The organism is Micromonospora sp. RL09-050-HVF-A (genome assembly GCF_019374995.1).
GTDB classification, from domain to species: domain Bacteria; phylum Actinomycetota; class Actinomycetes; order Mycobacteriales; family Micromonosporaceae; genus Micromonospora; species Micromonospora antibiotica.
In genome coordinates, this window is the sequence record NZ_JAGKQP010000002.1 from 1,755,124 (window position 1) to 1,985,809 (window position 230,686).

The 230,686-nt window shown below is 73.4% G+C and carries 141 protein-coding genes, 2 pseudogenes and 1 riboswitch (2 of these 144 running past the window's edge); of the genes and pseudogenes, 52 read left to right on the top strand and 91 right to left on the bottom strand.

Features of this window, described 5'->3' with window-relative positions:
• The 7 genes from J7462_RS07845 to J7462_RS07875 form a co-directional block, all read right to left on the bottom strand.
• Positions 1–428 carry the 5' end (the start) of a HAMP domain-containing sensor histidine kinase gene (locus J7462_RS07845; RefSeq protein WP_219463078.1) on the bottom strand. Its footprint begins 853 nt before the window's first position, so only the first 428 of its 1,281 coding nucleotides appear in the window; its start codon is at positions 426–428; its stop codon lies beyond the left edge, outside the window.
• The gene (locus J7462_RS07850) at positions 428–1,069 is read right to left on the bottom strand and encodes a response regulator transcription factor (RefSeq protein WP_255597633.1); all 642 of its coding nucleotides are present in this window, start codon (positions 1,067–1,069) and stop codon (positions 428–430) included. The genes J7462_RS07845 and J7462_RS07850 overlap by 1 nt, the downstream gene beginning before the upstream one ends.
• A gap of 80 nt (positions 1,070–1,149) precedes the next feature.
• Entirely contained in the window at positions 1,150–2,415 is a 1,266-nt protein-coding gene (locus J7462_RS07855; RefSeq protein WP_219463080.1) for a cation:proton antiporter, read from the bottom strand.
• On the bottom strand, positions 2,412–3,749 hold the full coding sequence (locus tag J7462_RS07860) for a cytochrome P450 (RefSeq protein ID WP_308290809.1): 1,338 nt from the start codon (positions 3,747–3,749) through the stop codon (positions 2,412–2,414). Before J7462_RS07860 ends, J7462_RS07855 begins: the two co-directional genes overlap by 4 nt.
• On the bottom strand, positions 3,746–4,807 hold the full coding sequence (locus J7462_RS07865) for an alpha-hydroxy acid oxidase (protein WP_219463081.1): 1,062 nt from the start codon (positions 4,805–4,807) through the stop codon (positions 3,746–3,748). Before J7462_RS07865 ends, J7462_RS07860 begins: the two co-directional genes overlap by 4 nt.
• A 1-nt stretch (position 4,808) precedes the next feature.
• Positions 4,809–6,371 (bottom strand): FAD-dependent oxidoreductase, encoded by a 1,563-nt coding sequence (locus J7462_RS07870; protein ID WP_374197507.1) that lies wholly within the window; start codon positions 6,369–6,371, stop codon positions 4,809–4,811.
• Complete coding sequence (locus J7462_RS07875) at positions 6,361–7,878, bottom strand: aromatic amino acid ammonia-lyase (protein WP_219463084.1); 1,518 nt, start codon at positions 7,876–7,878, stop codon at positions 6,361–6,363. The genes J7462_RS07870 and J7462_RS07875 overlap by 11 nt, the downstream gene beginning before the upstream one ends.
• Before the next feature lie 63 nt (positions 7,879–7,941).
• On the opposite strand from J7462_RS07875, the gene J7462_RS07880 reads away from it, so the two are divergent.
• Together J7462_RS07880 and J7462_RS07885 are read left to right on the top strand one after the other, a co-directional pair.
• Positions 7,942–9,486, top strand: a complete 1,545-nt coding sequence (locus J7462_RS07880; protein WP_219463086.1) for an NAD(P)-binding domain-containing protein — start codon at positions 7,942–7,944, stop codon at positions 9,484–9,486.
• On the top strand, positions 9,476–11,119 hold the full coding sequence (locus J7462_RS07885; protein WP_219463088.1) for a class I adenylate-forming enzyme family protein: 1,644 nt from the start codon (positions 9,476–9,478) through the stop codon (positions 11,117–11,119). The genes J7462_RS07880 and J7462_RS07885 overlap by 11 nt, the downstream gene beginning before the upstream one ends.
• An 8-nt stretch (positions 11,120–11,127) precedes the next feature.
• On the opposite strand, the gene J7462_RS07890 is transcribed toward J7462_RS07885, so the two are convergent.
• The 17 genes from J7462_RS07890 to J7462_RS07970 form a co-directional block, all read right to left on the bottom strand.
• The gene (locus J7462_RS07890) at positions 11,128–11,799 is read right to left on the bottom strand and encodes a TRM11 family methyltransferase (RefSeq protein WP_208570038.1); all 672 of its coding nucleotides are present in this window, start codon (positions 11,797–11,799) and stop codon (positions 11,128–11,130) included.
• Positions 11,799–13,130, bottom strand: coding sequence for an MFS transporter (locus J7462_RS07895; protein ID WP_219463089.1), 1,332 nt, complete (start codon positions 13,128–13,130; stop codon positions 11,799–11,801). The genes J7462_RS07890 and J7462_RS07895 overlap by 1 nt, the downstream gene beginning before the upstream one ends.
• Positions 13,127–14,389, bottom strand: a complete 1,263-nt coding sequence (locus J7462_RS07900; protein ID WP_219463091.1) for an ATP-grasp domain-containing protein — start codon at positions 14,387–14,389, stop codon at positions 13,127–13,129. Before J7462_RS07900 ends, J7462_RS07895 begins: the two co-directional genes overlap by 4 nt.
• Before the next feature lies 1 nt (position 14,390).
• Positions 14,391–15,680 (bottom strand): ATP-grasp domain-containing protein, encoded by a 1,290-nt coding sequence (locus J7462_RS07905; RefSeq protein WP_219463093.1) that lies wholly within the window; start codon positions 15,678–15,680, stop codon positions 14,391–14,393.
• Positions 15,681–15,731: 51 nt separating this feature from the next.
• Positions 15,732–16,670 (bottom strand): PLP-dependent cysteine synthase family protein, encoded by a 939-nt coding sequence (locus J7462_RS07910; RefSeq protein WP_255597634.1) that lies wholly within the window; start codon positions 16,668–16,670, stop codon positions 15,732–15,734.
• 32 nt (positions 16,671–16,702) lie between these two features.
• On the bottom strand, positions 16,703–16,927 hold the full coding sequence (locus J7462_RS07915) for a tautomerase family protein (protein WP_088647261.1): 225 nt from the start codon (positions 16,925–16,927) through the stop codon (positions 16,703–16,705).
• 74 nt (positions 16,928–17,001) lie between these two features.
• Positions 17,002–18,060 carry a nitronate monooxygenase gene (locus J7462_RS07920; RefSeq protein WP_308290811.1) on the bottom strand — a complete coding sequence of 353 codons (1,059 nt, stop codon included), beginning with the start codon at positions 18,058–18,060 and terminating at the stop codon, positions 17,002–17,004.
• Positions 18,057–19,487 (bottom strand): lyase family protein, encoded by a 1,431-nt coding sequence (locus J7462_RS07925; protein ID WP_219463097.1) that lies wholly within the window; start codon positions 19,485–19,487, stop codon positions 18,057–18,059. Before J7462_RS07925 ends, J7462_RS07920 begins: the two co-directional genes overlap by 4 nt.
• A complete protein-coding gene (locus J7462_RS07930; RefSeq protein ID WP_219463101.1) occupies positions 19,484–21,418 on the bottom strand; it encodes an FAD/NAD(P)-binding domain-containing protein in 1,935 nt (644 codons plus the stop codon). Before J7462_RS07930 ends, J7462_RS07925 begins: the two co-directional genes overlap by 4 nt.
• On the bottom strand, positions 21,405–23,486 hold the full coding sequence (pabB, locus tag J7462_RS07935) for an aminodeoxychorismate synthase component I (protein WP_219463103.1): 2,082 nt from the start codon (positions 23,484–23,486) through the stop codon (positions 21,405–21,407). Before pabB ends, J7462_RS07930 begins: the two co-directional genes overlap by 14 nt.
• 45 nt (positions 23,487–23,531) lie before the next feature.
• Positions 23,532–24,746, bottom strand: a complete 1,215-nt coding sequence (locus J7462_RS07940) for a 3-deoxy-7-phosphoheptulonate synthase (RefSeq protein WP_219463104.1) — start codon at positions 24,744–24,746, stop codon at positions 23,532–23,534.
• Between the two features lie 181 nt (positions 24,747–24,927).
• Entirely contained in the window at positions 24,928–26,466 is a 1,539-nt protein-coding gene (locus tag J7462_RS07945) for a PLP-dependent aminotransferase family protein (protein WP_219463106.1), read from the bottom strand.
• 105 nt (positions 26,467–26,571) lie between these two features.
• The gene (locus J7462_RS07950) at positions 26,572–27,414 is read right to left on the bottom strand and encodes a hypothetical protein (RefSeq protein ID WP_208570048.1); all 843 of its coding nucleotides are present in this window, start codon (positions 27,412–27,414) and stop codon (positions 26,572–26,574) included.
• Positions 27,401–28,771, bottom strand: a complete 1,371-nt coding sequence (locus J7462_RS07955) for an aldehyde dehydrogenase family protein (RefSeq protein ID WP_219463107.1) — start codon at positions 28,769–28,771, stop codon at positions 27,401–27,403. Before J7462_RS07955 ends, J7462_RS07950 begins: the two co-directional genes overlap by 14 nt.
• Positions 28,772–29,851, bottom strand: a complete 1,080-nt coding sequence (locus J7462_RS07960) for a hypothetical protein (protein ID WP_219463109.1) — start codon at positions 29,849–29,851, stop codon at positions 28,772–28,774.
• A gap of 43 nt (positions 29,852–29,894) precedes the next feature.
• The gene (locus J7462_RS32910; protein ID WP_208570051.1) at positions 29,895–30,740 is read right to left on the bottom strand and encodes an SDR family NAD(P)-dependent oxidoreductase; all 846 of its coding nucleotides are present in this window, start codon (positions 30,738–30,740) and stop codon (positions 29,895–29,897) included.
• A 50-nt stretch (positions 30,741–30,790) separates the two neighbouring features.
• Entirely contained in the window at positions 30,791–31,417 is a 627-nt protein-coding gene (locus tag J7462_RS07970) for an FMN-dependent NADH-azoreductase (RefSeq protein WP_219463111.1), read from the bottom strand.
• Between the two features lie 605 nt (positions 31,418–32,022).
• Between J7462_RS07970 and J7462_RS07975 the strand changes: the two genes are divergently transcribed.
• A complete protein-coding gene (locus J7462_RS07975) occupies positions 32,023–33,309 on the top strand; it encodes a cation:proton antiporter (RefSeq protein ID WP_219463113.1) in 1,287 nt (428 codons plus the stop codon).
• An 81-nt stretch (positions 33,310–33,390) separates the two neighbouring features.
• Here the strand turns inward: J7462_RS07975 and J7462_RS07980 are convergent, their stop codons facing one another.
• Both J7462_RS07980 and J7462_RS07985 read right to left on the bottom strand, forming a co-directional pair.
• On the bottom strand, positions 33,391–33,825 hold the full coding sequence (locus tag J7462_RS07980) for a hypothetical protein (protein WP_219463115.1): 435 nt from the start codon (positions 33,823–33,825) through the stop codon (positions 33,391–33,393).
• A gap of 5 nt (positions 33,826–33,830) precedes the next feature.
• Positions 33,831–34,190 carry an MmcQ/YjbR family DNA-binding protein gene (locus tag J7462_RS07985; RefSeq protein WP_219463117.1) on the bottom strand — a complete coding sequence of 120 codons (360 nt, stop codon included), beginning with the start codon at positions 34,188–34,190 and terminating at the stop codon, positions 33,831–33,833.
• 497 nt (positions 34,191–34,687) lie between these two features.
• Between J7462_RS07985 and J7462_RS07990 the strand changes: the two genes are divergently transcribed.
• From J7462_RS07990 to J7462_RS08010, 5 genes are read left to right on the top strand one after another with little or no spacing between them, the layout of a single operon-like run.
• Positions 34,688–35,884, top strand: a complete 1,197-nt coding sequence (locus tag J7462_RS07990; protein ID WP_219463119.1) for an ABC transporter substrate-binding protein — start codon at positions 34,688–34,690, stop codon at positions 35,882–35,884.
• A 26-nt stretch (positions 35,885–35,910) separates the two neighbouring features.
• Positions 35,911–36,798, top strand: coding sequence for a branched-chain amino acid ABC transporter permease (locus J7462_RS07995; protein ID WP_208570057.1), 888 nt, complete (start codon positions 35,911–35,913; stop codon positions 36,796–36,798).
• Positions 36,795–37,769, top strand: coding sequence for a branched-chain amino acid ABC transporter permease (locus J7462_RS08000; RefSeq protein ID WP_219463121.1), 975 nt, complete (start codon positions 36,795–36,797; stop codon positions 37,767–37,769). Before J7462_RS07995 ends, J7462_RS08000 begins: the two co-directional genes overlap by 4 nt.
• Entirely contained in the window at positions 37,766–38,524 is a 759-nt protein-coding gene (locus J7462_RS08005) for an ABC transporter ATP-binding protein (RefSeq protein WP_219463123.1), read from the top strand. The genes J7462_RS08000 and J7462_RS08005 overlap by 4 nt, the downstream gene beginning before the upstream one ends.
• Positions 38,505–39,206 (top strand): ABC transporter ATP-binding protein, encoded by a 702-nt coding sequence (locus tag J7462_RS08010; protein ID WP_219463124.1) that lies wholly within the window; start codon positions 38,505–38,507, stop codon positions 39,204–39,206. The genes J7462_RS08005 and J7462_RS08010 overlap by 20 nt, the downstream gene beginning before the upstream one ends.
• Positions 39,207–39,259: 53 nt before the next feature.
• Here J7462_RS08010 and J7462_RS08015 read toward each other — a convergent pair whose 3' ends face one another.
• From J7462_RS08015 to J7462_RS08045, 7 genes are all read right to left on the bottom strand, one after another.
• Positions 39,260–39,832, bottom strand: a complete 573-nt coding sequence (locus tag J7462_RS08015) for a DNA-3-methyladenine glycosylase I (RefSeq protein ID WP_219463126.1) — start codon at positions 39,830–39,832, stop codon at positions 39,260–39,262.
• A gap of 24 nt (positions 39,833–39,856) precedes the next feature.
• Positions 39,857–40,711, bottom strand: a complete 855-nt coding sequence (locus tag J7462_RS08020) for an arylamine N-acetyltransferase (protein ID WP_219463129.1) — start codon at positions 40,709–40,711, stop codon at positions 39,857–39,859.
• A gap of 74 nt (positions 40,712–40,785) precedes the next feature.
• Positions 40,786–41,388: a disulfide bond formation protein DsbA gene (locus J7462_RS08025; protein ID WP_208570076.1), complete on the bottom strand. Its 603-nt coding sequence runs from the start codon at positions 41,386–41,388 to the stop codon at positions 40,786–40,788.
• Positions 41,389–41,440: 52 nt separating this feature from the next.
• The gene (locus tag J7462_RS08030; RefSeq protein ID WP_219463137.1) at positions 41,441–42,703 is read right to left on the bottom strand and encodes a sulfate adenylyltransferase subunit 1; all 1,263 of its coding nucleotides are present in this window, start codon (positions 42,701–42,703) and stop codon (positions 41,441–41,443) included.
• Positions 42,703–43,635: a sulfate adenylyltransferase subunit CysD gene (gene cysD / locus J7462_RS08035; RefSeq protein ID WP_208570064.1), complete on the bottom strand. Its 933-nt coding sequence runs from the start codon at positions 43,633–43,635 to the stop codon at positions 42,703–42,705. Before cysD ends, J7462_RS08030 begins: the two co-directional genes overlap by 1 nt.
• Before the next feature lie 38 nt (positions 43,636–43,673).
• A complete protein-coding gene (locus J7462_RS08040; RefSeq protein ID WP_219463139.1) occupies positions 43,674–44,921 on the bottom strand; it encodes an ABC transporter substrate-binding protein in 1,248 nt (415 codons plus the stop codon).
• Positions 44,918–46,093, bottom strand: coding sequence for a sulfotransferase (locus tag J7462_RS08045; RefSeq protein ID WP_219463141.1), 1,176 nt, complete (start codon positions 46,091–46,093; stop codon positions 44,918–44,920). The genes J7462_RS08040 and J7462_RS08045 overlap by 4 nt, the downstream gene beginning before the upstream one ends.
• Positions 46,094–46,393: 300 nt before the next feature.
• Here J7462_RS08045 and J7462_RS08050 point away from each other — a divergent pair, with 300 nt between their 5' ends.
• From J7462_RS08050 to J7462_RS08060, 3 genes are read left to right on the top strand one after another with little or no spacing between them, the layout of a single operon-like run.
• Positions 46,394–47,224 carry an aminotransferase class IV gene (locus tag J7462_RS08050; protein WP_219463143.1) on the top strand — a complete coding sequence of 277 codons (831 nt, stop codon included), beginning with the start codon at positions 46,394–46,396 and terminating at the stop codon, positions 47,222–47,224.
• Positions 47,221–47,913, top strand: a complete 693-nt coding sequence (locus J7462_RS08055; protein WP_219463145.1) for an AMP-binding protein — start codon at positions 47,221–47,223, stop codon at positions 47,911–47,913. The genes J7462_RS08050 and J7462_RS08055 overlap by 4 nt, the downstream gene beginning before the upstream one ends.
• The gene (locus tag J7462_RS08060) at positions 47,910–49,040 is read left to right on the top strand and encodes a class I adenylate-forming enzyme family protein (protein ID WP_219463147.1); all 1,131 of its coding nucleotides are present in this window, start codon (positions 47,910–47,912) and stop codon (positions 49,038–49,040) included. Before J7462_RS08055 ends, J7462_RS08060 begins: the two co-directional genes overlap by 4 nt.
• Positions 49,041–49,088: 48 nt before the next feature.
• Here the strand turns inward: J7462_RS08060 and J7462_RS08065 are convergent, their stop codons facing one another.
• Entirely contained in the window at positions 49,089–49,985 is an 897-nt protein-coding gene (locus tag J7462_RS08065; protein ID WP_219463149.1) for a haloalkane dehalogenase, read from the bottom strand.
• A gap of 396 nt (positions 49,986–50,381) precedes the next feature.
• Here J7462_RS08065 and J7462_RS08070 point away from each other — a divergent pair, with 396 nt between their 5' ends.
• The 7 genes from J7462_RS08070 to J7462_RS08100 all read left to right on the top strand — a co-directional run bounded on the left by J7462_RS08070 (position 50,382) and on the right by J7462_RS08100 (position 61,158).
• On the top strand, positions 50,382–51,065 hold the full coding sequence (locus J7462_RS08070; RefSeq protein ID WP_208570956.1) for a phosphoribosylanthranilate isomerase: 684 nt from the start codon (positions 50,382–50,384) through the stop codon (positions 51,063–51,065).
• Positions 51,066–51,070: 5 nt separating this feature from the next.
• Positions 51,071–51,793 (top strand): uracil phosphoribosyltransferase, encoded by a 723-nt coding sequence (upp, locus tag J7462_RS08075; RefSeq protein ID WP_219463152.1) that lies wholly within the window; start codon positions 51,071–51,073, stop codon positions 51,791–51,793.
• A complete protein-coding gene (locus J7462_RS08080; protein ID WP_219463154.1) occupies positions 51,790–52,704 on the top strand; it encodes an EamA family transporter in 915 nt (304 codons plus the stop codon). Before upp ends, J7462_RS08080 begins: the two co-directional genes overlap by 4 nt.
• Before the next feature lie 25 nt (positions 52,705–52,729).
• Complete coding sequence (locus J7462_RS08085; protein ID WP_219463156.1) at positions 52,730–56,740, top strand: amino acid adenylation domain-containing protein; 4,011 nt, start codon at positions 52,730–52,732, stop codon at positions 56,738–56,740.
• A gap of 146 nt (positions 56,741–56,886) precedes the next feature.
• Positions 56,887–57,915 carry a pseudouridine-5'-phosphate glycosidase gene (locus tag J7462_RS08090; RefSeq protein WP_219463157.1) on the top strand — a complete coding sequence of 343 codons (1,029 nt, stop codon included), beginning with the start codon at positions 56,887–56,889 and terminating at the stop codon, positions 57,913–57,915.
• Between the two features lie 14 nt (positions 57,916–57,929).
• The gene (gene aroC / locus J7462_RS08095) at positions 57,930–59,108 is read left to right on the top strand and encodes a chorismate synthase (RefSeq protein ID WP_219470126.1); all 1,179 of its coding nucleotides are present in this window, start codon (positions 57,930–57,932) and stop codon (positions 59,106–59,108) included.
• 304 nt (positions 59,109–59,412) lie between these two features.
• Positions 59,413–61,158 (top strand): ricin-type beta-trefoil lectin domain protein, encoded by a 1,746-nt coding sequence (locus J7462_RS08100; protein WP_219463159.1) that lies wholly within the window; start codon positions 59,413–59,415, stop codon positions 61,156–61,158.
• Between the two features lie 88 nt (positions 61,159–61,246).
• Here J7462_RS08100 and J7462_RS08105 read toward each other — a convergent pair whose 3' ends face one another.
• The 19 genes from J7462_RS08105 to eccD all read right to left on the bottom strand — a co-directional run bounded on the left by J7462_RS08105 (position 61,247) and on the right by eccD (position 106,160).
• The gene (locus J7462_RS08105) at positions 61,247–62,356 is read right to left on the bottom strand and encodes a hypothetical protein (protein WP_219463160.1); all 1,110 of its coding nucleotides are present in this window, start codon (positions 62,354–62,356) and stop codon (positions 61,247–61,249) included.
• A gap of 81 nt (positions 62,357–62,437) precedes the next feature.
• The gene (locus tag J7462_RS08110; RefSeq protein ID WP_308290814.1) at positions 62,438–63,040 is read right to left on the bottom strand and encodes a sigma-70 family RNA polymerase sigma factor; all 603 of its coding nucleotides are present in this window, start codon (positions 63,038–63,040) and stop codon (positions 62,438–62,440) included.
• Positions 63,041–63,262: 222 nt separating this feature from the next.
• Positions 63,263–66,628, bottom strand: coding sequence for an AAA family ATPase (locus J7462_RS08115; RefSeq protein WP_219463162.1), 3,366 nt, complete (start codon positions 66,626–66,628; stop codon positions 63,263–63,265).
• A 109-nt stretch (positions 66,629–66,737) separates the two neighbouring features.
• Positions 66,738–67,529: a hypothetical protein gene (locus J7462_RS08120; RefSeq protein WP_219463164.1), complete on the bottom strand. Its 792-nt coding sequence runs from the start codon at positions 67,527–67,529 to the stop codon at positions 66,738–66,740.
• Positions 67,530–69,312: 1,783 nt separating this feature from the next.
• Complete coding sequence (locus J7462_RS08125) at positions 69,313–70,395, bottom strand: hypothetical protein (protein WP_219463166.1); 1,083 nt, start codon at positions 70,393–70,395, stop codon at positions 69,313–69,315.
• Complete coding sequence (locus J7462_RS08130) at positions 70,392–71,480, bottom strand: hypothetical protein (RefSeq protein ID WP_219463169.1); 1,089 nt, start codon at positions 71,478–71,480, stop codon at positions 70,392–70,394. Before J7462_RS08130 ends, J7462_RS08125 begins: the two co-directional genes overlap by 4 nt.
• Before the next feature lie 31 nt (positions 71,481–71,511).
• Entirely contained in the window at positions 71,512–72,405 is an 894-nt protein-coding gene (locus J7462_RS08135; RefSeq protein WP_219463171.1) for a hypothetical protein, read from the bottom strand.
• Positions 72,402–95,168 (bottom strand): toxin glutamine deamidase domain-containing protein, encoded by a 22,767-nt coding sequence (locus J7462_RS08140; protein ID WP_219463172.1) that lies wholly within the window; start codon positions 95,166–95,168, stop codon positions 72,402–72,404. The genes J7462_RS08135 and J7462_RS08140 overlap by 4 nt, the downstream gene beginning before the upstream one ends.
• A 389-nt stretch (positions 95,169–95,557) precedes the next feature.
• On the bottom strand, positions 95,558–96,961 hold the full coding sequence (locus J7462_RS08145) for a hypothetical protein (protein WP_219463174.1): 1,404 nt from the start codon (positions 96,959–96,961) through the stop codon (positions 95,558–95,560).
• Between the two features lie 151 nt (positions 96,962–97,112).
• Entirely contained in the window at positions 97,113–97,445 is a 333-nt protein-coding gene (locus J7462_RS08150) for a hypothetical protein (protein ID WP_219463176.1), read from the bottom strand.
• Positions 97,445–97,891 (bottom strand): YbaB/EbfC family nucleoid-associated protein, encoded by a 447-nt coding sequence (locus J7462_RS08155; protein ID WP_219463178.1) that lies wholly within the window; start codon positions 97,889–97,891, stop codon positions 97,445–97,447. Before J7462_RS08155 ends, J7462_RS08150 begins: the two co-directional genes overlap by 1 nt.
• Before the next feature lie 82 nt (positions 97,892–97,973).
• On the bottom strand, positions 97,974–100,061 hold the full coding sequence (locus J7462_RS08160; protein WP_219463180.1) for a hypothetical protein: 2,088 nt from the start codon (positions 100,059–100,061) through the stop codon (positions 97,974–97,976).
• Positions 100,062–100,085: 24 nt separating this feature from the next.
• Positions 100,086–100,319 (bottom strand): hypothetical protein, encoded by a 234-nt coding sequence (locus J7462_RS08165; RefSeq protein WP_219463182.1) that lies wholly within the window; start codon positions 100,317–100,319, stop codon positions 100,086–100,088.
• A gap of 8 nt (positions 100,320–100,327) precedes the next feature.
• Positions 100,328–102,220, bottom strand: a complete 1,893-nt coding sequence (locus J7462_RS08170; RefSeq protein WP_219463183.1) for a hypothetical protein — start codon at positions 102,218–102,220, stop codon at positions 100,328–100,330.
• Positions 102,221–102,224: 4 nt separating this feature from the next.
• Positions 102,225–102,617: a hypothetical protein gene (locus J7462_RS08175; protein WP_219463185.1), complete on the bottom strand. Its 393-nt coding sequence runs from the start codon at positions 102,615–102,617 to the stop codon at positions 102,225–102,227.
• 61 nt (positions 102,618–102,678) lie between these two features.
• Positions 102,679–102,975 (bottom strand): WXG100 family type VII secretion target, encoded by a 297-nt coding sequence (locus J7462_RS08180; RefSeq protein WP_208567484.1) that lies wholly within the window; start codon positions 102,973–102,975, stop codon positions 102,679–102,681.
• Between the two features lie 31 nt (positions 102,976–103,006).
• The gene (locus tag J7462_RS08185) at positions 103,007–103,303 is read right to left on the bottom strand and encodes a WXG100 family type VII secretion target (protein ID WP_204923310.1); all 297 of its coding nucleotides are present in this window, start codon (positions 103,301–103,303) and stop codon (positions 103,007–103,009) included.
• A gap of 66 nt (positions 103,304–103,369) precedes the next feature.
• Complete coding sequence (gene eccB, locus J7462_RS08190; RefSeq protein ID WP_219463187.1) at positions 103,370–104,764, bottom strand: type VII secretion protein EccB; 1,395 nt, start codon at positions 104,762–104,764, stop codon at positions 103,370–103,372.
• 4 nt (positions 104,765–104,768) lie between these two features.
• A complete protein-coding gene (gene eccD, locus J7462_RS08195; protein WP_219463189.1) occupies positions 104,769–106,160 on the bottom strand; it encodes a type VII secretion integral membrane protein EccD in 1,392 nt (463 codons plus the stop codon).
• Between the two features lie 147 nt (positions 106,161–106,307).
• Between eccD and eccCa the strand changes: the two genes are divergently transcribed.
• Positions 106,308–110,315: a type VII secretion protein EccCa gene (gene eccCa, locus J7462_RS08200; RefSeq protein ID WP_219463192.1), complete on the top strand. Its 4,008-nt coding sequence runs from the start codon at positions 106,308–106,310 to the stop codon at positions 110,313–110,315.
• Here eccCa and J7462_RS08205 read toward each other — a convergent pair.
• On the bottom strand, positions 110,281–111,741 hold the full coding sequence (locus J7462_RS08205) for a S8 family serine peptidase (RefSeq protein ID WP_219463193.1): 1,461 nt from the start codon (positions 111,739–111,741) through the stop codon (positions 110,281–110,283). The two genes, eccCa and J7462_RS08205, sit on opposite strands and share 35 nt — an antisense overlap.
• A 207-nt stretch (positions 111,742–111,948) precedes the next feature.
• On the opposite strand from J7462_RS08205, the gene J7462_RS08210 reads away from it, so the two are divergent.
• The 5 genes from J7462_RS08210 (at position 111,949) to J7462_RS08230 (ending at position 118,125) form a co-directional block, all read left to right on the top strand.
• A complete protein-coding gene (locus tag J7462_RS08210; RefSeq protein WP_219463196.1) occupies positions 111,949–113,430 on the top strand; it encodes a LysM peptidoglycan-binding domain-containing protein in 1,482 nt (493 codons plus the stop codon).
• A gap of 100 nt (positions 113,431–113,530) precedes the next feature.
• Positions 113,531–115,228, top strand: coding sequence for a S8 family serine peptidase (locus J7462_RS08215; protein ID WP_219463197.1), 1,698 nt, complete (start codon positions 113,531–113,533; stop codon positions 115,226–115,228).
• Between the two features lie 32 nt (positions 115,229–115,260).
• Positions 115,261–116,412, top strand: a complete 1,152-nt coding sequence (locus J7462_RS08220; protein WP_219463199.1) for a S8 family serine peptidase — start codon at positions 115,261–115,263, stop codon at positions 116,410–116,412.
• A gap of 162 nt (positions 116,413–116,574) precedes the next feature.
• Positions 116,575–117,519: an acyltransferase domain-containing protein gene (locus J7462_RS08225; protein WP_219463201.1), complete on the top strand. Its 945-nt coding sequence runs from the start codon at positions 116,575–116,577 to the stop codon at positions 117,517–117,519.
• A 129-nt stretch (positions 117,520–117,648) separates the two neighbouring features.
• Positions 117,649–118,125 carry a hypothetical protein gene (locus tag J7462_RS08230; RefSeq protein ID WP_219463203.1) on the top strand — a complete coding sequence of 159 codons (477 nt, stop codon included), beginning with the start codon at positions 117,649–117,651 and terminating at the stop codon, positions 118,123–118,125.
• Between the two features lie 69 nt (positions 118,126–118,194).
• Here the strand turns inward: J7462_RS08230 and J7462_RS08235 are convergent, their stop codons facing one another.
• A complete protein-coding gene (locus tag J7462_RS08235; RefSeq protein ID WP_219463205.1) occupies positions 118,195–118,701 on the bottom strand; it encodes a MarR family winged helix-turn-helix transcriptional regulator in 507 nt (168 codons plus the stop codon).
• A gap of 31 nt (positions 118,702–118,732) precedes the next feature.
• On the opposite strand from J7462_RS08235, the gene J7462_RS08240 reads away from it, so the two are divergent.
• Positions 118,733–119,797 carry a bifunctional NAD(P)H-dependent oxidoreductase/GNAT family N-acetyltransferase gene (locus tag J7462_RS08240; protein ID WP_219463207.1) on the top strand — a complete coding sequence of 355 codons (1,065 nt, stop codon included), beginning with the start codon at positions 118,733–118,735 and terminating at the stop codon, positions 119,795–119,797.
• Here the strand turns inward: J7462_RS08240 and J7462_RS08245 are convergent, their stop codons facing one another.
• The 4 genes from J7462_RS08245 to J7462_RS08260 all read right to left on the bottom strand — a co-directional run bounded on the left by J7462_RS08245 (position 119,798) and on the right by J7462_RS08260 (position 123,186).
• Positions 119,798–120,508 (bottom strand): VOC family protein, encoded by a 711-nt coding sequence (locus tag J7462_RS08245; RefSeq protein WP_219463209.1) that lies wholly within the window; start codon positions 120,506–120,508, stop codon positions 119,798–119,800.
• Between the two features lie 99 nt (positions 120,509–120,607).
• The gene (locus J7462_RS08250; protein ID WP_219463210.1) at positions 120,608–121,744 is read right to left on the bottom strand and encodes a Gfo/Idh/MocA family protein; all 1,137 of its coding nucleotides are present in this window, start codon (positions 121,742–121,744) and stop codon (positions 120,608–120,610) included.
• Positions 121,714–122,424: a ThuA domain-containing protein gene (locus tag J7462_RS08255; RefSeq protein ID WP_219463212.1), complete on the bottom strand. Its 711-nt coding sequence runs from the start codon at positions 122,422–122,424 to the stop codon at positions 121,714–121,716. The genes J7462_RS08250 and J7462_RS08255 overlap by 31 nt, the downstream gene beginning before the upstream one ends.
• Before the next feature lie 159 nt (positions 122,425–122,583).
• A complete protein-coding gene (locus J7462_RS08260) occupies positions 122,584–123,186 on the bottom strand; it encodes a TetR/AcrR family transcriptional regulator (RefSeq protein WP_208567502.1) in 603 nt (200 codons plus the stop codon).
• 74 nt (positions 123,187–123,260) lie between these two features.
• Between J7462_RS08260 and J7462_RS08265 the strand changes: the two genes are divergently transcribed.
• The 4 genes from J7462_RS08265 to J7462_RS08280 all read left to right on the top strand — a co-directional run bounded on the left by J7462_RS08265 (position 123,261) and on the right by J7462_RS08280 (position 127,066).
• Positions 123,261–124,370 carry an FAD-dependent monooxygenase gene (locus J7462_RS08265; RefSeq protein ID WP_219463214.1) on the top strand — a complete coding sequence of 370 codons (1,110 nt, stop codon included), beginning with the start codon at positions 123,261–123,263 and terminating at the stop codon, positions 124,368–124,370.
• 82 nt (positions 124,371–124,452) lie between these two features.
• Complete coding sequence (locus tag J7462_RS08270) at positions 124,453–125,583, top strand: sensor histidine kinase (RefSeq protein WP_219463216.1); 1,131 nt, start codon at positions 124,453–124,455, stop codon at positions 125,581–125,583.
• On the top strand, positions 125,580–126,251 hold the full coding sequence (locus J7462_RS08275) for a response regulator transcription factor (RefSeq protein ID WP_208567505.1): 672 nt from the start codon (positions 125,580–125,582) through the stop codon (positions 126,249–126,251). The genes J7462_RS08270 and J7462_RS08275 overlap by 4 nt, the downstream gene beginning before the upstream one ends.
• A 146-nt stretch (positions 126,252–126,397) precedes the next feature.
• Complete coding sequence (locus J7462_RS08280; protein ID WP_219463217.1) at positions 126,398–127,066, top strand: DUF2306 domain-containing protein; 669 nt, start codon at positions 126,398–126,400, stop codon at positions 127,064–127,066.
• 52 nt (positions 127,067–127,118) lie between these two features.
• Here J7462_RS08280 and J7462_RS08285 read toward each other — a convergent pair whose 3' ends face one another.
• A complete protein-coding gene (locus J7462_RS08285; protein ID WP_219463218.1) occupies positions 127,119–127,709 on the bottom strand; it encodes a DinB family protein in 591 nt (196 codons plus the stop codon).
• A gap of 127 nt (positions 127,710–127,836) precedes the next feature.
• Between J7462_RS08285 and J7462_RS08290 the strand changes: the two genes are divergently transcribed.
• From J7462_RS08290 to J7462_RS08315, 6 genes are all read left to right on the top strand, one after another.
• Positions 127,837–128,397, top strand: coding sequence for a hypothetical protein (locus J7462_RS08290; protein WP_219463219.1), 561 nt, complete (start codon positions 127,837–127,839; stop codon positions 128,395–128,397).
• A gap of 233 nt (positions 128,398–128,630) precedes the next feature.
• The gene (locus J7462_RS08295) at positions 128,631–129,320 is read left to right on the top strand and encodes a response regulator transcription factor (RefSeq protein WP_219463220.1); all 690 of its coding nucleotides are present in this window, start codon (positions 128,631–128,633) and stop codon (positions 129,318–129,320) included.
• On the top strand, positions 129,317–131,107 hold the full coding sequence (locus J7462_RS08300; RefSeq protein WP_219463221.1) for a cell wall metabolism sensor histidine kinase WalK: 1,791 nt from the start codon (positions 129,317–129,319) through the stop codon (positions 131,105–131,107). Before J7462_RS08295 ends, J7462_RS08300 begins: the two co-directional genes overlap by 4 nt.
• A 127-nt stretch (positions 131,108–131,234) precedes the next feature.
• Entirely contained in the window at positions 131,235–133,604 is a 2,370-nt protein-coding gene (locus tag J7462_RS08305) for a PEP/pyruvate-binding domain-containing protein (protein WP_219463222.1), read from the top strand.
• Between the two features lie 6 nt (positions 133,605–133,610).
• Positions 133,611–134,177 (top strand): TetR/AcrR family transcriptional regulator, encoded by a 567-nt coding sequence (locus J7462_RS08310; RefSeq protein ID WP_219463223.1) that lies wholly within the window; start codon positions 133,611–133,613, stop codon positions 134,175–134,177.
• Positions 134,178–134,296: 119 nt separating this feature from the next.
• Positions 134,297–134,683: a hypothetical protein gene (locus J7462_RS08315; protein WP_208567516.1), complete on the top strand. Its 387-nt coding sequence runs from the start codon at positions 134,297–134,299 to the stop codon at positions 134,681–134,683.
• A 137-nt stretch (positions 134,684–134,820) separates the two neighbouring features.
• Here the strand turns inward: J7462_RS08315 and J7462_RS08320 are convergent, their stop codons facing one another.
• A complete protein-coding gene (locus tag J7462_RS08320; protein WP_219463225.1) occupies positions 134,821–135,540 on the bottom strand; it encodes a hypothetical protein in 720 nt (239 codons plus the stop codon).
• Positions 135,541–135,595: 55 nt separating this feature from the next.
• Positions 135,596–136,498, bottom strand: a complete 903-nt coding sequence (locus J7462_RS08325) for an oxidoreductase (RefSeq protein ID WP_219463227.1) — start codon at positions 136,496–136,498, stop codon at positions 135,596–135,598.
• 128 nt (positions 136,499–136,626) lie between these two features.
• On the opposite strand from J7462_RS08325, the gene J7462_RS08330 reads away from it, so the two are divergent.
• The 3 genes from J7462_RS08330 (at position 136,627) to J7462_RS08340 (ending at position 141,285) form a co-directional block, all read left to right on the top strand.
• Positions 136,627–137,514 (top strand): helix-turn-helix transcriptional regulator, encoded by an 888-nt coding sequence (locus J7462_RS08330; protein ID WP_219463229.1) that lies wholly within the window; start codon positions 136,627–136,629, stop codon positions 137,512–137,514.
• Positions 137,515–137,542: 28 nt separating this feature from the next.
• Positions 137,543–137,759, top strand: a riboswitch (cobalamin riboswitch).
• 119 nt (positions 137,760–137,878) lie between these two features.
• The gene (locus J7462_RS08335) at positions 137,879–140,254 is read left to right on the top strand and encodes a ribonucleoside-diphosphate reductase subunit alpha (protein ID WP_219463231.1); all 2,376 of its coding nucleotides are present in this window, start codon (positions 137,879–137,881) and stop codon (positions 140,252–140,254) included.
• Between the two features lie 53 nt (positions 140,255–140,307).
• Positions 140,308–141,285: a ribonucleotide-diphosphate reductase subunit beta gene (locus tag J7462_RS08340; RefSeq protein WP_255598333.1), complete on the top strand. Its 978-nt coding sequence runs from the start codon at positions 140,308–140,310 to the stop codon at positions 141,283–141,285.
• A 65-nt stretch (positions 141,286–141,350) separates the two neighbouring features.
• Here the strand turns inward: J7462_RS08340 and J7462_RS08345 are convergent, their stop codons facing one another.
• From J7462_RS08345 to aceA, 5 genes are all read right to left on the bottom strand, one after another.
• Positions 141,351–142,670: a PIG-L family deacetylase gene (locus tag J7462_RS08345; RefSeq protein ID WP_219463233.1), complete on the bottom strand. Its 1,320-nt coding sequence runs from the start codon at positions 142,668–142,670 to the stop codon at positions 141,351–141,353.
• 120 nt (positions 142,671–142,790) lie between these two features.
• The gene (locus J7462_RS08350) at positions 142,791–144,422 is read right to left on the bottom strand and encodes an ABC-F family ATP-binding cassette domain-containing protein (RefSeq protein WP_219463234.1); all 1,632 of its coding nucleotides are present in this window, start codon (positions 144,420–144,422) and stop codon (positions 142,791–142,793) included.
• Between the two features lie 284 nt (positions 144,423–144,706).
• Complete coding sequence (locus J7462_RS08355; RefSeq protein WP_219463236.1) at positions 144,707–146,248, bottom strand: glycoside hydrolase family 43 protein; 1,542 nt, start codon at positions 146,246–146,248, stop codon at positions 144,707–144,709.
• 233 nt (positions 146,249–146,481) lie between these two features.
• Positions 146,482–148,089: a malate synthase A gene (aceB, locus tag J7462_RS08360; protein WP_219463239.1), complete on the bottom strand. Its 1,608-nt coding sequence runs from the start codon at positions 148,087–148,089 to the stop codon at positions 146,482–146,484.
• The gene (aceA, locus tag J7462_RS08365; RefSeq protein WP_219463241.1) at positions 148,086–149,357 is read right to left on the bottom strand and encodes an isocitrate lyase; all 1,272 of its coding nucleotides are present in this window, start codon (positions 149,355–149,357) and stop codon (positions 148,086–148,088) included. The genes aceB and aceA overlap by 4 nt, the downstream gene beginning before the upstream one ends.
• 240 nt (positions 149,358–149,597) lie before the next feature.
• Between aceA and J7462_RS08370 the strand changes: the two genes are divergently transcribed.
• Positions 149,598–150,983, top strand: a complete 1,386-nt coding sequence (locus tag J7462_RS08370) for a short-chain fatty acyl-CoA regulator family protein (RefSeq protein WP_308290816.1) — start codon at positions 149,598–149,600, stop codon at positions 150,981–150,983.
• A 16-nt stretch (positions 150,984–150,999) separates the two neighbouring features.
• Here the strand turns inward: J7462_RS08370 and J7462_RS08375 are convergent, their stop codons facing one another.
• The 10 genes and pseudogenes from J7462_RS08375 to J7462_RS08460 all read right to left on the bottom strand — a co-directional run bounded on the left by J7462_RS08375 (position 151,000) and on the right by J7462_RS08460 (position 196,809).
• Positions 151,000–151,401: a hypothetical protein gene (locus tag J7462_RS08375; RefSeq protein WP_219463245.1), complete on the bottom strand. Its 402-nt coding sequence runs from the start codon at positions 151,399–151,401 to the stop codon at positions 151,000–151,002.
• Positions 151,402–151,426: 25 nt separating this feature from the next.
• Positions 151,427–151,786 (bottom strand): nuclear transport factor 2 family protein, encoded by a 360-nt coding sequence (locus J7462_RS08380; RefSeq protein ID WP_219463246.1) that lies wholly within the window; start codon positions 151,784–151,786, stop codon positions 151,427–151,429.
• Between the two features lie 32 nt (positions 151,787–151,818).
• Complete coding sequence (locus J7462_RS08385; protein WP_219463249.1) at positions 151,819–153,048, bottom strand: cytochrome P450; 1,230 nt, start codon at positions 153,046–153,048, stop codon at positions 151,819–151,821.
• The gene (locus J7462_RS08390; protein WP_219463251.1) at positions 153,045–156,875 is read right to left on the bottom strand and encodes a type I polyketide synthase; all 3,831 of its coding nucleotides are present in this window, start codon (positions 156,873–156,875) and stop codon (positions 153,045–153,047) included. Before J7462_RS08390 ends, J7462_RS08385 begins: the two co-directional genes overlap by 4 nt.
• A 272-nt stretch (positions 156,876–157,147) precedes the next feature.
• Positions 157,148–161,254, bottom strand: a pseudogene (locus tag J7462_RS08395) (type I polyketide synthase); the annotation flags it as partial.
• Positions 161,251–171,453, bottom strand: coding sequence for a type I polyketide synthase (locus J7462_RS08400; RefSeq protein WP_219463254.1), 10,203 nt, complete (start codon positions 171,451–171,453; stop codon positions 161,251–161,253). The pseudogene J7462_RS08395 and the gene J7462_RS08400, both read right to left, overlap by 4 nt.
• A 55-nt stretch (positions 171,454–171,508) precedes the next feature.
• Positions 171,509–180,694: pseudogene (locus tag J7462_RS08405) on the bottom strand (type I polyketide synthase); the annotation flags it as partial.
• Between the two features lie 33 nt (positions 180,695–180,727).
• Positions 180,728–191,872: a type I polyketide synthase gene (locus tag J7462_RS32010; RefSeq protein WP_255598336.1), complete on the bottom strand. Its 11,145-nt coding sequence runs from the start codon at positions 191,870–191,872 to the stop codon at positions 180,728–180,730.
• Entirely contained in the window at positions 191,761–194,709 is a 2,949-nt protein-coding gene (locus J7462_RS08455) for a type I polyketide synthase (RefSeq protein WP_219463259.1), read from the bottom strand. The genes J7462_RS32010 and J7462_RS08455 overlap by 112 nt, the downstream gene beginning before the upstream one ends.
• Before the next feature lie 1,446 nt (positions 194,710–196,155).
• The gene (locus J7462_RS08460) at positions 196,156–196,809 is read right to left on the bottom strand and encodes an NAD(P)-dependent oxidoreductase (RefSeq protein ID WP_219463261.1); all 654 of its coding nucleotides are present in this window, start codon (positions 196,807–196,809) and stop codon (positions 196,156–196,158) included.
• Positions 196,810–196,945: 136 nt separating this feature from the next.
• Between J7462_RS08460 and J7462_RS08465 the strand changes: the two genes are divergently transcribed.
• The 5 genes from J7462_RS08465 (at position 196,946) to J7462_RS08485 (ending at position 203,077) form a co-directional block, all read left to right on the top strand.
• A complete protein-coding gene (locus J7462_RS08465) occupies positions 196,946–197,335 on the top strand; it encodes a helix-turn-helix domain-containing protein (protein ID WP_307799254.1) in 390 nt (129 codons plus the stop codon).
• Positions 197,336–197,622: 287 nt separating this feature from the next.
• Positions 197,623–199,257 (top strand): FAD-binding protein, encoded by a 1,635-nt coding sequence (locus tag J7462_RS08470; RefSeq protein ID WP_208567535.1) that lies wholly within the window; start codon positions 197,623–197,625, stop codon positions 199,255–199,257.
• Entirely contained in the window at positions 199,254–200,000 is a 747-nt protein-coding gene (locus J7462_RS08475; RefSeq protein WP_219463262.1) for an SDR family NAD(P)-dependent oxidoreductase, read from the top strand. The genes J7462_RS08470 and J7462_RS08475 overlap by 4 nt, the downstream gene beginning before the upstream one ends.
• A gap of 239 nt (positions 200,001–200,239) precedes the next feature.
• On the top strand, positions 200,240–201,502 hold the full coding sequence (locus tag J7462_RS33220; RefSeq protein ID WP_219463264.1) for a helix-turn-helix transcriptional regulator: 1,263 nt from the start codon (positions 200,240–200,242) through the stop codon (positions 201,500–201,502).
• 90 nt (positions 201,503–201,592) lie between these two features.
• Positions 201,593–203,077: an MFS transporter gene (locus tag J7462_RS08485; protein WP_219463266.1), complete on the top strand. Its 1,485-nt coding sequence runs from the start codon at positions 201,593–201,595 to the stop codon at positions 203,075–203,077.
• Between the two features lie 27 nt (positions 203,078–203,104).
• Here the strand turns inward: J7462_RS08485 and J7462_RS08490 are convergent, their stop codons facing one another.
• From J7462_RS08490 to J7462_RS08505, 4 genes are all read right to left on the bottom strand, one after another.
• The gene (locus J7462_RS08490; protein WP_219463267.1) at positions 203,105–204,049 is read right to left on the bottom strand and encodes a hypothetical protein; all 945 of its coding nucleotides are present in this window, start codon (positions 204,047–204,049) and stop codon (positions 203,105–203,107) included.
• A gap of 71 nt (positions 204,050–204,120) precedes the next feature.
• Positions 204,121–205,494 carry a glycoside hydrolase family 43 protein gene (locus J7462_RS08495; RefSeq protein ID WP_219463269.1) on the bottom strand — a complete coding sequence of 458 codons (1,374 nt, stop codon included), beginning with the start codon at positions 205,492–205,494 and terminating at the stop codon, positions 204,121–204,123.
• A gap of 284 nt (positions 205,495–205,778) precedes the next feature.
• Entirely contained in the window at positions 205,779–206,213 is a 435-nt protein-coding gene (locus tag J7462_RS32915) for a cold shock domain-containing protein (RefSeq protein WP_308291102.1), read from the bottom strand.
• Between the two features lie 316 nt (positions 206,214–206,529).
• Positions 206,530–206,862 (bottom strand): helix-turn-helix domain-containing protein, encoded by a 333-nt coding sequence (locus J7462_RS08505; protein WP_307799255.1) that lies wholly within the window; start codon positions 206,860–206,862, stop codon positions 206,530–206,532.
• Positions 206,863–207,502: 640 nt separating this feature from the next.
• Here J7462_RS08505 and J7462_RS08510 point away from each other — a divergent pair.
• Entirely contained in the window at positions 207,503–208,399 is an 897-nt protein-coding gene (locus tag J7462_RS08510; protein ID WP_219463273.1) for an NAD(P)-binding domain-containing protein, read from the top strand.
• Positions 208,400–208,484: 85 nt separating this feature from the next.
• Here the strand turns inward: J7462_RS08510 and J7462_RS08515 are convergent, their stop codons facing one another.
• The 6 genes from J7462_RS08515 to J7462_RS08540 form a co-directional block, all read right to left on the bottom strand.
• Entirely contained in the window at positions 208,485–209,564 is a 1,080-nt protein-coding gene (locus J7462_RS08515) for a cellulose binding domain-containing protein (protein ID WP_219463275.1), read from the bottom strand.
• Between the two features lie 122 nt (positions 209,565–209,686).
• On the bottom strand, positions 209,687–210,559 hold the full coding sequence (locus J7462_RS08520; protein WP_219463277.1) for a sugar phosphate isomerase/epimerase: 873 nt from the start codon (positions 210,557–210,559) through the stop codon (positions 209,687–209,689).
• A 5-nt stretch (positions 210,560–210,564) separates the two neighbouring features.
• The gene (locus J7462_RS08525; protein ID WP_308290820.1) at positions 210,565–211,752 is read right to left on the bottom strand and encodes an ABC transporter substrate-binding protein; all 1,188 of its coding nucleotides are present in this window, start codon (positions 211,750–211,752) and stop codon (positions 210,565–210,567) included.
• A 12-nt stretch (positions 211,753–211,764) separates the two neighbouring features.
• Positions 211,765–212,748: an ABC transporter permease gene (locus tag J7462_RS08530; RefSeq protein ID WP_219463278.1), complete on the bottom strand. Its 984-nt coding sequence runs from the start codon at positions 212,746–212,748 to the stop codon at positions 211,765–211,767.
• Positions 212,749–212,750: 2 nt separating this feature from the next.
• Positions 212,751–213,725, bottom strand: coding sequence for an ABC transporter permease (locus J7462_RS08535; protein WP_219463281.1), 975 nt, complete (start codon positions 213,723–213,725; stop codon positions 212,751–212,753).
• On the bottom strand, positions 213,722–215,245 hold the full coding sequence (locus J7462_RS08540; RefSeq protein ID WP_219463283.1) for a sugar ABC transporter ATP-binding protein: 1,524 nt from the start codon (positions 215,243–215,245) through the stop codon (positions 213,722–213,724). The genes J7462_RS08535 and J7462_RS08540 overlap by 4 nt, the downstream gene beginning before the upstream one ends.
• Before the next feature lie 522 nt (positions 215,246–215,767).
• Here J7462_RS08540 and J7462_RS08545 point away from each other — a divergent pair.
• The 3 genes from J7462_RS08545 to J7462_RS08555 all read left to right on the top strand — a co-directional run bounded on the left by J7462_RS08545 (position 215,768) and on the right by J7462_RS08555 (position 221,195).
• Positions 215,768–219,322, top strand: a complete 3,555-nt coding sequence (locus tag J7462_RS08545) for a ThuA domain-containing protein (RefSeq protein WP_219463285.1) — start codon at positions 215,768–215,770, stop codon at positions 219,320–219,322.
• A 281-nt stretch (positions 219,323–219,603) separates the two neighbouring features.
• Complete coding sequence (locus J7462_RS08550; protein WP_219463286.1) at positions 219,604–220,188, top strand: PadR family transcriptional regulator; 585 nt, start codon at positions 219,604–219,606, stop codon at positions 220,186–220,188.
• Positions 220,185–221,195, top strand: a complete 1,011-nt coding sequence (locus J7462_RS08555) for a hypothetical protein (RefSeq protein ID WP_219463288.1) — start codon at positions 220,185–220,187, stop codon at positions 221,193–221,195. The genes J7462_RS08550 and J7462_RS08555 overlap by 4 nt, the downstream gene beginning before the upstream one ends.
• 267 nt (positions 221,196–221,462) lie before the next feature.
• Here the strand turns inward: J7462_RS08555 and J7462_RS08560 are convergent, their stop codons facing one another.
• Positions 221,463–223,010 (bottom strand): non-reducing end alpha-L-arabinofuranosidase family hydrolase, encoded by a 1,548-nt coding sequence (locus J7462_RS08560; protein WP_219463290.1) that lies wholly within the window; start codon positions 223,008–223,010, stop codon positions 221,463–221,465.
• 476 nt (positions 223,011–223,486) lie between these two features.
• On the opposite strand from J7462_RS08560, the gene J7462_RS08565 reads away from it, so the two are divergent.
• Both J7462_RS08565 and J7462_RS08570 read left to right on the top strand, forming a co-directional pair.
• Positions 223,487–224,869: a cell wall metabolism sensor histidine kinase WalK gene (locus J7462_RS08565; protein ID WP_219463292.1), complete on the top strand. Its 1,383-nt coding sequence runs from the start codon at positions 223,487–223,489 to the stop codon at positions 224,867–224,869.
• A gap of 55 nt (positions 224,870–224,924) precedes the next feature.
• On the top strand, positions 224,925–225,605 hold the full coding sequence (locus tag J7462_RS08570; RefSeq protein ID WP_208567550.1) for a response regulator transcription factor: 681 nt from the start codon (positions 224,925–224,927) through the stop codon (positions 225,603–225,605).
• 43 nt (positions 225,606–225,648) lie between these two features.
• Here J7462_RS08570 and J7462_RS08575 read toward each other — a convergent pair whose 3' ends face one another.
• Genes J7462_RS08575 through J7462_RS08585 form a run of 3 tightly spaced genes read right to left on the bottom strand, consistent with a single transcriptional unit; the run spans position 225,649 to position 229,425 of the window.
• Complete coding sequence (locus J7462_RS08575) at positions 225,649–226,413, bottom strand: enoyl-CoA hydratase-related protein (RefSeq protein ID WP_219463294.1); 765 nt, start codon at positions 226,411–226,413, stop codon at positions 225,649–225,651.
• A 16-nt stretch (positions 226,414–226,429) separates the two neighbouring features.
• Positions 226,430–227,776, bottom strand: coding sequence for a hypothetical protein (locus J7462_RS08580; protein ID WP_219463296.1), 1,347 nt, complete (start codon positions 227,774–227,776; stop codon positions 226,430–226,432).
• On the bottom strand, positions 227,773–229,425 hold the full coding sequence (locus J7462_RS08585) for an amino acid adenylation domain-containing protein (RefSeq protein ID WP_255597639.1): 1,653 nt from the start codon (positions 229,423–229,425) through the stop codon (positions 227,773–227,775). Before J7462_RS08585 ends, J7462_RS08580 begins: the two co-directional genes overlap by 4 nt.
• 533 nt (positions 229,426–229,958) lie before the next feature.
• Here J7462_RS08585 and J7462_RS08590 point away from each other — a divergent pair.
• Positions 229,959–230,165 (top strand): hypothetical protein, encoded by a 207-nt coding sequence (locus tag J7462_RS08590; RefSeq protein WP_219463298.1) that lies wholly within the window; start codon positions 229,959–229,961, stop codon positions 230,163–230,165.
• Positions 230,166–230,281: 116 nt separating this feature from the next.
• Positions 230,282–230,686: the 5' portion of a sugar ABC transporter substrate-binding protein gene (locus J7462_RS08595; protein ID WP_308290821.1), read on the top strand. It continues 648 nt past the right edge of the window; the window shows 405 of its 1,053 coding nt (coding positions 1–405); it begins with the start codon at positions 230,282–230,284; the stop codon falls past the right edge of the window.

Here is a 230,686-nt window from a genome sequence, read left to right on the forward strand (position 1 = left end):
TGCCGACGGTCGGACAGCTGGAACCGCGCGTCGAACACCGCCTGGACGACCAGCCCGTCGTTGCGGGACTCGGTGCGGACGTGGTAAGTCGTGCCGTTGCGGGTGACGGTGGTGACCTCGGTGACACCGGTCGCGGCCACCGAGGTCAGCGCACCGGTCAGCGGAAAGCCCGGCGGCGGCGGGTTGAGACCGGTGTCGGTGATCAGGCCGTTGTAGCGGAAGATCCAGCTGCACGCGGGCGGACCCGGAATGGTGGCGTGGCTGGTGCCCCACGCCAGCTCCCGGTGGATCTGGGCCTCCTGGCTGCGCACCAGCACGGCGTACGAGATGCCGCCGACCAACAGCAGCAGGGCACCGATGGCCAGCCCGACCAGCAGGCCGATGCGCAACCGGGCGCGGCGCACCATCGCCTGCTCCACCAGCTCCATCAGAGCGCTCCGAGCCGGTAGCCCAGCCCGTGCACGGTGCGGACCACCGTCCGGCCGAGCTTGCGGCGCAGGTAGTAGACGTAGGTGTCCACCATGGACGCCGCCGCGGTCTCGTCGAAGACCCGGCGGCGCAGCTCCGCCCGGGAGTGCACGAGGTTGGGCCGGGCCGCCAGCACCCGCAGCAGCTCGAACTCCCGGGCGGACAGCGCCACCCGGGTGCCGTCGGCCAGCACGGCGTCGCGGGACGTCAGATCGAGCAACCCGGCCCCGATGCGCAGCACGGTGGTGGCCTCGGACGCCCGCCGGCACAACGCCCGGATCCGTGCGCTCAGCTCGTCCAGGTCGAAGGGTTTCATCAGGTAGTCGTCGGCACCCGCGTCCAGCCCGGCGATCCGGTCGCCCACCGTGCCCAGCGCGGTGAGCATCAGCGCGCGGGCCGGGACCTTCCGCGAACGCAGCCGGACGACCAGGTCGAGTCCGTCGAGCGCCGGCAGCATCCGGTCGATCACCATCACGTCGTAGGTGCGGGTCAGTCCGAGATGCAGACCCCGTTGGCCGTCCGAGGCGTGGTCGACGAGGAACCCGTCACCGACCAGTGACTCGGTGAGCAGGCCGGCCAGTTCCTCGTCGTCCTCGACCAACAGCAGACGGTTCGATCCTCCCCCGGGCATGCGTCCACAATCGCACAGAGTAAGGCTAAATAGTGACAGCTATCTTTTTATCATTTCACCACCGCGAGGGTCTGGGGTCGGACAGGGGTTTGCCTACGGGCCTCCCGGTGCTCGATCCAACTCAGCAACGGAGTCGTCATCATCGTGGTGACCAGCGCCACCACCACCAGCACGGTGAACAGCGAGGCGTTCACGATGCCCGCCTCCAGGCCGACGTTGAGCGCGATGAGCTGCATCAGACCCCGGGCGTTCATCAACGCGCCCACCCGCAACGCGACACCCTGCGACTCGCCCCGCACCCGGGCCGCCGCCCAGCAGGCACCGAACTTGCCGACGATCGCCGCCGTCACGCAGGCCGCCGCGAAGAGCAGCACCGGCGCGCTGCCCAGCAACCCGAACTCCGTACGCAGCCCCGAATAGGTGAAGAACAGCGGCAGGAAGACCGTCGCGGCGACCGGGGTGAGGGTGTCCACCACCCGGTCGGTGTTGGCGGTGTGCGGCATCACCACCCCCACCGCGAACGCGCCGAAGACCGCGTACAGCCCGATCTCGTCGGTGTACCAGGCGACCAGGAAGAGCAGGGCCACCGTGCCGAGCACCCGGGCACCGTCGTTGAGGCGGGGGCTGGTCATCAACGCGGCGGTCACCCGACGCCCGGCCAACCACAGCACCAGCCCGAACAGCACCGCGCCTGCGGCGGTGACGACCGCCGGCCCGGCCCGGCCGGAGGCGAACGCCAGCACCACGGCCAGCATGATCCAGGCGACCATGTCGTCGAGCGCACCACTGGCCAGCGACAACGTGCCGTGCCGGGTCCCGGCCTGCCCGCGTTCGGTGATGATCCGGGCCAACATGGGGAAGGCGGTGATGGCCAGCGCCACCCCGACGAACGCGGCCGACACCCCGATCGACGTCCCGTCGGCCCGCATCGGCACGGCGTCCGCGGTGGCCAGGACCAGCCCCACCCCCAGGACGAGCGGCGCGGTCACCCCCGCCAGCGACACCAGCCCGGCGGTGCCGGCCAGACCGGTGACCCGGTGGGCGCCGAACGCGTACCCGGCCTGGAACATGAACAGCACCAGACCGACCTGGCCCACCACGTAGAGGACCGGCAGCAGCGCCGTCGGGAACAGGGCGTCCTTCACCTCCGGTAGGACGAACCCGAGCAGCGACGGGCCGAGCAGCACCCCGGCGAGCATCTCGCTGACCACGGCGGGTTGGCCCACCCGGCCGAGCAGCCAGGCCACCGCCTTACAGAAGATGAGGATCACCGCGACCGCGATGAAGAACCGTGGAGCCAACTGGGTGGGGGTCACCGGACCGCCTCCTCGAAGTAGTTGGTGCACAACCGTTGTCGTCGGGCGTCGACGACCATCCAGGCGCCGAACACCAGTTGCCGGACGCTGCGTCCCACGTCGGCCCAGCGGTCCCGCCACCGCATCGCGGCCAACCGCAGCCGCCCCGGGCCGGGGACACCGGCCGGGGTCAGGTACGCCGGGCCCCGGCTGGGCAGCGACCGGCTGTGCGCGGCCGACGACGCCAGGGCGTAGCGGCGCAGCACCTCACGGGTCGCGGCCCGCATCATCACCGGCGCGACCCCGCGCGCCGGGCAGGCCCGGTTGGCGGTGACGCCGTAGGGGATGAAGCGGGCATCCCGGCGGGTCAGCGTCCGCCACCGGTCCGGGTCGAACCGCTCGTCGCCGGCCGGCCCGCTGCGCTGGAACGCCAGGTAGTTGAAGAGCAGCACCGACCCGGCGGGCAGGGTCACCCCGGCGGGCAGCGCGATCGGCGCGGAGGTGATCCGGTGGGCGACCCCGAAGAGCGGATGCAGCCGCAGGGTCTCGTCGATCACCCGGTCCAGGGCGTCGTCGTCGTCGAGGCCCCGCTGGAGATCCGGATGGTTGGCCAGCGCCAGCAGCACGTGCGACATCGCCTCGGACATCTGCACCACCGCCGTGGTGCCGAACGCGCCGTGCAGGTACCAGGCCGTCTCCTCAGCGGTGAACGGCGGCGGCAACGTCACCGGGCAGGTGCCCGCCTCGACCCGCCCGCGCAGGTACCGGGTCAACGGGGCACGCCGGTCCAGGTGCCGCAGGCCGGTGCACTTCAGCGCGGCGGCCACGTCGGCGGCGTTGGCGACGAACAGCGCCCGGACCTCCCTCGGGCACACCTCGCCGAAGATCAGCTCGTGGTAGACCTCCGCCCACACCGGCATCATCAGGTCCCGCAGCCGCACGTGGACCCGCCCCGCCGGCAACTCGTCGAGCACCCGCCGGGTGGCGGCGGTCGCGAGGGCGTCGGCACGCTGCGGGCGCAGGGCGAGCACCCGCCGGGTCACCCCGGCCACCGCCCGGTAACGCTCCCCCGGCTCCAGGTGCTCCTGGTGCATGTGCGGGCCGGGTGACAGCCAGTACCAGAACAGGTCGGACAGGCCGGCGCCCCGGCTGCGCCCGTCCGCCGCCGGATCGGCGTACAGCCGCTCGAAGTCCTCCACGCCGACCAGCGGACCCGGCACCGGGATGCCCTCCCCGCCGTTGACGCGGGCGAAGACCCACTGCCGCAGCCGCACCACCGCCGAGGGCAGCCACCGGGGCAGCGTCCAACCCACCCCGAGCACGACCACCGCGCCCCACACCACCGGCCCGCTCACGCCGACGCTCCCGTGGTGACGAGATCGGCGCTGAGGTCGCCGGGTCGGGCGACGCCGACCAGGGCCAACGCCCGGTCCAGGTCGGCGCGCAGCAGGTCGAGCACGTGCCGTACCCCGGCCGCGCCGGCCACCGCCAGCCCCCACAACACCGGACGGCCGACCAGCACCGCCGTCGCCCCGAGCGCCAACGCGACAAGCACGTCCGTGCCGCGTCGCAGGCCCCCGTCGACCAGGACCGGCAACCGGCCGTCGACCGCCGCCACGACGGCCGGCAACGCGTCCAGGGTGGCCGTCACCCCGTCGAGTTGCCGGCCGCCGTGGTTGGAGACCAACACCCCGTCCACCCCGTGCTCGACGGCCAGCCGGGCGTCCTCGGGGTGCAGCACCCCCTTGAGCAGGATCGGCACGGTGGTGAGCCGGCGCAGCACGGCGACCAGCTCCCAGCCCACCCGGGCGTTCATCTCGATGTCCCGGACCCGGCCGTTCGCGTCACGCATGTTCTCGCAGACCATGCCGGCGGGCAGGTCCACGAAACCGTGCCGCAGGTCGCGCTCGCGCCGACCGAACACGGGCGAGTCGACCGTGACGACCAGGGCCCGGCAGCCGGCGGCCACCGCCCGCCGTACCACGGTGGTGGTGAACTCCAGGTCGGTGTGCGGGTAGAGCTGGAACCACAGCGGCCCGCCGGCCGCCGCGATCTGCTCGACCGGCCGGGTGGCCGCCATGCTGACCACCATGACCGTGCCGGCCTCGGCGGCGGCGCGGGCGGTCGCCACCTCCCCCTCGGGGTGGGCCAGCCGGTGGAACGCGGTCGGTGCGACCAGCACCGGCATCGACAGCGCACTACCGAACAGCGAGATCCGCAGGTCGCGCTCACCGGCACCGCGCAGCACCCGGGGCCGCAGCCAACGCCGGCCGAAGGCCGCCTCGTTGGCCCGCAGGGTCCGTTCGTCGTCGGCCCCGCCCGCGAAGAAATCCCAGTGCACCGGGTCGAGCCGACGCCGGGCGGCGTCGGCCACGTCGGCCAGGTTCAACCCCACCTCGTCGGCGGCCGGCACGTCAGTCCCCGGCCCTGCGCAGGCAACGGTCGACGAACGCGGCCAACGGTGTCACGTGCACCTGCGGCCGGTCCCACCGGTTCTCCAGGTTCTCCGCCAGGTGGTGGGTCGCGACGACCTGCCCCGCCCGGTGGTGGCGCACCACCGGATGCAGGTATGCCGCGTCGTGGGCCTGACCGACGACATCCTGGGCCACCCGTTTCACCGTCACGTCGAACGGGTCCACCTGGTCGTGCTCCGGGCCGTACTCCAGGGTGACCACGAAAGCGTCGGAGTAGTCGTGGTCGACGGTACGCAGACCGGCCTCGGCGAAGTACGCCACCGGCACCTCCTCGTGGTAACGCGCGTCGGCGTCGGCGACGGTGACCACGTCGGCGAGGACGTCGAACTGCTGCCACAGCGCGGAGGTGCGGTTGACCCGGGCGATGATCGCGTCGGTGATCGCCGCACCGGTGGCGTCCAGCTTCTCCGCCGGCCACGGCGCATCCGCGTACCGCCGTTCGAGGATCTTGTGCAGGGCCCGTACGGCGTAGCGGAAACCGTGGATGAAACCGTTGGTGGAACGCTTGAAGTCCCGTTCCTGGGTGATGGTGCCGGCGAAGTACAGGCCGGGGACGTTGACCGACTCCCACGCCGGGGTCTGCGCCGGGAAACGGTCCCGGATCGCCAGCTCCGGCCGGCAGGACTCGTCGAAGATCGACGCGTCGAACGCGAACCCGGTGCAGGCGAGCACCCGGTCGTAGCGCAGTTCCTTGGTGACCTCGTCGGCCCGGGAGAACGCGAACGTCACCAGGTAGCCGTCGGCGTCGCGGGTGATCTGCCGGACGGTGCCGTCCAGGATCGCGTTGGCCGACTTGAGCTGGTAGGTGTCGAGGAAGTTGTTGTTCACCGCGCGCAGGTGCCCGACGTAGTGGGTGCGCCAGGCCAACCGCACCGAACTCGGGCCGGCCAGGTGGATCAGCGTGGTGGTCTCCATCAGGCTGTCCGCGGTCTCGAAGGCGGAGTTGCCCTTGCCGATGATCAGCACCTTCTGGTCGAGGTAGTCACGCGGGTCGACGGGCATGTCCGCGTACTGTTCGGCCAGCTCCAGCCCCGGGATGTCCGGCAGGTACGGCCGGGACACCCCGGTGGCGACGACCACCCGCCGGGCCCGAAAGGTCTCCCCGGCGTGCACCTCGAAGACGCCGTCCACCTTGGACACCGAAGTCACCCGGCTGCCGTAACGCACCTTGACCCCGGTCTTCGCGGCGAAGTCCGCCAGGTAACGGACCATCACGTCGGCGTCCGGGAAGTACCGCTCGGTGTACGTGGTGAACCGCAGCGCCGGATCGTCGGTGAGCAGCGAGTTCCAGTCCAGCCGCAGGTTGAACTCCGGGTCGTCGGAGCCGGTGTGCGGCTTGTTGATGGAGATCAGTTGCCGGTGCCGGGGATAGGTGGCGAAGAACGCGCCCGGGATGTCCGCGCCCTCCAGCACCAGGTAGTCGCGCCGGCCGTCGGCCTCCAGCAGGGCCGCCAGTTGCAGGCCGGCCGGCCCGGCCCCGATGATCAGATAGTCAAGCGTCACGACGGCCATCCAGGGTGAGAGGGGTCAACGGAAGTTCGAGCGTGTCCATGACGTCGGCGGCCCGCCGCACGTCACCGTCGAGCGGCCGGTCCGGATCCACCGGGGGGATCGCCTCCACCAACGCCGCCAGCGCTTCGCCGCAGCCCGGCGCGGTGGGCGTCCGGGCACCCACGTACGCGGCCTGTCGCAGCCCCAACGCGAGCGACCCGACGATCAGCCGGAGCAGCCCGGCCTGGTCCCAGACCCGCAGGGCGGCCTGGGTGCCGAGCGGGATGACGTCCTGGTTGTGCAGGTTGGTCGGCAGGCTCTGCATGCTCGCCGGCATGGCGTCCCGGCGGATCTCGGCGATCAGCGCGGTCGAGGCCAACTGCACCCCCTGGAGCCCGTGCTGCTGCCCCGGGCCGGCGGCCAGCATCGGCGGCAGGCCACCGTTGCGGTGCGGGTCGACGAGCAGGTCGAGTTGCCGCTCGGCGAGGTTGCCGACCTGCGCCACCACCATCGACAGCAGGTCGGCGGCGAACGCGGCCGGCTGGCCGAAGAAGTTGCCGCCGTGCACCACGAGATCGTCGTCGGGAAAGAACAGCGGGTTGTCGCTGACGCTGCCCAGGTCGGCGGTGACCACGGCATCGACGTGGCGCAGCGCGTCCTCGGCCGCGCCGAGCAGCTGCGGCGCACACCGGATGCTGTACGGCTCCTGCAACGGGCGCTTGCCCGACGGGACCAGCCCGTCGCTGACCCGCCGCATCCGCACGCCCACGTCGATCGCGCCCGGATGGCCGTACGCGCGCAGCAGCCGGGCGTCGAGGAACTGCGGATCGGCGCCGAGCAGGTCGGCCAGCAAGCAGGTGAGCACCTGCACCGCCCGGTGCGCTGCCCGCACGGCGGACAACGCCAAGGCCGTCGCCGCAGTGGTCAGCGAGGTGCCGTTGACCAGGGCGAGCGCGTCCCGACCGTCCAGCGGCAACGGCTCCAGACCCGCCCGTTGCAACGCCTCGGCCGCCGGCAGGCGTACCCCGTCGAGGTAGGCGTGGCCGCGACCGCGCAGCGCCTGGGCCACCGCCCCCAACGGGATCAGGTCGCCACTCGCGCCGACCGAACCCCACCGCGGCACCGCCGGCACGAAGCTGGTGCCGAGCATCGCCGCCAACGCGTCGACCACGTGCGGGGACACCCCCGACGCGCCCTGGGCCAGCGACCAGGCTCGCACCAGCACCGTCGCCCGGACGATCCCGGGGGCGAGGTCGGGGCCGTGGCCCGCGCCGAGGTGGGCGAGGGTGTTGTCGGCCTGGTCGCGCAGGTCGGCCCGGCCGGCGTACCCGACGAGGGCACCGAAACCGGTGGTGCTGCCGTACACCGCGCGATCCTCACCGAGCACCTCGGACAGGAAGATGCGGGTGTGCGTGACCCGGTCGCGGACCTGCGGCCCGACCACGACCCGGACCGGGTCCCGGGCGGCGCTCAGGTCGGCGATCCGCAGCGGGGCCGCGAGATCTACCTCTGTCGTCATGCGACGGGACCCTAGAGACGAAATCTCAGAACGCTTTGAAATCGGGCCGATACGGTGCGCCGCATGACGCTCGACTACCTGATCATCGGAGCCGGGCCGGCCGGGCTCCAGCTCGCCGCCCTGCTGGAGCGCGACGGCCGTGACCACCTGGTGCTGGAGGCCGGGCCGACGCCGGGGGCGTTCTTCGCCCGTTATCCCCGGCACCGGCAGCTGATCTCGATCAACAAGGTCTGGACCGGTTCCGACGATCCGGAGTTCAACCTGCGCTCCGACTGGAACTCGCTGCTCACCGACGACCCGGCGCTGCTGTTCCGCAACTTCAGCCGGCGCTACTTCCCCGACGCCGACGACATGGTGCGCTACCTGGCCGCCTTCGCGCAGGGGCTGCGGGTCCGGTACGACACCCGGGTCACCCGGATCGCCCGCGACGGCGACCTGTTCACCGTTCAGACCGACGCCGACACCCTGACCGCCCGCCGGGTCGTCGTCGCCACCGGCGTCTCCCAGCTGTACGTGCCGCCGATCGAGGGCGTCGACCTCGCCGAACGCTACGACACCGTCAGCGTCGACCCGGACGACTTCACCAACCAGCGGGTCCTGATCATCGGCAAGGGCAACTCGGCCTTCGAGACCGCCGACGCCCTGGTCGAGACCGCCGCCGTCATCCACGTCGCCGGCCCGCACTCGATCCGGCTGGCCTGGCAGACGCACTACGTCGGGCACCTGCGTGCGGTCAACAACAACTTCCTCGACACCTACCAGCTCAAGTCGCAGAACGCGGTGCTCGACGGCACCGTCGAGCGGATCGCCCGCCGCGACGACGGCGGCTACCGCATCGACTTCCGGTACGCCCGCACCCGCGAGTCGATCCGGCAACTCGACTACGACCGGGTCATCCTGTGCACCGGCTTCCGCTTCGACGCCAGCATCTTCGACCCGTCGGCGCGACCCCGGCTGGCCGTCAACGACCGCTTCCCCGAGCAGACCTCCAGCTTCGAGTCGGTGAACGTGCCCGGTCTGTACTTCGCCGGCACCCTCACCCAGCAGCGCGACTTCAAGCGCTCCACCAACGGCTTCATCCACGGCTTCCGGTACGGCGTACGCGCCCTGCACCGGATGCTCGCCGCCCGGCACCACGGCACGCCGTGGCCGGCCACCACCCTGGACGCCACCCCGGAAGCGATCACCGACGCGATCATCGCCCGGATCAACCGCACCTCCGCGCTGTGGCAGCAGTTCACCGTCCTCGGCGACGTCGTCGTCATCGCCGACGGCGTCGCGCGCTACCACGAGGAGGTGCCGGTGGCCCACCTGCACGACGGTGGCCTGGGGGCCGAGCCGTTCGCCGTGGTGACCACCCTGGAGTACGGCCCGGACCACGACCAGGTCGACCCGTTCGACATCACCGTCCCCCGGATCGCCGAGAACGACGCCGAACGCGCCCACGACGCCAGCTACCTGCACCCCGTCGTCCGGGTGCACCGGGGCGGGCAGCTCGTCGCCACCCACCACCTCGCCGAGAACCTGGAGAACAACTGGGACCTGCCCGGCGTGCACCAGCAGCCCCTGGCGCTGTTCCTCAAGGGCGTCCTGTCCGATGCCGGCTGAGCACCACAACGACGGCCGTCGCGCGGCGGAGCACCAGCACGCCGACCGCCGCGCGGCTGAGCACCACAACGACGGCCGTCGCGCGGCGGAGCACCAGCACGCCGACCACCGCGCGACGGAGCCCGGCCACCACGGCGGGCACGACCGGGCCGGTCGCGGGTCGGCGGACCGCGACCGGGCCGGTTCCGGCACGGTCGCCGCCGGTGACGAGCGGTGGCCGCAGCCCGTGCTGCGGTTGCTCACCACCGGTGGCGACCGGCCGGTCTTCGAAGACGGCGACCGGATCGTCGGCGCGGCCGAGCTGGCGGACCTGGTCCGGCGGACCGCCAGCGGACTGCGCGCCGCCGGCATCGGGCCGGGTCGGGCGGTGGCGTTGCGGATCGGGGTCACCCCGGAGGCGCTCGCCGGTGTCCTCGCCGCGTTCACCGTCGGCGCCCGGGTCTCCGGCATCCGGCCCGAGCTGACGCCGGCACAACTCGACCGGCTGCTCGCCAGCGACGACGCGCTGCTCGTCGACGACACCCGGCTCGCCGCGCTGGCGCGGACCCCCGACGACGGCAGCCCGCTGGTCGCCGCCGGCCGGCCCGCCGACATCGCCCGGATCACCTGGACCAGCGGCAGCACCGGCAACCCCAAGGGCTGCGCCCAGACGTACGCGGCGATGGGCGCGGCCTGGGCGGCGTACCCCGAACGGTGGCCGGCGGCGATCGCCGACCTCGCGCCCCGGCTGGGCCGCTACCTGGTCTTCGGTTCACTGAGCAGCCAGGTGATGCTGGAGTACGGCATCCTCACCCTCGCTGCCGGGGGCACCCTGGTCGCCGCCCGCCCGCCGGGCTTCCCCGGCATGATCACCCGGCACCGGGCCACCGCGAGCGTGATCACCGTCGGCAAGCTGCACCAGCTCGTCCGCGACCAGCGCACCGACCCGGTCGACCTGAGCAGCCTGCGGGCGCTCGTGGTGTCCGGTTCGCCGCTCACCGCGTCCCGGCTCGCCGAGGCGCTCGACGTGCTCGGGCCGGTGGTCTTCCACGGCTACGGGCAGACCGAGACCGGCATGATCGCGATGGTCACCCCGACCGAGCTGCTGGCCGACCCGGGCCGGCTCGCCTCGGTCGGGCGCGCGCCCGACGTGGTCGACCTGTCCATCCGCGACGCCACCGGCCGACCTGCCGCCGAGGGTGAACTCTTCGTCCGGACCCCGGCGCAGGCCAGCGCCTACTGGGCGGACCCGGCCGAGACCGCCGAGGTGTTCACCGACGGGTGGGTGCGCACCCGCGACCTGGCCCGGTTGGACGCCGACGGCTACCTGCACCTGTCCGGCCGGGTCCGGGACGTCATCATCGTCAACGCCAACCTGGTGTACGCCGGCCCGATCGAACGGGTGCTCGCCGCCGACCCCGCCGTCGCCGAGGCGTACGTCGTCAGCCGTCCCGACGACGTCACCGGCGAGGCGGTGCACGCGTACGTGGTGCCGGCCACCGGGTGCCCGTTGGACGTCGGCCGGCTACGCGACCGGGTCGCGGCGACCCTGGGCGCAGCCGCCGTCCCGACGACGGTCGAGGTGATCGACCGGGTCCCGGTGGGGCCGAGTGGCAAGCCGGACAAGCGCGCCCTGGGCGTGGGCACCGGCTGAGCCGTCGACTACCGCTTCTGCGCGACGAGCAGATATTCGTGGGCCCGGTTGTTGACCAGCGGGTCTCCCCCGGTGACCGGGCGCGGATACAGGTGGATGCGTTCGTCGCCGAGGGTGAGGTGACCCCCGAGCACCCGGCCGACGTCCCACGCCAACGGCACGAACCGGTCGGCGACCCGCCGGTTCTGCACCGCGACCACCGCGTACGCGCCCCGCTTGAGGACCCGGGCCAGCGCGTGGAAGGCATGGTCGAGAGCGGTCAGGTAGGCGGAGTAGTCGCGCAGCGCATAGAACTGACCGTCGACCGGGGAGTCGGTGTCGAGCGCGGTGCCGAAGTAGGGCAGGTCGGTGACGACGAAGTCGACGCTGCGGTCGGGCACCGGGGGCCGGCGGGCGTCACCGCAGATCATCACCTGCTGCGGGTACGCCCCCAGCCGGCGCGACGCCTGCGCGGCCCGGTCCGGGGATATCTCCAGGCCGATGCCCCGCCGACCGGTGACCGAGGCCGCCACCAGGCTGGTCCCCCACCCGGCGAACGGGTCGAACACCAGGTCCCCGGGGTGGGTGAACTCGGTGATCAGCGGCGCGATCTGACTCACCCAGCCGCACTGCCCGGCGGCCTGCGGTGGCGCGTGCCGGGGATCGTCGCCGGTGAGCACCACCCAGCTGGCAACTCCCATCAGTTCTTCTCCCTGACTCGTACGAGCCCGGCGGCAGCACGGCCATCCCCGGGGTCGGTTTCGGTGGAGCCCCCGTCGGGGTCGGTGGTGGTGGGCGGTGGGGCCTCCTGCGCCGGTGCCGGCTGCGGTCGGAGCGCCTCCGGCGGCAGGTGGGGTTCGAGGCGCAACACGCCGACGGCGGCGACCACCACACCCACCGCCAGCACCAGCCACATGCCGGTCGGCGACAGCGACAGCAAACCGGTCAGCACCGCCGGCGCCAACGCGCCCGGCACCGCCCAGGACAGCTGGTAGACGGCCAGGTGCCGACCCCGGGTCTGCGCGGGGGCGGCGTTGACCACCAACGCCGACGCGGTCGCCCCGTGCAGGAGTTCCCCGACGGTGAACAGCCCGGTCGCGGCGAAGACGCCCGCCAGCAGGACCGCACCTCCGGCCGTCGCCCCGAGCACCGCGAACGACACGAACGACAACCCGAAGATGCCGGCGCCGGCCGCCACGGCCCGGGACCGGCGGAACCGGGTCAGCGCCCGGGTGACGGGGATCTGCGCCACCGCGATGCCGATGGTGTTCACCGCGTAGAGCGCGCCGACGAGCGAGGCCGGCTGCCCCAGGTGCAGGGTCACGTAGACGGGCAGGCTCACCGACAACACCATGTAACCGAACGCGGTCGGCACGTTGAGCAGGGTGAGGGCGAGGAACGGCCGGTTGCGGGCCACCAGCCGGTAACCCCGGCGGGCCGCCGCGGCCGGGGCGGTGGCATCGGGTCGACCGCCCTGGACGGGGATCGCGCGGATCAGCCCGGCCGCGACGGTGAAGGCCACCGCGGCGGTCAGCACGATCACGGTGAACGCCCGGTCGGCCCGGACGGTGAGGGCGGCCCCCGCGAGCAGGCCACCCGCGCCGAGGCCGGCGTTGCGCAGGCTGCGTTGCGCGGCGATGAGTTTGTCCCGGGCGCTGCCCGTGGCGATCTCGGCGACCAGCGAATGCACTGACGGGGAGAACGACACGTCGCCGAACGCCACCACCAGCACGGCCAGGAACAGCGGCCCCGCCGAGTCGACCAGTGGGTAACAGGCGAAGGCGGCGGCCCGCAGCAGGTAACCGCCCACCACGACGGCCCGCGCGCCGAACCGGTCGACGAGCACCCCGGTCAGCGGATTGGCGATCAGGCCGAGCACCGCCGCCGCGCTGACGATCGCGCCGACCCGCCCCACGGACAGGCCGGTGCTGTGCTGGAAGTAGATCAGCGACAGCGGCAGGTACATGCCGCTGCCGGTGGCGTCGATCACCATCGCGGCCATGTACCGGCCCTGGACACCCCGGGTCGTCACGACGGCTCCCCGATCTGGATCTGCGCGGCGACCCGGTCGCCGAGCCGGCGCAGCCGCGCCTCACACTCGACCCGGGTCGGGGCGACGGCGATGGCGGCGGTCAGGAAGTCGGCCGACCCGGCGGCCGGTGGGATCACCTGCCCGGGTCGCGCCCAGCACCAGAACCGGCGCACCCAGGGCTCCGTCGGCGGGGTGGGCACCGTGCGGACCAGCCCGGGACGCTTCATCATCAGCACCTGACCGGACATGCTGCGCGGACGCGGCCGGACGCCGCCGGCGAGCCGGTCGACGGCGGGGACGGGCAACCCGAGGTGGGTACGCAGCTCCGCCTCCGCCAGGTTGACGCCGAACATCACCTCGAACACCTCGCGGATCTTCGCCCCGCCGCTGCGGCAGGCGATCTCGCAGAGCACCAACCGGTCGTCGGGGGTGTGGAACACCTCGGCGTGGAAGGCATGGTCGGTGAGCCCACCGGGGCGGCGGGTGAGGGCGGCCAGCACCCGGTCGACCAGATCGAGCAGCCGCCCGGTGAGCGGGTCGTCCGGGTCGAGCGTCACGTCGACGCGCGGGCCCGGGTCGCTGCCGAACGAGGCGAGGTCGTACTGGTACTGCGAGGGCCAGGCCACGGCGGTCCGACCGGCCCGGACGAACCCGTCGACGTGGCACATCCTCCCGGGCACGAACCGCTCGACGATGATGTCGTCGCGGCTGCCGCCCCGGTACAGCTCGTCCAGGTGGGTCCGCAGCTGCCCGGGTGACCGGACGATACGCAACCCGATGGAGTTGTAGCCGGCCCGGTGCTTCAACACGACCGGGTACCCGTGCTCGGCGGCGAAGTCCGACACCTGCGCCGCCGTGGCCGCCAGGGCGTACGGGGCCACCTCGATGCCGGCCGCCGCCGCCTGCTGCTTCATCAGCAGCTTGTCGCGGAACGGCCGGATGTCCGCCGGTCGGGGACCGGGCAGCCCCCAGCGCCCCCGCAGGTCGGCGGCGAGTTCCAGGTCCGCCTCGTGCAGGGCGACGACGTGCCGGGGCCGGTAGCGCTCGGCCAGCGCGATGGCCCGGTCCGCCACGTCCCGGTCGTAGTGGTCGAGCACCTCGAGGTGGGCCAGGCCCAGGGTGTCGGTGGGGACCTGCTCACCGAAGGACTCGATCTTGTCGCGGGCGGCGAGCACCACCACCGGCTGGTCGTGGTCGGCGAGCCAGTCCCGGTACGGGAACGGCTCCAACGGATTGCGGTGCAGGATCAGCACGCTCATGTCAGGCCACCGCCCCGGACACCTGAGCCACCTCGGCGACCCGGGCGAGGTGTTCCCCGCCCCGGTCGTCGACGATCCGGATCCGGATGAACTCGTCGATGACCTGGGCACCCCGGGCGGCGGCGGCGGTCGCGGTGGGCCCGGTGACGGCGACCAGCCCGAGCCGGTCCCAGTTGTCCCGCAGGGGACGTACCTCGTCGCCGGGGCGGGCGCTGATCCGTACCGCCAGGACGTCGGGTTGGCGCAGCGCCTCCTCGACCCCCTCGACGGACAGCACCCGGCCGGGTGGACCGACGATGGCCCGTACGCAGCCGCCACCCCGGGGTGCGGGGCTGTCCGGCAGCGCGTCGACCAGGCGGAACGGCCACCCGACGGCGAGCCGGTCCAGGTCGATGCCGTAGACCGCCCGCACCAGCTCGGGGATCGCGTCCCCGCCGTAGCGGTGGTGGCCCTCGATGATGCGGGCCCGGGTGCCACTGAGGCGGACCTCGGTGTGGCAGGGCCCGTCGGTGAACCCCAGGTGGTCGAGGAACGTGCCGACGCACTCGCCGACCCGGTCCCAGGCGTCCTCGGTGAGCCGGGCCGGCACGGCGTGGCCGAGTTCGGCGAAGTGAGCCGGGTCGGTCATCTTCTCGGTGACGGTGACGACCACGTGCCGGCCGGCGAAGCTGAACGTCTCGACGCTGAACTCCCGACCGTGGACGTACTCCTCCATCAGGAAGTCGTCGAGCACCAGCAGGGTCGACACCCGGTCGGTGCGGGTCCCCCGCAGCCGGCACACCTGCTCCCAGACGGCCTCGTGCCCGGACGGGTCGTCGACCCGGAACACCCCGATGCTTGCGGTGGCGGCGGTCGGTTTCACCACGAACGGGTATCCGTGGCGTGCGCCGAAGGCGCCCAGGTCGTCGAAGTCGTGCAGCGGTGTCGCCGCGACCGCGTCGGCGTCGCGGCGGACCAGGTGGCGGCGCATGGCCAGTTTGTCGCGGAACCGGCGGGACACCGGGTAGGTGGTGCCGTCCAGGCCGAGCAGGTCACGGGCGCGGGCCGCGACGTCCAGGCCCGGCTCGGTCAGCGAGACCACCTGGTCGATGCGCCACTGCTGGTGCAGCCGGGTCACCACCGGCGCGGTCAGGGTCCAGTCGGTGTAGTCGAGCACCTCGGCGACGTCGGCCAGCCGCCGCTGCCGATCGGTGATCTTGGTGGGGTGCTGGAGCAGGAGCACCCGCAGACCGAGTTCCTTCGCCGCGACGAGGGTGTCGTCGACGCCACCGACGAGAAGCAGTGTCCTCACGGGAGTTCCTCTCCAATCCTCGGGCGTCTCACGGACGCTCCGACCACATGCTCAGGTAGCGCTCCCCGGTGTCGGGGAGGATGACCACGATCCGTCTGTCGACGCTGTCGCGTCGCCGGGCCACCCGCAGCGCGACGTGCGTCGCCGCCCCGAGGACACCCCGGCGAGCACCCCCACCCGCCGGGCCAGCCAGCTGCTCGTCTCGGCCGCCTCGTCGTCGGTGACGGTCACCACCTCGTCGATCAGGCTCAGATCGGTGGTGGGGGCGACGAACCCACCGTTGAAACCGGGAATGGCGTGGGTGCCCGGCGTACCCCCGGACAACAGCGGCGAGCCCGCCGGCTCGACCGCGACCGCCCGCAGCGCGGGGTTGCGCTCCTTGAGATAGCCGGCGGTGCCGCTGAGCGTGCCGCCGGTGCCGACCCCGCAGACCAGGACGTCGACCCGGCCGCCGGTGTCGGCCCAGATCTCCGGGCCGGTGGTCTCCCGGTGGGCCCGGGGGTTGTCGTCGTTGTCGTGCTGCCGGACGAACCACGCGCCCGGCGTCATCGCGCAGATCTCCTCGGCCTTGTCCACGGCCCCCTGGTAGCGCGCCTCGCGCGGGGTCAGCACCACGTCGGCACCGAAGCGCCGCAGCAGGCCGATCCGCTCCGGGGTGGCGTTGTCCGGCAACACGATGATGCAGTGGTGCCCGCGCGCCGCACACAGGGCGGCCAACGCGATGCCGGTGTTGCCCGACGTCGCCTCCACGACGACACCGCCGGGGCGCAGCCGGCCGTCGGCCTCCGCCGCGCGGAGCATGTAGAGCGCCGCGCGGTCCTTCACGCTCGCGGCCGGGTTGGCGCACTCCAGCTTGGCCAGCACTTCGACGCCGGGTGCCCCGTGCGCGACGGGCAACCGCAGCAGCGGTGTGTTGCCGACGAGGTCGTCGATGCCGTCGGCGATGCTGGGTAGCGGTCTCGGTGCGAGGGTACGGTTCGGCTGCGCCATGGCGGTCTCCACCTCCTCCAGGGGCCGGGGCGTCAGTAGTTCGGCACCTTGCGCAGCAGGTGCTGCCGTTCGACGATCTCCGGTTGGTAGACCTGCGCCTGCCAGCGCTGCTCCTCCACCGGCTCCAGGGCGATGGACACCACGTTCGGGCTGCACCCGAACGCGGTGGTGACCGCCTCGGTCAACTCGTCGACCAGTTGCTGCTCGGTGTCCCGGTGCAGGTCGACCGGAAAGAACTTGATGTTGATGTGCGGCATCGGATCCTCCTGGGATCGCGGACGTCGGTGGGGTACGGACGTCGGTGGGTGCGGATGTCAGTGGGGTGCAGTTGTCAGTGGGATGCGGGGCGCAGCGGGGTCGCGGCGGCCACCGCGGTGGCGAGGCGGGTGACGACCTGTCCGGCGGGTTCCGGCCGGGCCAGGCGGTAGCCCACCCCGGCCCAGAGCGCCATCTCCTCGACGTCACCGCGTGCCGCCGCCGCTGCCCGCAGCGGCCTGGTCAGGTGGTGCACCTGCGGGTACCCGGCCGGTGCCGACGCGTCGAAGGCGTCGACGAACCGGTTGCGCAGGCCCCGGGCCGGGCGGCCGGAGAACGCCCGGGTGACGACCGTGCCGGGTCGCCCGGGATCGGTGAGCGCCGCCCGGTGCACCGGGTGGGTGCCGGCCTGCGGGGTCAGCAGCAGCGCGGTGCCGACCTGCACCGCCGACGCGCCGGCCGCGACCACCGCGTCGACCTCCGCCGGTCCGGTGATGCCGCCGGCAGCGATCAGCGGCACCGCGACGACCCGTCGTACCGCCCTGACCAGCTCGGCCGTGCCCGGCTGCGGGTCGGTGCGGACGTCGGGGGTGAAGCCCGCCCGGTGACCGCCGGCCCCGGCGCCCTGCACGCAGAGGGCGTCGGCGCCCACCGCGACGGCCGACTGCGCCTCCGCCACGTCGGTGACGGTGACCACCACCTGCGACCCGGTGGCGTGCAGCCGGTCCACGACCGCCCGGGACGGGCAGCCGAAGGTGAAGCTGACCACCGGTGCCCGCGCGGCGAGCAGCACCTCGATCTTCTCCGCGAAGTGGTCGGTGTCCCGCTCGGGCGGGTCGGGCAGGGTCACCCCCCGGCGGGCGGCCAGCGGCAGCAGCGCCTGCCGGTAGCGGGCGACGGCGGCCCGGTCCACCGGCCGGGACTCCGGCACGAACACGTTGACGCCGAACGGGCCGGCCGTGGCCCGACGGACCCGGTCGATGTCGGCGGCCAGGTCCGCCGGGCGCTGGTAGCCGGCGGCCAGGAAACCGAGGCCCCCGGCGTCACTGACCGCCGCGACGAGGGCGGGCGTGCTGACGCCTCCCGCCATCGGCGCACCGACCACCGGACGCGCCAGCGGACCCGGCCGGCTCACGGCCGCCGACCCTCGGCCGGTGCCGCCGCCCGCATCCCGAACGTGCGGTGCCGGTGCAGGGCCCGGTCCACCAGCAGGTCGGCGGCGCCGACGTAGCGGGCCGGGTCGAGCAGGGTGGCGACCTCACCCGGATCCAGGACGGCGGTGACCCGGGGGTCGGCCGTGACCAGGTCACGCAACGGCTGCCCGGTCTCGATGGCCCGGCCGGTCAGCGCGGTCAGCAGCTCCTTCGCCTCGACCCGGCCCAGCAGCGGGGCCAGCCGGACGGCCAACCGTTCCGAGGCCATGAACTCCCCGGCGAGGTCGAGGTTGGCGCGCATCCGGTCGGGGAACACCGTCAGCCCGGCGGCCAGTTCGGCCGCCGCGTCGGCGGCACCCCCGGTCAGCCGCAACGCCTCCCGCAACGGTTGCCACTCCGCGTGCCAGGCGCCACCGGGGCGTTCGTCCTCGGCGACGAGGCAGTGCGCGACGGTGGCGGCGAGCTGCGGCAACTGTGCCGCCGCCGCCCGGATCCGGGTCGCCAGCACCGGGTTGCGCTTGTGCGGCATCGCGGAGGACACCCCGCGCCCCGGGCGGGTCGGCTCCGCCACCTCTCCGATCTCGGTACGCGTCATGACCTGCACGTCCGCCGCCATCGCACCGAGCACGCCGGTGGTGAGACCCAACGCGCCCACGACGGCGTGCAGGGGCGTCCGCACGGTGTGCCAGGGTGCGTGCGGCTCGGCCAGGGACAGTTCCGCGGCGAAGGCGTGGATCAGTTTCTCGGCGTAGGCGTCGTCGGTGTCCCCGGCCAGTCGGGCGAACTCCAGGTAACCGCCGAGGGTGCCGGCGGCCCCGCCGAGCTGCACCGGCAACCCCTCGGCCAGCAGGGCGTGGATCGCCTGCCGGGCGTCGAGGACACCGGAGAGCCAGGTCGCCGCCTTCAGGCCGAACGTGGTCGGCACGGCGTGCTGGGTCAGGGTCCGACCCGCCATCGCGGTGCCCCGGTGCCGGTCCGCGAGGCCGGCCAGGGCATCGGCGGTGGCCGCCAGGTCCGCGTCGACGACCCGCAGCGCCCGTTCCGCCACCAGGATCAGGGCGGTGTCCAGGATGTCCTGGCTGGTGGAGCCGCGGTGCACGTACTCCGCGGCGGCCGGGTCCAGCGCCGTGACCAGGTCGGTGAGCGCGGCGACCACCGCGACCACCGGGTTCGCCGTCTCGGTCGCCCGACGGGCGACGGTGTCCAGGTCGATCCGCCGTGCGTCGGCGACGGCGGTGATGGTGTCCGCGTGTTCCGTCGGCACCACCCCCAGCCGGGCCTGGGCCCGCACCAACGCGGCCTCGGCGTCGAGCATCGCCTGGAGCACCGCCCGGTCCCGCACGGCGTGCTCGATGGCCCGGTCGGCGCTGCTGGGACTGAGCAGCCCGTGGTCGAAGCCTTCGGTCATGTCGTCACCGCTCCCGTCGTGGTGGTCGCCCGCACGGTGAGGGCGAGCACCGACAGGCTGATCGCGTCCGCGTCGCCGAGCATCACCGAGTTGACGCCCGGCCGTGCCCCCGCCGCGGTCGCCCAGTGTGCGCCCTCGGTGGGCACCCCGAAGACGAACCGGCGGGCGTGTCGTTCGCCGGCCGCCGTCACCGGGTGGAACGGCCGGCCGGTGACGGCCAGCCCACCGGTGACGTGCGGCTGCGCCTCCTGGTCGGACACCACGTGCGGGGTGCAGGAGCGGTGCGCGAGCATCCACCCCAGCAACGGATCGGCGGTACGACGCAGGTCGACCTCCGGCAGCCGCGCCTCGATCATCGCGGTCACCACGTCCCGGGTCCCCGGCGTGCGGGGGGACTCGACGAGGAACCCGCCCTGCTCGGGGCAGGGTGACACCCGCATCCCGGCCCCGACGACCCGCAGCACCCCGGCGCGGATGAGCGCGGCCAACTGCTCGACCCGGTGGGCCGGCGGTCCGATGCTGAGGAAGGCGTTCATCGGGGTGTACCAGTCGTCCAGGTGGTGGCGGTGCGAGCTGCCCCGCAGGCCACCGTGGTCGACGGCGAGGCGTACCTCGTTACGCAGGTCGCGCAGGACGTCCATGGCGGCCTTCAGCGGGCCGCTGACGTTGCCCTCCTGTGCCGTGTCGGCGTCCTCCTGCAGGTAACGCAGCATCCATTCCTGCAACGCCGCCGGGTCGGCGAAGGTCTCGTCGCGGGCCGGGTCCAGCACCGCGTCCCAGTCCCACCGTTCGGTGATCCCGTAACGCTCGCGGATCTGCTCCTCCTGCCCGTCGCCCCGGGGCACGGCGAGGTATTCGGCCTCGAACCGTCGGGCCTTGCCCCGGCAGCCGCGGCGGCGCAGCACGGCCACGTAGAAGACCGTCTCCACCTCCTTGGCGATCAGCGGCCACAGGTCGGTCATGAAGTCCAACGGCGTCGCGTCCGGGGCGGTACGCAGCCGCTCCACCAGCTCCACGGTGAGCACACGCGGTTCGTGCCGCCCGTGCGCGCCCTTCTCGTTGCGCCCCCGCGCCCGGTACGGGATGCCCCGCCGGGACCCGGCCAGCAACTGCGGTTCCAACCCGGACGGCAGGTAGGTCAACTGGCCGTCGTCGCCCCGGACGTAGCGGCCGGCGCGGCCCTCGGTGAGCAGGGCCAGGTAGTCGAAGAAGCAGAGTCCCAGCCCCCGCAGGAGGGTGGGTTCGCCGGGCCGCACCATCGACAGGTCCACGTCGGCCGGGTTGGCCGGCAGGATGTAGGTGAGTCCCCGCTCGACGGCGAACTCGGCCAGCTTCTGCTCCTGCACCGTCGGGGTGACCGGGAAGTGGCCCTGCGCCAGCACCACCGCGTCCAGGCCGGGGAGCCGGTCGCCGGTCTGCAACTGCACGCACTGCCGGCCGTCGGACTCGTCCCACACCGCGACGGCGACCGTGGCGTGGGCGTGGACGCTGACGTTCGCCGGTGCCGTGGCGACCACCCGGTGGTAGACCCAGGTGAGGTAGTGGCCGAACAACCGGCGGGTGGAGTAGGTGTCGGGTCCCACCCCGCGCAGCTCCTCGGCGACGTCGGACGGGAACTGGGCGAGGTCACCCATCAGCACCTGGAAGCGGGCCCACTCGTAGAGGCTGGGGCCCTCCCGCAGCTGGCCGGCCAGCTCCACGGTCGGGTCGGTGAACACGGTCACCTGGGAGGCCACGGTGTTCATCAGCAGCCGGTCGGACTGGTCGGCCCGCCACACCCGGCCCGCCCCCGGCGGGTACGGGTCGACGACGTCGATGCGTACCGGGCGGTCGGGGTCGGCCGCGGCGTTGGTGACCAGGCGCTCCAGCACGCACAGGCCACGCGGCCCCATGCCGACGACGCACACCGACAGCGGATCACTGGTAGACATCGACGTCCTCCTGGTAGCCGCCGCTGAGCAGCGCGCGCAACGGGGCGGCGGCCTTCAGCAGCATCTCGTCGAACTCCCCCTCCGGATCGGAGTCGAGGATGATGGCCCCGCCCGCACCGACCCGCATCCCGTCGCCGGACAGCACCGCGGTGCGGATCACGATGTTGAGGTCGGCCGTGCCGTTGCAGCTGAGGAAGCCCAGCGAGCCGGAGTAGATGCCCCGGGCGGTGGTCTCCAGCCCGTCGATGATCTCCAGCGTCCGCAGCTTGGGCGCCCCGGTCATCGAGCCGCCGGGGAAGCACGCCTCGACGCAGTCGACGGCGGTGGCCTCGGCCCGCAGGCGGCCCCGGATGGTCGAGACCAGCTGGTGCACGCTCGCGTACGACTCGGTCTGCATCAGCTTGGGGACGGTGACGCTGCCGACCTCGCACACCCGGCCGAGGTCGTTGCGGAGCAGGTCGACGATCATCAGGTTCTCGGCGCGGGTCTTGTCGCTGGTGGTCAGCTCGTCGCGCAGTGCCGCGTCGACCGTCGGGTCCGGGTCCCGGGGCGCGGTCCCCTTGATCGGCTTGGTCTCGACCACCCGGTCGGCGGTCAGCCGCAGGAAGCGTTCCGGGGAGGAGCAGGCCACCTCGATGTCGCCCAGCCGCAGGTAGGCCGAGTAGGGCGCGGGGTTGTAGCGGCGCATGGCCCGGTAGAAGGCGAACCCGTCGCGGGGACGCGGCAGGCGCAGCCCGTTGGTCAGGCAGATCTCGTAGCTCTCCCCGGCGACCAGTTCCCGCTTGCAGGCGGCGATGTCGGCCAGGTACTGCTCCCGGTCCCGCTCCAGCGACGCGACCAGCGAGGTGGTGTCGACCGGCGGCGGGGTGAGCGGGGTGACCGGTCCCGCCTCGGGGATCGCGGTGAGCTGCTCGGCGACGGTCTCGACCCAGTCCTGCGCCGCGTCGTCGCTGCCCTCGCTGCCGTCGGAGAGGGCCACCAGGTAGGTCTGCCGGTCCCGGTGGTCGACCGCGACGAACCGGTCGGCGAAGATCCAGTACGCGTCCGGGGTGTCGGCGCGGTGCGGCCCGGCAGCGCCGAGGTCACCCTTCAGCTCGTAGCCGAAGTAGCCGACGTAGCCGCAGGTCAGGTCGGTGGGCAGGGCCGACGAGTCGAGGTGGATGCCGGCCAGCCGCTGCTGGAGGTAGGACAGGATGGTGCCGGGCACCCGGGTCGGGGCGCCGGCCGCCGAGGTGACCTCGACCGCGTCGGTGCCGACGTCGTAGCGGACCACCTCGGACAGCGGCCCGGAGGCGTCACCGAGGTAGGAGAAGCGGGACAGCCCCTCCTCGACCCGGGCGCTGTCCAGCCAGAAGGCGTGGGTGGCGTCCCGGAACAGCCGGGTGAACGCCTGCTCGGCGTCGGTCTCCCAGCCGAGGGTGCGCACGTGCAGCCGGTGCGTCGGCGCGGCGATGGGCGGCGGGGCGGCCACCTGAATGCTCTCCCGGGCCTGGTGGGCCCGGGTCAGGTCACGGAAGTTGCCGAGCAGGGTCTGCCCGTACTCCGTGCAGATCGACTCGGGGTGGAACTGGAGCCCCCACATGGGCCGGCTGACGTGCCGCAGGCCCATGATCACGCCGTCCTCGGCCCAGGCGGTCGCCACCAGCTCCGGGGGCAGGTCCGACACGCACAGCGAGTGGTACCGCACGGCGGTGAACTGCTGCGGGATGCCGGCGAACAGGCCGTCGGAGTCGTGGGTGATCGACGCCAGGTGGCCGTGCCGCGGCACGGGCGCGGAGTGGACGGCCGCGCCGTGGCCGGAGGCGATGCCCTGGTGGCCGAGGCAGACCCCGAGCACCGGCACCGGGGAGTCCGCGATGACCTGGGCGGAGAAGCCGAAGTCCTTCTCCCGGTCGGGTCGACCGGGGCCGGGCGAGATCACCACGTTGTCGAAACGACGCAGGTCCAGGGTGGCCACGGCCGGATCGTCGTGGCGGATCACGGTGGGCTCGACGCCGTTGACGACGGCGATGAGCTGGAACAGGTTGTAGGTGTAGGAGTCGTAGTTGTCGACCAGCAGGGTGCGCACTGATGCCTCCTCCGCTCGGGTCACGAAGTTGTCGGGGACGGGTGTTCAGCGGTGCATCGCGGCGACGAGCGCGTCGACGACCGCGTCGGCCTGCTCGTTGTTGAGCCGCGGGTCGCACAGCGACCGGTAGTTGCGGCCGAGCTGGCTCTCGTCGGTCACGCTCGCGCCCACGCACTCGGTGACGTCGTCCGCGGCGATCTCCAGGTGCAGGCCCGCCGGCTCCAGACCGTGACCGCGCAGCACCTCGACGAAGGTGGTCAGCTCGCCCACGATGGCGTCCAGGTGGCGGGTCTTCACCCCACCGGCGCCGCGGACGGTGTTGCCGTGCATGGCGTCGCTCATCCAGGCGACCGGGTGGCCGGCGTCGACCACCGCCCGCACCAGGGGCGGCAGGTGATCGGCGATCCGCTGCTGACCCATCCGGCTGATCAGGGTGAGCCGGCCGGGCCGGCGGTGCGGGTCGAGCAACGCGCAGATCCGCAGCACGTCGTCGACGGTGGCGCTGGGGCCGACCTTGACCGCGACCGGGTTGCCCAACCCGGCCAGGAAGTTCAGGTGCGCATCGTCCACCCCACGGGTGCGGTCACCCACCCAGGGCAGGTGCGTCGAGCGCAGGAACCACTCGCCGGTGACCTCGTCGAGGCGGGTCAGCGCCTGCTCGTACTCGAGGATGAGCACCTCGTGGCTGGTCCATACGCCGCCGCCGGCCCGCGCCAGCTCCGCCACCACCTGACGGGCGGTGTAGTAGCAGGACAGCAGCCGGTACGGGTCGGGCTGGCGGGCCAGCGCGGTGCCCTCCGGTTCGTTGACCATCAGCCCGCGGAACACGGGCAGCAGCTGCCCGTCGACCGCTTCGAACGGCTCGGAGCGGGGCTTGGCGAACTGGCCGCCGAGCCGTCCCAGACCGATGGTCGGGCGGTGCAGCTCACGGGCCAGGCGCTCGCCGAGCGCCGTGATGGCCCGGTGTTTGGCCCGTGCCGAGGCGGTGGCGGCCATGCCGAGTGGCTCGGCGCAGTCGCCGGCCTGGAGCACGAACGCCTTCCCGGCGCTGGCGAGGGCCAGTTCCTCGCGCAGCCGCCTGATCTCCTCGACGCCGGTCAGCGCGGGCAGGCCGGACAGGTAGTCGGCGACAGCGTCGAGTTCGTCCCGGTCCGGCCAGGTCGGCTGCTGCGTGATGGGCAGCTTGCGCCAGCCGGCGGGGCTCCAACTGTCGGTGGTGGGCGCCTCGGGGCGCCGTACGAGAAGCTGTGGTGATGCCATGGAAGTCTCCCCCTGTATTCTTCGGGGCGGCCCGGTCACCGAAGAGGGTGCCGCGATCCGGTACGGACCGTATCGGCGGGGAAGACGATTGGCACAGGGCCATGTTTGCCATCTCGCTAGTACCACTGGGATTGGCACCTGACTATTTGGCTACATGGCCCTTTGGCACCGACGAAACGACTTATACGCTCTTCCTCAATGCGGTACGACTACCCGGATGGGCACGGCCGGTGAATTGCTCGACAACTGTCGTCAGGCGGTTGACGCCGGCCAGGATCTTCTCGGGTGGCGTGGCCGCGTAACCGAGGACCAGCCCCCGGCCGATCCCTTCCAGCTCGTCGCCGAACGACGACAGCGGATAGACCCGCAGGCGTGCCTCCCGGCCGAGCCGGGCCAGGCGCTGCTCGTCGGCGGTCTCCGGCAGGCTGGCGACCAGGTGGGTGCCCCGCGGCGGGTTGTCGATCGTGACGAACCCGCCGAGCCTGCCGCGCAGCGCGCCGACGAGGATGTCGCCGCGTTCCCGATAGACGTCACGCATCCGCCTGACGTGCCGGGCGAGATGATTCGCCTCGATGAACTCGGCGAGCGCGGACTGGGTGAGGATGTTGAGCGAGTTGACGGTCGCCCGTTGCACCTCGGTGACGATGTCGACGAGATCCGGTGGCACCACCAGATAGGCCAGGCACAGGCCGGGAAACAGAACCTTGCTGAAGGTCCCGACGTAGATGACCCGTCCACGCTCGTCGGCCTGGTGCAGCGGTGGACCGGGATTCTCCGCCCAGAACTCACCGTCGTAGTCGTCCTCGATGATCCAGCCGTCGTTGTCACTGGCCCACGCCAACACCTCGGCCCGGCGGGCCGCGGACATCCGGACCGACAGGGGGAACTGGTTGTTGGGGGTCACCACCGCCATCCGGGCGTCCGGATGGCGGGCCTGGCCCACCCCGATGCACATGCCCTCGGCGTCGACCGGCACCGGGCAGGTCTCGACGCCGGCGGAGTGCAGGGCACCCCGGATGGCCTGCAGGCCCGGGTCCTCGACCAGGGCCTTCTCCCCCGGTTCGAGCAGGGTCACGGCCATGACGTGCACGGCGATCTGGGCGCTCGGCTGGATGATCACCTGTTCCGGGGTGCACCGGACGCCGCGCATGAGCCCGAGCATGGCCGCGATGCCCTTGCGCAGCGGCCAGTAGCCGGCCGGGTCGCGGTGGGTGTAGAGGGCACTGGTCAGCTGATGCGACTTGCTGAACATGATCTGGCCCCAGACCTTCGACGGGAAGAGGTCCAGGGCGGGCATGCCGAGGGTGAACGGACGGTCCGGGTAGCGCAGCTGGTCGTGCGCCGGGGTGAAGTAGGCCGACGCCTCGGCCATCCGGCGGGCGGCCCGGGTGATGCGCAGTGGCGTCCGGGTGGTCGGCCGGGGGGGCTTGGCCTCCATCTCCCGGACGCTCTGCCGGGTGGCCACCCGGGTGCCGGAGCCCACCCGGCCGTCGAGGTAGCCCTCGGCGAGCAGCCGGTCGTACGCCACGAGCACGGTGTTGCGCGAGACGCCCAACTCCTTGGCCAGGGTACGGGTGGCCGGCAGCCGGGTGCCCGGGGTGAGTTGTCCCGCCTCGATGCTCCACCGCAACTGTTCGTACAACTGTTGGTAAAGCGGTGCCGATGAATGACGGTCGATGAGGAAACCGCTTCCCGGCAGCGCGGGCGACTCACGTGGCATGCATTTGTCCCTTGCCCGATCGGGCGGGGCGGCATGGCACGTTCCGGCCCGCGCTGACGATCCATCTCCCGACCGGACCGGCTCAAGAAACGGAAATTACCATACCTACAACTTAGCTACTGGCGAGAGCGCGGCGGACCCCGCCGGCAGGACGATTCCTGACACCAGTCTGTCCAAATGGGCCGCGCTGTCCACGATGTACGGAAAGACGGTGCTCGTGTCGGCGAGTCGGCCCTCCGTGCGGGTGGGCAGGGTCACCGGCATCGCCACGTCCAGGAGGGACCGCCCGGCCGGACGGGGGGTGGTGAGATCGACGACGCCCCCCGCCGCCAGCCGGCGGTAGCTGGCGAGTTGACCGGTGAGACTGCCGAGCCCACCCGCCCCGGTCGACGGCCGACGGTCCGGCTGCCGGACGGCGGAGTCCAGGGCGAAGCCGGTCAGCGCCACCACCAGAGTGGACCGCTCCGGATCCAGGTAGGCGATCTTGCAGACGTCGTCCTGGTCGGTGCAGATGTCCGGCCGGACACTGGCCTTGGCCGGCTCGGTCAGGTCGACGGTGAGCACCCGGTAGCGTGGCCGGGCGCCGGTCAACCGCTCGTGGCACTGCAACACCGCCGCACCCGTCGCGTCGGTCAGCACCACGTCCGGATCACCCAACAGGTCCGCCGACCACGGGGTCGTCGTCTGGATCGGGGTGGAGATGACCACCGCGCCGACGATCAGCCCGGCGATCAGGGCGACGAGCCCCTCCGCGCTGCCCATCGTCAGGATGGCCAGCCGGGTCTGCGTGCCGTCGCCGGACTCACCGATCCGCCCGGCCAGCGTCGCCGACTGGCGCAGCAGGTCACCGTAGGTGAGCGACGACTCGGTCTGGTTGGGCAGCTGGAACCGTACCGCCTGACCGGTCGCCCACCACCCGTCGGAGAGCAGTTCCTCAAGCCAGCGCATGATCCCTCGTTCCGGTCGACACGACGCCCTTGGACTGCAACAGGAACAGCGACAGGTTGCCCTCGTGCGGGATGCCGGGCGTGCTGTCCCAGGGCAGGGTCAGCCCGCACGTCACCTTGCGGACACTCGGGTCGGCCACCGCCGCTGCCCGCAGGTCGACGTCGTCGGTCACCAGGTTGAGCACCAGCGCGTCACCCAGGGCGGCGACGCCGTCCGCGCGCCGCCACGGGGCCACCACGACGAACGGGAACGGCAGCTCGACACCCACCGCCGGATGCCGCGGGTCGTCCGTGGACAGCACGGTGGGCAGCGGCCGGTGCGACCCGTCCGGCAGTCGCACCAGCGGGTCCGCGCCCGCCGCCGTGTGCACGGTCGCCCCGGTCGTGAGCCCGGCGAGCTGCCGGCGCAGGCCCTCGGCGCGGGTGGCGTCGACGACGGGCAGGGTGGCGTCGGACGCCGTCACCTCCGGGCTGGCCAGTGCGTCGAAACGGGCGGCGAGGGCATCGGCGACCTGCCGGGGATCACCGGTGGTCAACACCAGGGAGATGTTGTTGCACCGGGTCCCCCCGTCGTAGGCCGCGCTGACGGTGAGATGGTCGAGGACCTCGGCGGTCACCGGCCGGTCCAGCAGCACCCGGCTGCGGCCGGGCCCTCGGGTGGTGACCGTCGCGCTGTCGGCCCACCGCCGGACGGCGTCGCTACCGCCGTAGACGATGCCCCGGTCGGCGGCTTCGAGGAGGTACTCCCCCACCGCCCGCTCGCCCGGCAGGAAGGAGATCCGGTGTTCCGCCAGGCCGGCGGCGAGCAGGGCGAGGGTCAACCGCCGGGCGGTGAAGGGTTCCCGGGTGCCGGGGCGCACCAGCACGCTGTAGCCCAGCGCCAGCGCGTGCAGCCACGAGTCGTTGGGCGCCGGGTGGTTGCTGGCCATCACGGCCGCGAAGAGCCGCCCGGCGGGCACCCAGGCCGTCTCGTAACCGTCGCCCAACCGGGACGCCGGCAGCTCCGCCCGGGTGGTGGCGGGCAGGTGGGTGAGGCTGCGCACGATGTCGGCCACGGCATGCCGGACGGTGACCCGGGGCAGGCCGGCGGCGAGCGCGACCCGCCGCTCGTACTCCTCGGGGGTCTCCCCGTCGAGGTCGGCCGTGGCGAACAGCTCGGCGGCCCGCAGCAGCAGGTCGTGCCCGACCGGGGTGCCGTCGGCCGCCCGCCGGGCCCGGGTCACCGCGCCGACGGCCATCAGCCTCGGCACCATGCCCACCTCGCCCAGCAGGTCGCCCCGGACGTCGGCGAGCGGGGCCCGGTCGAGGCTGCGCACCGGCCGACCGCAGACGATCGGCTCCACCACGATGCCGGCCACTCAGTACACCCCCTCGATCACCCGGACGTCGCCGACCTCGGCCACGGTGCCGACCTCGGCCAGGCCGTCGACCGTGGCGTCACCGACCGGCTCCACCCGCACGGCGGTGTCCCGCTCGATGACGTTGGGCAGGAACATCTCCTCGCTGACCAGACTCAGCCGGACCCGGCCCCGCTGACCGTAGTCCACCACCGCGCCGTGCTCGTCGACCACGTCGATCCACACCGCCTCGGCGTACGGCTCGAACACGCACAGGTGCCGGTCGTCGGGGCGCCGGGGCCGTTGCGGCGCCACCCCCATCAGGGTGTTGCCGTAGATCCCCACGATCGTGGTGTCGGGGAAGAAGACCTCCTCGACCTGGCGCAGGCTCTCCGGGCTGAACGAGGTGCCGGCCCAGATGATCGTCTCGACACTCCGCTCGACGGCGGCGTGCAGCTCCGGGTCCGCGCAGATCGCCTCGATCAGCGGGGGCGTGGTGCTGAGCACCTTGACCGGTTGCGACCGCAGCACCTCGGCGGCCTGGTCCAGCAGGTGCCGCACGTACCGCTTGACCATGTCGGTCTCGCCCGCAGCCACCAGCTTCTTGACCCAGCGCGGGTCGAAGTCGACGGTGTGGAACATGCCGTTGCCGAGGGCGGCGTAGCGGGCGCAGTCGTAGGCGAAGACGTGCGGCCCGCTCGGGCCCAGGTGCAGCCAGTGCGCCGGATCGGCGATGTGGTGCGCCCGCAGCCGTTGCATCGCCCAGGACAGCAGCCGACGCCGGTAGTCCCGGTCGACGATGCGCTTGGGCGCCCCGCTGGTGCCGCCCGACTCGTACACCCGGAAGCCGGTGCCGGTCAGGCCGCGGGGGATCAGATCACCGACCGGCACGTGCCGCAGCTGTTCGGTGAGGTCCGGAAACCGCACCAGGTCGGCCGCGCCGTCGATGTCGCGCAGCGGATCGAAGTCGAGCAGTCCGCGTTGACGCAGCCAGAACGCCGACCCGGTCTGCGGGTCGAAGTGCCAGTGCAGCAGCCGTCGGACCCGTTCGTCGAAGGTCTCGGCGCGGCCCTGCGCCAGCGCCGTGGTCATCGTGTCCATCTTCGCTCCTCGCCGATCGTCTGGGGAATCGCCCGGCACCGCCTCAGCGCGCGGCGGCGGCCGGCTCCGGGTAGGACATCGACAACCCGATCTCGCGGGTGGCCTCCAGTTCCTGCGTCACCTCGGCCAGCTTCTCGCCGATCCGCTGCACGGAGTCCACGCCCAGCGGGAGCCGGAACGGCGGGTGCGGGTTGCGGCCGAGGTCGATGATGGCCGCCGCCGCCCGCTGCGGGTCCCCGGCCTGCGCGTGGTTGTGCCCGACCGACCAGCTGCGGATCCGCCCGGCGGTCTCGGCGTACTCCGGGAACTCCCGGCCGGCGAAGCGCAGCGACGAGGGGTCGAGGAAGTCGGTGCGGAACAGGCCGGGCTCGACCAGGCACACCTGGACCCCGACCGGCTCCAGCTCCACCCGTAGCGCCTCGCTGAGCCCCTCCACCGCGAACTTCGTCGCGGCGTAGACGCCCCAGCCCATCTTGGCGCTGAAGCCGAGGACCGAGCTGATGTTGACGATCCGGCCCCGGCGCTGACGGCGCAGCACGGGCAGCACGCTGCGGGTGACGTTGAGCAGGCCGAAGACGTTGGCGTCGAACACCGCCCGGACCTCGGCGTCGGTGGCTTCCTCCACGGCCCCGAGCAGGCCCCGGCCGGCATTGTTGACCAGCACGTCGATGCCGCCGAAACTCTCCACCGCGGCGAGCACGGCCCGGTCGGCCTGGGACTGGTCGGTGACGTCGAGCGGGACCACGAGCAGCCGGTCGGGGTAGGGCAGGTCGGCCAGGCTGCTGGTGTTGCGTGCCGTGGCGACGACCTGCTCGCCCTGCTCCAGCAGCTGGCGGACGATCTCCAGGCCGAAGCCCCGGGAGGCGCCGGTGACGAACCAGACGGACATGCTGCTTCCCTCCTGTGGTACGGGCCGACGCGTCGTCGGCCGGGGTGCGGTCAGATGGTGTGGGCGGCCTTGCGCGCGTCCTCCCGGGCCTGCTCGAGATCGGCGGCCAGGGACCGGCTGAAGTCGGTCGGGCGCAGCGCGATCTCGGTCACGGGGTCGACGCCGATGACCTGGAGCCAGTAGTTGAGGTACGAGGACTGGAAGTCGACGCCGAACTCCGGTGGACACCCGGGGGTGTAGACGCCACTGGTGTAGACGACACACGCCCGACGGCCGGTGAGGAGACCCTGGTAGCCGTGGCGCGGGTCGAGGCGGAACGTCAGTCCCGGCTGGGTGACGACATCAATGAAGTGCTTGAGCAGGTACGGGATTCCGAAGTTCCACATCGGCACGGAAAACAGATAGTGGTCAGCGTCGGTAAAGCGTCGTACGAGGTCGCGGGTCTGTTGCCACAACGCCGCCTCGTCGCCGGATCCGGCGGCACCGGAGATGGCGTTCTTCTTCGCGGCCACCGCGACGGCACCCACCGGGGGCAACGTGATCGAGGAAAGGTCGAGCACGTCGAGCTCCGCCCGGGGGTAACGCTCGCGGAATGCGTCGACAAACGCCTGGGCGACGGCCGTCGAACGGCTGGCCGGGCCGGTCGGTGAGGCGCTGACATGCAGAAGTCTGGTCACCGCCCCGACCTCCGCGGCTCGGCACCGGACAGCGCCGCCCCGGGTCGGTCGCAATGACTGCCGAGGGCTGACAAACGCGCCATGACTCCACTCTCTGTGTCGAGGGAAGAACGGAACGTCAGGAAGGCTAACCCAGCGTTAGCAGGGCAACCAGAGCCATTCTTTGATCCGAGAGGGTGCCACTGGACGACCCCCTGCCCAGCACTCATTTCGGCGCGTGACGTTAAGGTGACGCAGGGTAGCGAGTATTGGCCCCGAAAATCGGGCCATAGACGACAATCACCGAACGACTCTTCTGGAATGCACGATTTCAGGTTAACGAAGCGGTGTCGGTAAGCCGACCTGCCAGTTACCCGGTCGACTCGCCGCATTCTTCCGGCGACGGGACGCCCGGCGGCGACTAACCGGCACACACCTGGGGGGCGATCGCGTTTCCCACCGGCCGCCATCCCCACCACGATCAATCGGCAAATGGCACCCCCAACCCGCCGGACATGGCCGTGTCCGGCCGGGAAATCCGCTGCTACGGTCGGTGATCCGCGCCGCCGTGAACACACCGGCGCCGACCCCGGACCAGCCTTCTCCCGCCCAGATCCGGAGATCTCATGAAGTCCGTAGCCACGCCGGCCGAACTCACCGCTGCAATCGTGATGGCCGACATCGCCCTCGTCCTCCTGGTAGCCCACCTGTTCGGCGGGATCGCCCGCCGGCTGCGGCAGCCCGTGGTGATCGGCGAGATCGTCGCCGGCATCGCGCTGGGCCCCAGCCTGCTCGGTCTGCTCCCCGGCGACCTGACCACCCTGCTCTTCCCCGCCGCCGCCCGGCCCTACCTGTCGGCCATCTCGCAGGTCGGCCTCCTGCTGTTCATGTTCCTCATCGGGTGGGAGTTCGACCGGCGCATCGTCTCCCGACGCAAGAGCCTCACCGTGTCGGTGTCGGTGTGCTCCATCGCCCTGGCCTTCACCCTCGGCGTCGGCCTGGCCAACCTCATCTATCCCCGGCACGCGACGATCGCCGGCAAGCACGTGCCGTTCCTCGCGTTCGCCCTCTTCCTCGGCGCCGCCATGGCCATCACCGCGTTCCCCGTCCTGGCCCGCATCCTGCGCGACCGCGGCCTGTCCCACACCCAGGTCGGCGTGCTGGCACTGGCCAGCGCCGCCATCGACGACGTGCTGGCCTGGTGCATCCTCGCCGTGGTCGCGGCGGTCGCCACCGCCCGCGACGCCACCGACCTCGTCCAGGTGGTCCTCATGTCCGCCGGCTACGTCGCGGTCATGGCCCTCGCGGTCCGCCCCGGCCTGGCCGCCCTGATCCGCCGCATCGGACCGAACACCTACCAGCTCGCGGCCATCACCGCCGCCGGCGTCTTCCTGTCCTCCTACGCCACCACCTGGATCGGCATCCACGCCATCTTCGGGGCCTTCGCCTTCGGATTCGTCATGCCCCGGCACCCCGCGGAGCCGCTGACCAGACACATCCGGGTGCCGTTCGAGAACATCGGCCTGGTGCTGCTGCCGGTCTTCTTCATCGTCACCGGGCTGAGCGTCGACATCGCCGCGCTGACCCTGACCAACCTGCTCGAACTCGCCGCGATCATCCTGGTCGCCTGCGTCGGCAAGATGGCCGGCGCCGCCCTCCCCGCGCGGGCCTTCGGCCTGCCCTGGCCGCAGGCACGACGACTGGGTGTCCTGATGAACACCCGGGGGCTGACCGAGTTGATCGTGCTCAACATCGGCGTCTCCCTCGGCGTCCTCGACGGACAACTGTTCACCATGATGGTCGTCATGGCACTGGTGACCACCGCGATGGCCGGCCCGCTGCTGGCGACCCGCGCACCGGCGCCCGACGAGGTACCCGCGATGGCCGCCGAACCCGTACCGGCGATCCGCTGACCCTCGGCCGCAGGGCCGGTCCGGTTGGGTGCGACGGGTCGCACCCAACCGGACCGGCCCTGCGGCTCAGTCCAGCGCGGCTCAGTCCAGCGCGTAGCGCTGCCAGACCTGGTGGACCTGCTCCTCGGCGGCGGCGGGCACACCGGTGCCCGAGCTGAACACGTAGCCCCAGGCGACCCCGGACGCCTCCGTCGTCAGCACCTCCGGAACGATCCGCCGCGCCACCGGCAGCAGCCCGTCCCACGCGACGTCCACGTAGTTCGTCGTCACCGTCGGGTCCCGGTCGTGCGGGCCGGGATAGGGGGCGCGGGTCACCACGGCATGCCCGACCAGACCCCGGTGGCGACCCTGCATCAACAGCCAGGCGTCCGCCCCCACCGGAATGTTCACCCGCCGCCCCACCGTCCACGAACCGGCCAACGTGCGCTGCGGGGAGACCGTCGGCGACAGCTCCTCGTAGCTCGGCGTCCACCCGTTCCACCGCTGGGGATTCCAACCCAGGATGATCGCGGCCACCGCCGTCACCGCCCCGAAGTCCGGGCGGACGTGCCGTCGTACTGCGCCACCAGCCGTTTCGGTGCCGCCCGCCGCCACCCCTCCACCACCAGCTCCCGGATCTCGTCCGGGTCCGCCGTGGCGAGCTGCGCCCGGACCCAGCCGTACCGGCCGAAGTAGTCCGCCGGGTCGTAGGTTTCCGGGTCCGCCGCCATCAGCTCGGCCTGGTCCTCCTTCGACGCCCGGACGATCGCCACCACCCCGTCGGCGGAGGTGCTGGCGAAGATGCGTTCGCGCACCCGGAACGTGGGATGCCCCCACGTCTCCTGCTCGACCGCCTCCGGCATCGCGAGGGCGAAGTCCCTTACCTGGTCGGGTGTCAGCATTGTCGGTTCCCTCCGGTCGGCGGGCGGTCACGCCCGCGGCGGGGCGCACCGCCCATTAGACGGTCGACGCCGGTTGCCGTCCGAGCGGACGCGCCGACCCCACCCGGGAACGGACAGCACGACACCGCAGGCGCGACGCCCGCGGTGTCAGGTGCGACCACCCCAGGGGTACGCGTACCCCGGGGGCGTGGACCGTCGGCGGAACCGTCCCGCCGGCCGTACGCGCGCACGGGAACTCCTCACCTGGTCGGACCGGACGGCGACCAGCAGCGTGCCACGGGTCGCCGGGGCGGGAAACGGCCACTTGCCGCCGGTCGACGGGGCCAATCACCGCCGCCCGGGACCGGGTGGCGCACCCCGTCCACCCATCGACGACACCGGCACCGCCCGCCACCGGAGTGGACCCGGACCGCTCGACGATGTGGCACTGGCCGCCCCCGACGGCCGGCCATACCTTCAGGCCACTAATCCTGCTCGATACGTTCGGGAGTTGGGTCATGACCGGAATCAACCGCAGGACATTCCTCGGCCTCACCGCCGGCCTCGGCGTCGCCGGCCTCACCGGCTGCGGCAGCAGCCTCGGCGCCACCACGGTCAGCAGCGGCACCGACACCGTCAAGGTGGGCCTCGTCATCCCCCAGGCCGGGGTCTACACCCCGCTGGGCGTCGACATCCAGCGCGGCTGGGACCTCTGGCTGCGCCAGCACGACGGGCGGCTGGGCGGTCGCCGGGTCACCACCGTCGTCGCCGACGAGGGCGAGGGACCGCAGACCGGGGTGCCGGCCGTACAGAAGCTGCTCCAGAACGACCGGGTCGACGTGCTGGTCGGCGTCGTCAGCTCCGCCACCGCCCTCGGCGTACGGGACCTGGTCACCAGCGCCCGCCGGCTGCTCGTGATCGCCAACGCGGGCGCCGGTGCCATCACCAGCACCAACCGCAGCCCCTACATCTGGCGTACCTCGTTCACCAACGCCCAGGTCGCCGCCGCGATGGGACGTCACCTGGCCACCAGCGGCGTCCGCCGGATCTACGCCATCGCCCCCGACTACGTCGCCGGCACCGAGGCGATCAAGGGGTTCAGCAACGCCTACCGGGCCGGTGGGGGCACCATCGTCGGCCAGAGCCAGCCGCCGTTCGGCAAGACCCAGGACTACCAGCCCTTCCTCAGCCGCATCCAGTCCTCCGGCGCGCAGGGCACCTTCTGCTTCTTCGGCGGCGCCGAGTCGGTGGCCTTCGTCAAGCAGTACGCCCAGTTCGGCCTCTCCCGCACCATCCCGCTGTACGCGTCGGGCTTCCTCGTCGAGGGCGGCGTGCTCGGCGCACAGGGGCAGGCGGCCGACGGGGTGCTGTCGACCCTGCACTACACCTCCGAACTGGACAACCCCGCCAACGTCGCGTTCGGTAAGGCGTACCGCGCCGCCTACGACGCCGCCCCCACCGCCTACGCCGTGCAGGCGTGGGACGCCGCCGAGGTGCTCTCCCGCGCCATCGCGCAGGCCGACGCCGTCGACGGGGACAGCCTCGCCGGGGCCCTCGACTCGATCGGCGTCATCACCGACAGCCCCCGTGGCCCGTGGTCCTTCACGCAGCAGTCGCCCCGACAGAACTTCTACCTGCGCCGGGTGCAGACCCGGGCCGGCGCACCCGTCAACGGCGTCGTCGCGGACCTCGGCCCGCTCGACCCCCAGTCGTAGCCGTACCACCGGACGGAGCCTCCGCGATGCCCACCACGCAGATCGCCGTGACGGCGATGGTGAACGGCCTGGCCATCGGGCTGCTGCTATTCATCACCGCCGCCGGCCTGTCCCTGATATTCGGCATGATGGACGTGCTGAACCTCGCCCACGGCGCACTGTTCCTCACCGGGGCGTACCTCGCCTGGTGGATCGGCGGTGAGCAGCAGACCTGGCCGTCGCTCGCCCGGGCGGTCGTCGCCGTCGTCGTGCTCGGTGCCGCCGCCGGTGGCCTGCTGTCACTGCTGACCGCGCCGCTGTCGCGGCGTTCCCACCTGGAACAGGCGCTACTCACCCTCGGCATCGCCCTGGTCGCCGCCGACGTCCTGTCCGCGCTGTTCGGCGACGACGTCCGGGCCACCGAGCCACCCGCCGGGCTGGACGGCACCGTGACCATCGCCGGCTGGAGCTACCCGAGCTACCGGCTCGCCCTCGTCGGGGTAGCCGCCCTGCTCGCCGCCGCCGTGTACTGGACCGTCGAACGGACCTCGCTGGGCGCGCTGTTCCGCGCGACGGTCAGCGACCGGGACATGGTCGCCACCGTCGGGGTGGACCCGCGCCTGGTCCGTGGCGGCGTGTTCGTCCTGGGCTCGGTGCTGGCCACCCTCGCCGGGCTGCTCGGCGCACCCATCTACCACGCCCGCCCCGGGCTGGACACCACGATCCTGGTGCTCGCCCTGGTCGTCGTGGTGGTCGGTGGGCTCGGCTCGATCCGCGGGCCGCTCATCGCCGCCCTGCTGTTCGGCCAGGTCGAGTCCGTCGGCCGGGCGGTGCTGCCCGGCCTGGCCTCCTTCCTGCTCTTCGGCACGCTCGCGGCGGTGCTGGTCGTCCGCCCGCGCGGCCTGTTCACCCTCGCCCCCGGAGGACGACGATGACATCCCTGGTCCAGACCCGGGCCCCCGCCCGCCCCCGGCTGGGCACCGGGTTCCGCACGGTGGCCGCGACCACCGCCGGCACCCTGGTGCTGGCCGCCGCCCCGCTCTACCTCGCTCCCTACGCGACGACGACGCTGACCCGCATCCTCGTCTTCGGACTGCTCGCCGCGAGCCTCAACCTGCTGGTGGGCGTCGTCGGACTGCCGTCGTTGGGGCACGCCGCGTTCTTCGGCGTCGGCGCGTACGCCGCCGCCTGGACCGCCACCCACCAGACGACCGGTGCGGGGGCGCTCCTGGTCGGGGTGGTCGTCGCGGCCCTGGTCGCGCTGGTCGCCGGGGCGGTCGCCGTCCGCACCCACGGGGTGTTCTTCCTCATGCTGACCCTGGCGATCGGGGAGCTGACCCAGCAGGCCGCCGACAGCTGGGAGGCGGTGACCGGCGGCTCCAACGGCTTGTACGGGGTGCCGGCGCCGTCGATGTTCGGCACGGTCCTCGACCAACCCGCCACGACCTACTGGTACGTGCTGGGCTTCTTCGTGGTGGGCATGCTCGCCCTGCGCCTGGTGTCCACGTCGACCCCCGGTGTGGTGCTGCGGGGCATCCGCGACAGCGAGGACCGGATGCGCGCGTTGGGCTACCGGACCACCGCGATCAAGCTCGGCGCGCTGGTCTTCGCCGGTGCGGTCGCCGGACTGGCCGGCGGGTTGCTCGCCGCCCAGCAGCGACTGGTGACCCCGGCCGACGCCGGCTTCGAGACCTCCGCGCTCGCCCTGCTCGCCGTGGTGATCGGGGGCACCGGCTCCTGGTGGGGGCCCTGCCTCGGCGCGGCCCTGGTCATCGTCGTACGGGACTCGCTGGGCGCGACCCTCGACGGGCACGGCCCGCTCGCCCTGGGGCTGCTGTTCGTCCTCGTCGTCTATCTGCTGCCCACGGGGATCGCCCGCATCCGGCTGAGGAGGACCACGTCATGATCGATCTGCTCCGCTGCCAGGACGTCCACCACCGCTACGGCGCGCTGAACGTCCTGCGTGGCGTACGGCTGACGGTGGCCGCCGGGGAGCGGCACGCACTCATCGGACCCAACGGCGCCGGCAAGAGCACCCTGCTCAAGCTGATCGCCGGGCAGGAACGCCCGTCCGCCGGGACCCTCCACTACCGGGGCCGGGACGTCACCCGCGAGCCGGTCCACCGACGGGCCCGCGCCGGCATCGGCCGCAGCTTCCAGCACTCGACCCTGCTGGGTTCGCTCACCGCCGCACAGAACGTGACCCTGGCGCTGACCGGTGGTCGGCTGCTGGCCCGGCACACCGACCGGCAGCGCCGCGCCGAGGTCGCCGCCGCGCTCGCCTCGGTGGACCTGGGCGACCTGGCGGACCGGCCGGTGACGGCGCTGTCCTACAGCCAGTGCCGACGCCTGGAGATCGCGGTGGCGCTCGCCGCGAAACCGCAGCTGCTGCTCCTGGACGAGCCGGCGGCCGGCATGTCCGGGGAGGAACGGGGTGGGCTGGTGGAGCTGCTGCGCGGCGTACCGCCCACCGTGACGATCGTGTTCGTCGAGCACGACCTGGACGTCGTCTTCGACGTCGCGACCAGGGTCAGCGTCCTGCACCTCGGCACCGTGCTGCACAGCGGCACCCCCGAGCAGGTACGGCGCAGCCCCGAGGTGCAGCAGGCGTACCTCGGCGGCCGGATGGAGGAGGTGCACGGTGTTCCTGGAGGTGCGTGAGCTGACCGCCGGCTACGGGCAGGGGCAGGTGCTGCACGGGCTGGACCTCGACCTGCCGGCGGGGCAGGCACTGGCCCTGCTCGGCCGCAACGGGGTCGGCAAGTCCACTTTCGTCTCCACCCTCGCGGGGCTGCTGCGGCCCACCGGCGGGCAGGTGCTGCTGGACGGTCGGGACGTCACCGGCTGGCGGGCCGACCGGCTCGCCCGCGCCGGGGTGGCGCTGGTGCCGCAGGGGCGGCGGGTGTGGCCGACGCTGACGGTGCACGAGCACCTCGCCCTGGCCACCCGGCACGGCGGCCGGACCTGGCCGACCGAGCGGGTGTACGAGTTGTTCCCCCGGCTGGCGCAGCGGCGGCGGCACCTCGCCGGGCAGTTGTCCGGCGGCGAACAGCAGATGCTCGTCATCGGCCGGGCCCTGGCCACCGACCCGCGGCTGGTGCTCATGGACGAGCCGTCCGAGGGGCTGGCGCCCATCGTCGTCGACCAGGTGGCCGAGGCGCTGCGGGTGGTGGTCCGGGAGGGGCTGACGCTGCTGCTGGTGGAACACGACCTGCACCTGGCCCTCGGGGTGACCCAGGAGGCGGCGGTGCTGGTCCGGGGGCGCATCGCACACCGGTGCCCCACCAGCGAACTGCGCGGGGACCTGCCGACGGTGCAGCGTCTGCTGGGCGTCGCGGGCTGAGCACGAGACCGGGTGCGGCCCCGTCAGGCGACGGGGCCGCACCCGGACCGGGTTCAACCGTCGACGGCGCGGTGGCAGCCCACCAGGTGGTCGTCGACCATCCCGGTCGACTGCATCAGGGCGTACGCGCCGACCGGGCCGATGAACCGGAACCCGCGCCGCTTCAACTCCCGGGCCATCGCGGTCGACTCGGGTGTCCGGGCCGGCACCTGCGACGTCGAGTGGGGACGGGGCCGCGCACCGGTCGGCGCGTACGACCACAGCAGGGCGTCGAGGTCCCCGGCCAACGCCACGACGAGCCGGGCGTTGCCGATGGTCGCCTCGATCTTCGCCCGGTTGCGCACGATGCCCTCGGTGCCGAGCAGCCGGGCCACGTCGGTGTCGTCGTAGCCGGCGACGGTCTCCGGGTCGAAGTCGTCGAAGGCCGACCGGAAGGCGTCCCGCTTGTGCAGGATCGTCGACCACGACAACCCCGCCTGGAAGGTCTCCAACGCCAGGTGCTCGAAGAGCGGGGCCTCGCCGTGCACGGGCCGGCCCCACTCGTCGTCGTGGTACGCGACGTACACGGGGGTGGCGGTGCACCAGCCACAACGCGGCACACCGTCAGCGCCGGTGCTGATCTGCATGTCGTCTCCTGTCGGGGCAGCGGGTCAGCCGGCGGCGCTGCCGGGGTGCCGTGGCAACCGCTGCCACAGCCCCCGCAGCCCGGCGGCGTGCCGGTCGTCGAGCCGCAGGAGGAACGTCTCCTCCAGCTCCCGACGCCACTCGTCGAAGGTGGTCAGCGCCCGCCGGTGCACACCGTCGCCGTCGATGCGGGTCAGCAGGCGGTCGACCAGCGACCACACCACCTCACCCGGGCCCCGGTTGGTCACGATGAACCGGCGGACGAAGGTGGAACCCGGTGCGGTCGAGAGCAGCCGGTGGGCCGCGGCGAACTCCTGCGGCTGCGCCGGCCGGTCCTCCCAGTCCATCACCGTGAACGACCCCCGGGGATCGTGGGTGAACCGCCAACCCCACGTCGCGCGCGCGAAACCGAAGGTCAGCGGCGGCTGCCGGACCACGCCGGGACGTAACGGCACCGGACCCAGCAGTCCGTCGCCGAGCCCGACGTCGACGAACCAGCGCCGACCCTCCACGGTGACGGTCATGGTCAGGTGGTTGGCGAACTCCACCCCGTCGGGCAACGCCGGCGCCTTCTTCACCTGTCCCCGGTGCAGGGTGACGTCGAAGCCCAACGCGGCCAGCAGCGCGGCGAACGCCCCGTTGAGGTGGAAGCAGTAGCCGGCGTCGCCGTCGGCCAGCCGCGCGGCGTTGCCGGCCGGGTCGACGTCGGTGGGTAACCCCAACCGGATGTCGAGGTTGTGGTAAGGAACCCGCCGGACGTGACGCTCGTGCAGTCGGACCAGCGTGGCCAGGTTCACCCCCGGCCGGCCGGGCTCGTCCAGACGGGCGAGGTAGCGCCGCACCACCTCGTCGCCGATCCTGGGCACAGACGGCTCCTGCATGTCGGGACGGTCACCTTCCTGGGAAAAACGCCGGGGCGGCGCCATCGGTGAGATGGCGTCGCCCCGGCCGGTCGTCAGCGGGTCTGCGGGCCACTCGTGCGGCTGCGCTTGAGCTCGTAGAAGCCGGGGGTCTGGGCGACCAGGAGGAAGCCGTCCCACAGCCGGGCGGCGTCCTCACCGCGCGGGGCGGGCGTGACCACCGGGCCGAACAGCGCCACCGGATCACTGCCGGGCACGTGCACGTGGATCGTCGGCGTGCCGACGTCCAGCCCGACCGGCTGCATCCCCGCCAGGTGGCTCTTGCGCACCGCGTCGTCGAGCCCCGCGTCGTCCGCCGCGTCGGCCAACTCCCCGGGCAGCCCGCACTCGGTGAGCGCCGCCTTGTACAGGGCCGGCCCGTACGACTGGCCCTTGACGTGCCGGCGGGTGCCCATGGCGTCGTAGAGCGACCGGACGGCGTCCGGCCCGTGCTGCTGTTCGGCCGCCATCAGCACCCGCACCGGCCGCCGCCACGGCCCGATGTTGCGCTGGTAGAACGCGTCGATGTCGGCACGTCCCTCATTGAGGGCGGACAGGCTCATGATCCGGAACCGCACGTCGATCGGGCGTTGCCGTTCGGCGTCGAGCAGCCAACGCGACGTCAGCCACGCCCACGGGCACACCGGGTCGACGAACATGTCCACCAGGATTCGGTTCACTTCGGGCACCGTCGTACATCCTTCGGTTGAATCATCGGAACGCCGGACCGACCAGTCCGGCACTGAGGGTCGCCCCGTCGCGCGGGTCGATGAGCAGCAGCGACCCCGTGCCCCGGATGAGGCGGTAGGGGTCCGCGGCGATCGGCTCGTCGAGGTCCAGCACCACGCCCGCGATGTCGTTGACGGCCAGCGGATCGGAGTTGGGGGTGTGCTCCAGCGTGGCGAGGTCGAGCCGGTCGACGATCGACGTGACCGTCCCCCCCACGACCCGGGTCTGGTGCTGCACCAGCACCCGGGCGCCCTCGCCGAGCCGGCGCTCCGCGACGTGGCAGAGCGTCGCGGTGACCTGCCGGGTCGTCGTCGGGATCCGGTCCGCCGCGACGATCATGTCGCCGCGTCCCACCTCGCCCTCCCCGTCGAGCTGCACGCTGACCGACATGCCGGCGCGGGCGTTCTCGATGGGCGTGCCGAGCCGGTGGATGGCGGTGACCACCGCCGGCCGTCCGGCGGGCACGACCAGCACCTGCTGCCCGAGACGGAGCTGACCGGCGACGATCTGGCCGGCGAGCGATCCGTCGGGCAGGACGTACTGCACGGGCAGCCGGGCCGGCAGGGCGGTCAGGTCCTCGTCGAGGTCCACCCGCTCCAGGTGTTGCAGGAACGTCGGCCCGGTGTACCACGGCATCTCGGTCGAGGCGTCGACGACGTTGTCGCCGCGCAGCGCCGACAACGGGATGGACCGCACGTCGGGAACCCCGAGGGAACCCGCCAGCCGGCGGAACTCGTCGTCGATCTCGGCGAACCGGTCCTCGGCGAAACCCACCAGGTCCATCTTGTTGACCGCCAGCACCACGTGCGGGGTGCGCAGCAGCGCGGCCACCGCGGTGTGCCGCCGGGTCTGGGTCACCACGCCGTGCCGGGCGTCGACCAGGATCACGGCCAGGTGGGCGGTCGACGCGCCGGTGACCATGTTGCGGGTGTACTGCACGTGCCCGGGGGTGTCGGCCAGGATGAACCGGCGGTTGCCGGTGGCGAAGTAACGGTAGGCGACGTCGATGGTGATGCCCTGTTCACGTTCGGCCCGCAGACCGTCGGTCAGCAGGGCGAGGTCGGCCTGGCCGTAGCCGCGGGCGCGGCTGGCGGACTCGACCGCCTCCAACTGGTCGGCCAGCACCGACTTGGAGTCATAGAGCAGGCGTCCCACCAGGGTGGACTTTCCGTCGTCGACGCTGCCGGCGGTGGCGAGCCGCAGCAGCTCACCGTCGCGGGCAGTCTCGAGGCTGAGCGTGGTCACTAGAAGTACCCCTCCCGCTTGCGGTCCTCCATGGCGGTGTCGGACAACTTGTCGTCGGCCCGGCTCGACCCGCGTTCGGTGATCCGGGACAGGCTGATCTCGGCGATCACCTGGTCGATGGTGGCGGCGTCGGACACCAGCGCGCCCGTGCACGACATGTCCCCGACGGTGCGGTACCGCACGGTGCGTTCCTGCAGCTGCTCGTCGCGGCGCGGACCGCCCCACTCCCCCGGCGTCAGCCACATCCCGTCGCGCAGGAAGACCTGACGCTGGTGGGCGAAGTAGATGGCCGGCAGCGGGATCTCCTCCCGGGCGATGTAGTTCCACACGTCGAGTTCGGTCCAGTTGGACAGCGGGAACACCCGCACGTGCCCACCCGGGTCGTGTCGACCGTTGTAGAGGTTCCACAGCTCCGGGCGCTGCTGGCGGGGGTCCCACTGCCCGAACTCGTCGCGCAGCGAGAACACCCGCTCCTTGGCCCGCGCCTTCTCCTCGTCGCGCCGCCCGCCGCCGAACACGGCGTCGAAGCGGTGCTGGGTGATGGCGTCGAGCAGCGGTACGGTCTGCAACGGGTTGCGGCTGCCGTCGGGCCGCTCGGTGAGCCGGCCGTCGTCGAGGTAGTCCTGCACGTGCGCCACCCGCAGCGTGAGCTGGTGCTCCGCCACCACCTTGTCGCGGTACTCGATCACCTCGGGAAAGTTGTGCCCGGTGTCGACGTGCAGCACGGGGAAGGGCAGCTGGCCCGGCAGGAACGCCTTGCGGGCCAGGTGGAGCATTACGGCGGAGTCCTTGCCGCCGCTGAACAGCAGGACGGGTCGCTCCAGCGTGCCCGCCACCTCACGGATGATGTGCACCGCCTCGGCCTCGAGCACGTCGAGGTAGGACATCCGCAGGTCGGATGCGGTTTCGGATGCGGTCGAAGTGAACGCCATGGCGTTGTCTCCCCACAGGTGTCGGCCGGTCGGGCCGGTCAGTTCGAGGTGCCCGGCCGCACGTACCCGGCGGTACGCAGCTCGGGCGGGTAGACGATCGGCACGGTGGAGATGTCCTGGTCGATCTCCTGGTACTGCTGCAGCACCACCGGGGGTGGGCTGTGGTGCCAGTGGGTCTCGCCGCGGGCGAAGCTGACCGGGCCACGCCAGGTGTCGAAGGTGCCCTTCTCCAAGGCGTCGATCAGTTCCGCCCGGCCGACCCCGTCCGCCTGGCGCAGGGCCTGGGCGATGATGGTGATGTCGGTGAAGGCGTTGAGGGCGGTGTCCGGCGGCGGCGTGCCGTACGTGTCGCGGTAGCGGTCCACGAACCACCGGCCGATCGGGGTCAACCCCGACCAGTTCGGGCTGAACTGGGTGGCCGGCCAGACCATGTGCAGGCCGTGCACGCCGAGCGCCTTCCAGTAGTCCGGCGCCCGCAGCGGCCACTGGAAGGGTGCCAGCATGGGCACCTGCGGCAGCAGCCCGATCTCGGCGGCCTGCTGCACGATCAGGTGGTTGGTGCGGACCACCCCCACGTTGATCACCACGTCCGGCTGCCACTGCTGGATCTCGCGCAGCTGGGGGCGCAGGTCCGTGGTCGACTCCTGGGCGAACTCCACGGAGTACAGCTCCATCGGCTCCTCGGCCGCCTGCAACTCGGCGGTGAGCAGCGCGGCGGCGCTGCGGCCGAACACCGTGTCGGCGTGGATCAGGCCGACCCGCCGGAAACCCTGGTCGGCGGCGAACCGGATCAGCACCGGGGCGCGCTCGGCCATCGAGGTGAACGTGCGGAAGACCGCCCGCCGCTGCCGCGCGGTGACCCCGGGGTGGGCGTTCTCGATGAACAGCGGCACCCCGATCCGGTCGGCGAGTTCCGCGACCTCCTCGGTGTAGCGCAGGTGCCAGGGGCCCAGGACGGCCAGCGCCCCGTCGACGATCGCGACCTTCGCCAGCGCGCCCACCGCCGAGCGGGGCATCGTGCCACCGTCGAGGGTGACGGTCTCCTGGTCGTCGCGGACGACGAAGTCGAACTGGAGTCCGTCGCGGATGCCACCGTGGTCCCGCACGTACTCGGCACCGATCAGGGCGCCGCGGGCGGTCAACGTGCCGGCCGTGGGGTCACCGGGCAGGGACAGTGGGGTCACGATGCCCACGGTGACCGTGGGGGCGCCCGCCACCGTACGGGCGAAGGCGCGGAACTGCTCGTTGAGCGTCTCCAGCACCGTGGGCTCCGACGTCGTGCTCACACCCGTCCTCCGATCTGGTACTTCGTCAGGTATGCGGAGAAGCGCTCGTCCAGCTCGTCGGCGTCCAGGCCGTAGTCCTCGGCCCGGTAGACGTGCTTGCCGAGCTTGTCCTTGCGGTTCGCCGCGAGGTAACCGCGGAACGCCTGCTCGACCTCGCCGTCCCAGCGGGCACCGAGGAAGTCGCAGATCTCGGCCATCACCGCGATCGGGTCGGCCATCAGGCGCTGGTAGTCGACGTCGAGCACCGGCGTGTCGGCGAGCTTGTCCCGCTCGGCGCGCGCGAACAGGTCGAGCATCTCCGCGAAGCGTTCGGTCCAGAGCCTACCGAGCGCGAGGCGGTCCACCTGGTCGGCGCGCGCGAGTCGGATGATCTCGGTGAGGCTGCACGTCGAGGGGATGGTGACGCTCGGGGCGCGGTGCATGTAGATCAGCCGCGCGTCCGGGTAGGTACGCGCCAGCGCGTCGGCCCGCCACAGGTGGAACGGGTCCTTGAGCACCAGCGTGTCGGTGGGCACCCGCCAGACGATGTGCTGCATCAGGTAGCGGTGGTAGTCGTAGGCGTCGTACTGGTCCTGGGTGCGCAGCCACTCGCCGTAGCTGGGCACGGTGTAACGCAGCTCGTACGCCATCGTCTTGAACGTCGGCGCGGTCAGCCGGTGGTCCTCGTCGGGGCGGTGCGGCTCCCACAGGTGCACCGGCTTGAGCGCCGGCGCGACGGTGTAGTAGTCGGTGCAGAAGTTCTCCGCCGCCTGGACGAGCGCCTGCCGGGTCGCCTCGTCGCGGCCGTCGGTCGCCGGCGCCATCAGCTCCCACAGGTCGGGGGAGCGCAGGTCCGGGTGCTGGCCGAGCAGGTTGTGCATCAGCGTGGTGCCACTGCGGGTCATGCCCGTGATGAACACCGGCTGGTTGATCTCGACCGAGGCGATCTCGGGGTTCTTCACCCGGGCCCGGTACGCGGCGGCCTGGGTGGCGAGCGCGGCGACCAGGGCGCCCCGGACAGACCGCCGACCGGCCTCGTTCAGGCCGCCCTCGGTGTCCAACGACCGCAGCAGCCGGTCGAGGGCGTCGAGGTGCGCGAACTCGAAGTCCGGGACTCCCACCCTCTCCCGGGCTGCCTCGACGAACTCCTCCACCCGGTAGGTGTCCTGACTGGGTTCGATGACGGCGGTCACGGCGTACTCCCCTCTATCTGGCGGCAAACGCGGCGGATCGGGCTGTCGGTCGGTGTGCCCGCCCCGAGGGGCCGGATCGACCGGGGACCGCGACGAATGTGAACAACGGTCACGGTAGGTAGCGACGATAGGCACCCGGCCACGGTCGGTACAGGGCCACATCAGTGGTTTCCACGGGACCAAAGCCGGAGCCGACAAGTGGCCCGGAAGCCGGTGCCAACGTGGCTCTGGAGCGGCGGCGGACGGCCGCCCTATGGTCGGCCCAGCCAATCGGCGATGCACCGCGGATCGGAGGAACAGATGCCGCCGGCGACTCGGGCCGCCCCCCTGCTGCTGTGGGAGACGGGGGTCCGCGAAGGAATCGAGGACAGTCGGTACCGACCCGTCGTCGCCGACTCCTGGCTCCTCACCGAGGGCCGGGCACGGGCCTATCCACTGCACTGGCAGCGTTTCGACGCCGCCGTACGGGGGTTCGGGGTCTCGGCGCACCGGGTGGCGTCCTTCGGGACGTCGGTCACCACGGCACTGCCCCGCTCCGGGGTGTGGTTCCCCCGCATCGAACTGCACCTGGTCCCCACGCAGCGGCTGGCCCTGCGGCTGCGTCCCGCCCCACCGCTGGTCAGCCAGGCACGCGGCTGGCTGTGGCCCCATCCGGACCCCCGCCGGCTGCCCCACCTCAAGGGGCCCGACTTCGAGGAACTGGAGAAGATCCGGGCCGCCGCCCAGGACGCGCAGGCCGACGAGGCCCTGCTCTGCGACGAGCAGGGGCTGGTCCGTGAGGGGGCGTTCAGCACGATCTACTGGTGGTCCTCCGGCGTCCTGCACACCCCGCCGGACGACGGGCGCATCCTGCCCGGCGTCACCCGTCGGCTGCTGCTGGCCCGCTGTGCCGAGCTGGGGCTGCCGGTGCGGCACCGGCTGCCCAGCGTGGCGGAGCTGCTCGCCAGCGAGGTGTGGATCACCAGCGCCCTGCACGGCATCCGAGTCCTGACCCAGATCAACGGACAGCCGACCGCTCCCGTCCACGAGCGGCGGTTGCACGAATGGCGCGCCCATCTCGACGCGCTGGCCGAACCCCTGCCCGACCCCGAGGCCATCTGGCCGCACCGAAGCACCGAGGAGGCACCATGAAGCTCAGGTCACTACAGCGTTATCTGGCATCGGTCCCGCGCATGCACTTCGGGCGGTCGCACCGGGGCCTGCGGGCCCGGCTGGAGCTGCTGGCCACCCGTCAGCTCGGCGCCGGCGACTTCCTGTGGCACGCCCTGGAACGGGGGCAGGACCACGACGCCCCGCTGTTCCACCACCTGCCGCCCGGCGGCGGCCCGGACGACCTGGTCGTCTACAGCCTGGCGACGCTGCGCGACCAGACCGAGCGGTACGCCCGGTGGTACCACAACGCCGGGGTCACCCACGGCGACCGGGTCGGGGTCTTCACCCGCAACGGCATGGCGAGCTTCGTGCACTTCCTGGCGCTCAACAGCCTCGGCGCGATCCCCGCGGTGATCAACCCGAACATGGTGCCCGACACCGCCGCCAAGTACCTGTCCCGGCTCGACGCGGTCGGCGTGGTGGTCGACGCGGACAAGCTCGGCCCGCTGCTCAACGGGATGGCCGACGCCCGGCCGTTCCGGTTCACCGCCTCGCAGGAGGCGATGCACGCCGCGCCGCCGGCCGGCCCGCTGCCCGGGGTCTACCCGTACCGGCACGGCGACCGCGACCCGGTGCTCATCTCGCACTCCTCGGGCACCACCGGCATGCCGAAGGCCGCCACGTTCGGCCACCGTCAGTTCTTCGCCGGCAAGCGCCCCGGATCATGACGCTGCCGTCGGGCCCGGACGACAAGATGCTGCTGGCCTTCCCCGCGTCGCACTCGTCGGGCTACAGCTACATGATGATGGCCACCCTCATCGGCCTGCCCACCCTGGTCATGGAGTCCCAGGACGGGGCGACGGTGGCCGAGGCGATGCGGTGGTGGAAGCCCAGCGTGGTGACCGGCTTCCCGATCACCTTCACCGAGATGCTCGCGCTCGGCTTGGAGCCGTCCGCCGCGGCGAACGTGACGACCTGGATCAGCACGGCGGACGCCTCGCACGAGGCCCACGTCCGGGAGCTGGTCCGGCTCGGCCGGCACCGGGAGAACGGCAGCTGGCGGCCGGGGTCGCACTACCTCGACGGGCTGGGCGCCTCGGAGATGGGCATGGCCCTGTTCCTCAACATCCACGGCCCCAAGACCAACGCCTACAACCGTTGTGTCGGCTACCCGGAGCCGATCGTCGAGGACGCGGTCGTCTTCGACGAGGACGGTCGGGAGCTGGGCCCCAACGAGGTCGGCTACCTGGCGGTGCACACCCCGACGGTGACCCTTGGCTACTGGGGCAACCACGAGCTGACGCACAAGTCGATCCGCAACGGCTACTGGCTCACCGGTGACATCGGCTACAAGGACGACAAGGGCCGGTTCTACCACTACGACCGGACCACGGACGTGATCACGACGCGGCGCGGCCCGGTCTACAGCCTCACCATCGAGGAGGAGATCTTCAAGGCATGCCGGGCGGTGGTGGACTGCGCCGTCGTCGGGGTGGTCGACCCGGTCGAGCCGACCTCGTTCGCCCCGATCGCCGCGCTGCGCCTGATCGACGGGGCGGACCTCAGCGCCGAGGAGCTGCTGACCCGGGTCAACCGGGCGCTGCGGGCGGCGGGCCGGCACGAGCTGGCCGCGGCGGTCATCTCCAAGGGGGATACCAAGATCCCGCTGGGCGTCACCGGCAAGGTGCTCAAGCGTGAGGTGCGCGCGCAGTTCGCCCAGCTGCTGCTGACCGACGACGACGGTGGGCTGGACGTGGCGCGGACCCGCACCGAGCAGTCGGTCCTGCGGGAGCTGAGCGCCTCGTCGACGCCGGCCGGGACGCCGCAGGAGCAGCGGGCCACCTCGGCCGCCTGACCGGTCTCCGTGGGGCGGGCGGTTCCACCGCCCGCCCCACGGCTGTCCTCAGAGGGCGGTGACGAAGTCCCGCAGGGCGGCCCCGATCTCGTCCGGTGAGTCCTCCTGCACGTAGTGGCTGCCGGTGACGGTGACCTCGCGCTGGTTGGGGAAGGTCCGGGCGAACGCCAGGGCCCGGCCGGTGAGCAACGCCCCCGGCTCGGCGACCACCAGCAGTTTCGGCACCGGGGAGGCGGCCAGCCAGCGGCCGTACTCCTCGACGATGGCGGTCACGTCGGCCGGTTCGCCCTCGATGGGCAGCTCCCGGGGGAACATCAGGGTCGGTCGGCGCGAGTCGGGGTCGCCGAAGGGCCGACGGTAGTGGTCCAGTTCCGCCTCCGACAGGGGGCGCACCACGCTGCGCGGCAGCACCACCTCGACGAAGAAGTTCTCCTGGAGCACCAGGCGTTCCCCGTCGGGCGAGCGCATGGCGCGGAAGAGCTGGTCCCGGCCGGCCTCGAAGTCGCTCCACCGGCGGGGTTGGACGATCGCCTCCAGGTAGGCGACGGCCCGGACCCGTTCGGGGTGGCGGGCCGCCCAGTGGAAGCCCAGCGCCGAACCCCAGTCGTGCAGCACCAGGGTGACCGGTCGGTCGCCCACCACGGCGTCGAACCAGGCGTCGAGATAGCGCGCCTGGTCGGTGAAGCGGTAGCCGCCGTCGGGCGCCGGCCCGGAGTCGCCCATCCCGACCAGGTCGGGGGCGAGGCAGCGGCCCAGGTCGCGGACCGCCGGGATGACGTTGCGCCACAGGTACGAGGACGTGGGGTTGCCGTGCAGGAACACGATCGGTTCCCCGTCGCCCACGTCGACGTACGAGAGGTGGGTCCCGCACAGGTCGATCCGACGGCGGGGGTGTGGGTCGGCCACGGTCACGGGCACCGCGGCGGGCATGGAACTCTGTGTCACTTGTAGACCTCCTCGGCCCCAGTGATAGCAAGCCGGCCCGGCAATTCCCGGGAATCCCCGTGACGGCGTGTCCGTCGACGGGTGACAGTTCGCGCTCAATGCGGCGGTGCCATTCACGAACTGTTCGCGAGAAATCAACGAATGACTTGGTGAATCTGATTCGGCTCCGCCGCGATCAGGCGGTACGGGGTGCCGTGGTGCCATGGCCGGACCACTCGCCGGCAAAGTGGCACCGACGCTTTCCCGCACATGGGCCTGTCCACCGGCACCGCGGTTTCGTACGTTTCTCCTGTCGATACGAGGGCCCGGACGAGTCCTTCTCGGATCTCCGGACGCCACCGACGTGTCAATGCGCCACGCGGGATTTCCGCCGGCTTTCCAGAAAGGGAGAACCAGATGCAGGGACTGATCCAGGTCGCCGGGGTCATCGACCAGGAGGAGGCCGACCTGATCTGTGCGGAGGGCGCCGACTGGCTGGGGTTCGCCCTGCGGTTGCCGGCGAAGAACGAGGACCTGTCCGAGGCCGACGCGGCCGCCATCGTCGCGGCGATCCAGCCCCGGCACCGGGGCGTCCTGATCACCTACCTCACCGAGGCCGAGGAGATCAGGCAGTTCTGCGCCGAACTCGGCGTCACCGCCGTGCAGCTGCACGGCGACGTGGACCCCGCCCAGTTGGAGAAGCTGCGCCGGATCGACCCCGACCTCTACGTGCTCAAGAGCCTCGTGGTCAAGTCCGACAACCTCGACGAGCTGGTCAAGATCGTCGATGAGAGCGCCGAGTGGGTCGACATGTACATCACCGACAGCTTCAACCCCGCCACCGGGGCCAAGGGCGCGACCGGTCTGGTCCACGACTGGTCGGTCAGCGCCGAGCTGGTCCGCGTCGCGCCCCGGCCGCTGATGCTCGCCGGTGGCCTGAACCCCGACAACGTGGCGGCGGCCATCGCGGCGGTACGCCCCGCCGCCGTCGACGCGCACACCGGGCTGGAGGGCCCCGACCGCCGCAAGGACCGCGCCAAGGTGCGCCAGTTCGTCACCGCCGCCCGCCAGGCGTTCGCCGACCTCGCCGGACAGGACTGAGAGCCATGACCGACACCGCCACCCACCCCACCGTGGCCGGACCCGCCGTGGCCGGACCCGCCGTGGCCGGACCCGCCGTGACCAGCCGGCTGCACCTGTTGCCGCAGACCAACCGGCTGCGCTCGCTGCACACCGTCATCCGGGACCGCGACGCCTCCCGGGCCGACTTCGTGCAGACCTCCGCCCAGATCTTCCGGCAGCTCCTCGACACCGCCCTCGACCTGCTCCCGGTCGTCCCCCAGCAGGTGCGCACCCCGGTCGGGCAGACCTACCACGGGCTGCGTCCGGCCGCACCGGTCTGCGGGGTGTCCATCGCCCGCGCCGGCGAGAGCATGGAGGGCGAACTGCGGGCCATGCTGCCGCAGACCCGGATCGGCAAGATCCTCATCCAGCGGGACAAGACGACGAAACTGCCGCACTTCCACTACGCGGCCCTGCCCCCGGACATCGCCATGTCCCAGGTGCTGCTGCTGGACCCGATGCTCGCCACCGGCGGCACCGCGCTGGCCGCCCTCGCGCTGCTGCGTGAGTACGGGGTCTTCGAGGAGGACGTCGTCTTCGTCACCCTGCTCTCCTCGCCGGAGGGCATCAGCGCCGTGCACGCCCAGCACCCCCGGGTCCGGATCGTCACCTCCGCCATCGAGGAGCGCCTCAACGCCGACGCCTACATGGTGCCCGGCATCGGCGACTTCGGTGACCGCTACTTCGGCACGGACCAGCCCCGATGAGGCGCGGCGGAATCGGCGACGTCGGGATCACCGCGCTGGCTCCCGCGATCTGGGGCAGCACGTACCTCGTCACCACCGAGTTGCTGCCCCCGGGCCGGCCCTACCTGGCCGCCCTGGCCCGTGCCCTGCCCGCCGGGCTCGCCCTGATGGCGCTCGGGCGGGTGGTGCCGCGCGGCGCGTGGATCTGGCGGGCGCTGGTGCTCGGCACCCTCAACATCGGTCTGTTCTTCGTGCTGCTCTTCATCGCGGCCTACCGGCTGCCCGGTGGCGTCGCGGCCCTGATCATGTCGTTCCAGCCGATGCTGGTGCTGATCCTCGCGGCGCTGCTGCTGCGCGACCGCATCCGGCCGCTGCACGTCGTGGCGTGCCTGCTCGGGGCGACCGGGGTCGCGCTGCTCGTGCTGCGCCCGACCGCCGCGCTCGACCCGCTCGGCGTGATCGCGGCCCTGGCCGGCGCGGCCAGCATGGCCAGCGGGATCGTGCTGACCAAACGCTGGGCGCGACCGCCCGGGGTGGGGGTGTTGCAGTTCACCGGTTGGCAGCTGACCGCCGGCGGGCTGGTCCTGCTCCCCACCACCCTGCTGCTGGAGGGACTGCCGGACCACCTCACCGGTCCCAACCTGGCCGGCCTCGCCTACCTGGGGATCGTCGGATCGCTGTTCGGTTACGCGGTCTGGTTCCGCGGGCTGGAACGGCTGCCCGCCCTGGCCGCCTCCTTCCTCAGCCTGGTCAGCCCGATCGTCGCCAGCCTGCTGGGCTTCGCCTTCCTCGACCAACGACTCAGCGTCACCCAGCTCGTCGGAGCCCTGGTCATCGTCGCCGCAGTCGCCCTCGCCCAGCGCAGGTCGTCCCCGCCGGCTCCGCCACCCGACCCGGTGCCGGTGGCGTCACGGGCGCTGACCAGCCGGTGAGGCGTCACCCACCACAGGGGGAAGCATGCTTACCACGCCCGCCACCACCGAAGCCCACCAGTCGACCACCGACACCCTTGAACCGGCCACCGGCACCCACGACCCGGCCGACGTGACCCTGCCGGACCTGCTCGACGAGCAGGTCCGGGCGGACCCCGACGCGATCGCCGTCCGGCACGGACCGGAGGGGATCACCCGACGGGAACTGGCCCGCCGGGCCCGCACCCTCGCAGCCCAGCTCCGCGAGCGGGGCACCGGCCCCGACGACCGGATCGGACTCTTCGCCGAGCCGTCCGCCGCACTCGTCGTCGGGGCCTGGGGAATCCTGTACGCGTCGGCCGCCTACCTGCCCCTGGCCCCCGACTATCCCGACGAACGCCTGCGCTACATGGCCACCGACGCCGGGTTGCGCGTCGTCGTCGCCCAGGACGACCTCGTCGAACGGCTGTCGGACCTGGTCCCGCCCGGCACCGCCATCGTGCCGCTGAGCGTGTGGCACGACACGGCCCCACCCGACGTGCCCCGCCGGGGGCCACGGCCCGGCCATCTCGCCTACGTCATCTACACCTCCGGCAGCACAGGTCGTCCCAAGGGCGTGATGATCGAGCACCGCAGCATCGTCAGCCAACTGCGGTGGCTGCGGGACACCTACCGCCTCGACGAGGCCGTCATCCTCCAGAAGACCCCGATGAGCTTCGACGCGGCGCAGTGGGAGATCCTCGCCCCGGCCTGCGGCGGCACCGTCGTCGCCGGCACCCCGGGCCTGCACCGCGACCCCGAAGCCATCATCGAGACCATCCGACGGCACGGCGTCACCGCCCTGCAGTGCGTACCGACCCTGCTGCGGGCGCTGGTCGACACCGAACGCCTCGGCACCTGCACCAGCCTGCGGCAGATCTTCACCGGTGGTGAGGCGCTGTCCACCACGCTCGCCGCCGACGTGCTCGCGGCGCACCCCGCCACCCTGGTCAACCTCTACGGCCCCACCGAGTGCACGATCAACTCGTCGGCGTTCACCGTCGACCCGGCGACCCTCGACCCCACGCAGCAGTCCGTGTCGATCGGGCGGCCCGTCACCGGCCTGCGCTACGTCATCGTCGACACCGACGACGCCCCGGTCACCGGGGAGGCCGTCGGGGAACTGCTCATCGGCGGCGTCCAGCTCGCCCGGGGCTACCTGCACCGGCCGGCGTTGACCGCGCAACGGTTCGTGCCCGACCCGGTCACCGGCGAACGGCTCTACCGCACCGGTGACCTGGCCGCCTGGCAGGCCGACGGCACCGTGCGGTTCGTCGGTCGGGTCGACAACCAGGTGAAGCTGCGCGGGTTCCGGGTCGAACTCGACGAGGTGCGCCTCGCCGTGGAGGCCCACCAGTGGGTCCGGCACGCGGGGGTACTGGTCCGCGACGACCCGCGTACCGGCCACCCGCACCTGCTCGCCGTCGTCGAACTCAACCCGCGCGAGGCGGCGCTGATGGACCAGGGCCGGCAGGGGGCCCACCACCGGTCGAAGGAGAGCCGGCTGCAGGTCCGGGCCCAGTTGTCGCACGGCGGGGTGCGTACCCCGCAGGAGTTGGCCGGGCGGCCGGTGCTCGCACTGCCCGGGGCCGAACCCACCGAGGAGCAGGTACGGCGGGTGTTCGCCCGCAAGACGTACCGGTTCTACGAGGGCCCGCCGGTCACCCGCGCCGACCTGCTGGCACTGCTGCGCCCGGCCGAGCCCGGCCCGGTGCCGCCGCGCCCGCTCGCACAGCTCGACCTGGCCACCTTCGGGGAGATCATCCGCTACCTCGGGCAGTTCGTCAGCGACGAGCGGCTGCTGCCCAAGTACGGCTACGCCTCACCGGGGGCGCTCAACGCCACCCAGGTCTACCTGGAGATCCACCAACTGTGGGGGCTACCGTCCGGCTACTACTACCACCATCCGCTCACCCACGAACTGGTCCGGATCAGCCCGGCCGCGTCCCGGCCCGAACCGACCGTCCGGCTGCACCTCGTCGGCCGGCGACGGGCCATCGAACCGGTCTACCAGAACAACATCCGCGAGGTGTTGGAGATCGAGACCGGCCACCTGGTCGGCCTGCTGGAGCAGGTCCTGCCCGGGTACGGGCTGACCGTCACGGCCGCCGACCACACCCCGCAGACCATCCGGCACCTCGACTGCGCCGACGAGGACCTCTACCTCGGCAGCTTCGCGCTGACGCCGTACGCCCCGCCGCCGCCCGACGAGATCGACGTGTACGTCCAGGTCCACCCGGACCGGGGCGGGGACCTGGCCCCGGGGCAGTACCTGCACCGTGACGGCGACCTGGTCCGCATCGACGACGCCCTGGTGCTGCGCCAGCACGTCATCGCGATCAACCAGCAGGTGTACGACCGGGCCGCGATCGGCATCAGCATGATCAGCACCACGTCGACCCGGTGGCGGCGCTACGTCGACCTGGGCCGCGCCCTGCAACGGCTGTCCATGAACGACCTCGGCTTCGGCTTCATGTCCTCCGGCTACAGCTCCGACACCGGTCACGACCTGCCCTCGGCGCACCGCATCCGGGGCATCCTGCGCCGGCACGGGCTACCCGACGGTCCGTCGTACTTCGCCGTGGGTGGGCGGGTCAGTGCCGCCCAGGTGGCCGGCCGGGGCATGAAGGAGGACGTCGTACACATGAAGGGTCCGGCGGAGCTGATCCGCGACGACCTGGCCGGTCGGCTGCCGGACTACATGCTGCCCAACAAGGTGGTGATCGTCGACCGGATGCCGCTGACCGCCAACGGCAAGACCGACCTCACGGCACTCGCCGCCCGGGTCGCCGACGACCCCGGCCCGCAACGGCCGTTCGTGGCGCCCCGCACCGACCTGGAACGCCGCATCGCCCGCCTGTGGGCCGAGGCGGTCCGCCAGGACGACGTCTCCGTCCACGACGACTTCTTCGCCTGCGGTGGCAACTCGCTGATCGCCGTCGCCCTGATCAACCGACTCAACCGGGTGTTCGGCGCGACGCTGCCCATGCAGGTCATCTTCGACAGCCCGACGGTGGCCCAGCTGGCCCGGCGCGTCGCCCAACGCGACCAGGTCAGCAGGTCCCGGCTGGTGCCGTTGGCGCCGGCCCGGGAGGGTCGCTCCGTCTACTGCTGGCCGGGCCTCGGCGGCTACCCGATGAACCTGCGGCTGCTCGCCGGCACGGTCGGCCGGCCCTTCCACGGCGTGCAGGCCCACGGCGTGAACCCGGGCGAGGAGCCCTACCGGACGATCGCCCGGATGGCGGCCGAGGACGTGCGGGCGATCCGGGAACGGCAACCCCGTGGCCCCTACACGCTGTGGGGTTACTCGTTCGGCACCCGGGTCGCGGTGGAGGCGGCGTACCAGTTGGAGCAGGCCGGCGAGCAGGTCGACCAACTCGTCCTGATCGCCCCCGGATCACCCCGGGTGGGGGTGCCGCAGGACCCGGCCACGGTCGGCACGGCGAGCTTCGCCAACCCGACGTACCTGGCCGTGCTGTGTTCCGTGTTCGCGGGGACGGTCAGCGGGCCGGTGATCGAGGAGTGCCTGGCCACCGTCGTGGACGAGGAGAGCTTCACCGGGTTCGTCCAACGGCACTTCCCCGCCCTGGACCTGCCGCTGGTCCGCCGGATCACCGGGGTCGTCGCCCGCACGTACGGGCTGCGCCACACCGAGGCCGAACTCGCCAGGCGGCCGGTGCGGGCCCCGGTGACGGTGCTGCGTACCCGGGGCGACCAGGAGTCCTTCCTCGACACCGCCGTCGCCCGCCGCAACCTCTCCCCCGTCGTCGTCGACCTGGCCGCCGACCACTACGGGGTGCTGCGCGAACCGGGGGTCCACCAGGTGGTGGCGGCGCTGCCCGCCCGGTCCCGGCGTCGCCCGGTCCGACCGCACGTGAGCATCAGCCACCTGCCGATCGCCCTGACCGACGAACAGCACAACCGGCTGGTGACCGCCGTCACCCGCGCCATGACCAGAGCCTTCGGCTGCGACGAGGACGCGGTGTCCGTCGCACTGGAGGCGGTCCTGGAGGAGTGAGCCGGTCCCCGGCCCACACCGCCCCGCCCCCGACCCACCGACGGGCCGGCCCCGCCGACGAACCGCAACCGAACTGCCCGAAACCGGTCCCGAGCTGCCCGACACCGAACCCGACCGGCCCGGACCGGACCGACCGAGGAGCCCGCATGACACGCAACGTCCACTCCACCGTCGAGGTGCGGCTGAGTGAGGAGGTCGCCGACGCCCTGGCCGAGGGGCGGGCGGTGGTGACGCTGGAATCCAACGTGATCACCCACGGCCTGCGTTACCCGGACAACGCCGCCACCGCGCACCGGGTCGAAGATGCCGTCCGGGAGGGCGGCGCGGTGCCGGCGACGGTCGCGGTCGACGACGGGGTGATCCGGGTCGGCATGACCGCAGCGGACATCGAACGGTTCGCCTCCACACCGGGCATCCCCAAGGTGAGCGCCCGGGACCTGCCGGTGGCGCTCGCCCGGGGCGGCATGGGCGCGCTGACCGTGGCGAGTTCACTGATCGCGGCGGACCTCGCCGGCATCGCGTTCTTCGCGTCCGCCGGCATCGGCGGGGTCCACCGGGGCGCGGAGACCAGCATGGACATCTCCTCGGACCTCGTCCAGTTCACCCGTTCCCGGGTCGCCGTGGTGTGCGCCGGGGCCAAGAAGATCCTCGACCTCGGACTGACCATGGAATACCTGGAGACCCACTCGGTGCCGGTGGTCTCCTACCGCTCCGACGACTTTCCGGCCTTCTACTGCGTCTCCAGCGGGATCCCCAGCCCCTGCCGCCTCGACGACGACACGGTCGTCGCCCGCGCGGTGGAGAACCACTGGGCGCTGGGCAACCACAGCTCCTTCCTGATCACCACCCCGGTCGACGCCGAGGAGGCGGTGGACGACGCCGAGGTCGACCGGGCCATCGTCGAGGCGATGTCGGCCGCCCGACGCGACGGGGTACGCGGCAACGCCATCACGAAGTACCTCATGCGTGCTGTCGACGCGGCCACCCAGGGCCGCTCGTCCCGGGCCAACATGGCGGTGCTGATCAGCACGGCCCGGACCGGCGGCCACCTCGCCGCCGCCCACGCCCGCTACCTGGCCGAGGTGGGGAACCCGGCTGCCGCCGGTGCCGCCCCGCCGGCCCGGGTGCCGGCCGGCGCCGGGACGGCGCACGCCCTGCCCGGTGCGCGGACGTGACGGGGGTGGTGACGGTGTTGCGTTGGCTGACTGCAGGTGAATCGCATGGTCCGGCTCTGGTGGCGTTGTTGGAGGGGGTTCCCGCCGGGGTGGTGGTGACTTCTGGTGACATCGTGGGTGAGTTGGCGCGTCGTCGGTTGGGTTATGGCCGGGGTGCGCGGATGGCGTTCGAGCAGGATGAGGTCGAGGTCGTCGGTGGTCTGCGGCACGGCGTCACGCTGGGCAGTCCGGTCGCGATCCGGGTGGGGAACTCGGAGTGGCCGAAGTGGCAGACGGTGATGGCCGCCGACCCGGTGGATGCGGACGAGTTGGCGAGTCAGGCCCGGAACGCTCCGCTGACCCGTCCCCGGCCCGGCCACGCCGACCTGGCCGGCATGCAGAAGTACGGTCACACGGATGCGCGGCCGATCCTGGAGCGGGCCAGCGCCCGGGAGACGGCTGCGCGGGTGGCCGTGGGCACCGTGGCGAAGGCCCTGGTGAAGCAGGCCCTCGGCATCGAGATCGTGTCGCACGTGGTGGAGTTGGGTTCGGTGGCCGCGAAGCCCGGTTTGCGGCCGGTGCCGGAGGATGCTGAGCGGATCGACGCGGACCCGTTGCGGTGTCTCGATCCGGACGCGAGTGTCCGGATGGTCGCTGAGGTGGATGCTGCGAAGAAGGCTGCTGACACGCTGGGTGGGGTGGTGGAGGTGTTGGCGTACGGGGTGCCGCCGGGTCTGGGTAGTCATGTGCAGTGGGATCGGAAGCTTGATGCCCGGTTGGCGACGGCGTTGATGTCGATCCAGGCGATCAAGGGGGTGGAGATCGGGGACGGGTGGTTGCAGGCGCGGTCGCGGGGGTCGGAGGCGCATGACGAGATCGTGCCGACGGCGACGGGGGTGCGTCGGGTGACGGATCGGGCGGGTGGTTTGGAGGGTGGGATCACGACGGGTGAGCCGGTGCGGGTGCGGGCGGCGATGAAGCCGATTTCGTCGTTGAATCGGGCTCTGTCGACGGTGGATGTGGCGACGGGTGAGCCGGCGACGGCGATCAACCAGCGCAGCGACGTGTGTGCGGTGCCGGCGGCGGCGGTGGTGGCGGAGGCGATGGTGGCGTTGGTCCTCGCTGAGGCTGCCGTGGAGAAGTTCGGTGGTGACTCGGTGGCGGAGATTCGCCGCAACCTGACCGGCTACCTCGACAGCCTGATCATCAGGTGAGCGCCGGCTACCAGGAAGGGCTGACACGGGTGAGCGCGAGGAGTGCAGCGCAGCGGAGCCCCGCAGTCGCGAACGGAAGGTCGGCACAGGTGAGCGCGAGGAGTGCAGCGCAGCGCAGCCCCGCGGTCGCAAACGGAGGGCTCCACCGGTGAACCCGGGCCGGGGCGCTGCGGTGACGTCCGCCGCGTGCCCCGGCATTGCCGCCTCCCGGCGCTACCGGCAAACTCCTCCCTGATCCGACTGAACTTTCGACTTGCTCGGTGCGTTGAGAGGTCGAAGCCACAGCCTGTCGAGGAGCGCACCGGTGCCACTGACCTTCACGCCCCACCGCGAGCGGCTGGAACGATTCGTCGGTGGGGTGCGGCAGCGGTTGTCACCGCTGCCCGACGGCATACGGCGACGGCTGTCGCGCCTGCCCGGCCCACCGATCGTCGCGCGGATCATCGCCGGTCTGGTGGCCCTCGCGCTCGCTGTGCTGGCCGGTTTCGCCGCCACCACCGGGTTCGGCACGGCCACCGCCGACACCGTGGAGGGCAAGCCGGTCCCCGCCGACCAGGCGCCGCTGATCGCCCAGGCCGCGCTCTCGTGTCCGACGCTCACCGCGCCCCGCCTGGCCGGGCAGCTCATGGCCGCCTCGGGTTTCGTGGCCGACGCGCGCACCGACAACGGTGGTTCCGGGGTGGCCGGGTTGACCGACGAGCTGTGGCAGCGGTGGCTGCCCTGGCCCGACGCGCCCCGCCTGGACGTCGCGGCGAACATCGTCGCGCTGGCCCACCACATGTGCGACCTCGTCGGGCAGGTCGCCCGGGGCGACGTCGACGGCGACACGTGGGAGCTGGCACTCGCGGCGCACCACTCCGGGATGCCCGCGGTCCAGGCCGACCGGGGTATCCCCGAGGCGGCGGCCGGGTACGTGCGGACCGTCGTCGGCTACGCCGAGTGGTACTCCCGGCAGCCCGACTTCGACCGGGACGCGACGGGCGGGCCACCGACACCTGTCCCACCCGCACCGACCGCCGGCAGCGCACCGCGCCCCATCCCCGACGAGTACCTGTCGGCGGTCCTCGCCGCCGGCCGCGCCTGCCCGGCGGTGACCCCAGCCAAGATCGCCGGACAGCTCATGGCGGCGTCGGGGTTCAACCCGAACCTGCTCGGTGCGAACGGCGCGCAGGGCATCGCCCAGTTCCTCCCCACGGTCTGGAGCCGCTACGCGACGGCGGGTCAGTCGCCGTGGGAAGCCGCCACGGCGATCGCCACGCTCGGCCGGACCATGTGTGCCCTCACCACCGACCTGGGGGGACTGACCGCCGACCCGTACCCGCTCGCGTTGGCCGCCTTCCAGTGGGGTCCGGGGGTGCAGGCCGGTGGCGCCCCGGACCTGAGCATGGTGGACGAGAACGCCAGCCGGGTCCTGGCCTATGCCGCCTTCTACGCCCAGGATCCCCGGCTCGGCGGCCGTCCGTCGACGCGACCCCCACTGCCCGCCGGCACCCGGGGCCCGGTGCTGGCCCTGCCGCCCACGCCCGCCGGTGCGGGCCCCGGTCCCGGCGCCGGCACCGGCACGACCAGGCCCGGTGCCAACCCGACCAAGCCCGCCCCGGCGGCCACCGCCCCGTCCACGCAGGCAGCGGCCCGTCCGACCACCCCGGCGCCAGCGCCGGCGGCGTCCACCGGCTACCGCATCCGCGGGTACGGCAGCACCTGTGTGTACGCCCCCTCCACCGTCGACGGCCAGCAGTTGGTGATCTGGGACTGCAACAGCTCGGCCCGGCAGAAGTGGACCTTCGGCGGTGACGGCACGATCCGGATGGGTTCGCTCTGCATGGATCTGGCGAACGCCTCCAGCGCCGACGGCACCCGCATCCAGTTGGCGACGTGCAACGGCGGCTGGGCCCAGAAGTTCTGGATCAACGGCTCCGGCGACATGGTCAACTCGGCGATCGGCAGGTGCGTCGACGTCCGGGACTGGTCCACCGCCAACGGCACCGGCCTGCAGCTGTGGACGTGCAACGGCGAGGCCAACCAGAAGTGGACGAAGGTGAAGGCCTAGCCGGCGAGGACCGACGGGACGGCCCGACCGACGGGACAGCCGGAAGCACGGGGCAGCCGGACCAGTTGGGGCGGCGGGACGGGGCTGGTCAGCGGGGGCCGGTGGGGCGGCCGATCCGGGCCGACACGACCGCCGTCCCGTCGGCCTGCGCGACCGCGAAGAACGCCAGGGTGTCGACGGCGACCGCGATCTCACCGGTGACCTCCTCCGGCCCGGTCGTCGCCGTCCACTGTGCCACCTGGTAGGTCCGGGTGTCGGCGGCGACCGCGTAGAGCCGGTACTCGACCCCCGCCGTCAGGCCGACCACGGTGGCCCGCACGTCGGCGACCGGCCCGGGTCGGTCGGTACGGGCCGAGACGGTCACGGAGAGCCGTGCCGAGGCACCTACTCCCTCCACCGTCACTCCCGCGTTGACCGGGTTGACGGTGGACCGCCCCGCGACGGGTGCACCGCTCTGCTGCCGCTGCCCGAGCGTCACCCCCAGGGACACCGCCGCGACCATGGCGAGCGTGCCGGCGACGAGCCACCGCCGTCGCCCCCGCCGGACCCGGTCAGGCTCACGGCCGGCCGGACCACGGCCGGCCGCGTCCCGGGTGCGCGGTCGATCGGTCGGGGCCGGCCGCGACGGCGCGGGAGCCGGACGTGACGGCTCGGGCCGGGCGGGCGCGACATCGGCACCGGTGGCCGTGGCCGCGCCGTCCGCCCCGACGGCCACCGGACCGGTGGACACCGTCGCGGGGTCGGAACCGGACCCCCCGCGCGGAGCCGGGGTAGGGGTGGACCCAGGGTGCCCGGTCGGGGGCGGGGCGGGGGCGGAACCGGGCCGCTCGGCCGGGACCGGGGTGGGAGCGGGCGGGCCGCCCGCCGCCAGGGTGGGACCGGACGGGCCGGCCGGCGTCGGGGTGGGAGCAGGCGGGTCGGACGGCGTCGAGGTGGGAGCGGGCGGGCCGGCCGGCGTCGCAGCGGTGTCGGCGGTGAGCAGGCCGGAGACCTCACCGGTGGTCAGCCCGGAGAAGGCACCCACCAGCGGGCCCAGCCGGTCACACTCGTCCAGGCAGATCACGCAGGTGCCGAGGTGGCGTTCGAACTCCCACTCGTCCTGCGGGTCGAGGTCCCCCCACAGGTAGGGAGCGCACTGCTCCAGTGGGGCGTGGGCCACCGGACCGGGGGCGTCGCTGTCGCTTCGGAGGTCGGTCATGGCCTGTCAGCTCTGCTCGGGGAGGCAGCGCCTCGCGGCCCGCCGCAGCAATCGTATGTCATCACGGACGTGGTGGACGTCTCACGCACCGTCAACCTCCCCGATCACGGCGCGTAGCGCGCGCAGGGCGTAGTGTGCCCGGGATTTGACCGTCCCCTCGGCGATGCCGAACGCCGCCGCGATCTCGGCGGTGGACAGTCCCCGGAAATAGACGGCCTCCACCACCCGGCGGTGCTCGGTGCTGATCTTGGGTAGGGCGTCCCGGATGGTCTGCGCGGTCACCACCCGTTCGGCCACGTCGGCGGTCGCCGGCATCCGGTTGAGGTCCAACGTGCCGACCTCGGTCGGGCGGGCCTGCCGGGCCCGCGCCACGTCGATGGCGACCCGGCGGGCCACGGTGAACAGCCACCGCCGTTGGGTCTCCAGGTCGTCGGCGAGACTGTCGATGCTGCGCCAGGCCCGCATCATCGTCTCCTGGAGCAGGTCCTCGGCGAGTTGCCGCTCGCCGACGGCCAGCCTGAGCAGGAACCGGAACAGCGGCTCGGCATGCGCGGCGTGCAGCGCCTGTAGCCGCTCGTCGGGCGTCAGGTCGGTGGCGGGTGGTGGGACCCCGACTGCGGTCGCCGCGTCCGCGTCGGCCGCCACCCCGATGCCGGCCCCGCCCGGCGCGTCCGCGTCCGGCACGCGAGAAAGACCTGCCAACCGGTGCCTCCCCAGCACGCTCACCGTCGGCGTGACCGGCTGCGCAAGCGCTCTCGCACCTCCGGTCCCACGTCGATCCAGGAGAGCATACGGGTCGCCCCCGGGCATGCCGTCGCTGATGTCACCCGGTCTGCGGCGACGCCGCCGGGCCCGACCCGGACGGTCCACCTGCCGGGCGGTCAGCACGCCCACCACCCGGTCCGGCTAGGCATGTGCCACCACCGGCGTGACGTCCTCCGCCAGCAGGGTCCGCAGATCCGCGACGGTCGGCCCGGTCAGGCCGCGCAACCGACCGGCCTGCCGGGTCACCGCCTCGTCGAGGACCTGGCGGGCGTACCGGCCGTTGCCGAGGGCCCGGCCGGGCGGGGCCTGCTCGAAGTGCTGACGCAGGGCGGCCAGCGTCTCCCCCGGACAGTCGTACCCGCCGGAACGGGCCAGCCCCTCGAAGATGGCCACCAGCTCGTCGGCGGTGTACGGGGCGAAGTGGACCCGGCGGGAGAACCGGGAGGCCAGGCCGGCGTTCGCGGCGAGGAACTGCTCGATCTCCGCTTCGTAACCGGCGACGATCACCACCACCTCGTCGCGATGGTCCTCCATCAGCTTGACCAGGGTGTCGATCGCCTCCCCACCAAAGTCGTTACGGGCGTCGGGCGGTGCCAGCGTGTACGCCTCGTCGATGAACAGCACGCCACCGCGGGCCCGTTCGAACGCCTCCCGGGTGCGCTGCGCGGTGTGCCCGACGTACTCACCGACCAGGTCGGCACGGGCCACCTCGACCAGCTGGCCGCCGCGCAGCACCCCCAGCGCGGTCAACAGTTGCCCGTAGAGGCGGGCCACCGTGGTCTTGCCGGTGCCGGGCGGCCCCGAGAAGACCAGGTGCCGGGAGACCGAGGGTGCCGGCAGGCCGGCCCGCACCCGGGTCCGGGCGGCGGCCAGCAGGTCGGTCAGGTCGGCCACCTCCTGTTTCACCGCGTCCAGCCCGATCATGGCGTGCAGCCGGGCCAGCAGCGTGTCCACCGCACCGGCCGGCGGTTCGTCGTCCGCCGGACCGGACACCGTCTCGTCGAGGTCCTGCGGCAGCAACTGGGCCAGCTCCACTCCCGAGGCGGCACCGCTGTCGGACAGCCGGAACGCCTGCCGGCTGACCATCTCCTCGAAGGTCTGCCGGGCCACCCGGGCGTTGCCGAACGACCCGGTACGCGGCATCGACTCGAACCACGACTCCAGGGCGATCCGGGTGTCGTACTCCAGGGCGTAGTGGTGGCTGCTGCACAGCCGTTCGACGATCTGCACCAGCTCCGGGGAGGTGTAGCTCTCGAACTCGACGGTCTTGGAGAACCGGGAGGCCAGCCCCGGATTCGCCGCCAGGAACGTGCGCATCTGCGCCGAGTAGCCGGCGACGATCACCACCACCTCGTCACGGTGGTCCTCCATCAGCTTGACCAGGGTGTCGATCGCCTCCCGACCGAAGTCGTGCCCCGATCCGCCACCGTCGACCGGGGCCAGGGTGTACGCCTCGTCGATGAACAGCACACCGCCGATCGCCTCGGTGAACCGTTCGGTGGTCTTCACCGCCGTACCGCCGATGTGTTCGGCGACCAGGTCGGCGCGGGCCACCTCGACCAGTTGCCCGCCGGGCAACACGCCGAGAGCGGCCAGGATGCGGCCGTAGAGCCGGGCCACGGTGGTCTTCCCGGTGCCCGGCGCACCCGCGAAGATCATGTGCCGGGACATGGGTGGGGCGGGCAGCCCGGCGGCGGCCCGCCGCCGGCTGATCCGGTGCAGCCCGACCAGGGTCGCCACCTCCCGCTTCACCCCGGCCAGACCGACCAGCGCGTCCAGTTCGGCCAGCAACGGCGCGGCCGGGTCGTCGGCGGGCGAGCCGGCGGGTGGTGTCGCCGACACCACCGGGGCGGGGTCGGCGACCCGCACCGGGCCGGTCGGGTCGGGGCGTGCCGCGGGTGGCGGCGACGGGGACACCGGCGTCGCCCCGGTCCCGTCCACCGGGCCTGGTGGCGGCTGCCCACCGTCGGTACCGACGAGTTCGACCGCGGTGGCGTCGACCGTGGTACGCAGCCGACCACCCCCGTTGCCCCGTAGCTCGGTCTCGACCAGCCGCACCGGCCGGCGCGTCTGCACCAGCACCCCCGGGCCGGTGTTACCGAACACCTCGCACCCGGTCACCTCGCCCTGCGACTCCCCGGCCAGCCACACCCCCGGCCCGTCGCTACCCCGCACCCGGCTGCGCCGCAGCTGCACCGTCGCCCCGCGCTGGGCGGTCAGCCCGGCACCCCGGCTGCCGAGCACGTCCACGCCGGTGGCCCGCAGCCGCCCGGCCGACACGACGAGACCGGTGCCGCAGTCGCGCAGGGTCATGCCCTCCACGGTCAGCTCCCCGTCGGTCACCGACACACCGGCCGACCCGGCGTCGGTCACCGCTCCCCCTCGCGCCCGCAGCCGGGCCGACTCGGCGACCCGCAGCCCCTCCTGCGTCGGCGCGGTGACGGTCAGGTCGTCGACCTCGGGCCGGGAGGTGCCCCGGGCCAGCAGCCCGGACCGGGCCCGGACGACCGTCACCTCCCGGGCGCTGCCGGTCGCCGCGTCGGCGAAGAGCAGACCGACCCCGTCGGTGGCGCTCAGCGTGCCGCCCTCGATCCGGGGCGCCGCCGTACCGCTGACCACCACCGCCGCCCCGGTCTCCACCTCGACCCGTAACCCCAGGTAGCTGCCGGTGGCGGCGGCCTGGACACTCAGCCCGTGCCCGCTGCCGGCCCCGACGACGCAGTCGCGCAACGTCGGGTCGGCCGTCCCGTCGACCAGCACCGCCGGGCCGGTCGCCGTGCGGATCTCGCAGCCGGTCAGCTCGGGGCTGCCCCCGGTCACCAGCACCGGGGTGCCACCGGTGTCCACGATCCGGGTGTCGACCAGCCGGATCGTGCCGTCCTCGACCACCACCCCGGGGCCGTCGACGGCGGAGATCACACACTGCTCCACCAGCCCCCGGCCGCCGCCGGTGCACAACAGCCCGCTGCCGCGTACGTCGGTGATCGTGCAGCCGCGCAGCACCGGGTCACCGCCGGTGACGGCCACCGCCACGGTGCCGATCCCGGCGACCGTGGTGCGGACGACCTCACCGGTGCCGGCGCGTTCGAACAGCAGACCCGCCCCGGCGGGGTTGCCCACCCGGCAGTCCCGCATGGTCAGCTCCCCCCGGGGCACGTGCACCGCCACGACACCACCGGCCCGTACGCCACACCGGGTGAGGTCCAACCGACCGCCGCCGACCTGAACGGCCGGCATGTGCCCGCCGCCACCGAGCAGCTCGATCCCGTGCAGCGTCACCTCTCCCGCGCCGACGTGCAACGCCACCCCGTCGCCCCCGTCGATGGTGACCGTGCCCGGCCCCTCCTCGGCGATCAGCGTGACGTCGCCGCCGAGCTGGAGCTGTTCCCGGTACACCCCCGGCTGCACGACGACGGTGGCGCCGAACGGGGCGACGGCCAACGCGCCGGCGATCGTCGGCGGGCACCCCGGTTCCGTCTGGGAGACCGCCATCACGGTGCTGTTCACCCCTCACCACCCTCTCGTCTGGTTGATCCCCCGCCCACCGCACCCCGCGCGCCGCCGCCCGGCCGACGGTCGGCGGGTTTCGTCGTACCGGCCCGCCCCGCCACCGGCATCACCCCGACGGCGGGACGAACAGCCGCCCCGCCCCGTCGACGCCGACCCCCACCGGCAACGGCGGGGTGCCGCCGCCCGGCACGTCCCCCACCCCGGCGACCGCCCGCAACCGCTGCAGCGTCTGCTCGCCGCCCGGGGTAGGCCGGCCGGCCGGCAACTCCCGCAGGAACACCTGCCGCAGCTCGCGGTCACCCACCGGCTCGTCCGCCAACACCTGGAAACAGGTCCCGGCGGGGAAGACCGCCGTACCGTCGGTCCGGGGTCCGGTGTGGACGCCGGCGGATGTGGTGCGGGCCCCGGTGCCGGCCGTGCCGAGACCACCCAGCCGGCGGGCGCCGACGGACCAGATCACGAACTGCACCCCGGCGTCCGGCACCGGCGCGGGCGTCGGGTCGACGTCGAGGAAGGCCGGCTCCACCAGCAGTGTGCCGGGCGGGTAGCCGCCCGGCGGTGCGACGGCCGCGGCGCGGAAGACCGGACCGAAGACCACCGGCAGGCGACGCAGCCCGTACCCCACCCAGCGGGCCAGCACCGCCGCATCGTCGGCCGGCACGGCATCGCCCCGCAGGACCGCGTTCACCGTCTGCCGTTCCCCGACGCAGTAGGCGCGGACGGCGACCAGGCCCGCCGGCAGGTCCGGCGCGCTCACCGCAGCCACCCGCAGGCCGGGTTCCTCCGCCAGGGTCCGGGTCACCACCTGCGTGTACGAGTCGTAGCGGCCGGCGAGGATCCGCCGCAGCGCCGTCCGGTCCCCGGCGGTGGGCGCACTCCCGTCCAGCCGGAACGTCACCGGGACCCGCGTCGGGCCCTGCGGGGCCGGTCGCGGTCCGGGGACGGCGGCCGGCGGCACGCCGGGGCCGCCGGGTGCCGGTTCCGGTCGGCCGGGCGCCGCGTCGGGGGTCCCGACCGGGGTGTCCGGACGACCGGGGGTCAGGGCCGATCTGTCGTGGGCTGCGGCGGGTGGCACGGTCGGGTCGGGGGCGGGTCGGGGCGGGGCCTTCCGGGCCGGGCGGGGGCGGGTCCGTCGGCTCCGGGGCCGGCGGACGACCGTCCCCGGTCACCTCCGGCGACCCGACCCGGATCAGGTCCAGCCGGGGAGCGGCGAGGTGCCGCCACCGGTCCGCACCGTCCGCCGGCACGGCTGCCGGGTCGACGGCCGATGCGGACACGCCGACCAGGAGCACGCCCGGGGTGTCGCGGGCCGTACCGGAACCGTCCGACGGCGCGGCGACCGGCCCGACCGGGCGGGCGGTGGTCACGACGGGCCCGGCACGGGTCATGGCGGGCGCGGCACCGGTCATGGCCTGCGCGTCGTCAGGTGGTTCGGAGGTGGCGGGCGCGACGGGTGGCGTGGGGGACGCGGCGGGCAGGTCCGCCGGGGCGGGGAGCACCGGGCCGAGGTCGGTCACCGTGCGGGCGGTGCCCGCCGCCGGCCGGGGACGCCACCGGCGGAACGTGCCCGTGGTGGTCAGCAGCCCCGTGGCGGTGACCTCGACCCGGGCGTCACCGGCGACGACCGGAGCGCCGAGGGCGTCGGCGAGAGCCCCGAACAGCATCCCGGCCGTGGCTGGGTACGGTGCGTCACCGCAGAGCACCACGGGTCGCCCGGCACTCCGCAGGGCGGCCAGGTGACCGGCGAGCACCCCGGGTGGCACCGGCCGCCCGTCCACCTGGAAGCCGCCCGCGCCGAGCGCCACCTCGACCAGGTAGACGTCGAGCGGCACCGGAGCCTGCCGGCCCGGGCCCGCGACGTCGTCCCGCCCCACCGGCGTGCCGGCGGTCGGCGGGCCGACGGGGTCGGGCAGGAAGGACCAGCCACCGGGGACCGGTCGTCCCGGCGGGCGGCCCCGGTCACCGGCCGGCTGCCCGCCGGGAGCACCCGGACCGCCATCACCCGTCGGTTCCGGCCGTCCCGCGTCCTCAACGGACCGGGCGGGCCCGACGGACCGGGCGGGCAGGGTGGGTTCAGCGGACAGCGCGGGCACGGCAGGCAGGGCGGGTTCGGCGACACCGGGGCGGCGCGGCGCGGCGGGCGGCGGCGGCCAGGCGGCGGGCAGCCACGTGTAGCCGTCCCCGACCGGGGCGACCAGCCAGCCCTCGGGGCCGCCGACCGGCCGGGACGGCCCGGCAGGCGGCGGGCACCAGGCGGCGGGCGGGTGCTCCGGTCGGGCGGTGCCGCCGTCGGCGACGATCCACCGGCGGGCCGCCGGCACCCCCCGGGTGGACACGGCCGGGGCGTCCAGCGGAACCGCCCCGTCGATCCCGAGATCCGTGGCGAGCCCGGCCGCCAGGTCCGGCACCGCCACCGGGTCGGCGTAACCGCCGAGCGGGGCCAGCCGGAACCCGGCGGCCGACCCGCCGAGCTGGCGGGGCAGCAGGTCGGCCAGGAGCCCGAACAGGTCCGGTCGGGCCGACACGGCCGCCGAGCAGAGCACCACGGTACGGTCCGGGTCGGTCGGCAGCCGGGCGGCCACCCCGGCCAGGGCGGCGTACGGCTCCGCGGCGGCGTGGACGAGGAGCACGGCACCGACGACGGCGGCGTGTACGGGTTCGGGCGGGGCGGTCATCGTCGGTCAGCCCGCCGTCCGTCGGACCACGCCGGTGGCCTCGACCAGCGCCGCCCGGGACCGGTGCACCGCCACCGCGTCCACGTCGGGGGGCGCGTAGCCGGCCGCCCGGATCGCCGCCAGCAGGCCCTCGTCCGGGGCGATCCGGTACCGGGTGAGGTAGTGCGCGGTGGCGGCGGACCAGATCCACCGGCCGTCGCCGAGCAGGTCCACCGGCACCGTGCGGCCCGGGGTGACCACGTCGGGCACCCCGGCCGGGCCGGTCAGCAGGGGGAACCCGGCGGCGAGGTAGCCGGCGACCCGGTTCGCCTCCGCGGTCGACAGTCGGGCCCGGTCGGAGCCGAACGTCGGGTTCCCGGTCGCGTCGAGGGTGTCGAAGGTCGCCGCGACGCGTACCCGCTCGGCCGGTCGGGCGGCCCAGAGCAGGACGGCCTCCGCGAGCGCCCGCCGGTGGTACGCCGGCAGCCCGGCGAGGTGCCCGAAGACCTCGACCAGCGGTTCGGTCTCGCCCACCGCCGCCAGGGCGGCCTGGAGCCGCGCGGTGAGCGCGACCGCCCCGGTACGGGCCTGGACCAGATAGACCCGGGTGGCCGACGGGTACGGCGTGGCCGACGCCGGGCGTCGCCAGACCCGCCACAGCCCGGCGGGCTGTGCCGCCCCGCCACCGAGGGCGTCGACGGCGGCCCGGTCGACCTCGTCCACGCCGTCGGACGCGACGTCCCCGACGGGCGGGTGCACAGCGGAGCTGGCCGACCCGGGCGGGCCGGCGGCGGGACCGTTGCCGGGCTGGCCCGGGTCGGCGGGTGGGTCGGGTGTCCAGAGGTAGGGCGGGGTGCGGTCGTCCCCGGCGCGGGGCAGGTCGGCGAGCAGGTCGTCGGGCGCACCGGCGGCGACGAGCACCCCGCTGAGCAGCAGCACGTCGGGGTCGGTCAGCCGGATCTGCCGGGCGACGGCGGCGAAGGCCACCATCCGGGCCACCTCGGTCACCGCACCGTCGGCCAGCCGGGCGCGGGCGGTGCCGAGCAGCGCGGCGGGGGCCTGCCCGGCGATCCGCAGCAGGAGCCGGTGCATCGCCGACGGCACGCTCATGCCTCCACAACGGGGGGCCCGCCGTGATGGTTCACCCCGGTCCGGTCGGGGTCGCACATCGCCGCGAAGAGGTACGACAGCGAACGGTGCACCGCCACCGCGTCGAGGGTCGGGGCGGTGTAGTCGGCGGCCCGGATCGCCGCGAGCAGGTCCGGTTCGGGGGCGAACCCGTACTGGTCGGCGTAGTAGGTGACCGCCTCCGACCACAGCCACCGCCCGTCGCCCCGGACACCCGTGGGCACCGGGTCGACGGCCGACGCCGGATCGAAGCCGTCGGCCGACCGGTGCGGGCTGGTCAGCAGCGGCACCCCCGCGCCGAGGTAGGCGACGACCCGTTCCGCCTCGTCGTCGCTGAGGGTGCCGGGTGGGTCGGCGGGGTCCGGTGGGGTGGCCGTCCGCAGCGGCCCGGCGGGGCGGTCGGCCCAGAGCAGCGCCGAGTAGGCCAACGCCCGCCGCTGGTACTCCGGCAGCTCCACCGGCTCACCGAACGCCTCCACCAGCGGATGCTGTTCCCCGGCGGCCTCCAGGGTGGACCCGATCCGGGCGGCGAGGGCGACCGGTTGCGCGCCCTGCACGAGGTAGAGCCGCTTCGGCACCGGATACGGCGTGTCCACGGCCGGGTACCGCCAGGCCCGCCAGAGCCCCACCGGCCCAGGCGAGGCAGCCACCGTGGCGATGGCGACCCGGTCGAGGTCGTCGGGCCCGCCCGGGCCGTCCCCACCCACGGTCAGGTCCATGCTGTACGGCACCCGCCCACCGACCCCGGCCAGCACCTGCGGGCCCACCGGGGCCATCCCGTACACCACCGGCGGGGCTTCACCGGTGGCCAACCCGGCGAGCACGTCGCCGTCCGCACCGGCGTCGGCCAGGAGCCCGGCGAGCAGTACGTGCTCGGGCGCGGTGAGCCCGACGCCCCCGGTCAGGCAGGTGAACACCACCGCCTGGGCCACCTCGGCCAGCTGATCCGCCGCGAGCCACTGCCGGGCCGCGCTGACCACCTCGTCCGGGGCCTGCCCGGCGAGGCGCAGCAGCAGCCGGTGCACGGCGGTACGCCGATCGGTGGTCGGCCCGGTCGTCGTGGTCATGCCCCCACAACGGCCCCCGGGGCGTGCCGGTTCACCCCCGATCGGCCGCCGGTCGCGGGGTGCGCCGTCGGCGGCGTGGCGGGCTGCCGGGGCGGTCCGGTACCGGGGCGGGTGTGGTCGACCGCGCGCCGGGCGGGTACACCGGCAGTCCGGGGAGTCCGGTGACCAGGATGTCACCGAGTCCCGGCACGACGACGGTGTCCGGCAGGGCCATCCCCGCCAGGACCATCCCCGCCAGGACCACGCCCGGGGGCACCGTGCCCGGCGGGACCGGACCGGCCGGCACCGTGCCCGGCGGGACGGCGGCAGCCGGACCGGCGTTCCGACGGACGACCGGGGGGACGGCGGTGCCGGCAGGTCGGTCGCCGGTGGCGACCGGGGCCGGGTCCGGGCGCGATCGGTGTCGGGCGTTCGGCTCCCGCGTCGGCAGCATCCGGCTGGCCTCGTCGACGGTGACGACCGGGGTGTCAGCGGGGGCGAGCGCGTCCAGGGCACGGGTGGTGTCGTCGACCGCTTCCGGGTCGGTCGCGTAGCTGTCCAGCGAGCCGGGTTCGGCCCGGCCGACCAGGGCCGCGAAGTCACGGGCCGGGAAGACGTACACCTGCGCGTCGTCCGGGGCGGTGAACGCGTCGGCGTCGACCACGAACCGGCGTACCACCGGGCCGTCGCCGGAGAGCAGACCCACCTGCGCGAGGTGGTCGGCCATCCCCCGGGCCACCCCGTACGCGGTCTCCGGCCGGGTGAACACGGCGACGGGGGCGTACGGGTCACCGGTCGCGACCTGTACCCGTCCGGTGGCCGGGTCCTGGTACAGGTCGGTCGACACCGGCTCCGTGGACCCGCTCTGCTGCCCCCGGGGCACCTCGACGACCAGATGCAGCAGGACCTGACCGGGGCCCGGCCGCACCGTCCCGGGTCCGGTCACGCCCGTGGCAGACCGGACCGGGGTGGCCGGACGGCGGGCCCCGGCAGCCGGCGCGTCGAGCACCCGGTCCGACACCGCACGCGGGTCGCCACCGGGATCCTCCCGGTTGGCCAGTCGGACGAAGTCGGCCCGACCGGCCGCGATGCCGTCGCGGACCTGTCCGGCGAGGCCGTGCATGGCACGCAGCCGGGCCGGTCCGGCTCCCCGCCGTTCCAGAGGGCGCTCATCTGTTGCAGGGTGCGCAGCAGCGTCATCCAGTCGGCGAGCGGGCCCGGCGCCCCGGGGATCCCGGCGAGAGCGCCACGGCCGGGGTCGCGGCTGATCCGGAACGTGTCCAGGGCGGCGGTCGCCGCGTCGAGGAGCCCGTCGAGCATCGCCTCCCGGGTGTCCAGGGCGAGCCGGTCGAGCTGCGCGTCGGTGCGCAGACCCACCACCGCCAGCGCGTCGTCGAGCCGGGCGAGCTCCCGGTCCGTCGCCGCCTGGTCGGGGTGGGGACGCAGCCAGCCGGCCAGCACCCCGACGGCCCCGGCGGCCCGGTCGAACGCCGCGAGATCGGCGGTGCCGGCACCGAGCCCGCCGACCACCTCGTGGTACGCGTCGAGCGCCGCAGCGGCAGCCCCGAGGGCGCGTGAATCCGCGACCGGTCCGGGACCCTCGGTCACGCCGAACCACAGCGCCCCGAGTGCCTGGGTCAGCAGTTGCCAGCCGTAGACCTGCATGATCGGCCCGTCCAGCGCGATCCCGGTGGCGTCGCGCAGCCGGGCCAGCTCGGCACGGAACCGGGCCAGCGCCGCGACGTGGTCCGCGTCGTCCGCCTGGTGGCCGTCGACCAGCGGTGTCAGGTCGAGGTCGCGATGGGCGGCCGGGGCCAGCTCGATCAGCGGCGTCAGGTCGACGATCGCGTCGAGCGTCCCGGTCGCGCGGGTGACCAGCTCGGCGACCTCGACGTCGCCGGTGCGCCACTGCTGCGCCCACCGGCCCACCAGCCACCGGAAGTCGTCCAGCACGCCGCGCACCCGTACGGCGTGGGCCGCGAAGGGGACGGCCAGGGCCGGCGTGACGAGCACCGGCAGCAGCCGGACCAGGACGCTGCCGAGCTGGTGGACGACGACCGCCGCCGCGGTCTCCGGTTCCCCGGCGGGCAGCCCTTCGAGGGCCTGCCGCGCCTCGGTGACGCGCAGCAGCACGTCGTTGCGGAGGTCCCGACCGTCGTGGACTCCGCCGACCGCGCTGCCGGACGTCGGGTCGTCGGCGTACACCGGGCCGGGGAGCACCCGGCGCAGGGACAACTCGACCTGCATCCGGATCTGGTCGCGGACCCCGTCGACGACCCCGTCGAAGTCGGTGACCTCGACGAGGACCCGTACCGGGAGCATCCCGACGGGGAGCCGGGCGTCGAGCTGGCCCCGGAGGAAGTCGGCAGCGGCGTCGGCGAGGACGCGGGCCACGGCGTTGTCCCGGGAATCGGCAAGCAGCTCCGGGGGCACCCCCAGCACCAGCCCGAACTCCACCGCCGTGCCGGCTGTCGCCGGCTGCGGCAGGCCGGCCAACCAGGAGGTGACCAGCGCGGCCCGCCGGGCGATCGCGTCGCGGGTCGGTCCGGTCAACACCGCCCAGTCGGCTACCGGTTCAGCCGGGGTGAGCCGCTGGTGGTCCCCGGCGGCCGCCGACGGCAGGTTGTCGCCGAGCAGTTCCAGGTCCCACGGCCGGCGGAGCAGCTCCACCCGGTCGAGAACCGCCCGGACGGCGTGGTCCGCGGCGATCCGGACCGGGGCCTCGACGTCGAGGCGCTCGGGCCGGGTGCGCCAGGTGCGTTCCAGCTGGGCCGCCCTGACCGGCGGCACCGTCGGATCGGCTGCCGGAGGCTGCTGCCCCGGCTGGTCCGTCGTGGTCTGCGGTGCGAAGGGCGCGACACCGATCGGTCGGAGCACCGGGTCCACCGCCCGGTACTCCCCATCGGTGTCCGGTTCGCCGACCAGCGCCGCCAGCAGGTGGAGGTGACGCGAGCGCAGCCCGGCCCACCGCATGCCGCGCAGCTGGGCCTTCTCCTCGTCGGACAGCGCCGCCCGTTCCTCGTCGGACAGGGCGTCGGTGGGACGACCCGCGAGGTCGCCGAGCAGGCTGCCCGGCACGTGCGGGCGGTGCGGTGCGGTGTCGTCGCGGTACTCCTCGCGCAGGCCGAGCTGGTGGGCGAACTCGTGTACCAGGTCCTCCTCCAGGGCGTCGCGACGCCAGTGGAACTGGTCGGTCGGCCCCTCGTCGATCACCTGGACCCGCAGGTGGGCGTCGTGCGGGGCGGCGGCCCGCTCCACGGTCACGTGCAGCAGGTCGCCGAACCGGTTGGGCAGCCGGTACGCCGTCGCATCGGCGCTGCTGTTGAACACCCGGTCCACCCCCCGCTTGAGGGCGGCGAACATCGCCCGACCGGTGTCGTCGTCGAGCCACACCCGCACGGTCAGGTCGGTCACCGGCTGGCCGCCGTAGTGGAACCAGCGGGCCTCGAACCGCGACACGACCTCGTAGCGGTCGTCCCGGGCGGGTCCGGGCCGGCTGACCGGGTCGACCCAGTGGTGCTCGCGGACCGCGACCTGTGCCATCGCGCGCCGGATCGTCCACTCCAACGGCTCGTCCTCCCCGCGCGGCACCGTGCGGGGTTCATTGCGGGGCGGGGCCGGCTCCGCCCCGTCGGGCCCCAGCGGGTCCGCGGTGTCCTGCGGCTGTTCCGGTGCCACGGTCGGGGTGGTGATCACCGCGCGCAGGTCGTCGGGGACGGCACTCGTGCGGCCCTTCTGGTCCGGCCGGAACACCCGCCATCCGCCGAGGCCGTCGTCGGTGGACACCATCCGGGCCGCGCCGGCGCGCGTCGTGATGTCGATGTCCGCCCCGTGGGTCAGGACCACCGGTGTGACGAGAAGTCCCGGCTGCTCGGCCACCGCCTGTCCGAGCACGTCGACCAGGGTCTGCGCCGCCGCGTGCGGCAGCGGGTGCCCGACGAGGACGAGACCCTCGACCGGTGTCGACTGGGCGATGACCGTCTCGACGACGGTCGTCGCCCAGCCGGGCAGGTACGTCGGTGCGTCGGGACCGGCGAAGATCAGCTGGCGGCTGTCGGACGCCTGGATCAGTGGCACCAGGTCGAGCACGTCGGGGTCCTCGGTGCCGAAGAGGGGCGGCAGGACGTGCGCCACGTCCGGCGGATACAGGTTCAGGTGGACCGTCGTCGGCTCCAGCAGGTCGACCCGGTCGTCCAGCGGGACGAGCACCCCGTCGGGGTCGACACCCCGCCGGATTCCCCGGTCGCTGTCGGCGTCGTACAACGCCGGCAGGAACTCCAGCCAGGGCCGCGTGCCGTCGGGCCAGTCGACCCGCAGCTCCCCCGCATCCGGATCCCACCTCGGCGTCGCCTCCCCGGCCAACGCGTAGAGGGGCCGGCCGGTGAGGTCCGCGAGGCGTTGCAGGAAGACGTAGTGCTCGGAGAGGCTCACGTGTTGGACGACCCGGATCGCCGTCACGTCGTCGGCAACCGGCAACAGGGGGCGTAGCGACCAGTTCGGCGCGTACAGCGGCAACTCGACGGTGAGCAGGCCGGGCGGGCCGGCGTGCCGCCACATCGGCCAGAGTTCCCGGTCGGGCAGGGCCAGCTGGAGGCCCCCCGGACGCTCCACCGCCACGCCGGTGACCTGCAGCGCCTCGTCGAAGGCCGCCCCGGCCTCCCGGCGCAGGACCGCTGCCTCCACCTGGGCGGTGGCGCCGTCGACGTGCTGCGCGCCGAAGTACCGGACCTCCAGCACCATCAGCGGCAGCGCACCGTTCGACGTGTCGAAACCGTTGATCACGGTCATTCCGCCGTACCCGAGATGCTGCCGCACGTCTCCGCGGAGGTAGTCGATGATCGACTGCTGCTTGTTGTTGTTCTTCTTGTCGACGAAGGCGCCGTTCTGGAAGAAGTCACCGGCCAGCTTGACCCCGGTCCTCAGCTCGAAGCGCTCTTCGAGATCCGGGAACCGGTCCGTGAACATCCCGCGGAACAACTGCGCGATCTCCGTGAAGTTGGCCTGGAAATAGGCCTGTGCCGCCGGTGACAACGCGTCGAGCAGCATCCGCATGTCCTGCCGGGACAACGCCGCGACGTTCTCCTTGACCAGACCCCGGTGGAGCCAGGCTCCGGCGACGCCTGCGGTGTTGGAGTACAGCACGGTGGCGAACCCGCGTAGCTCCGCGACGTCCCGAGGGCTGCCGCCCCCGTCGGCGAAGTGGTCGGCCACGGTGTCGGCGAAGGACAACGCGTCCTCCAGGTGGGGGCGGGCGTAGGAGGGAGACACACTCGTCGGGCTGCGCCAGGTGTGCCGGGCGACGTAGCTCAGGAACGAGTGGGCACCGGCGAGCGGGACCCCGATGCTGTGGTGCACCCGGGCGCCGGGCTCGCTGTCCGACGGGCGCGGGCCGACGTTCGCCTTGCGACCGAGCGGTGTCAGCACCACCTGGGGGAGGTGACCGGCGGCCTGCACCGTGCCCAGGAGCTGGGCGAACGGGACGGGCCCGGTGAGCGCCGACAGGGCCTGACCCAACGCGGTCATCGCCGGGTACAACGACTCGCCGCCGTGGTGGGCGTCCATCTCGGCGTCGGTGTCGGGCACGACGCCGACGATGACCTCCAGGATGGCGACGGCCTCCTTGGTCCGTTTCGGGGCCGGTCGCCGGTAGAGCTGGCCGTCGCCGCTGTCGCGGAAGTAGGTCTTGGTCTCCACCTCGATGACTGTCGTTCCCGCGGGGTCCCTGGCGAGCGCTCTCGTCCGGGCCAGATCGGGCAGCGTCTCGGCGGTGGCTCCCGTGAACATGTCGGCGGCCGCGCTGAGGTCGAGCATCTCGAAGAACTCGAACTCCGTGCCATGGCCCAGGAAGGTCCGGTTCACCGGCGCGTCCACGATCGCCCGCGCCACCGAGGTCGAGGCGACGGGCGCGAACGTCCCGGCGTCGACAAGCGCCGCCGGATCGACAGTGCCCTCGGGATCCACCAGGACCGCACGGGCGGCGACCTCCGGGCCGAGGGCGTTGAGCCGGGGCAGCCGGTTGTCCGCCGCGGCCCGGGGCAGCAGCACCGCGCCCCGGTCGCCGCCGAACTGCACCCACCGCACCGGATCGGTCTCCCGGTCCAACCGGTACCCCGCGAAGGCGTGCCCAGGGGCGCTGCCCGGACGTTCCAGCAGGACGAAGACGGCGGTCCCGGGCACGGCGGCGACGAGTGCCCGCTCGACCTGCGCCCAGGAATCCACCACCGCCCAGTCGGACCGGTCACCGGCGAAGTCGCCGGCCCACCGGGCACCGATCGCAGCGTCGTCCCGGGTCCGACCGACCCGCAGGCCCGGCCGGACGAACCCGTCGATGCCCGGATGCAGGACGACCGCGAACCGACGGGCCAGAGCCAGACACGACAACGGATCCTCGGGCGGGCGCCAATCCGTCACCGAGCCGGCCGGACGGACGGCGGCCTGAACGTCCTGGGTCTCCTGCACGGCCGTCTCCAACCCCGCCAGCGTCAACGGGTGCCGTCCCCGGCCGGTCGACCGGGGCACGCCGGGGTGACCGCCCGGATGGCCGAGGACGGCACCGTCGGACCCGGCACCGCTCTCGGCGTCGCTGTCCGTGTCGCTGAGCACGACGTCGCTGTCCGCAGCGCCGTACCCGGGATCGCTCCCGGTCGTCGTGGGTCGGCGGGTCGCCGGATCGGTGCTCTCGCGCCAGAGGTCGACCGTCGGGCGGGGCAGTTCGAGCGCCTCCTCCCGGGCCCGGGCCAGATCGAGCACGTCCGGTTCCGGGAGCCACGCCCGGTAGTGGCCGTTCGCCAGGTAGAGCAGCACCGGTCCCTCGCTGATCCGGGCCTCGGCACCGTCGAAGCGCGGGTTGTAGACCGTCCGGATCGACCAGCCTCCGACGTTCGCCTGCGCGTCGTCGGCGGCCTGATCACGGACCGCCGTCGCCGTGTCGCCGGTCGACCGGGAGCCAGCGGCCGGACGGGCCGACGGGACGGGGGTGGCCAGCACCATCGGCCGGCGCAGCGCCGCTCCGACCAACAGGACGAGGTAGTCGCCGGTGTCGGCCGCCCAGTCCGCCTGCCACCTGTTGACCGTCCGCGCGAGTTGGACGCGTACCCGCCGCTGTGCCCTGACGCCCCGGCCCAGCAGTCCGCCGTCGGCGATCACCTGTTCCACCTCGGCGAGCCGGCCGTCGACGAGCAGGGCATGGATCTGGGCGCGCAGGCCGTCGGCGACCCGTAGGACCAGGGGGCGCAGGCGGGAGGGCAGGGTCACGTCGACGGGCCCACGGGTGTCCCGCCAGGCCTGGATCTCGTCGAGCTGCCCGTGGTACCCGTCGGGCAACAGGCCGCGCACCTCGGGCAACGCGCTGACGACCACGGATTCGAGCAGGCAGAGGCCGTTGCGGTTGACGTCGACGACCTCCCCGACGGCGGGGGGAGGAAGTGCGGTGAACTGGTTGTCGGTGCCCGCACGGACCATCGACGGTGACGGTGACGGTGACGGTGACGGCCCGGCCGGGGCTGCCGCTACGACCGACCCGGCCGGCGCACGGTCGTCGACGACCGGGTCGACGGGGGCAACCGGGTCAACCGGGTCGACGGGGGCAACCGGGTCAACCGGGTCAACCGGGTCGACCGGGTCGCGCCGCCCGGCCGCTGGCGGGGCGGGTCGCCCACCGGGCGACGTCGGATCGGTGCCGTCGGTCGGGGGAAGCAGCACCGGGTCGGCTGCGGAACCCCGGCCGAGGTGTCCGGCGGCCAACGCCACCAGTCGTTCGACCTCGGCTCGGGCCTCCCACCAGCGGCGACGGGCCGACGCCTCCGCCTCGGCCCGTTCCGCCGCGTTCGCGGCGGCGGCCCTGGCGAGCGTGTCGGCGGTGCTGCCGGCGTCCCCGGGGAACTCGGCGACCAGGGCGATCCGTTCCAGCTCCCGCCAGGACTTCAGCGCCTTCTGCGCCTGCTTCGCGGCGTGGACCGCCTGCTCCAGGAGCGCGGCCACGACCACCCGGTCGACGGGCGCGCTCCCGGGGGCGTCACCGGCCAGCAGGTGGTCCAGGGCCTCGGCCTGATCGACCAGCACCGGCTGCGAGTCGGGCATGGTCACCTGCAGCGCGGTACGGCGGGTGCCGGTGAGGTCGGTGTGCTCGGCGACGACGACCGTCTCGGTGCTCCACCACACCTTCGCCCGCGCGCCCTCGTCGTCCAGTCCCAGCCGCAGCACGTCGGTCCGGTGCGCGGCGGCCTCCTGGTGGCTGGAGTTGCCCGGCACCGAGACGCCGAGCGCCGGCACGACCCCGACCGAGGTGCCGAGGGTGTCCGGCAGGGCGGCGTCGGCGCGGGCCACCAGGCGGGCGTCGCCGTGCCGGCCGGCCCCACCGACACCGGAGTTTCCCTCGGCGGGCACGAGCACGGTGTCCAGCCGTACCGCGGTGACCCGGGTGTGCAGGACGAGCCGGTACCCGTCGGCGAGGGTGATCTCGTAGGGGCCGGCCATCCGGTGTGGGGTGGCGGCCCACAGGTGGGTTCGTCCCAGCAGGGTCATCAGCTGGTAGTTGAGTGTCGTTCCGGGCATCCCGATCGTCGCTGCGGTGCCGACGATCCGCAGCGCCCGCAGCGCGGTGGCCTGGAGGGCGGCGGCGCCGTTGAAGCCGAGCGCCGCATAGCGGTCGGGCACCGGCACGGCGTCGCCCCGCCAGGCCAGCCAGTTGTCGGCCGGGATCGGCACCAGCCGCAGCGGCCCGTCCGTTCCACCCAGGGTCAACGGGGCGTCGGTCACCGCGGCCGGGTCGGGCAGCACGGCGGCCGGGCCGGTCGGCCGGTAGGTGAGGTTGAGGTGTTCGGCGGCGGTCTCGGTGCGCAGCGGCACGGTGATCTCGTGCCGGCCGATCTCCTGCCGGCGACGGTGGGCGGTGAAGACCAGCCGTTGTGGCCCGTAGTCGACCGGCAGCCAGGGGCCGGTGGTCTCGACGGCGCTGACCGCCCGGCCGAGGGTGACGTCGCTGGAGCGGCCGGCGGCGGTACGCCCCAGCGCCCCGAGCGCGTTGAGCGCCGCCCGCTCTCCGACGTGCGCCACCGGGACCACCTCGTCGGTGACGGCCTCGCCCGACTGGCGTCCGCCGCCGACCTCGCTGACGGTACTCAACTCGAGGTTGCTGGTGCCCGCCCGCAGCTCACCCACCTGTGGCGGGTCGGTGGCCGGTACCGCCCGGACGATGATCTGCACCGCCGGACGGCTGAGCAGTCCGGGGTAGCGCAGCACGAAGCTCAGGCCACCGTCGAAGAGGTCGCCCAGGTGCGCGGCCACGGTGACCGGGTCGGTGTGGTGCAGGACGGTGCTGATGTTCATGCCGGTGTTCCGGTCGTGGCCGACCAATTCCATTCCCTCGTCGCCGCCGAGGCGCAGCGCACGCAGCCAGCCCAGCATGGCCTGACCGATGGCCGGGACGTCCACCAGCCGGCTGGTCTGGTGCATCACCTGCGCCGCCGGCGGGGTGACCTCGCGCGGCAGCCGCCAGCCACCGGGGGTCAGGCCGAGGGCCTGCCGGTACTCCTCGGCCGACATCTGACCCAGCAGGGACACGTCACCCACCTGCCGGTAGCGGGTGAAGGACCGGTCGGGCAGCACCCACTTGGGTTCGGTGAGCACCACGGCGAGGTGGACCCGCAGCCGACCGTGCACACCCAGCAGGACGGTCCGGGACTCGGAGTGCTTGACGGTCCGTTCGACCTCGGCGACGGCGAGGACCGTCTCGCCGTTGGTCCACTCGATCTGCCGCCGGCCGAACAGCCGCAGCGCCAGGGTCGCGGGCGGCTGGGTGGGGGTGCGGGCGGCCGGCTGGGTGGGGTTCGGGGCGGGTGCCTGACCGCCGGGCGTTCCCCCACCCGCGTCACCGGGCTGGGCGGGGGCGCTGGGCTCGTCCGCCCGCCACGCCGCGCCGCCCCCGCCGACCTCCAGCCGGAACTGTCCACCCCGGTCCGCGGCCGAGCGGCGGACCGCGTACCCGGCGACCGCGCTCTCGTACCCGTCGCCGGTGACCGCGCCGGTCGGCGTCTGGTCGTGGCCGATCACCTCGGCGAAGACGAAGACCGTGACCGGCACGTCGTCGCCGACGACCACGCTGGGGGCGTGCACCGGCTGGGGTTGCTGGGTCGCCGGTGCCAGCAGCGCCGCCAGGTGGCCCTGGTCGACGAAGGCGTTGAGCCACTGGTGCAGGGGGGTGCCGGGGATGTCGCCGCTGAACGCCGTGCCCCGCCGACGACCGCCGGTGCCGGACGGCAGGTGCCCGGCGTCCATGTAGTCCGCGGTGGCGCCCCGCAACGCGTCCAGCAGTTGCTCGCGCAGCTCGGGCAGGCCGTGGACATGGTGGGCGACGGTGTGCTGGGCCAGTGCCGCGCCGAGGTGGCGTAGCCGTTGCCGCTGCGGGGTCACGGCTGCGGGCAGGAGTTCACCGAGCGCCTCGCGCAGCACGATGCCCGCACTCGGGGCGCCGGCCGGCGTGGGCAGCACGACCGGCTGCGGCTGCCCGACCGCGATGGTCTGGGTGAACGGCACCGAGAAACCGAGTTCGAGGTCGATGGTGGCGTCGCCGGCGAAGCGCAGTGGCTGCGCCTGCACGGGGTGGTCGGCCAGCCACCGCCAGGCGTCGGCGAGGAACCCGCGGTACTCGACGATGACCGACGCCGACAGTTCCAACCGGACGTCGTCGGCGAACACGGCGACCGCGCCGCCGCCGACGCCGACGACGCCCGCCTGGCTGCCCTGGGTCACCTCGATGACGTCCCGCCAGACGCCCTGGAGTCGCAACCCGATGCCGGCGGCACCACCGAGCGCGTCGCTGCCCACCGACGCGCCCGCCTGCACGCCCGACGCGACGCTGCGGACGGCCCGGTTCGTCGCCGCCTGTGCCCGGCCCTGGCTGGTGCGCAGCTTCACCGTCGGCTCGTCGTCCTCCGACTCGCCCGACCCGCTGTCGCTGGGCTCGGGGAGGTCGGCGGTGACCGGGTCCGGGTGGGTGCCCCGCCGGCCGAGGTACCGGGGTGCGGTGTCCGGGTGGCGACGCCGGACCCCGATCCGCACCTCCAGCGTGCGGCCGGAGAAGATGTCCCGCACCCGCAGCTCGATCAGCAGTTCCCCGTCGGCGGTGGCCAACAGGCGTGCCGAGTAGCGGCTCGGGCTGTTCTGCGCCGCGAGGCGTTCCTCGTTGCCGAGCCGGTCCAGGGCCCGCCGGATCCGGTCGGTCTGCACCCGCGGGTTGTCCCAGTCGGGCAGGTACTGCCGGTACACCGCGTTGCGGTCGTCGTCGAGCAGTCGCCGCAGCCGGTCGGCGACCAGGCCGGCGACCAGGTCCCCGCCGTGCAGGAAGCCGCGTCCGATCCGCAGCCGGTCACCCTGCCACAGGTAGTCGGGCAGGGTACGCGGGTCGTCCGGGTCGTCCTCGACGGTGCCGGCGAGCAGGGCCACCAGGTCGCGGTCGGGCCGCGCCGACGGGGTGACCCCGGCGAGCGCCGCCGCGTGCTGTTGCGGCACGACCAGCAGTGTCCGCACCGACACCGGCTGCGACCCGCGCCGCAGCCCCCGGTACGCCAGCGACCGGGTGACCGACCGGTGCATGCTCCACTGCACCGTGCCGGTGTACTCGGCCAGGTAGAGCCCCAGGACGTGGTCGCCCGTCTCCTGCCCGGCGGTGGTCTCGACCTGCGGGGCGAGGGCCTGCGCCCGGCGGTCGACGACCGAGACGGTCGGTCCGGCGGAGAGCCGGAACAGGCCGAACGCCCGACCGATCAGCACCGCGAGGAAGCCACCCCGGTCCGAGGCGGACTGCACCGACTGACCGGTGGTGACCGCGGCCGCCGCGCGTAGCAGCGCCGATTCGGGCAGCTCACCGATCGGGGTCAGCCGGGTGAGCCGCAGGGCGGGCCGGACCCCCTGGGCGTAGGCGGGTCGGCGCAGCCACGACGAGCTGGTCGCGGTCAGGCCGGTCGCCCCGGGCTGCACCGCGTCGAGTGCCCGCTGGCCGCCCCAGAGCCGCCAGACCCGCAGGTTGCTCCCCCGGCGGACCACGTCGGGGATGCCGGACTGCACGGTGGTCGCCAGGGCGCCGTCGTCGACGACCTCCACCGGGTAGCTCGCGTCCCGCAGGAGCGCCGCCCCGGCGCGACTCACCGTCAGCGCGGTGCCGTCGCTGATCGGCCGCATCGTGGCCAACACCTCGGGGGTACGGAACCAGAGGCGGTCGCCGTCGCCGGGCACCCAGGTGGCCGGGACGTCGGCCCAGGCCGGTGGGGCGGGCCGCTCGGTGATCTCGACCTGGACGAACACCGCGCTGCGGGTGAGGAACGAGTCGGGCACCCCGATCACCATGCCGTTGTCACCGGTGGTGAGGGACTGCCCGATCGTGCGGACGGCCCGACTGCTCAGCACGCCACCCAGGACGGTCACCCCGACACCCCCGGCGGGGATCGGCACCACGACCCGGGCGGTGGTGGCCTGTGGCTGCGCCCACGTCGACGCCGACACACCTGCGGTCCGCCGGTCCTCGATACCACCCAGGCCGGGGGCGAGCCGAACCTCGTCGGTGCCGCTCGGCCGGGGTACGAGGCGCACCCAGGCGAACCGCTTGTCCCGGCCCACCCGGACCGGGTGGCCGGCGCCGTGGTGCAGGAACCCGGTGGGGTCGGTGGCCAGCGCGTGCAGCAGGGGCCGGGCGCTGGCCATGGTCACGCCCAGTGTGCCCAGTCGCCGGGTCACCTGGGCGGTGAGCCTGTCGCTCCAGGCCGGGTGGCCGGTGTGCGGCACCCCGATCAGCAGGGGCTGCGCGGTGACCGCGGTTCGTACCGCGGTGACCTGCTCCGCCGTGGGTTCCCGACCGGGCACCTGGCGGGCCTCGCCGGTCGCGTCGAGCAGCAGCACCTGGGCCCGGCCGGTGGACAGCGCCTCGGTGAGGTCGGCGTCACTGAGCCCGACGGCGTCGACCCCGACGACCATGAGCTGGGCCGGCACCGTCGCCAACCCGGGCTCGACGACGAACATGAGCAGATGTCCCGGCTCCTCCGCCCGGGGCAGGTACGCCAGCGCCACCGAGCCTGGTGCGGCGCGCAGCGCGGTGACGGTGGCCTCGACGTCGTGCAGCGGTTCGAACTGCCCACCCAGCGCGGCGGCCAGGGTGCCGGGGATCGTCTCCGGGGTCACCGTGAGTTGCCCGCCGAGCGCGCGCGGGGTCCGTCCGAAGTAGTCGTCGACCAGCCGCACCATGGCCTGGACCAGGTCGGTGGCGTCGGACACGACCAGCGCCGGGTCACCGGTGGCCCGGGTGAGACCGGCCGGCGACGGGGTGAGGAAGTCGGCCAGGTCCATCGCGTCGCCGTGGGCGTCCACCGCCAGCACGGTGGTGCCGGCGCGGGTCAGCGCCGTGGCGGTGACCGGGTCGGCGGCGGCGGACCGGGCGAACGCACCCGGCCGGGCGGGGTCGACCACCCGAGGCACCACGGCACCGTCCCGGTCGTCGGCGACCAGCCAGAACACCCGGCCGGGCGCGTCCGGCGGCTGCTCGTGGACCAGGAGCATCGCCCCCGGCCGGCGGGTCAACGCCTGGATGAGCGAACCGGGACGGCCGACGTCGGTTGCCACCGGCCGCCCGCCCAGTGCCTGGTGGAACCCGGCCAGGCTGAGCGTGGTCACCGCCGTTTCGGTCACCGGGAGGTCGCCGATCCGCCCGTGCAGGACGAGGTGGGCGCTGACCGCCCGGACCCGGGAGCTGTCCTCGGTGGCACCGGCCTCGTCGGTCTGCACCGCGTCGACCCACCCGGCGAGGCGGGGCAGGGACGGTCTGCCCCGGCGGACCTGCCGACCGACCGCGAGGCGGGCCGCCGGCAGCCGGCGCAGCGCCTCCCCGGCGGCGTGCAGCGCCGCCGGGGACGGGCCGGCTGCGGCGGCTGTGGTCCCCTCCGTCGAGCTGGTCGACACCGACGCGGTGTCGACCGGGCCGGGCTCCGTCCCCGCCGCGCCGGTCGACGTGGAATCCGAGTCCCGGTCCGACGAGGCGTCCTGATCCGGCTCCCGGTCCGACGGCGCGTCCTGGTCGGCATCCGACGACGGGTCCTGGTCGGGCTCCGACGACGGGTCCTGGTCAGAATCCGACGACCGGTCCTGATCCCGCTCCCAGTCCGACGACCGGTCCTGGTCGGCGTCCGACGACGGGTCCTGGTCGGGGTCCGAGGGCAGGTCCGGGTCCTGGTCCGCCGGCCGCTCCTGGGCGGGGTACGGGGGCGGGTCGGATACGACCTGGCCGCCGAGCATCCGGTGGCCACTCGCGACGCGCACCGCCACCAGCCGTCCCTGCGCCAGCAGCATCCACGGTGGTTCGGTCAACCCGTCGGGGTCGAGCGCGGTCAGCCGGTCGGCTGGCCCGGCCTGCGGCCGCACCAGCGTCAGCGTGCCGTCGGGGGCACGATGGACGAGGACCACGGCGTCGCCCAGCCAGACCAGGGCGACCGCGTTGGCCGGCAGCAGCCCCAGGGCCGTGACCGGCACCGGGGCGAACTGCAGCGCGTGCAGCCGTCGGGCCAGCAACGCCGGGTGCTGCCCCGCCGCTCCGGGCAGACCGAGGTGGGTGAGCACCCGGCCCACCGACTGTTCGCCGGAGGGGCCGTCGACAGCGGCCCTCAGCCGGTCCATCCCGAACAGGGCCGAGGCGAGCCGGGCGGCCCGGTCCGCCAAGGTGCTGGCGGGCAGCCCGGACAGCCGGCCCCACAGGTTGACGCCGTCGGGCGGGATGGTCCCGCCCCACTCCTGGCCCAGGTCGTTGACCGCGCCCGCCAGCTCGGCCAGCTCGGCGGTGACCGCCGCGACGGCCCGGTTGGCCAGCTGGTACGCCTGGGGTCCCGTCATGACGTCGGGAACGCCGGTGCCCGGCCGGGGATGGTGGGCCTGCCACTGTCCGTCGCCGGTGCGGACCAGCACCACGGCCGACCGCGCGGCGAGCGCCCCGGCGAACTCCTGGGCCGCGGTACCGGTGTCGAGCAGCACGACGACGGGGAGGCCGGCGGCGGTGTCCGGCAGGATCGCCCGGTAGTCGTCGGCGGGCAGCGCGCCGCGCCCGTCGGGACGCCCGGTGGTCACCCCGTCACCGCTCACCACGCCGGGTTCGACGAGGACGCCCCGTTCGCCCAGCAGCGGGCCCAGCCCCCACGCCCAGACCTGGTCGGGCATGACTCCCAGCAGCGGTCCGTCCCGGTAGGGGACCGCCACCAGCTGCGGCGGCGGCACGTCGTCGGACGGTTGCCCGGTGCCGGTGGCGGGGGGTGTCACCTCCCACGCCAGCACCCGCCGGGCGGGGAGCCGGCCGGCGGGGGCCGACGTGATCTCGATGACCGACACGTCCGCGCCGACCCACCAGGCCGGTCCGCCCGGCGGGCCGACCGGCACCGTCCAGTCGGGCACGAAGGTCCGGTCGGCCGGGCGGATCCCATGCTGACGCAGCGGATTCTCGGTGACGGGCTGTCCGACTCCGACGAGACGGGCCAGTTCGAGCATCGCGAGCCGCCGGTCGTAGGACAAGTCGTCGGCGAGTTGGCTCGGCAGGGAGGTAGCCAGCGATCCGTCCTCCTCACCCAGGATGTCGTGCTCGGCCTCGGCCAGGATGTCCCCGTCGATGAACCAGCCGTGCAGGACGTGCTCCCCGTCCGGACCGGGTGCCATCACGCGCATCACCGAACCCTCCGGCAGGGTGTACACGCGGTCGTCGGCGCTGATCTCCTCGACGGCGACGAAGGCGACATCGGTGACGGCGTGCCCGACGGGTGGGTCGGCGTCTCGGGCGGCCACCCGGTCGGCCAGGAACCGCACGGCGGTCTGCGGCAGCGCCAGCATCGTCGGGGCCGGCACGACCTGCTCCCGCAGCGCCGGGTCCGTGGCGGCCACGCCAGCGACGACGTACGACAGGTCCGCGCCGGTCAGCACACCGATCCGTTGTTCGTCTTCGGACCACGCGTACGCCGTCCACGTTCCGGGGTCGCCGACGGTGGAGCGGGTCACCACCGCGAACACCGCGTCGAAGATCTCGGGGATCTCCGCGATCGACTCGACCTCGCCGGGCACCACGATGATCCGGGTCCCCTCGGGTAGCCGCTCCGTCAGGACGGCGACCGCGTCGGACGCCGGGAAACCCGCCCGCACACCGTCGACGATGTCGTCCAGCTCGGACAGTGGCACCACGGCCACCCGGAACGCCGCACGCAGGGAGGCCGGCAGCCCGGAGCGACCGGCCGACCAGAGCACCGCGCCGTTGCCGTACCGGTCGGCGGTGGGCACGGCCGACGCCGGCATGCCCACGGCGAGCAGGGATTCACCCCCGTCGACCGGGAACTCCATGGCGGCCATCTCCGGGCCCAGCCACACCAGGGCATCGTCGTCCGCATCCGGGTCCACCGCCCAGCCCAGGCCGCGCCACGACGGGTTGTCGCGGGTCGTCCGGATCAGGTCGTCGACGTGGCCGGCCGAGATCGGCAGCCCGCCCAGCGTGACGTGGTCCGCATAGGGCTGGCCCACGTCCGCCGCCCGCGCCGCCCGGCCCAGGTCGGGCGTCCAGCGGACGACGGGGCCGGTCGCGATCCGGTCGCGGAGGAAGTCCGTGACGGGGGCGATCGTGGCCGGGTCCACGGTGACCAGGTGAAGCTCCTCGCCGGACCAGCGCTGGAACACCCGGACCTGGTCGACGGGGACCCGCAGGGTCAGGTCGTGCTGGTGCTGGTCGGAGTCGCCGACGAGGAGCAGCCCGTCGTGGCCGGCCTCGGCCGCGAACGCCTCGGCCGAGGCCCACCGGTCCAGGTGCAGGTGCAGGTGACCGTCGACGACCTCCTGCCCGTACGGCCGACCGAGCAGGTCGAAGACCGCGCGGACCAGCGCGGTCTGTGTCGGGGTCCGGCGGTGGGCCTCGGCCGCGCTGAGCACCACCGCGTCGAACTCGTGCCGGAGCTCGCGCAGCAGGTCCGCGCTGTCCGGGCCGGTCAACTCCAGCTGCCAGCCGGGGAGCTGATAGACGGCGGTCCAGCCGGCCAGGTCGGCGTCGGGCGCGAGCACGCCGACGCCCCGCTCCAGCAGCCGCTCGACGAACGGGCTCCCCTCCGGCGGCGACCGGTCGAGCAGGACGACCCGGGGATGCGCCCGCAACGCCTCGCTCCCGATCACCTCGTCGGCGGTCACCTCCCAGCCGTCGCCGGTCAGCCGGTCGCCGTCGAGCTGCCCGGTGGCGACGACCAACCCCCGGCCGCTCAGGTCCTCGCGCTGCGGGATGGTGACCACCGCCCGGGCCTCCGGCGGCTGCGGGACGAAGTAGACCATCGGATGATCGACGATTCTCCGGGCGGCCGCGTCGACCAGCAACAACGTCGGGCTCGACGACTCGGCGGATTCGGTCCAGATCACCCCCTCCCGGTCGGACCGGCCGGCGAACAGTTCCTGCACCTGCGCCAGTGCGGCGGGCGACACCGGGGCGAAGCGGTGACCGGCCCCCGGCCAGGCGCCCGGGGTTTCACCGATGCGCCGCGCAACCTGGTCCCGATGTGCCATGGCCAGCAGGAACTGGTCCCAGGGATAGGTCCGGCCCGGGTCGAGGACGGCCAGCCAGGACTGGATGCGCGACCAGGGCTCGCTTATCACCCGCCACGTGTCGGGATGGTCGGCGGCGTACCTGCCGTCGAAGAGGAACTGCGCCCAGCGTGTCCCACCACGGGTGGTCTGGAAGGACTGCACCAGCTCCGGACGGGGATCGGTGATCTCGATCAGCACGCGGTGCCTCGGTAGCACGGCTGGATCGATCAACAGGACCCCGGCCTCCCGCAACTCCCTTAGGATGCTTGCGGCGTCTCCCCTTTCCGCCCGGGCGAGCAGCAGCCGCACGGGTTCGGTCGGCGTGGCCAGCAGCTCGCTGTCGAAGATCTCGGTGAGCCAGTCGTCGTCCTCGTAGATCCGCAGGGCGGGGTCGGCGAGCAGCGCCTGGGCCAGCTCACGGCCCTCGACCGGGTCCGCGGCGTGCAGGGTGGCCCGGGCGAGCGCTCCGTCGAGTTGGGTGACGAGCTGGCTCACCTCGGCGCCGGTGACGGCACTGGCGCCGAGCACGATCCAGTGCACGTCGGCGGGCAGCAGCGTCGGCAGGACGACGATGGCGGAGGCCCGTACCCCCTGGATGAAGGCGGAATCCACCACGGCGGCGTGGTCGAGGTCCGGGAAGAACAGCACCCGGGTGCCCCCGGTGGTCGGCAGCCGGGCCAGGTAGTCGGCTGCGGTGTAGCGGGTGCCGTCCGGGGTGACCAGCGCGTCGGACGACTCCGCGTCCAGCCGGCCGGGCTGTACGACGATCCGGTGTGCGCCCTGCCAGCCGTACCGGTCCACGTAGGTCACCAGCACCCCGGAGAGCAGCTGCCATGGACGCCGCAGGATCAGCTCGCGGACCGGTTCGTGCTGCCAGTAGTCGGCCAGGGGTGTGTCCTCGGGCATCTCGAGGAACGCGGCCAGCCCGGCGGCGTACGCCGGGGTCTCCCCGAACGTCTCCCAGAAGGTCTCCCGGATCGCGGCGAGGACCCGGGCCTGCAGCATCCGGCGCTCGATCCCGTCGAGCGGGCTGTCGTCGTGCTGGTCGGACCGCTCGGCCAGGATCCCGGCGGTCTCGGTCTGCTCCGTGTCCTCGATCACGTACTGCCAGGCCCGGCGGACCATCTCGGGCGGGTCCGTGATCGGCTGGGCCACCGGGCCGTCGACGAAGTCGTTGCGCCACAGCGGGACCACGGTGATCAGGCGTGGGTCGACGTCGAGCGACGCCCCTGCCGGCGGTTCCACCAGCGCGTCCACCTCCAGCGCCGGCTGGTCCTCGATCGCGGGCAACGACAGCCGGACCAACCGGGTGGTGTCGGCCGGGGCCGCCACGGCCAGCTCCACCGGGGCCGCCCCGGTGGTGTCCGCCACCGTCGACGGCCATCCGCCGCGCAGCAACCAGCCCCGGTGCCCGCCGAGACCGTCGGCCAGACCGGTGTCCGCGACGGTCACCCGCCGCACCGGGCCGGGCGGGGTGGACTCCGCGTGCGGCGGCGTCGCCTGCTGCGCCGCCACCCGCGGCTGCTCCCGCTGGTCCTGCGACAGTCGCTCGTACGCCGGGGCCGGGTCGCCGGCCGTGTAGTCAGGTAGCGCGACGTACGCCTGCCGGACCCGCTCGGGCAGGCCGGCGAGCTGCGCCCGGGACAGCCGCCCGGCGGGGGGTACGGGGAGCCGGAAGCGGAGCCGGGGTATCCGTACCGGCTCGGCAGGCACCTGGGACTCCTGCATGACCACCACGCTCAGGTGGGCCGGTGCCGCCTGGCCCACGTCCAGGCGGCGGCGTAGTTCCCGCTCGACGGAGCGACCGAACGCCACCGCGTTCGCGTCGTCGTCGCTGACCACGGTGAGCACCAGCGGCGCCCGCGGATCGACGTCGATGGTCGGCGCCCACGGCCCGCCGTTGTGCCCGCCGGCGAAGAAGGCGTCCAGCATCGCCTCGGGCAGCACCCGTCCACCGAGCAGCAGTGCACGTTCGGCGTCGGCGAGCAGGACGAGCAGGTGCTGGCCGGGCAGGTCCACCGCGTCGACCTGCCGGATGAGCGTGGTCACCGTCGTGGCCAGTTCCTCGCCGTCCCAGGGCCACAGCACCCCCCGCCGCTTCGGGCTGCTGGCCACCCCTCGCCAGTCGGGCTCCTTGCCGCTGTCGCCGGTGTCGACGGTCCGGCCGCCGTCGTCGTCGGGGACGCCGACCGGGGCGGCCGGGGTGACGAGGGCGTCGGGGACCCAGGCGTCGTAGTGGTCGTGCCCGTTGTAGAGCAACCGCACCGGCGTCCCGTCGCCGTCCGGCCAGAGCACCGTCACCGACGGCGGGTCGAGCCGCCCCTGCCACACCGGCCGGCCCAGCGCCGCACCGATCACCAGGGGCAGCACGTCACCGACCCGGCCGCCGTCGTCCAGATCGTCCTGGCCGGGCAGCAGCCGCTGCCAGTCCCAGGTGTCGACCGCGTCGAGCAGGGTGGTCTGCACGTCGTATCCGACCGGGAACAGCCAGGTCGTGGCCACCTGGTCGAACAGCTCCACCATCGCCGGGGAGGGGTCGGCCACCCGCCGCAGGATCTCCTCCCGCAGCGCCGTGTCGATATCGGTCAGGTCGGTGTCGTGGACGCCCGCGCGGCGTACCCGCAGCAGCCGGTCCACGGCGTCCGCCGGCATGCCGGGGATGTCGGCCATCGCCTCGGGTGCCGCGACGGCGACCGCGCTGAGCAGGCAGAGCCCGTCGCCGATGATGCGGATCCGGTCCCACCCGGTCGGCGGCAGCGGGGCGTTGGTCAGCCGTACGCCGTCCGGGTCGGCGTCACCGGCCCGGCTGGCGTACCCGGCGAACGGCACGGCGAACGGCGCGTCCGACCGGTCGGGGTCGACGATCTCGTCGTTGACCACGTCCCACGCCCCGGTGCCGTCAGGCACGAACAGTGTCCACGGCCGGCCGTCGACCGACACCGGCAGGTGCCCCGTCGTCCCGGCCACCACCAGGTCACCCTCGGGCGCGTACACGTCGGTGTCGCGCAGGTCGGCCAGGCGCTGCACGGACCGCGCGCCGATCCGACCCGCCGCGCAGGACAGCAGCGCCAGTCGCCGGCCGTCCCGCTCGGGCGACTCCAGCATCGTGTGCAGCTCGTCGACGCTCAGCGTCACCTCGCCGGTACGGCCGTCGGTGTGCCGCAGTGGCACCCGGAACCGGTCGCCGGCCCCATGCACCAGCACCGTCACCCCGTCGGTCGCGGCGGGTAGCCGAGGGTCGCGGGCCAGCCGACGCCATTCCCGGTCCGACAGCAGGGCGATACTCCCCGGTCGGCCGGGGAGGTCGTGGGTCACGACCTGGGCGCCTCCGAACCACCAGGTCCCGTCAGGCTCCTTGCGCAGTTGACCCGGAGCGGACCGGTCCACCCGACCGGCCGGGGTGGATCTGCGCAACCGTCGCCCGTCCTGGTCGGTGCGGTCCTGGCCGGCACGGTCGGCCGGTGCGGGCCCCCGGCGACGGATCCGGTTGGCGTAGGCGGGCCCCGGCTCGGTCCAGAGCACCGCCCGGCGGCGTTGCCGGGGTGTCGCCGGGCGCTGCGTGCCGCCGGGTGCCTTCGACCGGCCGGCACCCCGGCTGCTCTGGTCGACCCGCACCATCCGTGGCGGAATCCCCTCGGTCCGCAGTCGCGCCGCCACCATCGTGCCGACCAGCTCCGCCAGCGAGGCCGCCCGCCGCCGTCCGGTGCGGGCGGCCCCCCGCCGCAGCAGCCGGCCGCCGTTGCCGCCGCCCTCGATCCGGACCCGCACCACCCGGGGCCGGTCGGATTCCCACGCCCGGCGGGCCTGGGCGACGACCTGGTCGACGAACAGGTCGAGTTCGGGCCACTGCCCGTCCTCGGCCGCCCGCTGGCCGGGGGCGAAGTCGACGGTGACGGTGGCCACCGGGTCGGCGTCGTCGGGGGTGTGCCGGACCACGGTGACGTCCCGGTCGAGCCGGTCGCCGACCGTCGCCGCGACGGTGCCCAACCAGCCCTGCACCTCGTCGGGGTGCACCGTCGGGCGGGTCGCCCCCATGTACTGGGCCGAACGGTCGTCGACCTGCCAGCGCCGGGCCGACTCGTTCCAGGTCAGTTCGCCACCCACCCGGGCGTGCCGCTCGATGGCCCGGCCCCGCGCGTCGAAGCCGACGGCGAGGCCCGCGTGGCCCTGCCCGCCGAGCTGCTCCCGCAACCGCTCGGCGGTCAACTCCGGATCGTGCTGCCGCATCCCCGCCAGTAGGGCTTGGAAGTCCCGTGGCCGCATCGCCGCGGCGGCGTCGGCCGCACCGAGGTAGATCTCGCCGTCCTCGGCCACCACGTAGCGCCAGGACCGCGCCCGCGCCGGGTCGAGCAGGTGGGCGGGGAAGTCCGCCAGCCGGTACCAGAGCGGATTGAGGCGTACGTCCCCGGCGTCGTCGCGTTCCCCCGGCGTGATGCGGGCCGCCCGTACCGCCGGCCCGTAGGTCTCGTCGAGATCCACGCCGACCGGCGACTCGTCCGGGACGTCGGCGGCGGTCAGTGAGTCGGGAGTGGCGGGGGTCACCGGTCGTGCCGGGGTGCCCGGCACGCCGAAGAGGTCGACCACGACCGGGGCGGCCGGAGCGTCGGCCGTGGCCGAAAGGTCGACGACGACCGGAGCAGCCGGAAGGTCCGCGACGACCCGGGGAGCCGAAGCCTCCGGGGAGACCGGCAGGTCGGCGACGACAGGAGGGGCCGAATCGTCCCGGGCCGCCTGGCGGTGGGGAGTGGCGGTGGCAGGGAGACCGCTGGTGGCGGGGGTGTCCGGCCCGGCGGACGAGGCGTCGAAGTGGTCGCGGTCGTTGTGGTACACCGACACCGCTGCGGCGTCGGCCGGCCCGTAGACCGCGCGGACCCGGCCGTCGGCACGGCTGCGCACGCTCAACGACACGTCGAGCGCGTAGGCCAGCAGGGGCAGCAGGGCCACACCGACCGGTTCCGACCAGGAGCGGGACCAGTCGCGTACGGCGGCCAGGAGCACGTCGAACTCCTGGTCGGTCAATGGCCCGGTATGGAAGCCGTACCAGTCGAGGTAGGTGGTGCGCAGGTCGTCGTCGGTCAACCCGGTCAGGTCGGTGAACCCGTGCCGCTCCAGCACGGCGATCCGGTCGGCGCGGGAGACCAGGTCGGGTTCCACCCGTTCCCGGTCGGCCAGTGCCTGACGGACCTCGGGGATCACCGACGGTAGGGCGTCGCGGTGCATGGTCAGATATCCGGCGACGAGATCGATCATGGCGTCGGCGGTGCGGTCCAGTGGTGCGTCGGCGGGGACGGGCACCGCGCCGATGGAGAGCTGTTCGGCATGCCAACCCACCGCCGCACGCACGTCGTCGGGCTCTGCCAGCCACCCACCCACCTGCGGCGACAGCAGCTCGGCAGCCGCCAACCGATGCGACACCAGCCCCGGCGCGGACGTCAGGACCGCGTAGGGCAGACACCGCCCGTTGGCCGGCACCCGCACCAGGTCCGCCGGCAGCTCCTGGACGGTCCGGGTGGCCGGCTCGACCGTCGGCACGGTCGCCGGCTCGACGGGTTGGCTGGTCGTGGTGGGGTCCGGGGGTGTCGGGTCCGGCCGGGACATGCCGTACCGGCTGGTGCTGGCGGGGTCCACCAGGGCACTCACGGTAGCCGTGCCGCCCGGCGTCACCGGCACCGGAATTCCCTGCCCGTCCCGCACGATGACCCGGGCGCCCACCGGCAGTTCCGGCGGTTCGCCGACCGGCCGGACCCGTCGGCCCTCGGTCGCCTGGGTCTCCACCCAGAACAGCTCGCCACCCTCATTGACCAGGGCGAAGGCGTGCCGTGGGGCGTTCGGTGGCTCCACCAGCACCGCCGCCACCGCGTTCGGGCCGGCGGCACGGACCGGGCCGAGCACCTGCGCCCAGTCGGAGACCGGCTGCCACTCGGTGCCGAGCTGCGCGGCGAGGTCCCGCTCCGGACGCGCGGGGTCGACCGCCGTGTCGTCCCGGGTCACCCGGGGCAGGGCCGAGAATTCACCGACCACCGCCGCCAGCCGGATCACACAGTCCAGCGCCGTACCGTCGTACGGGGGAAGTACCCCGGTCAGCCGCTGCTCCAGGACGGCCCCACGGCCCTGGACCAGCGTCCCGGTGGCGTCGGGCACCGCACCCACCGGCACCGGCTGTGGACCCGCCGCCGGTACGCCCGACGACGCACCGGGCCCGGAGGCGTTCCCCGGCTGCGCCCGGGACCCCGACCCGGCCGCTGGCTGCGCGCCGGGCTGCGATCCGGCCGCTGGCTGCGATCCGGCCCCCGGCTGCCCGCCGGGCTGCGATCCGGCTGCTGGCTGCGTCCCCGACCCGGCCCCGGGCGACGTGCCCGGCGGTTGGGTGGCAGGTCCCGACCCGCCCGGCACCTGTGCGCCGACCGGCTGCGGTGCACCCGCCCAGGAACCGGCCGACGGGGACAGGTCCACCGGCGCGGACGCACCGGGCGCCGCGGACAGGTCCGAGGAGGTGGACGGGCCGGGTGCGCCCGACAGGTCGGGTGCGGTCAACAGGTCCGCCAGGCCGGGGCTGTCACCGGCGGTGAGACCGCCCGGGTCCACCGGCGCGGGCCCGGCCGGCTCTCCCGGCGGTGTCGACACACCGTCGGCCGGCCGGGGCCCGGCCGTGCCGGCGTCGCCAGCGCCACCGCCGGTACCCGGACGGGCCGTCGGCCCGGTCCCGCCAGCCCCGGAGCCCGCGCCCCCGCCGCACCGCCCCGGCCCGCACCGCCCGGGGTCGCCCCGCCGGGCGTCATCGCGCCGGGGATCGCCCCACCGGGCGTCATCGCGCCGAGGGTCGTGCCGTCGGTGCCGGTGCCGCCGGCACCCGCCTCGGGCACTGCGGCCACCGCCTCGGCGTACGACGGTGGTTCGTCGTACGCCGGCAGGCGGACCGGGTCGTACGCGGGCAACTGCTCGTCCGGCACCGGGTCCGTAGACGCCGACGGGTCCGCCTTACGGTCCCGGTCACCGGCGGTGGCCCTGTTCAGTTGCTGGCCGATGGCGGTGCCGGCGACACCCGCCACCCCGGACAGCGCACCGGCGATGACGGCCGCCCCGTCGGCGTCCCACTCGCCGGTCGTCATGCCGTTGTAGACGAACTCGGTCAGCCACTCGCTGACGCCCTCGTTGGCGATCTCCTGGGCCGCCTCACCCGGCCGGAAGCCGTGCGGTTCGGGGGTGTTCGACGATGCCGTCAGCCCGACCCGCCGGCCGATGTTCGTCGACCGGACCAGCCGCTCCAGCCCCTGCATGAGCCCGCCGAGGCCGAGGCCGACCGCGCCGCCGAGCGAGCCGACCTCGGCGGCGGCACGGGTCAGCTCGTTGTTCCAGCCGTCGCGGGTGTGGTTGCGGATCTGGTAGAGCTGCACCAGCCGGTCCATCACCGTCTGGAGGCCGATCCCGACGGCCTGCGCCATGGCCACCTGGAACAGGACCCGGGTGGTGACGTTCTGGAAGATGACCCGCATGATCACCCGGCCGACCGCCAGTCGGGCCAGCGCGGCGCCCGGGTTGATCCAGGCGATCGCCAGCGCCGTCAGCAGTTCCACCATCAGGGCGAGCAGCGCCGCGATGATCATCAGCTTGGCGTACTGCACCTCGGTGGCGGTGCCCCGGTAGCTGTCCCCCATCCGGTTGGTGTACTTCGACACCAGACCGAGGTAGCCGGGGCTGTGCAGGACGTAGCGCTCCATCGTGTCGACGAAGGAGTCCTCGGCCTGCCCGTTCACCCCGGCCCGGTACGCCCGTACCCCGTCGCCGAACGTCTCGCTCGACGTGGCCACCTGCTCGGCGGCCCGCCGCAGCGCCTCGGCGGTGGCGAAGAGGTTGGTCTCGTCGGCCTTCGGGAACTTCTCGCCGACCAGGAACCGCAGGAAGTTGGCCAGTTCGGCCGAAACCTCGATCGCCACCGGAGACCACCCCTCGTCGTCATGCCGTTGTCAGGTGTTGCGCCAGGGCACTGCCCGGCCACGCGCCGGAGCACTGTCTGCCCGGCTGCCGGAGCACTGAAGGCCCGTGCGCCGGAGCACTGCCCGCCGGGGCGGGCAGTGCTGTCGGCCGTTAGGTGTGCCGCCCGCTGTTGACCCCGCCGGAGATGTCGGCGTTGGTCGCCTCCATGCTCGCCAGGAGCCGACCCAACTCGTGCAGGTCCTCCTGGTAGCCCTGCGGCACCGCACCCAGCAGCCGGATGAGGTCCGCGCCGACCGACGCCTTCGGCAGGTTCGCCACGATCTCGTCGATGTCCGCGTACGGTTCCCCGACGAGTCCGGGATGGTCGGTGTCGCTGCGCCGCAGCGCCCGCTGCACCCGGTCCAGTTCCTCGGTGAACGGGTCGAAGTTCGGGTTGGTCAGCCGGCCGGTGTCCGCACCGATCGGCCCCACGGCCGGGGGCATCAGTGGGCTCCGGCCGGGGGCGTCGGCGTCGGGTCGTCGGCCGGCCCGGCCGTCCGGAACATCTCGTTGAGCAGCTGGTCCATCGGCAGCGGGCCGTGTTCCGGGTCGACCCCGCCGGTCAGCAGGTCCATCATGGGCAGGCCGGCGGGGAGCAGCGACTCGAACGCGGCGACGGTACGGGCCATCGCCTCGCCCCGGGCCGCCTCGATCGTGTCGACCAGCAACTCCCCCAACTCCGGACCGGCCATCGTCCGGTACGCCGAGGTCGGAAACTTGATCGCCGTGACCGCTCCCCGACTGTCGACGGTCACCGCCACCGCCCGGTTCTTCGCGGTGACCGTGCTGTAGACGGTGTGCAGGCCACCCTGGATCTCGTCGATCGCGGCCTTCTGCCGTTCGAGTTCGGCGAGCGCCTGCTCGACCTGGTTGGACAACGGACTCGACATCTGTCCTCACCTCCGGTTGTCTCTGCGGTTCGTCTGCTGCGGGGCACCACGACGGTCGACCCGTCGTGCGTGCCGACGGCGGTCAACCCCGGCCGCGCGCCTGTTCCCGGCCGTGCACCACCGGGCCGGTGGCGGGGGTCTGCTCCGCCTGCACCGGCGTCGCCACCGGCTGCCGCCTCGGCGGATCGGTCCGGCCCACCACGGCCGCCGTACACGTCGGGTCGGCTCCCCATGCCTGCTCGTCCTCGGTCAACCGGGTGGTGCGGCGGGCGCCCGCGTCGCTGTCCCGACCACCAGGTGCGCCGATCGACGGCACGACGGGCGGCCCGAACGGCCGGCTGCCGAGCTGTCCTGGTGCCGGGGATCCGCTGCCCGCCGTGCCCGACAACCCCGGGCCACCGGCCGCACCGGACGACCCGGCACCGCCGGGCAGCCCCGTGCCTGCGGGCAACCCGGTGCCCGCAGGCAGCCCCGCGCCGCCGGCACCGCCGAGCGGGCCGGCGAGCAGGGCGGCGAGTTCCCGGCCGACGGCGGAGCCGCCGACGGCCGCCCGCGACGGCGGGGCGACCGGCCCGTCCGCCAGGTCACCGATGTCGACGCCGCCGGCCCAGTCGCCCAGCGCGCCGCCGGAGCGGCGGTCGCCGTCCGGAGCGCCACCGCCGGCCCGTCCGCCGATCACCGGACCGACGCCGCCGGCCAGACCACCAACCCCGGCCAGCGCACCGCCGCCCCAGCCGCCCACGCCGGTACGCCCCAGGGCACCGACCGCGCCGACGCCGTCGCCGGCCACACCGGAGGTGCCGAGGACGCTGAGGTCTGCGGAGCCGCCGGCCAGGCTCGCCGCACCGAGCGCCGACAGACCCGCCCCGCCGAACCCGCCCCCGCCCGACGCGCCGATCGCACCGATGGCTGTCGGGCCGCCGCCCAGAGCGGCGCCCGTCCCGCCGGCTCCCGAGGACGAGAACGAGGACGACAGGTCCGGCACGCCGCCACCGGCCCCGTCGAATCCGGCACCACCGCCGCCGGTCCCGTCGAATCCGGTGCCGCCGAACTGGGTGGTGGAGTGCACCTCGTTGGGAGGTGGACCGCCGGTGGGGCCGTCCGAGGTGCCTGGTGGTGGGGGCGGTTGGTCACCGCCGCCGGGCGGGCCCGCGAACCGGTTGACGATCCCGCTGGTCTCCCGCAACGCGGTGACGAGCTGCGCCAACGCGTCGCGCATCGCCAGGTCGAGCCGGACGAGCTGGCGTAGCCAGGCGGTGCGCAGCAGCACGTCGAGAGCGGTCCAGCCGGCCGCAGTGGTCAGGTCGAAGGTGCCGCTGACCGGCCCGGTGCCGTAGGTGTCCGGGATGGTGACTCCGACCGCGTTCAGGCTGCCCTGGTCGACCTGCGCGAGGATGCTGCGGACCGTGCTGAACAGCGCGGTCGGGTGGTACGTGTTGAACCACTCGTGGGTGTGGTCGCTGAACTCCCGCCAGGCGTCGTTGATCCGCTCGCGGAACATCAGCAGGTCGTTGGACTGCCGGAAGACCCGGTCCGACCAGGCGTTGGCCTCGTTGGTGGCGTTCATGTCCCGGGTGAGCCGGTCGATGTCGGCGTGCAGGGTGTTCAGGGCCGCCACGAAGACCGCCGAGGCCGAGCCCTCGAACCCGGAACCGGCCCCGCTGATCCCGTCGCGCAGCACCCGCAGCTCGGCGGCGGTGGTGAGCAGCGTCTGCTCGACCCGCCACAGCAGGTTGCCGGCGTCGGTGAAGCTGCGTTCGCTGAACCAGCCGTTGGTGCCGGCGTACAACCGGGTGAGGGCGTTGACGCTCGCCCGGTAGAAGCTGTCGAACGCGGTGGCCGGTGGCGGGCCGCCGGTCCCCTCCCAGAAGGTGACGTGGCCCCGCACGATCTCCCAGAGGTCCCGCTGCGGGTCGTCCACCCCGGGTCCGACCCGGCGGTAACCCATCAGCTCCCGGTCGCCCGGGTCGACCGTGGGGCGGGTGCCCCGGTCCAGCTCCTGGGTCCGTCGTTCGACGAACCGGACCCAGGAGACCCCGTGGCCGGCGACCAGGTCGCGGTCGATCAGCGTGCCGCTGCCCTGGTCGGTGCCGTCGCGACCCTCGTTGAGGACGTCCTGGAGCATCCGTTCCCAGGTCCAGCCGGCGTACTGCGGGTTCGGGGCGGTCACCGCGCGACCCGCCCGGGTCGCCGGTCAGCCACGGCGACGTCCCGTCGTACGGGTGGGGCCGGGCGACTGACCGGGTCGGCGCGGCGCAGCCGGCACCGTGACGGTCGGCTCCTCGGACTGTCCGGACCGGCCGATGACGGCCATCCCGCACTCCGGGTCGGTGCCCCAGACGTCCTCTTCCTCTTCCAGCCAGGTCTTGCGCTCACGGTCCTTCTCCCCCTGTTGACCGCCCCCACCCATGCCACCCATGCCGCCCATCGGCGGCATCATCGGCAACCCGCCGGCCGCCGAGCCGGCGGAGTCGACGCCCCGTGCCCCGCTGCCGCCGGGCCCGACGCCGGCCGGTTCGCCGAGCAACGCGGCCAGTTCGCTGCCGAGGGCCACCCCGCTGGTCGAGGACTCGCCCGCCGGTGAGCCGCCGCCCAGGTTGCCGACGTCCACGCCGTCCACGTCGGTCGGGAACTGCGCCGACGGATTGGTGGTGTCGTCGCCGAGGCCACCCGCCCCGCCGCCCCTGACCCCGCCCACGCCACCCGAACCGCCGGAGGAACCCAGGCTGCCCGGCCCACCCAGCACGGGGGGCAGGCCGGGAACGACGACACCGCCGCCCAGGCCGGGGCCGCCGAGCCCACCACCGAGCCCACCACCGCTGCCGCCACCGGCCGAGCCGGAGCCCGTGCCACCGCCGAGCAGGTCGTCCCAGTCGGTGCCGCCGAGCCCGCCGGCCGACCCACCGGCACCGAGGTCGCCGCCACCGAGTCCCAGGCCACCCGTCCCGCTCCCGACGCCCGACCCACCACCCAGGCCCAGATCGCCACCGAGACCGAGGCCGGACCCCCGCCGAGGTCACCCCCACCGCCCACGCCCAGATCACCACCGCCACCGCCCACGCCCAGGTCACCGCCACCACCCATGCCCAGGTCACCGCCACCGCCCATACCCAGGTCACCGCCACCGCCCAGGTCACCACCACCGCCCATACCCAGGTCACCGCCACCGCCGATGTCGGGGCCACCACCGCCGTTCAGATCCGGACCGTTGAGGTCGGGGGTGCCGCCCGGCGGCGGGGTGGTGCCGGTGGTGGTCGGTGGGGGCGAGATGACGCTCACCAGGTGGGTGACGGACCGCAGCCGGGTGGTCAACCGCGCCAGCTCGGTACGCATCGTGGCGTCCAGCTCCCGCAACTGGCCGAGCCAGGCACCCTTGATCATGTTGTCGACGCTCTGCCAGCCGGCCTCGGTCATCAGGTTGAAGGTGCCGCTGTTCACCGTGCCGTTGCCGTACGCGTCCGGCAGGGTGACCGTGACCTGGCTGAAGTTGCCCGTCCTGACCTCGGTGACGATCTTCTTCAACGAGTCGATCAGCGTGGTCGGGTTGTAGCCGTTGAACCACTGGAACGTGTGGTCGCTGAATTCCCGGAACGAGCTGGCGATCTTGTTACGGAAGGTCGTCATGTCGTCGACCACGTCGTCGACCTGATCGGACCAGGCCCGGTCGGCGCTGTTCGCATTCATGTCGACGGCGAGCCGGTGGACGTCCCGACGCATGTTCGCCACCGCCCCGATGAACACGCCGGAGGCGTTGCCCTGGAACCCGGAGGCGTCGTCGCCGACCCGGTCCAGGATGGTCTTCAGCTCCCGCTCGGTGCTGATCAGGCTGTTCTCCACGTCGTGCAGCATCTTGGCGGCGTCGGCGAAGCTCTTCCAGCTGAACACGGGGTTGGTGCCGCTGGTCAGCCGCTGCAACGCCCCCTCGCTCGACTTGTAGAAGGTCTCGAAGGCGCCGCGCGGGGAGGGCGCCCCCTCGGTCTGCGAGTCGCTGAAGACGATCTTCACCTGGATGAACTGGGTCCGGGTGGTGTAGTGGGGTTTCCCGTCGCGCACCGAGCCGACCGAGCTGATCCGGTAGAGGAAGAACTCGTTGCCGTCGAGCGAGTCGATCCGGTTGGTCACGTCGCCGTCGCTGGGTGGCTGTGACGACTCGGTCACGTCGTCCAGGTGGTCGACGAGACGCAGCCACCGCACGTCCGGGCCGGCCACCAACCTACGGTCCAGCATGGTGCCACCGGTGCCGTCGGGACCGTCCCGGCCCTCCCCCAACACGTTCTGGAGCATCGATTCCCAGGTCCACTGGGACATGTCCTGGTACGGCGCGGTCACCGGATCACGCCGTCGGGTTCGGGGTGGGGTTGGGCGGGGTGCCGGTGCCGGTGCCGGTGCCGGGCAGGAACTCCAGGAAGCGCTCGGCAGTGATCGAGTTGAGCGACTCGATGTACTCCGAGTTCGCCAGCAGCTCGGTCAGCCCCACGGCGAGGCTGTTCATCGTGGTCCGGTGCGTGGTCATCCGGGCCAGCAGCGTGTCGCCGGTCTTGTTGAGCTGGTCGCGGATGGTCTTGCCCGGCTCGAAGTTGTTCGTGCCGGCCGAGACGACCAGGTCACGAAGCGTCTGTGAGACGTACTGGCCCTGCCCGGAGGTGGCGGTGTCGACCGCGTCCCGCAGGCTGTTCAGCTTCGCGACGAGCTGGGTGATGTAGGGCTCGTCGATGACGATCGGCATCTGGTGCTCCGTTCCGTGAGGTGGGGGGCGGGCGGCCCGGTACCGCCCGCCACACCGAAGGTCAGACGTTGCCCTGGAACAGCGCGGCACCCCGCGCGTCGCCCAGCCGGTAGTTGTCGTGGATCTGGTCCAGCCGGGACGAGGCGTCGGCGAGCGCGCGGCGCATCTCCTCGATCCCGGCGTTCCACTTCGCCTGCGCCGCGGTGAACGCCTCCCGGGTGTCGCCGGAGTTGGCGCTGACGTACGTCTGGACGACGGTGTTGAGTTCGTCGATCGAGTTCTGGATGCTGTTGGTCACGCCCTGCAACTCGGCCGAGCTGTCCAGCAGACCGTTGGGGTTGAGTCCGTACGACGGCATGGGTCGTCCTTTGTGAGGGGTCGGTCGGTGGTCAGGTCCAGCTCGCGGAGAGGGCGTTGTCCTGCTCCACCTGCGCGCTGGTCTGGTAGTGCGAGGTCATCGCGGTGTTCAGGTCGAGCAGCCCCTGCTTGACCTTGCTCAGCCCTTCCAGCCACTGCTGGATGGAGGTGGTGAAGGCGGTCTTGGCCTCCCCACGCCACTGGGTGTCCAGGAAGCTGGACGTGTTGTCGACGGCGCGCTGCGCCGCGTCGCACTGGGCGTCGGTCTGGTTCATCGCCGAGATGGTGCTGCGGATAGTCTGCTCGTCTACCTCATTGCCGAGTGGCATCGGCGCTCCTTCCGGTTGGGGCGGCCGCGGCGGTTCCGCGTCGCCGGTTCCGCTGACCGGCCGGTCTCACCCGACGACCCGGGCGGGGTCGAGGGCGGGTCCGGTCGGCAGCAGATCGATCAGGTCCGGTGACACCACGGTCGCGGTCGCGGGGGCGTAACCCAGCCGCTCCGCCACCGCCGCACCGGCGAGGGGGTACTTCACCCCGGCGTCGGTCACCAGGTGGTAGCCGGTGCCGGGCTGTCCGGCGCGACCGGTGACCACCAGCCCACCCCGTCCCGGCGTGACCGCCACCGCGTCGGCGGTGTGCGCCGTCCGGGTCACCCCGACGCCGCCTCGGACGATGCCGGTCGCCGGCACCGGCCGGGCCGCCACGACCCGGGGGCGACCGTCGGCACCGAACCGCAGGCACCAGGCCAGGCCGGCGGCCCGGGAGGCCGCCGCCGGCGCCACCGCCGGCAGTTCCTCGGCCACGGGTGGTCGGGCCGCGAGGGGCAGCCGGGCCAGTGCCGCCGGACTCAGCACGGTCGGGACCACCGCACGGCCGCCGTACCCGGCGACGGTCGCCGGGTCGGCGGCCAGCAGCGCGTACGCCAGGGGGGTCAGCCGGGCCAGCCCGTCGCGGCGCAGCAGGTAGTGCCGTTCCGCTCCGTCGGCCGGTCGGGCGGTGAACAGCTGACCGATCCGGGTCGGTTGCCCGTCCACCTCCGGCCCGGCCTCCCCGCGCCCCGGCACCGCGACCGGCCCCAGGTCCACCCCGGCGGGAATCAGGTCCAACCAGGCCGCCGGTACGGTGACCGGCGGCCCGTCGTGGCCCAGCACCGCCGGCAGCCACGGCGCGGTGAGCCGGAACCGGTGACCGTTCCAGATCAGATAGCCGGCGGTCGGGTCACCGGCGGGCCGGACCAGCACCGCCCGGTCGGCGGCCAACGGGGTCCCATCGGCCGCCGGGGCGACGGACAGGGTCAACGCCGTCGTCTCGGTGCCGGCCAGGTCCGTGGCGCTGGGCGCGCACGCGGTCCACCCGACCCCGGCCAGGCCACCGGCCGGCAGCACGTCGGGAGCGCCGACGATGCCCAGCGGCTGCCCGTGCGCCACCCCGCGCAGCGACTTCGCCGACACGGTGACGACGGCGAGTTCCTCACCGAGCAGCAGCCGGGCCGAGGCGTAGTTGAGCACCGGGCGCAGCCGCCCGCCCAGGTAGAGGTAGCGCGAGCCGGTCTCCTTCTCCACCACCAGCGATCCGGCCTTGCGCCAGGCGGTGGCCCCACCGGGGGAGAAGAAGCCGTACAGGGTGAAGCCGCCCATCACCAGTGCGGCGACCAGGACCCCGGCGAGCAGCCCGACGGTGGTACGCCGGTGCGGCGTCTCCAGGCCGTCCGGTTCGCCGGCCACCAGTGCGGCGGTGAGCCGGCCCAGCAGGTGCGACTGCGCCTGCACCTGGTCACGTCGGGACTGCACGACGTCAGCCCCCGATCGCCCGGAAGTAGTCGTACACGTGCAGGACGGCGAGGCCGATCGGCAGCAGGGCCACCGCCGCCGCGGTCAGGGTCAGGTCCCCGACCCGCCCCCAGTACGGCGTCAGCCGCCACCCGGTGAGGCTCCGACCGGCCAGCAGCAGCGCCGGTACGGCGACCGGCAGCACCCCGAGCGCCACCACCCGCCCCAGCGGTCCCGCACCGGCCAGGGCCTGCACGGCGACCGCGGTGGGTCCGACCAGCGCGGGCACCGCCTGGGTCAGTCGGTGCCAGGCGCTGGTCATCGGTCGGGCGTTGAGCGACCAGACCAGCGCGACCAGCAGCACCAGGGTCGTCTCCGCCCAGCCCGCCCGGTACGCCACCGACAGCAGCGCCACGGCGGTGGCCGCCGCCAGCCCGGCGTACAGGGCGGTCATCAACCGGTCGACGGCCCGCGCCCGGTCCATCAGAGGGCCGGCCGGTTCCGGGTCGATGTCCTCCTGGAGGTGTTCGGGTCGGGTCGGCAACGGGGCGAGGCGCAGCCCGGCGAGGCGGAACGCGAACAGGGGCACCATCAGCACCAGCGCGGTCGCGGCCACCGCCACCACCGCGCCCGCCTGCGGCCCGGTGCGCCCACCCACCGTGGCGACGGCCCCGCCGAGCACGCCCAGCAGCAGCGCGGTGGACCCGGCGACGAAGACCGGGGTGGCCGCGCCGAGCAGTACGGCGGCGAGCACCGCCACCGCCGCCCCGGTCGCGGTCCCGCCCAGCACCTGCGGCCCGGTCAGCCCCGGCCCGACGGCCGCGCCGTCACCGGGCAGCACCAGCCCGGCCAGACCGGCGTAGCCGGTAGCGGCGACGGCCAGCAACACGCCGAACCCGCGCTCACCGCCGGCCCGGACCACCGCGGCACCGCCACCCAGCGCCACCGTCGCCACCGCCAGCGCCGCCACCGCCCGCAGCAGCACCGGTCCCGGCATGAGCAGGGCCACCAGGCCGACGCCGAGCAGCAGACCGGCCAGCGCCAGCACCACCGGGCGGATCAGCTCGGGACGCCACCGGCCGGGCCGGTCCCGCACCCCCGTCGCCATCCCGTCGACGAGGTCGTCGAAGTCGACCTCGGGCAACTGGTCGGCGCGCGGACGCAGGTGGACCAGGTCACCGTCGCGCAGGTCGAGCGCGGTGACGGTGCTCTCCTCGTCCAGCGGGGGTGAGCCGGCGCGTTGCAGGACCCACCCGCCGTGGCTCAACCCCGTGTCGGCCAACCCGTCGCCGAGGTGGTGCAGCAGCGCCGGCAACAGGTCGGCGACGACCACCCCGACCGGCACGGCCACCTCGATCTGCCGGCTCGGTCCGCGTACGACCAGCCGGCACATCTGCTCGGTCTCGGTGCCCGTCACGGCCCCTTCAACGACAGCCGCCCGGAGATCGTTCAACGGCTCTGCGGAATTTTCTTTTCGCCGTCGCCCCGGGAAACCGGATCGACCCGCAACGGCCCGCGCTCCGTTGTGGAGGGGGCCGACGGCCCCGGGTGGAGGGAGACGACCATGGGTACGGTGCTGTTCCGGCGGCCGGCGCGACGCAGCGGGCCGGAGATGCCCACCGGCGAGTTGACCCTCCAGGAGCCGCCGGAGCTGAGCGAGCCGCAGCAGAACGGTGCCCGGCAGGCGATGATGGTGCTGCCGATGGCGCTGATGACCGGCGTGATGATGCTGATGTTCATGGGCCCGTCGCGGGGCCCGTTGACCTGGGTGATGGCCGGCATGATGGCGGTGGCCATGGGCGGGGTGATGATCGGCTCGGTCATCGCCAGCAGCGGGGAACGCAAACAACGCCACGGCGGTGACCGCCGCGACTACCTGCGTTACCTCGCCCAGCACCGCCGCCGGGCCCGCCGGTTCGCCCAGGACCAGCGCGACTCCAGCCTGTGGCGGCACCCCGACCCGGCGTCGTTGTGGTCGCTGGCGATGACCACCCGCCGCTGGGAGCGCCGCCCCACCCACCCGGACTTCCTGGAGATCCGGGTCGGCACCGGTGAGCAACGGTTGGCGGTCCGGATCGCGCCGATGCAGACCAAACCGGTGGAGGATCTCGAACCGGTCGCCGCGAAGGCGCTGCGCCGGTTCATCCGGGCCTACAGCACCCTGCCCGACCAGCCGGTGGCGTTGTTCCTGCCGGGTTTCGCCGAGATCCGGGTGACCGGGGACCGGGCGGCGGCGCGGGCGTTGCTGCGGGCCCTGCTCACCCAGCTCGCCGCACTGCACGCGCCCGAGGAGGTGCGGGTGGCGCTCTGCGTCGACCCGGACGGGTCGGCGGCGTGGGAGTGGGTCAAGTGGCTGCCGCACGCCCAGCACCCCGCCGAGCAGGACGCCGCCGGTGGGCTCCGGCTGGCCGCCGACGGCATCGAACGCCTCGAACGGCTGCTCGGCGCCGAGTTCACCGGCCGCCCCCGCTACGAGGCGGGCGCCACCCCCGACCGGGACGAGCCGTACGTGGTGGTGATCCGCGACGGCGGCCGGGTGCCAACCGGTCACCGGCTGACCACCGGCGGCTACCGCAACGCGGTCTTCGTCGACCTCGACGACCCGCCGGTGGCGACCGGGAAGGGCATCATCAACCTGGAGGTCGCCGACGGCACGCTGACCATGCTCGGGCGCGACCGGGTGGGCCAGGAGACCCGGCAGGTGCTCGCCGCCCCCGACCTGCTCGGTCCGGCGTCGGCCCGGTCGGTGGCCCGGCTGCTGTCGCCCTACCGGCTGGCCGTCGCCACCGAGCTGGCCCCCGAGCCGATGAAGGCCGACTTCGACCTCGGCACGTTGCTGCGTATCCCCGACCTGGAACGGTTGGAGCTGGCCGCGCTACGCGAGCGGCGCGGCCCCGACGAGCGGCTGCGGGTGCCGATCGGGGTCGACGCCACCGGCACCCCGGTCGAGCTGGACATCAAGGAGTCCGCCCGGGGTGGCATGGGTCCGCACGGCATGCTGATCGGCGCGACCGGCTCGGGCAAGAGCGAGCTGCTGCGTACGCTGGTGCTGGCGCTGGCCGTGACGCACTCCTCGGAGACGCTCAACCTGGTCCTGGTCGACTTCAAGGGCGGCGCCACCTTCCTCGGCCTGGACCGACTGCCGCACACCTCCGCGGTGATCACCAACCTGGCCGACGAGGCGGCACTGGTCGGGCGGATGCGCGACGCCCTGCACGGCGAGCTGGTACGCCGGCAGGAGCTGCTGCGGGCCGCCGGTGGCTTCAGCTCGGTGCTGGACTACGAGAAGGCGCGCGCCGGTGGTGCCCCGCTCGACCCGCTGCCCACCCTCTTCGTGGTCGTCGACGAGTTCTCCGAGCTGCTCGCCGCGCACCGGGACTTCATCGACCTGTTCGTCATGATCGGCCGGCTCGGCCGGTCGCTGGCCGTGCACCTGCTGCTGGCCAGCCAGCGCGTCGACGACGGCCGGATCGGGCAGTTGGAGTCGCACCTGTCGTACCGGATCGGGTTGCGGACCTTCTCCGCGATGGAGTCCCGCTCGGTGATCGGGGTGCCCGACGCCTACGAGTTGCCGGCCGCCCCGGGCAACGGCTACCTGCGGATGGACGTGTCGACCCTGCTCCGGTTCAAGGCCGCGTACGTCTCCGGGGAGTACCGCCCCCGCCGGGCCCGGGTCCGCCAGGACGTGGTCCAGCGGCAGGTGGTGCCCTACCGGCTGGACCTCGTACCGGCGGAGAACCCGACCCCGCCGGCTCCTGCCGACCCGCCGACCGACCCGGACGGGCCGCCCGTGCCCGACGCGCCCGCCGCGCGCAGTGTCTTCGCGATCGTCACCGACCAGCTGGTCGACTCCGGGCCGCCGGCCCACCAGGTCTGGTTGCCGCCGCTGGCCGACTCCCCCACCCTGGACAGTCTGCTGCCGGCCCTGGCCCCCGATCCCGACCTCGGGCTGGTCGCCACGGACTGGCCCGGCAACGGCCGGCTGGTGGTCCCGCTCGGCTTCATCGACAAGCCCTACGAGCAGCTGCGTGACCTGCTCACCGTGGACCTGTCCGGGGTGGGTGGGCACATCGGGGTCGCGGGCGGCACCCGCAGCGGCAAGAGCACCCTGATCCGTACGCTGATCTGCGCGCTGGCGCTCACCCACCGCCCCACCGAGGTGCAGTTCTACTGCCTGGACTTCGGCGGCGGCACGCTGGGCACCGTCGCCGGGCTGCCGCACGTGGGCAGTGTCGCGGGTCGGCTCGACACCGACCGGGTCGGCCGGACCGTCGCCGAGGTCACCGGCCTGATCAACCAGCGGGAGCGGCGCTTCACCGAGCAGGGCATCGACAGCATCCAGACCTACCGGCAGCTGCGGGCCGACGGCCGGGTCGCCGACGACCCGTACGGCGACGTGTTCCTGGTGGTCGACGGCTGGTTCACGTTGCGGCAGGAGTTCGAGGCGTTGGAGGTGGCGCTGCGGCAGATCGCCGCCCGGGGGCTCAACTTCGGCGTCCACCTGATCGTCAGCGCGGCCCGCTGGTCGGAGGTGCACCACAGCATGCGTGACCAGCTCGGCATCAAGCTGGAGCTGCGCCTCGGCGACGCCGTGGACTCCGCCATCGACCTGCGGCTGGCGGCGACCGTGCCGCGTGCACCGGGGCACGGCCTCACCCCGGAGAAGCTGCACTTCCTGGGGGCCCTGCCGCGCATCGACGGCAACCCGGACCCGGACAGCACGGCCGACGGGGCACGGGAACTCGCCGGTACGGTCGCCGAGTTCTGGTCCGGGCCGGTGGCGACACCGGTGCGGACCCTGCCGGCGGTGCTGCCCGCCGCCGAGCTGCCGCCGGCCGAGGGTGACCTGTGGGTGCCGCTCGGCTTGGACGAGGCCGACCTGAAGCCGTACTGGCACGACTTCTCAGAGCTGCCGCACCTGACCGGGCTCGGTGACAGCCAGAGCGGCAAGACCAACCTGCTGCGGCACCTGGCCCGCCTGATCGTCGGCCGGTTCAGCCCGGCCGAGGCCCGGATCCTGATCGTCGACTACCGGCGGCAACTGTTCGACTCGGTCCCGGCCGAGTACCGCCTCGGCTACTCGGTCTCGACGGACTCCACCCGGGAGACCGTCGCCGACGCGGTGGTGGGGCTCAAGGGCCGGCTGCCGGGTAAGGACGTCAGCCCCGAGCAGCTGCGCCGCCGCGACTGGTGGACCGGGCCCCGGCTGTTCGTCCTGGTCGACGACTTCGAGATGCTCGCCGGGCAGGACAACCCCCTGCAACCACTGATCCCGTACGTCCCGCACGGCGTCGACATCGGGTTGCACGTGGTGGTCGTCCGGGGCACCGCGAACCTGATGCGGATGTCGATGGACCCGTTGCTGCGGCGGCTCCAGGAGGCCAGCAGCCCGGACCTGGCGCTGTCCTGCCCACCCACGGAGGGGCCGCTGCTGGGCGGGGTGAAGGGTCGGCACCTGCCGCCGGGGCGGGCGATGGTGCTCACCCGTCGGGGACACCGCGTGATCCAGACCGCATACGTCGAGCCTGATCCCGGGGTCAGTGGCGGCGGCGCCGACGCAGGCCGACGGTGAGGGTGGCGAGCGTGAGGATCGTTGCCAGCACGGCGATCGCACCGGCAGGGCTCCTGCGTTCCACGGTGGTGGCGGGGCCGGCCAGTGTCGCGTTCACCGCCGCCGCCGGATTGATCATGCCCCAGCCGTACCACGGGTCGGGTCGGCCCGCCGCCGCCGTCGAGGCCCCGTCGGCCGTGGCCCTGACCCGGGCCGCCGCCGCGACGGCATCCAGCCGGGGCTCGCTGGCCCGGACCAGGGCCACCAGACCGGCGACGAAGGCGACGGCGTAGTCCGTACCCGTGCCCTGCACCTCCCCCGAACCGATGCCGAGGCTCACCACGTCCACCCCCGGTGCCACCACGTCGACCTCGCCCGACCGGTAGACCTCGGCCAACCGGTCGTCCGGGCCCACCGCGCCGACCCGCAGCACCCCCTCCGGCAGGGTGGTGCCCGCGGGGGCCGTCGCCGCCCGGGCCGCCACCACCACGGTGGTACCCCGGGCGACCGCCGTGCGCAGCGCCGCCACCACCCGCTTGTCGGTGGTGTCCACCGACGCGCCGATCAGGGCCACCCCCGCACCTGCCGCCGTCGCCACCCGCAGTGCGGTCACCAGGCTGGCCGAGTCGGCCGTCCCGGCGGACCGGCCGATCCGGACCGGCACGATGGTCGCCTCCGGGGCGAGGCCGACGAAGTCGGTGCCCCGCTGCCGGCTGGCGGCGACGATGCCGGCCATCGCGGTGCCGTGGCCCGTGCAGTCCCGGTCTCCCCGGGAACCGTCGGTGGGGTCCACGGTGGCGTCCGCCCCGGGCCGCACCCGGCCGTCGAGGGCCGGCAGGGCACCGTCCACCCCGGAGTCGAGGACGGCGACCGTGACGTTCGCCCCCCGACCCCGGGTCCAGGCCACCTCCGGGGTCAGCCGCAACTGCGCCCAGGGCACCCCGCCGATCCGCCGGCCCGGGGCCACCGTGCAGACCACCTCGCTGGCCGGCGGTACGGTCGGTCGGGGGCGGCGCGACGCCGTCGGGCTGGCCGGGGTGAACACCGGCAACGGACCGTAGCTGACCTCGGCACCGACCGCGTCCCACGGCACCACCAGCAGCCAGCCCCGCCGCAGCACCGCCGGATCGGTGACCGGCACGCCGTCCGGCTGGACGCGCCCCTTGTTCAGCGCGAAGATCTCCAGGTAACGCTCCGCGTCGCCGAGGACCCGCAGCGCGACCTCCCAGAGGTGTTCGACCCTCCCCTGCGCCGCGCCGACCACCACGTACTTCACGAAGCCGTTAGGTGCGACGGCCCCACCGGGCAGGTCCGGCGGGGCGGTGGTGGGTGCGGGCACGGCCGCCGCCGGCACCGCCGGGACCATCGTGGAGGCCAGGAGGCCGAGCCAGCACAGCAGCAGTGCGGGCAGTGGGCGGGGCCACCGGACCCGGTGGCGTCCGGTCACCGCAAGCGGGCGGGACAGCGCTACCTCCCAGCGTCGTCGTGGCCCGCCCAGGCTACGGCGTCCTGCTCGCGCCCCCGATGTCCGGTCGATTGCGATTCGACCAACCCCCACGGATGGCGGGAACCCGTGCTGAACAGATCGCCGGTCGCCGCCGTTGTAGGCACCGGCCGGGGAAGGGCTCCCCCGGTGCGGACGGAGGAGGGAACCGTGCACATCCCGACCGCCCCCGGTGGCGGGCGACCACCGGAGCAACAGGCGACCCGGCACGCCACCCACCACGGGTGGCTCGGCACACTCCTGCCGGCGGTGGCGGTCCTGGCCGCCCTCACCCTCACCGCCGGTCCCGCCGCAGCCGGTGCGGCGTCGGCCGGCCCGACGCCGGCCAGCGCGACCCCGAACGGTCCGACGCCCGCCAGCGCGACACCGGCCGGGCGGTACTACGTGGTGGGGCCACCGGTGGCCGGCCAGCGGGAGTACCTCTACCAGATCGCGGCCAACACCCTCGGCGACGGCAACCGGTACCGGGAGATCTTCGAGTTGAACCGGGGCCGCCGGCAGCCCGACGGGGGGCGGCTCACCGACCCGGCCGAGCTGCGCCCCGGCTGGGTGCTGGCGCTGCCGCCCGACGCGCGGGGGACGGGCGTACGCACCGGTCCGCTCCCGCCGACCGGCGGGGCCGCCCCCGCACCACCGGAGACTGCCGACCCCGGGCAGCACGGTCGACTGGTCGGGCTCGCCGGCCTCGCCGCCGTCGCCCTGCTCGTCGCCACCCTGCTGCGCCGGCCGGTCCGGCGGCGTGCCCTGCCCGGACGGCCCCCGCCGCTCGCCCTCGACGCGGGCCGGGTGGCGTCTCCACCACCGACCGTCGAGGTCGACCCACCCATCGAGGTCGATCCGCCCGCCGAGGTCGATCCGCCCGCCGAGGGGGTGCCCACCGTCGTGGTCGTCGCACCTCTGCCGGAGGGTCCGCCGCAACGGGCGGGTCGGCCGGCACCGGCGGATCCGGTGCACCGGCCCGGCCCGGTGCCCGTCGCCAACGTGATCCCGCAGCCCCCGCCCTGCGTGGCCGACGACCTCGACACCGAGGTGACCTCACCCTCGGGCACCCTCGCGGTCCGGGTGCCCGGGGGCGCACCGGGCGGCCGGCCGCACTACGCCTGGCAGCTCCCGACACAACCCCCGCCGTCGATGCGGCTGCCGGTCCGGCTGGGCCACCGGCGGGGCTGGGCGCTCTGGATCGACCTGGCCGGCACCCCGGACGTGTTCACCGTGACCGGCCCGGGCGGGGCCGCCCGGCAGCGGGCGCGGACGCTCGCCGAGCAGGTGTACGCCGCCGGGCACACGGTCACCGTGGTCGGCGACCTGTTCGGACCGGACCTGCCCGAAGGCTGGGCACACCGGGCGGCTTTCCCCACCGACGAGGCGGATCTGCCGGACGGCCCCGGGGTGTTGTGCATGGCCGCCCTGTCCGGCCCGGAACTGACCTTCGCCCACCGGATCGCCACCCTGACCGGGCACCGGCTGGTGCCGGTCGTCGTCGGCCGGGCGCTGCGGGCCCGCTGGGCGGTGACCGTCCGGCCGACCACCGCCCCCGCTGCTGTCGCCGAGCTCGTCGGTGCCGTCGTCCCGGGCAGCGGAGGTCGCTCGGCCCGCGAGGGCGGTTTTCCCGTCGAGCGTGGTGAACCGTGACCGGTCGCGCACCGTTGTGGGCCCGGGGGGCCGCGTCCACGGCACCTCCGGTCCGGGGCGTCACGCCGACCGCTGCCCACCCACGACGAGGAGACGGTGCATGACCCGGTTGCTGCTTTCCTGGGCCCGTTCGCTGGGTTGCCTCGTGGCGACCGGCGTGCTGGTGATCGCCCCCCTCACCCCGGTCCGGGCGGCCCCACCGCCGCCCCCGACCTATGTGAAGTACTACCCGGTGGGCGCGGGGTCGGAGAGCACGGGGTCGGAGGGCGCGGTGACGAACCTGGCCGGGGTGGCTGCCCGGTTCCTGGCCGACCCCGACCGGGCCGACGAGATCTACCGGCTCAACGAGGGCCGCCGTCAACCCGACGGCGGGCGGCTCACCGCCGTCGGGCAGCAGTTGGTCGCCGGATGGTTGCTGGTGCTGCCCTGGGACGCCTTCGGCGACGAGGTCCGCTACGGTCTGCTGCCGACGGACCCGCCGAAGGCGGCACCGGCCCGGCCTGTTCCCCGGGCGGGCACCCCGACGTGTGCCGCTGCCATCTCCGGCGGCGGCGGGTCGAACTGGGCCGCCACGAAACTCTCCACGGCACGCGCCTGGGAGCACGGCACGGGGGCCGGGGCGCTGGTGGCGGTGGTCGACTCCGGCGTCGACGGCGAGCTTGCGGCCCTGGCCGGGCGGGTGGCGCCCGGGTCGGACGTCATCACCGGCAAGGCCCGCGCCGACACCGACTGCCTGGGTACGGGCACCGCGATGGCGAGCGTGATCGGGGCGGACTCCGGTGCCGGCTCGCCCGCACCGCCGGCGGTCGGCGTGGCCCCGGAGGCGGCCATCCTGCCGGTCCGGATCGTCGCCGACGGCACCGGCGCCGATCCGTCACGAACCGCCCTCGGGATCGAGGTCGCCGTCTCGGCCGGCGCGACAGTGATCGCACTGGGCGGGTACGCCAGACTCACCGACCCGGCCGTGACGGAGGCCGTGCGCTCGGCGGTGGCGCACGACGTGGTGGTGGTCGCCCCGGCCACCACCGACGGCACCGCGGCCGTCGCCCAGGAGGGTCTGCTCCGGGTCGCCGGGGTCGGCCCCGACCTGCGGCCCGTGCTGGCGTACCCGGCTGGTGGGGTCGACGTCACCGCGCCCGGCCTCGACGTGGCGACGCTCGGTGTCGGTGACCCCGCCCCCCGGGCCCGTACCGGCACCGAGTACGCCGTGGCCTATGTCGCCGGGGTGGCCGCGCTGGTCCGCTCGGCGCGGCCCGGGACGAACGCCGTGCAGGTGGCGCGTCGGATCAGCGCCACCGCCGACCCGGGGACCCGGTCGAGTCCGAGCCCGGAGAACGGCTGGGGCCTGATCGATCCGCTGGCGGCGGTCAGCCCCGACCCGGCCCAGGCGGTGTCACCGGCCCGATCCGGTTCCGCTCTCTGGCCGGCGTTGGTGGCCGGCGGGCTCGGGCTCTTCCTGCTGGCGGTGGTGGGGGTGTTCGCCAGACGGGCCCGACGGCTCACCCACCACGGACCGGCCACTGTCGAGGTCGCCGCACCAGTGGTCCTTCCGGTGCCGGCGACGCACCACGAACGGCGGAGCCTGCACGTGCCGGACGTCCGGCACGAACCGGCGGCACCAGTCGCTGCGCAGGTGCCGGCGGCACCGCAGGCACGGATGACACCACAGGAACCGCTGGTGCCGCAGGAACCGCTGGCACCACAGGAACCGGTGGTGCCGCGCGAGCCGGGGGCACTGCGTGAGCCGGGGGCACTGCGCGAGCCGGGGGCACTGCGCGAGCCGGGGGCACTGGCGTGACCGGTGCGGGCCGCCGTCGTGGTCGCGCCGTCGTGGCCGGGGCACTCGTCACCGTCGGGGTGCTCGTCGCCCCACCGGTCCCGGCCGCCGGTGCCGGGGAGCCGCCGCCGCTACCCACGACGGCGGGCGGTTGTGTCGGGCCGTCCCCGGTGACGGCCCGGGAAACCCCCTGGGCGTTGCGCCTGCTCGCCCCGCAGACCATCTGGCCGTTGACCCGGGGCGCCGGGGTGCTGGTCGCCGTCGTGGACTCCGGCGTCAGCGCCGCCGCACCCGCCCTGGCCGGTGCCGTACGACCGGGTGTCGACGTCACCGGCGGGCGGGCGGACAGCGACTGCGCCGGCCGGGGCACCGCGCTGGCCGGGATCGTCGCGGCCCGGCCGGCCAGTGGCGAAGGCCCCACCGGCCTCGCCCCGGAGGCCGGGATCCTGCCGGTCCGGATCACCGACGCGAACCGCCGGATCAGCCCGGCCCGGCTCGCCACCGGCATCCGGCGGGCCACCACCGCCGGGGCGGACGTGATCCTCGTCGCCACCGGGGTCACCACCGCGACCCCCGACCTGGCCGCTGCCGTGCAGGCCGCGGTGGACCGGGACATCCTGGTGGTCGCCGCCGTCACCGACCGGGGTGGGGACAACGGTGGGGACCCGCCGGTCGGCTATCCCGCCGGGTTCGCAGCGGTGCTGGCGGTGAACGCGGTCGGTGTCGACGGGGGGTCCGGTCCGGTGGCGGCCGGCGCGGGCACCGACCTCGCCGCCCCGGGAGCCGGGCTGGGCGTCGCCCCACGCGGGTCCGGCCACTACACCGTCGGTGGCGCGGCCGTGGCCGCCGCCTACGTCGCCGGGGTCGCCGCGCTGGTCCGGTCGTACCACCCGGAGCTGTCCCAGGCCGAGGTCCGCGCCCGCCTGGAACGGACCGCGATCCCCCCACCGGGCGGCGGGCCGGACCTGGGCGTCGGCGGTGGGACACTCGACGCGTACGCGGCGGTCGCCGCGCTCGCCCCCCGTCAGGCCAGCCCGCCGGTGCCGGTCCCGGCGGGGCCGGTCGACGTGCCCACCGTCCCCGGGCCGTCCCGCTCGGCACGGGTGGCCGGCCTGACCACCGTCGGCGCCCTCGTGACGACCCTGCTCGTGGCCGCCACCGCCCGCTCCCGCCGGACCCGGCCCGCCGGGAACGGCAACAGGTGAGGGTGGGAACGGCCGGTGTCGCGGGGATCAGTCGGCGGCCTCCGCGCGGTGCCGACCGTGCGCGCCCCACCACCACTGGCAGCCGTACGCCTGGCTGACGGCGGCCGTCTTCGCGCTCCCGCTCGCGGTCGTCGCCCGACGGCCGGCCGGTAGGATCAGCCGGTGGACCTGGACGACACCGCCGCCCGACTCGGGGTGCCCGTCGCGGAGGTCGAGCGGGTGCACCGGCTCGCCGGTGACCGGCCGGCGGCCCCGCTGCCCGCCAAGGCCGACGCGCCCCCGATGCTCGACCGGCTGGCGGTACGACCGGACGACGCAGCCGAGATCATGGCCGGCTGGCCGGACCCCGGCTCTCCGTTGTGGACGCCGGAGCTGCGCTGGCTGCTGGACCGTTCGACCGCCCTGGTCCGCGCCGACCTCGGCGGGCACGAGTGGCTGTCGCCCGGCCCGGAGCTGCCCCGCGACCGGGGGCCCGCCTGGCGGCACCTCTACGTGTACGCCTACCTCGCCCTGGTCGACGTGGTCCGCGGGTTCCACCGCGAGCACGGCGTCGCCGGGTCCGTCACCTGGGCGACCCTCGCCGACCTGGGTCGTAACCTGGCGATCGACAGGCGGATGCGCGGCGAGGGCTGGCCGGTCATGCAGAGCTGGCTCACCCTGCACGTCCGGGGCGGCCTCTACGAGCTGGGCCGGCTCCAGCACGAGCGGTCCGGCACCACAATCGGCCTGCACGTCCCCGATGCGGGGCCGATGAGCCCGGAGGCGGTCGACGCGTCGCTCGACGCGGCCCGCGAGTTCTTTCCCCGGCACTTCCCCGACGAGCACCACACCGCGTTCTCCTGCGGCTCCTGGCTGCTCGACCCGCAGTTGCGCGACTACCTGCCCGAGGATTCCAACATCATCCGGTTCCAGCGCCGGTTCGAGTTGCTCCCCTACGTGCCGGCCGACGGGCCGGACGCCGACGTCGAGGTGCGCCGGTTCGCCTTCCGTACGCTCAGCACGCCGCTCGACCAACTGCCCCGGCGCACGGTGCTGCAACGCGCGATCATCGACCACCTGGCCGCCGGCGGCCACTGGCACTGGCGGCACGGGCGCTTCCCGATCTAGCGCAGGCGTCCCGGGACCGTCCTCGTGGTCGGGAGGTGCCCGGTGTGCGGATGCCTCGGACGACGGCGTGCCGCGGACGTTGCGGTGCCGGGTGGCGGTAGCCCGGCCGGATGCTGTCTACTGCACGCCGTGGGTGGGACGGCGTTGAGCGTGCTGAGTCCGTGCACCGCCGGGTGTGTCGAGCCGGTCCTGCTGGAGGAGATGGCGGCCGAGGGCCTCGTCCGGTACGAACCCGACCCCGACTACTGGCTGTCCGCCGGGGGTCTGCCCTACGGATACGACCTTCAGGCACCGGACCGCGAGGTCGACGCCGCCGAGCTCGAGTTGCTTGCGCGGGTGGCCGGTGCCGTCATGCGCTGTGACGTCGTGCTGCACATCCTCGTCAACGATGTCGCCGGGCGGCCCGCCCTGGCCCGCGTCGCCGAGCGGGTGGCACGGCGGACCGACGGCTGGGTGTTCGTGGAGTTCCGCACTCCACCCTCGGCGGAGCTGCTTGCGCACCTTGCCGGCGCGGGCCGCTGCGTCCGCGTCGGCGATGCCGTCTATCTTGACGCGCCGGCGATGACCGCCTGGATCGCCCACCCTGAGTTTCACGTCGTCAAGTGAGCGTGGGCCCGGCACTGCTCCGGACGCGGCGTGGGGTCCACGACGGACGATGCCGACCCGGGCGGGTGGTCATGCCGGGGGGTGTCGAGCGGGCGGTGGTCCGTCGGGGTCGTCGTCGGGCCGGGGCTGCGCCAGTCGACCGGCGATCCGTTCCAGGGCGGCGAAGTCCTGCGGGGTGAGCCGGTCGACGAGGTGCCGCCGTACCGACTCGACGTGGACCGGTGCGGCGTCGCGCAGGGCGGTCATCCCCGGCCCGGTCAGCACGAGCAGGCAACCACGTCCGTCGGCCGGGTCGGGTGCGCGGCGCAGCAGTCCGCGCGCTTCCATCCGGCTGGCGTGCCGGGACAGCCGGCTGCGCGACCAGCCCATCTTGTCGGCCTGCACGCCGAGGGTGCTGGTCTGCGCTGGCTGTTCCGACAGGGTGCTCAGCACCTCGTAGTCGGCCTCGGACAGGCCGATCGTCGCCAGGTCGTGCGCGGTGCCGGCCTGGACGGCGACCATCACGCGTCGCAGGGCCCGCCAGGCGCGTTCCTCGGCGGGCGTCAGCCACCGCACAGACCCCGACTTTGTTGACATGTAATCAATCTAGCATCTAGCCTTCGTTTCCATGTCAACGAAACCGCTCCGTATCCTCGCGCTGACCTGCGCCACCCGTCCCGGCGCACTCGGTCCCGCCGTGAGCCGGTGGCTGCTCGACGCGGTCACCCCCCGGGCTGCGGCACTCGACGTCGAGGTGGTCCCGGTGGCGCTCGGCGACCTTGACCTGCCGTTCCTCGACGAGGAGGAATCACCGTCGTCGGGCGTCCACCGGCACGACCACACCCGCCGGTGGAGCGCGACAGTCGACGCGGCGGACGGATTCGTCGCCGTCACCCCGGAGTACAACCACGGGATGCCGGCGACGCTGAAGAACGCGCTGGACTACCTCGCCGTCGAGTGGGCGTGGAAGCCGATCGGTTTCGTCAGCTACGGCCACACCTCGGCCGGCACCCGCGCCGTCGAGCACGCCAAGCAGGTGGTGACCGCCCTGCGCATGGTCCCGACGGGCACCACGGTCGCCGTCCGCATCAGCGACGCCGTACGCGACGGCCGGCTGCGGCCCGACGCCGACCGCGATGCGGCCGGTGCCGCCCTGCTGGACGAGGTGGTCCGGCTCGCCCACGCCCTGCGGCCGATGCGCGAACGCGACCGGGCCACCCCCGGCCCGCTACCCGGCTCCTACGCCCGACGGCTGACCGGTGACGACGCGCCCGAGGTCACCGTGCTGCAACGGTGCTGCTGGACGGAGGAGGCACTGGTCAACGACACCCTGGCCATCCCCCCGCTGCACGAGTCGGTGCCGGAGGTGCGGCAGTGGCTGGCGGACTGGCACACGATCGGCCTCTGGCGCGACGGTCGGCTGCTGGGCATGGTGCGGACCCGCACCGACGGCACCGACTGCCACCTCGGGCGGCTCGCCGTCGTACCCGACCTGCGCGGTCGGGGGCTGGGCCGGTGGCTGCTGCGCGCCGCCGAGGCGACCGCCGGGCCGCAGTGCCGCCGCATGCTGCTGTTCACCGGCGTCCGGAGCCGGCGCAACATCGACCTCTACCAGCGGATGGGCTACCGACCGGTGCCGGTGGCCAGCCCGGACGGCACCGTCTGCCTCGCCCGGGACCTGTCCGACGGCTAGCTAACCCAGGGTGGCTGCCAGCGCGGCGGCGTTCTCCCGGGCGGACGCGGTCCGTCGCGCCTCGTCGGCGGTGAGCGCCACCCGACCGGCGCGGTCCAACAGCTCGGCCGCGGTCGCCGGGTCGTCCAGGCCCAGCGCCAGTTCCGCACGGTAGACCAGGGCCTCCACGTGGACGACCGGATCGTCAGCCGCGCCGTGGCGGGTCAGGGCGCCGTCGAGGATCCGGACGGCCTGACGCAGGTCACCCCGCGAGTCGGCCTGCACCACGGCGTCGGCCAACGCCCGGGCCAGCCGACCGACGGGCGGCGCCGACGAAGCGCCACCCCGGTGGACGACACGGACCCAGTTGCCGCCCGGGTCGACGATGCTGAACCCCGTCACCCCGTCGGCGTTACGACGCGCCCGGGGCCGGGTCATCCGGGGCCGGCCCGACACCGGCACCCTGCCGTAGGCGGCGCGCAGTCCGGCGGCGAACGCCCGGTGCATGCCCTCGATGTCGGGGGTGACGACCAGGCACGAGCCGTACGACTGCTCCGGGTCGAAGCCGGCGAGCTCGAAGAAGTGCAGGCACAGGTCCTCCCATTGGACGACCACGTACGGGTTGGGTCGGCGTTGCCGGTAGGTGGTGTGGAAACCGAGCGCCTCGTAGAAGGCGAGGGTGTCGTCGATGGAGGCACAGGGCAGCAGCGGAACGGTCACCTCGTCGGCCATGCCTCCGTTCTACGCAGGTGACGCCGCCCGACGCACATGGAAGTGGCCTTTCGTCCAGGTCGGACACCCGGACGGTCGAGGTGGGTCGGGCGGTGCGGGTCAGCGGGAGCCCGCGCCGCCTCCTGTCGTCCCCGCACGGCCCTGCCAGTCCTCGGCCGAGGTGAACGGCACGGGATGGGGTCGCCGCACCGTCGTGCCCAGTGCGATCCGCCGGCCCTCGGCCGCCGACCGCAGCAGCCCGGTCATCGTGTCGAGGACGTGCAACGCCAGGTCACCGCCCGCCCGGGGGGCCCGGGTGGCGTCGGCCCGGACCGCGTCGATCAGCCCGAGGCCCCGGGCACCGGCCTGGTAACCCGCCGACGGGGCGAGCACCTGCCAGCCGTCGCCGCCGAGCGGGCACAGCCGGACCTCGCCGTCGAAGTAGTTCGGGTCGGGTACGGCGAGGGTGCCGGTCTCGCCGTGCACCTCGATCGGCGCGGCCGTCGTGGTCACCCCCTCGAAACTGGTGGTGATGGTGGACAGCACCCCGCTGTCGTGTTCGAGCACGCCCGACACGTGGGTGTCCACCAGGACGGGGACGCGCTCGCCGAGGCGCGGGCCGTTGCCGATGACCCGTTCCGGGCGCAGCCGGCTGGCCGCCCCGGTCACCGCGCGCACCGGACCGAGCAGGTGGATCAGCGCTGACAGGTAGTAGGGACCCATGTCCAGCAACGGGCCGCCACCCGGGGCGTAGTAGAAGTCGGGGTGGGGGTGCCACCGCTCGTGCCCGGGGGTGACCATGACGGCCGAGGCGGCCAGCGGACGCCCGATCAGCCCGCCGTCGATCGCCGCGCGGGCCGTCTGGGTGCCGGTGCCCAGGACGGTGTCGGGCGCGCAGCCCACCCGCACCCCGGCCGAGGCGGCCCGGTCGAGGACCGTGCGGCCCTGCGGCAACTCCACGGCGAGCGGCTTCTCGACGTACACGTGCCTGCCGGCGTCGATCGCGGCGAGCGAGACCTCCACGTGGGCGGCGGGGATGGTGAGGTTGAGCACCGTCTGCACGTCGGGGTGGTCGAGCAGGCGCGCGACGCTCATCGCCTCGGCGTCGGGGAGGGCCGCAGCGGCCGCGGCCGACCGGTCGGCGTCGAGGTCGGCCACCGCGACGATGCGCAGCTCGGGGTGGTGGGCCAGGGTGTCCAGATAGGCGCGGGAGATGACCCCGAGCCCTACGACGCCGACGCGGTGCGGGTCGCCCACAGCATGCCCCTCTCGATGACGGTCCGCACGGACGGGTGCTCCAGCACGTCGAGGCTGTGCCCGGGGGTCGTCACGACGACCCGGCCGGCGCCCCAGCGTCGGGTCCAGATCGCCGGTGAGGTGACCGGCCGGTGCCAGGGGTGCCAGTCCCGGGTGGGGTGGACGGTGGTGGCGAGGACGTCGACCAGGTCGTCGTGCAGCACCCAGTACTGCTCGGTGACCAGCTCGAAGTCGGCGATCCCGGCGGTGATCGGATGCTCCCGGCCGAGGTCGGTGACCGTCACCGTGTGCGGCAGGAAGTTGTCCTGTTCCCCGCCCTGCCGCTCGCAGGGCTCCCGCCCGGGGTGGGTCGCGAACTGGCCGCCCACCAGGTGCAGGTAGTCCGACGAGGCGCGGAACGCGTCCACGATGCCGCCGTGCCAGCCGGTCAGGCCCGTCCCGGCGACGACCGCCGCGCGCAGGCCGGCCACCTCGTCGGCGGTGATCTCGGCCATCGTCATGCACTGCACGACGAGGTCGGTGCCGGCCATCGCGTCGGCGTCGGCGTAGACCGCGGTGGACTCCTCGATCCGTACCGTGTAGCCGTTGTCCGCCAGGAACGGCAGGAACAGCTCCGTCGCCCGGACCGGCTGGTGCCCCTCCCAGCCGCCGCGTACCACCAGTGCTCTGCGCTGCGTCACGCTCGCTCCCTCCACGGTCGACCGCCGGTCGGCCGGCGACGTGCCGCCGGCGGGCGTGCCGGCCGGGCACCGGAAACCGTACCCGGATCCGCCGACACGGTCGGCCCCGCGCGGATCACGGCACCGCCGACGGACCGGCCCCGGTGGGTGGGGCGCGGCTCAGGGCCGGGGCGTCCACGGGCGCAGGGCGACCTCGGTGGCCTGCTGGAGGGACGCGCGGATCGCGGCCGGGTCGGCGCGGCGGCGCGGGTCCTCCAGGAGCGTGGTCAGGGCGGCGGTGGCCGCGCCGACGAACGCGCCGACCAGGGCGGCGGCGCTGACCTCGTCGAGGCGGTCGGGATAGGCGGCGGCGAGGTGCCGGGCGATCTCGCGTTGACTCTCCCACTGCAGTTGCAGGGACCGACCCCGGACGGCGGGCACCTCCATGGTCAGCCGGATCCGCAGCGCGGCGAGGGGACCGGTCATGTCCCCGCTCTCGTCGTTCGCCTGCCGCAGCGCGCGCAACAGCACCTCGGCCGGTTCCTCGCCCGGCGACCGGCCGGCGATGGCGTCGACCGCGACGCGCACCCGACGGTCGGCCTCCGGGAAGAGCAGATCCTCCTTGCTCGGGAAGTAACTGAAGAAGGTGCGGGTGCCGATGTCGGCGGCGGCGGCGATCTCGGCGATGGTGGTCGCCTCGTAGCCCTGGCGTCCGAACAGGTCGACGGCGGCGTCGACAAGCGCCTGCCGGGTGCGGGCCCGCTTGCGGTCGCGGAGGGACATCGGCACACCTTAGCGCACCGAACGCAAATCCGCACTCATTGCATTTCTGCACTGAGTGCGGAAAAGTTCGGGTCATGCGTACCGTACTCATCTCCGGGGCCGGCGTGGCCGGCCCGACCCTCGCCTACTGGCTGGCCCGCGCGGGGTGGCGGCCCACGGTGGTCGAGCGCGCCGCCGGGCAGCGCTCCAGCGGCAACCCGGTCGACGTCCGCGGACCGGCCCTGCCGGTGGTCGAACAGATGGGCGTGGTGGATGCCCTGCGGGCGGCGGCCACGCACGCCACCGGGCTGCGGATCGTCGACCCGGCGGGCCGGCCCGGTCGCCGCATCGCGATGCCCGCCACCCGCAGCCCGGCCGGCACGGCGGAGATCGAGGTGCCCCGCGCCGACCTCGCCCGCATCCTGCACGACGCGGCCCGCGACGACGCCGAGTTCCGGTACGACGACACGGTCACCCGACTCGACCAGGACCCCGACGGGGTGGACGTCACCTTCGCCACCGGCCCGCCTCGCCGGTTCGACCTGGTCGTCGGCGCGGACGGACTGCACTCGACGGTCCGCCGGCTCGCCTTCGGGCCGGAGCGCGACGTCGTCCGCCACCTCGGCCTCTACGTGGCCACCACACTGCTCGGCGAGGCACCGCAGCACCCCCACGACGTCCTGCTGCACAACACACCGGGCCGGCTCGTCGCGATCCACCCGGTCCGGGGCGAGGCGGGGGTCGCCTTCATCTTCCGGCACCCCGCCGTCGTCGACTTCGACCACACCGACGCGGCCCGGCACCGGCAGATCCTCACCGACGCGTACGCCCGGGAACGTGGCTGGCGGATCCCCGAGTTGCTGGCCCGGGCCCGACAGGCAGACGACCTCTACTTCGACGCGGTCACCCGGGTGGTGCTGCCGTGCTGGTCCAGCGGGCGGGTGACGCTGCTCGGCGACGCGGCGGCCTCGGTGTCGTTGTTCGGCGACGGGTCGAGCCTGGCCATCGCCGGGGCCCGTACCCTGGCCGCCGCCCTCGCCGGGAACGAACCCGCCGCCGCCCTGCGCCGCTACGAGGCCGAGCACCGACGCCGCACCGACCGTCGCGGGCGGACCACCGGCCTCGTGGCGTCGGTGCTGGTCCCGAGGAGTCGCCCGGGTGTCGCCGTCCGCAACGCGCTCGCCCGGTTGCTGCCGGCCGGCTGACCCCGGGAGGGCACCCCGACGACGCTGCCCACCCGCGCCGCCGGGGCACCGGACAGATGCCCGCCGCCCGTACGATTTCCCCGTGCGCGAGCTGCTGCGATCCTGGTGGCGTGAGCCCCGCCCGGCACGCCCTGCGCCGCACGGGTGGCGCGACGGGGCGCTGGTCGCCCTGCTCGCGGCGGCGGCGCTGGTGGAGGGGCTCGCCCGGTGGGGCACCCTGCCGCAGCCGGCGGCCGTGCCGGTCCTGATCGGTGTCGGTCTCGCCCCGGTCCTGCTGTGGCGGCGGAGCCGGCCGCTGCTCGTGACGCTCGTCGCCTTCCCGGTCTGCGCCGTGGGCGAGGTCGTCGTCGGTGGCGACCTCGGCCTGCACACGCTTGCCTACCTGCTGCTGGCGGTGTTCGCGCTGACCCGCTGGGGGTCGGGGCGGGAGGCGGGGTTCGGCGCGACCCTCGTCGCCGCGAAGCTCACCTGGTCGACTGTGGTCGGCCACCTCGGCCCGGACGACGCCCTGGGCGGGGCCGGGGTGGTCGCGGCGGCGCTCGCGGTCGGGGCCGCGCTGCGCTGGCGGGACCGGGCCCGACGGCGGGAGGTCGAGCAGGTGACGCTGCGCGAGCGGGAACGGCTGGCCCGCGACCTGCACGACACCGTCGCCCACCACGTGTCCGCGATAGCCGTCCGGGCCCAGGCCGGACTCGCCCTGCTGGAGACCCGACCCTCGGCCGCCGCCGACGCGCTACGGCTGATCGAGACGGAGGCGAGCCAGGCCCTGACCGAGATGCGCACCCTGGTCCGGGCCCTGCGGCGCGACGAGCCGGCCGACCGGGAGCCGAGCCTCCGCATCGCCGACCTGCGGCAGTTGGCGGACCGGACCGGGGACGGTCCGGCCGTCGAGGTGGACCTGGTCGGCGACCTGGACGGACTGCCGGCCCCGGTGGCGGCCACGATCTGCCGGCTGGCCCGGGAGTCGGTCACCAACGCCCGCCGGCACGCCCGGGACGCGACCCGGATCACCGTCCGGGTGGTGGCCGACGAGGACACGGTGCGGCTGCGGGTCTACGACGACGGTGTCGGCCCGCCGGCACCCGGACGCGACGGCTACGGGCTGGTCGGGATGCGGGAACGGGCCCACCTGCTCGGCGGCTCCCTCGACGCCGGCCCCGACCGGGACCACGGGTGGACGGTCACCGCCGCGCTGCCCCGGGCCGTGGCATGAGCGGCAGGACCCGGGTACGGGTGCTCGTGGCCGACGACCAGGAGATCGTGCGGACCGGGCTGGCGATGATCCTCGCCGCGCAGCCCGACGTCGAGGTCGTCGGCGAGGCGGCCACCGGGCAGCGGGCGGTCGAGCTGGCCCGGCGGCTGCGCCCCGACGTGTGCCTGTTCGACATCCGGATGCCCGGCGTGGACGGGATCGAGGCGACCCGGCTGCTGGCCGGTCCGGGGGTCGCGGACCCGATGGCGGTGGTGGTCATCACGACGTTCGACCTCGACGAGTACGTCTACGCCGCGCTGCGCGCCGGGGCCCGGGGCTTCCTGCTCAAGGACTGCGGCCCGGCCCTGCTCACCCAGGCCGTCCACGCGGCGGCCGCCGGGGACGCGCTGATCGCGCCGCAGGTCACCACCCGGCTGCTGCGGGCGTTCGCCGACGCCGGCCCGGCCACCCCGCCCCGCCAGCCGGTCGACCGGCTCACCGACCGGGAGGAGCAGGTGCTGGGCGCGGTGGCCCGGGGACGCACCAACACCGAGATCTCCGCCGAGCTGCACATCACGCTGAGCACGGTCAAGACGCACGTCGCCAGCCTGATGGCGAAGCTGGGGGCCCGTAACCGGGTCGAGGTCGCGATGTGGGCGTACGAGACCGACCGGCTGCGCGGCGGCTGAGCCGATCTCCAACGGCGGCGTGGCCCCGGCGGGACGGTCGAGGGTGGACGCCGCCGAAAGTACGGCCGACGACCCCGACCATCGGCCGGTCCGACGGCGGCCCGTGGACCGATGAGCCGGCCGGCCCCGGTCGCCATGCTCGGGTCATGACGACGCGACGACGGGACTGGCCCCTCCTCACCGGGCTCATCGTGCTCAGCGCGGCCCCCACCTTCGGCAGCGCGCTGCGGGTGGCATCCCTGTCCGGTGCGGCCGAGGTGACCCCCGCCAACGAACGCTTCTTCGCCGCGCCGGTCCCGGTGCTGCTGCACATCGTCGCCGCCGTCACGTTCAGCCTGCTGGGGGCGTTCCAGTTCGCACCGGGGTTCCGGGACCACCACCGGGCGTGGCACCGCCGGGCGGGCCGGGCGCTGGTCGGCTGTGGACTGGTGGTGGCCGCGTCCGGATGGTGGATGAACGCCACCTATCCGCTGCCGCCGGGCGACGGCCCGCTGCTCATGGTGCTGCGGTACCTGTTCGCCGCCGGCATGTTCGTCGCCGTCGCCGCCGGTTTCGTGGCCGTCCGACGGCGACGGCTGTCCCAGCACCGGGCCTGGATGATGCGGGGTTACGCGATCGCGCAGGGCGCGGGGACCCAGGCGGTGCTGCTGTCGACATGGGCGCTGGCGGTGGGGCCGACCACCGAGCTGTCCCGGGCGCTGCTCATGGGGGCGGCCTGGACGCTCAACCTGCTCGTCGCCGAGTGGCTGATCCGGCGGCGGCGGCCGGGTCCGGTCGCGGCGGCCCGCCCGGCGACGCTCGCCGCCACCGGTTGAGCGCAGGCGGGACGGACCGTCCCCCTCCTCCCGGGGGGTGGACCGGTCGGCGTCAGGCGAACCGGTCGGCGAGCGCGGTCAGCTTGGCGACGTACGCCGGCCACTCCTGGTCGTCGATGACCTGCGGGTTCTCCCGTCGCCAGCCGACCGTCGCGTCGTGCTGCTCGCGCAGGATGTCGGCGTGGCCGGCGTGCCGGGCGAGATCGCAGGTCACGTGGATGATGATCTGGTGCAGGGTCACCTCCTGGTGCCCCGGCCGCCACCACGGCACCCGCCCCGGCGCGTCGAGCGGCAACTCGGCGATCGTCAGGTCGGCGAACTCGGCCACCCGGCGGTACAGGTCGAGCAGTCCGTCCTTCGTCTCGTCCGCCCGCGCGTACCAGTCCGCCTGCGGGTCCTCGTCGTACGCCGCCATGGGGACCAGTTCGCCGGGCGACGGGAACTCCCGGCCGAAGGTGGGGCCGAAGTAGCCGGCCTCCACGTTCAGGCAGTGCTTGAGCAGGCCCAGCAGGTTGTTGCCGGTGGGGGTGCGGGGCAGCCGGGCTTCGCGTTCGTCGAGCCCTTCCAGCTTCCACACCAGGTCGTCGCGGGTGGTCTGGAGGTAGTGCCGCAGTGCCGCCTTCGGATCGTCCCGTTCCGCCATGCCCGCCAGTCTTCCCCACCGGTACGACACCCGTGGGGCAGGCCCGTCGCGGCAAACAGCTTCCTGACAGTCGACGGTGATGCTGGGCCCCGGCGAGATCGCCGCAGAGCTGACCGGAGGCGTGACGATGAGAAAGCAACTGATGGCTGCGTTGTGCGGCGCCGTACTGCTGGTCGGCGGGTGCTCGGCCGCTGACGAGGACCCGCCCGTCGCCGCCGGCAACACCGGTGGGGCGGAGGTGGCCACCCTCCAGACCAGCACGCCCATCCCCGCCGCGTCGGCGACGACGCCGCAGGACGAGCGGCCACGGGAACGCCTCGACGACACCCCGGAGGACCAGAAGGAACGCCTCAAACCGTATACGAAGTGCCTGACCGAGCACGGCGTCGACATCACCAAGCGGCGCAGCGACGGCACCGGCGCGGACGGGATCAGCGAGGCGGGAAAGGCGTGTGAGCACCTGATGCCGCTGCCGCCGTGGGAGTTCGACCCGGCCAACCCGGAGGCGAAGGACTTCGCCCGGGACGTGGTGAAGTGCCTCAAGGGCAAGGGCGTCCGGTATGTCGAGGTGGGTGCCGACGGCACGGGCTGGGCCTTCGGCGGCAAGAACAACGACTCCGAGTCGATCTCCAAGGGGTTGAAGTACTCCCCGGCGTGTGAGCGTGAGGTCGCCGCGAAGCGGAAGTAGCCGCCCCGGCCGGCGGTGTCGCCCACCCCCGGGCGACGCCGCCGACGGTCGTCCGCCGGCGATGGTGCCACCGGTTTGTCAGGAACCGGTCAAGGCCGGGCATGACCTTTTTCTCACGAACGTCGGATCTCCCCGTCACCCGCCCGACGAACTGCGCACGGACCGAGAGGTGCCCGGTGTCACCGCCTTCCGCTGGATCCGCGTCGCCCCTGACCTGCTCTATATTCCCCAGCATGTGCGCACACTTGATGCTCGCGGAGGACGATCCGCGGCAGGCCGAGGCGTTGCGCCGCTACCTCACCGCGGCGGGTCACCGGGCGACGGTGGTGGCCGACGGTGAGACGGCGCTGCGTCAGGCCCGGGAGCAGGTGTTCGACCTTCTCCTGCTCGACGTGATGCTGCCGAAACTGGACGGCATGCAGGTCTGCCGGATCCTGCGGCAGGAGTCGGACGTGCCGGTGCTGATGCTGACCGCGCGGTCCGCCGAGGACGACCTGCTGCGCGGGCTGGACCTGGGCGCCGACGACTACATGACCAAGCCGTACAGCCCGCGTGAGCTGGTGGCCCGGGTGCGTACCCTGCTGCGGCGGGTGCGCACGACGCCCCAGGAGTCACCGGTGCACCGGCTCGGGCGGCTCACCGTCGACGAGTCCCGACGCCTGGTCACCGCCGGGGACACCACCGTCGACTGCACCGCCGGTGAGTTCGCCATCCTCGCCGCGATGATCCGGCAGCCCGGCCGGGTGTTCAGCCGGGTGCAACTGCTCGAACACACCCGGGGCGTCGACCGGGAGTCGACCGGACGCACCATCGACGTCCACGTGATGAACCTGCGCCGCAAGATCGAGTCGAATCCGCGCCGGCCGCAGCAGCTGCTGACCGTCTACGGCGTCGGCTACAAGCTCAGCGCCGGCACGTCGTGACCAGGCAGCAGCGGGTCCCCCTGCACCGCAGCCTGGTGGTGCGGCTGCTGGCCACCTCGCTGCTGGTCGCGATCTGCGCGATCCTGGCGACGACCTGGCTGGCCGTGCAGTCGACCACGCGGGCGATCCAACAGGAGCAGGGGCGTTCGCTCGCCGACGACAAGAGCATCTACGACACGCTGCTGGACCACGCGGCGACCCACCGGGACTGGACCGGGGTCGACGCGGTCCTCGCCGAGCGGGCCGACCGGCTCGAACGGCGGATCACCCTGATGACCCCGGACCGGCAGGTGATCGCCGACTCCGCCCCGGACGGCCCGTCGTTGCAGACCGCCCGGCCGTCGGCGACCGTCGACCCGCTGCAGGTCGACCTGGGGCTGACCGGCGGGACCGAACGGGTCGATCCGCGCGCGGTCGGGCCGTACCGGCTGACCAAGCGGGAGAGCAACAACATCCGGGAGCTGGCCGAGCGGCAACTGGGCTGCGTGCGCGCCGAGTCCAGGGCCGACGCGCGGGTCGTGGTGGATCCGGCCGGCCGCGCCTCGGTTCAGGTGAGCGACCCGAAGGACCGGGGCATCGTCGGGTTCTGCCTGCCCGACGAGCTGACCCGCCCGATGCCGAGCGAGGCCGCCGGGATCGCCCAGTTGGAGACCCTGACCAAGACCTGCCTCAGGGAGCTGGGGGCACCGACCCGGGTCGACATCCGCGCCGACCGGACCGCGGCACCGAGCCGCGACACCCGCTTCGACCAGCAGGTCGCCGGCTGCCTGCAGCAGGCCCGGACGGCCCAGCTCCGGGCGTACGTGGCGCCACCGGCGTTGCTGTTCGTCACCGACGAGGCGCAGGGCGGCTCCGAGCCGGTGTTCAACCTGTCCCGGGCCAACGTGGTCCGCATCGCCCAGGTGACCGGGGCGGTGCTGGTGGCCACCGTGCTGATCACCGTGCTGGTCGGGCGGCGACTGGTCCGGCCGTTGCGGGCGCTCACCGACGCGACCCGGCAGCCGATGGACGAACCGGCCCGGGTGCCGGTGACCACCCGCGACGAGATCGGCATGCTGGCCACCGCGCTCAACGATCTCGCCGCCCGCCGGGAGCAGACCGAGGCGTTGCGCCGGAGCATGGTCAGCGACGTGGCGCACGAGTTGCGGACGCCGTTGACCAACATGCGCAGCTGGTTGGAGGCCGCGCAGGACGGTCTGGCGCAGCTCGACACGCAGCTGCTCACCCTGCTGCTCGACGAGGCGCTGCTGCTGCAGCACATCATCGACGACCTGCGTGACCTGGCTGCCGCCGACGCCGGTGACCTGCGTATCCACCGCGAGCCGTACTTCGTGGCCGACCTGCTGGAGCAGGTCGTCGAGGCGCACCGGGGCGCGGCCGAGGCCGCCGGGGTCCGGCTGGGCACCTCGGTGGGCACCGACCTGGAGATGGCCGTCGACGGGGCCCGGCTGCGCCAGATCGTCGGCAACATCGTCGCCAACGCGGTACGGCACACCCCGGCCGGCGGGTCGGTCGTCGTACGCCTGGAGGTACGCGACGACCAGCTCGCCATCGCCGTGTCCGACACCGGCACCGGCATCGCCCCCGCCGACCAGGCGAAGATCTTCGACCGGTTCTGGCGGGCCGACGACTCCCGCACCCGCAGCACCGGTGGCAGCGGGCTCGGGCTGTCGATCGCCCGCAAGCTCGCCGAGGCGCACGGCGGCACGATCGGCGTCGAGAGCGTCCCGGGTCAGGGCAGCACCTTCACCGTCCGGCTGCCGATCGTCGTCCCGGCGCTGGGCTGAACGCCGCAGCCGTCAGTCACGCCCACCGGCGGCTGGTTCCGGATGCGGCCGGATTTTTACATTGCAGTTGCACTGCAACCCGCGTACCTTCTTTGCAATGCAGTCGTATTGCAAACGGGAGGCGCAGGTGTCGGTGATCCCCCTGTCGGAGGCACACGCCGACCTGGTCCCGCTGGTCGGCGGCAAGGCGGCCGGTCTCGGCGAGCTGATCCGCGCTGGCGAGCGGGTACCTGAGGGTTTCTGCGTGACCACCGAGGCGCACCGCGCCGGGGTGGTGCCGCGCGACGAGGTCCGGGCGGCGTACGCGCGGCTGGGCGGCGGGCCGGTGGCGGTGCGGTCGAGCGCGACCGACGAGGACCTGCCGGACGCCAGCTTCGCGGGCCAGCACGACACGGTGCTGGACGTCGAGGGCGAGGCGGACCTGCTGGCGGCGATCGGCACCTGCTGGGAGTCGCTGCACGGCAGCCGGGCGGCGGCCTACCGGGAGGCGCGCGGGACCGACCCCGCCGACGTGCGCATGGCGGTGGTGGTGCAGCGGATGGTCGCCCCGGTCCGGGCCGGCGTGCTCTACACGGCCAACCCGGTCACCGGCAACCGCACCGAGATGCTCGTCGAGGTCGGGCCGGGCACGACGGTCGTCGACGGCCGCACCGACGTGACGCGCGTCGTGCTCGCCGATCCGGCCGGTAGCGACGGGGGGCGGTCGAAGCCCGGGTGGCAGGGCGACCTGTGGGCCGTCGGCCGGCGGGTACAGGCGCACTTCGGCGGGCCACAGGACGTCGAGTGGGCCATCGACCACGACGGAACCCTGTGGTTGCTCCAGTCGCGGCCGGTCAGCACGCTGTTCCCGGCGCCGCCGCAGACCGACGACCTGCGGGTGTACGTCGAGTTCGGCAACGTGCAGGGGATGCTGCGACCGGTCACCCCGATGGGCATGGCCACGCTCCGCGCGATGATCGCCGCCATGGTCGCCTCGCTCGGGATGCGGGTGGAGATCGTCGACATCGGCGGACGGCTCTACGGCGACCTGACCGACCTGGTCCGCCGGCCGGCCGGCCGCCGACGGCTCGTCCGGCTGATGGCCGTCGACTTCGGGCCGCGCGCCCAGGCGGTGATGGAGCACGTCCTGCGGGACCCCCGGTTCGCACCGTCCGGTGACGGCTCCCGCCGCCGCCCGGCGGACGCCTCGTTGGGCACGGCGCTGCGGGCCCTGCGGGGCATCCTGCGGGCGCTGACGCGACCGGACGCGGCACGGCGTCGGCTGGTCGCTGCCGTCGACCGGCTACGGGCCGAGTCGGTGGCACCGGCACACCTGCGGACGGCCCACGAGCGGCTGCGGTTCGTCCGCGAACACGGCGACGGCGGTGCCGCCGACGACATCACCTGGCCGATCGTGGCCGGGATGCTCGCCTCGGCCCTGCCCGCCCACCTGCTCAAGGGCGTCGCCACCGAGGATGACGTCCATGCGGTGCTGCGTGGCGTCCCGCACAACGTGACGATCGAGATGGACCTCGCACTGTGGGCGCTGGCCAGCGCCGCCCGCGAGCACCGCGACCTGCTCCTCGACACGCCACCGGCCGAACTGGCGGCCCGGTACCTGCGGGGCGCGCTCCCCGAGATCGGCCTGTCCGGGTTCCTGTCCCGCTACGGCCACCGGGCGGCGGCCGAAGCCGACGTCGGTGTGCCGCGTTGGGCCGAGGACCCCACCCCGGTCCTTGCCGCCGTCGCCAACTACCTGCGGCTGACCGACCCCGCGCAGGCACCCGACCGCCGGTTCGCCGAGGCCGCCGCAGCAGCCGGGGCCGCGCTCGACGAGTTGGCCGCCCGGGTCCGCCGACGTCGCCCGGTCCGGGGCCGGATCGCGATTTTCCTGCTGCGGCGGGCACGACGGCTGGCGGGACTGCGGGAGGCCGGCAAGTTCGCCGGGCTGTACCGGCTCCGGACCGTACGCGAGCAGTTGCTGCTCATCGGGGCGACGCTGTTCCCGACGGCGGACGACGTCATGTTCCTCACCCTCGACGAGGTCGAGGCGGCCCTGGCCGGTGCCGACCTGACCGGGCTGGTCGCCCGACGCCGGGCGACCCACCGGCGTGAGCTGCGCCGCCGGGTCGTGCCGGTGGCGCTCCTGTCCGACGGGACCGACGTGGAGAGCACCCTGCCGGCCCCCACCGACGGGGCGGGACTGCTGCGGGGCGTGGGGGCGGCGACGGGTAGGGTGACCGGCCCGGCCCGGGTGGTCACCGACCCGGCCACCGCGTACCTCGAACCCGGGGAGATCCTCGTGACCGCCACCACCGACCCGGGCTGGACGCCGCTGTTCCTGACCGCCGGGGCGCTGGTCACCGAGACCGGCGCGATCATGGCGCACGGCCCGACGGTGGCCCGCGAGTACGGCATCCCGGCCGTGATCAGCGTGCCGGGCGCCACCTCGCGGATCGTCACCGGTCAGATGATCACCGTGGACGGCGCGGCCGGCACCGTGACGACGGCGCGGTAGGCCCCGATGCCCAGGAAGGTCGATCCCCGTCAGCGCCGCACGCTGATCGCGGACGCGCTCATGCGGGTCGCCGCCGACCGGGGTCTGGAGGCGGTGAGCCTGCGGCACGTGGCCGCCGAGGCGGGGGTGTCCGCCGGCATGGTGCAGCACTACTTCACCACCAAGGACGAGATGATGGCCTTCGCGCTGTCCGTCGTCCGGGACCGGGGTCGGGCCCGGGTCGAGGCGGCGGTCGCGGCGCTCGGGTCGGACCCGCGGCCCCGGCTGCTGCTGCGCACCCTGCTTGCGGCGTTGCTGCCGTTGGACGAGGCGGCGCGCGAGGACGGACGGGTGGCGTTGGCGTTCCTGTCCTGGACCGCCCTGCACCCGGCGGCGGCCCCCGGCCTGCGGCCGGACACCGCGCAACTGGTGGAGTTCATCGCCGGGCTGCTGCCGCGGTCACCGGCGTCGGACGACGCGGCGGGGCTGCTGGCGCTGGTGGAGGGGCTGGGGGTGTACCTGCTCGGCGGGCAGTACACCCCGGCGCAGGCGACCGCGGTCCTCGACCACCAGTTGGACCTGCTCTTCGCCTGACCGCAGGCGGCGTCCCACGGGTCGGCGGTGCCCCGGCGCGGACCGCTCGCCGTGCGGGCTTGGCCGACCCGTGCAATCCTCTGTGGACAGTGATCGTCACCTATCGACAGGAGACTTCCATGCGATCTCGGCTCCTCTCCATCGCCTCCGCGCTGACCCTCGCCGCGAGCGGCTCGGTGCTGGCCCTGATACCCGCCAGCCCGGCCAGCGCACACTGCGACGGCCACGGGCAGCACCCGGATCTGTACAGCGGCGGCGGGATCTCCTGGGGCGACGGGACCTTCATCCGCGCCTACCCCCACCAGGACTGCCAGCCCAAGGGCCAGGGGTACCCGAGTCAGAACATCGACGTCCACTGCGCCACGCTGACCGGTGACCTGTGGTTCTTCGTCCGCAACACCTCCACCGGGATCAACGGGTGGGCCCGCCGGGACGCGCTGCGCTTCTCGCAGACCGTCACCATCGACGACTGCGCCAACGGGCTCGCCCCGCACCGCGTGGCCTGACCGAGGCTGCCGGCCCGGCACGGCGTGCCCCTCGACGATTCGAGCGGTGCGCAGGTGTGACGGGACCCGGCAGCCCGGGGTGGACGGCAACCGCGTCCACCCCGGGCAGGCCGGACCCGCAGGTCGACCCGACGGCGTCAGGTCAACAGCGCCGGGCGCAGCTCACCACCCACGTTGATCGTGCCGACGACCCGGTCGCCGGTGAGGTCGAAGACGTCGACCGCCCGGTTGGTGCGCATGAGTTCCCGCACCGACGGCGGCAGCGGCGGGGGTTCCTTCATCGCCGCCCGGACGTCCCGGGTGGTGGAGATCAGCCGACCGACCAGCGACGCCCCGTCGTGGTCCACCCGGACCCGGCCGTACTCCCAGCCGCAGGTGGTGAGGTCGAGCACCTCGAACAGGCGGGCGAGCAGCGGATGCGGGTCGGTCGCCCGGACGAACTGCGTCGCCCTCGTCCCGACGACCGTGGCGGCGGCGGCGACGTGCACGTACGGGTGCAGGCCGCCCGGCAGCGCGAACAGCGGCCAGTGCAGCCGGCCACCGGCCGCCCGCCACAGTGGCCGGTAGTTGCGCCGGTCCACCGGGAACCGGTGACCGGTGCGCCGGTACAGCTCCGCCGTCTGGGCCGACAGGTCCGCGTGGGCCGCGTCGGCGAACTCGCCGACGATCCTGGCCGCCACCGCCAGGCCGTCACCGTCGTCGAGCAGGCCGACGATCCCCGCCACCTGGTCGGCCGGCGCGACGGCCACGTGGGTGCCGTACCGCTGCCGCACCTCGGCCGACAGCGCCGCCTGCCGGACCGGATCCTCCTGGACCTGCCGGCCCCCGCCGCCCAGCACCCGCCCGAGCCATCCCATGTCGCCTCGTCTCCGCCACCGTCACCGACCGCAGCCATGCTAGTGCGACCCTGCGTCAGAGATAGCTCACGCCGGTCAGTTCCTCGGCCGCCGTCCACAGCCGCCGGCCGACAGCGGGATCGGTGGCCTCCGGGCTGGCCCGCACCTCGGTGACCGGACCCCAGGTCTGGAAGAGCCGGGCCGGGCCGAAGAACTGGCCGCCCCGGACCGCCGGGTCGGTGGCGGCGCGCAGCTGGGGCAGCGCACCCCACTCCACCGGCTGGGTGGCCAGCAGGCCGAGCCAGGCGACCACCCGGCCACGCCGGCCCCGGTGGGCCATGGCCCGGGGGGTCAGGTTGGTGCGGGTGACACCGGGATGGGCCAGCACGCTGAGCACCGGTGCTCCGGCGGCGCGCAGCCGCCGGTCCAGCTCGACGCCGAAGACGGTGGTGGCGAGCTTGGACCGGCCGTACGCGGCGGCGCCCCGGTAGCCGCGCTCGCCCATCAGGTCGGCGAAGTCCAGGTGCGCGTTGCGGTGGGTGATCGAGCTGAGGTGGACCACCCGGGCCGCCCGCGCGGCGGCCAGGTTGTCCAGCAGCAGACCGGTCAGCGCGAAGTGGCCCAGCAGGTTGGTGGCGAGGTGCAGCTCGTGGCCGTCGACACTGGTGCGGCGCGGGCCGAGCAGCACCGCACCGGCGTTGTTGACCAGCAGGTCGATCCTCGGATGGGCGGCGGCCAGTCCCGCCGCGAACGCCCGGACCGAGGCGAGGGAGGCGAGGTCCAGCTCACGTACCTCGACGTTCCCGCCGATGCGCCTGCCGGCCTGCCGGCCGGCGGCGGTGTCGCGGACGGCGAGCACGACGTGCGCACCACGGTGGGCCAGCGCGGTGGCGGTGACCAGGCCGAGGCCCGAGTTCGCGCCGGTCACCACGGCGGTACGGCCGTGCTGGTCGGGGATGTGGTCGGCGGTCCAGGTCATCTGCTGCTCCTGAGCGGTCGGGGTGGGGACGCCGACGTTAGGGGCCACCCGGCCGGGCTCGGTCGTTCCCGGTCGCCTAGGTCCCGCAGTCCTACCCACCCCGGTCCGGGCCGCGTCACACTGGCCCCATGACCCATCCGTACGCCCGCGAACTCGGTGACTTCCTGCGCGCCCGACGCGGCCGGCTGCACCCCCGCGACGTCGGCCTGGAGCCGGGCGGGCGACGCCGGGTCACCGGGCTGCGCCGCGAGGAGCTGGCGCTGCTGGCCGGGTTGAGCACCGACTACTACCAGCGGATGGAGCAGGGCCGGGAGGTCCGCCCGTCCGACCACGTGCTGGACGCGCTCGCCGCCGCGCTCGCCCTCGACGACGAGGAACGCCGGCACCTGTTCACCCTGGCCCGCGCCGCCCGCCGGCCGGTACCGGCCCGGGTGGACCACGGCCCGGAGCGGGTGCCGGAGAGCACCCGACGGCTGCTGCGGGTGCTGGACACCCCGGCGGTGGTGCTCGGCCGCCACCTGGACCTGCTCGCCTGGAACCGGTGGGCGGTGGCGCTGCTCGGCGATCCGGCGGACCTCCCGCCGGGCCGGCTCAACATGCTGCTGCTGATGTTCGACGAGGCGGCGTCCCCGGTGCGGCGCTGCGCGTCCTGGGAGCAGCAGGCACTGGACTACATCGGCATGATGCGTGCCGCCGTCGCCACCGACCCCACCCATCCCCGGGCCACCGCGATCGTCGGTGAGCTGAGCATCCGCAGCGCCGAGTTCCGGCGGCTGTGGTCGCGGCACGACGTGCGCGGGTCGGTCAGCGGCACCAAGACCTTCCAGGTCCCCGGGGTCGGTGACATCGTCCTGGACTGGGACACCTACCCGCTGCCCGGCAACCCCGGCCCGGTCCTGCTGGTCTTCACCGCCGAGCCCGGCAGCGCCGACGCGGACGCCCTGCGGCTGCTGGCGTCACTGCGGGCCACCGACCGGTCGGAGGAGAGTTATCTGACACGCCGACGCGACATCTAGTGTTGCCTCTCCCCCATCCACGCCATATATGGTGTGCCACGCAGCTGGTTCGACCGGGCCCGGTGGTCCGGTCGAGGCAACAGGGAACCCGGTGGAAATCCGGGACTGCCCCGCAGCGGTAAGTGGGAACGACCGCCGTCATCGAGCACTGGACCGCCAGGTCTGGGAAGCGACGGCCAGTAGGCGACCGGCGACCCCGGTCACGCCCGCGAGTCCGAAGACCTGCCAGTGCGCCGTGCGCTGCTGCGCGCGGCGGTCGGAGGTCGCGCGGGACGACCGACGCCAGCACCCGGGCCGGCCGTCGTGCCGTGCCCGTTGGCGTTCTCCCGCGTCCGATGGCCATCGGTGACAGCGAGGAGAGGTCATGACGAACGTAGCGGAGCGCCCACCGTCCGAGGTCGACGGCGCGGAGTCACGCCGGCCGGCGATGCGGGTACGCAAGCGCGACGGCGACACCGAGCCGGTCGACGTCAACCGGATCGTCACGGCCGTCGCCCGGTGGGCCACCGACCTGGACGAGGTCGATCCGCTGCGGGTGGCCACCAGGACGATCAGCGGCCTCTACGACGGGGCGACCACGGCCGAGCTGGACAAGCTGTCGATCCAGACGGCGGCGGAGCTGATCGGCACGGAGCCGCAGTACTCCCGGCTGGCGGCCCGGCTGCTGGCCGCGTACGTGGACGAGGAGGTCCGCGGGCAGGCGGTGGAGAGCTTCAGCCAGTCCATCCGGTACGCCCACGGCCTCGGCCTGATCGCCGACGACACGGCGGCATTCGTGGCCCGGCATGCCCGGCAGCTCGACGACGCCGTCGACCCGGCCGGTGACCTGCGGTTCGAGTATTTCGGGCTGCGGACGGTGGCCGACCGCTACCTGCTGCGGCACCCGCAGTCGCGGCTGGTGGTGGAGACCCCGCAGTTCTGGCTGCTGCGGGTGGCCTGCGGGCTGTCCACCACGCCCGACGAGGCGGTCGGGTTCTACCGGCTGATGTCGTCGCTTGCCTACCTGCCGAGCTCCCCGACGTTGTTCAACTCGGGCACCCGGCACACCCAGATGTCGTCGTGTTTCCTGGTCGACTCGCCGCGCGACGAGCTGGACTCGATCTACGAGCGCTACCACCAGGTGGCGAAGCTGTCGAAGTTCTCCGGCGGCATCGGCATCTCCTTCACGCGGGTGCGGGGCCGGGGCGCGCTGATCCGGGGCACCAACGGCCGGTCCAACGGGATCGTGCCGTTCCTCAAGACCCTCGACGCCGGGGTGGCGGCGGTCAACCAGGGCGGCCGGCGCAAGGGCGCCGCCTGCGTCTACCTGGAACCCTGGCACCCGGACGTCGAGGAGTTCCTGGAGTTGCGGGACAACACCGGTGAGGAGGCCCGGCGTACCCACAATCTCAACCTCGCCAACTGGATCCCCGACGAGTTCATGCGCCGGGTCGAGGCCGACGGCGACTGGTCGCTGATCGACCCGTCGGACGCCCCCGAGCTGCCCGACCTGTACGGCGAGGACTTCGACGCCGCGTACCGGGTCGCGGAGAAGAAGGCGGTCCGCACGGTGAAGGCCCGGGACCTGTACGGGCGGATGATGCGCACCCTGGCACAGACCGGCAACGGGTGGATGACGTTCAAGGACCCGTCGAACCGGCTGTCCAACCAGACCGGCGTGCCGGGCAACACGATCCACCTGTCCAACCTGTGCACCGAGATCCTGGAGGTCAACAGCGACACCGAGACGGCGGTGTGCAACCTCGGCTCGGTCAACCTCGGCGCGCACCTCACCGGCGACGGCGTCGACTGGGACAAGCTGCGCGCAACGGTCCGGACGGCGGTGGTGTTCCTGGACCGGGTGATCGACATCAACTACTACCCGGCCGAGCAGGCGGCGGCGTCGAACCCGCGCTGGCGGCCCGTCGGGCTGGGGCTGATGGGTTTGCAGGACGCGTTGTTCGCGCTGCGGCTGCCGTTCGACTCGGCCGGGGCCCGGGAGTTGTCCACCCGGGTCCAGGAGGAGATCTTCCTGACCGCCCTGGAGACCTCGGCCGGCCTGGCCGAACGGTTCGGCGCGCACCCGGCGTACCCGCAGACCAGGGCGGCCCGGGGTGACCTGCACCCGGACCTGTGGGGGGTCGAGCCCACCCAGACCGCGCGGTGGGCGGCGCTGCGCACCCGGATCGCGGCGCACGGCCTGCGCAACTCGCTGCTCGTGGCGATCGCCCCGACCGCCACGATCGCGTCGATCGCCGGCTGCTACGAGTGCATCGAGCCGCAGGTGTCCAACCTGTTCAAGCGGGAGACCATGTCCGGGGAGTTCCTCCAGATCAACACCTATCTGGTACGCGAGCTGAAGGCGCGCGGCCTGTGGACGTCGGAGATCCGCGACCAGATCAAGCGGGCCGAGGGTTCGGTGCAGGGCATCGTCGACCTGCCCGTCGAGGTGCGGGAGTTGTTCCGGACCGCGTGGGAGCTGCCGCAGCGGGCGCTGATCGACCTGGCCGCCGCGCGGGCGCCGTACATCGACCAGTCGCAGTCGCTGAACCTGTTCCTCAGCGCGCCGACCATCGGCAAGTTGTCCTCGATGTACCTGTACGCCTGGAAGTCCGGGCTGAAGACCACCTACTACCTGCGGTCGCGTCCGGCGACCCGGATCCAGCAGGCCACCGTCACCGTCGCCCCGGTCGTGGCGGCCGACGCCGAGGCGTTGGCCTGTTCCCTGGAGAACCCCGAGAGCTGCGAGGCGTGCCAGTGACCACCGTCGACGAACCCCGCACCGCCGGGCGGCAGCTGCTGCTCGACCCCGGCATGGACCTCACCCTGCGGCCGATGCGCTACCCGCACTTCTTCGACCGGTTCAAAGACGCCATCCGCAACACCTGGACGGTGGAGGAGGTCGACCTGCACTCCGACCTGGCCGACCTGGAGCGGCTGTCCCCGGCCGAGCGGCACCTGGTGTCCCGGTTGGTGGCGTTCTTCGCCACCGGTGACACGATCGTCGCCAACAACCTGGTGCTCAACCTCTACCAGCACGTCAACTCTCCCGAAGGCCGGCTCTACCTGTCCCGGCAGCTGTTCGAGGAAGCCGTGCACGTGCAGTTCTACCTGAACCTGCTCGACACGTACGTCCCCGACGAGCAGGAGCGGTTCGCCGCGTTCGCCGCGATCGAGAACATCCCGTCGATCCGGCGCAAGGCCGAGTTCTGCTTCCGCTGGATCGACTCGGTCTTCGAGCTGCGGGAGCTGCGTACCCGGGCGGACCGGCGGGCGTTCCTGCTCAACCTGATCTGCTTCGCCGCCTGCATCGAGGGGCTGTTCTTCTACGGCGCGTTCGCCTACGTCTACTTCCTGCGGTCCCGGGGTCTGCTCAACGGGTTGGCGTCGGGCACCAACTGGGTGTTCCGCGACGAGTCGATGCACATGGCGTTCGCCTTCGACGTGGTGGAGACCGCCCGGCGGGAGGAGCCGGACCTGTTCGACGCCGACCTGGAACGGCAGGTCACCGAGATGCTCGCCGAGGCCGTCGAGTGTGAGGTGCAGTTCGCCGAGGACCTGCTCGACCAGGGCGTGTCGGGGCTGTCGCTCACGGACATGCGGGCCTACCTGGAGCATGTCGCCGACCGGCGGCTCACCCAGCTCGGCATCGCGCCACGCTACGGCGCGCAGAACCCGTTCGCGTTCATGGAGCTACAGGACGTGCAGGAGCTGTCGAACTTCTTCGAGCGGCGGGTGTCGGCGTACCAGGTGGGGGTCAGCGGCAGCGTCACCTTCGACGACGACTTCTGACCGGCGCGGCCGGGGCCCGGTCCGGTGGTCACACACCCCCACCGGACCGGGCCTCGGCCGTCCGCTCAGGGGCCGGCGTTGCCGAACACCTCGATCTCGGCGAGGCCGACGTTGACGGTGCCGCCGCCGACCCCGGTGACGGTGAGCGTGACGCTGGTCACCGTCTTCGCCGCCGGGAGGATGACCTCCGTCGGGCCGCCGCCGTTGTCCAGGGCGCCGACGGCCGTGGAGGTGCCGTCGCTGAACAGCAGGGTGCCGCCGGTGATCTGGTCGTTGGGGTTGGGCCGGTCGTAGAGGACGACCCGGCGGACGGTGCGCGGGCCCGACCAGCTCAGGGTGAGCTGGGTGCCGACCCCGCCGAAGACGGTCGCCCACTCCCGGGTCGGGTCGTCGGGCCAGCCGGCGATCACCCCGTCGACGGCCTTGGCCGCCGTCTGCCCGCTGCCGGTGTCCTGGCTGGTCGCGGTGACGGTGGCCGTCCGGGCCAGGTTGGGGCCGAGGACCTTGTACTGCCGCTGGAGGAAGGCCGGGTAGTCGTAGCCGGCGCAGGTGGGCAGGCTGGTGCAGGCCCCGTCGTCGTACTGGCCGTAGGCGAAGAAGGCGGCGGACTTGCCGGCGACGTCGGTCGACCCCAGGTTCGCCGGATAGTTCTTGATCTTGTAATCGTGGTAGCCGGTGAACGTGGGCGACCCGACGTACGCCTGCTCGGCGGCCTGGGCGAAGTAGGCCGCGCCGTGGTGGTCGCTGTGGTCACCGTCGCCGAACCCGCCGACGTGGTCCTGGGTGTTGACGGCGGTCGGCTGGTAGGCGGCCATCAGCCCGGCCAGGGTGCTGATCAGGCCGGCCCGGCTGTAGCTGGACGTGCCGACGCCCAGCGACGTGATCGTGGAGATGCCGTTGAGCCAGAGCTTCTGCAGGCTCTGCGAACCGGTGTTCGGGTGCCCGGTGCCGCCGGGATAGCCGTCCGGGAGCCGGAGGAAGACCAGCGAGACGGTGGGCCTGCCGGTGAGCGTGAAGACCGGGATCGGATGCCCGCTGATGCCGGCGTCCGCCTGGGTCCAGGTGTTGGCGACCCCGGCCATCTGGGCGTACGCCACCTTGGCCCCGGTCTCCCGGCCGCCCCAGTAGGTGCCGTCCCGGCCGGCGTCGCCCGCCGTGACGAAGACCGTCCGGACGCAGCGGCCGGCCTGTACATCGTGCAGCAGGTCCGGGCTGAGGAAGAGCAGGTCGTCGTCCTGGTGGGCGACCACGTTCATGATCGCTCCCGCCGGACAGCCCGGCCCGGCCTGGGCCGCCGGCGGGCCGGCCAGGGCCGCCGCCACGCAGGCGGCCACCACCGGAACGGCCAACGACCACCGGGCCGGACGACTGCGAACTGTTCGCATGACAAGGTGACGCACGGTTACCTCCCCGTAGCAGTAGCAGTGCGCCCTCTTTTTACCATGGACGAACGTCTATTTTTGCCCTGTCGCGACGGCTCCCCTGCCTCGGGCCTCCGGGCCGGGTCAGCGCGGCGGCCCGGTCTCGGTGAGCCGGCCGTCGGCCAGCCGGAGCCACCGGTCCACGGCGATCCCGGCCAGGAACCGGTCGTCGTGACTGACCACCACGAAGGCCCCCCGGTACGCCAGCAGCGCGCTCTCCAACTGCGCCACGCTGACCAGATCCAGGTTGTTGGTGGGCTCGTCGAGCAGCAGCAGGTGCGGTGCCGGCTCGGCGGACAGCAGGCAGGCCAGGGTGGCGCGGAGCAGCTCACCGCCGGAGAGCACGCCGGCCGACAGGTGGACACGGGCACCCCGGAACAGGAACCGGGCCAGCAGGTTCATCCGCTCCGCCTCGGTCCTCGACGGCGCGAACCCGGCGAGGTTCTCCGCGACCGTACGGGCCGGGTCGAGCAGGTCGAGGCGCTGCGACAGGTACGCCACCCGCCCCGACGCCCGCGCGACGGTGCCCGCGTCCGGCTCCTGCCGACCACCGACCAGCCGCAGCAGCGTCGACTTGCCCGCACCGTTGGGCCCGGTCAGGGCGATCCGTTCGGGCCCCCGGACAGTCAGGTCGACCCCGTCACCGGCGAAGACCGGCCGACCCGCGTAGCCGACCCGCATCGCGTGGCCGGCGAAGACCGTGCGCCCGGCGGGCACCGTGGTGTCGGGCAGGTCCAGGACGAGCTGGTCGTCGCGGCGGGCCGCCCCGCCCGCCTGGTCCAGCCGGTTCTGGGCGTCGGCGACCCGGGCGGTGTGCACGTCGTCGGCCCTGCCCGCCGACACCTGCGCGTCCCGCTTGAGGTTGCCGGCGACGATCCGGGGCAGCCCCGCGTCGGACAGGTTCCGGGCGGCGGTCGAGGCCCGGCGGGCCGCCCGCTCGCGGGCCTGCTGGAGTTCCCGCCTCTGCCGCTTCACGTCCTGCTCGGCCTGACGCACCTGCCGCTCGGCGACCTCCCGCTCGGCCCGTACCACCTGCTCGTAGTGGGTGAAGTTGCCGCCGAAAAGGCGGATCCCGCCGTGGTCGAGGGCGGCGATGCGGTCCATCTCGTCCAGCAGCGCACGGTCGTGGCTGACCACGAGCAGCGTGCCCGGCCAGGACCGCAGCACGGCGAGCAGTCGTTCCCGCGCCGGCCGGTCGAGGTTGTTGGTGGGCTCGTCGAGCAGCAGCACGTCGGGCCGTTTGAGCAGTTCGGCGGCGAGGCCGAGGGAGACCACCTCGCCGCCGCTGAGGGTGCCGAGCCGGCGGTCCAGCGTCACCCCGGTCAGGCCGAGCCGGTCGAGGGCGACCCGGGTGCGGTCCTCGACGTCCCAGTCATCGCCGACGGTGGCGAAGTGCTCCTCGGCGGCGTCACCGGCCTCGATGGCGTGCAGCGCGGCGACGACGCGGTCGACCCCGAGCACCTCGGCGACGGTCTGCCGCGTCGCGAACGGCAGGTGCTGCGGCAGGTAGCCCAGCACCCCCTCGACGGTGACGCTGCCCGCGGTGGGACGCAGCTCGCCGACGATGAGCCGCAGCAGGGTGGACTTGCCGGCGCCGTTCGCCGCGACCAGACCGGTGCGGCCGCCGGGAACGGAGAACGACAGGTCCTCGACGACCGGGGTGTCATCCGGCCAGGAGAAGGACAGGTGGGAGCAGACGACGTGACTGTCGGACATGGTGAACCTCGGAGACAGGTGATCCGGGCGCGCGGGCGCTGCCCGGGGTGAACAGGGCAGGACGACAGGGGCGACGCGACGGGGCGGTCATCCGCCGTCGGTCACCGCAGCCGGGTGTTCACCCGGAGATGTCGTCGTCACCTGCCACGATCTGCTCCCTGCCCTGGTCGAACTGTCAGCTGCCTGGTCGAACCGTGCCCTGCCTGGTCGACCGGACCAGGATAACCCGGTCCGCCCGGCACCGGCGGCCCGGCGCACGCCCGGCGCACGCCCGGCGTGGGCGGCTAGCACGGCTCGTAGTCGAACCAGTCGAAGGCGACGTCGCCCCGGGCGGCGTACATGCCGATGACCCGGCCGGTGAAGCCGCCGGCGACCTCGGTGGACAGGTAGCGGCCGTCGAGTTCGGCCAGCACGTCGAAGGCCCCGTCCGGCTGCTCGACGCCGAGCCGGAGCAGGTCGGGTTCCTTGGCGGGGTGCCAGTCGCCGGGCGACGGGGCGAGCACCTCGATCCGCAGCCGGACCGGGCCGGCCCCGACCGGGCGGGTGGCGAGCGTCGACCGCACCGACCCGATCCGCGCCACGACCCGTACCTCACCGCCGCCCGCCTCGATGTCGTAGTGGTGCCGCTCGTCGAGGCGTACCACCAGACCGCCGTGCCCGTCGGCCGGGTCGAGCAGGGTGCGGACCTGGCACGACGGGTGCTGCTGGCGGCGGCCGACGAACGTGACGTCCGGTGCGTCCGGCGACGCGCCCCGGGCCCGCAGCGTGAGCCAGCCGGGGCGTTCGGTCAACGACCACACGTCGGCCGGCCGGGACCGCACCGAGACCCACCGGGGATGCAGCCGGTCGGCGTCGAAGTCGTCGCGCACCGGTGGCGGCGCGACGGGGTACGCGGCCCACGGCGGCGCGGCCATCTCCGGCGTGACCGCACCGACCACAGGCCAGCCGTCCACCCAGGTCACCGGGGCCAGGAACGTCTCCCGCCCGAGCACGTGCCAGCCGGGGGTGCCGCCGCCGGGGCGGACGCCGAGCAGCACCAGCCACCACGACCCGTCGGGCCCCTCGACCAGGTCGGCGTGGCCGGTGTTCTGGATCGGCCGGTGGGTGCCCCGGTGGGTGAGGATCGGGTTGGCCGGGCCCGGCTCGAACGGGCCGTCGGGCGTGCCCGCGCGGGCGATCGAGACGGCGTGCCCGCGCTCGGTGCCGCCCTCGGCGATCAGCAGGTACCAGTGGTCACCGATCCGGTAGAGATGCGGCGCCTCCGGGGCCTGCGCGCCCGGCGCACCGGACCACAGCCGCCGGGGCGGGCCGACGGTGTGGCCCGTCTTCGGGTCGAGACGCACCTGCGCGATCCCGGCGTAGGTGCACCAGCAGGTGCCGTCGTCGTCCCAGGCCAGGTCGGGGTCGATGCCGTCCACTCCGAGGGCGCGGACCGGGTCCGACCACGGACCGGCCGGGTCGGTGGCGGTGCAGATCAGCGTGCCGCCACCGTCGGCGCAGTTCGTGACGATCAGCCAGAACCGGCCGTCGTGGTGGCGCAGGGTCGGCGCGTACACCCCGGCCGACGACGGCATCGTCACCGGCAGGGTGAGCTGGCCCGGCCGGTCCAGCACGTTGCCGATCTGCTCCCAGTGCACCAGGTCCCGGCTGTGGAACAGCGGCACCCCGGGGAAGTACTCGAAGCTCGAACACGCCAGGTAGTAGTCGTCGCCGACCCGGCAGACGCTCGGATCGGGGTGGAACCCGGCCAGCACCGGATTGGCGAAGGTGCCGCCGGCCCAGCCCACCGTCCCCTCGGGCACCGCGTCGGCCCCGACCGGATTCATCCGCCAACCTCCTGGGATCGTGACCGGGATGGATACCCGGCCCACGATCCCATGTGGGCGGCACCGCCTGCTGCCCCACCGGATTCCGCCCGCCGGGCCGGGCCCCGACACTCCGGCCGCCGCCCCACCGGGCCCCGACGTTCCGGCCCCCGCCCCACCGGGCGGCGGGTCAGCGCCGCCGGGCCGGCACCGGCCGGGAGGGGCCAGGCCCCTCCCGGCCGCGCGGTGGCGGGTCAGCCCACCGGCACGGGCCGCCGGGTCGGACCGAAGTGCCGGGCGTACGCGCCGGTGGTGAAGAACGCCGGCAGGTCCTCGCCGAGAGCGGTGTCCTCGACGATCCGGGCGGCCCGTTCGGCGCGGTCCCGGTTGGCGCCCACCCGCCCGTCGACCAGGGCGGCCAGCTCCGCCGCGAGGATCGACCGGACCAGCTCCTCGGTCACGCAGCCGCCGTCGGCCAGCGGGGTGCCGTGGTGCAGCCACTGCCAGACCTGGCAGCGGGCGATCTCGGCGGTGGCCGCGTCCTCCATCAGGTTGCCCAGTGCCACCGCGCCGGTGCCGCCGAGCCACGCGTCGACGTAACGCACGGCGACGGCGATGTTGGCCCGCACCCCGGCGGTGGTGACCTGGCCCGGGGTCTTGTCGACGGCGAGCAGGTCGGCGGGGGTCACGGCCACGTCGTCGCGCAGCCGGTCGAGCTGGTGCGGGCGGTCACCCAGCACCGCGTCGAACTCCCGACGGCAGGTCTCGACCAGGCCCGGGTGGGCCACCCAGGAGCCGTCGAACCCGTCGCCGGCCTCCCGCCGTTTGTCCGCCCGGACCCGGTCGAGGGCCACCTCGTTGACCTGCGGGTCCCGACTCGGAATGAACGCGGCCATCCCGCCGATCGCGTGCGCCCCGCGCCGGTGGCAGGTCGCCACCAGCAGCTCGGTGTACGCGCGCATGAACGGCACCGTCATGGTGACCTCGGACCGGTCCGGCAGGACGAAGTCCGGCCACTGCCCGAAGTTCTTGATCACGCTGAAGATGTAGTCCCACCGGCCGGCGTTCAACCCCGCCGAGTGTTCCCGCAGCTCGTAGAGGATCTCCTCCATCTCGAAGGCGGCGGTGATCGTCTCGATCAGCGTGGTGGCCCGGATGGTGCCCCGGGGCAGGCCGAGGCGCTGCTGGGCGAAGACGAAGACGTCGTTCCACAGCCGCGCCTCCCGGTGACCCTCCAGCTTCGGCAGGTAGAAGTACGGTCCGGCGCCCGCGTCGAGCTGCCGCTGCGCACAGTGGAACAGGTAGAGCCCGAAGTCGACCAGGCTGGCCGAGATGGGCCGGCCGTCCACCACGATGCCCTTCTCCACCAGGTGCCAGCCGCGCGGCCGCACGACGATGGTGGCCAGGTCAGCGCCGAGGGCGTACCGCTTGCCGCGCGGGTCGGTGAAGTCGATGCGCCGGTCCAGCGCGTCGATCAGGTTGAGCTGGCCGGAGATGACGTTGTGCCAGGTCGGGGCGGTGGCGTCCTCGAAGTCGGCGAGCCACACCCGGGCCCCGGAGTTGAGCGCGTTGACTGTCATCTTGCGGTCGGTCGGTCCGGTGATCTCGACCCGCCGGTCGAGCAGGCCGGGTGCGGGCGGGGCCACCCGCCAGTCGGGGTCGGCCCGGATCGCGGCGGTCTCCGGCAGGAAGTCGGGGAACTGACCGGTGGCGTAGCGGTCGCGGCGGGCCCGGCGGGTGTCCAGCAGGGCCACCCGGCGGGCGGCGAACTCACTGTCCAGCGCCACCAGGAACTCCAGCGCCCCGGGGGTGAGGACCTCGTCGAACCGGTCGGCCAGCGCTCCGATGATCTCGTACCTCATGCGAACTGCTCCTCTTCGGTGGAGCCGCGCAGGGCGGTGGTCTCGGCGGCCGGGTTGAGCACGGTGCTGATCAGGTCGAAGTAGCCGGTGCCGACCTCACGCTGGTGCCTGACGGCGGTGTAGCCGGCCGGTTCGGCGGCGAACTCCCGCTCCTGCAACGCCACGTAGGCGGACATGCCGTCGGCGGCGTAGCCCCGGGCCAGGTCGAACATCGAGTAGTTGAGGGCGTGGAAGCCGGCCAGGGTGATGAACTGGAACCGGTAGCCCAGGTGCCCGAGCTCGCGCTGGAACTTCGCGATGGTCGAGTCGTCGAGGTGCTTGCGCCAGTTGAACGACGGCGAGCAGTTGTAGGCGAGGAGCTGGTCCGGGTACTCGGCCTTGACCGCCTCGGCGAAGCGGCGGGCCACCTCCAGGTCGGGGGTGGAGGTCTCCATCCACAGCAGGTCGGCGTGCGGGGCGTAGGCCAGCCCTCGGGCGATGCACGGCTCGATGCCGTTGCGCACCCGGTAGAACCCCTCGGCGGTGCGCTCGCCGGTGACGAAGGGCCGGTCCCGCTCGTCCACGTCGGTGGTGAGCAGGGTGGCGGCCTGCGCGTCGGTGCGGGCGATCACCACCGACGGCACCCCGGCCACGTCGGCCGCGAGCCGCGCCGCCTCCAGGGTGCGGACGTGCTGGCCGGTCGGGACGAGCACCTTGCCGCCCAGGTGGCCGCACTTCTTCTCGGCGGCGAGCTGGTCCTCCCAGTGCACGCCCGCTGCGCCGGCCCCGATCATGGCGGTCATCAGCTCGTAGGCGTTGAGCGGGCCACCGAAGCCGGCCTCGGCGTCGGCGACGATCGGCGCGAGCCAGTCGACGCCGCCGTCGTCGCCCTCGGCGGTGGTGATCTGGCCGGCGCGCAGCAGCGCGTTGTTGATCCGGCGCACCACGGCGGGCACCGAGTTGGCGGGGTAGAGGCTCTGGTCGGGGTAGGTGTGCCCGGCGAGGTTGGCGTCGGCGGCCACCTGCCAGCCGGAGAGGTAGATGGCCTTGAGCCCGGCCCGGACCATCTGCACGGCCTGGTTGCCGGTGAGCGCACCCAGGGCGTGGATGTAGTCCTCGGTGTGCAGCAGCTCCCACAGCCGTTCCGCCCCGCGTCGGGCCAGGGTGTGCTCCTCCTGGACGGCCCCCCGCAGGCGGACCACGTCCTCGGCGCGGTAGCTGCGGCGCACCCCCTGCCAGCGGGGGTCGGTCTCCCACTCGGTACGCAACCGCTCCACGTCGTTCTGCATGATCTCGTCTCCTCGGATGTCGTGACGCCGGCACCGGACCGTCGTGCCGTCCGGCGGTGCGAACGCGTCGCCCGGCCGGCGTGTCACCCACGGTCACACGGTGTCCGGGACGTGGTCGAGGGACGGAAGAAGCCAAGTTCTGAGAAGTTCACCCCCGGTTCTGCGAAGTTGCGAACAGGTATATTCGCACTCTGCCAAGGGGTGCTGGGCTGCTGAAAGAGCAGCGGGGAGGTGAGCGTGGTGAGCAAGACCTTCGCGGGTGCCCGACTGCGCCGGATGCGCGAGGACCGGGCGTTGAGCCAGTCCCGGCTGGCCCGGCTGCTCAACATCTCCCCCAGTTACCTCAACCAGATCGAGCACGACACCCGGCCGCTGACCGTGCCGGTGCTGATGCGCATCACCGAGGTGTTCGGCGTCGACCCGACCGTGTTCGCGCCCCGGGACACGCCCCGGCTGGTCGCCGGGCTGCGCGAGGCGCTGCCCGGCCGGCCGGGCGTCGCCGACCTCACCGAACTCGCCACCCGGCTGCCCGAGGTCGCCGAGGCCGTCCTCGACCTGCACCGCCGCTACCGGCAGGCCGACGAGCAGCTCGCCGAGCTGCTGGGCGACCGGGAAACGGTCGGGCGCAGCCCGCACGACCGGGTGACCGAGTTCTTCTACCGGCGGCAGAACTACGTGCCGGATCTGGACGAGGCGGCGGAGCGGCTGGCCGCCACCATCGACCTGCGTCGTGGCGAGGTCCGGGCCGGGTTGCAGGACCGGCTCGCCCAACGGCACGGCGTGCAGGTCCGCCACGACGACGCCAGCCTGCTCGGCGACGAGCTGCACCGCTACCGGCCGCAGACCCGCACCCTGCACCTGTCGACGTCGCTGCGCGCCGGGCAGGAGGCGATGCGGATGGCCGCGCAGATCGCCCTGCTGGAGTACGCCGACGTGATCGACGAGATCGTGGAGGAGGAACGGTTCGACGACCCGCAGACCCAGATCCTCACCCGGGTCGGCCTGGCCAACTACTTCGCCGCCGCGCTGATCCTGCCGTACGGGCCGTTCCTGGCGGCGGCCGAACAGCACCGCTACGACATCGAGCTGCTCGCCCAGCACTTCACCATGGGCTGGGAGACCATCTGCCACCGGCTCAGCACCCTGCAACGGCCCCGGGCGCGCGGGGTGCCGTTCTCGTTCGTCCGGGTCGACCGGGCCGGCAACCTGTCCAAACGCCAGTCCGCCACCGGCTTCCCGTTCTCGCTCACCGGCGGCACCTGCCCACTGTGGAACGTCTACGAGGCGTTCGGTGCGCCCGGCCGGGTGGTGGTGCAGGTGGCGGCGATGCCCGACGGGCAGCGCTACCTGTGGATCGCCCGCACCATCACCCGGCACCACGGCGGTTACAACCAGCCCGGCAAGGTCTACGCGATCGGGCTCGGCTGCGAGATCCGGCACGCCGACCGGCTGGTCTACTCCCGGGGCATCGACCTGTACGCGGCCGACGCCGTCACGTCGATCGGCCCGGGGTGCAAGACCTGCGAGCGGATGACCTGCCCGCAGCGGGCCGCCGCGCCGATCAGCGGCCGGCTCGATCTCGACGAGAACCGCAGCACCTTCATCCCGTACCCGTTGAAGGGCTGACGGCGGCGGGCGGGCGTCACTGGGTCGGGCTGGGATAGAAGATCACCTTGGCTTCGGCGAGCTTGCCCAGCTCCACCGGACGCCACTGGCGGAACCCCTGCCGGCCGGTCAGCTCCCCGCTGATCCCCACCGCCGGGCAGTACAACCAGTTGCCGTTGCTCAGGTTGGGGAACTCCGCCCACGCCTGCACGTGCACGTCCCCCTGCGGGAACGACAGCGTCTCCGACAGGTGCACCATCGGCATCCCGTCGGACCCACGGTGCATGACCAGCCGGTACCCGCCGTCGACGGTGCCCACCCGGCCCTCGTCCGGGACCACCAGGTCCGCCTTGTACCACCCGCTCTGTCCGAGCTTCGGGTCCTCGAAGTCGATGTCCGCGCCGAACGAGGTGAGGATCTCGTGGAGGTTGTCGTACATGGTCGCCTCTTTCCGTGGTGGGGGGTCAGGCCTTGCGGAAGACGTCCTTGACCAGGATCTTGCCGTCGCGCAGCGTGAACACGTCCACGCCTCGCTCGAGCACCTCGCCGGTCGCGGACTCGCAGCGGAACTCCAGGAACTCCCGGTCCGCCACGACGACGCGCTCGCCGTACACCATCCGGGCGCCGGCGGCGTCGAGTTCGTCGCGCTTACCGATGATCTCGGCCAGGAACCCGGGTATCTCCTTGCGGTGGTAGGTATGGCCCGGTTCGGGGCCGGCGGCGACGATCCACACCCCGTCGGGGGCGAAGCAGTCGGCGGCGGCGTCCAGGTCGTCGGCGTCACAGGCGGCGAAGAACGCCGCCACCGGGCTGGTGTCGGTCATGGGGTCCCCTCTGCTCGGATGGATGGTGGGGTTCAGTCGAAGCGCACCGGCAGCGACTCGATGGCGCGGAACTGGAGGCTGTGCCGCCAGGCGACCTCGTCGTCGGCGACGGCCAGCCGCCAGTGCGGGTGGCGGGCCAGCAGCCGCTGCAACACCACCCGGCCCTCCAGCCGGGCCAGCGGTGCGCCCAGGCAGTGGTGGATGCCGTGCCCGAACGCCAGATGGCCGTCGCGGTCGAGGCGGACCGCGTCGGGATCGGGGAACCGGTCGGCGTCGCGGTTGGCCGCGCACAGCGAGATGAACACGATCTCCCCGGCCGGGATGACCGTGTCGCCGACGGTCACCTCCTGCTCGGTGAACCGGATCGTGCTCAGGTTCAACGGGCTCTCGTAGCGCAGCACCTCCTCCACGAACGCGGGCACCCGCCCCGGGTCGGCGGCCAGCTCCGCACGCAGCTCCGGCCGCCGGTGCAGCAGCAGCACAGCGCTGCTGAGCATCGCCGCGGTCGTCTCGTAGCCGGCGTTCATCATCAGGAACACGGTGGACAGCAACTCGTCGGTGGCCAGCCGGCCGCCCTCGTCGTCGGCGGCGATGAGCGCGCTGATCAGGTCGTCGGCCGGCGCGGTGCGCTTGACCGCGATCAGGTCCCGCACGTAGCCGTAGGCGTCGGCGATCACCTGCTGCTTGTCGGAAAGCGAGGTGCCGACGCTGCCGAGTTCCGCGCTCCACCGGCGGAAGTCGTCGAACGCCTCCTCGGGGATGCCTAGCAGCGAGCCGATCACCGCCATCGGCACGGGCAGCGCGACGTCGGTCACGAAGTCGACCGTCTCCCCCGCGACGATCCGGTCCAACGCGGCGTCGGTGAACCGTTCGATCACCGGGGTCAGGCTCTGCACCCGCCGGGTGGTGAACGCGCCGCCGACGATCCGGCGCAGCCGGGTGTGGTCGGGCGGATCACTGAACAGCATGCTCGGCGGGTTGTCGGTGACGTGCTCGTCCGGGTCGACGGCCTGGGCGCGGATCACCGAGGCGATACGTCCGGCGTCCTTGGACAGCCTCGGGTCGGCCAGCAGCCGGCGCGCGTCGGCGTGCCGGGTGACCAGCCAGGCGTACACGGCGGTGGAGAACGTCTTGAGCCGGAACCGGTCCACCGTGCCGCCGTCACGCAGCCGGGCGAACCCCGGGTACGGGTCCTGCGCGAACTCCTCGGTGAGCATGTCCGCCGGGTGGGGGGTCGAGGTTTCCTGCTGTCCGATGGTCATCGGCTCCGCCCTGTCGGTGAGGGGATCAGTGGGGTGTTCGTCGGTGCCGGCCGCAGGCAGTCGGCCAGCGCGGCGGCCGTGGTCGGGGCGTCGCCGGTGAGGACGCCCAGGTGGTCGCCCGGCACGGTGTGCCACCCGGTGTCGGCCGCCCAGCCCGGTTCCCGCCCGCCGGGCGCCGCCGCGGCCCGCAGGTGGGTGACGGGGACCGCCAGCGGCTGCGGTCGCCAGTCGGCGAACAGCGCCAGGTGCCGTCCCATGGCCAGCAGCTGCCGGTCGGTGACCAGTTCGGTGACGCTCCGGTCGGCGGCCAGCCGGGTGAACAGGGTCGGCATCGTCGCGGCATACCAGGACCCGCCCGGGACGTGCACGTCGACCAGCACCACCCGCTCGGGCGGTGTGCCGAGGTCGTGCAGGGCCGCCGCCACGGCGTGCGCCAGCCAGCCGCCCGAGGAGTAGCCGACCAGCACGTACGGCCGGTCGCCGAGGTGCGCCCGCAGCGCCGCGACCTGGGCGTCGACGACCTCGGCGCGGGTGGTCGGCAGCGCCTCCCCCGGCCGGTAGCCGGGCAGCGGCAGCACCACGGCGGGCCGGTCCAGGCAGGCCAGCAGCCGGGCGTACTGGTAGGGGCTGGCCGGGGCGACCATGCTGGGCAGGCAGACCAGCAGCGGGCCGTCGCCCTCGGCGAACACCAGCGGCGGCGCGGGGGCGGCGGTGCCGCCGGCCGACGCCCGGTCCGCGGCGGCGGCGAGCAGGTCCAACCCGGCGGGTACGTCACCACTGGCGCACGCCGCCGCGAACGCCGCCCGCACCGCGCCGTCGCCGGGGTCTTCGTCGGCCCGCCCGGCGAGGGTGCCGGCGAGTTCGTCGGCGGTGACGGCGGTGAGCAGGTCGGCGGTGCCGACGGGCAGCCCGGTGGCCTGGGTCAGCCGGTCGCGCAGTTCCACCGCGCTGAGCGAGGTCAGGCCCAGCTCGGCCAGCGACCGGTGCGGGTCGACGGGGGCCGCGCCGTGGCCGAGCACCGCCGCCACGTGCCGCAGCACCACGTCACGCAGCGCCCCCGGGCCGACTGCCGCAGCCGTCTGCCGGGGTGCCGGCGGCACCGCCGGTGTGCGCCCGGTGGCGGACCCGAAACGGGCGTCGGGCCAGAACCGGGTCCGCTGGAACGGGTAACCGGGCAGCGCCACCGGTGCGGCACGGGTGCCGGCGAACACCGCCGCCCGGTCCAGGTGCCCCCGGACCAGCAACGCGCCCATCGCCACCGGCACCGACACCGGATCGGGCACGTCGGGACGCAACGTCGGGACCGCCACCGCGTCGGTGGGCGTACGCAGGCAGTCCACCACCGTGCCGGTCAGCGCCGGGGCCGGCCCCACCTCCAGGAAGGTGCGTACCCCGCGCCGCTCCAGCACGCGTACGGCGTCGGCGAACCGCACCGGCCGGCGGGCGTGCGCCAGCCAGTGCCCCGGCCCGGCCAGGTCCTCGACGGTCAGCACCGCCCCGGTCAGGGTGGACACCACCGGCAGCCGGGGCGCGGTGAACCGTACCCCCGCCAGTACCTCGGCGAACCCGGCCAGGGCCGGCTCCATCAGCCGGGAGTGGAAGGCGTGGCTGACGTCGAGCCGCCGGCACCGGTGACCACCGGCCCGCAGCAGCCGGGCCGCCCGCTCCACCCCGTCGACCGTGCCGGAGAGCACCACCGCCCGGGGACCGTTGACGGCGGCCAACTCGACGTCGTCGCCGAGCAGCGGGGTCACCTCCGCCTCGTCGGCCCGTACGGCGAGCATCGCCCCGCCCGCCGGCAGCGCGGCCATCAGCCGGCCCCGGGCCGCGACCACGGTGGCCGCGTCGTCCAGCGACAACGCGCCCGCCACGTGCACGGCGGTCAACTCACCGACGGAGTGCCCGGCGACGGCGGCCGGGGCGAGGCCGTACGACGCCAGCAGCCGGTACAGGGCGACCTCCACCGCGAAGATCGCCGGCTGCGCGGTGCCCGTGTCGTCGAGTCCGCCGCCGTCGGCGACGGCGTCGGCCAGCGGCCGGTCCAGCAGCGGATCGAGGTGCCCGCAGACCTCGGCGAACGCCTCCGCGTAGGCGGGGAACCGCTCGGCCAGCGCCAGGCCCATCCCGACCCGCTGCGCGCCCTGCCCGGTGAACAGGACCGCGAGGTCACCACCGCAGGTCGTGCCCGCGCCGACCCCGGCATCGGCCAGCTCGGCGAGACCGGCGAGCAGCCCGGCGCGGTCGGTCGCGGTGACGCACGCCCGGTGTCGCAGGGCCGCCCGCCCGGTGGCCAACGCCAGGCCGAGCCCCGCCGGGGTGAGCGTCGGGTCGGCCCGCACCAGCGTCGCCAACCGGCCGGCCTGCTCCCGCAGGGCCTGCGGGTCGGCGGCGGAGAGCAGGCAGGGCACCGCGGGCAGCGGGGTGACAGCCGGCCCGTCGGCGGCCGGTGCGGGTGGTTCCTCGACGACGACGTGGGCGTTGGTGCCGCTGATCCCGAACGCCGACACCGCCGCCCGGCGCGGGCGCGGCCCACGCGGCCACGGCTGGGCGGCGGTCAGCAGCCGCACCGGGGAGTCGTCCCAGCGCACCGCCGTGGTCGGGGTCGCGGCGTGCAGCGTACGCGGCAACCGCCCGTGCCGCAGCGCCAGCACCAGCTTGACCAGCCCGGCCAGGCCGGCGGCGGCCTGGGTGTGGCCCAGGTTGGACTTCACCGAGCCCAGCCACAGTGGCCGGTCCCGACCCCGGCCGTAGCTGGCCAGCAGCGCCTCGGCCTCGATCGGGTCGCCGAGCCGGGTGCCGGTGCCGTGCGCCTCCACGACGTCGACGTCACCGGGGGTGAGCCCGGCGTCGGCGAGCGCCCGTTCGATCACCCGTTGTTGGGCGGGGCCGTTCGGCGCGGTCAACCCGTTGGACGCCCCGTCGGAGTTGACCGCGCTGCCGCGCAGCACCGCGTGCACGGTACGCCCGTGGGCGAGCGCGTCACCGAGCCGTTCCAGCAGCAGCACCGCCCCACCCTCCCCCCAGCCGACCCCGTCGGCGGCGGCGGAGAACGCCTTGCACCGGCCGTCGGCGGCCAATCCCCGCTGGCGGCTGAACTCGGTGAACCCGACCGGTGTCGACATCACCGTCGCCGCCCCGACCAGGGCCAGGGGCACCTCGCCGCAGCGCAGCGCGCGGACGGCCTGGTGCACGGCCACCAGCGCCGACGAGCAGGCGGTGTCCACGGTCAGCGACGGCCCGGTCAGCCCCAGCACGTACGAGATCCGGCCGGAGGCGACGCTCGCCGCGTTGCCGGTGAGCAGGAAACCCTCGGTGTCACCGGCGGCGTGGGCGAGCAGCAGCGGGTAGTCCTGGCCGTTCGTGCCCACGTACACCCCGGTCTCGGTGGCGCGCAGCCGTTCCGGGTCGATGCGGGCGTCCTCGACCGCCGTCCACGCCAACTCCAGCAGCATCCGCTGCTGCGGGTCCATCGCCGAGGCCTCCCGGGGTGACACCCCGAAGAAGCCGGCGTCGAACCCGGCGACGTCGGGCAGGAACCCGCCGGAGTCGACGTAGCTGCGCCCGGGAGCGGTCGGGTCCGGATCGTGCAGGTCCGACGGCCAGCCCCGGTCGGTGGGGAACGGGACGACCGCGTCGCGGCCCTCGTCGAGCAGTTCCCAGAACCGGTCCGGGGTGTCCGCGCCGCCGGGGAACCGGCAGGACATCCCGACCACGGCGATCGGTTCGGCGGCCGGGGCGGTGGCCCGGTCGAGTTCCCCGCGCAGCCGGTCTACCTCGCGCAGCGCGTTACGCAGGGCCGCCACGTACTGTTCGGTGCCGGCGCTCACTGCTGCCCCACTGTCTGCGCGGCCAGCGCGAGCAGTTCCTCGCCGGAGAGCGCGTCGAGGTCGTCCGGGCTGTCGGTCCGCCCCGCCGGTTCGTCCGGTCGCGGCGGCTCGTCCGGTCGCGGCGGCTCGTCGGCCAGGGCCAACAGCCGGTCCAGCAGGCCGGCGCGGCGCAGCCGGTCCACGGGGAGGGCGCGTAGTGTCGCGCGGATCCGCTCGTCCTCCGGGTCCGTGTCGGTGGCGGCGTCGAGCTGGGTGAGCAGGTACCCGGCGAGTGCCGCCGGGGTGGGATGGTCGAACACCGCACCCACACCGAGCGGCACCCCGGTCGCCGCGCTCAGCCGGTTGCGCAGGTCCACCGACGTCAGCGAGTCGAAGCCGAGGTCGTGGAAGGCGCCCGTCACCGGCAGCAGCGTGCCCGGCTGGTGGCCCAGCACGGTGGCGGCGGTGGCCCGGACCAGGTCGGTGACCGCCTGCCGACGGCCCGACGCGTCCAGGCCGGTCAGGTCCAGCACGGGCGGGGAGGTGGGTTCCCCCACCGGCAGCAGGGTCCGCAGCAGGGCCGGGGCGGTGGTCGGGTCGAGGGTCGCGGTGCGCAGGGCCGCCGCGACGACCACCGGTTCGGTGCTGGTCAGCGCCGCGTCGAAGAGGGCCAGCCCGGTGGCCACCGGCAGCGGGTCGAGGCCGGCGGCGGCGAGCCGGGCCCGGTCGGCGACGCCCAGGTCCCCGGTCATGCCCGCACCGGACCACGGCCCCCAGGCGATCGAGGTGGCCGGCAGCCCGGCCGCCCGGCGACGCTCGGCGAGGGCGTCCAGCGCGCTGTTCGCGGCGGCGTACGCGGCCTGACCGGCCGCCCCGAACAGGCCGGCGACCGACGAGAACAGCACGAAGAAGGCCAGGTCGGTGTCGCGGGTGAGCCGGTCGACGACCCGCGCGCCGGTCACCTTGGCCCGCCAGGCCAGCTCGAGCTGGTCGGGGGTGAGCCCGGACAGGACCCCGTCGGCGAGCGCGCCCGCCGCGTGCACCACCCCGCGCAGGGTGCGCCCGTGCAGCGCGGCAGCCACCGCGTCCGGGTCGGTGACGTCGCCGCTGACCGAAGTGGCGGTGACGCCGAGCGCGGCCAGTTCGGCGGCCAGGTCCGGTGCCCCACGGCGGCCGAGCAACACCAGGTCGCGGACGCCGTACGCGGTGACCATGTGGCGGGCGACGGCGCTGCCGAGGGCACCCGCCGCCCCGGTCACCAGGACCGTGCCGTCGACCGGCGGGCGGGGTCCGGTGGCGGCGGCGGTCAACTCCGGGACGCTGGCGACGCCGGCACGCAGCCGGACCTCGTCGTGGCCGGCGGCGGCTGCGGCCGGCAGTGCCGCCAGCGACGCCGGGCTGCCGTCGTGGTCGACGAGGGCCACCCGGCCCGGATGCTCGGTCCGGGCGGCACGCAGCAGACCGGCCACCCCGTCGGCCGCCGGCAGGGTGCCGTCGAAACCGACGACGAGCCGACCACCGGTGGGCTCGGCGAGCCGCCGTTGGAGGACCGCGAGCACCTCGGCGGTGCCGCTGCCGGCGCAGTCGAGCACCGGCGCCTCCCCGGCGGGCAGGTCCGTCGGCGTCCACCGCACCGCGTACAGCGGCGGCGTCGCCGGACCGGCGGCCAGCCAGTACCGCTGGTGTTGGAACGGGTACGTGGGCAGGTCGACGACCTGCCCGCCACCGTAGTACGCCCGCCAGTCCACCTCATGACCCCGCACCCACACCTGCGCCAACCCCGTCACCGCGCTGACCGCCTCGTCCACGCCCGGCCGCAGCATCGGGACACCGTCGGCCAGCAGCGACGACAGACCACCATCCGGGCTCAACTCCCACCACGACCGGGGACCCGCCGCCTGAACCGCATCGTGGAACCGCACCGGCTCACGCACCTGCCGCACCCAGTAATCCGGCTCCCCCAGACCACCGACCTGACCCGTCACCGTCGACACCACCGGGATCTGTGCAGGGTGGAACGACAGACCCTCGACCACCGTGCGGAACTCATCCAACATCGGCTCCATCAACGGCGAATGAAACGCATGACTCACCGACAACCGCCGCTGCCGCACCCCCAACGCGGTCACCACCGCCTCCGCTGCTTCCAAGGTCTGCTGCTCCGGGCCGGCGATCACCACCGCCGACGGACCATTCACCGCCGCCACCACCACACCACCCGACAGGAACGGCTCCACCGCCTCCACCGAAGCACGCAGCGACACCATCGCCCCACCCGCCGGCAGCCCCGCCATCAAACGAGCCCGCGCCGACACCAACGTTGCGGCATCCTCAAGGGACAACACCCCCGACACATACGCCGCCGCGATCTCCCCAATCGAATGACCCACCAAAACCGCAGGCCGCACACCCCACGACTCCACCAGCCGGAACAGCGCCACCTCCACCGCGAACAACGCCCGCTGCGCCACACCCGTGTCGTCCAAACCCACCCCGGAGGTCACCGCCTCCCGCACCTCCCCACCCAACAGGTCGCACACCTCGTCGAAAACCGACGCGAACACCGGAAACACCCGGTACAGACCCGCACCCATCCCCACCCGCTGACCACCCTGACCCCCGAACACCAGACCCAACCCGACAGGAACACCACCGGACGACACCGCGACTGAAGACGCGGCACCACCTGACGACGCCGCAACCGGGTCCACTGTGGAAGCGGCAACCGCACCGGACACCGACACCCGGAACTCCGGGGTCAGCGACGCCGAATCCGCGACCACCACACCGTCGAGCAGCACCGCACGCTCCGCGAACACCGACCGCGTCGACACCAACGACCACCCCACATCCGCAGCAGACGGCCCCTCCGACCCCGCCGCCAACGACCGCAACCGCCCCACCAACTCCCCCACCCCCGCAACCGACCGCGCCGACACCGGCCACGGCGTCACCACCACCCGCGACCCCACCACCGACACATCCGACCCCGCCGGACCGCCCACCTCCACCGGCGGTGCTTCCTCCACGATCACGTGCGCGTTCGTGCCACTGATCCCGAACGACGACACCCCCGCCCGCCGACGACCCCCCTCAGCCACCGTCCACTCCCGGGGCTCCCGCACCACCTCCACCGAGCCTGACGACCAGTTCACGAACCCCGACGGCTCGGCCACGTGCAACGACCCCGGCACCACCCCCGCCCGCATCGCCGACACCATCTTGATCACCCCGGCGACACCCGCCGCCGCCTGCGCATGACCGATGTTCGACTTCACCGACCCCAACCACAACGGCACCGACCGACCCCGCCCGTACGTCGCCAACAGGGCTTCCGCCTCGATCGGATCACCCAACCGGGTACCCGTCCCATGACCCTCCACCACCTGCACGTCGTTGACCGACAGGCCCGCCACCGCCAACGCCCGACGAATCACCCGCTCCTGCGACGGACCACTCGGCGCCGTCAAACCATTCGACGCACCATCCGAATTCACCGCACTGCCCCGCACCACCGCCAACACCCGGTGACCGTGGCGGCGGGCGTCGGAGAGGCGTTCCAGCAGCAGCAGGCCCACGCCCTCACCCCAGCCGACGCCGTCGGCAGTGTCGGCGAACGCCTTGCACCGGCCGTCCGGTGCCAGGCCACGCTGCCGGGCGAACTCCACCAGCAGGTCGGCGGTGGGCATCACCGTCACGCCCCCGGCGAGCGCCAGCGAGCACTCCCCGGCACGCAGCGCCGACGCCGCCAGGTGCAGGGCGACAAGCGACGACGAGCAGGCGGTGTCGAGGGTGACCGCGGGCCCGGTGAAGCCGAACTGGTAGGCGATCCGGCCGGAGACGATACTGCCGGCGCTGCCGCTGATCAGGAGCCCTTCGAGTTCGTCGGGCACGTCCTGACCGCCGAAGGCGTAGTTCTGGTACATGGTGCCGACGAACACGCCGGTGGGGCTGCCGGCGAGCGAACCCGGGTCGATGCGGGCGTGTTCGATCGCCTCCCACGAGGTTTCCAGCAGCAGCCGCTGCTGCGGGTCCATCGCCAACGCCTCCCGGGGGGAGATGCCGAAGAAGTCGGCGTCGAAGCCGGCGACGTCCGCGAGGAAGGCACCACCGGTGGCGTACGTGGTGCCGGGGTGGTCCGGGTCGGGGTGGTAAAGCCCGGCGAGATCCCAGCCCCGGTCGGTCGGGAACCCACCGACCGCGTCGACCCCCTCGGCGACCACCCGCCACAGGTCGTCCGGGCCGCGTACCCCGCCGGGCAGCCGGCAGGCCATTCCGACGATCGCCACCGGCTCGCTGATCCGGCTCTCCAACTGGGCGACGCGGGCCCGTGACCGGCGCAGGTCGGTGGTGGCCTTGCGCAGGTACTCCACGAGCTTGGCGCTGTCCTCGGCCATCACAGCTCCGTTCCCTGGTCGATGATGTCGTAGAGGCGGTCCACCGGGATCGTGTCCAGGTCGTCGGTGTCCGGGTCGCCGTAGTCGGCGGGTGGACGCAGTTCGATCAGGAGGCGTTCCAGCCGGTCGACCACCTCGTCGCCGCCCGCGTCCCCGGTGCGCAGCGCGGCCTCCAGCCGGTCGAGGGCGGCCATCGCCGAACCGTCCTCCCGCTCCTGGTCCGGCCAGCGCAGCCCGCAGACGAAGTCGGTGAGCGCGGCGGGGGTGGGATGGTCGAACACCACCCCGGCCGGCAGCGGCACACCGGCCGCGGTGCTGACCGCGTTGCGGAGCTGGGTGGCGGCCAGCGAGTCCACCCCCAGGTCGGCGAAGCGGCGGCCCGGGTCGACCTCGGTCGGGTCGGCGTGGCCGAGCACCTTCGCCGCCTGGGCGGTGACGAGGTCCAGCACCGCCTGGCGGCGGTCGGCCGGAGCGAGCGCGGCGAGCCGGTCGGCGGCCGGTCGCTGCTCCCCCGGCGTACGACGGGGGGTGCGGACCAGGGCGCGGAGCACGGGCGGCGGCATGTCGATCGCCCGCAGCGCGGCCGGGTCGAGCCGGACCGGCGCCTGCACGGCCCGGTCGTGGGCCAGCGCCAGGTCGAACAGCGCCCTGCCCTCGGCCTCGGTCATCGGCACCACACCGGTCCGGGCGACGCGTTCCCGGTCGTGCGCGTCCAGCGTGCCGATCATGCCGCTGTCCTGCGCCCACAGTCCCCAGGCCAGCGACACGGCGGGCAGGCCGAGGTGGCGGCGCAGCCGGGCCAGCGCGTCCAGCCCGGAGTTGCCCGCCGCGTAGTTGGCCTGGGCGGGCGGGCCGAGCAGCCCGGAGATCGACGAATACAGCACGAACGCGTCGAGGTCGAGATCCCGGGTCAGCTCGTGCAGGTGCCAGGCGGCGTCGACCTTCGGGGCCAGCACCCCGTCCAGCCGTTCCGGGGTCAGCGCGGGCAGCACACCGTCGTCGAGCACCCCGGCGGTGTGGATCACGGCGCGTAGCGGGTGGGCCGGGTCGGTCCCGGCGAGGAGTTCCGCGAGGGCGTCCCGGTCCGTCACGTCGCAGGCGGCCACGGTGACGTCCTGTGCGCCCAGGTCGAGCAGTTCCGCGCGGAGTTCCGCCGCGCCCGGGGCCGCCGGCCCGCGCCGACTGACCAGCAGCAGGCGGCGTACGCCATGGGTGGTGACCAGGTGCCGGGCGGCGAGCGCCCCCAGCCCACCGGTGCCGCCGGTGACGAGCACCGGTCCGGCCCACCGGCGGGACGTCGGGGTGGCACCCCGGCTGCGGACGAGCGTCGGGGTGGTCACCACACCGCCGGTCGCGGTGAGTTCGGTGGTGCCGGCTAGCAGGGCGTCCGGGAACGCCCGCGCCGAGCGGCGGTCCCCGTCGAGGGTGACCAGGCCGAACCGGTCCGGGTACTCGCTGATCGCCGAGCGGACCAGCCCCCAGGCGGTGGCGAGCACGACGTCCCGGTCCACCCCGGAGGCGACGAACACCAGGCGGCACGGGGCGAGTGCCCCGTCGCGGAGCCAGTGCTGGGACAGCTTCAGCACCCGTTGCGCCACCGTGTGCGCGTCCGCCGCCGGGTCCCCGGTGTCCGGGTAGGTCAGCGGGTGGAGCAGCACGTCCGGCCGGCCGGCCGCCGAGTCGAGCAGTTCGGCGAGGGTACGGTGCCGGCGCAGGCCGTCCAGCCCGTCGAGCAGCCCGAGTTCGTCGTCACCGAGCACCGCCCAGTCACCCGGCACACCGCCCGTCTCCCGCGTCGGGACGCGCCGGTCCTCCAGGTGGAACAGGGCGTCGCCGACGGACGGGCCGGCGTCGCCGCCGAGTTCGAGTTCGGCTTCCGTGGTGACGGTGCCGTCGTGGTCGACCAGGGCGATCCGGACGTGTCCGGTGTCGTGGTGCGCGATCTCGACGTCCACGGCAGGGTCGGCCCGGTGCACGGTCAGGTTCGTCCAGCGGACGGGCCGGGCGGGGGCGAGGTCGTCGAGTGCGGAGCGGAGCACGGCGGTGGGCAGTGCGCCGCCGTCGCCGGGTTCGGCGGAGAGCTGCCCGGTCGCGTGTTCGACCCAGGTGCCGTTGGGGCGGGAGGCGATGGTGAAGCCGACGCCGTCCACGGTGACCCGCAGTGGGCCGGGGTGCTCGGGCGGCACCTCGGGGACGAGTTCGGCGACGCCGGTGACGCCCGCGTGACGGGCCGCCGCCAGCGCCGCCTCCGCCAGGACGACGTGCGGCCCGGCCTCGGCCAGCGCCGACGCGGTCAGTACGCCGGCGAGGACGAACGAGTCGTCGGACAGCTCCACGGCCGCGCCCAGCAGCGGGTGTTCCACCGGGTCGAGGCCGACGCCCGCCACGTCCGTACGGGATGCCGGCGTCAGCCAGTACCGCTGCCGTTGGAACGGGTACGTCGGCAGGTCGACGACCTTCCCCCCGCCGTAGTACGCCCGCCAGTCCACGTCGTGGCCGCGTACCCACACCTGCGCCAACCCCGTCACCGCCGACACCGCCTCGTCGGCTCCCGGCCGGAGCATCGGGATACCGTCGGTCAGCAGGGACGACAGGCCACCATCCGGGCTGAGTTCCCACCAAGAGCGGGGACCAGCCGCCTCGATCGCCTCGTGGAACCGCACCGGCTCACGCACCTGCCGCACCCAGTAATCCGGCTCCCCCAGACCCCCGACCTGCCCGGTCACCGTAGACACCACCGGAATCTGTGCCGGCCGGAAGGACAGGCTCTCGACCACCGTGCGGAACTCGTCGAGCATCGGTTCCATCAACGGCGAGTGGAACGCGTGACTCACCGACAACCGCCGCTGCCGCACCCCCAACGCGGTCGCTACCGTCTCCGCCACGTGCAGGGTCTCCCGCTCCGGACCGGCGATCACCACCGCCGACGGACCATTCACCGCCGCAACAACCACGCCACCAGACAGATACGGCTCCACCGCCCCCACCGAGGCCCGCAACGACACCATCGCTCCCCCGGCGGGTAGCGCCGCCATCAGACGAGCCCGCGCCGACACCAACACCACCGCGTCCGACAGGGACAACACCCCCGACACATGCGCGGCGGCGATCTCCCCGATCGAATGACCCACCAGAACCGCAGGGCGTACACCCCACGACTCGACCAGCCGGAACAGCGCCACCTCCACCGCGAACAACGCCCGCTGCGCAACCCCCGTCCCATCCAGACCCACACCAGAGCCGATCGCCTCATGGACATCCGGCCCCAACAGGCCACACACCTCGTCGAACACCGACGCGAACACCGGAAACGCCCGATACAGACCCGAGCCCATCCCCACCCGCTGACCACCCTGACCCCCGAACACCAGACCCAACCCACCCGACGCCAACGCCCGCACCCCAGATGCAAGCGACGCCCCATCCGCGACCACCACACCGTCGAGCAGCACCGCCCGCTCGTCGAATACCGACCGCGTCGACGCCAACGACCACCCCACATCCACCCCCGACACCCCGCCAACGACTGTCGACTCCGGCGGATCACCGTCGACCCCGTCAACGGCGGTCGGCATCGACGGACCGCCGTCCGCCCCCGTCCCGGGTCCCGAACCGACCGTCAACGCGCCGAGCTGCCCGACCAACTCCCGCACCCCGGCGGCGGTCCGCGCCGACACCGGCCACGGCGTCACCCCCACCGGGATCGGTGACCCCGTCACCACCGCGTCCGCCTCCACCGGCGGTGGCTCCTCCACGATCACGTGCGCGTTCGTCCCACTGATTCCGAACGACGACACCCCCGCCCGCCGACGACCACCGTCAGCCACCGTCCACTGCCGGGACTCCCGCAGCACCTCCACCGCACCCGACGACCAGTCCACGAACCCCGACGGCTCGGCCACGTGCAGCGACCCCGGCACCGTCGCGTGCCGCATCGCCAGCACCATCTTGATCACCCCGGCGGCACCCGCCGCGTGCTGCGTGTGGCCGAGGTTCGACTTGACCGACCCCAACCACAACGGCTCCGACCGACCCTGCCCGTACGTCGCCAACAACGCTTCCGCCTCGATCGGGTCACCCAACCGGGTGCCGGTGCCGTGGCCCTCCACCACCTGCACGTCGGACACCGACAGGCCCGCCACCGCCAGCGCCTGGCGGATCACCCGTTCCTGGGACGGGCCACTCGGCGCGGTCAGGCCGTTCGACGCGCCGTCGGAGTTCACCGCGCTGCCCCGCACCACCGCGAGCACGGGGTGGCCGTGGCGGCGGGCGTCGGAGAGGCGTTCCACCAGCAGCATCCCGGCGCCCTCGGCCCATCCCGTGCCGTCCGCGTCGGCCGAGAACGCCTTGCACCGGCCGTCCGGCGACAGCCCGCCCTGCCGGCTGAACTCGACGAACAGGGTCGGGGTGGACATCAGCAGCGCACCACCGGCGAGGGCGAGATCGCACTCCCCGGCGCGCAGGGCGTTCGCCGCCAGGTGCAGGGCCACCAGCGACGACGAGCACGCCGTGTCCAGGGTGAGGACCGGGCCGACCAGGCCGAGGTGGTACGCGAGCCGGCCGGACGCGACGCTGTTGGCGCTGCCGGTGAGCAGTTGCCCCTCGAACTCGGGCACGGTGGCGAGCAGCGAGCCGTGGTCCTGGCTGCTGACCCCGACGAAGACACCGGTCCGCGAGCCCCGGGCGGCGAGCGGGGGAATCCCGGCCCGCTCGAACGCCTCCCACGAGGTTTCCAGCAGCAGCCGCTGCTGCGGGTCCATCGCCAACGCCTCCCGGGGTGAGATGCCGAACAGGGCCGGGTCGAAGTCGGCGATCCCGTCGACGAAGCCACCCTGGGTGGCGTACGTGGTGCCGGGGTGGTCCGGGTCGGGGTGGTAGAGGTGGTCCAGGTCCCAGCCCCGGTCGGTCGGGAAGTCACCGATCGCGTCGGTGCCCTCGGCGACCACCCGCCACAGGTCCTCGGGGCTGCGTACCCCGCCGGGCAGCCGGCAGGCCATCCCGACGATGACGACGGGGTCGTCGTGGGTACGGATCGGGGTGGCGACCGGGGCGGGAGCGGGGGCACCGGCGATCTTCGTGGTCAGCCAGGTGGCGACCGCCGACGGGGTGGGATGGTCGAACACCAACCCGGCGGGCAGGCGCAGCCCGGTCGCCGTCGCCAGCGCGTTGCGCAGTTCCACGGCGGTCAACGAGTCGAAGCCCAGCTCGGTGAAGGGCCGGTCGGCGGGGACCGCGTCGACGCCGGAGTGACCGAGGACGCCCGCGACGCGTTCCCGTACCACCTGGAGCAGGGTGGCGGTGAGTTCCGCGCCGTGCTGCCCGGCGAAGACCGCGGTGGGGTCGGCCGCCGCCACGGCCCGCCGGGCCGGGCGACGGACCAGCCCCCGCAGCACCGCCGGCGGCTCACCGGTGATCCTCGGCAGGTCCATCCGCATCGGTACGAGGTGCGGGTGGCCGGTCGCGGCGGCCAGGTTGACCGCCGTGTCGAACAGGGCCATCCCCTCCGCCCGGTCCAGCGGGGTCATGCCGGCCCGGGTGATCCGGTCCCGGTCGGCGGTGGTGAGGGCGGCGGTGATGCCGCCGTCCTGTTGCCACAGTCCCCAGCCGAGCGACAGCGCGGGCAGCCCCCGGGCCCGGCGGTGGGCGGCGAGCGCGTCGAGGAACGCGTTGGCGGCGGCGTAGTTGGCCTGCCCGGGGCCGCCGAACACGGCGGCCGACGAGGAGTAGAGGACGAACGCGTCCAGGTTCCGGTCCGCGGTCAGCTCGTGCAGGTGGGAGGCGGCGTCCACCTTGGGGCGGAGCACCCGGGCGAGCTGCTCGTCGGTGAGTGCGCCGACGACCGCGTCGTCGAGCACCCCGGCGGTGTGCACCACCGAACGGACGGGATGGCTGTCGAGCAGCCGGGCCAGGTCGTCCCGGTCGGCCACGTCGACGGCGGCGACGCTGACGGTGACACCGAGGCCGGTCAGCTCGGCCACCAGTTCGCCCGTGCCCGGTGCTCCGACGCCCCGGCGGCTGGCCAGCACGAGTTCGCGTACGCCATGGGTGGTCACCAGGTGGCGGGCGACCAGCGCGCCCAGCCCGCCGGTGCCGCCGGTGACCAGCACCGGGCCGGGGAGGCGCACGGGTCCGGCCGTCGGGGTGGCGACCCGGGCCAGCCGGGCGGCGGTCCAGGTGCCGGCCCGGACGCTCACCTCCGGTTCGTCACCGGCGGCGAGCCCGGCCGCGACGGTGGGGACGGTGGCCGGGTCGTCGGTGTCGACCAGGACGAGCCGTCCGGGGTTCTCGGTCTGGGTGCTGCGCAGCAGCCCCCAGGCGGCGGCCAGGGCGGGATCGTCGGCGACGCGTTCACCGGCCACGACCACCCGGGTGTCGGCGTACGCGTCGGTCAGCAGGGTACGGACCAGGGCGAGGGCGGCGGCGACGGCGGCGTGGGTACGGCCGGCGAGGTCGGGGTGGCCGGGGTCGACGGTCAGGTGGTGGCAGGCCACCGGGGCGGGGCCCGCGTCGAAGGCCGGAGCGGGGGCGGCGACGGGCGGGGCCGCCACCGGCACGGCCACCCGCTCGTAGAGGTGTTCCTGGTGGGGCCGCCCGGCGGACCGCAGCGCCTCGGCGGAGACGGGGCGGGACAGCAGCCCTCCGACGGTGACCACCGGCGCACCGGACTCGTCGTAGCCGGTCAGGGTGAGGCTGCCGGTCGACTGTTCCCGCAGCCGTACCCGCAGGGTGGTCGCGCCGCCACGGTGCACCTGCACGTCGCTCCAGGAGAACGGCAGGCCACCGGGGCGGGTGTCGTCGAGTACGCCACGCAGCAGCGGGTGCAGGCAGGCGTCGAGCAGGGCGGGGTGCAGCACGAACGCGTCGGCGTCGGCGTGCCGGTCGGCGGGCAGGCCCACCTCGGCGAGGATCTCGTCGCCGAGGTGCCACAGCCGGCGCAGGCCACGGAACGCCGGGCCGTACCGGTGGCCGTCCTCGGCCAGGCGGGGGTAGGCGTGTGTGACGTCGACCTCGCGGCTGCCGGGTGGCGGCCAGGTCTCCTGCCCGGTGGGGGTGGTGGAGGGCGCGGCGGTCAACAGTCCCTCCGCGTGGGTGGTCCAGGCGGGGTCCTCGCCGCCGGTGGTGTGCGGGCGTGAGTGGACGGTCACCGGTCGTCTGCCGTCGGGGTCGGGCGCGCTGACGGCCACCTGGATCTCCACCGGTTCATCGGTGAGCACCAGCGGCTCGGCGATGGTCAGCTCGTCGACGACGCTGACGCCGAGGTGGTCGCCCGCGCGCAGGACGAGGTCCACGAAGGCCGTCCCGGGCAGGAGCACGGTGTCGAGCAGCGCATGGTCGGCCAACCACGGATGGGTACGCAGGGACACCCGTCCGGTGAGCAGCACGCCGTCACCGGCGGCCAGTTCGACAGTCGCGCCGAGCAGCGGGTGCCCGGCGGAGCGTAGGCCGGCGCTGGTCACGTCGCCCCGCCCGGCCCCGGCGTCGAGCCAGTACCGCTGGTGTTGGAACGGGTACGTCGGCAGGTCGACGACCTTCCCCCCGCCGTAGTACGCCCGCCAGTCCACGTCGTGGCCGCGTACCCACACCTGCGCCAACCCCGTCACCGCGCTGACCGCCTCGTCGGCTCCCGGCCGGAGCATCGGGATACCGTCGGCCAGCAGGGACGACAGACCACCATCCGGGCTGAGTTCCCACCAAGAGCGGGGACCAGCCGCCTCGATCGCCTCGTGGAACCGCACCGGCTCACGCACCTGCCGCACCCAATACCCCGGATCCGCAAGATCCTCGACCGTTCCGGTGACGGTCGACACCACCGGAATCCGCGCCGGCCGGAAGGACAGGCCCTCCACCACCGTGCGGAACTCGTCGAGCATCGGCTCCATCAACGGCGAATGGAACGCATGACTCACCGACAACCGCCGCTGCCGCACACCCAACGCGGTCGCCACCGCATCTGCCGCTCGCAAGGTCTGCTGTTCCGGGCCGGCGATCACCACCGCCGACGGACCATTCACCGCCGCGATGACCACGTCGTCGGACAGAAACGGTTGCACCGCATCAGCGGAGGCCCGCAGCGACACCATCGCCCCACCCACCGGCAGCCCCGCCATCAAACGGGCCCGCGCCGACACCAACGTTGCGGCATCCGCAAGGGACAACACCCCCGACACCTGCGCCGCCGCGATCTCCCCAATCGAATGACCCACCAAAACCGCAGGCCGCACACCCCACGACTCCACCAGCCGGAACAGCGCCACCTCCACCGCGAACAACGCCCGCTGCGCCACACCCGTGTCGTCCAAACCCACCCCGGAGGTCACCGCCTCCCGCACCTCCCCACCCAACAGCGCGCACACCTCGTCGAACACCGACGCGAACACCGGAAACGCCCCACACAACCCCACACCCATCCCCACCCGCTGACCACCCTGACCCCCGAACACCAGACCCAGGCCGGAGGCCACCACCCGGGAGTCGACGTCCGTCCCGGCCGGGGACGACGGTTCGGCGTCGCCTGCCGGTGGGACCGCCGCCGACCAGCGGAGTTCCGGGGGCACCGAGGCCGAGTCCGCGACGACGTCGCCGTCGAGCAGCACGGCGCGGTCGTCGAACACCGTCCGGGTCGACGCCAGGGACCAACCCACGTCGGCCGCCGGCACCGTCGGGTCGGCGGCGGCGCTCCACGGGCGGAGCCGCTCGACCAGGTCCCGTACCCCGGCGGTCGTCCGCGCCGACACCGGCCACGGCGTCACCGGTACGGCGTCGGACTCGCCTGTGGCCCCGGCCGACGGGCCCGCTTCGGCGGGTGACCCGTCGGGCGACGGGTCCGTCACGGCGGGCGGTTCCTCCAGGATGACGTGCGCGTTGGTGCCACTGATCCCGAACGACGACACCCCCGCCCGCCGCCGGCCCTCCGCCGTCCACGGCCTCGACCCGGTCACCACCTGCACCGCACCCGACGACCAGTCCACGAACCCCGACGGCTCGGCCACGTGCAGCGACCCCGGCACCACCCCCGCCCGCATCGCCGACACCATCTTGATCACCCCGGCGACACCCGCCGCCGCCTGCGCATGACCGATGTTCGACTTCACCGACCCCAACCACAACGGCACCGACCGACCCTGCCCGTACGTCGCCAACAACGCCTGCGCCTCGATCGGGTCACCCAACCGGGTGCCGGTGCCGTGACCCTCCACCACCTGCACGTCCGTCGGGGTCAGGCCGGCGGATTCGAGGGCCTGCCGGATGACGGCGCGTTGGGCGGGGCCGTTGGGTGCGGTGAGCCCGTTCGACGGACCGTCCTGGTTGATCGCGGAACCCCGGACGACGGCGAGCACCGGGTGGCCGTGACGGCGGGCGTCGGAGAGCTTCTCCAACAGCAGCATGCCGGCGCCCTCGGCCCAGCCGACCCCGTCGGCGGCGGCCGAGTACGACTTGGCCCGGCCGTCCGGGGCCAGCCCCCGCTGCCGGCTGAACTCGACGAACGTGCCGGGGCTCGCCATCACGGTGACGCCACCGGCGAGGGCCAGCGTGCACTCCCCGGCGCGCAGCGACCGGGCGGCGAGGTGCAGGGCGACCAGGGACGACGAGCAGGCGGTGTCGACGGTGACGGCGGGACCGGTCAGGCCGAAGGTGTAGGCGATCCGGCCGGAGGCGACACTGCCGGCGCTGCCGGTCAGCAGGTAGCCCTCGAACTCCTCGGGGACGTCGCGGACCCGCAGGCCGTAGTCGCCGTACATGATGCCGGTGAACACCCCGACCGGGGTACGCCGCACCGAGGCGGGGAGGATGCCGGCCCGTTCGAACGCCTCCCAGGTGATCTCCAGCAGGAGCCGCTGCTGCGGGTCGACGCCGAGCGCCTCCCGGGGGCTCATCCCGAAGAAGGCGGGGTCGAAGTCGGCGGCGTCGTGCAGGAAGCCACCCTCGTGGGCGTAGCTGTGGCCGGCCCGTTCCGGGTCGGGATCGTAGAGGTCCGCCGGCCAGCCCCGGTCGGTGGGGAAGTCGGAGATGGCGTCCCGGCCCTCGGCGACCAGGTCCCACAGGTCCTCCGGGGAGCCGACCCCACCCGGGTAGCGGCAGGCCATCCCGACGATGGCGATGGGTTCCCGGTCCCGTTCGGTCAGCTCGGTCAGCCGCTGCCGGGCCTTGTACAGGTCGGCGCTGACCTTCTTGAAGTATCCGAGCAGCTTCTCGTCGGCCATGTCGGTCTCTTCCGCCCTTGGTCGTCAGATGGGGTCGGTCGGTGTGCCCGTCGGGTCATTCCAGGGAGATGCCGAGTTCGCGGTCGACGAAGGCGTAGACCTCCTCCGCCGAGGCGTCGGCGAGTTCCGCGTCGACGTTCTCCCCCGCTGCGGCGGGCTCGTCGAGCAGGGCGAGGATGTCCTTGAGCCGGGCCCGCGCCGCCGCCCGTGCCGTCGCGGCGAGATCCGCGGCGAGCACCTCGGCGTGCAACCGGTCCAGCCCGCCGAGCACCGCCGGGCCGGTGTCCCCGGCCCCGTCGGCGAACCGTTCCGCCAGGTAGGCGGCCAGTTCGGCCGGGGTGGGGTGGTCGAAGACGAGGGTGGCGGGCAGCCGCAGCCCGGTCGCCGTGCCGAGCCGGTTGCGCAGGTCCACGGCGGTCAGCGAGTCGTAGCCGAGGTCCCGGAACTGCCGGCCCGGGTCGACGTCACCGGCGGTGAGCCCGACGACGGCCGCCACCTGGCCGCGTACCAGGTCCAGCAGGACGGGGTCCCGGTCCTGCGGCGGGAGGGCGGCGAGGTCGACGGTCGGGGTGACGGGCACGCCGGTGGACCGGGCGGCGGGGACGAGGCCGCGCAGCACGGCGGGCAGCGCGTCGCCCTGCCCCCGCAACGCCGCCGGGTCGAGGCGCAGCGGAAACACCCAGGCCCGGGGCTGGGCCAAGGCGACGTCCAGCAGGTCGAGGCCGTCGGTGACGGGGATGGCGGCCACACCGGAGCGGGCCATCCGCCGGAAGTCGGCCTCGGTGAGGTGCCCGGTGATGCCGCCGACGCCCTCCCACAGCCCCCAGGACAGGGTGGTCGCGGTCAGCCCCCGGGCGCGACGGTGGTGGACCATCGCGTCGAGGAACGCGTTCGCGGCGGCGTAGTTGCCCTGCCCGGGCGCGCCGAAGACCGACGCGGCGGAGGAGAACAGCACGAACGCCGACAGGTTCCGCCCGGCGGTCAGCTCGTGCAGGTGCCACGCCGCGTCGACCTTGGGCCGTAGCACGGCGTCGACCCGGTCCGGGGTGAGCGAGCCGAGCACGCCGTCGTCGGAGACTCCGGCCAGGTGCACCACGGCGGTCAGCGGGTGCTCGTCGGGGATGCCGGCGAGCAGCGCGGCGACGGCGTCCCGGTCGGCGGTGTCGCAGCCGACGACGGTGGCCTCCGCGCCGAGTTCGGCCAGTTCGGCGACGAGTTTCCCGACGCCGTCGGTGTCGGGTCCCCGGCGGCTGGTCAGCAGCAGCCGGGTCACGCCGTACCGGCGGACCAGGTGCCGGGCCAGGGCCGCGCCGATGCCGCCGGTACCGCCGGTGAGCAGCACGGTGCCGGACGGGTCGAGTGTGGTGCCCGGCCCGTCGACGGTCTCCAACCGGACCAGGCGGGGCACCAGCACCCGCTCGCCGCGTACCACGGCCTGGGGTTCGGCGGCGGCGACCACGGCGGGCAGCAACCGGCGGGCGGCGGCGGACCCGTCGAGGTCGACCAGCACGACCCGGCCCGGGTTCTCGGTGGCGGCGGTACGCAGCAGGCCGAGCGCCGCGGCCAGCGGCAGGTCGTGGGGTTCACCGCCGGCGGTCGGCACGGCGTTCGTGGTCAGCACGACGAGGGTACGGTCGTCGTCGGCGGCCAGCCATTCCTGGACCAGACGCAGTGCCCCGGTGGTGGCCGCGTGCGTGCGGGCGACGGTGTCGGTGCCGTCCGGGCCGGTCAGGGTCACCAGCCGGACCGGGCCGTCGGGGCGCTGCCAGGACGGCGGGTCGTCCCCGGCCACGCCGACGGCGACCTCGGTCCAGTCGAGCCGGTACAGCGACTCGTGGTGGGTGGGACGCAGCGCTCCGGCGGACACCGGCCGCCAGTCCAACCGTTCGGCGACGGCCACCGGTTCGCCCGTACCGTCGGCGAGGGTCACCGCCACCGCGGACTCGCCGACCGGGACGAACCGGGCGCGCAGCGCGGTGCCGCCGGGACGGACCACCCGCACCCCGCTCCACGCGAACGGCAGGCTCGGTTCGGCGGCGGTGAGGGAGTCGAGCATGACCGCGTGCAGGGTCGCGTCCAGCAGGGCGGGGTGCAGGGCGTACCCGGCGGCGTCGGGGCGGGCCGGTTCGGGGAGGGCGATCTCGGCGTACACCTCGGTGCCCCGTCGCCAGGCCCGGCGCAGCCCTTGGAAGGTGGGGCCGTACCGGTAGCCGGCGGCGGCGAGCGCCGGGTACGCGGCCGACACGTCGATCTCGGTGGCGTCGCGCGGCGGCCACTGGCGCAGCGCCTCCACCGGGCCGCCGTCGGGGGTGAGCGTGCCGGTGGCGTGGGTGGTCCACCCGGTGCCGCCGGCCGGCCGGGACCGGACGGTGACCGCCCGGCGGCCGTCGTCGGTGGGTGGGGCGACGGTGACCCGCAGGTCGACGGCCCTGCCCGCCGGCAGCACCAGCGGCGCGGCCAGGGTGACGTCGTCGACGCCGGCGCAGTCGACGCGACGGGCGGCGGTGACCGCCAGATCGACGAACGCCGTGCCGGGCAGCAGCACCGTGTCGAGCACGGCGTGGTCGGCGAGCCACGGGTGGGTGGTGGTGGAGATCCGGCCGGCGAGGGTCAGCCCGTCGTCGTCGACGTGTTCGACGAGCGCGCCGACCAGGCCGTGGTCGGTGCCGGTGAGGCCGGCGGCGTCGACGCCGCCGGTGGGGCGGGCGGTGAGCCAGTACCGTTCCCGGGCGAACGGGTAGGTGGGCAGGTCGACCACGCGGGCACCGCTGCCCCGGTAGCAGGCCGCCCAGTCCACCCGGTGCCCCCGGGCGAACACCTCGCCGACGGCGGCGACCAGGGTGGCCGCCTCGTCCCGGTCCCGGCGCATCGTCGCGGTGACCGTGGCGTCCCCGGTCAGCAGGTCGACGGTCAGCGGGGTGAGGGCGGCGTCCGGGCCGACCTCCAGCAGGGTGTCGACGCCGGTGTCGCGCAGCGCGGCGAGCGCGTCGGCGAACCGCACCGGTCGGGACACGTGGGCCACCCAGTGGTCGGGGTCGGTCAGGTCGGCGGGTCGCCCGGTCACCGTGGACACCACCGGAATCCGGGGCGGGTGGAAGGCGAGCCCGCCCACCACGGCGCGGAAGTCGTCGAGCATCGGCGCCATCAGCGGCGAGTGGAACGCGTGGCTGACCGTCAGCCGCCGGCCCGGCACACCGAGGGCGTCGGTCACCGCGGCCACGCCGGACGCGGTGCCGGAGAGCACCAGGGAACGGGGGCCGTTGACGGCGGCGATGCCCACCTCGGCGGTGAGCAGCGGCACCACGTCGGCCTCGGCGGCCCGGACGGCGGCCATCACACCGCCGGACGGCAGCGCGCCCATCAGCCGGCCCCGCGCGGTGACCAGGGTGGCCGCGTCGGCCAGCGACAGCACGCCCGCGACGTGCGCGGCGGCGATCTCCCCGATGGAGTGCCCGGCCAGCACGTCCGGTCGCAGCGACCAGGATTCCAGCAGCCGGAACAGGGCGACCTCGACGGCGAAGATCGCGGGTTGGGTGACGGTGGTGTCGTCGAGGCCGTCGCCGGTGTCGACGAGGTCGACCAACGAGCGGTCCAGGTGCCCGTCGCAGGCGGCGCAGACCTCGGCGAACGCGGCGGCGAAGACGGGGAAGGCGGCCCGTAGTCCCCGGCCCATGCCGACCCGCTGCGCGCCCTGCCCGGTGAACAGGAACCCCAGGTCGCCGGGGCCGGGCGTGACCAGCGGAAGGTCCCCGTCGGCCAGCGCCCGCAGGCCGACGGTGTCGGTGACCACCGCCCGCCGGTGCAGCGGCTGGCGGGTGGCTGCCAGGGAGAACCCAAGGTCGGCCGGGTCGACCCGGTCGGCGACGGTGAGCAGGTCGGCGGCGACGGCGCGCAGGCCGCGTTCGTCCCGCCCGGTCACCACCCACGGGGTGACCGGCGGCGGGGTCGGGGGTGCCGGGTCGACGGTCGGCGGGGCGGCCTCGACGATCACGTGGGCGTTGGTGCCGCTGGCCCCGAAGGAGGAGATCGCCGCCCGGCGCGGCTCCGGACCGGCCGGCCAGGGGCGCTGCTCGCGGAGCAGCTCCACCGCGCCGCGCCGCCAGTCGACGAACGGGGTGGGTTCGTCGGCGTGCAGCGTGCGGGGCAGTACGCCGTCACGCAGGGCGTGGACGAGTTTGATGATCCCGGCCACCCCGGCGGCGGCCTGGGTGTGGCCGATGTTCGACTTCAGCGAACCCAGCCACAGGGGCCGGTCGGCCGGTCGCCCCTGACCGTAGGTGGCCAGCAGCGCTTCGGCCTCGATCGGGTCGCCGAGCCGGGTGCCGGTGCCGTGCGCCTCCACCAGGTCGACGTCGGTGGCGGCGACACCGGCCGTCCGCAGCGCCTCGGAGATCACGGCCTGCTGGGAGCGGCCGTTCGGCGCGGTGAGGCCGTTCGACGCCCCGTCCTGGTTGACCGCGGACCCCCGGACCACGGCGAGGATCCGGTGGCCGTGGCGGTGCGCGTCGGAGAGTCGCTCGACGAGCAGCATGCCCGCGCCCTCCGCCCAGCCGGTGCCGTCGGCGTCCGCGCCGAACGCCTTGCACCGCCCGTCCGGGGCCAGGCCCCGCTGCCTGCTGAACTCGACGAACGTGCCCGGGGTCGACATCACGGTGACCCCGCCGACCAGCGCCATCGTGCACTCCCCGGCGCGCAGCGCGTGCCCGGCCAGGTGCAGCGCCACCAGCGACGACGAGCAGGCGGTGTCGACGGTCAGCGCCGGGCCGACCAGCCCGAACAGGTAGGCGATCCGGCCGGCGACGACACTCGCCGCGTTGCCTGTCATCAGGTAGCCGTCGACGCCCTCCGGGACGCGGGTCATCGTGGTGGCGTAGTCGTTGCCGTTGCCCCCGGCGAACACCCCGACCCTGGTCCCGCGCAGCGACTCCGGGGTGATCCGGGCGTGTTCGACGGCCTCCCACGCCGTCTCCAGCAGCAGCCGCTGCTGCGGGTCCATGCCCAGCGCCTCCCGGCGGGAGATGCCGAAGAACCCCGGGTCGAACTCGGCCACCCCGGTCAGGAACCCGCCCTGGTCGGTGTAGCTGGTGCCGGGATGGTCAGGGTCCGGGTGGACCAGGTTGGCGAGGTCCCAGCCCCGGTCGGTGGGGAACGACGAGATGGCGTCGACACCGTCGAGCACGAGCCGCCAGAGCTGTTCGGGGGTGCGCACCCCGCCGGGCATCCGGCAGGCCATCCCGATGATCGCCAACGGCTCGTCGGGGGCTGCGACGGTGGTGGGGGCGTCGGCGGGGCGGGTTCCGGCGGCGGCGAGGTGCCCGGCCAGGGAACGGGCGGTGGGGTGGTCGAACACGACGGTGGTGTGCAGGTCCGTCCCGGTGACGGCGGCGAGGCGGTTGCGGATGGTGACCGCCGTCATCGAGTCGATGCCCAGCTCCCCCAGCGGCCGGTCGGCGGTGACCCGGTCGGTGTCCGGGTGCCCCAGGGCGACGGCGATCTCCCGGCGTACCAGGGGCAGCAGGTCGGCCGGGTCGACCTGCCCGGCGGTGGGCTCGGGCGGCGGGCCGACGTACCCGCCGAGCACGCCGCGTACGCCCGGGGGGAGGTCGGCGACGGCGAGGGTGGCCGGGGTGAGGGCGGCGACCACCACGGCGGGTAGCCGACCGCCGACCGCGCGCCGCAGCGCGGCGACGGCGGCGTCGGCCGGTGCGGCGTCCACCCCCGTCACCGGACGGTCGGCCGGGTCGGCCCAGGCCACGACGCTCGCGGTACGGCCCTGCGCGGCCAGCTTACGGGCGGTGTGGACGGCGACCGCGTGCCGCTGTCCCGCCGCCGGCAGGTCGGGCGCGCCGAGGACGCCCGCGAGCGGGGTGAGCAGCACGACGGTGTCCGGCCCGCCGGTGAGGTCGAGGGCGTCGGCGTCGATGCCCGGGTCGGCGTGCACCAGGGCGGTCACCTCCGGTCCGGCCAGTGCGGCGGGCAGGTCGTCCGGGTGCACCCGGCGGACCGTCGCCCGCTCGGCGGTGAGCAGGTCGGTGAGCAGGTCGACACCGGGGCCGTCGCCGGTGACCAGCACCGTGCCGTGTGGCGTCCACTCGGGCCCGCTGACGGGCACCGGGGTGAGTCGACGGGCGCGGGCCCCGCCGGGACGCAGTTCGAGGTGTTCGGTGACCGGGCCGGTGGCGGCGAGGGCGGCCACCAGCAGGGCACCGGTGCGCGGGTCCGGGCCGGCGGGCAGGTCGAGGGTGCCCCGCCAGGTGTCCGGCCACGCCCAGCCCAGGGCCCGGCCCCGGCCGATGGTCGCGGCGTCCCCGGTGATCTGCCACACCGGGCCGGTGCCGGCGGCGAGCACCGGGACCGGGTCGGCGGTGAGGGCGAGGATGCCGGTGACCGGGGTGCTGCCAGGGCCGTCGGCGACCTCGACCCGGGCACCGTGCCCGGTGAGCAGCTCGGCGAACGGACGCGCGTCGATAGTGCCGTCGGTGACGATGCGCCAGTCGCCGTCGAGGGTCGGGGCCGCCGGCAGGTCGATGCTGTGCCAGGTTTCCTGGATCAGGTACGGCTCGTCGCCGCGGCGTACGGCGTCGAGCCAGTACCGCTGGCGTTGGAACGGGTACGTCGGCAGGTCGACGACCCTCCCGCCGCCGTAGTACGCCCGCCAGTCGACCTCGTGCCCCCGCACCCACACCTGCGCCAACCCGGTCACCGCCGACGTCGCCTCGTCGAGGGTCGGGCGGAGCATCGGGATGCCGTCGGCCAGCAGGGACGACAAACCACCGTCCGCGCTCAACTCCCACCACGACCGGGGACCGGCAGCCTCGATCGCGTCGTGGAACCGCACCGGCTCACGCACCTGCCGCACCCAGTAATCCGGGTCCGCCAGATCCCCGACCTGCCCGGTCACCGTAGACACCACCGGAATCTGTGCCGGATGGAACGACAACCCCTCCACCACCGCGCGGAACTCGTCGAGCATCGGCTCCATCAACGGCGAATGAAACGCATGACTCACCGACAACCGCCGCTGTCGCACCCCCAACGCGGTCGCCACCGCCTCCGCCGCTCGCAGCGTCTCCCGCTCCGGACCGGCGATCACCACCGCCGACCGCCCATTCACCGCCGCGATGACCACATCACCCGACAGGAACGGCTCCACCGCCTCCACCGAAGCCCGCAGCGACACCATCGCTCCCCCGGCGGGTAGCGCGGCCATCAGACGGGCCCGCGCCGACACCAACGTCACCGCATCCTCAAGGGACAGCACCCCCGAGACGTGTGCGGCGGCGATCTCCCCGATCGAGTGGCCGACCAGGACCGCCGGGCGGACACCCCACGACTCGACCAGCCGGAACAACGCCACCTCCACCGCAAACAGCGCCCGCTGCGCAACACCCGTCCCCTCCAGACCAACCCCGGACGAGATCGCCTCCCGCACATCCGCACCCAACAGGTCACACACCTCGTCGAACACCGACGCGAACACCGGGAACGCCCGGTACAGACCCGAACCCATCCCCACCCGCTGACCACCCTGCCCCCCGAACACCAGGCCCAGACCGGCGGCTGGGACCGTCACCGGACCATCGCCTGCGGCCAGTTCCCGGATCTCCGGGATCAGCGACGCCGAATCCGCGACAGTCTCACCGTCGAGCAGCACCGCCCGCTCGGCGAACACCGACCGCGTCGACGCCAACGACCACCCCACATCCACCCCCGACACCCCAGCCACCGCCGACGGCAACCGCTCGACCAACTCCCGCACTCCGGCAACCGACCGCGCCGACACCGGCCACGGCGTCACCCCCACCGGCACCGACGAACCCGGCACCACCGCGTCCGGCTCCGGATCGTCCGGCTCCACCGGCGGCGGCTCCTCCACGATCACGTGCGCGTTGGTCCCACTGATCCCGAACGACGACACCCCCGCCCGCCGACGACCCCCCTCAGCCACCACCCACTCCCGCGACCCCCGCAGCACCTCCACCGCACCCGACGACCAGTCCACCAACCCCGACGGCTCACCCACGTGCAACGACCCCGGCATCACCCCGTGCCGCATCGCCAACACCATCTTGATCACCCCGGCGACACCCGCCGCGTGCTGCGTGTGGCCGATGTTCGACTTCACCGACCCCAACCACAACGGCTCCGACCGACCCTGCCCGTACGTCGCCAACAGGGCTTCCGCCTCGATCGGATCACCCAACCGGGTACCGGTGCCGTGACCCTCCACCACCTGCACGTCGGACACCGACACACCCGCCACCGCCAACGCCCGACGAATCACCCGCTCCTGCGACGGACCACTCGGCGCCGTCAAACCATTCGACGCACCATCCGAATTCACCGCACTACCCCGCACCACCGCCAACACCCGGTGACCCTGCCGACGCGCATCCGACAGGCGCTCGACCAGGAGCATGCCGGCGCCCTCGCCCCAGCCGACACCGTCGGCGTCGGCCGAGAACGCCTTGCACCGGCCGTCCGGGGCGATCCCCCGCTGCCGGCTGAACTCGACGAACGTGCCCGGGGTGGACATGACCATCACCCCACCGGCGAGGGCGAGGTCGCTCTCCCCGGTGAGCAGCGAGCGGACCGCCAGATGCAGGGCGACCAGCGACGACGAGCAGGCGGTGTCGATGGTGACCGCCGGGCCGGTGAGCCCGAGCTGGTAGGCGACGCGTCCGGAGGCGACGCTCGCGGTGTTACCGGTGAGCAGGTGACCCTGCACCTCGGGCGGGGCCTCGTGCAGGCGGGGGCCGTAGTCCTGGTCGGTGGCCCCGACGAACACGCCGGTCGGGGTGCCACGCAGCGTCGACGGGTCGATGCCGGCCCGTTCCACCGCCTCCCAGGACAGTTCGAGCAGCAGCCGCTGCTGCGGGTCCATGCCGAGCGCCTCACGGGGTGAGATGCCGAAGAACTCGGCGTCGAAGTCCCCCGCGTCGTGCAGGAAACCACCGGTGCGGGTGTACGTGGTGCCGGGGTGGTCCGGGTCGGGGTGGTAGAGCCGGTCGACGTCCCAGCCCCGGTCGGTGGGCAGCGGGGACGTCACGTCCACCCCGTCGGCGACCACCCGCCACAGGTCCTCCGGGCTGCGTACGCCGCCGGGGAACCGGCAGGCCATGCCCACGATGGCGATCGGCTCGGTGGCGCGTTCCTCCCATTCGCGCAGCCGGCCGCGCGCCTCGCGGGCGTCGGCGATGGCCCGTCGGAGGTACTCGCGCAGTTTGTCCTCGTCCGCCACGTCAGTCCACTCCCAGTCAGGCAGGGTCGGGTGTCAGTTCTGTTCGTCGACGAGCGCGAACAGTTCGTCGTCGGTCGCGGTGTCCAGATCCACGTCGGGAACGGCCGCCGGGGTCGGACCACACATCGCCAGCAGGTCCCGCAGCCGGTCGGCGACGGCACCGGTGGGTCGGTCGGTGAGTTGACGCATCGCCTGTTCCAGCCGGTCCAGTTCGGCCAGGACGCCGGTGGGACTGCCGTCCGGTCGGGGCGGGGCGTCCAGGGTCAACTGGCCGCGCAGGTGGGTGACCAGTTCGGTCAGGGTGGGATGGTCGAAGACCACCCCGGCGGCCAGGCGCAGCCCGGTGGCGGTGCCGAGCCGGTTGCGCAGTTCGAGGGCGGTGAGCGAGTCGAAGCCGAGGTCGCGGAAGGCCCGGTCGGGGTCGACGACGCCGTCGCCGCCGTGGCCGAGCACCGCGGTCACCTGGGCGCGGACCAGGTCGGTCAGGGCGGTCGTCCGGTCCGCCTCGGTGAGCGGGGCGAGCCGGTCGGCGAGGGTGCCGGCCGTCGCCTGGCCGGTGGCGGTCTGCCGGCGGGAGGTCCGGGTGACCAGGCCGCGGAGCAGGGCGGGCAGCGCGTCACCCTGGGCGCGCAGCGCGGGCAGGCCGAGTTTGGTAGGCGCGACCACGGGCAGGCCGGCGGCCAGACTGTCGTCGAGCAGGCTCATCCCCTCCCCTGCCTCCAGGGGGCGCAGCCCTTCGCGGGCCATCCGGGCCAGGTCCGTCTCCGACAGGTGCCCGGTCATGCCGCTGGCCTGCGCCCACAGTCCCCAGGCCAGGGAGACGGCGGGCAGCCCGGCGGCGCGGCGCAGCGCGGCGAGGCCGTCGAGGAAACCGTTGGCGGCGGCGTAGTTGGCTTGTCCCGGGGTGCCCAGCAGCCCGGCGAACGAGGAGAACAGCACGAACGCGGACAGGTCCCGGTGTGCGGTCAGCTCGTGCAGGTGCCAGGCGGCGTCCACCTTGGCCGCCAGGACGGTGTCGAACTGGGCGGTGGTCAGGGCGGTGAACAGCCCGTCGTCGAGGACCCCGGCGGTGTGGAACACGGCGGTCAGCGGGTGCGCGGCGGGGATGTCGGCGAGCAGCGCGGCGAGGGCGTCGCGGTCGGCGACGTCGCAGGCGACCACCCGGGCCCGCGCGCCGAGGTCGGCCAGGTCGGCGACCAGGTCGGCCGCGCCGGGGGCGTCCGGTCCGCGCCGGCTGACCAGCAGCAGTTCGCGTACGCCGTGGGTGGCGGCCAGGTGCCGGGCGGTGAGCCCGCCGAGGGTGCCGGTGGCCCCGGTCACCAGGACGGTGCCCGCCGGGTCCAGCGGCCTCGGCACGGTGAGTACGACCTTGCCGATGGTGCGGGCCTGTTGCAGGGCCCGGAACGCCTCCCGGGCGCGGCGCACGTCCCAGGTGGTGACGGGCAGTGGGGCGAGCACCCCGGCGGCGAAGAGGTCCAGCACCTCGGCGAGGATCGTCCGCAGCCGCTCCGGTTCGGCCCCTTCGGCGTCGGGTGCGGTGACCGCCAGGGCCGTGAGGTCGTACGGCCGGTAGTCGACGGTGGGGTACGCGGCGTGCACCTCGGCGCGGTCCCGGATGTCGGTCTTGCCCATCTCCAGGAAGCGTCCCCCGTCGGCGAGCAGGCCGAGTGAGGCGTCGACGAAGTCGTCGGCAAGCGAGTTGAGCACCACGTCCATCCCTCGTCCGCCGGTGGTGGCGCGGAACGCCGTCGCGAAGTCGAGGGTGCGCGAGTTGGCGATGTGGTCGTCGTCGAGGCCGAGCGCGCGCAGCGTGTCCCACTTGCCGGGGCTGGCGGTGCCGAACACCTCGGCCCCGAGGTGGCGGGCGAGCTGCACGGCGGCGATGCCGACCCCACCGGCGGCGGCGTGGACGAGCACCCGGTCACCGGGGCGGACGCGGCCGAGGTCCACCAGGCCGTAGTAGGCGGTCAGGAACACCACCGGCACGGTGGCCGCGCGGGCGTACGGCCAGTCGTCGGGCATCCGGGCCAGCAGCCGCCGGTCGGCGACGGCGACCGGGGCGAACGCGCCGTCGAAGTAGCCGAACACGCGGTCGCCGGGGGTGAGGTCGGTGACGGCGGACCCGACGGCGAGGACCTCGCCCGCGCCCTCGGCGCCCATCAGCGCGTGCTGCTGCGGGACCAGCCCGAGGGCGATGAGCACGTCGCGGAAGTTCAGGCCACCGGCCCGCACGGCGAGCCGGACCTCGGTGGGGCCGAGTGGCTGCCACACCTGCGGGCAGGGTTCGAAGGCCAGGCTGTCCAGGGTGCCGGGGCGGGTGACGACCATCCGGTGCGCCTCGTCGGTGGGCAGTGGCACCAGGTCGGGCCAGGCGGCGGCGAGCCGGGGCACGGACGCCGTCGCGGCCCGGACCGCCACCTGCGGTTCCCCGCTGGCCAGTACCGGGCCGAGCAGGTCGTCGAGCACCGCGGTGGCGTCGACGTCGAGCAGGACGACCTGGTCGGGGTTCTCGGTCTGGGCGGTGCGCAGCAGACCCCAGACGGCGGCGGCGGGCAGGTCGGTGCCGGTGGGGCCGGCGCCGGTGGTGACCACGACCAGGCGCGCGTCGTCCGGGTGGTCGGCGGCGAGCCAGGTCCGGACGTCGTCGCGGACCCGGCTCAGGGTGGCCCGGATGTCGGCGGGGACGTCCCCGGTGGTGGCCGGGCGGACCACGAGCACCTCGGTGCCGGCCGGGACGGGTGCGGCGGCGGGCAGGTCGAGGGGTGTCCACTCCACCCGGTACAGGGGGTCGCGGGACGGTGCGGGGGCGGCGGCCGGCCGCAGCACGACCGTGTCGAGGACGGCGACGACGGTGCCGCCGGGGTCGGCGGCGACGACCCGCGCGGTGCCGTCCGCCGGGTTGCCCGTCGACAGGTGTACGCGCAGCGCGGTCGCCCCGGTGGCGGTCACCCGCACGCCCGACAGGCTGAACGGCAGACCCGCCGGCCGGTCGCCGACCACCCCCGGCAGCATCGGGTGCAGCGCCGCGTCGAGCAGTGCCGGGTGGACGAGGAACCGGTCGTCGTCGGCGGTGGGGAGCGCCACCTCGGCGTAGACGTCACCGTCGGGTCCGGTCCACGCGGCGCGCAGGCCACGGAACGACGGCCCGTAGTCGTAGCCGTGCGCGGCGAGCCGGTCGTACACGCCGTCCAGGTCGACCGGTTGCGTGCCGGCCGGCGGCCACACCAGCGGGAACGGTGGGGTGTCCGGGGTGGCGGGCGCGACGCTGCCGGTGGCGTGCAGGGTCCACGGGTCGTCCTCGGCGGCCCGGCCGTGCACGGTGACCTGCCGGACGCCGTCGGCCTCCGGCGTGCCGACCCGGACCTGCACCCGCACCGGCGTCCGGTCGGGCACCGCGAGCGGGGCCACCAGGGTCAGTTCGCGCACCTCACCGCAGCCGACCTCGTCACCGGCGCGTAGCGCCAGCTCCACCAGGGCGGTGCCGGGCACCAGGACCGTGCCGGAGAAGACGTGGTCGGCCAGCCAGGGCTGGGTGCGGTGGGACACGCTGCCGGTGAGCAGGACCGTGCCGTCGGGCAGGGCGGTCACCGCGCCGAGCAGCGGGTGCGCGGCCGGGTCGAGGCCGGCTCCGGAGACCTCGCCGCGGGGTTGCCGGGTCAGCCAGTACCTGTCGCGTTGGAACGGGTAGGTGGGCAGGTCCACGCTCCGGGCCCCGGGGAACAGCGCGGTGAGGTCCACCGGCACCCCCCAGGTGTAGGCGGTCGCGGCGGCGGTGAGGAACTGGTCGAGGCCGCCCCGGTCGCGGCGCAGCGAGCCGGCGACGCGGGCGTCCGGTGCCGTCTCGGTGAGCCCGACGGCGAGCACGGGGTGCGGGCTGATCTCGACGAAGACGCCGTGCCCGTGGCCGGTCAGTTCGGTGACGGCGTCGTGGAACAGCACGGTGTGCCGCAGGTTGCGGTACCAGTAGTCGGCGTCCATCGGTTCGGTCAGCGGACGGCCGGTGACGGTGGAGTACAGCGGCACCCGGGGCGGCTGCGGTGTCACGTCGGCGAGGAGCGCGGTGAGCGACCCGGCGAGGGGTTCGATGTGCGCGGAGTGGGAGGCGTAGTCCACGTTGACCATGCGGGAGCGGACGTCCTCGGCGGCGAAGCGGGCGTGCAGGTCGGCGAGCGCGTCGGCGTCGCCGGAGACCACGGTGGAGCGTGGCCCGTTGAGCGCGGCGATGGACAGCCGTCCACCATGGCCGGCGAGCCGGTCGGCGACGTCCTCGGCCGGCAGGGCGACGGAGAGCATCCCCCCGCCGCCGGCGATGTCGCGCAGGGCCCGGCTGCGCAGCGCCACCACCCTTGCCCCGTCGTCGAGGGTGAGCGCCCCGGCGACGACGGCGGCGGCGATCTCGCCCTGCGAGTGTCCGACGACGGCGTCGGGTTCCACCCCCAGCGAGCGCCACAGCGCGGCCAACGACACCATCACCGCCCACAGCGCGGGCTGCACCACGTCGACCCGGTCGAGGGCCAGGTCCGGGTCGGTGACGTCGACGTCGAGGTACGGGGCCAGGGCGGTGGCGCAGGCCCGCATCGACGCGGCGAAGACCGGTGACTGTGCCATCAGCGGCGCGGCCATCCCCGTCCACTGGCCGCCCTGGCCGGGGAAGACGAACACGACGCCACCGTGGTCGCCGGCGGTGCCGACCACCAGGGCGGATTCGGCGTCACCGCCCGGTCCGGGCTGCGGGTCGTGGCCGGCGAGGGCGCGCAGGGCGATGGCGTGGTCGGCCAGCACGACCGCACGTTCGGGCAGGTCGGCGCGGGTGGCCGCGAGTGACCAGCCCAGGTCGGCGCTCGGGGCGTTGCCGTCGAGGAGGTCGGCGAGTTGGTCGGCGCGGGCCCGCAGCCCGGCGGCGGTGACGGCGGAGAGCACCAGCGGCACGATGGCCGGTGCGGTGCCGGGGTCGGGCGCGGTGGGCGTCGGCTCCGGTGGGGCGGCCTCGATGACGACGTGCGCGTTGGTGCCGCTGATCCCGAACGAGGAGACGGCGGCGCGGCGTACCCGGCCGGTGTCGGGCCAGTCCCGGGGTTCGGTGAGCAGCCGCACCGCGCCCGCGGACCAGTCCACGAACGGCGACGGCGCGCAGACGTGCAGGGTCGCCGGCAGTGTGCCGTGACGCATCGCCTCGATCATCTTGATGATGCCGCCGACGCCGGCGGCGGCCTGGGTGTGCCCGACGTTGGATTTCAGGGACCCGAGGTAGAGCGGTTCGACCCGGTCGTGGCCGTAGGTGGCCAGGACGGCCTCCGCCTCGATCGGATCGCCGAGGCGGGTGCCGGTGCCGTGCGCCTCCACCGCGTCGACGTCGCCGGGGGTCAGTCCGGCGTCGGCGAGCGCCGCTCGGATCACCGCCCGCTGGGAGCCGCCGTTGGGGGCGGTCAGCCCGTTGGACGCGCCGTCGGAGTTGACGGCGGTCCCGCGCAGCACGGCCAGCACCGGGTGCCCGTACCGGCGGGCGTCGGAGAGCCGTTCCAGCAGCAGCACGCCCACGCCCTCGCCCCAGCCGGTGCCGTCGGCGTCCGCCGAGAAGGACTTGCACCGCCCGTCCGGCGACAGGCCCCGCTGCCTGCTGAACTCGACGAACGTGCCGGGCGTCGACATGACGGTGACCCCACCGGCGAGGGCCAGCGAGCACTCACCGGCGCGCAGCGCCCGGACGGCCAGGTGGGTGGCGACCAGCGACGACGAGCACGCCGTGTCGACGGTGACGGCGGGACCGGTGAGCCCGAGCACGTACGCCAGCCGGCCGCTGAGCACGCTGCCGGTGTTGCCGGTGAGCAGGATGCCCTCCAGATCGCCGGGCATCGCGTCGACCGGCGGCGCGTAGTCGTGGTACATCTGCCCGGCGAACACACCGGTGGTGCTGCCGCGCAGCGAGTACGGGTCGATGCGGGCGCGTTCCACCGCCTCCCACGCCGTCTCCAGCAGCAGCCGCTGCTGGGGGTCCATCGCCAGCGCCTCGCGGGGCGAGATGCCGAAGAACGCCGGGTCGAACTCGTCCGCCCGGTGCAGGAAGCCACCCTCCCGGACGTAGCTGTGCCCGGGGCGGCCCGGGTCGGGGTCGTAGAGGTCCTCCGGCCAGTCGCGGTTGACCGGGAACTCGGAGATCGCGTCCCGCCCCTCGGCCACCAGCCGCCACAGGTCCTGCGGGGAGTCGACCCCGCCGGGGTAGCGGCAGGCCATGCCGATGACGGCGATCGGGTCGTGGGCGTCGGTGACGGTGCCGGTGCCGGTCGCCGGGCCGTCCGGGTCGGTCTCGCCGGTCAGCTCCCGCAGATGGTCGGCGAGCGCCGTGACCGTGGGATGGTCGAACACCACCGTCGCCGACAGCGCCAGCCCGGTGACCGAGACGAGCCGGTTGCGCAGCTCGACGGAGGTGAGCGAGTCGACACCGAGGTCGGTGAGCGCGGCCCGCGCCCCGACCTTCGTCCGGTCGGTGTGACCGAGGACGGCCGCCACCTCGGCACGGACCACCTCCACCAGGTCCCGGTGCGACGGGCCGTCGGTGACCGGCCGGGGGTGGGCGGCCCGGGGGCGGACCAGGCCGCGCCACACGGCGGGCAGGGCGGCCGGGTCGTTCGTCGTGGCCAGCGCGACGGTGTCCAGCAGCATCGGGACCAGTAGCGGGCCGGGCAACCCGAGGGCCCGGTCGAACAGGGCCAGGCCGTCGTCGTGCCGCAGCGGGGCCACCCCGTTACGGGCCATCCGGGCCAGGTCGGCCGTGCCGAGCGTTTCGGCCATGCCACCCTCGGCGGCCCACAGCCCCCAGGCCAGCGAGGTGGCGGGCAGGCCGGCGGCGTGCCGGTGGGCGGCGAGCGCGTCGAGGAAGGCGTTGCCGGCGGCGTAACTGGCCTGGCCGGCCGCGCCGATCTGCTGGGAGATCGACGAGTACAGCACGAACGCGACCAGGTCGAGGTCGGCGGTGAGCCGGTGCAGGTGCCACGCCGCGTCCACCTTGGGCCGCAGCACGGCGTGCAACGCCTGCGGGGTGAGGGTGGCGACGAGACCGTCGTCGAGCACACCGGCCGCGTGCACCACGGCGGTGAGCGGCAGGTCGGCGGGAATCAGGGAGAACGCGGCGGCCAACTGCTCCGGGTCGGCCGCGTCGCCGGCGGCCACGGTCACCACCGCGCCGTACGCCCGCAGTTCGTCGGCGAGTTCGTCGGCGCCGGGGGCGTCCGCACCCCGGCGGCTGAGCAGCAGCAGCCCCCGTACGCCCAGGTCGCGTACCAGGTGGCGGGCGAGTCCGGTGCCGAGCGCGCCACTGGCGCCGGTGATCAGGACGGTGCCGTCGCCGAGGTCGACCGGGGCGCTCGGGGTGTGGTCATCGCGGCGCAGCCGGGGGACGGTCAGCGCGCCACCGGCGAGGCGTACCTCCGGTTCGTCGAGGGCGGCCACCCGCGCCAGGTCCGCCGCGTCGACCTCGGTGTCGTGGTGCAGGAGGACGAACCGGCCCGGGTGTTCGGTGCGGGCGCAGCGGACGAGCCCGGCGGCGACGGCCAGGGCCGGTGCGTCGTCGGCGACGGTGAAGACCACGGTGGGTCCGTCGTCGGTGGCGAGCGCGGCGTGGATCTCGTCGAGGACGTCCTCGGCGACGGCGTGTGCGGCGGCGGCCTGGTCCGTGCCCCGGGCGGCCAGCGCCACGGCGGTGACCGGGCGGGACGTGCCGGTGGGGGCGGCTGCCGGCACCCAGCCCCGGGTCAGCACCTCACCGCGCCGTACCGCGCCCACCGGCCGCCAGACCAGGGAGGCGACCTCGGCGACCAGCGTGCCGTCGTCGGCCACGGCCGTCATCGACAGCGTCTGCGGCCCCGTCCAGGTGTACGCCACCCGGAGCCGGCGGACGCCGGTGGCGTGCACCTGGACACCGGACCAGGCGAACGGCAACGCGGCCGGGCGGGCGTCGTCGGCCACGCCGGGCAGCGCCGGGTGCAGCGCGCCGTCGAGCAGGGCGGGATGCAGCAGGTACGGCTCCACCGGCTCGCCCGCGTCGAGGGCCACCTCGGCGAACAGACCGTCGGGGGTGCGCCATAGGCGGCGGAGTCCCTGGAACGCCGGGCCGTAGTGGTAGCCGTGTGCGGCGACGGACTCGTAGACCCCGGTCAGGTCCAGTTCCTGCGCGTCGGCCGGCAGCCGGGGGACGGCCGACGCCGGCCGGTCGGGTGTCAGGGTGCCGACGGCGTGCCGGGTCCAGTCGGTCGAGTCGGCCGCGCGGGCGTACACGGTGACGGTGCGGTGGCCGTCGTCCGTCGGCGGCCCGACGGTCACCTGGAGGGTGACGGCGGTGGGGCCGACCGGGAGGGGGGTGAGCAGCGTGAGGTCCTGGACGCGGGGGCAGCCGCATTCGACGCCGGCGCGCAGCGCGGCCTCGAGGAACGCGGTGCCCGGCAGCAGCGTCCGCCCGTCGACGACGTGGTCGGCGAGCCAGCGGTGGCTGCGGGTGGAGACGCGGCCGGTCAGCAGCACTCCCGTGTCGTCGGCGAGGTCGACCGAGGTGGACAGCAGACCGTGCCGGGTGCCGGTGGTCCCGACCGCCGGCTGGTTGTCGAGCCAGTACCGCTGGTGTTGGAACGGGTACGTGGGCAGGTCGACGGTCTTGCCGCCGCCGTAGTACCCCCGCCAGTCGACCTCGTGCCCCCGCACCCACACCTGCGCCAACCCGCTCACCGCCGACCTGGCCTCGTCCACGCCCGGCCGCAGCATCGGGACACCGTCGGCCAACAGAGACGACAAACCACCATCCGCGCTCAACTCCCACCACGAGCGAGGACCAGCCGCCTCGATCGCGTCATGAAACCGCACCGGCTCACGCACCTGCCGCACCCAGTAGTCCGGCTCCCCCAGACCACCGACCTGACCCGTCACCGTCGACACCACCGGGATCTGTGCAGGGTGGAACGACAGACCCTCGACCACCGTGCGGAACTCGTCGAGCATCGGCTCCATCAACGGCGAATGGAACGCGTGGCTGACTGACAGCCGCCGCTGCCGCACACCCAACACAGCCGCCACCGCATCCGCCGCTCGCAACGTCTGCTGCTCCGGGCCGGCGATCACCACCGCCGACGGACCATTCACCGCCGCAACAACCACGTCGTCGGACAGAAACGGTTGCACCGCATCAGCGGAGGCCCGCAAGGACACCATCACCCCACCCACCGGCAACGCCGCCATCAAACGAGCCCGCGCCGACACCAACGTCACCGCATCCGGCAACGACAACACCCCCGACACATGCGCCGCCGCGATCTCCCCGATCGAATGACCCACCAGAACCGCCGGACGCACACCCCACGACTCGACCAGCCGGAACAGCGCCACCTCCACCGCGAACAACGCCCGCTGCGCCACACCCGTGTCGTCCAAACCCACCCCGGAGGTCACCGCCTCCCGCACCTCCCCACCCAACAGGTCGCACACCTCATCGAAAACCGACGCGAACACCGGAAACGCCCGATACAGACCCGAGCCCATCCCCACCCGCTGACCACCCTGACCCCCGAACACCACACCCAACCCACCCGACGCCAACGCCCGGACCCCCGGAGCCAGCGACGCCCCGTCCGCGATCACCACACCGTCGAGCAGCACCGCCCGCTCGTCGAACACCGACCGCGTCGACGCCAACGACCACCCCACATCCACCGCCGACGAACCACCGACCACCCCCGCCCCGTCACCCGAACCCACAGCCAACCCGCCGAGCCGCCCGACCAACTCCCACACCCCGGCGACCGACCGCGCCGACACCGGCCACGGCGTCACCCTCGACGGCGCGGCCACCACCTCGGCGGACGACCCCACGCCGCCGACCGGCGTACCCACCCCCGGTGTGGGTCCCGACGACACGGGCGAACCGCCGCCGGCCGGCATCTCCGGCTCGTCCGGCGCTTCCTCCACGATCACGTGCGCGTTCGTGCCACTGATCCCGAACGACGACACCCCCGCCCGCCGACGACCCCCCTCAGCCACCACCCACTCCCGCGACTCCCGCACCACCTCCACCGCACCCGACGACCAATCCACCAACCCCGACGGCTCACCCACATGCAACGACCCCGGCACCATCGCGTGCCGCATCGCCAACACCACCTTCATCACCCCAGCAACACCCGCCGCATGCTGCGTATGACCAAGGTTCGACTTCACCGACCCCAACCACAACGGCACCGACCGACCCCGCCCATACGTCGCCAACAACGCCTCCGCCTCGATCGGATCACCCAACCGCGTACCCGTCCCATGACCCTCCACCACCTGCACGTCAGACACCGACACACCCGCCACCGCCAACGCCCGACGAATCACCCGCTCCTGCGACGGACCACTCGGCGCCGTCAGGCCGTTCGACGCACCATCCGAATTCACCGCACTACCCCGCACCACCGCCAACACCCGGTGACCCTGCCGACGGGCGTCCGACAGGCGCTCCAGCACCAGCATCCCGGCGCCCTCGGCCCATCCCGTGCCGTCCGCGTCGGCCGAGAACGCCTTGCACCGGCCGTCCGGCGACAGCCCGCCCTGCCGGCTGAACTCGACGAACATGCCCGGCGTGGACATCACGGTGACGCCCCCGGCCAACGCCAGCGAACACTCGCCGTTGCGCAGCGCCGATGCCGCCAGGTGTACGGCGACCAGCGACGACGAGCAGGCCGTGTCGACCGTCAGTGCCGGCCCGGTGAGCCCGAGGGTGTACGCGATGCGGCCGGAGGCGACGCTGGGGCTGATGCCGGTGAGCAGGTAGCCCTCGGCGTCGGGGTGGGCCTCGTGCATCCGGGGGCCGTAGTCGCCCCCGGTCGCGCCGGCGAAGACGCCGACCCGGCTGTTCCGCAGGGAGGTGGGGGCGATTCCCGCGCGTTCCAGCGCCTCCCAGGAGACCTCCAGCAGCAGCCGTTGCTGTGGATCCATGCCCAGCGCCTCACGGGGTGAGATGCCGAAGAACGCGGCGTCGAAGCCGGCGGCGTCGGCGAGGAACCCGCCCGAGCCGGTGCCGAGCCGGCCGGAGTCGCGCAGCGCCGTCAGGTCCCAACCCCGGTCGTCGGGGAACTCTCCAATGACGTCGGTGCCGCCGACGAGCAGTGTCCACAGGTCTTCCGGTGACGCCACCCCGCCCGGGAAGCGGCAGGCCATCCCGACGATGGCGACGGGTTCGTCCACGACGGTCGCGGTGTCGTCGTCGGCTTCGTCGTCGGGGCCGGGTCGCTGTCGGCCAGCAGCACGGTGAGCCGTTCGGCGAGCGCGGCGGGGGTGGGATGGTCGAACAGCAGCCCGCTGGGGAGGACCAGACCGGTGGCGGCGGCGAGTTCGTCGCGTAGCTCGACCGCCAGCAGCGAGGTGAAGCCCAGGTCGTGGAACGTGGTGGTGGGCGCGATGACGGCGGGCGCGCGTCCGCCGAGCACCCGGCGGACGAGGACGTCGATCTCGGCGGTGAGGTCGCGGTCGGCGGCCGGCCGGTCGGTCCGGATGGGTTCCGGCCGGGCACCGACCCAGTGCCGGGTGCGTTGGAACGGGTAGGTGGGCAGGTCGACGACGCGGCCCGCCCCGCCGAGCAGGCTGCGCCAGTCCACCCGGTGACCACGGGTCCACACCGTCGCGGCGGCGGTGACGATGCTGGTGGCCTCGTCGTGGTCGACGCGCGAAGTGGGGACGCCGCCGTCGATCAGGGTGGACAGTGAGCCGTCCGGTCCGAGTTCCAGCCAGGTGCCGACGTGGTACGCGGTGCCGGCCCCGGTGACGGCGGCGTGGAAGAGCACCGGTTCGCGTACCTGGCGTACCCAGTGTTCGGGGTCGGTCAGGTCGGCGGGCGCACCGGTCACGGTGGAGACGACGGGCAGGGTGGCCGGCCGGAACGTCACCGTCGACAGGACCCGGCGGAACCGGTCGCGCATCGGGTCCATCAGGGGGGAGTGGAAGGCGTGGCTGACCCGCAGGTGCCGTACCCGGGCCCGGGTCGCCGCCGCGATCTCCCCGGTGACCGCGCGCAGCGGCCCGGCGGGTCCGGCGAGCACCGTCGCGTCGGGGCCGTTGACGGCCGCGACGACCACGCCGTCGCGCAGGAACGGGCGTACGACGGAGTCGGCGGCGCGGACGTTCGCCATGGCCCCACCGGCGGGCAGCGCCTGCATCAGTTCGCCGCGTGCGGACACCAGGCGCACCGCGTCCGGCAGGTCGAGCACGCCGGCGACGTGCGCGGCGGCGATCTCGCCGATCGAGTGGCCGACGAGCACGTCGGGGTGGACGCCCCACGACTCCAGCAGCCGGAACAGCGCCACCTCGACGGCGAACAGGGCGGGTTGGGTGGTGCCGGTGGCGTCGAGCCCGTCGCCGGTGCTGATCGCCGTGCGTAGGTCCACCCGGGCCAGCGCGCACACCTCGTCGAAGGCGGCGGCGAAGACCGGGTGGGCCGCGTGCAGGCGCAGTCCCATGCCGACCCGTTGGGCACCCTGACCGGCGAACACGAATCCCAGGGCGGTGTCGCCCGCCTGGCCGGTGAGCACCCGGTCGCCGACCACGACGGCCCGGTGGGTCAGCTCAGCCCGGGTGGTGGCCAGGGACCAGGCCACCGCCGCCGGGTCGGCGTCGCCCTCCCGCAGGCGCGTCACGGCGGCGTCCCGGGCCTGGTCGGACTTCGCGGACACCGGCCAGGCAACGACCGGCACGTCCGGCGTCACCGGGGCGGCCGGCGGCGCGTCGGTGGGGGCCTCGCCGAGGACCACGTGACAGTTCGTCCCGCCCATGCCGAACGAGCTGACCCCCGCCACCAGGGGCCTGTCCGGGCGCGGCCAGGGCGTCGGGTCGGTGACCACCGTCAGGCCGAGCCGGGGCAGGTCGATGTCGGGGTTCGGGGTGGCGAAGTGCAGGCTCGGGGGGAGTTGGCGGTGCCGTACGGCCAGCGCGGTCTTGATCAGTCCGGCGATGCCGGCGGCACCCTCCAGGTGACCGATGTTGGTCTTTACCGAGCCGACCGCCAGCGGCGCGGCCGGGTCGCCGAGCGCCCGGCCCAGCGCGGCGGCTTCGATCGGGTCGCCGACCCGGGTGCCCGTGCCGTGCAGTTCGACGTACTGGACGTCGGCGGCGGTGGTGCCCGCGCGGCGGTGGGCGGCCCGCAGCGTCGCCTCCTGGGCGGCCGGGTCGGGGGTGGTGGGGGTGCCGCCCGCACCGGCGGAGACCGCGCTGCCCCGGATCACGCAGTAGATCCGGTCGCCGTCGGCGAGCGCCCGGTCGAGCGGTTTGAGCAGGACCGCTCCCCCGCCCTCGCCCCGGACGTAGCCGTTGGCGCGGGCGTCGAAGGTGTGGCAGCGACCGTCGGGGGACAACCCGCCCCAGTCGTCGGAGATGTGGCTGCTCTCCAGCAGCAGGGCCAGGCTCACCCCGGCGGCGAGCGCGGTCGTCGACTCGCCGCTGCGCAGGCTGGCGCAGGCCAGGTGGACGGCCACCAGCGAGGACGACTGGCCGGTGTCGACGGTGACGCTCGGCCCGTTGGCGCGCAGAAAGTACGACAGCCGGTTGGCGATCATGCTGCGGTGCAGGCCGGTCATCGCGTGGCCGGAGCGCAGCGCGGTGCGGTGGCGGTGTGCCACCTGGGCGTAGTCGTCCCAGGTGGTGCCGACGAACACGCCCAACGGGGTGCCGGCCACGGTGTCGGCGGGCACCCGGCCGTCTTCCAGTGCTTCCCAGCCGAGTTCGAGCAGGAGACGTTGCCTCGGGTCGAGCAGTGCGGCCTCGCGGGCGCCGATGTCGAAGAAGGGCGCGTCGAAGGTGTCGACCTCGGTCAGGAAGGCACCCCAGCGGGCGGCCCCGGTGGCGGCGGGCCAGCGGTCCCGGACGTCCCGCACGGTGCTGCGGCCCGCCACGAGCAATTCCCAGAATCGGGCAGGGTCCGGTGCTTCGGGAAAACGGCACGCGATGCCGGTGATCGCGATGTCCGCCGTGGAATCAGCCGACTCGTATCCGTGCAGGACAGCCACGTATTTCCCCCGGGTTCGACGCGGTGGGCCCAGTGACGCGAAGCGCGTGGGAATTGCAGGTGATCGAGAGAGGTGCTTCGATCCGCTCCGCCAACGACCCGTCCAGAGTCGATCAGTGATCGATTGCCTTCAACCCCTAGATTTCCCCTAGAATCGTCAACTCTCCGTTTAATCGATGTTTATCGGCAACGCATTCTGCTCCCTTTTCGGTCACCTCCCCGCGCTGGACCCGGCCGACCCAGCGCCGCCGCCGCAGCGTGCGACGACAGGCGGCAACTGACCGGTCGCCACCTGACGAACCCGGCCGCGCCGGGCGGCGATGCCGATCCAAAAGGGCCGCCGTAGTGCACTTTCCGGCCGGCGCGACTCTGGGCGGCGGCGGGGCCGGCACCCGCCCGGCCACACCGGCGGGGCGGCCGCCGCCACATCGACCACGGGCACCGGAGCACCGATACGCATGCTGATCAGAACCGGACTCGTATTGTTTCGTCATCGGCTGGCCAGTGGCGTACGACACCAGGACCCTGCGGCGCGCAATTACCACGCTGGGAAAATGCTCGAAAGTGGATCAGCGGCCACCGACAATGGGGGTGGCGGCGGAAACAAGACCGTTCCCCGGCGGAAACAATTCACCGCGCCGGCGTCGATGCTCCGGGAGAACGCGAACAATCAGAGAGGGAAAGCACGCCACCGGTCGTGGACGCAGCGGACGACCGGCGCGGAAACAGGGCACGCGACCGGCACGACGATCCGACGCGCGCCCGGCCCTCCGCGCAGCAGGACGGGGGCTGCCCGCGCGGGGCCACGCCCCGGCGAGCAGAACGGGCCAACTCCGGGCGACGAGCGACCGGGTCCGGGGCACGGCGGACGGTCGATCCGAGGAGACCCGGGGTCACGTACCCCACGCGCGGGATACCTCCGGCGGGCCAGCGGCCAGCGGCCAGCGGCCAGCGGCCAGCGAATCTACCCTCCAGCCATGGGCGGACCGCTGTGCCGTGCCGAATGCCAGAGCCGGGACCAGGAACCAGGCGCGGCGGCGGCCGAGGCGGTGGATGTCGGCGGTGCCGTTGGCCGCGGCCGGCGGTTTCCCAGCCGCAGGCCCGGTAGCCGGGCACTCCGGTCGACCCGCCGCCCTGTCATGCTGCGGCCGCCGCCACCGGCTACCCCTCGCACCGGGGGCCGGTGGCGGAGGCCGCAGCCGGCCCGGGCTTCAGTCCTGTGCCGGCACAGGGGTGGGTCCGTCGTGGACGGTCGACCCCGGTCACGGGACCCCCGGGCCACCCGCCCGGTCGGCTGCCGCGCCCATTGCGGGCAGCCGACCGGGCGGGTTCCGGCCCGCGTCCAGGCGGCCGGGCGGGCGACGCCCCGCGCCGGCTACCACTCGTGCCGGCCCGGACGCGGCGTTCCGGGCCGACGGTCAGGACGCGGTGTGCTCCGCGCCGGAGCTCAGTAGGCGACGGCGAAGTGCGTGCGCGGGTGTGCGCCCTGCTCGGCCTCGTCGAGGACGGCGATGGCGAAGTCGCGGTAGGAGATGCGGCTGGCACCGTCGGCGTCGGCAAGCATGCCGGTGTCGCCCGCGCGGTACGCCCCGGTCCGCTCGCCCTCCGGGTCGAACTCCATCGCCGGCACCACCACCGACCACTCGACCGTCGCCGGCGCCTCCCGCAGCACGTCGAGCGCCGCCGCGTGGGCCTTGGCGAAGTCCTGGAACTGCGCCGGGAAGCCGGGGGTGTCCATGACCCGGACGCCGGGCGCGGCGTCGAGGTAGGCCGACAGGCCGATGGCGACCAGGCGGCCCCCGCCGGTCTCGGCGACGGCGTTGACGAGCGCGCCGGCGGCGGCGGTGAAGAACGTCGCCATGTTGTCCCCGGCACCGGGGGCGACCGCGTTCACCACCGCGCCCGCGCCCTTGACCAGGGCGGCGACCTGCGACTGGTCGGTGACGTCGCCGGCGACCACCTCGACGCCGGAGCCGGAGAGGTCGGCGTACCGGGTGGTGTCCCGGACGACCGCGACGACCTCGTGCCCACGGCTGGCGGCCTCGGCCACGATCGCCCTGCCCGCCTTGCCGCCTGCGCCGAACACTACGATCTTGGTCACTGGTCGTCCCTCTCTCGCGATGCCGATGTTCCGGTTTGCCGCCCACGCGTACGGGCTGTACGGCTGCGAACGGCGCCGGCGTGCCACGGTAACGAGCACCGAGGTTTCTTCCGGGAAACCTCGTTAGGCTGGATCGGTGACGGACTCCACCTCGCGCTTCGATCCGGTCTGCCCGTCCGGCATCGCGCCGATCCACATCGGCGACAAGTGGACGGCGATGGTGATCTCCCTGTTGGCCGAGGGACCGATGCGGTACTCCGACATCCGGGCGCAGATCGGCCCGGTCACGGCGAAGGTGCTGACGGCGGCGCTCCGCGGCCTGGAACGGGACGGCTTCGTCGCCCGGATGGAGCAGCCCGGCCCGCCGCGCAGCGTCCACTATGGCCTGACCGAGCTGGGTCGGACCCTGCTGCCCGCCATCGAGCTGGCCGTCCAGTGGGCGCACGACCACCTCGGCGCGATGCTCGACGCGCAGGAGGCATACGACCGCGAACATGCCCGACAGGGCCGGGTGGAACTGCGCTGATCAGGCATTTCTGCATTGATTCGGGGTGCCGGCCGGATAGCTCAGCGCATCCATTACCGTCGACTCAGGTGATCCAGGACACAATTTCCCTAGGGGAGATCTAGGGGTTCTGGCGAGCGCTTCGACCGTTGGCTGCGGCGAAATTCCCATAGTAAGGTTACGGTCCGTTCGACAGGTGGCGAGCGCATCGCCGCGCGCCCCCATTGACGTTTCTTCGCCGGGCCTCGACGCATCGGGCGCGGTGTCCACCCCACATTCACTCAATTCCAGGGGGAAGCTTGTCCCGGTTGAGCCGTAGGCGGTTGATGTCCGGTGTCGGCACCGTCATCGCCGGCGCAGGTGCGAGCACGCTGATCGGCGACCACGTGGTCGCCGCGCCCGCCCAGGTCGACAGCCTGGCCGGTGGGCAGAAGACTCCCGGGCCGGTGACGATCGGCCCCACCGACCGCCGTTACGCCGACGCCCTCCAGCGCGGGTTCAACCGCCGCTTCGTGGGCAGCCCGGAGGCGGTGCGGATCGTCAGTACCACCAAGCAGGTCGTCGCCGCGGTGCAGGCGGCCGTGACGGCCGGCAAGAAGGTCGTGGTCCGCAGCGGCGGGCACTGCCTGGAGAACTTCGTCGACGACCCGGCGGCGAAGGTCGTCATCGACCTGGTCGAGATGCGCTCGGTCACCTTCGACACCACCCGTAACGCCTTCTGCGTGCAGGGCGGGGTCACCCTCGGCGACCTGTACCGGCGGCTGGACTGGGGGTGGGGCGTCACCGTCCCCGGTGGCTCCTGCCAGAGCGTCGGCATCGGCGGGCACGCCACCGGCGGCGGGTTCGGCATGCTGTCCCGGCAGCACGGCATCGTCGCCGACTACATCGACGCGGTCGAGGTCGTCATCGTCGACGCGACCGGCACGGCGAAGTCCGTCGTGGCAACCCGGGCCACCGGGGACCCGAACCGCGAGCTGTGGTGGGCACACACCGGCGGCGGGGGCGGCAACTTCGGCATCGTCACCCGGTTCTGGCTGCGCAGCGCCACGGCCACCGGCACCAACCCGAGCACGCTGCTGCCGACGCCGCCCGGTGCGGTCGCCAACACCATCCTCACCTGGAACTGGGCCGACGTGTCCCGGGCGGACTTCGTCCGGATCATGGCCAACTACGGCACCTGGCACGAGCTGAACAGCGCCCCCGGGGCCACCGGCACCAAGCTGTTCTCCGCGCTGACCGCCAACCGCAGCGAGTACGGCCGGCTGTCGGTCGTCGCCCAGGTCGACCCTACGGTCAGCGGCAACAACACGCTGCGCAGCTCCTACGTCAGCGCGATCACCGCGGGCGTCACCGCGACGCCGACGATCCTCGACACCGGCACCCGGCCGTGGCTGACCACCACGCTGAACCTGCCGACCACGGCCGCCGCGTTCGGCATCACCGGCCCACTGCGCTCCAAGAGCAAGGGTGGCCTGCTCAAGCAGCGCTACACCGACGCCCAGGCGGGGCGGGTGTTCGACCGGCTCACGGCGAGCGGCTACACCAACCCGGCGTCCGGCCTGACGCTGCTGTCGTACGGCGGGGCGATCAACGCCACCGCTCCCACCGCAACGGCGACGGCGCACCGCTCGTCGGTGATGGCCGCGTCGTTCACCAGCTACTGGGACGACCCGAGCGCCGACGCGACGAACATCGACTGGCTGCGCGGGCTCTACCGGGACGTGTACGCCGAGACCGGTGGGGTGCCGGCGCCGGACGCCCGCAACGAGGGGTCCTACATCAACTGGCCCGACATCGACTTCCTCGACAGCACCCAGAACACCTCCGGCGTGTCGTGGTCGACGCTGTTCTACGGCGACAACTACCCGCGCCTGCAACTGGCCAAGGCGGCCTACGACCCGCTCAACGTGTTCAGCCACGTCCTGGGCGTGGCGGCTCCGTGACCGGACAGGTCCTGGTGGTCACTGCGGGTGCCGGTGGGATCGGCTCCGCAGTGGCCCACCGCTTCCGGTCCCGGGGTTGGCAAGTGGTGATCGTGGACCGTGACGCCGGGCGGGGGCGCGCGGTGGCCGGCGGGTGCGACGGGCTGTTCGTGCACACCGACGCGACCACCATGGCCGGCTGCCAGGAGTACGTCGAGGCGACCCTGACCCGGCACGGGACACTGGACCTGCTGCACCTCAACGTGGGCGTGCTCGCCGGCACGGCGGTCGGCGACGGGTTCGACCCGCAGGCGTACCAGTCGATGATGCGGACCAACGTCGACTCCGTCGTGTTCGGCGTGCAGGCCGCGTACGCGCCGATGCGGGCGCACGGCGGTGGCGCGGTGCTGGTCACGGCCAGCACCACCGGGGTGCGTCCGTCGCCGGACGCCCTGTACTCGGCGAGCAAGCACGCGGTGGTCGGGCTGGCCCGGTCCCTCGCGGGCCCGCTCGGGCAGGTGAACATCCGGATCAACGCGCTCTGCCCGGGCGCGGTGGACACCCCGATGCTCGCCGACCGGCGCGACGCGCTGGTGCGTGCGGGTGTCGGGTTGGTGACACCGGAGGAGGTGGCCGCCGCCGCCGAGCAGGCGCACACGGCGGGACGTACCGGCGAGGCGTGGATCGTCAACGCCGGGCACCCGGTCGCCCCGCATCCGTTCACGGAGGTCGTCATCGCGGGAGAGGAACGGATCTCCCGCTGACGGCCGTACCGCCGGCACGTCCCGGTAAAGATCAGTGCCGGTAAAGATCAGCGGTCGAACAGACAGGAGTGCTTTCATAGGGGCCGGTCACGCAATTCGGAACGACTTGCACGGCAGGGGGACCAATGATAACCGAACCCTTATTCGGCGATTACCCGGAAGAGTTCCCGGGGACGTGGTTGCGGCCCGATGTCGATTCCGCGCGACGGCCGATCAGGCAGGTCGTTGGTTACGACCGGGTGTTCCGGAGAATCGAGGCGAGCCTCGAACCGCTCGCCGGCCACCCCGAGGCACGTGAATCCGACCGGTGGAAGTCGCTGGTGCTGGCCTCCTGCGATTTCCCCGGCGCCCTCGACCGGCTCACCGACCTCTATCCCTGCGGTGAGGCCCGGCACGGCACGTCCCTTGAGGACATGAGCCGCGAGCAGTTGATGACCCTCGGGTTGGTCAACGCGATGACCGCCACCTGGCCCGGCCTGGACCACGTCACCATGGCCCGTGACTACCTGGAGAACCAGGACGCCCAGATCCCCACCGGCGTCGAGTGGCTGGTGAGTTGCGCGATCCGCATCCTGCTGCTGTCCGGGGATCCGAACGCCGCCGCCTGCGCGGCGGCGGCCCGGCAGCGTCTCGGCGGGCAGAACCCGATCGGTTGGCGGGCCCGGCTCACCAGCCTGCACGCCGTCTGCGCGCTGCTCGACGGCGACGTGCAGGGCGGCGTCGAGTGGGGTGAGCAGGCGCTGCGGATGATGCAGCCGAGGCGTTGGGCGCACCGGATCGGTGAGCCGCTGGCCACCGTGGTCCTGGGCAACCTGGCCCTGGGCCGGATCGGCGCGGCGGTGCACCACCTGCGTACCACCCCGTCGGCGTTGATGGACGAGTCCAGCTACAGCCTCTGGTACCGGCACGGCTTCGGGCACTTCTGTCTGGGCACCGGTGACCCACGCGGCGCGGTGACCCGGTTCATGAGCTGCGGGCGGAGCATGGCCGAGTGGGGCATGGCGCTGGAGCACCTCTTCCCGTGGCGGCTGGCGGCGGCGGCCGGCTACCAGATGCTCGGCGAGCAGGACGTCGCCGTACACCTGGTGGATGCGGCGTTGCAGGCCCGCGGCGACGAGATACGGGCCCGGGCCATGCAGACCACGGACAGCGTCGGGGTGGTCTTCGGCGGTGCCCGCGAGGCGATCCTCACGACGCTGGAGCGGTTCTCGTCGAGCCCCGACTTCTTCCTGATCCTGCGCCGGTTGCAGACCGAACCGCTCGACTTCGGACGCGGGGACTACGCTACCGTCACGGTGCTGGAGCGGCGTCCGCCGGCGTTCCTGTCGACGCTCACCGACAGCGAGTTGAAGGTCGCCACACTGGCCGGCCGGGGCAAGCAGAACAAGATGATCGCCCGGGATCTCAGCATCACGATCAGCACGGTGGAGCAGCACCTGACCCATGTGTACAAGAAGCTCGGCATCGGCAACCGCAAGGAACTCCGCCTGATCATGGGCTGACCCACCGCGTCGCCGGGGCGACGCCCTCCCGACCTGATCGCCCTCACCACGGACCCCGGACGCCGGGGCCCACACCTCTAACGGAACCTCATGTCTAGTCACCTCTCCGCACCGGATTCCGCCGGGGCGCAGGAGCACCGGGGCCGGCCGACCCGCCGGGCACAGGTCCACGCGGTGGCCGTGCTGCTGGCCACCACGGTCCTCCCGCTGACCATCACCGGGGCGTCGGTCGCGTTGCCCGGCATCCAACACGACCTCCAGACCAGCACCGTCGCCGCGCAGTGGGTGGTCAACGCCTACAACGCGACGTTCGCCGCGTTCCTCGTGCTGGGCGGCGCGGTCACCGACCGGTGGAGCCCCTACCGGGTGTTCCTGTCGGGGGTGGCGGTCTTCGCGGTCGCCTCCGCCGCTTCGGCGTTCGCACCGACGGTGCTGGTGCTGAACCTGACCCGCGCCGTCACGGGCGTCGGCGCGGCGGCCACCGTGACCGGCGGGGTGGCGCTGCTGTCGGTCGTGTTGACCGGCCGGGCGCAGGCCCGCGCCTTCGGCCTGCTGGGCACCCTGCTCGGCGTGGGGTTGGCGTTCGGACCGCAGCTCAGCGGCGTGGCGTTGGAGACGCTGGGGTGGCAGGCCGTGTTCGGGGTACCCGCCGCGGTGGGCGTGCTGGTGATCGGTCTCGCCCTGGCCGCCCGCCCGCCCGCCGCCGCACGCCGGACGTCGGCCCACCCGCCGTTCGACTGGGCCGGGGCGCTGCTGTTCACCGGGGCCTCGCTGATCGGCATCGCGACCCTGGTGGAGGCGCCCCGGCTCGGGGCGACGCATCCGCTGCTGTGGGGCGGGGCGGCCCTGTCCGCCGTGCTGCTGCTGTCGTTCGTCGGTGTGGAGCGTCGGGTGGCGCACCCGGTGACCGACCTGACGCTGCTGCGCAATCCCCGGTACACGGCGATCGCGATCACCGCGGGCACCCTGATGGTGGTGCTGGTGCCGATCCTGGTCTACCTGCCGTCGTACCTGATCAACGTGGTGGGCCTGTCCCCCACCGAGGCGGGCGCCTGGATGCTGGTGCTCACCGCCCCGACGATCGCGTTGCCGCCGGTGGGCGGCATCCTGATCAGGAGCGTCGGGATGACCCCGGTCCTGGTCACGTCGGTGGTGCTCTGCGGGCTCGGCGCGCTGGGGCTGGTGACCCTGTCGCCGGGCAGCACGTTGCCCACCATGGCGCTGCCCCTGCTCGCCATCGGGGCGGGGGCCGGACTGCCCTCCGGTCACATCGACCGGCTCGCCGTCTCCGAGGCGGACGAGAGCCGACGGGGGGCGGCGGCCGGGCTGTTCAACACCATCCGACTCTCCACCGAGAACGTGAGCATCGCGGCGGCCGGGGCGTTCATCGCCGCCGCGAGCCCCGTCGGCCTGCGCGGACGGCACTTCACCGACGCGCTGCACACGGTGGCGCTGGTGCTGGCGGCGGTAGCGATCGCCGTCGCGATGCTGCTCGTGGTCGTCGACCGTCGGGCCCGGGGCGCGGCCCGGGTGGCACACGCCCCGGGCCCGGTACGGTCGGCAGTGAGCGAGTAGCCCGGGCGGCGGCCGGTGGGCCGTCGCTCAGCCCAGGCTGATCACCGGTCGGGTCAGGGTCTCGTCGGCGTACCCGTCGTCGGAGGCGAGCCACCGGCCGAAGTCCCCGTCCCGGTAGGCCGTCGCGAGGGTCAGCCAGCCCAGGAAGAAGCCGCTACCGCCGCAGGTGACGACACCGCCGTCACCGCCGCACACCACCGTCGGTTCGGTCGTCACCTCGTACCGGTAGGAGTCCTGACCGATCGCCAACCCCCACAGGTTCGGCGTGCGGTGCACCCCGGTCACCTGCTCGACCGGGTAGCCGTCGTCGGGGGTGTCGTCGCCCCAGCGGAACAGGGTGGTCGCGCCCGCGCCGCAGGCCCACTCCCACTCGTCCGGGCTGGTGGTCCGCAGGCCGAGGTCGGTGAGGGCGGCCATCGCCTCGTCGTGGTCGAACTCCTCGACCAGCACCGCGCGGGTCACCCGGCCGGTCGAGTCCAGCTCGACGGTCAGCCCGTCGGCGGAGCTCACCGTGCCCGCCCCGTCGCTCCGGCGGCCGAGGGACGCGACGAGTTCACCGACCCGGGGGTCGTCCGGCGGCACCGGCATCTCGCCGGGTTCGAACGCCTCCACCGCGACCAGCATCGCCGGCAGGTCGACGTCGCGCACGGGCGAGGTCATCGCGTCGAGGTGCTCGGTCAGCGGCGGCAGGCCGTACTCCTCGGCGCTGTCGGCGTAGCTGGCCGCCTGGGCCGCGCCGGGGTGGAACCGGGCCGCGTCGTAGCCGAGCGTCGGCCGACCGCCGGGTACCAGCGCGAACCGCAGCCCGCCCCGGTCGAACACCGCCGTGCGGTGCCGGCGTCCCGCGTAGGTGGTGTCCCGTAGGCCCACCACGGTCAGGTCGTGCCGTGCCGCGATCTCCCGGGCCAGTCGGCCGGCGGCCTCCTCGGACCGGTCGTTCCACTGGTCGACACGGAGTTCGGCGTACGACATCGGGCCAGGATAGGGCCGGACGCGCCGGCACCGACGGGCGGGTTCGGCGTCCGTCGGTGTGCCGGGTGTGGTCAGTAGCCGATCCGGAAGGTGGCGTCCTGCCGGTCGGTGGCCGGTGAGCTGCTGGTGAGCGGGTCGATGCGCAGCAGGTAGTCGTAGTGGCGCAGGTAACGGTCGGGGAAGTTGTACGACCGGAACGACGTCCACGACGAGTCGGCGAGGCCGGCCGTGCGGTAGAACGTGGCGTCGCCCCGGAACGCGCTGGTGCCGTCGTTGGCCGCCAACCGGATCGTGTAGTCGTAGTGGCGCAGGTACCGGTCGGGGTAGTTCACCGAGCGGAACGACACCCCGGCCGGGTCGGCCAGGCCGGGCACCAGGGTCCACAGCTGGTCCTGGTACGGCTCGAACGGGTACGGGTCGATGCGCGCGACGTTGTTGCCGTGCCGCAGGTAGCGGTCGGGGAAGTTGTACGACTTGATCCGGTTCCAGGTGGGCAGCCCCCAGGCGGCGGTGAGCGCGGTCAGCTCGGCCGAGGTCACCGGGGCGATCCCGGGGTGCTTGGAGTTCAGCGGCTGGGTGTACGCCCGGTCGTTGAGCAGGCTCCACGTGCCGCCTGCCACGTTGCTGGTCTGCCAGCAGAAGAACCGGCCGTTGGGGCTCCACGTGTCGCCCCACAGGTACCAGGTGTTCGCGGTGTGGGACTTGACGATCTGCGGGGCCTCGACGCCCCGACCGGGGCTGACGGCGGCGGTGTGGATGCTGAAGCTGCCCGGGTTGAGGGTGGTGGAGCGGGTGCCGAGCAGGGTGCTGTTGGTGTTGTTCTTGAAGTACATGTAGTTGACCCCGTTGACGGTGACGAAGCTGCCGTCGATGGCGTCGTAGCCGGGGTCGAAGAACGTCTGCGGGGCGGAGGCGGTCACGAAGTCGCTGGTGTAGTTCACCATCAGCACGTTGCGGCCGCCGGTGACGGCGGAGTAGACCACGGCGTACTGCCCGCGCCCGGCGTCCCAGTACGCCTCGGGCGCCCAGGCGTGGGTGGCCAGCGAGTGCACCTTGAGCAGCCGGTAGCCGGTGAAGGTGCGCAGGTCGGCCGAGTCCCAGACGTGCAGGTACTGGCTCTGGTAGTTCCAGTCGGTGCCGTTGAGGTCGGTGGCGAGCACCACGAAGCCGCCGTTCTGCTTGCGCAGGACGAACGGGTCGCGCAGGCCACGGCTGCCCAGCGTCGGGGTGGCGACGGGGCGGTTCTGGTTGAGCGGGGTCCAGTTCAGGCCGTCGCTGCTGACGGCGAGGTGCAGCCCGTAGTTGGCGGCGGTCATGCTCGGCGACTCGGTGAAGTACGCCATGACGTAACCGTCCCCGGGGGCGGCGGACGCGGTCGCGGGGCGCAGCAGGGTCGCCCCGGCCAGGGCGGCACCGGTGGCGGACAGGAGGGTGCGACGCTTCAACTGATCACCTCGGGTGGCGGGCGGCAGGGCGGCACTGACCCTCGTACGTTATCGCTAACATCGATGACGTCAAGTGTTAACACGAGCCGGAGCAGCCTGCGCAGGTTGCCGCCCACCGGACCCACGGGGGCAGGTTGCCGTCGGAGACACCGGCAGCCTCGACGGCGGAGAGCCCGTCGAGGCGGCACGGGTGCAGAGTCCGTGCGATCGATCCGTGGTCGAGGCTGCGGCGGGGCCCGGCCCCCGCCGCAGCCGTGGCGACGACGGGCCGGCCGCCGGCGGAGTCAGTCCTCCAGCCACCCGTGCGAGCGGGCGAACTGGGTGAGGTGCTGCCGGATCTGGCTGATCTGGCCACCGGTGAGCGTCGGGACCTGCTCCACCAGGAGATCGGTGATGTCGGCGCGGAAGGCGGCGGCGGTCAGCACGTCGCACTCGTCGTCGTCGGCGCGGTCGGCCGGCACGCCCGTCGCGGCCGGCACGCTGCGCGCGACGGTCGCGCGCGGTGTCACCGGGCCCGGGTTGAGCAGCCGCGCGTAGAGCGCCTTGACCCCCCGGTTCCCCTCCACCGACTCGAACTCCACCCGCATGCCCGGGGCCACGTTCGGCCGCTGATCGCCGAAGTCGTTCGCGTGGACGAAGACATCCTCGCCACCGCCCTCCGGGCTGATGAAGCCGTACCCCTTCACGTCGTCGAAGCTGAGAATCGTTCCGACCGCCACCGCGACCACCACCCCAATAACAGGAACCACCAGAACAGGAAAAAACCACCGCATCGGATGCCACCGCAAGGGTACCGCCCCCGAAGCGACACCCATGGTAAGCGACGGGTGCCCGATCTGGGGGCACCGAGCCGCCGGGACGCGGCCCGCACCGAGCCGCCGCGTGCGTCCCGCACCGAGTTACCGCGTGTGGCCCGCACCGAGCCGCCGCGTGCGGCCCGCCTGCCGCCGCGCGGGCGGCGACGGGACGCGGTCACCCGGGACGACGGTGGCGGTGGCGGCGGGCGGAGCCGCCCGACGCATTCCCCGCCCAAAATCAATTGTCGCCGGGCACGGGCACGGCCCGCTCCGGCAGATGTTCCCGGCCCCATGCCCCCAGGGGCTTGAGCGCCTGATTCAGCGCCTGACCGCGATCGGTGAGTGAGTATTGCACCCGCAGCGGCAGGCCCGGGGAGGTCTCCCGGTGGACGATGCCGTCGGCTTCCAACTCGCGCAGATGCTGGAACAACACCTTTTCGCTCACTCCGATGAGCCTTCTCAGCTCACCGAACCGTCGGTGCCGGTCGCTGAGGGCCCACAGGATCACGACCTTCCACTTGCCACTGATCACCTCGATCGCGGCGTCGAGTCCGCAATGCGTCGGCCGCACCCTGACACTCAATTCGCCCACTCCCCGAACGGCCGGGACGCCTTCCCCACGCGCTCCGGTGTGCCGCAGAGTCTAGCGCGCGAGGTCGCCCGGTCCCCCGTTTCGTGGGACGCCCGCCACAGGTGATCCCGGCTGCGGCGGGGGCACCCGTCATGGCCGGGGCCAGGTGCACCCGAGCCCACGGCACCAACCGTCGGGCCGACGCACGGCACGGGTCCACCCCAGTCCGGTCGCCGTCGGAATTGACTCCTGATGATCTCGAAAGTTCGCACGACGGGGGCACGGTGTGCGTCTGCTCCGGTGTCCCGGAATGCGGGCCGATTCCGGCCCCGCGCCTGGCGGCTACACCTGGTCGGCTGCCCTTTTCCGCGATCACGGAAAGGCCGGCACCACCCGACGGGCCCGGCGTCCGGAAACCCCATTCCAGCCACCCCGGGCTGGGGGAACGGCCATCGTCCGCGGCCGGCTCCGCCGGGTGGGGTGATCGGCGACCGCTCACATACCTTGCAGTAAGTGGTTGAGGGCTCATCTGCCCGCGTCTAGGCTCACCACTGTCGAATCGGCGGCGGCACCTGCTTTCTGTGTGCCGGCACCTAATCCCTTTCCTGCCTTTTCAGGAACACAGAGGAGCGTGACACCGGTGTCCGGTGACAATGGCGTACGCGTGTCGGTCGTCGGCCTTGGAATGATGGGTTCGGCCCTGGCGGGCGCATATCTCAGGGCCGGCCACCCCACGACGGTGTGGAACCGCTCCGCCAGCAGGGCGGACCCGCTTGTCGAGCAGGGCGCGCGCCGCGCGGACACGATCGCCGACGCGGTCGCCGCGAGCGACCTCCTGGTGGTCTGCGTGGTCGACTACCGGGCCCTGTACGAGATCTTCGAACCGGTGCGGGAGGCACTCGACGGCAAGACCATCGTCAACCTCACCTCCGGGGTGCCGCAGGACGCCCGGGGGGCCGCGCGGTGGGCGCAGTCCCTGGGGGCGAGCTACCTCGACGGTTGCCTCCTGACGGTGCCGCCGGCCGTCGGGCTCCCCCAGACCCTGCTGTTCTACGGCGGCCCGGCGGAGGTCTTCGACACGTACGAGTCGACCCTGAAGGTCCTCGGCGGCAACAGCGTCCTCCTGGGTGCGGACCCGGGGGTCGCCAGTCTCTACGACCTGTCGCTGCTGGGCATCCTCTGGTCGTCGCTCGCCGGCGCGCTGCACGGCTTCGCGATGCTCACCGCCGAGGGCGTCCCCGCGGCGGCGCTGACGCCGTTCGTCGGGTCCTGGATCACCCACGTGGTGCTGCCCAGCATCACGGGTGCCGCCCGGCAGGTCGACGCGGGCCGGTACGCCACCGACATCTCCACGGTGGGCCTGAACGCGGCCGGTCTGGCCAAGCTGGTGGAGGCCAGCAGGGGCCAGGGAATCCGGCCGGACGTGATGGTCCCGATCCGGGACATGCTCCGGGAGCGGGCCGGCAGCGGGCACGGCGACGAGGCGCTGGCCAGCATGATCGAGGTCATCAGGAGGCCCCGGGCCACCGCGTCGTGATCCGCCCACCCGGCCTGCACCCGCCCGACCTCCGGTCCGTCGTACGCCCACCGTGGCGGGGGTACGACGGACCGGAGGTGACGGGCTAGCGGATGGTGAAGGTCAGCGGGTTCGAGATGCCGACACCGCCGTGGGAGTCGTGGACCCGCACGGTGAAGGTCGACGACGTGCCGGCGGACAGGGGCACCTGGAACTGGTAGCGCTGCCCGCTGTTGGTGGGCGTCACGGCCAGCTTGGTCGTGCCGAGATACAACTCCACCCGACTGACGGGGTCCCCGGCGTCGGCGTCGGTGGCGTCGGCGACCAGGGTGACCGTCGTGGGTTCGAGGAAGTACGTCTGCCCACCGGGGGTGCTCAGCGCCACCGCCGGCGGGTGGTTGGTGCCGGAGGACGGGGGCGTGACGACCGTGACCAGCAGCGGAGGCGCACCACCGGACAGCGACTGGTCGGTGCCGGCCGAGACGTTGAGCACGTAGGTCGTGCTGCTCCCGGGGGCGCCGGTCGGGGGTGTCCACTGTGCGTCGAACCGGTCGCCGGTCGTCCGCACACCCTGGGCCACCGTGACGCCGTTGACCCGGAACGACACCCCGGTGATGTAGTGGCCGCCGCCCACGGTCGCGGTCGCGGCCAGCGGGACGGGGCCCGGTGCGGTGTAGACCGCGCCGACGGTCGGACTGACCCAGTTGACGTACGCCGGGTAGTCGGCGACCGGCGGCGAGGTGGTCGGCCCGGCCGTCGTCCTGCTGGGCAGGACCCCGCCGGTGCAGGCGACGCCGTTGAGCGTGAACGCCGCCGGCACGGGGTTGCTACCGAACCAGGCACCGACGAAACCGATGTTCGCGGCGCCGTTGGTGCCCAGGGTCGCGTTCCAGTTGAGGTTGGTCGCGCTGACCTGCTGGCCGGACTGGGCCCAGGTGGCGCTCCAGCCCTGGGCGAACTGCTGGTCGACAGCGGGGAACGCGAACCGCAGCGTCCAGCCGTTGACCGGCTCGCCCAGGTTGGTGACCGCGACGTCGGCGTGGAAGCCGCCGGTCCACTGGCTGGTGACGACGTAGTCCACCCGGCAACCGGCAGCCGCGTTCGCCGCACTGGCGTGCGAGACCGCAGCCATCATCGCGACGATGGCAACAACGACGGCGGCCACAGCCGTCAGCGACTTACGCATGGCACCCCTCGCCCATAGATCGTTAATCATCGATAAGTATGACGACTGTCCTGCCGTTCGGTCCTGCTGTCAAGGCACTCCGGCAGTCCTGCCGCCGGCAGGACATCAGCGCATTCACCGCATCAGCCCGCAGCGACGCGAGGGCCGGCGACGACCCCCCGTAGGTAGCGCAGACCGTCCGTGGCGAGCCGGTCCTGCGACGGGGCCAACGGACGCCAGATCGCCGCGGCGGTGGCGATGGTCTCGTTCTCCGCCGTGAACGACTCGATGCAGACCGCACCCCGGTAACCGGTCTGCCCCAGCACCGCGAAGAAGCGCGGCCAGTCGAAGTGGTCCGCCCCGGGTGAGCCCCGGTGGGTGCCGCTGACCTGGACGTGCTTGATGTACGGGCCGGCAGCGGCGAGGGCCGCGTACGGATCGGACTCCTCGATGTTCATGTGATAGGTGTCGATCATGATGCCGACGCTCGACGGCAGTCCATCGATCAGCTCGACCGTCTGCGCCACGGTGTTGACCACGCTGGTCTCGTAGCGGTTCAACGCCTCCACCCCGATGCTCACGCCACATTCACCGGCCTGCTCGGCCACCGGCGACAGGGCCCGCCGGAACTCCGCATAGCAGTCCGCCCGGGCCGCCGGTGACATCCGCCAGGTGCGCCCGACCGAGGCGTACACCGGACCACCGACGCAGGGGGCGCCGACGGCCGCCGCAGCCGCCACGCACCCCCGCAGGTACGCGACGGTCGACGCCACGACCGCCGGGGACGCGTTCACCAGGTCCCGCCCCGGCGGGGTGACCGCACAGACGCCGGCCGCGACGAGGCCGTGCGCGGCCAGCAGGTCCCGGGTCCGCACCGGGTCCCAGTCGCCGGGCTGCTCGATCGGCAACTCGACCGCGTCGAAGCCGAACGCGGCGATCCGGGGGATCAGCTCGGCGAGGGCGTCGTCGTCGACGGGCGACGCCCACACCCAGGGGTTGACGCCGACGGCGTACACCGGGCCTACTTCCAGCGCTGCGGGTAACCGGGCAGGTCGGTGCAGCCGCACATCGCGTAGTGCAGCGGCGGCATGTCCGCGTCGAGGTACCGGTCCAGGTTGTCCTGGGTGATGGTCGGCTGGGGCAGCTTCCACGGGCTGGGCACCTGCTGGCCGTCGAGGATCCGCAACGCCGCGATGATCGGGGTACGCCACTGGTAGGTCGGGTAGGTCGGCGCGATCGCGGTGAGGTTCTTGTCCTTCCACACCTTCAGGAAGTCGAGCTGGTCCTCGCCGTTGATCGGCGGCACCGGCTTGCCCGCGTCCTGGAACGCCTCGACCGCGGCGACGGCGACCGCACCCGCGTCCATCCAGACACCGTCGATGGTGCCGTACCGCTGGAGGTAGTCGTCGACGATCTTCTTGGTCTTGGCCGGGTCACCGTCGGTGAACTCCACCCCCACCACGTCGACCTTCGCCTTGTCGAACGCCACCTTCGCGGCCGACCAGCGGGTCTCTAGGACGTCGACCCCGGGCAGGATGCGCAGGGCGAGGACCTTGCCGCCGGGCTTCATCTTCTGGCTGACGAACTCGGCGCCGGCGTGACCGAAGCCGTACCCACCGATGGGGTTGATGAACGTCACCGGGCACTTCGTGTTGACCCCACGGTCGAAGACGATCACCGGCAGGCCGGCCTTGCAGGCCGCCTCGACCGCCGGGGTGAGCGTGGCGGTGGTGTTCGGCGAGACGATCAGCGCGTCACAGCCCTTGCCGAGCAGATCGTTGATGTCGGCGATCTGCTTCTGGTCCTTGCCCTCGGCGTCGACGTGCACGAACTCCTTGATGCGGCTCTTCTGTGCCTCCACCTCGGCCTGCATCGTCTTGAACCCGACCTGCCGCCACGGGTTGTTCAGCGCGGCGTTCGAGAAGCAGATCTTGTGCGGACCAGCCTTCTTGAACGTCGCCGTGTCCACCATGGTCGGGTTGAGCATCTGCTCCCACGGCTTGTCCGCCGGCCCGGTCGGGGTCGCACCGAGCAACGCCAACTCGGCGTCGTAGTCGGCCTGGACGAAGAACTTCGACTGTTCCCCGGTCCCCGACCCGGCGGCCGAGGAGGAGGAACCGCCCGACGGGCCCGCGCCCGGTTCGTCGGTGGCGCAGGCGGTGAGGGACAGCAGGGTGACGGCGGCCAGCGCCGCCATGCAACGTCGCACTATGGATTCCCCTTATCGTGACGAAGAACGGGTTGCCGAAACCGCCACGGCGAGCAGGATGATCGCGCCCTGGACGGTGGACCGGAGGGCGCCGGAGACGCCGTAGAAGTTCATCAGGGCGAACAGCAGTTCGAGGGTCAGCGCGCCGAGCATCGCGCCGACGACCGAGCCGCGGCCCCCGCCCAGCGCGACGCCGCCGAGGACGACCGCGGTGATCGCCCCGAACTCCAGGCCCGCGCCGGCCTGGAACGACACCCCGCTGTAGCCACCCAGCAGGATCGCCGCCACGGCCGCCGCCAGCCCGCTGAGGATGAAGGCGACGGTCCGGGTACGCCAGACCCGTACCCCGCTCAGCTGCGCGGTGCGCGGATTGTCCCCGACGGCGACCAGGGTCCGACCGAAGTCCGACCGCATCAACGCCACCGCGAGCACCGCGACGACCACCAGGACCAGCAGCGCATACGGCACCCGACCGAGCAGCGGCACGTCCTCGATCGCCCGCCGGCCGAACCGCCGGAACTCCTCGGAGAGGCCACCCTTCGGTGCGCCGTCGGACCACAGGTAGACCGCGCCGACCAGGATCAGGAACATGCCCAGGGTGGTGATGAACGACGGCACCCGCAGGCGGGTCGTGATCAGGCCGTTGACCAGCCCGACCAGCGCGCCGAAGGCGAGCAGGAGCAGCACCACCGGCCAGGTCCGGGCCGGGTCGCTGTCGATCAGCCGGGCTGCGACCACCACCTGCGCGGTGACCAACGAGCCGACGGAGAGGTCGAACTCGCCGGAGACGATCACGAAGTACTGCCCGGCGGCGAGCAGGATGACCGGCGCCGAACGGCCGAGGAAGGACATCAACGACGGCGGGTCGAGGAAACTGGGCTGCCGGATGCCGACGAGCACCAGCAGCACCGCGAGGATCGCCAGGATCGGCAGCACCCCGCCGGGGCGGAGCCGGACGCGGCGCAGGGACAGCGGACGACGCTGGACGATCTGCATGGTCAGGACGCCGCCTTTCGCAGGGCCCGACGGGCGTAGACGGCGACCGCGGCGATGATGATGACGCCCCTGATCACCTGCTTGAAGAAGGCGTCCACCTCGAGCTGGTTGAAGATCGCATCGATGCTGGCCAGCAGCAGCACTCCCCCGACCGTGCCGACCACACCGCCGCGTCCACCGGCCAGCGCGGTCCCGCCGATCACCACCGCGGCGATCGACTCCAGGTCGTAGAGGCCCTCGGTGCCCACCCGGGGTGCGCCCGAGCCGAGCCGACTGGCCAGGTAGACCCCGGCGAGCCCGGCACACAACGAGCACAGCACGTGGGCGGCGACCAGGACCCGGTCGTTGCGGACGCCGGAGAGCCGGGCGACCTCCGGATCGCCGCCGACGGCGACCAGATGGTGACCGAACCGGGTCCGGGACAGCACGAACCAGGCGGCCCCGGTCACGGCGAGCAACAACAGGAACGACAGCGGCACCGGGCCGACCCGCTGATAGCCGAGGGACTGCACGAGGCCGGGTGAGGTGGCGCCGGCCGGACCGTCATAGTTGCTGTCGAGATACCCCTTGAGCAGCAACCCGACGCCGAGCGTGGCGATGAACGCGTTGATCCGCAGCCTGGTCACCAGCAGCCCGTTGAACAACCCGACACCAGCGCTGACCGCGAGCGCCAAGCCGACCGCCGGCAGCAGCGCCCCGTCGCTGCCGTTCATCGTCTCGGCCGCGACGAGGGTGCTCAGACTGATCACATACGCCACGGAGAGGTCGAGCGACCCACCGAGAATGACAAGCGTCTGACCGACGGCGACGAACCCGAGACCGGCGGCCACGTGCAGCAGGCTGACCGTCGTGGACTGGTTGAACAGCTGACCGCCGTCGACCAGGACGACCAGCCAACCGATCGCGAGGGTGAGGGTCAGGGCCACGAACACGCCCGGCACCCGACGTCGCACCGGCAACAGCGACAGGACGCTCACTGATCGGTCTCCGTTCGCGACTGCGGGGCGTGGCCGACGGCAAGGGCCACGACGTCCTCCTCGGTGGCGGCGGCGGGCAGTTCGCCGGCGATCCGGCCGTCGCGCATGACGACGATCCGGTCGCTCATCCCCAGCAACTCGGGCAGGTCCGAGGAGATCATCAGGACGGCCGCGCCGTCGCGGGCGAGGCGGCGGACGAGGTCGTGGATGGCCGACTTGGCACCCACGTCGATGCCCCGGGTCGGCTCGTCGAAGAGCAGGACCTGCGGGTCGAGCGCGAGCCAGCGGGCCAGCACGACCTTCTGCTGGTTGCCCCCCGACAGGAAGCGGATCTCCTGGTCGTCACCGGCGGCACGGACCTCGACGGTGGCGAGCAGTTCCCGCACGCGTCGGGTGCGGGCGGCACGGCCGGAACGGGCCGCGCCGACGGCCCGGGTGGCGAGCAGCGCGTTGTCGAGCACCGACTGCCGGGGCACGATCCCCTCGCCCTTGCGGTCCTCGGTGACGTAGACGATGCCGGCCCGCATCGCGCTACGGGGTGAGCGCAGCCGGACCGGCCGGCCGTCCAGGGTCACCTCGCCGGTGGTGAACGGGGTGACGCCGAAGAGCGCCCGGGCCAGCGCGGACCGTCCGGAGCCCTGTAGGCCGCCGACGCCGAGCACCTCGCCGGCCCGCAGCTGAAGGTCGACGGCGTGCAGTTTCCGGTTGCCCGCGTCGCGGACGGCCAGCCGTACCGGCCCGAGGTCGTCGGAGGTGGCCCGGTCGGGGTAGTAGCTGGACAGCTCCCGGCCGACCATGTGCCGGACCAGGTCGTCGGTGTTGGTGTCGGCGGTGTTCACGGTGGTGACCCGGCGGCCGTCCTTGAGCACGGTGATCCGCCCGGACAGGTCGAAGACCTCGGTGAGCCGGTGCGAGACGTAGAGCAGGCCGATGCCCCGCTGCTGGAGTCGGCGCACCAACCCGTAGAGCAGTTCCACCTCGTGGTCGGCCAGCGCCGCGGTGGGCTCGTCCATGATGAGCACCCGGGCGTCCAGGGCGAGCGCCTTGGCGATCTCGACGACCTGCTGCTGGGCGACGCCGAGCCCGCCGACCATGGCGTCGGGCGCGAGGGTGGTCTCGCCGATCGAGGCGAGCAGCTGGCCGGTGCGCTCGCGCATCGCCCGACGGTCCACCAGTCCCCGGCGTACCGGCTCGTGTCCCAGGTGGACGTTCTCCGCGACGGTACGGTCCGGGAGCAGGTTGAACTCCTGGTGGATGATGCCGATCCCGGCCCGCTGGGCGTCGCGCGGGCCACGGAAGACCTGCGGTGCGCCGTCCACCTCGACGGTGCCCCCGTCGGGGGCGTACCCGCCCGAGACGATCTTCATGAGGGTGGACTTCCCGGCGCCGTTCTCGCCGACGACGGCGTGCACCTCACCGGGCGCGACGTCGAGGTCGACGCCGTCGAGGACGCGTACCCCGAGGAAGGACTTCCTGATGCCCCGCAGGGTGAGCAGCGACGCCGGTGGCGGATCTGGCATTCCGGGAACCCTCACAGAAAGTAGTCATCGACGTGGTCCGCGCCCCGCCGCCGGATCGTGCGGAGGGCTGGTTGGGCCGGCTTTTGCCTGCTGCCGCAGGTGCTTACGTCTCGACGACGCAAACTTTCCTTGACATCGACGAAACATCACACGTATGAAGATAGATGTTTCGATGCGTGTCCACAATCCTCCTCCCGACGCAATTCCCAGGCCGACCCCTTCCACTCGGCACCGAAGCCGGGTCGCAGCACCCCCGGGCGACCACCGTCAACCCGTCGAAACATCGAACCTCTTCGAAGCCATTGACACGTATCGATGACTGAACCATCCTGACGTCGCGGCCCACGGGACGAGAACACGAGCCATGTCACTTTCTGTGACCTCTGCGGGGCGGACGGCCGTTACGGCGGACGGCACGACGACCCGAGCAGCACACCCGTGCCCTCGTGCGCCCAGCTGACACCTGGGTGCCGACGGACCACGGCCACCACCGGAGTTGCCCGCCGAAAACTAGGAGACGGCATGCGTCGCACCACACTGCTCATCGCCATGATCGCCGGCCTGTTACTCTCGCTCGGCCTCGCCCCACCCGCGTCGGCGGCCCCGGCCTTCCGCGCCCTGTTGTTCACCAAGACGGTGGGCTACCGGCACGACTCGATCCCCGCCGGGATCAGCATGTTCCAGCAGCAGGCGGCGGCCAACAACTTCGAGCTGGTGCAGACCGAGGACTCCAGCGTCTTCACCGCGGCCAACCTCGCGACCTTCGACGTCATCATCATGTTCCAGACCTCCGGCATGGTCTGGACCTCGGCCGCCCAACGGCAGGCCGTGGAGGGCTACCTCGCCAGCGGCAAGGGCATCGTCGGCATCCACAACGCCCTGGACATGGGCATCGAGGGCGAGTACCCCTGGTGGGACCAGACCCTCAACGGCGGCGCCCACATGCCCGAGCACTCCCCCGGCGTGCTGCCCGGCACCGCCATCGTCGCCGACAAGCAGCACCCGTCGACGACCAGCCTGCCGGACCGGTGGAACCGCAGCGAGGAGTGGTACAACTTCGACGCCAACCCGCGCGGCAACGTGCACGTGCTGGTGACCGCCGACGAGCGCACCTACAACCCGGGGTCCCGGGCGATGGGCCCGGACCACCCGATCTCCTGGTGCCGCACCGCCGCCGGCGGGCGGGTGTGGGCCACCGCGATGGGCCACGCGATCGCCTCCTACAGCGAGACGAACTTCCGCAACCACGTCCTCGGTGGCGTGAAGTGGGCCGCCGGCAACCTGCCCGGTGACTGCGGCGGCACCGTCTGGGGCAACTTCGAGAAGCGCACCCTGGACGACAACACGGTCGACCCGATGGCGCTGAACGTGCTGCCCGACGGCCGGGTGATGTACGTCCAGCGCGGCGGCCAGGTCAAGATCTTCAAGCCGACCACCAACAGCACCGTGACCGCCGCCACGCTGAGCGTCTACACCGGCGGCGAGGACGGTCTCACCGGCATGGCGATCGACCCGAACTTCGCCACCAACGGCTACGTGTACCTGTACCACTCACCGGCGAGCAGCAGCACCGACGTCAACCGCGTCTCCCGCTACACGCTGTCCGGTGACACCCTCAACCTGTCCACCGAGGCGCGGATCATCGACATCCCGGCGTACCGGGACCGCACCTTCCCCGAGCCCGGCCACACCGGCGGTTACATCGACTTCGGCCCGGACGGCAACCTCTACATCGGCACCGGTGACGACACCCCGCCGAACCTCGACCCCAACTGGCAGGGCTACGCGCCGCTGGACTGGCGCTCCGGCAAGTCCAACCTCGACGCCGCCCGCAGCGCCGGCAACACCAACGACCTGCGAGGCAAGCTGCTGCGCATCCGTCCCTCGGACAGCGGCGGCTACACCGTCCCGACCGGCAACCTCTACCCCCAGGGCACGGCGCAGACCCGGCCGGAGATCTACGCGATGGGTTTCCGCAACCCGTTCCGCTTCTCGATCGACCCGGCCAACGGCTGGGTCTACCTGGCCGACTACGGGCCGGACCGTAACCCGCCCACCACCAACCGCGGCCCCGAGGGCCTGGTCGAACTCAACGTGATCAAGCAACCCGGCAACTACGGGTGGCCGTTCTGCCACGGCGACAACCAGCCCTACGCGCCGTTCAACCCGGACACCGGCGTGGTCGGTGCCAAGTTCAACTGCAACGCCCCGGTCAACAACTCGCCCAACAACACCGGCCTGACCAGCCTGAAGCCGATCGTCGCCCCCAACATGTGGTACGGCTACGGCACCTCGTCGAACTTCCCGGAGCTGGGTTCCGGCGGCTCCGGCCCGATGGGCGGGCCGGTCTACCGGTACGACCCGGCGAACCCGTCGGCCACCAAGTTCCCGCCCTACTACGACGGCGTGCACTTCTTCTACGAGTGGTCCCGCAGCTACATCAAGGAGGTGCACTTCGACTCCGCGACGGCGGTGACCCGCACCAACACGTTCCTGCCCGGCGGGCGGTTCAACAAGCCGATGGACCTGGAGTTCGGCAAGGACGGCTCGCTCTACGTGCTGGAGTGGGGCACCAACTTCGGTGGCGGCAACAGCGACTCCGGGCTCTACCGGATCGACTACATCCAGGGCGGCCGGTCCCCGATCGCCAAGGCCGTCGGGACGCCCACCAGCGGCCTCGCCCCGCTGAACGTCCAGTTCAGCAGCGCCGGCACAGCCGACCCGGACCCGGGCAACACGCTCAGCTACCAGTGGACGTTCGGCGACGGCACCACCTCGACGGCGGCCAACCCGTCGCACGTCTACACCACCAACGGCAACTACACGGCGCAGTTGAAGGTCACCGACAACACCGGAAAGACGGGCTTCGCCAACGTCCAGATCACCGTCGGCAACTCCGCGCCGGTGGTCACCATCACCACACCGGCCAGCGGCGGCATGCTCACCTTCGGTGACAAGGTGTCGTACCAGATCAGCGTCACCGACCCGGACGGCGGCACGGTCGACTGCACCAAGGTGCTCCTGAACCCGGCGTTGGGTCACGACGACCACGCGCACGAGACCACCGAGTACCCGGGTTGCTCGGGCACCATCTCCACCGACCTGCTCGGTGGGCACCCGGACGGCGCCAACCTGTTCTACGTGCTCAACGCGCGCTACACCGACAGCGGTGGCCCGGGCGGCTCGTCCCCGCTCACCGGCACCGCGCAGGCGATCCTCCAGCCGAAGCACAAGCAGGCCGAGTACTTCAGCAGCCAGTCCGGCATCCGGGTCGTCGACGAGGCCAGTGCGGAGAGCACCAAGCGGGTCGGGGACATCTCCAACAACGACTGGATCGCGTTCACCCCGATGAGCCTGGCGGGTATCTCGACGGTCAGCTACCGGCTGTCGTCGCCCTCCGGTGGCGGCACCATCGAGTTGCGGGCCGGCTCGCCGACCGGCACCCTGCTGGCCACCACCCCGGTGCCCAGCACCGGCGGCTGGAACAACTACCAGTCAACCGCACCGGTGAGCGTGTCCGCGCTGTCCGGTACGCAGACGCTCTACATGGTGTTCAAGGGCAGCACCAACAACTGGTTCGACCTCGACTCGCACACCTTCGGCGGGGCGGGGGTCGGCGTTCCCGGCACCGGCACCGGCACCGGCGTGGCGGGGAAGACCTGGACGCTCACCGCCCTGCACAGTGGGAAGCTGATGGACGTCAGTGGCGTCTCCACCGCCGACGGCGCCCAGCTCACCCAGTGGGCGGCCACCGGTGGCAACAACCAGAAGTGGCAGGCCGTGGACGCCGGTAGCGGCGCGGTCTACCTGAAGGCGGTGCACAGCAACAAGTGCGCCGAGGTGATCGGCGGCTCCACCACCGCGGGTGCGTTCCTCCAGCAGGCCACCTGCAACAACAGTGACCGGCAGAAGTTCACCGCGACGGCGACCACGACCGCCGGGGTCTACACGGTGCGCAACGTGCAGAGCGGGCTCTGCATGGACGTCAACGGTGCTTCCACCGCCGACGGCGCCCGCCTGTTGCAGTGGACCTGCCACAGCGCCAGCAACCAGCAGTGGCGGTTCACCCAGGTGTGACGCACCACCCGCCGCCGTTACTGCGGCGGTGGGCTGAGGGGGCCGGCTCCGGATACTAGGAGCCGGCCCCCGCTGGCTGTGCTGACGGCCCCGGCCGGGGCGGCGGGTGGCGGACGCCACCGGGTGGCTCCACCTGCTGGTCGACCCCGCGGCGCCCGGATCTGGCCGATGTGCGGGCGTCGAGCTGAAGTGATCGACGTAGCGATGCGCGACCCCCGCCGTTCGTCTCGGGTGCCCGACCCAACTGTGCGGTTAGGCGTATACGCCTATAGACTGTTCGGGTGCCTTCGAACGCGACGCAGAACAGCCTGGTGTTGCCGATGCTCGGGCTCCTCGTCGAGGAGCCGGCGCATGGTTACGACATCACGACACGCCTACGCCAGCGGTACGGGCACCTCTCGGTCACCCGCAGCACGGTCACGTCCCTGCTGAAGACGCTCGAGAAGGCAGGCCTGATCTCCTCCCGGCTCCCCGAACGAGTGGGCAACCGGCCACCGCGTACGGCCTACGAGTTGACCTCTGCGGGCCTCGCCGACTTCCGCCACAGGGTCGAGGCCGGGGTGCGCGACACGGTAGCCGCGTCCGTGGACTTCGTCATGGCGGTCGCCTACGTCGGAGTTCTCCCGATCGACCAGGCGGCGTCCATCCTGGATGGTCGCGCCGACCGGCTCGACCAGGAACTGGCTGCCCTTTCGGGGCTGCCCGACGGTGACGTACTCGAAGTGCACATGCTCGAAGTCGCCTACTGGCGCACCATCGTCGCTGCCGAAGCCGCCTGGATCAGGAGCCTGGTACGGCGGATCCGGTCACACGAGATCAGCTGGCCAGCCCAGCAAACCGACCAACATCGGAGTGCGGAAGCGTGAAGTTCGGTATCTATCCGGGCGGGCGGGCCGGCACGGTCTGCTCCCACCCACCCGATGTCGCCGCGATCCGCCACCTCGTCGACGACATCGCGGGCGGCCGTCCCTTCGTCGTCCGCGAGTACGTGCACTTCTTCGGCGACGCGACACCGCCGGACGTGGTCACCTCACTCGGAGCCGAACACGAACTTGCACACCTCACGATGCCCGACGGATGGTACGTCGAGGGAAACCGCGAACTGGACCTCGTGCTCAGCTACCTCCCCCGGGCCGCCGACCTCTCCGGATGGCTGGCCTTCCTCGACACTGTCATCGACCGCTACGGTCACCTGACGCGGTACCTCCAGGTGACGCTTGAGCCTAACTTCCCCATCCCACTCATCGACGGAAGCGCACCCGGCGTGCTCGAAGCCCTGACCCTCGGCGTCCCGCACGCCCGCACCGCACTGGACCGGCGGGGTCTCCAGCACGTGCGGATCGGCTTCTCCGTCGCCGAACCACCGGAATGGTTGGGCGGCGACGACCAGTTCTGGTCATCTCTGTCCTCGGTGCCATACCAGGACTTCGCGGCCCACGTCGACTACGTCGGCCTGGGCCTGTACCCCGACGCCTTCTCGCCCGTCGCGCCGCGGGGCAACCCGGGAGACACCGCATCCCTCACCACCCACGCCCTGCACCACTTGCGGGGCAGGTCGCTGCCCCGCGCGCACATCCCGCCCACCACTCCCCTCCACATCGTCGAGAACGGCACCCCGAGCGGGTCACCCCGCACCGAGCAGGCACAGCGCGACTCACTGTCGGACATGCTCGGCGTCATCCTCACCGAACAGGAGTCTCTGAACATCACCCACTACGAACTGTTCAGCCTCAGGGACGCCGACAGCAGTTCCACGGAACCCATCGGGACACTGGGCATCGTCACCGACACCTACCGGCCCAAGCCCGCTCTCGCCGTCTACCGCGACATCGTCCGCAGCACCGGCCAGCCGCCTGCTACCCAACACCCCTGAGCGGCGGACCGAGACGCAGCGAGCATTCGCCCGCGCCAGACCCGAGCGAGCATGCAGCCCTGCCAGAATGTCCACGCCGCCGTGCCGAGAACGGAAGGTCGAACAGTCGCTCAGATGCAACTGGGCCTGATTGGCACAGGGATCGGCAGGGCCCGCACAGCGGGCCCTGCCGACCGGTGGTGCAGGTGCTGTTCAGTTGATCGCTCTGGGCGACCTACGTCGGGCCACCCCGGAGGTCGGGAACCTCCGTGGCCCGCCGGCGGGCCGTCAGCGCTGCCGCGTCAACAGCCCCGGCCGGTACGGCAGCAGGCCGTAGTCGACGCCGCTGGAGCTGGGGGAACGGCCCTGGTAGAGCAGTTGCAGGTTGCACGGGTCGATGGTCATGGTCTGGTCGGCGCTGGTCCGCAGCAGCTCACCGTGGCTGATGTCGTTGGTCCAGGTCGCGCCGCTGTTGGCCTTGCCCGCGAACGGGTTGTTGTAGGTCGTCGCGTTCGGCGTCCAGGTGCCGTTCAGGCTGGTCGCCGTGAACGAGCGGAAGTAGCGCTCCCAGGAGCTGGTCCTGGCCTCGACGATCATCAGGTACTGGTTCTGGCCCTGCACCTTGTAGACCTGCGGCGCCTCGAACAGGTTTTCCGAGGTGTCGCTCATGATGGTCGTGTAGCTGGAGCCGAAGTTGCCGGGGAAGTTCCCGATCGGCATGCTGGCCCGGTAGATCTTGCCGTTGTCGCCGGCGAAGAACAGGTACATGTTCTGGCCGTCACCGATCACCGTCTGGTCGATCGGGCCGGTGCCCGAGCCGGTGATGCTCCCGGTGAACATGGCCTGCGCCGCCGACCACCCGTTGGGGTTCGTCGGGTCGTTCGACGTCCGGTAGAAGAAGGCGGCGCCCGCACCCCACTGGTACGTCAACACCCAGATGTTCTTCGGCGCGAAGTAGAACAACGACGGCGCGACAGTGCCGGAGTTCATCCCGTTCTGCGACGCCGACGCCATCTCCGACCAGTTCGTGAAGAGGCCGAAGTTCATCGAGCCCCAGGTGTTGCCGAAGTCGTGCGTGGTGGCGTAGACGAGCTGCTTGCCGTTGTACGGCGCGACGGTGAAGTCCTTCAGCGACACCCAGCCCGACTTCGGGGTGGCCAGCGGACCCGTCGACGACCACCGGTACGTCGACGGCAGCGTGCAGTTGCCGCCCGGCGGCGGGGTCGTGGGCGGCGGGGTGGTCGGGGTGGTGCCGCCGAGCTTGACGAGCTGCCACTGCTGGTTGGTGCCGTTCCAGTCGGCGTACTGGACGATGTTGGCCCCGTCGGTGGTGGCCGCGCCCTGCACCTCGATGGCCTTGCCGCTGTTGCGGTTGATCAGCTGAATGTAGCCGTCGATGTCCTGGATGCTGAACTGCTGGTTGGTGCCGTTGTTGTCAGTCCACTGCACGATCGCCCCGCCGTCGGCGGTCGACTTGCCGGAGACGTCGAGCACCTTGCCGGACAGCTTCGACTTCAGCCGGTAGTAGCCGCCGCCGGAGTCGACGAACTGCCACTGCTGCTGGCTGCCGTCGTTGCGGGTCCACTGGGTGATCCGGGCCCCGTCGGTGGTGGCCAGGTTGTACACGTCGAGGGCCTTGCCGCTGTTGCGGTTGACCAGCACGTACGAGGCGCCGGTGTCGATCGTTGCGGCAGCGGCCTCGGTCGCGCTGGCGGCGACGAGGACACCGCCGCTGAGGGCGGTCAGGATCGCCGTGGCCGTCGGCAGCAGCCATCGCCGCCGCCGGGGGCCGGGCCGGCGGGGAGCCGGGCCGGGTCGGTCAGCCTGGAGATGCATGGGGGTGCTCCTTCATGGGGGACGGGTGGTGCCTTTCCGGGGATCCCGGTGCGGTGGCCTGCGGTGACGGGGTCACCGAGACCGGGTGGTGTGGTCGGCCCGTGCGCGCCCGGTGTTCCTTGGTCGGGGCCGGAACCGGCCAGGCAATGTGAACGCTCACATTGGCGGACGACCGGCGAACACTGTGTGGACGGACAGGAAGGGGCGAACGGGCCGGCCGGGGTCCCATTCAGATCCGGCGATGTTACCAGAGCGTTTCGGGCGGCTCAAGAGCTGCTCACAGTAGGTGACCACACCGCCGCCACCGCAGCCAACCGGTGCAGCGGCGATCACCACGGAATTGGATGTTAACGCTAACGAGAGTGCCGGCCGTCAATGACGACCCCCGTCCGTTCGGGCGGGTCCACCACCCTGGAGGAGATCCGGATCCCTTCCGCTCCGGTGGGCGATGTGTCATCTTCGATGGATGGGGGTCGGTGGCCGCGCGGGCGGACGAGGGCGCGTCCGGGCACGCGGGCACGGGGCGGAAGCACGGTGCCGTTGAGCGGCGGGGTGCGGTCGGCCCCCGGACCCGCCCTCGCACCGGGCTCGCCGTCGGCCTGCTGGTCGTCGCCCTGCTGGCACTGGTCGGGGGCCTCGCGTACGCCGCCCTGCTGCACGTCCAGGGCGCGAAGATCCGCCACGAGCTGGACTGGGCGATGGTGCACGGCCGCCCGGCCGACCCGTCCGGCTGCACCTGGATCTTCGGCGGCGCGAGCGACACCGGGCACGCGGGTGCGCCGCCGGCCGGTTTCCCACAGCACGCGGCCATCCATGCCGTGGCCCGCACCGGCCGGCCGCAGGTCGACCAGGTGGCCCGCAACGGCACCGTCTACCACGTCCGCACGCAACTGCGCGGCGACGAGGTCGTCCAGGTGGTCTTCGACGCCCGTTTCCAGCTCGCCGAGCGGCGACACCTGCTCTGGGGGGTGTCGGCCGCCGCGGTGGCGGTCCTGGCCGCGGCGACCGCGACCGACCTGCGGCTGCGCCGCCGGTCCGTGCGGCCGCTGACCGAAGCGCTCGACCGGCAACGCCGCTTCGTCGCCGACGCCAGCCACGAGCTGCGGGCCCCAATCACCCGGGTGCACACCGCCGCCCAGTTGCTGGCGCAGCGGTCGACCTGCGCCGACAGCGGAGCCGACCGGCGGGACCTGGACCGGCTACTGCGCACCACCCGACTGCTCGGGGAGATCGTCGACGAGCTGCTCCTGTCGGCCCGGCTGGCCGACCCGTCGGCGGTGACCCGGCCGCTGACCCCGGTCGACCTGGCGGCACTGGTCGCCGAGGCGGTCGAGGCCGACGCGCCACGCGCCGCCGCGGACGGGGTGACGTTCACCGTGGCCGGCGCGGACGCTCCGGTCCTGGTCTGCGGCGTCGGGTCGGCGCTGCGCCGGGTGGTGACGGAGCTACTGACGAACGCCCTGCACCACACCCCGCCCGGCGGCCGCGTCGAGGTGCGGTTGCGACCGGCGTCCGCAGACCACGTCGAGATGGTGGTCAGCGACTCCGGTCAGGGCCTCGACCCCCGACACACCGACCGGATCTTCGACCGGTTTCACCGTGGCCCCGGGGCCGGGGACCGCCGGGTCGGGCTCGGTCTGGCCCTGATCCGCGAGGTGGTCACCGCGCACGGCGGCACGATCAGCGCGGCCGGTCGACCGGGGACGGGAGCGACCTTCACCGTACGGCTGCCGACGGGTGGTGGGCAGCAGGACGGTCCGCCGCCGGGTGTCGATCCCACCGGGACCCGGTGGCCGTTCTGCTGGTGGGGGGCGTACCGCGAGCGGTCGGGTCAGCGCGACGAGCTGAGCAGATTCTGATCGGCGAGATATTCCGCCGGTCAACCTTCTCCCGTTTCGGTGCGACCATGAACGGATGACCGACCCGTCACCCCCGGCGCACGGCCCGTTGCTCCTCGTCGAGGACGACGTGGAACTCGCCGACATGCTCGTCGAGCTGTTCCGTCGGGCGGGCTACCGGATCGATCTGGCCCGCGACGGCCAGCGGGGTCTGCACCTGGCGCTACGTGGCCCGTACCAGGTGATCATGTTGGACCGGCGGCTGCCGGCCATCGACGGGGTCGACCTGCTCATCCGGCTGCGGCGACGCTCCGTCGCCGCCCGGGTGCTGATGCTCAGCGCGCTCGGCGACCTCGACGAACGCATCCGGGGCCTCGACGCGGGCGCCGACGACTACCTACCGAAACCGTTCGAGGTGCCGGAGCTGATGGCCCGGGTACGGGCGTTGACCCGCCGCCGCTTCGACGGGGCCGAGCTGATCCCGATCGGGGCCGGGCAGCTCGACCTGGCCCAGCGCGGGGTGCGGCTGCCCGACGGTCGGGAGGTGACGCTCAGCGGGCGGGAGTTCGAACTGATCCGGCTGCTCGCCAGCCAACCCCGGATGGTGCACAGCCGCAGCCAGCTGCGCGGGCGGGTGTTCGGCGCGGACCGGACCGAGGCGGTGGTCGACACGTACGTGCACTACCTGCGGCGCAAGCTCGGCGACCGGGTGGTCCGCACGGTGCACGGGCTCGGTTACCAGATCGGCGCGCTGTGAGCCGGCCGTCCGGGACCCGTCTGGTCCCGGACGGCCGGAGGGCTCAGCGACCCGCGAACCGGGCCGGGCGCTTCTCCAGGAAGGCGGCCATGCCCTCCCGCTGGTCCTCGGTGGCGAACAGGGCGTGGAAGGCCCGCCGTTCGAACAGCACCCCGGCCTGCACGCCGACCTCCTCGGCCTGCCGTACCGCCTCCCGGGCCAGCATCGTCGCCAGCTTGGGGTGCCCGGCGACCACCGCCGCCGCGGCCTTCGCCTCGGCCAACAGCCGGTCCGTCGGCACCACCCGGGACACCAGACCCCACCGGTACGCCTGCTCCGCGTCGAGCTGCCGCCCGGTGAGGACCAGGTCCATCGCCCGCGCCGGACCGATCAGCCGGGTCAGCCGCTGGGTGCCGCCGATGCCGGGCATCACCCCCAGCCGCAGCTCCGGCTGGCCGAACCGGGCGTTGTCCGCCGCGAAGATCAGGTCGCACATCATCGCCAGCTCGCAACCGCCGCCGAGGGCGTAGCCGGCCACGGCGGCGATCTTCGGGGTACGCAACGCGGCGAACGCGTCCCACCCGGCGAAGTGGTCCTCCAACGCCACGTCCAGGAAGGACTTGCCGGCCATCTCCCGGATGTCCGCCCCGGCCGCGAAGACCTCGTCGGAGCCGGTGAGCACGAAGCAGCCCACCCCCGGATCGCGGTCCAGCGGTCGCAACGTCTCGACCAGTTCCGTCAGCAGCGCCGTGTCCAGCGCGTTGCGCACCTCGGGCCGGCACAGCCGCACCGTGACCACCCGGTCGTCCTTCTCCACGGTGATCCTCATCGTCGCCTCCATGTCGTCAGGAATCCCAGATGGCGCCGTACGCGGGCACCCCGCGTTCCTCCATGCCCCGCACCACCTGCCAGGTCAGCGGGCGGTTCGAGATGCAGATGACCGCCTCCGCGTCGAATGCGCGGTACGCCTGCCAGGCCAGCCGCAGCATGTCGGGCTTGCCGTCGCGGGCGGTGTCCCACAGCAGCGCGTCGGGCTGGTGGGCGAGGATCTCGTCGACCAGCCCGTCGCCGAAGGTCTCCCGGTGCCGGCGGGCCACCCAGACCAGGCGGGCCGGCACCTGCCCGGCCAGCAGGTGCGGCAGCACCGGGCCGATCCCGCTGCCGGTCGCCACGTACACCACCCGCCGGAACAGGGTCTCGATGTTCGCCACCCCGGCGGTGCTGATCCCCTTCACCCAGACCCGCTGCGGCGCGTCGTCGATGAACCGCCCGGTCCAGTCGCCGGCCCGGGAGACGGTCAGCCGGAACCCGCTGCGGCCCGGCGCCGGCACGTTGGCGAAGGAGTGCCACTCCCACAGCGGGCTGCGGCTGACCGCGGTCGACGAGCCGGGGAACGGGGTCACCCCGTGGTCGAAGTGGACCAGCGCCACGTGCGACGAGGGGCGTTCGACCACGACCGGCACCCGGCGCAGCCGCAGCCAGGGCAGGGCGATGCTGGCGGTCAGCACCGCGAGCACCCCGCCCTGCGGGGAGGTGGCCAGCGCGGCCGGCCCGCCGGCCAGGAAACCGGCCTGCGCCCAGAGCAGCAGCAGGACCGCCCAGCCGCCGAGCCGGTGGGTGCGTTCGAACAGGTCGTGTCGGCGCGACCGCACCGGCGGCAGCGCGGTACCGACGACCGCCAGCAGCCCGACGGCGGCGGCGTACCCGGTGACCAGTGCCCCGGCCGGCGCGTCGCCGACGGTCAGCGCGCCGAGTTGCGCCAGGTACCAGGTGGTCCCGGCCAGTGCCGCGCCGACGTGCAACCCGCCGAAGTGGTAGACCTTGCCCAACGTCGCGCGGATCCGCAGCGGCCAGTGGGTGGGCGCCCGGGTGGCCAGCCAGAAGAGCAGGTTGACCACGTACTGCTGGCGCACCAGCACCGCCAGTGCCACGTTGGCCAGTGCGGCGGCACCCAGCGCGCCGGGCGTGGCGGGGCCACGCCACCAGCCGGCGGTCAGCCCGTACCCCAGCAGGGCGAGATTGGTCGCGACGACCGCCGCGACCAGGCGGTGGTGGTGCATGAACCGGGGATGGGCCAGCAGCCGGCGCAGCGTCGAGCCCGGCGGTGGCGGCGCGTCGCCGGCCGTGGCCGCCGCCGCGGTACGCGGACGCGCCGCAGGAACCGGCGGGGGTCGCAGTCCGGTGGTGCTCACGCCGCCGCCTCCTCGATGTGCGCCCACTGCCACCGCAGGTCGAGGGCGATCCGACGTAACGCGTCCCGGTCGACCTTGCCCCGCCCGGTCATCGGCAGTTCCGGCAGCGGGTGCACGGCCGCCGGCACGCAGTAGTAGGGCAGCGCGGCGGCCACCGTGTCCCGGCACCGCTGCGGGTCCAACTCCGCCGGGGCGACGAAGGAGACCAGGTCCCGGTCGGTCAGCCGGAGCGTGACCGCCAGCCGGCAGCCGGGCACCGTCTCCAGCACGGTGGAGACCGCGTCCAGTTCGACCCGGAACCCCCGGACCTTGACCTGGTCGTCGGTGCGGCCCAGGTGCTCCAGTTCCCCGTCGGCACGCCAGCGCCCCCGGTCCCGGGTGCGGAACATCCGCCGGCCACCGCCCAGGAACGGGTCGGGGGCGTACCGCTCGGCGTTGAGCGCGTCGTTGTCCAGGTAACCGGCGGAGACGCAGTCACCGCCGGCCCACATCTCCCCGGTCTCGCCGATGCGGCAGGGCCGGCCGTCGGCGTCGAGGACGTAGACGGTGTTGTTCGGGGTCGGCCGGCCGATGGTGAGCGCCCCGCCGGGCCGGTGGCGGTGCATGGTGTTGACGATGGTGGTCTCGGTCGGCCCACAGCAGTTGTAGAAGACCCGGCCGACCGCCCACCGGTCCGCCAGCGGACGCGGACAGGGCTCCCCCGCCACGGCGACCACCCGCACCCCGTCGCACCGGTCCAGGTCGATGCGGCCGAGCACCGACGGGGTGGCGATCACCACGTCGGCGCGCGCGGCGGTGGCGGTGAGGTCCCGGTCGCGTACGAGCAGGGTGCCGCCGTTGGCGAGGCAGCCGAGGATCTCCCAGGCCGCCATGTCGAAGGCGACGTTGAGCAGTTGGGCGACCGTCCGTCCGGGCCGGATCCCCAGGTCGCCGGGGGCGGTGAGCAGGATGTTGGCCACGTTGCCGTGGGTGACGGTGACCCCGTTGGGGGTGCCCGTGGTGCCGGAGGTGAACAGCACGTAGCAGCCGTCGTCGGCGCGGACCGGCCGGTCCGGGACGGGGGCGGTCAGGTGCTGCCCCGGGGGCAGTGGTTCGGCCATCAGCTCGTCGACCGCGAGCCGGGCCACCCCGGGCAGTTGCGGCACCGCATCCAGGGTGGCCGCGGTGGTCAGCACCACCCGGCACCGGGCCGCCGAGGTGACCTGCCGCAGCTGCGCGGTGGGCGCGACCCGGACGTCCTGTGGGACGTAGGCCGCCCCCGCCTTCAGCGTCGCCAGGATCCCCACCAGCATCGGCAGGGACCGGCTGGCGAAGACGCCCACGGTGTCCCCGGTCCGTACGCCGAGGGCGGTGAGCCGGGCGGCCAGCCGGTTGGCCTGGCGGTCCAGTTCGCGGTAGCCGATCCGTACCCCGAGGTGCTCGGCGGCGACGGCGTCCGGGACGGCGGCGGCCCAACGGGCGAACGCCTGGTGGACGCGCAGTTCGGGGGCGGGCACCCGGGGGCCCTGACCGAACCGGTGGAAGAGCCGACGTTCGCGGGGTGGCAGGTGGTCCAGCAGGGGGCCCCGCCACCCGTCCGGTGCGGTGGGCAGGGTGCCGACCGGGCGCGTGGCCGGGTCGTCGAGCGTGCGGGACTGTCGTACGGACATGGCTGCTCCTGTTCTGACCAGCCGCCCTGCGCGGCGATCGAGATCGATGCTCGCCACTGCAAATGGGAAATCTCTTAGATCCGGCGCGCGACAGCCGGCCCGGGACGGCACACATGCTGGACGTCCACCGGCGACCCGGAACCGGGCAGACCGGGGAGCCGTGCGGGGAGGCGGGGCCGGAGCGGCCAACTCACCTCGACAGGAGCACGAAAAAGAGAGCCTTCGATGTTAGCGTTCGTTTCTGCACCGGGACGGGAGCGTCCCCGCCTCGCCACCGAGGCTCACCAGCCGGGGCGGCCGCTCGGCCCGACCGCTCGGCCCGACCGCTCAGCCCGGCCACGGGCGCGGCGACGCGATTGGTATGACGCCTGCCCGCCGCACCTCGCCGAGGACGCCCGGATTGCTGGCATATTCAGCGCCGTTCTCGACAGCCGAGGCATTGACGTTACACACTGGAAACTCTAACGTCTGATGTCTCGGTCGAGCGTGCAGGTAATCACCCCGCACCCCACCCGCCGTCAGGAGGGATCTCCGTGTCCCGTCCCGCGTCCGTCGCCATCCCCGGCCCCGGCAGCCGCACCGAGAGCCGGGCGTCGGTCGGCCGACGCCCAGCGGCCGCCGCCCCGGCGTACCTGCTGGAGCTGACCTCCGGCGGCGACTGCGCCGCCGCCGGCTCGCCGCTGAGGCAGTGGCGCTTCGACCGCAGCACCAACCTGCCGTGGACCGTCGCTCCCGGCTGATCCGCGCGGCGCACCAGCCGGCGCGGGTGTCGCCGCGATCCCCCAGGTCGCGGCGACACCCGCGCCGGACCACTCCCCCGAGGAACGGAGCGAACACGATGAACCACCGACATCTGGTGAGCGCTGGACTGACCGTGCTGCTCGGGGTGACGGCCACCCTCGCCGCCGGCTGCGGTGACCGGTCGGGCGGCGGGACCGGAACGGGCAGCGGCAAGCCGCTGATCGGGGTCGACTATCCCCGCTCGGACACCGACTTCTGGAACTCCTACATCAGGTACGTGCCGCAGTCCGCCGACGGGTTGGGGATCGAACTCAAGACCACCAACTCGCAGAACGACATCGCGAACCTCATCTCCAACGCCCAGACCTTCATGAGCCAGGGCGTCAAGGCGGTGGTGATGGCCCCGCAGGACACCGCCGCCATCGCGCCCACCCTGACCCAGCTGGAAGGTCGCAAGATCCCGGTGGTCACCATCGACACCCGACCCGACAGCGGCAAGGTGTTCATGGTGGTCCGCGCC

What these genes read in the sequence shown, in the direction of transcription:
- J7462_RS08235 (WP_219463205.1), bottom strand. Translation starts at nt 118,701, where the DNA reads ATGTCAACAAAGTCGGGGTCTGTGCGGTGGCTGACGCCCGCCGAGGAA.
- J7462_RS08575 (WP_219463294.1), bottom strand. Translation starts at nt 226,413, where the DNA reads ATGAGGATCACCGTGGAGAAGGACGACCGGGTGGTCACGGTGCGGCTG.
- aceB (WP_219463239.1), bottom strand. Translation starts at nt 148,089, where the DNA reads ATGAGGTACGAGATCATCGGAGCGCTGGCCGACCGGTTCGACGAGGTC.
- J7462_RS07975 (WP_219463113.1), top strand. Translation starts at nt 32,023, where the DNA reads ATGAAGTCCGTAGCCACGCCGGCCGAACTCACCGCTGCAATCGTGATG.
- J7462_RS08315 (WP_208567516.1), top strand. Translation starts at nt 134,297, where the DNA reads ATGCGATCTCGGCTCCTCTCCATCGCCTCCGCGCTGACCCTCGCCGCG.
- J7462_RS08515 (WP_219463275.1), bottom strand. Translation starts at nt 209,564, where the DNA reads ATGCGTAAGTCGCTGACGGCTGTGGCCGCCGTCGTTGTTGCCATCGTC.
- J7462_RS08260 (WP_208567502.1), bottom strand. Translation starts at nt 123,186, where the DNA reads ATGTCCCTCCGCGACCGCAAGCGGGCCCGCACCCGGCAGGCGCTTGTC.
- J7462_RS08155 (WP_219463178.1), bottom strand. Translation starts at nt 97,891, where the DNA reads ATGTCGAGTCCGTTGTCCAACCAGGTCGAGCAGGCGCTCGCCGAACTC.
- J7462_RS08325 (WP_219463227.1), bottom strand. Translation starts at nt 136,498, where the DNA reads ATGACCTGGACCGCCGACCACATCCCCGACCAGCACGGCCGTACCGCC.
- J7462_RS08275 (WP_208567505.1), top strand. Translation starts at nt 125,580, where the DNA reads ATGAGCGGCAGGACCCGGGTACGGGTGCTCGTGGCCGACGACCAGGAG.
- J7462_RS08245 (WP_219463209.1), bottom strand. Translation starts at nt 120,508, where the DNA reads ATGGCCGACGAGGTGACCGTTCCGCTGCTGCCCTGTGCCTCCATCGAC.
- cysD (WP_208570064.1), bottom strand. Translation starts at nt 43,635, where the DNA reads ATGGCGTTCACTTCGACCGCATCCGAAACCGCATCCGACCTGCGGATG.
- J7462_RS07900 (WP_219463091.1), bottom strand. Translation starts at nt 14,389, where the DNA reads ATGAGCGTGCTGATCCTGCACCGCAATCCGTTGGAGCCGTTCCCGTAC.
- J7462_RS08280 (WP_219463217.1), top strand. Translation starts at nt 126,398, where the DNA reads ATGACGACGCGACGACGGGACTGGCCCCTCCTCACCGGGCTCATCGTG.
- J7462_RS08385 (WP_219463249.1), bottom strand. Translation starts at nt 153,048, where the DNA reads ATGACCATCGGACAGCAGGAAACCTCGACCCCCCACCCGGCGGACATG.
- J7462_RS08080 (WP_219463154.1), top strand. Translation starts at nt 51,790, where the DNA reads ATGAGGCGCGGCGGAATCGGCGACGTCGGGATCACCGCGCTGGCTCCC.
- J7462_RS08295 (WP_219463220.1), top strand. Translation starts at nt 128,631, where the DNA reads ATGTGCGCACACTTGATGCTCGCGGAGGACGATCCGCGGCAGGCCGAG.
- J7462_RS08185 (WP_204923310.1), bottom strand. Translation starts at nt 103,303, where the DNA reads ATGCCACTCGGCAATGAGGTAGACGAGCAGACTATCCGCAGCACCATC.
- J7462_RS32910 (WP_208570051.1), bottom strand. Translation starts at nt 30,740, where the DNA reads ATGTCCGTCTGGTTCGTCACCGGCGCCTCCCGGGGCTTCGGCCTGGAG.
- J7462_RS07885 (WP_219463088.1), top strand. Translation starts at nt 9,476, where the DNA reads ATGCCGGCTGAGCACCACAACGACGGCCGTCGCGCGGCGGAGCACCAG.
- J7462_RS08320 (WP_219463225.1), bottom strand. Translation starts at nt 135,540, where the DNA reads ATGGGATGGCTCGGGCGGGTGCTGGGCGGCGGGGGCCGGCAGGTCCAG.
- J7462_RS32010 (WP_255598336.1), bottom strand. Translation starts at nt 191,872, where the DNA reads ATGGCCTGCCGCTTCCCGGGCGGGGTGGCGTCACCGGAAGACCTGTGG.
- J7462_RS08485 (WP_219463266.1), top strand. Translation starts at nt 201,593, where the DNA reads ATGTCTAGTCACCTCTCCGCACCGGATTCCGCCGGGGCGCAGGAGCAC.
- J7462_RS08085 (WP_219463156.1), top strand. Translation starts at nt 52,730, where the DNA reads ATGCTTACCACGCCCGCCACCACCGAAGCCCACCAGTCGACCACCGAC.
- J7462_RS08175 (WP_219463185.1), bottom strand. Translation starts at nt 102,617, where the DNA reads ATGCCGATCGTCATCGACGAGCCCTACATCACCCAGCTCGTCGCGAAG.
- J7462_RS08060 (WP_219463147.1), top strand. Translation starts at nt 47,910, where the DNA reads ATGACGCTGCCGTCGGGCCCGGACGACAAGATGCTGCTGGCCTTCCCC.
- J7462_RS08050 (WP_219463143.1), top strand. Translation starts at nt 46,394, where the DNA reads ATGCCGCCGGCGACTCGGGCCGCCCCCCTGCTGCTGTGGGAGACGGGG.
- J7462_RS07930 (WP_219463101.1), bottom strand. Translation starts at nt 21,418, where the DNA reads ATGTCTACCAGTGATCCGCTGTCGGTGTGCGTCGTCGGCATGGGGCCG.
- J7462_RS08000 (WP_219463121.1), top strand. Translation starts at nt 36,795, where the DNA reads ATGACATCCCTGGTCCAGACCCGGGCCCCCGCCCGCCCCCGGCTGGGC.
- J7462_RS08400 (WP_219463254.1), bottom strand. Translation starts at nt 171,453, where the DNA reads ATGGCCGACGAGAAGCTGCTCGGATACTTCAAGAAGGTCAGCGCCGAC.
- J7462_RS07960 (WP_219463109.1), bottom strand. Translation starts at nt 29,851, where the DNA reads ATGGACACGATGACCACGGCGCTGGCGCAGGGCCGCGCCGAGACCTTC.
- J7462_RS07880 (WP_219463086.1), top strand. Translation starts at nt 7,942, where the DNA reads ATGACGCTCGACTACCTGATCATCGGAGCCGGGCCGGCCGGGCTCCAG.
- J7462_RS08350 (WP_219463234.1), bottom strand. Translation starts at nt 144,422, where the DNA reads ATGTCCGACAGTCACGTCGTCTGCTCCCACCTGTCCTTCTCCTGGCCG.
- J7462_RS08025 (WP_208570076.1), bottom strand. Translation starts at nt 41,388, where the DNA reads ATGTTCGTCGACCCGGTGTGCCCGTGGGCGTGGCTGACGTCGCGTTGG.
- J7462_RS07940 (WP_219463104.1), bottom strand. Translation starts at nt 24,746, where the DNA reads ATGGCATCACCACAGCTTCTCGTACGGCGCCCCGAGGCGCCCACCACC.
- J7462_RS08130 (WP_219463169.1), bottom strand. Translation starts at nt 71,480, where the DNA reads ATGACCACGACGACCGGGCCGACCACCGATCGGCGTACCGCCGTGCAC.
- J7462_RS08055 (WP_219463145.1), top strand. Translation starts at nt 47,221, where the DNA reads ATGAAGCTCAGGTCACTACAGCGTTATCTGGCATCGGTCCCGCGCATG.
- J7462_RS08005 (WP_219463123.1), top strand. Translation starts at nt 37,766, where the DNA reads ATGATCGATCTGCTCCGCTGCCAGGACGTCCACCACCGCTACGGCGCG.
- eccCa (WP_219463192.1), top strand. Translation starts at nt 106,308, where the DNA reads ATGGGTACGGTGCTGTTCCGGCGGCCGGCGCGACGCAGCGGGCCGGAG.
- J7462_RS08355 (WP_219463236.1), bottom strand. Translation starts at nt 146,248, where the DNA reads ATGAATCCGGTCGGGGCCGACGCGGTGCCCGAGGGGACGGTGGGCTGG.
- J7462_RS08265 (WP_219463214.1), top strand. Translation starts at nt 123,261, where the DNA reads ATGCGTACCGTACTCATCTCCGGGGCCGGCGTGGCCGGCCCGACCCTC.
- J7462_RS07945 (WP_219463106.1), bottom strand. Translation starts at nt 26,466, where the DNA reads ATGCCACGTGAGTCGCCCGCGCTGCCGGGAAGCGGTTTCCTCATCGAC.
- J7462_RS08375 (WP_219463245.1), bottom strand. Translation starts at nt 151,401, where the DNA reads ATGTACGACAACCTCCACGAGATCCTCACCTCGTTCGGCGCGGACATC.
- J7462_RS08340 (WP_255598333.1), top strand. Translation starts at nt 140,308, where the DNA reads ATGGACCTCACCCTGCGGCCGATGCGCTACCCGCACTTCTTCGACCGG.
- aceA (WP_219463241.1), bottom strand. Translation starts at nt 149,357, where the DNA reads ATGCAGAACGACGTGGAGCGGTTGCGTACCGAGTGGGAGACCGACCCC.
- J7462_RS08345 (WP_219463233.1), bottom strand. Translation starts at nt 142,670, where the DNA reads ATGCGAACAGTTCGCAGTCGTCCGGCCCGGTGGTCGTTGGCCGTTCCG.
- J7462_RS07990 (WP_219463119.1), top strand. Translation starts at nt 34,688, where the DNA reads ATGACCGGAATCAACCGCAGGACATTCCTCGGCCTCACCGCCGGCCTC.
- J7462_RS08015 (WP_219463126.1), bottom strand. Translation starts at nt 39,832, where the DNA reads ATGCAGATCAGCACCGGCGCTGACGGTGTGCCGCGTTGTGGCTGGTGC.
- J7462_RS08215 (WP_219463197.1), top strand. Translation starts at nt 113,531, where the DNA reads ATGACCCGGTTGCTGCTTTCCTGGGCCCGTTCGCTGGGTTGCCTCGTG.
- upp (WP_219463152.1), top strand. Translation starts at nt 51,071, where the DNA reads ATGACCGACACCGCCACCCACCCCACCGTGGCCGGACCCGCCGTGGCC.
- J7462_RS08540 (WP_219463283.1), bottom strand. Translation starts at nt 215,245, where the DNA reads ATGCCAGATCCGCCACCGGCGTCGCTGCTCACCCTGCGGGGCATCAGG.
- J7462_RS08560 (WP_219463290.1), bottom strand. Translation starts at nt 223,010, where the DNA reads ATGCATCTCCAGGCTGACCGACCCGGCCCGGCTCCCCGCCGGCCCGGC.
- J7462_RS07995 (WP_208570057.1), top strand. Translation starts at nt 35,911, where the DNA reads ATGCCCACCACGCAGATCGCCGTGACGGCGATGGTGAACGGCCTGGCC.
- J7462_RS08310 (WP_219463223.1), top strand. Translation starts at nt 133,611, where the DNA reads ATGCCCAGGAAGGTCGATCCCCGTCAGCGCCGCACGCTGATCGCGGAC.
- J7462_RS08290 (WP_219463219.1), top strand. Translation starts at nt 127,837, where the DNA reads ATGAGAAAGCAACTGATGGCTGCGTTGTGCGGCGCCGTACTGCTGGTC.
- J7462_RS08585 (WP_255597639.1), bottom strand. Translation starts at nt 229,425, where the DNA reads ATGTCCGTACGACAGTCCCGCACGCTCGACGACCCGGCCACGCGCCCG.
- J7462_RS07950 (WP_208570048.1), bottom strand. Translation starts at nt 27,414, where the DNA reads ATGCGCTGGCTTGAGGAACTGCTCTCCGACGGGTGGTGGGCGACCGGT.
- J7462_RS08020 (WP_219463129.1), bottom strand. Translation starts at nt 40,711, where the DNA reads ATGCAGGAGCCGTCTGTGCCCAGGATCGGCGACGAGGTGGTGCGGCGC.
- J7462_RS07910 (WP_255597634.1), bottom strand. Translation starts at nt 16,670, where the DNA reads ATGGCGCAGCCGAACCGTACCCTCGCACCGAGACCGCTACCCAGCATC.
- J7462_RS08090 (WP_219463157.1), top strand. Translation starts at nt 56,887, where the DNA reads ATGACACGCAACGTCCACTCCACCGTCGAGGTGCGGCTGAGTGAGGAG.
- J7462_RS07915 (WP_088647261.1), bottom strand. Translation starts at nt 16,927, where the DNA reads ATGCCGCACATCAACATCAAGTTCTTTCCGGTCGACCTGCACCGGGAC.
- J7462_RS08180 (WP_208567484.1), bottom strand. Translation starts at nt 102,975, where the DNA reads ATGCCGTCGTACGGACTCAACCCCAACGGTCTGCTGGACAGCTCGGCC.
- J7462_RS08530 (WP_219463278.1), bottom strand. Translation starts at nt 212,748, where the DNA reads ATGCAGATCGTCCAGCGTCGTCCGCTGTCCCTGCGCCGCGTCCGGCTC.
- J7462_RS07925 (WP_219463097.1), bottom strand. Translation starts at nt 19,487, where the DNA reads ATGACCGAAGGCTTCGACCACGGGCTGCTCAGTCCCAGCAGCGCCGAC.
- J7462_RS07875 (WP_219463084.1), bottom strand. Translation starts at nt 7,878, where the DNA reads ATGACGACAGAGGTAGATCTCGCGGCCCCGCTGCGGATCGCCGACCTG.
- J7462_RS08240 (WP_219463207.1), top strand. Translation starts at nt 118,733, where the DNA reads ATGTCAACGAAACCGCTCCGTATCCTCGCGCTGACCTGCGCCACCCGT.
- J7462_RS08335 (WP_219463231.1), top strand. Translation starts at nt 137,879, where the DNA reads ATGACGAACGTAGCGGAGCGCCCACCGTCCGAGGTCGACGGCGCGGAG.
- J7462_RS08570 (WP_208567550.1), top strand. Translation starts at nt 224,925, where the DNA reads ATGACCGACCCGTCACCCCCGGCGCACGGCCCGTTGCTCCTCGTCGAG.
- J7462_RS08165 (WP_219463182.1), bottom strand. Translation starts at nt 100,319, where the DNA reads ATGGGCGGCATGGGTGGCATGGGTGGGGGCGGTCAACAGGGGGAGAAG.
- J7462_RS08490 (WP_219463267.1), bottom strand. Translation starts at nt 204,049, where the DNA reads ATGTCGTACGCCGAACTCCGTGTCGACCAGTGGAACGACCGGTCCGAG.
- J7462_RS08125 (WP_219463166.1), bottom strand. Translation starts at nt 70,395, where the DNA reads ATGAGCGTGCCGTCGGCGATGCACCGGCTCCTGCTGCGGATCGCCGGG.
- J7462_RS08070 (WP_208570956.1), top strand. Translation starts at nt 50,382, where the DNA reads ATGCAGGGACTGATCCAGGTCGCCGGGGTCATCGACCAGGAGGAGGCC.
- J7462_RS08330 (WP_219463229.1), top strand. Translation starts at nt 136,627, where the DNA reads ATGACCCATCCGTACGCCCGCGAACTCGGTGACTTCCTGCGCGCCCGA.
- J7462_RS08150 (WP_219463176.1), bottom strand. Translation starts at nt 97,445, where the DNA reads ATGCCCCCGGCCGTGGGGCCGATCGGTGCGGACACCGGCCGGCTGACC.
- J7462_RS07890 (WP_208570038.1), bottom strand. Translation starts at nt 11,799, where the DNA reads ATGGGAGTTGCCAGCTGGGTGGTGCTCACCGGCGACGATCCCCGGCAC.
- J7462_RS08105 (WP_219463160.1), bottom strand. Translation starts at nt 62,356, where the DNA reads ATGACCGACCTCCGAAGCGACAGCGACGCCCCCGGTCCGGTGGCCCAC.
- J7462_RS08545 (WP_219463285.1), top strand. Translation starts at nt 215,768, where the DNA reads ATGCGTCGCACCACACTGCTCATCGCCATGATCGCCGGCCTGTTACTC.
- J7462_RS07985 (WP_219463117.1), bottom strand. Translation starts at nt 34,190, where the DNA reads ATGCTGACACCCGACCAGGTAAGGGACTTCGCCCTCGCGATGCCGGAG.
- J7462_RS08380 (WP_219463246.1), bottom strand. Translation starts at nt 151,786, where the DNA reads ATGACCGACACCAGCCCGGTGGCGGCGTTCTTCGCCGCCTGTGACGCC.
- J7462_RS08285 (WP_219463218.1), bottom strand. Translation starts at nt 127,709, where the DNA reads ATGGCGGAACGGGACGATCCGAAGGCGGCACTGCGGCACTACCTCCAG.